This window comes from Pseudomonas sp. IzPS59 (assembly GCF_014863505.1).
Taxonomy (GTDB): Bacteria; Pseudomonadota; Gammaproteobacteria; order Pseudomonadales; family Pseudomonadaceae; genus Aquipseudomonas; species Aquipseudomonas kribbensis.
In genome coordinates, this window is the sequence record NZ_CP062251.1 from 4,652,912 (window position 1) to 4,883,597 (window position 230,686).

210 protein-coding genes, 8 tRNA genes, 3 rRNA genes, 3 pseudogenes and 1 riboswitch (2 of these 225 cut by a window edge) are annotated in these 230,686 nt (G+C 60.1%); of the genes and pseudogenes, 92 read left to right on the top strand and 132 right to left on the bottom strand.

The annotated features are described in order from the left end of the window. Both IF189_RS20835 and xopAW read left to right on the top strand, forming a co-directional pair. Positions 1–431: the final stretch of a sensor histidine kinase gene (locus IF189_RS20835; RefSeq protein ID WP_134827779.1), read on the top strand. It extends 619 nt beyond the left edge of the window; only the last 431 of its 1,050 coding nucleotides appear in the window; its start codon lies off the left edge, out of view; the stop codon is at positions 429–431. Positions 432–540: 109 nt separating this feature from the next. Beyond that, positions 541–1,395 carry a XopAW family type III secretion system calcium-binding effector gene (gene xopAW / locus IF189_RS20840; protein WP_192552195.1) on the top strand — a complete coding sequence of 285 codons (855 nt, stop codon included), beginning with the start codon at positions 541–543 and terminating at the stop codon, positions 1,393–1,395. 669 nt (positions 1,396–2,064) lie between these two features. On the opposite strand, the gene IF189_RS20845 is transcribed toward xopAW, so the two are convergent. The 9 genes from IF189_RS20845 to IF189_RS20885 all read right to left on the bottom strand — a co-directional run bounded on the left by IF189_RS20845 (position 2,065) and on the right by IF189_RS20885 (position 9,950). Further along, complete coding sequence (locus IF189_RS20845) at positions 2,065–3,105, bottom strand: AI-2E family transporter (RefSeq protein WP_114884792.1); 1,041 nt, start codon at positions 3,103–3,105, stop codon at positions 2,065–2,067. Positions 3,106–3,174: 69 nt separating this feature from the next. Then, positions 3,175–3,981, bottom strand: coding sequence for a DUF4892 domain-containing protein (locus IF189_RS20850; RefSeq protein ID WP_192552196.1), 807 nt, complete (start codon positions 3,979–3,981; stop codon positions 3,175–3,177). A gap of 127 nt (positions 3,982–4,108) precedes the next feature. Beyond that, a complete protein-coding gene (locus IF189_RS20855; RefSeq protein ID WP_134827782.1) occupies positions 4,109–4,963 on the bottom strand; it encodes an alpha/beta hydrolase in 855 nt (284 codons plus the stop codon). Further along, complete coding sequence (locus IF189_RS20860; RefSeq protein ID WP_134827783.1) at positions 4,960–5,766, bottom strand: alpha/beta fold hydrolase; 807 nt, start codon at positions 5,764–5,766, stop codon at positions 4,960–4,962. Before IF189_RS20860 ends, IF189_RS20855 begins: the two co-directional genes overlap by 4 nt. Before the next feature lie 116 nt (positions 5,767–5,882). Further along, positions 5,883–6,326, bottom strand: a complete 444-nt coding sequence (locus IF189_RS20865) for a hotdog fold thioesterase (protein ID WP_007957810.1) — start codon at positions 6,324–6,326, stop codon at positions 5,883–5,885. Positions 6,327–6,357: 31 nt separating this feature from the next. Beyond that, positions 6,358–8,013: an AMP-binding protein gene (locus tag IF189_RS20870; protein WP_192552197.1), complete on the bottom strand. Its 1,656-nt coding sequence runs from the start codon at positions 8,011–8,013 to the stop codon at positions 6,358–6,360. A gap of 82 nt (positions 8,014–8,095) precedes the next feature. Next, entirely contained in the window at positions 8,096–8,548 is a 453-nt protein-coding gene (gene sixA / locus IF189_RS20875; protein ID WP_085710970.1) for a phosphohistidine phosphatase SixA, read from the bottom strand. Beyond that, complete coding sequence (locus IF189_RS20880; protein ID WP_085710971.1) at positions 8,545–8,892, bottom strand: DUF4389 domain-containing protein; 348 nt, start codon at positions 8,890–8,892, stop codon at positions 8,545–8,547. The genes sixA and IF189_RS20880 overlap by 4 nt, the downstream gene beginning before the upstream one ends. A gap of 32 nt (positions 8,893–8,924) precedes the next feature. Next, a complete protein-coding gene (locus IF189_RS20885) occupies positions 8,925–9,950 on the bottom strand; it encodes an NAD(P)H-dependent glycerol-3-phosphate dehydrogenase (protein ID WP_114884804.1) in 1,026 nt (341 codons plus the stop codon). A gap of 256 nt (positions 9,951–10,206) precedes the next feature. On the opposite strand from IF189_RS20885, the gene IF189_RS20890 reads away from it, so the two are divergent. From IF189_RS20890 to IF189_RS20915, 6 genes are all read left to right on the top strand, one after another. Beyond that, positions 10,207–12,270 (top strand): TonB-dependent receptor plug domain-containing protein, encoded by a 2,064-nt coding sequence (locus tag IF189_RS20890; RefSeq protein WP_413038534.1) that lies wholly within the window; start codon positions 10,207–10,209, stop codon positions 12,268–12,270. Position 12,271: 1 nt separating this feature from the next. Next, positions 12,272–13,204 (top strand): ABC transporter substrate-binding protein, encoded by a 933-nt coding sequence (locus IF189_RS20895; RefSeq protein ID WP_134827786.1) that lies wholly within the window; start codon positions 12,272–12,274, stop codon positions 13,202–13,204. Continuing rightward, positions 13,201–15,102, top strand: a complete 1,902-nt coding sequence (locus IF189_RS20900; protein WP_192552199.1) for an ATP-binding protein — start codon at positions 13,201–13,203, stop codon at positions 15,100–15,102. The genes IF189_RS20895 and IF189_RS20900 overlap by 4 nt, the downstream gene beginning before the upstream one ends. Before the next feature lie 247 nt (positions 15,103–15,349). Beyond that, positions 15,350–15,865, top strand: a complete 516-nt coding sequence (fabA, locus tag IF189_RS20905) for a 3-hydroxyacyl-[acyl-carrier-protein] dehydratase FabA (protein WP_003227150.1) — start codon at positions 15,350–15,352, stop codon at positions 15,863–15,865. An 11-nt stretch (positions 15,866–15,876) separates the two neighbouring features. Then, on the top strand, positions 15,877–17,097 hold the full coding sequence (fabB, locus tag IF189_RS20910; protein WP_007974551.1) for a beta-ketoacyl-ACP synthase I: 1,221 nt from the start codon (positions 15,877–15,879) through the stop codon (positions 17,095–17,097). Between the two features lie 378 nt (positions 17,098–17,475). Then, a complete protein-coding gene (locus IF189_RS20915) occupies positions 17,476–17,664 on the top strand; it encodes a hypothetical protein (protein ID WP_007957795.1) in 189 nt (62 codons plus the stop codon). Positions 17,665–17,761: 97 nt separating this feature from the next. On the opposite strand, the gene IF189_RS20920 is transcribed toward IF189_RS20915, so the two are convergent. The 8 genes from IF189_RS20920 to IF189_RS20955 all read right to left on the bottom strand — a co-directional run bounded on the left by IF189_RS20920 (position 17,762) and on the right by IF189_RS20955 (position 27,239). After that, entirely contained in the window at positions 17,762–18,304 is a 543-nt protein-coding gene (locus IF189_RS20920; protein WP_134827788.1) for a DUF2058 domain-containing protein, read from the bottom strand. A gap of 26 nt (positions 18,305–18,330) precedes the next feature. Then, on the bottom strand, positions 18,331–19,173 hold the full coding sequence (gene mazG, locus IF189_RS20925; RefSeq protein WP_134827789.1) for a nucleoside triphosphate pyrophosphohydrolase: 843 nt from the start codon (positions 19,171–19,173) through the stop codon (positions 18,331–18,333). Then, entirely contained in the window at positions 19,170–21,413 is a 2,244-nt protein-coding gene (relA, locus tag IF189_RS20930) for a GTP diphosphokinase (RefSeq protein ID WP_085710978.1), read from the bottom strand. Before relA ends, mazG begins: the two co-directional genes overlap by 4 nt. Positions 21,414–21,537: 124 nt before the next feature. Continuing rightward, entirely contained in the window at positions 21,538–22,890 is a 1,353-nt protein-coding gene (rlmD, locus tag IF189_RS20935) for a 23S rRNA (uracil(1939)-C(5))-methyltransferase RlmD (RefSeq protein WP_134827790.1), read from the bottom strand. Next, positions 22,890–23,792, bottom strand: coding sequence for a cysteine synthase CysM (gene cysM, locus IF189_RS20940; RefSeq protein WP_085710980.1), 903 nt, complete (start codon positions 23,790–23,792; stop codon positions 22,890–22,892). Before cysM ends, rlmD begins: the two co-directional genes overlap by 1 nt. Positions 23,793–23,873: 81 nt before the next feature. Beyond that, positions 23,874–24,923, bottom strand: coding sequence for a PDDEXK nuclease domain-containing protein (locus IF189_RS20945; RefSeq protein WP_134827791.1), 1,050 nt, complete (start codon positions 24,921–24,923; stop codon positions 23,874–23,876). A gap of 182 nt (positions 24,924–25,105) precedes the next feature. Continuing rightward, positions 25,106–26,530, bottom strand: coding sequence for a sensor histidine kinase (locus IF189_RS20950; RefSeq protein ID WP_134827792.1), 1,425 nt, complete (start codon positions 26,528–26,530; stop codon positions 25,106–25,108). After that, positions 26,517–27,239, bottom strand: a complete 723-nt coding sequence (locus IF189_RS20955) for a response regulator transcription factor (RefSeq protein WP_192552200.1) — start codon at positions 27,237–27,239, stop codon at positions 26,517–26,519. Before IF189_RS20955 ends, IF189_RS20950 begins: the two co-directional genes overlap by 14 nt. Before the next feature lie 217 nt (positions 27,240–27,456). Here IF189_RS20955 and IF189_RS20960 point away from each other — a divergent pair, with 217 nt between their 5' ends. Continuing rightward, positions 27,457–30,210, top strand: coding sequence for a response regulator (locus IF189_RS20960; protein WP_134827794.1), 2,754 nt, complete (start codon positions 27,457–27,459; stop codon positions 30,208–30,210). 83 nt (positions 30,211–30,293) lie between these two features. Then, a complete protein-coding gene (locus IF189_RS20965) occupies positions 30,294–31,283 on the top strand; it encodes a 2-hydroxyacid dehydrogenase (RefSeq protein WP_134827795.1) in 990 nt (329 codons plus the stop codon). A 13-nt stretch (positions 31,284–31,296) separates the two neighbouring features. Here IF189_RS20965 and IF189_RS20970 read toward each other — a convergent pair whose 3' ends face one another. Then, positions 31,297–31,740 (bottom strand): hypothetical protein, encoded by a 444-nt coding sequence (locus IF189_RS20970; protein WP_134827796.1) that lies wholly within the window; start codon positions 31,738–31,740, stop codon positions 31,297–31,299. Between the two features lie 133 nt (positions 31,741–31,873). On the opposite strand from IF189_RS20970, the gene IF189_RS20975 reads away from it, so the two are divergent. Next, the gene (locus IF189_RS20975) at positions 31,874–32,308 is read left to right on the top strand and encodes a hypothetical protein (protein ID WP_007957770.1); all 435 of its coding nucleotides are present in this window, start codon (positions 31,874–31,876) and stop codon (positions 32,306–32,308) included. Continuing rightward, on the top strand, positions 32,308–32,712 hold the full coding sequence (locus tag IF189_RS20980) for an META domain-containing protein (protein WP_085710985.1): 405 nt from the start codon (positions 32,308–32,310) through the stop codon (positions 32,710–32,712). Before IF189_RS20975 ends, IF189_RS20980 begins: the two co-directional genes overlap by 1 nt. Before the next feature lie 273 nt (positions 32,713–32,985). Here IF189_RS20980 and IF189_RS20985 read toward each other — a convergent pair whose 3' ends face one another. Next, positions 32,986–33,453: a TlpA family protein disulfide reductase gene (locus IF189_RS20985; RefSeq protein WP_114884832.1), complete on the bottom strand. Its 468-nt coding sequence runs from the start codon at positions 33,451–33,453 to the stop codon at positions 32,986–32,988. A 114-nt stretch (positions 33,454–33,567) separates the two neighbouring features. Here IF189_RS20985 and arsC point away from each other — a divergent pair, with 114 nt between their 5' ends. From arsC to IF189_RS21000, 3 genes are read left to right on the top strand one after another with little or no spacing between them, the layout of a single operon-like run. After that, the gene (arsC, locus tag IF189_RS20990; RefSeq protein ID WP_134827797.1) at positions 33,568–33,921 is read left to right on the top strand and encodes an arsenate reductase (glutaredoxin); all 354 of its coding nucleotides are present in this window, start codon (positions 33,568–33,570) and stop codon (positions 33,919–33,921) included. Beyond that, complete coding sequence (gene wrbA / locus IF189_RS20995; protein ID WP_085683574.1) at positions 33,918–34,514, top strand: NAD(P)H:quinone oxidoreductase; 597 nt, start codon at positions 33,918–33,920, stop codon at positions 34,512–34,514. Before arsC ends, wrbA begins: the two co-directional genes overlap by 4 nt. 1 nt (position 34,515) lies before the next feature. Further along, the gene (locus IF189_RS21000) at positions 34,516–34,941 is read left to right on the top strand and encodes a DUF2069 domain-containing protein (protein ID WP_192552201.1); all 426 of its coding nucleotides are present in this window, start codon (positions 34,516–34,518) and stop codon (positions 34,939–34,941) included. A gap of 80 nt (positions 34,942–35,021) precedes the next feature. On the opposite strand, the gene IF189_RS21005 is transcribed toward IF189_RS21000, so the two are convergent. Both IF189_RS21005 and ttcA read right to left on the bottom strand, forming a co-directional pair. Beyond that, positions 35,022–35,696, bottom strand: coding sequence for a DNA-3-methyladenine glycosylase I (locus tag IF189_RS21005; RefSeq protein WP_085730411.1), 675 nt, complete (start codon positions 35,694–35,696; stop codon positions 35,022–35,024). A gap of 69 nt (positions 35,697–35,765) precedes the next feature. Continuing rightward, positions 35,766–36,590, bottom strand: coding sequence for a tRNA 2-thiocytidine(32) synthetase TtcA (gene ttcA / locus IF189_RS21010; protein WP_064598661.1), 825 nt, complete (start codon positions 36,588–36,590; stop codon positions 35,766–35,768). A gap of 290 nt (positions 36,591–36,880) precedes the next feature. On the opposite strand from ttcA, the gene IF189_RS21015 reads away from it, so the two are divergent. Together IF189_RS21015 and IF189_RS21020 are read left to right on the top strand one after the other, a co-directional pair. After that, positions 36,881–37,483 (top strand): Yip1 family protein, encoded by a 603-nt coding sequence (locus IF189_RS21015; RefSeq protein WP_085710991.1) that lies wholly within the window; start codon positions 36,881–36,883, stop codon positions 37,481–37,483. A gap of 157 nt (positions 37,484–37,640) precedes the next feature. Next, a complete protein-coding gene (locus tag IF189_RS21020; RefSeq protein WP_007957760.1) occupies positions 37,641–38,135 on the top strand; it encodes a SprT family zinc-dependent metalloprotease in 495 nt (164 codons plus the stop codon). Position 38,136: 1 nt separating this feature from the next. Here IF189_RS21020 and IF189_RS21025 read toward each other — a convergent pair whose 3' ends face one another. Both IF189_RS21025 and IF189_RS21030 read right to left on the bottom strand, forming a co-directional pair. Beyond that, on the bottom strand, positions 38,137–39,318 hold the full coding sequence (locus IF189_RS21025; protein ID WP_192552202.1) for a CaiB/BaiF CoA transferase family protein: 1,182 nt from the start codon (positions 39,316–39,318) through the stop codon (positions 38,137–38,139). 158 nt (positions 39,319–39,476) lie between these two features. Beyond that, positions 39,477–40,811, bottom strand: coding sequence for a dicarboxylate/amino acid:cation symporter (locus IF189_RS21030; RefSeq protein WP_085710993.1), 1,335 nt, complete (start codon positions 40,809–40,811; stop codon positions 39,477–39,479). 352 nt (positions 40,812–41,163) lie between these two features. On the opposite strand from IF189_RS21030, the gene IF189_RS21035 reads away from it, so the two are divergent. Then, entirely contained in the window at positions 41,164–42,162 is a 999-nt protein-coding gene (locus tag IF189_RS21035) for an AraC family transcriptional regulator (protein WP_134827802.1), read from the top strand. A 154-nt stretch (positions 42,163–42,316) separates the two neighbouring features. Beyond that, the gene (locus tag IF189_RS21040) at positions 42,317–43,378 is read left to right on the top strand and encodes a S8 family peptidase (protein WP_167748775.1); all 1,062 of its coding nucleotides are present in this window, start codon (positions 42,317–42,319) and stop codon (positions 43,376–43,378) included. Between the two features lie 43 nt (positions 43,379–43,421). On the opposite strand, the gene IF189_RS21045 is transcribed toward IF189_RS21040, so the two are convergent. Together IF189_RS21045 and IF189_RS21050 are read right to left on the bottom strand one after the other, a co-directional pair. Beyond that, positions 43,422–44,768: an ATP-binding protein gene (locus IF189_RS21045; RefSeq protein WP_134827804.1), complete on the bottom strand. Its 1,347-nt coding sequence runs from the start codon at positions 44,766–44,768 to the stop codon at positions 43,422–43,424. Then, on the bottom strand, positions 44,765–45,442 hold the full coding sequence (locus tag IF189_RS21050) for a response regulator transcription factor (protein ID WP_085710996.1): 678 nt from the start codon (positions 45,440–45,442) through the stop codon (positions 44,765–44,767). The genes IF189_RS21045 and IF189_RS21050 overlap by 4 nt, the downstream gene beginning before the upstream one ends. Before the next feature lie 206 nt (positions 45,443–45,648). Here IF189_RS21050 and IF189_RS21055 point away from each other — a divergent pair, with 206 nt between their 5' ends. Beyond that, positions 45,649–46,440: a dienelactone hydrolase family protein gene (locus IF189_RS21055; RefSeq protein ID WP_134827805.1), complete on the top strand. Its 792-nt coding sequence runs from the start codon at positions 45,649–45,651 to the stop codon at positions 46,438–46,440. Between the two features lie 84 nt (positions 46,441–46,524). Then, positions 46,525–47,250: a 4'-phosphopantetheinyl transferase family protein gene (locus IF189_RS21060; RefSeq protein WP_134827806.1), complete on the top strand. Its 726-nt coding sequence runs from the start codon at positions 46,525–46,527 to the stop codon at positions 47,248–47,250. Positions 47,251–47,256: 6 nt separating this feature from the next. Here IF189_RS21060 and IF189_RS21065 read toward each other — a convergent pair whose 3' ends face one another. Together IF189_RS21065 and IF189_RS21070 are read right to left on the bottom strand one after the other, a co-directional pair. Beyond that, complete coding sequence (locus IF189_RS21065; protein ID WP_134827807.1) at positions 47,257–48,867, bottom strand: ATP-binding protein; 1,611 nt, start codon at positions 48,865–48,867, stop codon at positions 47,257–47,259. Next, a complete protein-coding gene (locus IF189_RS21070) occupies positions 48,864–49,586 on the bottom strand; it encodes a response regulator (RefSeq protein WP_134827808.1) in 723 nt (240 codons plus the stop codon). The genes IF189_RS21065 and IF189_RS21070 overlap by 4 nt, the downstream gene beginning before the upstream one ends. A 734-nt stretch (positions 49,587–50,320) precedes the next feature. On the opposite strand from IF189_RS21070, the gene IF189_RS21075 reads away from it, so the two are divergent. Further along, a complete protein-coding gene (locus tag IF189_RS21075; RefSeq protein ID WP_114884855.1) occupies positions 50,321–53,215 on the top strand; it encodes a ribonucleoside-diphosphate reductase subunit alpha in 2,895 nt (964 codons plus the stop codon). Positions 53,216–53,923: 708 nt separating this feature from the next. Here IF189_RS21075 and flgE read toward each other — a convergent pair. The 6 genes from flgE to IF189_RS21105 all read right to left on the bottom strand — a co-directional run bounded on the left by flgE (position 53,924) and on the right by IF189_RS21105 (position 58,914). Next, the gene (gene flgE, locus IF189_RS21080) at positions 53,924–55,237 is read right to left on the bottom strand and encodes a flagellar hook protein FlgE (RefSeq protein ID WP_192552203.1); all 1,314 of its coding nucleotides are present in this window, start codon (positions 55,235–55,237) and stop codon (positions 53,924–53,926) included. Positions 55,238–55,267: 30 nt separating this feature from the next. Then, positions 55,268–55,996, bottom strand: a complete 729-nt coding sequence (flgD, locus tag IF189_RS21085) for a flagellar hook assembly protein FlgD (RefSeq protein ID WP_085711003.1) — start codon at positions 55,994–55,996, stop codon at positions 55,268–55,270. Positions 55,997–56,011: 15 nt separating this feature from the next. Then, positions 56,012–56,455: a flagellar basal body rod protein FlgC gene (gene flgC / locus IF189_RS21090; RefSeq protein ID WP_054593596.1), complete on the bottom strand. Its 444-nt coding sequence runs from the start codon at positions 56,453–56,455 to the stop codon at positions 56,012–56,014. Between the two features lie 3 nt (positions 56,456–56,458). Further along, the gene (gene flgB, locus IF189_RS21095; RefSeq protein WP_025112931.1) at positions 56,459–56,866 is read right to left on the bottom strand and encodes a flagellar basal body rod protein FlgB; all 408 of its coding nucleotides are present in this window, start codon (positions 56,864–56,866) and stop codon (positions 56,459–56,461) included. Positions 56,867–57,106: 240 nt separating this feature from the next. Then, positions 57,107–57,934: a protein-glutamate O-methyltransferase CheR gene (gene cheR, locus IF189_RS21100; RefSeq protein ID WP_007960327.1), complete on the bottom strand. Its 828-nt coding sequence runs from the start codon at positions 57,932–57,934 to the stop codon at positions 57,107–57,109. Positions 57,935–57,981: 47 nt separating this feature from the next. After that, entirely contained in the window at positions 57,982–58,914 is a 933-nt protein-coding gene (locus IF189_RS21105; RefSeq protein WP_065258844.1) for a chemotaxis protein CheV, read from the bottom strand. Positions 58,915–58,996: 82 nt separating this feature from the next. On the opposite strand from IF189_RS21105, the gene flgA reads away from it, so the two are divergent. From flgA to IF189_RS21125, 4 genes are all read left to right on the top strand, one after another. Beyond that, entirely contained in the window at positions 58,997–59,758 is a 762-nt protein-coding gene (flgA, locus tag IF189_RS21110) for a flagellar basal body P-ring formation chaperone FlgA (RefSeq protein ID WP_085711004.1), read from the top strand. A 194-nt stretch (positions 59,759–59,952) separates the two neighbouring features. Then, positions 59,953–60,279: a flagellar biosynthesis anti-sigma factor FlgM gene (gene flgM, locus IF189_RS21115; protein WP_085711005.1), complete on the top strand. Its 327-nt coding sequence runs from the start codon at positions 59,953–59,955 to the stop codon at positions 60,277–60,279. Positions 60,280–60,327: 48 nt separating this feature from the next. Next, positions 60,328–60,795, top strand: a complete 468-nt coding sequence (locus IF189_RS21120; RefSeq protein WP_134827810.1) for a flagella synthesis protein FlgN — start codon at positions 60,328–60,330, stop codon at positions 60,793–60,795. Between the two features lie 95 nt (positions 60,796–60,890). Then, entirely contained in the window at positions 60,891–61,625 is a 735-nt protein-coding gene (locus IF189_RS21125; protein ID WP_134827811.1) for a flagellar brake protein, read from the top strand. 75 nt (positions 61,626–61,700) lie between these two features. Here IF189_RS21125 and IF189_RS21130 read toward each other — a convergent pair whose 3' ends face one another. The 4 genes from IF189_RS21130 to IF189_RS21145 form a co-directional block, all read right to left on the bottom strand. After that, positions 61,701–63,071, bottom strand: a complete 1,371-nt coding sequence (locus IF189_RS21130; RefSeq protein ID WP_134827812.1) for an MFS transporter — start codon at positions 63,069–63,071, stop codon at positions 61,701–61,703. A 68-nt stretch (positions 63,072–63,139) separates the two neighbouring features. Then, on the bottom strand, positions 63,140–64,381 hold the full coding sequence (locus IF189_RS21135; RefSeq protein ID WP_170931624.1) for a glutamine synthetase family protein: 1,242 nt from the start codon (positions 64,379–64,381) through the stop codon (positions 63,140–63,142). A 219-nt stretch (positions 64,382–64,600) separates the two neighbouring features. Further along, a complete protein-coding gene (locus IF189_RS21140; RefSeq protein ID WP_085711010.1) occupies positions 64,601–65,293 on the bottom strand; it encodes a sensor histidine kinase in 693 nt (230 codons plus the stop codon). Further along, positions 65,290–66,894: a tetratricopeptide repeat-containing response regulator gene (locus IF189_RS21145; RefSeq protein WP_085711011.1), complete on the bottom strand. Its 1,605-nt coding sequence runs from the start codon at positions 66,892–66,894 to the stop codon at positions 65,290–65,292. The genes IF189_RS21140 and IF189_RS21145 overlap by 4 nt, the downstream gene beginning before the upstream one ends. Before the next feature lie 250 nt (positions 66,895–67,144). Between IF189_RS21145 and IF189_RS21150 the strand changes: the two genes are divergently transcribed. Next, positions 67,145–68,500, top strand: coding sequence for a lysozyme inhibitor LprI family protein (locus IF189_RS21150; protein WP_225739918.1), 1,356 nt, complete (start codon positions 67,145–67,147; stop codon positions 68,498–68,500). A gap of 169 nt (positions 68,501–68,669) precedes the next feature. Here IF189_RS21150 and rrf read toward each other — a convergent pair. The 6 genes from rrf to IF189_RS21180 all read right to left on the bottom strand — a co-directional run bounded on the left by rrf (position 68,670) and on the right by IF189_RS21180 (position 74,830). Beyond that, positions 68,670–68,785: ribosomal RNA gene (gene rrf / locus IF189_RS21155) — 5S ribosomal RNA — on the bottom strand. Positions 68,786–68,934: 149 nt separating this feature from the next. Next, positions 68,935–71,825, bottom strand: a 23S ribosomal RNA gene (locus IF189_RS21160). 245 nt (positions 71,826–72,070) lie between these two features. Next, positions 72,071–72,146 (bottom strand) — tRNA-Ala (locus IF189_RS21165). Positions 72,147–72,176: 30 nt separating this feature from the next. Continuing rightward, positions 72,177–72,253, bottom strand: a tRNA-Ile gene (locus IF189_RS21170). An 81-nt stretch (positions 72,254–72,334) separates the two neighbouring features. Continuing rightward, positions 72,335–73,871, bottom strand: a 16S ribosomal RNA gene (locus tag IF189_RS21175). Together the 16S, 23S and 5S rRNA genes with 2 tRNA genes alongside form the textbook arrangement of a ribosomal RNA operon. Positions 73,872–74,753: 882 nt before the next feature. Next, positions 74,754–74,830, bottom strand: a tRNA-Arg gene (locus tag IF189_RS21180). A 296-nt stretch (positions 74,831–75,126) separates the two neighbouring features. On the opposite strand from IF189_RS21180, the gene IF189_RS21185 reads away from it, so the two are divergent. Both IF189_RS21185 and IF189_RS21190 read left to right on the top strand, forming a co-directional pair. Further along, positions 75,127–75,354, top strand: a complete 228-nt coding sequence (locus IF189_RS21185; RefSeq protein ID WP_134827817.1) for a hypothetical protein — start codon at positions 75,127–75,129, stop codon at positions 75,352–75,354. A 20-nt stretch (positions 75,355–75,374) separates the two neighbouring features. After that, the gene (locus tag IF189_RS21190) at positions 75,375–75,554 is read left to right on the top strand and encodes a PA3371 family protein (protein ID WP_134827818.1); all 180 of its coding nucleotides are present in this window, start codon (positions 75,375–75,377) and stop codon (positions 75,552–75,554) included. Here the strand turns inward: IF189_RS21190 and phnN are convergent. Beyond that, positions 75,529–76,098 carry a phosphonate metabolism protein/1,5-bisphosphokinase (PRPP-forming) PhnN gene (gene phnN, locus IF189_RS21195; RefSeq protein ID WP_134827819.1) on the bottom strand — a complete coding sequence of 190 codons (570 nt, stop codon included), beginning with the start codon at positions 76,096–76,098 and terminating at the stop codon, positions 75,529–75,531. The two genes, IF189_RS21190 and phnN, sit on opposite strands and share 26 nt — an antisense overlap. A gap of 389 nt (positions 76,099–76,487) precedes the next feature. Between phnN and IF189_RS21200 the strand changes: the two genes are divergently transcribed. Next, on the top strand, positions 76,488–76,814 hold the full coding sequence (locus IF189_RS21200) for an Arc family DNA-binding protein (RefSeq protein WP_003178899.1): 327 nt from the start codon (positions 76,488–76,490) through the stop codon (positions 76,812–76,814). A 108-nt stretch (positions 76,815–76,922) separates the two neighbouring features. On the opposite strand, the gene mgtE is transcribed toward IF189_RS21200, so the two are convergent. Then, positions 76,923–78,365, bottom strand: coding sequence for a magnesium transporter (gene mgtE / locus IF189_RS21205; RefSeq protein ID WP_192552204.1), 1,443 nt, complete (start codon positions 78,363–78,365; stop codon positions 76,923–76,925). Between the two features lie 319 nt (positions 78,366–78,684). Here mgtE and IF189_RS21210 point away from each other — a divergent pair, with 319 nt between their 5' ends. Continuing rightward, positions 78,685–79,203, top strand: coding sequence for a cell envelope protein SmpA (locus tag IF189_RS21210; protein WP_134827821.1), 519 nt, complete (start codon positions 78,685–78,687; stop codon positions 79,201–79,203). A 19-nt stretch (positions 79,204–79,222) separates the two neighbouring features. Here IF189_RS21210 and IF189_RS21215 read toward each other — a convergent pair. The 8 genes from IF189_RS21215 to ltaE form a co-directional block, all read right to left on the bottom strand. Continuing rightward, positions 79,223–79,299: transfer RNA gene (locus IF189_RS21215), tRNA-Arg, on the bottom strand. A gap of 72 nt (positions 79,300–79,371) precedes the next feature. Continuing rightward, positions 79,372–79,448 (bottom strand) — tRNA-Arg (locus tag IF189_RS21220). Between the two features lie 78 nt (positions 79,449–79,526). Further along, positions 79,527–79,603 (bottom strand) — tRNA-Arg (locus tag IF189_RS21225). Positions 79,604–79,710: 107 nt separating this feature from the next. After that, positions 79,711–79,801: transfer RNA gene (locus IF189_RS21230), tRNA-Ser, on the bottom strand. Between the two features lie 62 nt (positions 79,802–79,863). Beyond that, positions 79,864–80,052, bottom strand: coding sequence for a carbon storage regulator CsrA (gene csrA / locus IF189_RS21235; RefSeq protein WP_002554426.1), 189 nt, complete (start codon positions 80,050–80,052; stop codon positions 79,864–79,866). 187 nt (positions 80,053–80,239) lie between these two features. After that, positions 80,240–81,481: an aspartate kinase gene (locus tag IF189_RS21240; protein WP_007951048.1), complete on the bottom strand. Its 1,242-nt coding sequence runs from the start codon at positions 81,479–81,481 to the stop codon at positions 80,240–80,242. 90 nt (positions 81,482–81,571) lie between these two features. Beyond that, complete coding sequence (gene alaS / locus IF189_RS21245; protein WP_192552205.1) at positions 81,572–84,196, bottom strand: alanine--tRNA ligase; 2,625 nt, start codon at positions 84,194–84,196, stop codon at positions 81,572–81,574. Positions 84,197–84,342: 146 nt separating this feature from the next. Next, positions 84,343–85,347 carry a low-specificity L-threonine aldolase gene (gene ltaE, locus IF189_RS21250; RefSeq protein WP_192552206.1) on the bottom strand — a complete coding sequence of 335 codons (1,005 nt, stop codon included), beginning with the start codon at positions 85,345–85,347 and terminating at the stop codon, positions 84,343–84,345. 197 nt (positions 85,348–85,544) lie between these two features. Next, positions 85,545–85,717, top strand: a riboswitch (FMN riboswitch). 102 nt (positions 85,718–85,819) lie between these two features. Between ltaE and IF189_RS21255 the strand changes: the two genes are divergently transcribed. Further along, entirely contained in the window at positions 85,820–86,329 is a 510-nt protein-coding gene (locus IF189_RS21255) for a 6,7-dimethyl-8-ribityllumazine synthase (RefSeq protein ID WP_039772077.1), read from the top strand. Positions 86,330–86,374: 45 nt separating this feature from the next. On the opposite strand, the gene astE is transcribed toward IF189_RS21255, so the two are convergent. The 7 genes from astE to IF189_RS21290 all read right to left on the bottom strand — a co-directional run bounded on the left by astE (position 86,375) and on the right by IF189_RS21290 (position 94,146). Next, positions 86,375–87,385: a succinylglutamate desuccinylase gene (gene astE, locus IF189_RS21260; RefSeq protein WP_192552207.1), complete on the bottom strand. Its 1,011-nt coding sequence runs from the start codon at positions 87,383–87,385 to the stop codon at positions 86,375–86,377. A 12-nt stretch (positions 87,386–87,397) separates the two neighbouring features. After that, positions 87,398–87,688: a topoisomerase II gene (locus IF189_RS21265; protein ID WP_134827826.1), complete on the bottom strand. Its 291-nt coding sequence runs from the start codon at positions 87,686–87,688 to the stop codon at positions 87,398–87,400. Positions 87,689–87,747: 59 nt separating this feature from the next. Next, positions 87,748–89,094 (bottom strand): N-succinylarginine dihydrolase, encoded by a 1,347-nt coding sequence (gene astB / locus IF189_RS21270; protein WP_085709723.1) that lies wholly within the window; start codon positions 89,092–89,094, stop codon positions 87,748–87,750. Positions 89,095–89,231: 137 nt separating this feature from the next. Further along, positions 89,232–90,701, bottom strand: a complete 1,470-nt coding sequence (gene astD / locus IF189_RS21275; RefSeq protein ID WP_167748777.1) for a succinylglutamate-semialdehyde dehydrogenase — start codon at positions 90,699–90,701, stop codon at positions 89,232–89,234. Continuing rightward, positions 90,698–91,723 (bottom strand): arginine N-succinyltransferase, encoded by a 1,026-nt coding sequence (gene astA / locus IF189_RS21280; RefSeq protein ID WP_027612638.1) that lies wholly within the window; start codon positions 91,721–91,723, stop codon positions 90,698–90,700. The genes astD and astA overlap by 4 nt, the downstream gene beginning before the upstream one ends. 51 nt (positions 91,724–91,774) lie before the next feature. After that, entirely contained in the window at positions 91,775–92,794 is a 1,020-nt protein-coding gene (gene aruF, locus IF189_RS21285) for an arginine/ornithine succinyltransferase subunit alpha (RefSeq protein ID WP_096818103.1), read from the bottom strand. Positions 92,795–92,925: 131 nt separating this feature from the next. Beyond that, complete coding sequence (locus IF189_RS21290) at positions 92,926–94,146, bottom strand: aspartate aminotransferase family protein (protein ID WP_085709721.1); 1,221 nt, start codon at positions 94,144–94,146, stop codon at positions 92,926–92,928. Between the two features lie 304 nt (positions 94,147–94,450). Between IF189_RS21290 and IF189_RS21295 the strand changes: the two genes are divergently transcribed. Beyond that, a complete protein-coding gene (locus tag IF189_RS21295) occupies positions 94,451–102,181 on the top strand; it encodes a dermonecrotic toxin domain-containing protein (protein WP_192552208.1) in 7,731 nt (2,576 codons plus the stop codon). Between the two features lie 11 nt (positions 102,182–102,192). Here IF189_RS21295 and argR read toward each other — a convergent pair whose 3' ends face one another. From argR to acs, 7 genes are all read right to left on the bottom strand, one after another. Continuing rightward, positions 102,193–103,173 (bottom strand): transcriptional regulator ArgR, encoded by a 981-nt coding sequence (gene argR, locus IF189_RS21300; protein ID WP_085709719.1) that lies wholly within the window; start codon positions 103,171–103,173, stop codon positions 102,193–102,195. A 111-nt stretch (positions 103,174–103,284) separates the two neighbouring features. Next, positions 103,285–104,049, bottom strand: a complete 765-nt coding sequence (locus IF189_RS21305) for an ABC transporter ATP-binding protein (protein ID WP_003227281.1) — start codon at positions 104,047–104,049, stop codon at positions 103,285–103,287. Positions 104,050–104,072: 23 nt separating this feature from the next. Beyond that, positions 104,073–105,185, bottom strand: a complete 1,113-nt coding sequence (locus IF189_RS21310; RefSeq protein WP_192552209.1) for a succinylglutamate desuccinylase/aspartoacylase family protein — start codon at positions 105,183–105,185, stop codon at positions 104,073–104,075. A 1-nt stretch (position 105,186) separates the two neighbouring features. After that, the gene (locus tag IF189_RS21315) at positions 105,187–105,885 is read right to left on the bottom strand and encodes an ABC transporter permease (RefSeq protein ID WP_085709717.1); all 699 of its coding nucleotides are present in this window, start codon (positions 105,883–105,885) and stop codon (positions 105,187–105,189) included. Beyond that, positions 105,882–106,571: an ABC transporter permease gene (locus IF189_RS21320; RefSeq protein WP_065261785.1), complete on the bottom strand. Its 690-nt coding sequence runs from the start codon at positions 106,569–106,571 to the stop codon at positions 105,882–105,884. Before IF189_RS21320 ends, IF189_RS21315 begins: the two co-directional genes overlap by 4 nt. 91 nt (positions 106,572–106,662) lie before the next feature. Then, entirely contained in the window at positions 106,663–107,436 is a 774-nt protein-coding gene (locus IF189_RS21325; protein WP_065261786.1) for an ABC transporter substrate-binding protein, read from the bottom strand. Between the two features lie 611 nt (positions 107,437–108,047). Then, a complete protein-coding gene (gene acs / locus IF189_RS21330) occupies positions 108,048–110,003 on the bottom strand; it encodes an acetate--CoA ligase (RefSeq protein ID WP_119427931.1) in 1,956 nt (651 codons plus the stop codon). A 393-nt stretch (positions 110,004–110,396) separates the two neighbouring features. On the opposite strand from acs, the gene IF189_RS21335 reads away from it, so the two are divergent. The 6 genes from IF189_RS21335 (at position 110,397) to IF189_RS21360 (ending at position 116,442) form a co-directional block, all read left to right on the top strand. Continuing rightward, on the top strand, positions 110,397–110,657 hold the full coding sequence (locus tag IF189_RS21335) for a DUF2790 domain-containing protein (protein WP_085709715.1): 261 nt from the start codon (positions 110,397–110,399) through the stop codon (positions 110,655–110,657). A 554-nt stretch (positions 110,658–111,211) separates the two neighbouring features. Next, on the top strand, positions 111,212–112,459 hold the full coding sequence (locus IF189_RS21340) for a ribonucleotide-diphosphate reductase subunit beta (RefSeq protein WP_085709714.1): 1,248 nt from the start codon (positions 111,212–111,214) through the stop codon (positions 112,457–112,459). Positions 112,460–112,805: 346 nt separating this feature from the next. Then, positions 112,806–113,339, top strand: a complete 534-nt coding sequence (locus IF189_RS21345; protein WP_192553597.1) for a Bro-N domain-containing protein — start codon at positions 112,806–112,808, stop codon at positions 113,337–113,339. Between the two features lie 126 nt (positions 113,340–113,465). After that, positions 113,466–114,389, top strand: coding sequence for an SH3 domain-containing protein (locus tag IF189_RS21350; protein WP_192552210.1), 924 nt, complete (start codon positions 113,466–113,468; stop codon positions 114,387–114,389). Between the two features lie 161 nt (positions 114,390–114,550). After that, the gene (locus IF189_RS21355) at positions 114,551–115,264 is read left to right on the top strand and encodes an HNH endonuclease (RefSeq protein WP_192552211.1); all 714 of its coding nucleotides are present in this window, start codon (positions 114,551–114,553) and stop codon (positions 115,262–115,264) included. Between the two features lie 191 nt (positions 115,265–115,455). Beyond that, the gene (locus IF189_RS21360; RefSeq protein WP_192552212.1) at positions 115,456–116,442 is read left to right on the top strand and encodes a hypothetical protein; all 987 of its coding nucleotides are present in this window, start codon (positions 115,456–115,458) and stop codon (positions 116,440–116,442) included. Between the two features lie 3 nt (positions 116,443–116,445). Here the strand turns inward: IF189_RS21360 and IF189_RS21365 are convergent, their stop codons facing one another. The 3 genes from IF189_RS21365 to IF189_RS21375 form a co-directional block, all read right to left on the bottom strand. Then, on the bottom strand, positions 116,446–117,642 hold the full coding sequence (locus tag IF189_RS21365) for a hypothetical protein (RefSeq protein ID WP_192552213.1): 1,197 nt from the start codon (positions 117,640–117,642) through the stop codon (positions 116,446–116,448). 126 nt (positions 117,643–117,768) lie between these two features. Then, positions 117,769–118,917, bottom strand: coding sequence for a hypothetical protein (locus IF189_RS21370; protein ID WP_192552214.1), 1,149 nt, complete (start codon positions 118,915–118,917; stop codon positions 117,769–117,771). A gap of 90 nt (positions 118,918–119,007) precedes the next feature. Further along, positions 119,008–119,823 (bottom strand): sulfite exporter TauE/SafE family protein, encoded by an 816-nt coding sequence (locus IF189_RS21375; RefSeq protein ID WP_192552215.1) that lies wholly within the window; start codon positions 119,821–119,823, stop codon positions 119,008–119,010. 112 nt (positions 119,824–119,935) lie between these two features. Here IF189_RS21375 and IF189_RS21380 point away from each other — a divergent pair, with 112 nt between their 5' ends. From IF189_RS21380 to IF189_RS21395, 4 genes are all read left to right on the top strand, one after another. Beyond that, entirely contained in the window at positions 119,936–120,703 is a 768-nt protein-coding gene (locus IF189_RS21380; RefSeq protein WP_192552216.1) for an AraC family transcriptional regulator, read from the top strand. A 93-nt stretch (positions 120,704–120,796) separates the two neighbouring features. Next, positions 120,797–121,114, top strand: a complete 318-nt coding sequence (locus tag IF189_RS21385) for an XRE family transcriptional regulator (RefSeq protein WP_192552217.1) — start codon at positions 120,797–120,799, stop codon at positions 121,112–121,114. 99 nt (positions 121,115–121,213) lie between these two features. Continuing rightward, positions 121,214–121,510 (top strand): type II toxin-antitoxin system RelE/ParE family toxin, encoded by a 297-nt coding sequence (locus tag IF189_RS21390; RefSeq protein WP_205884498.1) that lies wholly within the window; start codon positions 121,214–121,216, stop codon positions 121,508–121,510. A 2-nt stretch (positions 121,511–121,512) separates the two neighbouring features. Then, on the top strand, positions 121,513–121,833 hold the full coding sequence (locus tag IF189_RS21395; RefSeq protein WP_065259290.1) for a helix-turn-helix domain-containing protein: 321 nt from the start codon (positions 121,513–121,515) through the stop codon (positions 121,831–121,833). A 12-nt stretch (positions 121,834–121,845) separates the two neighbouring features. On the opposite strand, the gene IF189_RS21400 is transcribed toward IF189_RS21395, so the two are convergent. Next, complete coding sequence (locus tag IF189_RS21400; protein WP_192552218.1) at positions 121,846–122,898, bottom strand: MBL fold metallo-hydrolase; 1,053 nt, start codon at positions 122,896–122,898, stop codon at positions 121,846–121,848. A gap of 215 nt (positions 122,899–123,113) precedes the next feature. Here IF189_RS21400 and IF189_RS21405 point away from each other — a divergent pair, with 215 nt between their 5' ends. The 4 genes from IF189_RS21405 (at position 123,114) to IF189_RS21420 (ending at position 127,015) form a co-directional block, all read left to right on the top strand. Further along, the gene (locus IF189_RS21405; protein WP_192552219.1) at positions 123,114–123,722 is read left to right on the top strand and encodes a TetR/AcrR family transcriptional regulator; all 609 of its coding nucleotides are present in this window, start codon (positions 123,114–123,116) and stop codon (positions 123,720–123,722) included. A gap of 145 nt (positions 123,723–123,867) precedes the next feature. Further along, positions 123,868–124,920, top strand: a complete 1,053-nt coding sequence (locus IF189_RS21410; RefSeq protein WP_192553598.1) for a diguanylate cyclase — start codon at positions 123,868–123,870, stop codon at positions 124,918–124,920. A 184-nt stretch (positions 124,921–125,104) separates the two neighbouring features. Next, positions 125,105–126,424 (top strand): methyl-accepting chemotaxis protein, encoded by a 1,320-nt coding sequence (locus IF189_RS21415; protein WP_192552220.1) that lies wholly within the window; start codon positions 125,105–125,107, stop codon positions 126,422–126,424. A 60-nt stretch (positions 126,425–126,484) separates the two neighbouring features. Further along, positions 126,485–127,015 carry a DUF1003 domain-containing protein gene (locus IF189_RS21420; RefSeq protein WP_192552221.1) on the top strand — a complete coding sequence of 177 codons (531 nt, stop codon included), beginning with the start codon at positions 126,485–126,487 and terminating at the stop codon, positions 127,013–127,015. On the opposite strand, the gene IF189_RS21425 is transcribed toward IF189_RS21420, so the two are convergent. Continuing rightward, the gene (locus tag IF189_RS21425; RefSeq protein ID WP_192552222.1) at positions 127,016–127,957 is read right to left on the bottom strand and encodes a LysR family transcriptional regulator; all 942 of its coding nucleotides are present in this window, start codon (positions 127,955–127,957) and stop codon (positions 127,016–127,018) included. A 15-nt stretch (positions 127,958–127,972) separates the two neighbouring features. On the opposite strand from IF189_RS21425, the gene IF189_RS21430 reads away from it, so the two are divergent. Then, positions 127,973–128,680 (top strand): CTP synthase, encoded by a 708-nt coding sequence (locus IF189_RS21430; RefSeq protein WP_192552223.1) that lies wholly within the window; start codon positions 127,973–127,975, stop codon positions 128,678–128,680. Further along, positions 128,677–128,991, top strand: coding sequence for an antibiotic biosynthesis monooxygenase family protein (locus tag IF189_RS21435; RefSeq protein ID WP_192552224.1), 315 nt, complete (start codon positions 128,677–128,679; stop codon positions 128,989–128,991). The genes IF189_RS21430 and IF189_RS21435 overlap by 4 nt, the downstream gene beginning before the upstream one ends. A 146-nt stretch (positions 128,992–129,137) precedes the next feature. Here IF189_RS21435 and IF189_RS21440 read toward each other — a convergent pair whose 3' ends face one another. Then, entirely contained in the window at positions 129,138–129,464 is a 327-nt protein-coding gene (locus tag IF189_RS21440) for a DUF2025 family protein (protein ID WP_085701605.1), read from the bottom strand. A gap of 215 nt (positions 129,465–129,679) precedes the next feature. On the opposite strand from IF189_RS21440, the gene IF189_RS21445 reads away from it, so the two are divergent. Together IF189_RS21445 and IF189_RS21450 are read left to right on the top strand one after the other, a co-directional pair. Beyond that, positions 129,680–130,807, top strand: a complete 1,128-nt coding sequence (locus IF189_RS21445; RefSeq protein ID WP_114884967.1) for a glycerophosphodiester phosphodiesterase — start codon at positions 129,680–129,682, stop codon at positions 130,805–130,807. Then, the gene (locus IF189_RS21450) at positions 130,807–131,490 is read left to right on the top strand and encodes a helix-turn-helix domain-containing protein (protein ID WP_192552225.1); all 684 of its coding nucleotides are present in this window, start codon (positions 130,807–130,809) and stop codon (positions 131,488–131,490) included. The genes IF189_RS21445 and IF189_RS21450 overlap by 1 nt, the downstream gene beginning before the upstream one ends. Position 131,491: 1 nt before the next feature. Here the strand turns inward: IF189_RS21450 and IF189_RS21455 are convergent, their stop codons facing one another. Then, entirely contained in the window at positions 131,492–132,370 is an 879-nt protein-coding gene (locus tag IF189_RS21455; protein ID WP_192552226.1) for a sterol desaturase family protein, read from the bottom strand. A 153-nt stretch (positions 132,371–132,523) separates the two neighbouring features. On the opposite strand from IF189_RS21455, the gene IF189_RS21460 reads away from it, so the two are divergent. Beyond that, positions 132,524–132,829 (top strand): PepSY domain-containing protein, encoded by a 306-nt coding sequence (locus IF189_RS21460; RefSeq protein WP_192552227.1) that lies wholly within the window; start codon positions 132,524–132,526, stop codon positions 132,827–132,829. A gap of 60 nt (positions 132,830–132,889) precedes the next feature. On the opposite strand, the gene IF189_RS21465 is transcribed toward IF189_RS21460, so the two are convergent. Together IF189_RS21465 and IF189_RS21470 are read right to left on the bottom strand one after the other, a co-directional pair. Beyond that, positions 132,890–133,333 carry a hypothetical protein gene (locus IF189_RS21465; RefSeq protein WP_192552228.1) on the bottom strand — a complete coding sequence of 148 codons (444 nt, stop codon included), beginning with the start codon at positions 133,331–133,333 and terminating at the stop codon, positions 132,890–132,892. A 112-nt stretch (positions 133,334–133,445) separates the two neighbouring features. After that, positions 133,446–135,068 (bottom strand): methyl-accepting chemotaxis protein, encoded by a 1,623-nt coding sequence (locus IF189_RS21470; protein WP_085709694.1) that lies wholly within the window; start codon positions 135,066–135,068, stop codon positions 133,446–133,448. Positions 135,069–135,344: 276 nt separating this feature from the next. Here IF189_RS21470 and IF189_RS21475 point away from each other — a divergent pair, with 276 nt between their 5' ends. Together IF189_RS21475 and IF189_RS21480 are read left to right on the top strand one after the other, a co-directional pair. Next, positions 135,345–136,373 carry a transporter gene (locus IF189_RS21475; RefSeq protein ID WP_134827927.1) on the top strand — a complete coding sequence of 343 codons (1,029 nt, stop codon included), beginning with the start codon at positions 135,345–135,347 and terminating at the stop codon, positions 136,371–136,373. 108 nt (positions 136,374–136,481) lie between these two features. After that, positions 136,482–138,095 carry an inorganic phosphate transporter gene (locus IF189_RS21480; protein ID WP_192552229.1) on the top strand — a complete coding sequence of 538 codons (1,614 nt, stop codon included), beginning with the start codon at positions 136,482–136,484 and terminating at the stop codon, positions 138,093–138,095. A 53-nt stretch (positions 138,096–138,148) separates the two neighbouring features. Here IF189_RS21480 and IF189_RS21485 read toward each other — a convergent pair whose 3' ends face one another. Then, positions 138,149–139,045, bottom strand: a complete 897-nt coding sequence (locus IF189_RS21485) for a LysR family transcriptional regulator (protein WP_192552230.1) — start codon at positions 139,043–139,045, stop codon at positions 138,149–138,151. 120 nt (positions 139,046–139,165) lie between these two features. Between IF189_RS21485 and IF189_RS21490 the strand changes: the two genes are divergently transcribed. Continuing rightward, a complete protein-coding gene (locus tag IF189_RS21490) occupies positions 139,166–139,921 on the top strand; it encodes an SDR family NAD(P)-dependent oxidoreductase (RefSeq protein WP_192552231.1) in 756 nt (251 codons plus the stop codon). A 58-nt stretch (positions 139,922–139,979) separates the two neighbouring features. Here the strand turns inward: IF189_RS21490 and IF189_RS21495 are convergent, their stop codons facing one another. After that, positions 139,980–140,417 carry a multidrug/biocide efflux PACE transporter gene (locus IF189_RS21495; RefSeq protein ID WP_192552232.1) on the bottom strand — a complete coding sequence of 146 codons (438 nt, stop codon included), beginning with the start codon at positions 140,415–140,417 and terminating at the stop codon, positions 139,980–139,982. An 88-nt stretch (positions 140,418–140,505) separates the two neighbouring features. Between IF189_RS21495 and IF189_RS21500 the strand changes: the two genes are divergently transcribed. Next, entirely contained in the window at positions 140,506–141,360 is an 855-nt protein-coding gene (locus IF189_RS21500) for a LysR family transcriptional regulator (RefSeq protein WP_134827851.1), read from the top strand. A gap of 1 nt (position 141,361) precedes the next feature. On the opposite strand, the gene IF189_RS21505 is transcribed toward IF189_RS21500, so the two are convergent. Continuing rightward, on the bottom strand, positions 141,362–142,198 hold the full coding sequence (locus IF189_RS21505) for a LysR family transcriptional regulator (RefSeq protein WP_192552233.1): 837 nt from the start codon (positions 142,196–142,198) through the stop codon (positions 141,362–141,364). Between the two features lie 111 nt (positions 142,199–142,309). Between IF189_RS21505 and IF189_RS21510 the strand changes: the two genes are divergently transcribed. Further along, positions 142,310–143,035 carry an SDR family oxidoreductase gene (locus tag IF189_RS21510; RefSeq protein WP_192552234.1) on the top strand — a complete coding sequence of 242 codons (726 nt, stop codon included), beginning with the start codon at positions 142,310–142,312 and terminating at the stop codon, positions 143,033–143,035. Between the two features lie 10 nt (positions 143,036–143,045). On the opposite strand, the gene IF189_RS21515 is transcribed toward IF189_RS21510, so the two are convergent. Genes IF189_RS21515 through IF189_RS21525 form a run of 3 tightly spaced genes read right to left on the bottom strand, consistent with a single transcriptional unit; the run spans position 143,046 to position 145,093 of the window. Beyond that, complete coding sequence (locus IF189_RS21515) at positions 143,046–144,290, bottom strand: RNA polymerase sigma factor (RefSeq protein ID WP_192552235.1); 1,245 nt, start codon at positions 144,288–144,290, stop codon at positions 143,046–143,048. Then, complete coding sequence (locus IF189_RS21520) at positions 144,283–144,627, bottom strand: YciI family protein (RefSeq protein WP_007951101.1); 345 nt, start codon at positions 144,625–144,627, stop codon at positions 144,283–144,285. The genes IF189_RS21515 and IF189_RS21520 overlap by 8 nt, the downstream gene beginning before the upstream one ends. A 40-nt stretch (positions 144,628–144,667) precedes the next feature. Then, positions 144,668–145,093: a YybH family protein gene (locus IF189_RS21525; protein WP_134827854.1), complete on the bottom strand. Its 426-nt coding sequence runs from the start codon at positions 145,091–145,093 to the stop codon at positions 144,668–144,670. Positions 145,094–145,235: 142 nt separating this feature from the next. On the opposite strand from IF189_RS21525, the gene IF189_RS21530 reads away from it, so the two are divergent. Together IF189_RS21530 and IF189_RS21535 are read left to right on the top strand one after the other, a co-directional pair. Beyond that, positions 145,236–145,721 carry a GNAT family N-acetyltransferase gene (locus tag IF189_RS21530; RefSeq protein ID WP_085683640.1) on the top strand — a complete coding sequence of 162 codons (486 nt, stop codon included), beginning with the start codon at positions 145,236–145,238 and terminating at the stop codon, positions 145,719–145,721. 17 nt (positions 145,722–145,738) lie between these two features. After that, positions 145,739–146,344: a pyridoxamine 5'-phosphate oxidase family protein gene (locus IF189_RS21535; RefSeq protein WP_134827855.1), complete on the top strand. Its 606-nt coding sequence runs from the start codon at positions 145,739–145,741 to the stop codon at positions 146,342–146,344. A 133-nt stretch (positions 146,345–146,477) separates the two neighbouring features. On the opposite strand, the gene IF189_RS21540 is transcribed toward IF189_RS21535, so the two are convergent. From IF189_RS21540 to IF189_RS21550, 3 genes are all read right to left on the bottom strand, one after another. Further along, complete coding sequence (locus IF189_RS21540; protein WP_134827856.1) at positions 146,478–146,966, bottom strand: GNAT family N-acetyltransferase; 489 nt, start codon at positions 146,964–146,966, stop codon at positions 146,478–146,480. Positions 146,967–147,283: 317 nt separating this feature from the next. Continuing rightward, positions 147,284–147,778 carry a GyrI-like domain-containing protein gene (locus tag IF189_RS21545; RefSeq protein ID WP_134827857.1) on the bottom strand — a complete coding sequence of 165 codons (495 nt, stop codon included), beginning with the start codon at positions 147,776–147,778 and terminating at the stop codon, positions 147,284–147,286. Positions 147,779–147,847: 69 nt separating this feature from the next. Next, positions 147,848–148,510, bottom strand: coding sequence for a LysE family translocator (locus IF189_RS21550; RefSeq protein ID WP_039766147.1), 663 nt, complete (start codon positions 148,508–148,510; stop codon positions 147,848–147,850). 139 nt (positions 148,511–148,649) lie between these two features. Between IF189_RS21550 and alaC the strand changes: the two genes are divergently transcribed. Next, complete coding sequence (gene alaC / locus IF189_RS21555) at positions 148,650–149,858, top strand: alanine transaminase (protein ID WP_114885004.1); 1,209 nt, start codon at positions 148,650–148,652, stop codon at positions 149,856–149,858. Between the two features lie 98 nt (positions 149,859–149,956). Here the strand turns inward: alaC and IF189_RS21560 are convergent, their stop codons facing one another. Together IF189_RS21560 and IF189_RS21565 are read right to left on the bottom strand one after the other, a co-directional pair. Further along, positions 149,957–151,309: a GntP family permease gene (locus IF189_RS21560; protein ID WP_085709678.1), complete on the bottom strand. Its 1,353-nt coding sequence runs from the start codon at positions 151,307–151,309 to the stop codon at positions 149,957–149,959. Positions 151,310–151,391: 82 nt separating this feature from the next. Next, a complete protein-coding gene (locus IF189_RS21565) occupies positions 151,392–151,925 on the bottom strand; it encodes a gluconokinase (RefSeq protein WP_085730316.1) in 534 nt (177 codons plus the stop codon). Between the two features lie 216 nt (positions 151,926–152,141). Between IF189_RS21565 and IF189_RS21570 the strand changes: the two genes are divergently transcribed. Then, positions 152,142–153,173 (top strand): LacI family DNA-binding transcriptional regulator, encoded by a 1,032-nt coding sequence (locus IF189_RS21570; protein WP_114885006.1) that lies wholly within the window; start codon positions 152,142–152,144, stop codon positions 153,171–153,173. A gap of 1 nt (position 153,174) precedes the next feature. On the opposite strand, the gene IF189_RS21575 is transcribed toward IF189_RS21570, so the two are convergent. Further along, entirely contained in the window at positions 153,175–154,047 is an 873-nt protein-coding gene (locus IF189_RS21575) for a LysR family transcriptional regulator (RefSeq protein ID WP_119427897.1), read from the bottom strand. A 121-nt stretch (positions 154,048–154,168) separates the two neighbouring features. Between IF189_RS21575 and IF189_RS21580 the strand changes: the two genes are divergently transcribed. The 3 genes from IF189_RS21580 (at position 154,169) to IF189_RS21590 (ending at position 156,877) form a co-directional block, all read left to right on the top strand. Continuing rightward, positions 154,169–154,609, top strand: coding sequence for a PACE efflux transporter (locus IF189_RS21580; protein ID WP_085709676.1), 441 nt, complete (start codon positions 154,169–154,171; stop codon positions 154,607–154,609). A 125-nt stretch (positions 154,610–154,734) separates the two neighbouring features. Further along, positions 154,735–156,159 carry an MFS transporter gene (locus IF189_RS21585; RefSeq protein WP_192552236.1) on the top strand — a complete coding sequence of 475 codons (1,425 nt, stop codon included), beginning with the start codon at positions 154,735–154,737 and terminating at the stop codon, positions 156,157–156,159. Positions 156,160–156,310: 151 nt separating this feature from the next. After that, positions 156,311–156,877 (top strand): hypothetical protein, encoded by a 567-nt coding sequence (locus tag IF189_RS21590; protein ID WP_134827859.1) that lies wholly within the window; start codon positions 156,311–156,313, stop codon positions 156,875–156,877. 60 nt (positions 156,878–156,937) lie between these two features. Here IF189_RS21590 and IF189_RS29185 read toward each other — a convergent pair whose 3' ends face one another. The 6 genes and pseudogenes from IF189_RS29185 to IF189_RS21615 form a co-directional block, all read right to left on the bottom strand. Then, on the bottom strand, positions 156,938–157,477 hold the full coding sequence (locus IF189_RS29185; RefSeq protein WP_371320920.1) for a methyl-accepting chemotaxis protein: 540 nt from the start codon (positions 157,475–157,477) through the stop codon (positions 156,938–156,940). A 57-nt stretch (positions 157,478–157,534) separates the two neighbouring features. Then, positions 157,535–158,257: pseudogene (locus tag IF189_RS29190) on the bottom strand (PAS domain-containing protein); the annotation flags it as partial. Positions 158,258–158,775: 518 nt separating this feature from the next. Further along, entirely contained in the window at positions 158,776–159,789 is a 1,014-nt protein-coding gene (locus tag IF189_RS21600) for an ABC transporter substrate-binding protein (RefSeq protein WP_192552238.1), read from the bottom strand. Further along, the gene (locus IF189_RS21605; protein WP_192552239.1) at positions 159,786–160,331 is read right to left on the bottom strand and encodes a sigma-70 family RNA polymerase sigma factor; all 546 of its coding nucleotides are present in this window, start codon (positions 160,329–160,331) and stop codon (positions 159,786–159,788) included. Before IF189_RS21605 ends, IF189_RS21600 begins: the two co-directional genes overlap by 4 nt. Positions 160,332–160,458: 127 nt before the next feature. Continuing rightward, entirely contained in the window at positions 160,459–161,250 is a 792-nt protein-coding gene (locus IF189_RS21610; protein WP_192552240.1) for a phosphate/phosphite/phosphonate ABC transporter substrate-binding protein, read from the bottom strand. Between the two features lie 7 nt (positions 161,251–161,257). Then, a complete protein-coding gene (locus tag IF189_RS21615; RefSeq protein WP_134827863.1) occupies positions 161,258–162,199 on the bottom strand; it encodes a fatty acid desaturase in 942 nt (313 codons plus the stop codon). Between the two features lie 325 nt (positions 162,200–162,524). Between IF189_RS21615 and IF189_RS21620 the strand changes: the two genes are divergently transcribed. Beyond that, the gene (locus IF189_RS21620; protein WP_134827864.1) at positions 162,525–162,944 is read left to right on the top strand and encodes a GNAT family N-acetyltransferase; all 420 of its coding nucleotides are present in this window, start codon (positions 162,525–162,527) and stop codon (positions 162,942–162,944) included. On the opposite strand, the gene def is transcribed toward IF189_RS21620, so the two are convergent. From def to IF189_RS21635, 3 genes are all read right to left on the bottom strand, one after another. Beyond that, the gene (def, locus tag IF189_RS21625) at positions 162,945–163,484 is read right to left on the bottom strand and encodes a peptide deformylase (RefSeq protein WP_114885021.1); all 540 of its coding nucleotides are present in this window, start codon (positions 163,482–163,484) and stop codon (positions 162,945–162,947) included. Between the two features lie 2 nt (positions 163,485–163,486). Next, a complete protein-coding gene (locus IF189_RS21630) occupies positions 163,487–164,437 on the bottom strand; it encodes a YihY/virulence factor BrkB family protein (RefSeq protein WP_192552241.1) in 951 nt (316 codons plus the stop codon). 176 nt (positions 164,438–164,613) lie between these two features. Further along, positions 164,614–164,805, bottom strand: a complete 192-nt coding sequence (locus tag IF189_RS21635; protein ID WP_114885023.1) for a CsbD family protein — start codon at positions 164,803–164,805, stop codon at positions 164,614–164,616. Positions 164,806–165,003: 198 nt separating this feature from the next. Here IF189_RS21635 and IF189_RS21640 point away from each other — a divergent pair, with 198 nt between their 5' ends. After that, positions 165,004–165,381, top strand: a complete 378-nt coding sequence (locus tag IF189_RS21640; RefSeq protein WP_007951149.1) for a hypothetical protein — start codon at positions 165,004–165,006, stop codon at positions 165,379–165,381. Positions 165,382–165,429: 48 nt separating this feature from the next. Here the strand turns inward: IF189_RS21640 and fadD1 are convergent, their stop codons facing one another. Beyond that, positions 165,430–167,127: a long-chain-fatty-acid--CoA ligase FadD1 gene (gene fadD1, locus IF189_RS21645; RefSeq protein WP_114885024.1), complete on the bottom strand. Its 1,698-nt coding sequence runs from the start codon at positions 167,125–167,127 to the stop codon at positions 165,430–165,432. Between the two features lie 357 nt (positions 167,128–167,484). Then, positions 167,485–169,173: a long-chain-fatty-acid--CoA ligase FadD2 gene (fadD2, locus tag IF189_RS21650; RefSeq protein WP_114885026.1), complete on the bottom strand. Its 1,689-nt coding sequence runs from the start codon at positions 169,171–169,173 to the stop codon at positions 167,485–167,487. A 248-nt stretch (positions 169,174–169,421) separates the two neighbouring features. Here fadD2 and IF189_RS21655 point away from each other — a divergent pair, with 248 nt between their 5' ends. Both IF189_RS21655 and IF189_RS21660 read left to right on the top strand, forming a co-directional pair. Further along, a complete protein-coding gene (locus IF189_RS21655; protein WP_192552242.1) occupies positions 169,422–170,366 on the top strand; it encodes an alpha/beta hydrolase in 945 nt (314 codons plus the stop codon). Positions 170,367–170,408: 42 nt separating this feature from the next. Continuing rightward, positions 170,409–170,879, top strand: a complete 471-nt coding sequence (locus IF189_RS21660) for a MaoC family dehydratase (protein ID WP_003227420.1) — start codon at positions 170,409–170,411, stop codon at positions 170,877–170,879. Between the two features lie 57 nt (positions 170,880–170,936). On the opposite strand, the gene IF189_RS21665 is transcribed toward IF189_RS21660, so the two are convergent. Further along, complete coding sequence (locus IF189_RS21665) at positions 170,937–171,404, bottom strand: ferritin-like domain-containing protein (protein WP_085709662.1); 468 nt, start codon at positions 171,402–171,404, stop codon at positions 170,937–170,939. Between the two features lie 204 nt (positions 171,405–171,608). On the opposite strand from IF189_RS21665, the gene IF189_RS21670 reads away from it, so the two are divergent. Both IF189_RS21670 and IF189_RS21675 read left to right on the top strand, forming a co-directional pair. After that, entirely contained in the window at positions 171,609–171,845 is a 237-nt protein-coding gene (locus IF189_RS21670; protein ID WP_003213031.1) for a DUF3820 family protein, read from the top strand. Between the two features lie 24 nt (positions 171,846–171,869). Further along, positions 171,870–173,051: an aminotransferase class V-fold PLP-dependent enzyme gene (locus IF189_RS21675; RefSeq protein WP_134827867.1), complete on the top strand. Its 1,182-nt coding sequence runs from the start codon at positions 171,870–171,872 to the stop codon at positions 173,049–173,051. Here the strand turns inward: IF189_RS21675 and IF189_RS21680 are convergent. From IF189_RS21680 to zwf, 4 genes are all read right to left on the bottom strand, one after another. Beyond that, positions 173,048–173,764 (bottom strand): intradiol ring-cleavage dioxygenase, encoded by a 717-nt coding sequence (locus IF189_RS21680; protein WP_134827868.1) that lies wholly within the window; start codon positions 173,762–173,764, stop codon positions 173,048–173,050. The two genes, IF189_RS21675 and IF189_RS21680, sit on opposite strands and share 4 nt — an antisense overlap. A 187-nt stretch (positions 173,765–173,951) precedes the next feature. Further along, entirely contained in the window at positions 173,952–174,617 is a 666-nt protein-coding gene (locus IF189_RS21685) for a bifunctional 4-hydroxy-2-oxoglutarate aldolase/2-dehydro-3-deoxy-phosphogluconate aldolase (protein ID WP_011335602.1), read from the bottom strand. A gap of 17 nt (positions 174,618–174,634) precedes the next feature. Further along, on the bottom strand, positions 174,635–175,348 hold the full coding sequence (gene pgl, locus IF189_RS21690) for a 6-phosphogluconolactonase (RefSeq protein ID WP_134827869.1): 714 nt from the start codon (positions 175,346–175,348) through the stop codon (positions 174,635–174,637). Further along, entirely contained in the window at positions 175,335–176,801 is a 1,467-nt protein-coding gene (gene zwf / locus IF189_RS21695) for a glucose-6-phosphate dehydrogenase (protein ID WP_114885036.1), read from the bottom strand. The genes pgl and zwf overlap by 14 nt, the downstream gene beginning before the upstream one ends. A 226-nt stretch (positions 176,802–177,027) precedes the next feature. On the opposite strand from zwf, the gene IF189_RS21700 reads away from it, so the two are divergent. Continuing rightward, a complete protein-coding gene (locus tag IF189_RS21700) occupies positions 177,028–177,888 on the top strand; it encodes a MurR/RpiR family transcriptional regulator (protein ID WP_169842436.1) in 861 nt (286 codons plus the stop codon). Positions 177,889–178,097: 209 nt separating this feature from the next. Here IF189_RS21700 and IF189_RS21705 read toward each other — a convergent pair whose 3' ends face one another. The 11 genes from IF189_RS21705 to edd form a co-directional block, all read right to left on the bottom strand. After that, a complete protein-coding gene (locus IF189_RS21705; protein WP_134827870.1) occupies positions 178,098–178,952 on the bottom strand; it encodes a D-hexose-6-phosphate mutarotase in 855 nt (284 codons plus the stop codon). A 116-nt stretch (positions 178,953–179,068) separates the two neighbouring features. Next, positions 179,069–180,418 carry a carbohydrate porin gene (locus IF189_RS21710; protein WP_085709656.1) on the bottom strand — a complete coding sequence of 450 codons (1,350 nt, stop codon included), beginning with the start codon at positions 180,416–180,418 and terminating at the stop codon, positions 179,069–179,071. A 95-nt stretch (positions 180,419–180,513) separates the two neighbouring features. Next, a complete protein-coding gene (locus IF189_RS21715) occupies positions 180,514–181,674 on the bottom strand; it encodes an ABC transporter ATP-binding protein (protein WP_085709655.1) in 1,161 nt (386 codons plus the stop codon). 2 nt (positions 181,675–181,676) lie between these two features. Further along, a complete protein-coding gene (locus IF189_RS21720; RefSeq protein WP_085709654.1) occupies positions 181,677–182,522 on the bottom strand; it encodes a carbohydrate ABC transporter permease in 846 nt (281 codons plus the stop codon). After that, entirely contained in the window at positions 182,515–183,423 is a 909-nt protein-coding gene (locus IF189_RS21725; RefSeq protein WP_085709653.1) for a carbohydrate ABC transporter permease, read from the bottom strand. Before IF189_RS21725 ends, IF189_RS21720 begins: the two co-directional genes overlap by 8 nt. Before the next feature lie 93 nt (positions 183,424–183,516). Beyond that, complete coding sequence (locus IF189_RS21730) at positions 183,517–184,818, bottom strand: ABC transporter substrate-binding protein (RefSeq protein WP_192552243.1); 1,302 nt, start codon at positions 184,816–184,818, stop codon at positions 183,517–183,519. A 118-nt stretch (positions 184,819–184,936) separates the two neighbouring features. Next, positions 184,937–186,196 carry an AGE family epimerase/isomerase gene (locus IF189_RS21735; RefSeq protein ID WP_192552244.1) on the bottom strand — a complete coding sequence of 420 codons (1,260 nt, stop codon included), beginning with the start codon at positions 186,194–186,196 and terminating at the stop codon, positions 184,937–184,939. A gap of 166 nt (positions 186,197–186,362) precedes the next feature. Beyond that, a complete protein-coding gene (locus IF189_RS21740; protein WP_162803532.1) occupies positions 186,363–187,790 on the bottom strand; it encodes an ATP-binding protein in 1,428 nt (475 codons plus the stop codon). Between the two features lie 31 nt (positions 187,791–187,821). Beyond that, positions 187,822–188,553, bottom strand: a complete 732-nt coding sequence (locus IF189_RS21745) for a response regulator (protein ID WP_192552245.1) — start codon at positions 188,551–188,553, stop codon at positions 187,822–187,824. Between the two features lie 79 nt (positions 188,554–188,632). Next, entirely contained in the window at positions 188,633–189,589 is a 957-nt protein-coding gene (locus tag IF189_RS21750) for a glucokinase (RefSeq protein ID WP_085709649.1), read from the bottom strand. After that, the gene (gene edd, locus IF189_RS21755) at positions 189,586–191,412 is read right to left on the bottom strand and encodes a phosphogluconate dehydratase (RefSeq protein ID WP_102621287.1); all 1,827 of its coding nucleotides are present in this window, start codon (positions 191,410–191,412) and stop codon (positions 189,586–189,588) included. The genes IF189_RS21750 and edd overlap by 4 nt, the downstream gene beginning before the upstream one ends. A gap of 221 nt (positions 191,413–191,633) precedes the next feature. Here edd and gap point away from each other — a divergent pair, with 221 nt between their 5' ends. The 9 genes and pseudogenes from gap to IF189_RS21795 all read left to right on the top strand — a co-directional run bounded on the left by gap (position 191,634) and on the right by IF189_RS21795 (position 202,183). Beyond that, positions 191,634–192,635 carry a type I glyceraldehyde-3-phosphate dehydrogenase gene (gene gap / locus IF189_RS21760; RefSeq protein ID WP_192552246.1) on the top strand — a complete coding sequence of 334 codons (1,002 nt, stop codon included), beginning with the start codon at positions 191,634–191,636 and terminating at the stop codon, positions 192,633–192,635. Between the two features lie 119 nt (positions 192,636–192,754). Then, positions 192,755–193,273 carry an RNA polymerase sigma factor gene (locus IF189_RS21765; protein ID WP_085709647.1) on the top strand — a complete coding sequence of 173 codons (519 nt, stop codon included), beginning with the start codon at positions 192,755–192,757 and terminating at the stop codon, positions 193,271–193,273. A 124-nt stretch (positions 193,274–193,397) separates the two neighbouring features. After that, on the top strand, positions 193,398–194,363 hold the full coding sequence (locus tag IF189_RS21770) for a FecR family protein (protein ID WP_134827874.1): 966 nt from the start codon (positions 193,398–193,400) through the stop codon (positions 194,361–194,363). Positions 194,364–194,485: 122 nt separating this feature from the next. Further along, positions 194,486–197,071 carry a TonB-dependent receptor gene (locus IF189_RS21775; RefSeq protein WP_192552247.1) on the top strand — a complete coding sequence of 862 codons (2,586 nt, stop codon included), beginning with the start codon at positions 194,486–194,488 and terminating at the stop codon, positions 197,069–197,071. A 110-nt stretch (positions 197,072–197,181) separates the two neighbouring features. Beyond that, entirely contained in the window at positions 197,182–197,778 is a 597-nt protein-coding gene (locus IF189_RS21780; protein WP_192552248.1) for a biliverdin-producing heme oxygenase, read from the top strand. A gap of 160 nt (positions 197,779–197,938) precedes the next feature. Continuing rightward, positions 197,939–198,334 carry a YbaN family protein gene (locus IF189_RS21785; protein ID WP_085709643.1) on the top strand — a complete coding sequence of 132 codons (396 nt, stop codon included), beginning with the start codon at positions 197,939–197,941 and terminating at the stop codon, positions 198,332–198,334. A gap of 453 nt (positions 198,335–198,787) precedes the next feature. After that, positions 198,788–199,747: pseudogene (locus tag IF189_RS29195) on the top strand (chemotaxis protein); the annotation flags it as partial. Positions 199,748–200,125: 378 nt separating this feature from the next. Further along, positions 200,126–200,653, top strand: a pseudogene (locus IF189_RS29200) (methyl-accepting chemotaxis protein); the annotation flags it as partial. A gap of 180 nt (positions 200,654–200,833) precedes the next feature. Continuing rightward, the gene (locus IF189_RS21795) at positions 200,834–202,183 is read left to right on the top strand and encodes a CoA transferase (protein WP_134827878.1); all 1,350 of its coding nucleotides are present in this window, start codon (positions 200,834–200,836) and stop codon (positions 202,181–202,183) included. A 13-nt stretch (positions 202,184–202,196) separates the two neighbouring features. On the opposite strand, the gene IF189_RS21800 is transcribed toward IF189_RS21795, so the two are convergent. Then, positions 202,197–203,048 (bottom strand): DNA-3-methyladenine glycosylase family protein, encoded by an 852-nt coding sequence (locus IF189_RS21800; RefSeq protein WP_192552249.1) that lies wholly within the window; start codon positions 203,046–203,048, stop codon positions 202,197–202,199. After that, positions 203,045–204,472, bottom strand: coding sequence for an arginine-ornithine antiporter (gene arcD / locus IF189_RS21805; RefSeq protein WP_192552250.1), 1,428 nt, complete (start codon positions 204,470–204,472; stop codon positions 203,045–203,047). Before arcD (IF189_RS21805) ends, IF189_RS21800 begins: the two co-directional genes overlap by 4 nt. Positions 204,473–204,909: 437 nt before the next feature. On the opposite strand from arcD (IF189_RS21805), the gene arcD (IF189_RS21810) reads away from it, so the two are divergent. The 12 genes from arcD (IF189_RS21810) to IF189_RS21865 all read left to right on the top strand — a co-directional run bounded on the left by arcD (IF189_RS21810) (position 204,910) and on the right by IF189_RS21865 (position 219,421). Continuing rightward, positions 204,910–206,337: an arginine-ornithine antiporter gene (gene arcD / locus IF189_RS21810; protein ID WP_134827880.1), complete on the top strand. Its 1,428-nt coding sequence runs from the start codon at positions 204,910–204,912 to the stop codon at positions 206,335–206,337. A gap of 34 nt (positions 206,338–206,371) precedes the next feature. Next, entirely contained in the window at positions 206,372–207,628 is a 1,257-nt protein-coding gene (gene arcA / locus IF189_RS21815; protein ID WP_085709638.1) for an arginine deiminase, read from the top strand. A gap of 69 nt (positions 207,629–207,697) precedes the next feature. Continuing rightward, positions 207,698–208,708 (top strand): ornithine carbamoyltransferase, encoded by a 1,011-nt coding sequence (locus IF189_RS21820; RefSeq protein ID WP_025126828.1) that lies wholly within the window; start codon positions 207,698–207,700, stop codon positions 208,706–208,708. A 72-nt stretch (positions 208,709–208,780) separates the two neighbouring features. Then, the gene (arcC, locus tag IF189_RS21825; RefSeq protein WP_134827881.1) at positions 208,781–209,710 is read left to right on the top strand and encodes a carbamate kinase; all 930 of its coding nucleotides are present in this window, start codon (positions 208,781–208,783) and stop codon (positions 209,708–209,710) included. Between the two features lie 64 nt (positions 209,711–209,774). After that, on the top strand, positions 209,775–210,137 hold the full coding sequence (locus IF189_RS21830) for a DUF5064 family protein (RefSeq protein WP_085709636.1): 363 nt from the start codon (positions 209,775–209,777) through the stop codon (positions 210,135–210,137). A gap of 268 nt (positions 210,138–210,405) precedes the next feature. Then, positions 210,406–211,914 (top strand): sigma-54-dependent transcriptional regulator, encoded by a 1,509-nt coding sequence (locus IF189_RS21835; protein WP_134827882.1) that lies wholly within the window; start codon positions 210,406–210,408, stop codon positions 211,912–211,914. Between the two features lie 429 nt (positions 211,915–212,343). After that, the gene (gcvH, locus tag IF189_RS21840) at positions 212,344–212,727 is read left to right on the top strand and encodes a glycine cleavage system protein GcvH (protein ID WP_085709634.1); all 384 of its coding nucleotides are present in this window, start codon (positions 212,344–212,346) and stop codon (positions 212,725–212,727) included. A 10-nt stretch (positions 212,728–212,737) separates the two neighbouring features. Beyond that, a complete protein-coding gene (gene gcvP / locus IF189_RS21845; protein ID WP_134827883.1) occupies positions 212,738–215,590 on the top strand; it encodes an aminomethyl-transferring glycine dehydrogenase in 2,853 nt (950 codons plus the stop codon). 75 nt (positions 215,591–215,665) lie between these two features. Beyond that, on the top strand, positions 215,666–217,042 hold the full coding sequence (locus IF189_RS21850; RefSeq protein WP_134827884.1) for an L-serine ammonia-lyase: 1,377 nt from the start codon (positions 215,666–215,668) through the stop codon (positions 217,040–217,042). A gap of 51 nt (positions 217,043–217,093) precedes the next feature. Next, the gene (gcvT, locus tag IF189_RS21855; protein WP_134827885.1) at positions 217,094–218,218 is read left to right on the top strand and encodes a glycine cleavage system aminomethyltransferase GcvT; all 1,125 of its coding nucleotides are present in this window, start codon (positions 217,094–217,096) and stop codon (positions 218,216–218,218) included. A gap of 404 nt (positions 218,219–218,622) precedes the next feature. Then, a complete protein-coding gene (locus IF189_RS21860) occupies positions 218,623–218,835 on the top strand; it encodes a cold-shock protein (protein WP_007951194.1) in 213 nt (70 codons plus the stop codon). A 97-nt stretch (positions 218,836–218,932) separates the two neighbouring features. After that, positions 218,933–219,421 carry an RDD family protein gene (locus tag IF189_RS21865; RefSeq protein WP_085730269.1) on the top strand — a complete coding sequence of 163 codons (489 nt, stop codon included), beginning with the start codon at positions 218,933–218,935 and terminating at the stop codon, positions 219,419–219,421. 58 nt (positions 219,422–219,479) lie between these two features. Here IF189_RS21865 and nadA read toward each other — a convergent pair whose 3' ends face one another. The 15 genes from nadA to IF189_RS21940 all read right to left on the bottom strand — a co-directional run. After that, positions 219,480–220,538: a quinolinate synthase NadA gene (gene nadA / locus IF189_RS21870; protein ID WP_119427860.1), complete on the bottom strand. Its 1,059-nt coding sequence runs from the start codon at positions 220,536–220,538 to the stop codon at positions 219,480–219,482. A gap of 270 nt (positions 220,539–220,808) precedes the next feature. Next, a tRNA-Lys gene (locus IF189_RS21875) sits at positions 220,809–220,884 on the bottom strand. Positions 220,885–220,947: 63 nt separating this feature from the next. After that, complete coding sequence (queC, locus tag IF189_RS21880) at positions 220,948–221,640, bottom strand: 7-cyano-7-deazaguanine synthase QueC (protein WP_192552251.1); 693 nt, start codon at positions 221,638–221,640, stop codon at positions 220,948–220,950. 1 nt (position 221,641) lies between these two features. Continuing rightward, positions 221,642–222,289: a 7-carboxy-7-deazaguanine synthase QueE gene (gene queE / locus IF189_RS21885; RefSeq protein ID WP_041068581.1), complete on the bottom strand. Its 648-nt coding sequence runs from the start codon at positions 222,287–222,289 to the stop codon at positions 221,642–221,644. Between the two features lie 165 nt (positions 222,290–222,454). Continuing rightward, entirely contained in the window at positions 222,455–223,294 is an 840-nt protein-coding gene (gene ybgF, locus IF189_RS21890) for a tol-pal system protein YbgF (protein ID WP_085730266.1), read from the bottom strand. 6 nt (positions 223,295–223,300) lie between these two features. Further along, on the bottom strand, positions 223,301–223,798 hold the full coding sequence (pal, locus tag IF189_RS21895; RefSeq protein ID WP_003178634.1) for a peptidoglycan-associated lipoprotein Pal: 498 nt from the start codon (positions 223,796–223,798) through the stop codon (positions 223,301–223,303). A 52-nt stretch (positions 223,799–223,850) separates the two neighbouring features. Then, positions 223,851–225,131 (bottom strand): Tol-Pal system beta propeller repeat protein TolB, encoded by a 1,281-nt coding sequence (tolB, locus tag IF189_RS21900; protein ID WP_162803533.1) that lies wholly within the window; start codon positions 225,129–225,131, stop codon positions 223,851–223,853. Between the two features lie 17 nt (positions 225,132–225,148). Beyond that, positions 225,149–226,228, bottom strand: a complete 1,080-nt coding sequence (gene tolA, locus IF189_RS21905; RefSeq protein WP_085709625.1) for a cell envelope integrity protein TolA — start codon at positions 226,226–226,228, stop codon at positions 225,149–225,151. Next, positions 226,228–226,680, bottom strand: coding sequence for a protein TolR (gene tolR, locus IF189_RS21910; protein WP_162803534.1), 453 nt, complete (start codon positions 226,678–226,680; stop codon positions 226,228–226,230). Before tolR ends, tolA begins: the two co-directional genes overlap by 1 nt. 23 nt (positions 226,681–226,703) lie before the next feature. Next, positions 226,704–227,399 (bottom strand): protein TolQ, encoded by a 696-nt coding sequence (gene tolQ / locus IF189_RS21915; RefSeq protein WP_007912733.1) that lies wholly within the window; start codon positions 227,397–227,399, stop codon positions 226,704–226,706. Beyond that, a complete protein-coding gene (gene ybgC / locus IF189_RS21920; protein ID WP_085709624.1) occupies positions 227,389–227,856 on the bottom strand; it encodes a tol-pal system-associated acyl-CoA thioesterase in 468 nt (155 codons plus the stop codon). Before ybgC ends, tolQ begins: the two co-directional genes overlap by 11 nt. Positions 227,857–227,983: 127 nt before the next feature. After that, positions 227,984–229,045 carry a Holliday junction branch migration DNA helicase RuvB gene (gene ruvB, locus IF189_RS21925; protein ID WP_085709623.1) on the bottom strand — a complete coding sequence of 354 codons (1,062 nt, stop codon included), beginning with the start codon at positions 229,043–229,045 and terminating at the stop codon, positions 227,984–227,986. After that, positions 229,046–229,654, bottom strand: a complete 609-nt coding sequence (gene ruvA / locus IF189_RS21930) for a Holliday junction branch migration protein RuvA (protein ID WP_007951205.1) — start codon at positions 229,652–229,654, stop codon at positions 229,046–229,048. A gap of 114 nt (positions 229,655–229,768) precedes the next feature. Beyond that, positions 229,769–230,293, bottom strand: a complete 525-nt coding sequence (ruvC, locus tag IF189_RS21935; RefSeq protein WP_065258525.1) for a crossover junction endodeoxyribonuclease RuvC — start codon at positions 230,291–230,293, stop codon at positions 229,769–229,771. A 102-nt stretch (positions 230,294–230,395) separates the two neighbouring features. After that, positions 230,396–230,686 carry the 3' end of a YebC/PmpR family DNA-binding transcriptional regulator gene (locus IF189_RS21940; RefSeq protein WP_085709622.1) on the bottom strand. 456 nt of this gene lie beyond the right edge of the window, so only the last 291 of its 747 coding nucleotides appear in the window; its start codon lies beyond the right edge, outside the window — the gene reads right to left on this strand; the stop codon is at positions 230,396–230,398.

The window sequence follows — 230,686 nt, forward strand, 5'->3', positions numbered from 1 at the left end:
TGCAGATGATGGACGTGCAGGCGCTGGTCGAATCCCTTTGCGAGAACGCCCAGGATCAGGGCGCTGACGTGCAGGTCAGCGGCCATTGCGCCCCCCTGGCGGTTCAGCCAATGGCCCTGCGCTCGTGTATCAACAACCTGATGGACAACGCCTTGCGCTACGCCGGGCAAGCACACATCGAGCTGCAGGATCAGCGCGAACACCTGCTGATCCGCGTCATCGACCACGGCCCGGGCATCGCTGCGGACAAGCGTGAAGCGGTGTTCGAGCCGTTTTTCCGCCTGGAAGGCTCACGCAACCGCAACTCCGGCGGAGTCGGCCTGGGCATGACCATCGCCCGGGAAGCCGCGCAACGCCAGGGCGGTCAGTTGAACCTCGAAGAGACGCCCGGCGGCGGCCTCACTGCCGTGATTCGCCTGCCCCGACTGTAAATCCGACTGTGTACCGTCCGGTACAAAACCCATATACCTGCGACACCTCACGCCTTGAGTCTGCATGAGCCGGTTCATGAACCGGTTTTCCATTACAAGGAGTGAGCCCATGATCGGTAGCGTCAGCAACTACACGAGCTATACCAGCACCAGCAGCACTTCCACACAAAACGCCCGCAGCCAGCAACTGCAAAAGGAACTGTTCGCCAAACTCGACAGCAACGGCGACGGCGCGGTGGATCAGGACGAACTGAACAGCGCCCTGTCGCAAAAATCCAGTGACGGTTTGCTGGTCAACCTGAGCAAACAATTCGGCGACCTGGACAGCGACAGCAACGGCAGCCTCAGCGCCGAAGAAATGGCCGCCATGGCCCCACCGCCACCACCCGACCACAACCAGGCCCCCGACACCGACCTGGCCGACGCCCTGATCAAGGCCCTCGACACCGACGGCGACGGCGCCATCAGCAGCGACGAACTCAGCAGCGGCCTGACCAGCGCCGGCAGCACCGCCGACAGCAGCAAAATCTTCTCGGCCCTGGACAAGAACAAGGACGGCGTCGTCAGCCAGGACGAACTCACCGCCAGCCTCACCCCGCCACCGCCACCACCCCGGGTTTCCAGTGACGAACTGTTCAGCCAGCTCGATGCGGACGGTGACGGCAATGTGACGGCGACCGAGTTGAGCAGCGCGTTGCAGGCCAGCGACAGCACATCGTCCTCCAGCAGCGACACCAGCGCGGCGCTGCTCAAGGTGCTGGATAGCGACAACAGTGGTGGCGTGAGCAGTGATGAGTTGAAAGCCGCGTTACAGGCGGGACGCCAGCGTCCGGGCGATGAACAGACCGCCAGTACCACTCAAACCACGACCGAAGCGTTGAACCGGATAATTGCCAATCTGAGCAAGCAGTATTCGCTCGGTAGTACGGCGTCGGTGGGCAAGTATTTGAATGTGGCGACTTGAGTGATCGGGCGAGGGATTCACTTCCGGTCTGGAGACCGGGAGTGAATGGAGCTCGCCCGGTTAGTGGATTGCCATTGATCTGTGGTGCGCCAGTTAGACAGCCCCTCACCCTAGCCCTCTCCCAAGGGAGAGGGGACTGACCGAGTTGTTTGGGAGAGGTACGCCGACGTGACATACCGAGGTGAACTTGGGTCTTTGAAAGCACACATCCCGCACCGGCCTCCTCCACCTCCACCTCTGCTTCTGCTTCCGCTTCTGCTTCTGCCTTGGCTTTGGCTCTGGCTTTAGCTTCCCACCACTCAACACGATGAGCGTTAGCTCAAGTACCGCTTTTGACGTACCGGCCCCGTTGAGAGGCTGAGTGGAGGGATTTATCCGGGGGTGGGCGCGAAGCGCCGTTTGGCGAAGCCAGACACATCGAGAGGAGGTGCAGCGAAGCAAACCGGAGGCGATGCCCCCGGATGAATCCCGGAGCGAAGGGACGCCGAGCCACAGCGAGGCGCCGAACGTTGGGGCCAAGCCTTTTGGTTCCTTTTTGGCGTCTGAAAAAGGGACTCGCCGTAAGGGCGAAACCGCCAGCCGCAACACCCGAAGAAACGGATATTCACCCAAAACAACCCAAAGCCTGGCCGGCCCAAAGGCCGCCAAGGCTACCAAAGCCAAAAAGCCTCAAACCCGCCCCTGACTCTTGCTCCAATCCGTCAACAAACTATAGGCAACAGCCAAAAGCGTAGGCCCGATAAACAACCCGATAAACCCAAACGCAATCAACCCGCCAAACACCCCGAGCAACACAATCACCAGCGGCAGATTACCGCCACGGCTGATCAGATACGGCTTGAGCACGTTGTCCACGCCACTGATGATGAACGTCCCCCAGATCCCGAGAAACACCGCCATCCCGTACTCACCCTTCCAGGCCAGCCAGGCCGTGGCCGGAATCCACACCAGCGGCGGTCCCATCGGAATCAGGCTGAGCAGGAACGTCACGATCCCCAGCACCAGTGCCCCCGGTACCCCGGCAATCAGGAACCCGATCAAAGCCAGGATCGCCTGCGCTGCCGCTGTACCGATCACGCCGTTCACCACCCGCTGCACCGTACCGGCCACCAGCTCGATGTAATACCCGGCACGGTCGCCGATCAACCGCTCAAGCAGGCTGTGCACGAACGCCGCCAGCCGCGGCCCGTCACGGTAGAAGAAGAACACGAAGACAATACTCAGGGTCAGCTCGAGAATCCCGCCGCCGATCTGCGCACTGCGCGCCAGCAGCCAGTTGCCCACCTGCCCCAGATAAGGCTTGAGCGACACCATCAGCGCCGCCCCCTGCTGATCGACACTGTTCCAGAACCCGACCAGCCGCTCCCCCACCAGCGGAATCGTGCCGAGCCAGGCCGGCGCTTCCGGCAGGCCGTCGACCTGCACATCCTTGATGAACACCGTGGCATCGCGCACGTGATCGGCCAGGTTGAACCCCAGCCATACCAACGGTGCCGCCACCAGCAGCATCCAGCCCAGGGTGAGGATACTTGCCGCCAGTGATTCGCGGCCGCCGAGCCAACGGGTCAGCAGACGCATCAACGGCCAACTGGCGAATGCCAGCACCGCGCCCCAGAACAGCGCCGACCAGAACGGCGCCATCACCCAGAAACTGGCGCCGAACAACACCAGCAACAGGATCTGCACCAGCAGACGATCATTATTGGGCATGTGAAATCTCGAAAAAGTCAGTCAGGCAAAGAGTAGGCGAACACGCCGGGCGTGTCCGCCGCAGACACCTTATCGCAACAGATCGATGCACAGGCCGACGCCTTCGACACTGCCGGTCTCCATGCGTGCGGCCCGCACACCCTGCGCGATCAACGCCTGACGCCAGGCTTCGGCCTTGAGCCCGGAAACCGTCACCCGCAACGTCGTGTCGAGGTTCAGGCCACGGGACAGCAGACGCAGCCAGGTGTCATCCGGATCGCCGCTCAGTTTCGGTAATTTCAGCTCGCCGGTGTCTTTCAACTGGCGCAACAGGGTCGCCGATGTCGGCAGCAGATCACCCAACGGCGTGGCGGCCTCGAATTGCTCGACGTGCAGATAGGCTTTGCGATTGCCGCGAGTGATGCTGTACAGCGCCACCAGCGTATTGTCGCGAGGTGCCGCCAACCTCAGCAGCAGATAGGCCTGCTGTTCGTCGGCACCGTACAGCTTGGCATTGCCGAACACTTCGTTGGCCCACAGGCTGCTTTCGCCACAATCCCTGGCCTGACACCAGAACAACAGCTCGGCGTCCTGTTTTTGCAGGGCCTCGCGGGCGACGGTGAAGGCTTCGTTGGCGGAATGTTCGGGCGGCAGTTCGTAGGTGACCGAGGTGGTCTGCCCCCGGGCGCCGACCTGACCGTCGAAACGCAACTGGCCGCTGATCTTGCGGATCGAGCCCATCGGGTAGATCCGCTCCAGCGTCGCAGCCGGGCGATAGTCGACGATCTGCGCATCGGCCAGACGCGGCACGATCGGCAGATCCTGACTGCCCGGCAGGTCGGCAGCGAGCAACACGGGACTGAAACAGCACAGCGCCAGCAGACTGAAAGATCGCATGGACAGGCTCATCGGATCGGCATGGCCGGGGCGCCTTTCTGGCTATTCGGGTTCGCAGCGGTGTAGAAATCCATTGTGGTTGTCTCCCATTTCAACCCGCCCAGCCTCGACAGTTGCCCGGGGCAAGTCAAGGAATGGCGAAGAACCGATTGAAACAGTCTGCGACAAGAACCGCACCCGACTCGTCGTTCAGGTGCAGATGGTGCCCGCCCGGCAGCTGTTCCCGGCTAAAGGGTAGACGCTCCAGCAGCTCGGGGTGTTTGGCCAGCATACCGTCGGCCGCCACCACCAATTGCGTCGGACAGGCAATGCGCTGGATGAAGGCCATCGCCTGTTCCTGAGTCAGACGCAGCGGCGATGGCAGGGTCAGACGGTTGTCGGTACGCCAGGTGTAGCCGCCGGGCACCGGCATCAGGCCGCGTTGCGCCAGCAGCTCGGCGGCCTCCCGACTGACCGCCACCAGACCTTTCATGCGCACTTCAATGGCCCGGTCGAGAGTGTCATAAACCGGTTTGCGCTTTTCCCGCAAATCAAACTGTGCCTGCAGCGCCATGCCCATGCGTTCGGCGGCGTTTTCGCCTTTATCTGTGGGAGGAATCACCCCGTCGATCAATGCCAGATGGGTGATGCGCTCCGGTAACGACCCCGCCAGCACCAGCGAAACAATGGCCCCCAGCGAATGCCCGAGCAGACCGAAGCGCTGCCAGCCCAGCTGTTCGGCGACTTGCAGCACGTCATGGGCGTAATCCCACAAGGCGTAACCTGCGCCGACCGGGCGATGCCCCGAATGGCCATGACCGGCCATGTCCAGCGCCACAATGCGCAAGCCTTTGAGCTTCGGCGCCAGGCGAGCGAAGCTGTTGGCGTTGTCCAGCCAGCCATGCAGGGCGATCACCGGCAACCCGTCTTCCGGGCCGAAAATGTGTGCCGCCAGCTCGATATGCGGCAGGCTCAGGCGCACTTCTTCGACCGACGGGCTCATGCGCAATCCTTGTGCTGGCGGTTTTCCCAGCGAGTGAACAGGTTTTTCAGCAACTGCGCGGTGTCCTGCGGACGCTCAAGGGGAAACATGTGACCGCCGGGAACGGTCAGCGACTCGCCCTGAGGCAGACGGCCGACGAACCGGGTGTGATGGTTCATCACCACGCGACTCTTGTGCCCGCGCACCACCGCCAGCGGCACCTGAAGCTGTCGGGTTCGCCCAGGGCTGGTGTGCGGCACACCGCGATAAATACTGATCTCGGTGGCCGGATCGAAACGCAGGCGCAGCTTGTCGCCAACCTTGTGCAAACCGTGCTGCAGGTAGGCGTCGAAGCACTCGGGATCGAAGCTTCGGAACAGCGTCTTGCCGGCAAAGTAGCTGCGGGCACTGTCGAGGTCGGCGAACTCTTCGCGCCGCCCCAAGGTGCGACCGGCCGGGGTGAGTTTGTCGATGAAGCCAAAACGCTTGGCAGCACGGATCACCCAGCGATCGGTGCGGGTCAGCACTGGCGAATCGAGCATCACCACCCCGCGATACAGCTCCGGGCAACGCAGTGCGGCGTGCAGGTGCAGCATTCCGCCGAAGGAATGGCCAACGCCCCACACCGGTTCGTCCTGCTGTTGCAGGTGATGGATCAGCTCGTCCACCAGGTGGTACCAATTGTCACCCGCCGGAAAACGCGGATCGTGGGCATGCTGCTCCAGATGCGTCACCCGGAACTCCGGCGCCAGCGCCGAGAACAGCTTGCCGTAGGTGCCGGAAGGGAAACCGTTGGCGTGGGCGAAGAAGATCGGTTGCGACATACGGGTAAATCCATGGGCGGTAAACGTGACGTTGATTGTCCGTAAGACCGCGCTTCACAGCAATGACCGTAACTGCCAGTAATGATGACAGTCCGGTCAGGGCTATGACGGATCGGTCAGCGTGCCGGCGGTTGCTCGCCCAGCGGCACCACGGCCATGGTCAGCCGCGACACGCAACTGGCCTTGCCTTCATCGCTGGTCAGGCGGATGTCCCAGACATGGGTCGTGCGGCCAATGTGAATCGGCTTGGCCACCGCCGTCACCCGGCCGCTGCGCAGGCCGCGCAGGTGGTTGGCGTTGATCTCCAGGCCCACGCAATAGAATTTGCTGGCATCGATGCACAGGTAACTGGCCATGGAGCCGACGGTTTCAGCCAGCACCACCGAGGCGCCGCCATGCAGCAGGCCGTAGGGCTGATGGGTGCGATGGTCGATGACCATGCTGGCCGTCAGCGATTCCTCGTCGAAAGACTCGAAGCGGATGTCCAGCACTTCGCCGATGGTGTTTTTCTGGATTGCGTTCAACTGCTCGATGTTCGGAGTGGTGCGCCACAAGGTCATCGCAGGCTTCCTTTGTTGTTTTGATCGTCGCTCAATCCTGCCACAGCACCGCCTCGCTGCGCTCGCTCCATTCTTCGAAGCGCGCGCCATAAGTGTCTTCGATGACGTTGCGTTTGATCTTCAGGGTCGGCGTGAGGAAGCCGTTTTCCACCGCCCAACTGTCCTTGACCACCACCAGACGCCGCAGGCGTTCGTGCTTGTCGAGCGCAGCGTTGACCTCCTCCAGCAGCTTTTCCAGGCTCGAATGCAATTGCGGTCGCGCGTCTTCATGCCCGGCCGCCGAGATCACACACAGCCCCAATGGAGCGCTCAGACCATCGCCGACCACGCACACCTGCTCGATCCTTGTATGTACGGCGAGGCGGTTTTCAATCGGCGCCGGGGCGACATACTTACCTTTGCTGGTCTTGAAGATTTCCTTGAGCCGCCCGGTCAGGCGCAAACGACCTTCGGCGTCCTGCTCACCCTTGTCTCCGGTGCGCAGAAAGCCGTCTTCGGTCAGGGTCTCGGCGGTTTTCTGCGGCTCCTTGAAATAGCCCAGCATGTTCGCCTGACTGCGCACCTGCACTTCGCCGGACTCGTCGATTCGCACCTCGACGTCAGGACATGGCCGGCCGATCCAGCCCTCCTTGTATTGCCCCGGCAGACAAATGTGCGAATAGCCGCAACTCTCGGTCATGCCGTAGACCTCCAGCACGTCGAGCCCGAGTTTCTGATACCAGCGCAACAAGGTCAGCGGCACCGGCGCCGCTCCGGACAACGCCACGCGCAAGGCATCCAGCCCCAAGCCGGCCAGCACCTTGTGGCCGATCCGTTTGCCGATGAAGGGCAGACCGAGGAGGAAATCCAGGCGTTTCGCCGGGATCTTGCTGTAAACGCCCATCTGGAATTTGGTCCAGATCCTCGGCACGCCAAACATCGCCGTCGGCCGCGCCCGTCTCAGATCGTCGAGAAAGGTATCGAGACTCTCGGCAAAGAACACCGTCTGCCCGGTATAGATCGACGCCAGTTCGACGAACATCCGCTCAGCCACATGGCACAGCGGCAGATAGGACAGCAGCCGGTCGTTTTCATTGAGGCCGAACAATTGCGTGCCGCGAGTCGTCGCGAACCCAAGGTTGGCAAAACTGTGCATCACGCCTTTGGGCAGGCCGGTGGTGCCGGAGGTGTAGATGATGGTAGCCAGTTGATTGGCGTCAGGGCGTGGATCGTCCTGGATCGGGGAATAGCGTTGCAGGTCGCCCCAGTTGAAATCGAACTCACCCGGCGGGTGCAGCGGCAGGCTGATGATTGGCAGATTCGCAGGTACACCGGTAGACATGCCCGGCCAGTCATCCAGTTTGCCGATGAACGCCAGTACGCTTTCGGAATGGCTGAGGATCTGATGGACCGAGTCGGCGGTGAGGTTGGGATAGAGCGGCACGGAAACATGCCCGGCCATCCAGATCGCCAGGTCGGCGATGATCCAGTGAGCGCAGTTTTTCGAGATCAGGGCGATGTGGCTGCCCTGGGGCAACTCCCGGGAGCGCAGCCAGTGCGCGGCGCAGCGGGCCTGATGGCCGACGTCGGCCCAGGTCAGCGTCTCGACCTGCCCGCCGCCAATGGGCTGCACCAGAAAGCGTTGGCGCGGGTGCCGGGCCTCGCGTTCGTAGAACACGTCCAGCGGCAATCGAAAAGCAGCAGACATGCGACTCGCTCCTTTCTTTTTGGGATGGAGCAAGCTTAGTCAACCAAGCAAGTGCTTGGTTGACTATTTCATACAAAAAATTTCACGGATGTTTGAGGCTGTTGAGCGTCATCGAGCCGATCAGTAACTCACTGTGCTCAAGCTCGGCGAGCCCGGCGGTGCTGACCTTTTCCGGCGGATAGCCGGCGCCGTGTTGCAGGTAGCTGAGCAAATGCCCGACCAGCGGATTGTGGCTGACCAGCAGCACGTTGCTCACCGACACCAGTTGCTCGGCGACTCGATCCGGATCGACTTCCGGTGTCAGCCATTCGACCGTGCGGATCTCCGGCTCGAAACCCAGCGCCTCGCGCACCAGTTGCGCGGTCTGCTGCGCCCGCAAATACGGGCTGGCGTAGATCGCCGTCAGTGGCTGGCCCATCAACCGGGCGGCGCTGCTGAGCACTTCCTTGCGGCCGTGAGCGGTCAGTTCTCGCTCCGAATCGGGGCGCGAGCCATAGGGCTCGGCCTCGCCGTGACGCAATACCCAGAGTTTCATAGCTTGGGTTCCTCATCCCGGGCCGGATGCGGTGCCGGCGCGACAACGTGTGGCGCTTCACCTTCCGGGGTACGCGGCGCCGGCCAGTCGGCGAACGGCCAGGGTTTCTGGTCGCTGTGGAAACTGCCGAACCGACCGATCTGGGCCAGGAACTGGCTCAGGCTGTCGCCGAAATTCATCAGACCGGCGCTCGGGGCGCCATAGATCAAACGATAGATCAGTTGCACCAGCACCACCGCGCCGAGGATGAACTGCGCCACCTGCCAGACCACGATGTAGACGATCATCCACAACACCCGCAGCAGGATGGATTCGTACTTGGCTTCGGTTTTCGGATCGTTCATGTCTAGCTCCCCTGCCCTGAAATAAAAGGCAATCAGTTGAAACCACTGGTGGAAATGAAGTCGACGTCAGTCTTCGGCTCGGCGCGCATCAACAGGCCGATCACCTGTTCCAGCGTGCGCCCTTCGAACAGGATCGCGTGGAGCCCGGCGACCAGCGGCATGTACACGCCGACCTCCTGGGCCTTGGCCTTGAGAACCTTCAGGGTGTTGACCCCTTCGGCCACTTCACCGAGGCGCGACACCGCTTCGTCGAGGCTCAAACCCTGACCGAGGGCGAAACCGACCTGATAGTTGCGGCTTTTCGGCGACGAGCAGGTGACGATCAGGTCGCCGACCCCGGCCAGACCGAGGAAGGTCATCGGGTTGGCGCCCTGATTCACCGCAAACCGGGTCATTTCGGCCAGGGCGCGAGTGATCAGCATGCTCTTGGTGTTCTCGCCCATCTCCAGCGCCACCGCCATGCCGGCAATGATCGCGTAGACGTTTTTCAGTGCGCCACCCAGCTCCACGCCGAAGCGATCGGCACTGGCATAGACGCGAAAGGTGCGGCCATGCAGCGCGGCCTGCACCTCTTTGCACAGTTCTTCGTCTTCACTGGCGACCACGGTAGCGGTCAGCGCGTGTTCGGCGATTTCCCGTGCCAGGTTCGGCCCGGACAGCACACCGATGCGCGCCTGCGGGGCGATCTCTTCGAGAATCTGGCTCATCAGTTTGAAGGTGTGAGCTTCGATGCCCTTGGTCAGGCTGACCAGCATCTTGCCGCTCAGGCGCTCGGCATGCGCCGCCAATACCGTGCGCAGTGCGCTCGATGGCAAAGCGACGAAGCACAACTCGCAGGCATCAAGGGTTTCCTGCAGGTCGGTGACGGCCGTCACGCCCGGCAGAATCTTGATGCCCTTGAGATAACGCGGGTTCTCGCGATTGACCCGGATGGCCTCGGCCTGCTCGGGGTCACGCATCCACTGCCGGACTTGATGGCCGTTCTCGGCCAACAGATTGGCCACGGCGGTACCGAAACTTCCGCCTCCCAGGACCGCAATCGGGCGCTGTTCAGTCATATGTAATCCGTTAATCCATACCAGTGGCGATGCGGGCATTATACGGAGCGGCCCCTTCTCGGACAGCCCCGGCGTCAATTACCCGCACTTGTAGGAAGAAGACCAATAAAACCGAGGAAAATGCCCGCAACGTGACTGGAAAAGTCACTGTCCTCGGTTAACATGCGCGCCAATTCTTTGCTATCAAGGCTGCGTCGTGTTTTCTGGCACTCCCTCCCCGCGTTCGTCCCTGCTGCTGGCGCTGCTGTTCAGCCCGATGTTGCTGGCGGACGACCTGTTTCTCGACGGCGAGGCCTTGCCCCAGATCCTCACGGCTACGCGCCTGAAACAGTCGCCGGCGGAAGTCCCCGGCAGCATGACCGTGATCGACAGCGAACTGATCAACGCCAGCGGCGCCCGGGACATCAGCGAACTGCTGCGGCTGGTGCCGGGAATGATGGTCGGCAACATCAGCGGCAATCAGGCGGTGGTGAACTATCACGGCACCAACGCCACCGAAGCGCGGCGCATGCAGGTACTGATCGACGGCCGCTCGGTGTACCGCGCCGGTCTGGCCACCGTGGACTGGAGCGACATCCCGGTGGCCATGGAAGACATCGAACGCATCGAAGTCTTTCGCGGCCCGAACACCGTCAGTTACGGCGCCAACGCGCTGATGGCAGTGGTCAACATCATCACCCGCAACCCGGCCGACAGCCACGGCACACGACTGAAAATCACCCGTGGCCAACGGGGCATCAACGACTTCTATGCCAGTCAGGGAACGGGCTGGAATGGCGGCGACCTGCGTCTGTCGCTGTCGGGCCAGGAAGATGACGGCTTCGACAGCGACCGCACCGGCGCCGATTACCGTGACAGCCGCCGCTTGAACCGCTTCAGCCTCGCGGTCAGCCAGACCCTCAGCGATAACCAGAGCGTGGACTGGCAGCTCAATGCCAAGGACGGGACCAACCAGCGGCCCTACACCTACCGCCCGGTGTTCTCGGGGATTACCGCTGCCGGGAACAATTCCGACGTAATCGCCAAGGATTACGCCGGCTCGGTGCGCTGGAACCTGGACATCAACCCCGATCACAGCCTTTATGTACAAGGCTCGGCGCAACACTGGGATCGCCAGCAGACCTGGCGCGCCTGTGATGCCGAGGTGTCGTTCAGTCCGCAACTCACGGAGCTGTGGCAACTCAATCCGAACTACACCGAGCAACTGGCACGCAACATCACCCGCTACACCGGGCCCGGTGCTGCACCCGGCACGCCAACGGAAATGGCCCTGGCCAATCAGGTGCTCGATCAATGGCGCAACGGCGCCAGCCGGACCCTGTGCGGCGACATCGACCAGAGTGCCCGGGAATCGCGCTATGACCTGGAGCTGCAGGACACCCTCAGCCTGTCCGACAGTCTGCGTCTGGTCAGCGGCCTGAACTATCGTTACGACCGGGCCGATTCCGAGACCTATTTCAACGGAACGCTGGACGACACCACGTGGCGCGCCTTTGGCCAACTCGAATGGCGCGCCAGCGAACACTGGCTGTTGCAGGGCGGCGCCATGTTTGAAAACACTCAACTGATCGGCAGTTCGCTGACGCCCAGGTTTGCCGTCAATTATCTGATCAACCCGCGCCACAGCCTGCGCGCGGTGTACTCGGAAGCGATCCGCTCGCCGGACATGTTCGAGAACAACGTCAACTGGAGTTATCAGGTGACCAACCTGCGCCCGTCCGCCTATGGTCAGTCTTCGGCCCGCTACTTCGTCAAGACCCGGGGCCCCGGCGATCTGGACCAGGAGCACATGCGCTCGCGGGAACTGGGCTACAACGGCTTTTTCCCTGAATGGGGCCTGGCGCTGGACGTGAAGCTGTTCTACGACGAAATCACCGGGATGATCAGCGAGCCGCTGCGCAACAATCAGTACATCGCCAGCAACGCCAACGACTCGCGCTTTCGCGGCACCGAAACCCAGCTGGATTGGCGCCTGAGCGCGGCCGATCGGCTGCGCCTGACTTACGCCTACGTCGACGCCGAGGCGAGCAACCCGCTGGACAAGCAGTTCACCGCGCGCAACAGCGGCTCGGCCGGTTGGCTGCGCGACTGGGGTCAGGGCTGGAACAGTGCCCTCTTCTATTACGGCGACAATGCACTCAACGGCTATCGCTTCGAGCGGGTCGACACGCGCATCGCCAAACGCATCCCGCTGGGCAAAGCTCAACTGCAATTGGCCGGGGTGCTGCAACAACGTCTGGACAATGAGCCGACCACGTTCGTCGACAACAATTACGACGAACGCCGGGTGATGTACTTCAGCGCCGAACTGGAGTTCTAGGATGCGCTACGCCCTGTCACGGAAGATGCCAACCGCCGGCCAATGGCTGGCCGGGTTGTGCCTGTTCCTGACAGCCTGGCTGCACGGCGTGGCGGTGCAGGCGGCCGACATTCTGCTGACCGGCGCCGAGGAAAGCCCCGGCGTGCAATCGTTCGTCCAGGCCCTGAGCGAACTGCGCCCCACCGACCGCGTGCATTTCCAGCCACTGGCGAGCCTGCCGGCACCGGGCAAGTTGCCGTCCAGCCTGCGTCTGATCCTGCTCGACCTGCCGAGCCTCGACTGGCGCATGCAGGAACCCCAGGGGCCGGCGACGCTGGTCCTGCGCATCAGCCGCTTGCAGGCCCGGCAACGCTTCGGCACCGCGCAACCGCCTCACTTGAGTCTGCTGTGGAGCGATCCGCCGCTGAGTCGCCAGTTGCAACTGATTCGGCGGATTCTGCCCCAGGCTCAGCGGGTCGGCGTGCTGTTTGATCAGCACAGCGAGTTCCTGCTCAAGGAGCTGCAATCGGTCGCCCGGCCGTTGAATCTGCAAATCGTCCCGCAGCGCTGGGACAACACCCACGACAGCCGCCCCTTGCAAACTGTGCTGAAGAACAGCGATGTGTTGCTGGGCCTCGACGACCCCGACCTGTACAACCCGAAAACCGCGAAGAACCTGCTGCTCAGCAGCTATTCGCGACAACTGGCGCTGATCGGTCCGAACGTTTCGTTCGTGCGCGCCGGCAGCCTCGCCAGTACTTACAGCGACCAGAGTGACTGGCTGACGGTGCTCGACGAATTGCTCGACCGCCCACCGGCCGCCTGGCCGAGAGCGCTCTATCCCGAGCGTTTTAAAGTATCAAGCAATGCGCAGGTGGCTCGTTCATTAGGAATTGAACCGATAAACGAAGCGACTGTTGCCGAAGAGCTGGCCGAAGGAGAGCGCCGCCCATGATTTTCCGCCGTTGGGACATCAATACCCGCACCCAGTTGATCAGTCTGGGCCCTGCGCTGTTGCTGACCTTGCTGTTGATCAGTTTTTTCACTTTCGTGCGCATCCAGGATTTGCGCCAGGAGCTGAATCACACTGGCCAACTGATCGCCAACCAGCTCGCGCCCGCTACCGAGTACGGGGTGATTTCCGGCAACAACGAGGTATTGGAAAGCCTGCTGAAAGCCACACTGGCCACGCCCAATGTGCGCTTTCTCGAAATCCAGGACAGCGCCAACCGGATTCTGGCGTATGTCGAACAACCGTCCGACACCCATAAGCGCCCGCATCAGGTCGAAGTGTTCCAGTCGCCGGTGCGGCTGCAACGGATTGCCTTGCACAATGATTTCTTTCAGGACGGCAAGACCAATAACGGCGGTGCCAGCGAGGATTATCTGGGGCGGGTGATCGTCGGCCTGTCCAACGATGCGTTCAGTCAGCGCCAACAGGAAATCCTGCTCAAGGCCGGGATCCTGGCGCTGTTCGCCCTGCTCTTCACCTTCGTTCTGGCGCGGCGCCTGGCCGGCAGCCTGTCGCAGCCGATCCGCGACATTGGCAATGCGGTCAAGGCGATTCAGGACGGCGACTACAAGACGCCGTTGCCGATTGTCGATGACACCGAGCTGGGAGCCTTGTCGCAGCACATCAATAATCTGGCCCAGGCACTGGAACAGGCCAGTCGCGAACAGCACCAGGCCATGGCGCAACTGATCCAGACTCGTGAAGAGGCGGAAAAGGCCAACAACGCCAAATCGGACTTCCTGGCCATGATGAGCCATGAACTGCGCACGCCAATGAACGGTGTACTGGGCATGCTGCAGTTGCTGGAAACCACCGACATGACCGAGGAGCAGATCGAGTACGCGGCGCTGGCTTCCGAGTCCACCGAGCATTTGCTCAAGGTGATCAACGACATTCTGGATTTCTCGCGCATCGAGCGTTCGGAACTGGAGCTGGAGCACATCCCGTTCAACCTCGCCGACCTGATCGGCGCGTGCGCGCAGTCGTTCCAGCACAGCGCGGCGCAGCGTGGGCTGGAGTTGCAACTGCGGATTCCCGAAGACTTGCGCGGTTTGCAGGTACAGGGCGATCCGACGCGGATCCGGCAGATTCTGGTCAATCTGGTGGGCAATGCGCTGAAGTTCACCGAACAGGGGCGCGTCAGCATCGAGGCGCAGTGGCAGTCGCTGGATCACGAATTGCTGTGGTTCACCTGCTCGGTGCGCGACAGCGGCATCGGGATTTCCTCCGAGAGCCTGGAATTGATGTTCAACGCGTTCCAGCAGGCTGACAGCTCGATTTCGCGTCGTTATGGCGGGACCGGTCTGGGCCTGCCGATCGCCCGCACCCTGGCCGAGCGCATGGGCGGTACCTTGCTCGCGCAAAGCGAAGAAGGTCGCGGCTCGGTGTTTACCCTGGAAATTCCGCTGGCTCTATATAAGCAGGCATTGCCGATGCTGGCAGCGCCGCGCGCAATCGATGGCAATGCTCACGGCGAAGGCCGCAATGTCCTGCTGGTGGAGGACAACCCGGTCAACCAGACCGTGATCGAGGCCATGCTGCGCAGCCTGGGCTTCACTGTCAGCGTTGCCACCGATGGCATGCAGGCTGTACGCAGTGCCGGAGGCAGTCGTTACGAAGCGATCCTGATGGACTGCCGTTTGCCGATCATCGACGGTTACGAGGCGACCCGTCAGATCCGCCGCCTGCCCGGCTGCGGCCATGTTCCGATCATCGCCCTGACGGCCAACGCGTTGCAGGGCGACCGGGAAAACTGCCTGTCGGCGGGCATGAACGATTACCTGGCCAAGCCGTTCAAACGTAATGACCTGCAGCAGATTCTGCAGCGCTGGGTGCAGTAGAGAGGCCCTTTCGAGCATCTGCGACTGGCGTGAAAAGCGAAAGTGCGGCAGTCTTAGGCACCCGAACGAGCCTCAAAAGGGGCTTGAATAAAAATTTCAGTGCACAAGTGTACATTCATGTCCTTGGTGCTGTGACTTTCACCACAACGCAATAGTCTATGAGTAGGCTGCCGGTTCGAGGCATGAACGCGTCGATCGGTCGGGAAGATTTGCCCCACCTGCCGCATGGGATTATTGAGGAGCTCGCATGACCAAACAAAACGCCTTTACTCGGGAAGACCTGCTGCGCTGCAGTCGCGGTGAGCTGTTCGGCCCAGGTAACGCGCAACTGCCCGCCCCGAACATGCTGATGGTGGATCGCATCACCCTGATCAGCGAAGAAGGCGGCAAGTACGGCAAAGGTGAATTGGTCGCCGAGCTGGATATCAACCCTGACCTGTGGTTCTTCGCTTGCCACTTCGAGGGCGATCCGGTGATGCCGGGCTGCCTGGGTCTGGACGCCATGTGGCAACTGGTCGGTTTCTTCCTGGGCTGGCAAGGCCTGCCGGGCCGCGGCCGTGCGCTGGGTTCGGGCGAAGTGAAATTCTTCGGCCAGGTTCTGCCGACCGCCAAGAAAGTCACTTACAACATTCATATCAAACGCGTCCTCAAGGGCAAGCTGAACCTGGCCATCGCCGACGGTTCGGTGACTGTCGACGGTCGCGAAATCTACACCGCCGAAGGCCTTCGCGTCGGCGTGTTCACCTCCACTGACAACTTCTAAGGGTTATTCGCATGCGCCGCGTCGTTATCACTGGTCTGGGCATTGTTTCGTGCCTGGGCAATGACAAAGAGACCGTCTCCGCTAACCTGCGTGCAAGCCGCCCTGGCATCCGGTTCAACCCGGAATACGCCGAAATGGGTCTGCGTAGCCAGGTTTCCGGCTCCATCGACCTCAACCTTGAAGAACTGATCGATCGCAAGATCTATCGTTTCGTCGGCCACGCAGCGGCGTACGCCTACCTGGCCATGAAAGACGCCATCACCGATTCCGGTCTGACCGAAGAGCAGGTGTCCAACCCGCGTACCGGTCTGATCGCCGGTTCCGGCGGTGCGTCGACCCTGAACCAGATGGAAGCGCTGGATATCCTGCGCGAGAAAGGCGTCAAGCGCGTTGGCCCATACCGTGTAACGCGGACCATGAGCAGCACCGTTTCGGCGTGCCTGGCCACTCCGTTCAAGATCAAGGGCCTGAACTACTCCATCGCCTCTGCCTGCGCCACCAGTGCTCACTGCATCGGTACCGCCATGGAACAGATCCAGATGGGCAAGCAGGACATCGTGTTCGCCGGTGGCGGTGAAGAGGAGCACTGGAGCCAGTCGTTCCTGTTCGACGCAATGGGCGCTCTGTCCAGCAAGCGTAACGACACTCCGGAAAAAGCCTCCCGCGCCTACGACGCCGACCGTGACGGTTTCGTCATCGCCGGCGGTGGCGGCATGGTCGTGGTCGAGGAGCTGGAACACGCTCTGGCCCGTGGCGCGAAGATCTACGCGGAAATCGTCGGCTACGGCGCGACTTCCGACGGCTACGACATGGTGGCTCCAAGCGGCGAAGGCGCCATCCGCTGCATGCAGCAGGCGCTGTCCACCGTCGACACCCCGATCGACTACCTGAACACCCACGGCACCTCGACTCCGGTCGGCGACGTCGCGGAAATGAAAGGCGTGCGTGAAGTGTTCGGCGACAAGGCCCCGGCCATCAGTTCCACCAAGAGCCTGTCGGGTCACTCCCTGGGCGCCGCCGGCGTTCACGAAGCGATCTACTGCATGCTGATGATGGAAGGCAACTTCATCGCCGGTTCCGCCAACATCGACGAACTGGACCCTGAAGTGGCCGATCTGCCGGTGCTGACCAAGACCCGCGAGAACGCCACCATCAACACCGTGATGAGCAACAGCTTCGGCTTCGGTGGCACCAACGCCACCCTCGTGCTGAAGCGCTGGGAAGGCAAGTAATTCCCTTCCGCTGAGCCGCACATGAAAACGCCCCGACTGGTTCGGGGCGTTTTTTTTCGCCTGGAAAAAGCACTTATCCCTGTGGGAGCTGGCTTGCCAGCGATGACGTCGGCATTGCAAACATCCCCGCCGGCTGACACTCCGCAATCGCTGGCAAGCCAGCTTCCACAGGGTTCTCTGGAGCGTCTGAAGATGAAACTTCTGTCATGCAACTTACCGCCCTGCGACTGAATGTCGCGGATTCAGCGGGCTCCAGCGCTGTTGCAGATTTCGCAAGAATACATTGCACAAATCGAGCGTTTACTTAGCAGGCTAACAAATTTTATAAAAGAGTCCTGCACACGCCTTGCTGCAGATAACAGAGATTGGAGCTAGCAGATGACTGTAAAAGTAACTGAACGCGACGATTCACACATGTCCCATGAAGGCGTAGCCGCCGGCGTACGGATCTGGGATGTGCATCAACAAGACTTGCTGGTCGGCATGTTCCACAACGAAATCGACGCCCACAACTACAAGGCCGAACTGGAACTGCAAGAACGGCAGCGGGATCTGAAATCCGCCTGAACCGAAACCACAGCATTGAAAACGACAAACCCCGCCATTGGCGGGGTTTGTCGTTTTGGAGTGTTTCAGGGCCGCTTCGCAGCCCGGCAAAACCCAATTACCACATCAGGTCGTCAGGGATCACATAGGCCGCGTAAGGATCGTCCTCGACATTGACCTCTTCGACCTTCTCGTTGAGCTGCACGATGCGCTGTGGATCGCGCTCCTGAATCTTCAGGGCCGCCTCACGAGGAATCACTTCGTAGCCGCCGGCATGGTGCACGATCGCCAGCGAGCCGCTGCTGAGCTTGTTGCGCATCAGCGTGTTGACGGAGATGCGCTTGACCTTCTTGTCGTCAACGAAGTTGTAGTAGTCCTCGGTGGTCAGCTTCGGCAGACGCGAGACTTCGATCAACTGCTTGACCTGCGCGGCGCGAGCCTTGGCCTCGGCCTTCTCCTGTTGCTGACGGTTCAGCTCCTGGTCGCGCTTGACCTTCTCGGCCTGAGCTTCCTGGGCAGCACGCTGCTGGGAGTCATCCAGTTCGATCTGGCCTTTGTGGGCCAGACGCTGTTGTTTCTGTTTGTCTTTGCTGACCTGTTTGGCCTGCTTTTGGTTGACCAGTCCTGCCTTGAGCAACTGGTCGCGAAGGGAAAGGCTCATTGATGCTTACTCACTTGGGCAACGGCTCAGCCGCAGCTGGGCAAATTCTTTTCCTGACGTTTGGCTTCACCCCACAGGGCGTCCAACTCTTCGAGGGTGCAATCTTCCATGGGGCGGTGGGTGTCGCGCAATGCCTGTTCGATAAAACGGAAACGTCGTTCGAACTTGCCATTGGCGCCACGCAATGCGGTTTCCGGATCGACCTTCAAATGCCGGGCCAGATTGACCACCGAAAACAGCAGGTCGCCGATTTCGTCCGCTACCGCTTGCGGGTCATTTTCGGACATGGCTTCGAGCACTTCATCGAGCTCCTCGCGCACCTTGTCCAGCACCGGCAAGGCGTCCGGCCAGTCGAAACCGACCTGCCCTGCGCGCTTCTGTAACTTGGCCGAACGGGACAAGGCCGGCAACGCGGCAGGCACATCGTCGAGCAGCGACAGTTGCTGCGGCTCGGTGGATTTCTCGGCGCGCTCTTCGGCCTTGATCTCCTCCCAGCGCTGCTTGACCTGCTCTTCGCTCAGACGCGGCACATCCAGCGGTGCATACAGATCGCCGGTGGGGAATACGTGCGGATGACGACGAATCAGCTTGCGGGTGATGCTGTCGACCACCCCGGCAAATTCGAACCGCCCTTCTTCCCGCGCCAACTGGCTGTAATACACCACCTGAAACAGTAGATCGCCTAGCTCGCCCTGTAAGTGATCGAAGTCGCCGCGCTCGATGGCGTCGGCGACTTCGTAGGCTTCTTCGAGGGTATGCGGGACGATAGTCGCGTAAGTCTGCTTGATGTCCCACGGGCAACCGTACTGCGGATCGCGCAGACGGTTCATCAGGTGCAACAGGTCTTCAAGGCTGTAGGTCGGTTTCATGGAGTCCGGTTACGCCGCGTCTCGATGATGTTCGGCAACTGGGAAATCCGCCCCAGCAACCGGCCCAGTGCGTCCAGCCCCGGAATCTCGATGGTCAGGGACATCAGCGCCGTGTTGTCCTCTTTGTTCGAGCGGGTGTTGACCGCCAGCACGTTGATCCGCTCGTTGAGCAGCACCTGCGAAACGTCACGCAGCAGACCGGAACGGTCGTAGGCGCGGATGACGATGTCCACCGGATAGGTGAGCACCGGCACCGGCCCCCAGCTGACCTGGATGATCCGCTCCGGCTCGCGCCCGGCCAGTTGCAGCACCGAGGCGCAGTCCTGACGGTGAATGCTCACGCCACGGCCCTGGGTGATGTAACCGACGATCGCATCGCCCGGCAATGGCTGGCAGCAGCCCGCCATCTGGGTCATCAGGTTGCCGACGCCCTGGATCTGGATGTCGCCGCGCTTGCCCGGCTTGTAGCCGGTGGCCTTGCGTGGAATCAGTTCCAGCTGTTCGTTGCCGCGTTCCGGCTCGACCAGTTGTTGCGCCAGGTTGACCAGTTGCGCCAGACGCAGATCGCCGGCCCCGAGGGCGGCGAACATGTCTTCGGCGGTTTTCATGTTGGCCTTGTCGGCCAGCTTGTCGAAATCCACCGCCGGCAGACCGAGGCGATTGAGCTCGCGCTCGATCAGGGTCTTGCCCGCCGCGACGTTCTGATCGCGAGCCTGCAGCTTGAACCAGTGAACGATCTTCGCCCGCGCCCGGGACGTGGTGACGTATCCGAGGTTCGGGTTCAGCCAGTCGCGGCTCGGCGTGCCGTGCTTGCTGGTGATGATCTCGACCTGCTCACCAGTCTGCAGGCTGTAGTTGAGCGGCACGATGCGCCCGTTGATCTTCGCGCCACGGCAGTTGTGACCGATTTCGGTGTGCACGCGGTAGGCGAAGTCCAGCGGCGTCGCGCCCTTCGGCAAGTCGATGGCGTGACCGTCCGGGGTGAAGATATAGACCCGGTCCGGTTCGATATCGACGCGCAGCTGTTCGGCCAGGCCGCCGATGTCGCCCAGTTCTTCGTGCCACTCGAGCACCTGACGCAGCCAGGAGATTTTCTCTTCGTAGTGGTTCGAGCCGGATTTGACGTCGGTGCCCTTGTAGCGCCAGTGCGCGCAGACGCCGAGTTCGGCTTCTTCGTGCATCGAATGGGTACGGATCTGGACTTCCAGCACCTTGCCTTCCGGGCCGATCACCGCCGTGTGCAGCGAGCGGTAGCCGTTCTCTTTCGGGTTGGCGATGTAGTCGTCGAACTCTTTCGGGATGTGCCGCCACAGGGTGTGGACGATGCCGAGAGCGGTGTAGCAATCGCGCATTTCCGGCACCAGCACGCGCACCGCACGCACGTCGTAGATCTGGCTGAACTCCAGACCCTTGCGCTGCATTTTGCGCCAGATCGAATAGATGTGCTTGGCCCGGCCGCTGATGTCGGCGTCAACACCGGTGGCCTGCAATTCATCCTTGAGCTGGGTCATCACGTCGGCGATGAAGCGCTCGCGGTCGAGCCGCCGCTCGTGCAGCAACTTGGCGATCTGTTTGTATTGATCAGGCTCAAGGTAACGGAAGGACAAGTCCTCCAGTTCCCATTTGATATGACCGATGCCGAGACGGTGGGCCAGCGGCGCATAGATGTCGAAGACTTCCCGGGCGACCCGGTTGCGCTTCTCGTCATCGGCGGTTTTCACCGCACGGATCGCGCAGGTGCGTTCGGCGAGTTTGATCAGCGCGACGCGTACGTCGTCGACCATCGCCACCAGCATCTTGCGCAGGTTTTCCACCTGGCCCTGGGTGCCCATCACCATCGACTGGCGCGGGCTGAGACTGGCACTGATCGCCGCCATGCGCTGCACGCCGTCAATCAGTTTGGCGACCACCGGGCCGAAGCGCTGGCTGACCGCTGCCAGTTCGATCTGGCCTTCGCGCACGCCACGGTAAAGCACCGCCGCGACCAGCGAATCCTGATCGAGCTTGAGGTCGGCGAGAATCTCGGCGATCTCGAGGCCGGTGCTGAAACTGCCGCTGCCTTCGGACCAGAGATTCTTCGCTGCGTTGGACTGTTGCTCGGCCTGTCGAGCGTACTCACAGGCCTCCTTCAAGGCTTCGCGATCCAGTGCCAGATCGACACTGACCGCATGATCGAGCCAAGCCTCGAGATTGATACTGCCGTCGGTGTTGATCGGCTGGTGTGCTCTCACCTGTACCATCTTGCTTTACCTTCCCTACGACGCAGACTCAATGCGTCAAATCACTGACCTTGATTGCCCGTCCGCACTCGCGGGGCTAAGACGAGTGCTGCACGGGCCGATCAGTCGGATCAGACGAGCCATCCTAGCTCGCTTCAAATAACGCCATGGCCTCGACATGTGCCGTCTGAGGAAACATATCGAGAATCCCGGCACGTTTTAACCGGTAGCCCTGCTTGATCAATTCGACCGTATCGCGCGCCAGAGTTGCAGGGTTGCACGACACATACACCAACCGCTCGGCACCCAGGGTCGCGAGCTTGCGCACCACCTCGAAAGCACCGTCACGCGGTGGGTCCAAGAGTACCGCAGAAAAGCCGTTTCCGATCCATTCGGCATCGGTCAAAGGCTGGGATAAATCGGCCTGAAAAAACTTTGTGTTATGCAAATTGTTACTGGCAGCGTTGGCGGCGGCGCGATCGACCATGGTCTGCACACCTTCGACCGCCACCACTTCTCGCACGGCTTTGGCCAGCGGCAAGGCAAAGTTGCCGAGACCGCAGAACAGATCGAGCACGCGCTCGTCGGCGTTCGGTTTCAGCCAGTCCAGCGCCTGGGCGACCATCGCTTCGTTGACCCCGGCATTGACCTGAATGAAATCCCCCGGCCGCCAGGCCAGCTCCAGATCCCACTGTTCCAGGCGATAGCCCAGCGACTGCGTGGCATCGACCGGCTGCGGCTCACCTTCGCCGTGCAGCCACAACTGCGCTTCATGGAAGGCGCAGAAATCCTTGAGGATCGTCAGATCGGCCTCGGACAACGGCGCCATGTGACGCAGCAGAACGGCCAGGGACGAGCCACTGAACAATTCCACATGCCCCAGCGCCTGAGGTTTGCTCAGACGACGGAGCATCTCCGGCAAGCGGCTCATGATCGGCTGCAAGGGCTGTACCAGCACCGGGCATTCGCTGATCGCCACGATGTCCTGACTGCCGGCAGCGCGGAAACCGACTTCGAGTGTCTTGGCCTTGCTGTCCCAGCGCACGGCAATACGGGCGCGGCGACGGTAGCCGAATTCCGGACCGGTCAAGGGTGCGGCCCACTCCTCGGGTTCGACACCGGCGACTCGTGAAAGCTGTTCGGCGAGCATGCGCTGTTTCAGGGCAAGCTGTTCGCCGTGGGGCAAATGCTGAACGCTGCAACCGCCGCAGCGACCGGCGTGCTGACAAGCTGCCGGACGACGCAATTCGCTGGCGGTGAACACACGCTCGGTGCGCGCCTCGACCACTTTGCCGTGGGCGCCGAGCACCCGCGCCTCGACCTCTTCACCCGCCAGGGCGCCGAGGACGAACCAGGTCTTGCCTTCAAAAAACGCGATGCCGCGACCGTCATTGGCCAGGCGCTCGATCTTCAAGCGCTGCTTTTTGCCGGTCGGGAGTTGCGGGGCCTTGCTGCCGCCGGTGGGCTGGAAGCGCAGGCCTCTCTCGTGCTTGGCCATCAGTTGGCCGCGTCGAAAATGCCGGTCGACAGGTATCGGTCGCCACGGTCACAGATGATCGCGACGATCACCGCGTTTTCAACTTCCCTGGACAGTCGCAGCATCGCTGCCACCGCACCGCCCGAGGACACACCACAGAAGATGCCTTCTTCCCGGGCCAGTCGGCGGGTAACGTCTTCGGCTTCGCTTTGCGCCATGTCGACGATACGGTCGACACGATCAGCCTGATAAATCTTCGGCAGGTATTCCTGCGGCCAGCGGCGGATGCCGGGAATGGCCGAGCCTTCCATCGGTTGCAGGCCGATGATCTGCACGCTGTCGCTCTGCTCTTTCAGGTAGCGCGACACGCCCATGATGGTCCCGGTGGTGCCCATGGAGCTGACGAAATGGGTAATGGTGCCCTGGGTCTGACGCCAGATTTCCGGGCCGGTGGTGGTGTAGTGCGCTTCGGGATTGTCGCCGTTGGCGAACTGATCCAGCACCTTGCCACGACCTTCGGCCTCCATCCGCTGGGCCAGATCGCGAGCGCCTTCCATGCCCTCTTCCTGGCTGACCAGAATCAGCTCCGCGCCGTAGGCGGTCATCGCCGCCTTGCGCTCGGCGCTGGAGTTGTCCGGCATGATCAGGATCATCTTGTAACCCTTGATCGCGGCAGCCATCGCCAATGCGATCCCGGTGTTGCCCGAGGTCGCTTCGATCAGCGTATCGCCGGCGTGGATCTGCCCGCGCAACTCGGCACGGGTGATCATCGACAGCGCCGGACGATCCTTCACCGAACCCGCAGGGTTGTTCCCTTCGAGCTTGAGCAATAGGGTGTTGCTGGTGACACCGGGCAGGCGCTGCAAACGCACCAGCGGCGTGTTGCCGACGCAATCGGCGATGGTTGGGTACTGCAAGGTCATGGCGTTTTTCGCAATCCGGACAGCGGGGGCGCCTATCATACCGGCAAACCTGCGCGGCCCATATCACGCAAAGTGCGGTACTTATGGCTTATCGGAATAAGACTCTGATTCAGCCTCATCTGCCTGAGCAACGTTCAACGCATAGAACTCATGAAGCTTGGCCTGCAGAAGCTGCTTGTCCGGCAGTTGTACCTGATATTCAGCAATCAATGCAGGCGAAAGGCTGCGATTAAGTGCGTACTCCACCACTTCGTCCTCCTTGCTGGCACAAAGTAGTACGCCGATGGCGGGATTTTCGTGGGGCTTTCGCGCGTTGCGATCCAGCGCTTCCAAATAGAAGTCGAGCTTGCCCAGATACTCTGGCTCGAAGCGTCCGACCTTGAGTTCGATCGCCACCAGACAATTGAGCCCGCGGTGGAAGAACAACAAGTCCAAGGCGAAATCCCGCCCACCGACCTGCAGTGGATATTCCGAGCCGACAAAGCAAAAGTCGCGGCCTAGCTCGATCAAAAACTCCTTGAGTCGCGACAATAATCCTCGATGAAGATCGGTTTCGGCGTGAGCACCCGGCAAGTCGAGGAATTCGACCATGTAGGAATCGCGGAAAATCTCCAGCGCAGAGGGATGAGTCTGCTTCAGGACTGCGGAGGCGCTTACCGGTTCGGTGACGCTTCGCTCAAACAGGGCTGCCTTGAATTGGCGTTCAAGCTCACGCTTCGACCATCTTTCCTGAACGGCCATCCGTAAGTAGAACTCTCGTTCTTCCGGACGTTTGCTTTGGCTGAAAATGATCACGTTTTGCGACCAGGACAATTGTCGCGCCAGTGGCGCGACTTTTTCTTCGCAGCGGTAAAACTCATAGAACTGGCGCATGCGAAACAAGTTAGAACGGGTAAAACCGCGCAACCCCGGTTGCGTCCGGGCCAGATGTTCAGCCAATTGACCGACGACCGAATCGCCCCATTCAGCCAGTTCAATCTTGCGACTGATATGGGCGCCGACCTGCCAGTACAACTCGATCAGCCGGGTATTGACCGCCTGAATAGCCTGGTGTCTGGCACTGCTTATCAGCGCGAGCACTTCATTGAAACGGTCGCAGGATGAGTTATCGGAAACATTGGAGGCGGTCATGCAAGACTCCTTGAGGATCATTCGAAGCCTGAGCTTAAACGTTCAAGGAAGCGTGAAATTACCGCCCGCTCTCCTTAGGAAACATCGTACAAAAACCCAAGACTGCTCCGACAAATGAGCCAAAAGGCGACCGTGAAGACTTCATCGCGTGCAGGTTCGCTCCTACAAAAGAATGGAGCTTTTCACACGGGTTGCGGGCGGCTCATGTCCACTGTGGGAGCTGGCTTGCCAGCGAAGGCGCCGGAACGGGCGGCACTGTCATCCGCCACCAACCGCAAATTCAATCGCAATCCCGACTGGCCGTTCTCGGCCCATAAAGTCCCGCCCTGGCGCTGCACCGCATTCCTCGCGATGCTCAACCCCAGACCAAACCCACCGTCCCCCGGCCGCGAGCCGTCGAGCCGGGTGAACGGCGAGAAGATCCGCTCAAGATCCGCCTCGGCCACTCCGCCGCCCTCGTCCTCCAGCCATAGATGCCAGTAATCCCCGTCACGCCGGCCATCCAGCCGCACGATGCCGCCCTTGGGCGAATGACGGATCGCATTGCGCAGGATGTTTTCCAGCGCCTGGGCCAGGGTATTGAGGTTGCCGCGCACCCAGCACGAAGCATCCACCGCACATTGCAACTGCCCTGTCGGACAGCAACTTTCGTAACAGGCGTTTTCCGTGAGCATTTCCCACAGCGCCTGGATCTGGATCGCTTCGTCCGGCAGCGGTGCACGTTCGGTTTCGAGCCAGGCCAGTTGCAGGGTGTCTTCGACCAGCCGTTGCATGCCATCGACTTCGCGGCCGATGCGTTCGCGCAGCGGCAACAGCTCCTGCTCGCTTTCGCTGGCCACCCGCAGGCGACTCAGAGGCGTACGCAATTCGTGGGACAGGTCGCGCAACAATTGCTGTTGCAGGGCAACGGTCGATTGCAGGCGCTCGGACATCGAATCGAAGGCGCGGGCCAGTTCGCCGAGCTCGTCCGGGCGCTGGGTGATGCCGCTCGACAGGCGCACATTCAATTGATCGGCGCGCCACGCGTTGGCCTGTTCGCGCAGGTTGTTCAACGGCACCACCAGCAAGCGATACAGGCCCACGCACAGCAACAGGGTGAACAGACCGGGAATCACGCCGTTGGTGATCACTCGCCAGAACACTCGGTACTTGCCCGGCAGGAAACGTTCAGGCAGCTCGATGACCAGGCTGCCGGCGGCCGGTTCTGTGGGAAATGGTACGCGCAGCCACGGCCGGCCTTGCTTGTGAATCGGCCAGTCGAGGCCGCGCAGAAAGGTCAGGTGCTGGATTTCCTGTGCGTTCAGCGGATCACTGCTCAGCGACTGCAGGTTGCCGCCGATCACGCCGACCCAGCCGGCCTCACGCAATTCCATGCTTTGCAACCAGCGGTCAATGCCAATCCGCTGATCGCGCTGCCACGCCGCTTCGGCTTCGGCGGCATAACGGGCCAATGTGCCGCGCGCCTCGTCGGAGAGAAACTGGTTGCGCTCCTCCATATAGCGCCCCCAGGACCAGCTCAACCAGATCATCAGCAGACAGAACGCCACCAGCAGACACGCCAGTTTCCAGAACAGCGAATGCCGGCCCGGCAGGTCAGACACCTTCATCGACGGCGCTCAGAACGTAACCCTTGCCCCACACCGTGCGCACTTCCCGCTCGGTGTAGCCGATCGATTTGAGTTTGCGGCGGATCTGGCTGATGTGCATGTCGAGGCTGCGGTCGTGGGCCGCGTAGCCGCGCTGAAGCACATGCTGATAAAGGAAGGCCTTGCTCAGCACCTCTTCATCATTGCGATTGAGGGTTTCCAGCAAGCGGTATTCGCTTCGAGTCAGGCCGGCGGGCTGATCGTGGTAGGACACCTCGCACTGCTCATCGTCGAAATGCAGACCGCCCGCCGCTACAGGCTCAACGCTGATTGCCGGACGCCGATCGAGGGCGACCCGTCGCAGGATCGCTTCGATCCGCACGTGCAGCTCGGCCATGCTGAACGGCTTGGGCAGATAGTCGTCGGCCCCCAGGCGAAAACCGCTGATGCGATCGGCCTCGGCCCCCAGCGCCGACATCAGCAGCACCGGCGTGGAATGGCTCTGGCGCAGTTGCGTCAGCACATTCAGGCCGTCGAGCCCCGGCAACAGAATATCCATCAACACCACATCGAACGGCTGGCGCCGGGCGATGCTCAGGCCTTCGCTGCCGCTCTGGCACCAGGTGACCTGGAAGCCGCTGCGCCCAAGATGCTCGTGAACATAGGCACCGAGTACGGGATCGTCCTCGATGGAAAGAATGCGTGGCTGGCCAACAGAGACAGGAGTCATGACTATCTGCAAATAATTCTCAGTTGTGGAGATTATTCAAGATTGCCCGCCGCCCGGCAACCCAAGGTTGACCTGCCGGACAAATGACCGGCACCGAAACGACCGATCACGACATGATTTTTCCCGGGAATGCCCGCAAGCAAATCGCTACACTGCGCCCATGCCGCGTGCCGGAAGCACGCAAGAGTCGATGATCAGCGGGATGCAGGAGATAGGCGTGCTCAAGAAACTGGGAATCAAAGGTCGCGTGTTGTTGCTGACCCTGTTGCCAACCAGCCTGATGGCGCTGGTGCTGGGCGGCTATTTCACCTGGACGCAGCAGTCCGACCTGCAGGCCCAATTGATGCAGCGCGGTGAAATGATCGCCGAGCAACTCGCTCCGCTGGTGGCGCCGGCCATGGGCCACGGCGATGCCGAACTGCTCGAGCGCATCGCCACCCAATCTCTGGAACAACCGGACGTGCGCGCGGTGACCTTACTCGCGCCCGACCGCTCGCCGCTGGCCCACGCCGGCCCGACCATGCTCAACCAGGCCCCCAGCGGCGACAGCACACAACTGCAGCGCCGCAGCGGCAACGACGCCACCCGCTATCTGATGCCGGTGTTCGGCAAGCACCGCAACCTTGCCGGCGAACTGATCCCTGAAGAGTCCGACCGCCTGCTCGGCTGGGTCGAACTGGAACTCTCGCACAACGGCATGTTGCTGCGCGGTTACCGCAGCCTCTTCGCCAGCCTGTTGCTGATTGCGGCAGGACTGGCCGGCGCCGCATTGCTGGCGCTGCGCATGGGCCGCACGATCAATCGCCCGATCAGCCAGATCAAACAGGCAGTCGCGCAACTCAAGGACGGTCATCTGGAAACCCGCTTGCCGCCCCTCGGCAGTCAGGAGCTGGATGAACTGGCATCCGGCATCAACCGCATGGCCGGCACCCTGCAGAACGCCCGGGAAGAATTGCAGCACAGCGTCGATCAGGCCACCGAAGACGTGCGCCAGAACCTGGAGACCATCGAGATCCAGAACATCGAGCTGGACCTGGCCCGCAAAGAAGCCCTGGAAGCGAGCCGGATCAAGTCCGAGTTCCTCGCCAACATGAGCCACGAAATCCGCACGCCGCTCAACGGCATTCTCGGTTTCACCCACCTGTTGCAGAAAAGCGAGCTGACCCCGCGCCAGCTCGACTATCTGGGCACCATCGAAAAATCCGCCGACAGCCTGCTGGGGATCATCAACGAAATTCTCGACTTCTCGAAGATCGAGGCCGGCAAACTGGTGCTCGACCATATCCCGTTCAACCTGCGCGACCTGTTACAGGACACCCTGACCATCCTCGCCCCCGCTGCCCACGCCAAGCAGCTGGAACTGGTGAGCCTGGTCTATCGCGACACGCCGCTGTCGCTGGTCGGTGATCCGCTGCGGCTCAAGCAGATCCTCACCAACCTTGTGAGCAACGCGATCAAGTTCACCCGCGAGGGCACCATCGTCGCCCGCGCGATGCTCGAAGAAGAACACGAAGACAGCGTGCAACTGCGCATCAGCATTCAGGACACCGGCATCGGCCTGTCGAACCAGGACGTGCGCGCGTTGTTTCAAGCCTTCAGTCAGGCTGACAACTCGCTGTCGCGCCAGCCCGGCGGCACGGGTCTCGGTCTGGTGATTTCCAAGCGCTTGATCGAACAGATGGGCGGCGAGATCGGCGTCGACAGCACCCCGGGCGAAGGCTCGGAATTCTGGATCAGCCTGAGTCTGCCCAAGACCCGCGACGATGCCGAAGACCTGCCTGCCGCGCCATTGCTCGGGCGCCGGGTGGCGGTGCTGGAAAACCACGAACTGGCGCGTCAGGCCTTGCAGCATCAACTGGAAGACTGCGGGCTCGATGTCACACCGTTCAATACCCTGGAAAGCCTGACCAATGGCGTCACCGGCGCCCATCAGACCGATCAGGCCATCGATCTGGCGGTGCTCGGCATCACCAGCAACGACATGCCGCCGGAACGCCTCAACCAGCACATCTGGGATCTCGAACACCTCGGCTGCCGGGTACTGGTGCTGTGCCCGACCACCGAACTGACACTGTTCCATCTCTCGGTGCCCAACCCGCACAGCCAGCTCCAGTCCAAACCGGCCTGCACCCGCAAGTTGCGCCGGGCACTGTCGGACATGGTCAACCCGCGCCAGACACGCAGCGAACCCGGCGAACCGCTGTCGAGCCGTGCGCCGAAAGTGCTGTGTGTCGACGACAACCCGGCCAACCTGTTGCTGGTGCAGACATTGCTCGAAGACATGGGCGCCAAGGTCTTGGCCGTGGAAAGCGGCTATGCGGCGGTCAAGGCCGTGCAGAGCGAAACCTTCGATCTGGTGCTGATGGACGTGCAGATGCCGGGCATGGACGGGCGCCAGAGCACCGAGACGATCCGCCAGTGGGAAAGCGAACGGCATTGCACGCCGCTGCCGATCGTCGCCCTCACCGCCCACGCCATGGCCAACGAAAAACGCGCACTGCTGCAAAGCGGCATGGACGACTATCTGACCAAACCGATCAGCGAGCGGCAACTGGCGCAGGTGGTACTGAAATGGACGGGACTGGCACTGCGCAATCAGGCACCGGACCGTGGCGGTGAAAGCCTCGTAGGGCATCAGGACCTGCCGGTACTGGATCACGAAGAAGGCTTGCGCCTGGCCGCCGGCAAGGCGGATCTGGCGGCGGACATGCTGGCCATGTTGCTGGCTTCGCTCGAGGCCGACCGTGAAGCCATTCGCACGGCCCGCGACAATCAGGATCAGAACGGCCTGCTCGAACGGGTGCATCGCCTGCACGGCGCCACCCGCTACTGCGGCGTTCCGCAATTGCGCGCCGCCTGCCAGCGCAGCGAAACCCTGCTCAAGCAGGAAGATCCCAAGGCCTCAACCGCACTGGATGAACTGGAGCGGGCGATCAATCGTCTGGCGGCGCAGGCGAAGATCAGCGCCTGATCCACGGCAATGCCGGTCAACGCCGATGCGGCTAAAGTGGTCGCGGGTGATTCGCGCCCGCGTCGATGCTTCAGGAGGATTGCATGCGCACGATCGTTTTCAGCAGCCAGACCTACGACCGCGACAGTTTCCTTGCCGTCGACTGCCCGGCCGGCATCGAACTGCACTTTCAACCGGCCCGACTGAGTCTCGACACGGCACCACTGGCCGACCGGCACGAAGTGGTCTGCGCCTTCATCAACGATGACCTCAGCGCTCCCGTGCTGGAACGTCTGGCGGCCGGCGGAACCCGGCTGATCGCCCTGCGCTCGGCGGGTTACAACCATGTCGACCTGAACGCGGCCAAACGCCTGGGGCTGGTGGTCGTGCGCGTTCCGGCCTACTCGCCCCACGCGGTGGCCGAGCATGCGGTGGCGCTGGTTCTTGCGCTCAACCGCCGACTGCACCGGGCCTACAACCGCACCCGCGAAGGCGATTTCAGCCTGCACGGCCTCACTGGTTTCGATCTGGTGGGCAAGACTGTCGGCATTGTCGGCACGGGCCAGATCGGCGCGACATTCGCCAAAATCATGCACGGTTTCGGCTGTGAGCTGCTGGCCTTCGACCCGTATCCGAACCCGGCCGTCGAAGCCCTGGGGGCGCGCTATCTCAGTCTGCCGCAACTGCTGGAACAATCGCAGATCATCAGCCTGCACTGCCCGCTCAACGAGCAGAGCAAGCACCTGATCAACCGTGATTCGCTGGCGCACATGCAGCCAGGCGCGATGCTGATCAACACCGGCCGCGGTGGCCTGGTGGACACGCCGGCGCTGATCGACGCCCTGAAGGACGGTCAGCTGGGTTATCTGGGGCTGGATGTTTACGAAGAAGAGGCGCAGCTGTTTTTCGAAGACCGCTCCGACCTGCCGTTACAGGACGACGTACTGGCGCGGCTGCTGACCTTCCCCAACGTGATCATTACCGCGCATCAGGCGTTCCTGACCCGCGAAGCATTGGGTGCGATTGCCGCGACCACCCTGCATAACATCGCGACCTGGGCGGCGGGATCACCGCAGAACCAGGTCGAGGGCTGAAGCGTCAGTGGTGTCAGGACGGGGATAGCGTGGACGCGAGGATCAGCAGCCCCAGCCAGCCGAAGCCGAAAAGCCGTTGCTTGAGGGAGTGACCGCTGCGCAGCAGGAACCAGACAAAGATCATCGGCATCAGGAACGCCATGATCTTCAGCCAGCCTTCGACCGGACGCACGCCGTCGGCATTCAACCGAGGTTCGGCCGCTCGCTCGGCCTGTTGCCGGCGCCGGCGTCCGGCAGCGGCGGGCATGACTTTGGGTTCCGGGGCAGGCGCGGGGGCTGCGACGAAAGCTTCGGGAACCGCCTTGTTCCGGGGCAGACTGCCAAAGGAAATCGTTGATCCACCGGAGCTCGCCCTGGCCGGTGCCTGCGCCTCCGTCAACGGAGCCCCGCAATGAATGCACGCCGTCGCTTCGGAGCTCACGCTCCGCTTGCATTCATAACATTCGATCAGCGCCATGTTCCGTTCCTTAGAGATGAAGGCGGCAGTTTGCCACGACTGCGGTGTCGATTTGAACCGGATCGAAGGTCGCACGTGCGCGTTATTCTGCAATCAAGCCCGTGCTAGCATGTCGCGCATATTTGGAGGACCCATGGTCGAACACGATTTCCGCTACACCCTGATGAACCCGCAACACACCCTCACCGAATGCCGCGCCCTCGTACCGGGCCGTTATCAGGTCACCGGCAACGGTGGCTCGATCCGTATCGGTGACGTGCTGGTCGTGACCCTCAAAGGCAGCAAGGATTTGTCCATGCGCCTGACCGTCGACACCGTCCGCCACCTGATCAACCCGCCAGGTCAATGGACCGCGATGACCACCGGCCCGGTGTTCGGCGAACTGGCAATCCACACCTGGCAGGTCAACTGCGACAGCTGCGCCAAGGAGCTGAGCTTCGAATTCGCCGTGGACGCCAAGCTCGGCAAACCGGCAGAGAAACCGGCCGCCACGGCGCGCATCGCCGAGCTGGGCTGGAAAGCCGTCGGAGACAAACACCTGTGCCCGAAATGCCAGGAGCCTGCATGATGAAACACCTGGCCCTGACCGCCGCTGTCGGCGCCGGCCTGATGGGCTGCGCCGCGGAGCCTGTGCAACTGCAACAGGACCGCAGCTACATTCTGGAATGGATCGGCGAGCGGCCACTGATGGATTACAGCCACCTGACCGTGACCCTCGGCGAAGATGGCCGGGCCTATGGCAATGGCGGCTGCAACCACTGGTTCGCGCCCTACACCCTCGATGGCGACAAGCTCAGCTTCGGCAAGATCGGCAAGACCCGCAAACTGTGTGCTCCGGCGTTGATGGAGCAGGAGCAACGCTTCCTCCAGGCCCTGGAGAAAGTCGAGCGCTGGGACGTTTCGCCCATCGAACAGATGCGCTTCTGGCCTGCCGAAGGCAAGCCGTTGCGCTGGTGGCTGGAAGAGGGTTGAGCCTCTAGATCGCCAAGCCCCTCACCCTAACCCTCTCCCAAAGGGAGAGGGAACTGATTGGGGGATATTCCAGAGATACACCGACCTGACCCGGCCTTGGCGAATCCAAAATTGACTTGAAGTTACTTCGCCAAATCCATCATCGACTCGATTTTGCTTCGGCGAATCCACAATCGACTGGTTCTTTCAGGTCGATGTATGACGCCTGACACCTCGGTCGGCCCCCTCTCCCTCCGGGAGAGGGCTGGGGTGAGGGATGCTTTTAGCAGCAACTTAATTGGTCGCCTTCAACGCCTCAAGCTTCGCCATCACCCCCGCCGCCGTCTGCTCGCCCATCAGCTGTTCGCGTACCTTGCCCTTGTTGTCGATGATGTAGGTCACCGGCAAGGCTTCGCTGCGCGGCAGTTCGAACAGGTCCGCCGGATCCTGCGCCAGCACGGTGAACTTGATGCCGAGTTTCTCGCTGGCGCCTTTCAGCTCTTCGCCCTGCACATTGTCGAAGTTGACCCCGAACACCCCGATCTTCTTGCCCTTGAGTTCTTCGGCCAGATGATTGAGCTCCGGGATTTCCGTGCGGCACGGACCGCACCATTCCGCCCAGTAATTGAGTACCACCCATTGCTTGTCCAGGCGCTCGGACGCGACTTTCTGCCCGTTCTGATCGATGCCGTAGTCGTTACCGCAGCCCCCCAGCATCAACGCCCCGATGATCGTCAATGCTGCTGCCAGTCGCCGTGTCATGTCGTGTTCCTTGTGAAAAATTGAATGCGCCTGCGACCCATCGCCTCCCAAGGTTCTGGATTGCGCGCTGCACAGTTAGAATAGCCGCCACTCTACGCAAGAAGCGACCCGCCCATGACCGATCTGACGCTTTATCACAACCCGCGCTGCTCGAAATCCCGCGGTGCGCTCGAACTGCTCGAAGCCCGTGGCCTGACGCCGAACGTGGTGCGCTACCTCGAAACGCCGCTGGACGCCGCGCAAATCAAGGCCCTGCTCGGCAAGCTCGGGATCAGCGCCCGGCAACTGCTGCGCACCGGCGAAGACGAATACAAGACCCTGAACCTGGCCGATGCCAGTCTCACCGAGAAACAATTGATCGACGCGATCGCCGCAAATCCGAAGTTGATGGAGCGCCCGATTCTCGAAGCCGGCGACAAGGCCGTGATCGGCCGCCCACCGGAGCAGATCCTGGAGCTGTTGCCGTGAGTGCGCCGTACATTCTGGTTCTGTATTACAGCCGCAGCGGTTCGACCAACGAGATGGCCCGGCAAATCGCCCGTGGCGTCGAACAGGCCGGCCTCGAAGCGCGCCTGCGCACCGTGCCGGCGATCTCCACCGAGTGCGAAGCCGTGTCGCCGGACATTCCCGATGAAGGCGCGCTGTACGCCACGCTGGATGACCTGAAGAACTGCGCCGGCCTGGCCCTCGGCAGCCCGACCCGTTTCGGCAACATGGCCGCACCGCTCAAATACTTCCTCGATGGCACCAGCAACCTGTGGCTGACCGGCGCGCTGGTCGGCAAACCGGCCGGCGTGTTCACGTCCACCGCCAGCCTGCACGGCGGTCAGGAAACCACCCTGCTGTCGATGATGCTGCCGCTGCTGCACCACGGCATGTTGATCACCGGCCTGCCCTACAGCGAATCGGCGCTGCTCGAAACCCAGGGCGGCGGCACACCGTACGGCGCCAGCCATCATGCCGGGGCTGACGGCAAAAGCGGTCTCGATCAGCACGAAGTGGCGCTGTGCCGCGCACTGGGCGCACGTCTGGCCAAAACGGCCCAGAAGCTGGGGAACTGAGATGGCCAGAAAGCCGAAAGTCCTGCCTACCGTCGAATGGCTGGAGCCACGGGTGCGGGCAATGCGGGTGATCAGTCTGCTGTGCTTTTTCGGCCTGGCCGGACTGCTCGCCGCGTATTACCTGGTGTTCGCCGACCTGCATGGCGCACGGCCGTGGGTGATTCTGCTGATCGAACTGATCCCGTGGCTGGTGCTGGCACCGGGCATGATCATGGGCAGCGCACGCGGGCATTCGTGGATGTGCTTTGTGGTGAACCTGTATTTCATCAAGGGCGCACTGGCGGCGTATGACCCGAGCCGGCAGCTGTTCGGCGTGCTGGAGATGATCGCCAGTCTGGCGGTGTTCTGCTCGGCGCTGCTGTATGTGCGCTGGCGGTATCAGTTGAACCGCAAGCTGGCTGGCGAAGGCGAAATCTCCGTCGCCTGATACACCGCTATCGCTGGCAAGCCAGCTCCCACAGGTTCCGAGATCGTTCCCACGTTTTGCGCGGGAACGATCACTCGGTCTCAATGGTTGACGGTGTAAGCCAGCATCATCGAAATCTGGCTCATCGGCCGCCCGCCGCTTTCTTCATGCCACTGGTTGAACGCGTTCTGCACCGTGGCCAGATCCCGCAGACTGCTCGGCGCCTTGTCGACGATCTTCTGTGCATTCAACGCCGCGACCACATCGTAGCTCGGTACGAAGGTATCTTTGCCGACCATGCGCAGGAAGCGTGGCGCCGACAGCCCGCCCAATTGATGGCCGTGCTTTTTCAGGTAGGTCCACAGGCCGACGATATCGGTCACCGGCCAGTCCGCCAGCAACGCGCCGAAACTGCCCTTCTCTTTCTCGACGTCCAGAATGAACTGTGCATTGCGCGGCACGCTTTTCAGTTTGCCCAGGTGGCGGATGATTCGCGCGTCCTGCATCAACCGTTCAAGGTGTTCGGCGCTCATCAGCACGACCTTTTCCGGGTCGAACTTGAAGAACACTTCCTCGAAGGCTGGCCACTTGGCGTCCACCAGACTGTGCTTGAGCCCGGCGCGAAATACCCGCAGGGCCATGGTCGAGAGGTAGCGGTCGTCGCTGATCTGGCGCAATTGCGCCGGAGTCTTGGGAACGGGCAGATGGGCTTCCAGTTCAGCCGCCGAACCGAAGCGGTTCAGACAGTATTCGTGCAGCCACTTGTAGTCGCGCATGCCCTCTCCTAAAAAACGAATTGAAAACGGCGCCCGCGAGCGCCGTTTTTTCTCAAGCGATCGGATCGCTTACAGGTTCACCACGTTGACGAATCGCGAAGCCGCGGTTTCATCAATCTTCAGGCTGGTGAAGTCGAACAGGTTACGGTCGGCCAGTTGCGACGGGATCACGTTCTGCAGGCTGCGGAAAATGCTCTCGGTACGGCCCGGGGTCTTGCGCTCCCAGTCCACCAGCATTTCCTTGACCACCTGACGCTGCAGGTTTTCCTGGGAACCGCAGAGGTTGCACGGAATGATCGGGAATTGCTTGAAGTCCGAGTAGGCCTGGATGTCTTTCTCGTTGCAGTAGGCCAGCGGACGGATCACCACGTTGCGCCCGTCATCGGCGCGCAGCTTCGGCGGCATCGCCTTGAGGCTGCCGTTGAAGAACATATTGAGGAAGAACGTCTCGACGATGTCGTCGCGGTGATGACCAAGGGCCATTTTGGTCGCACCGATTTCATCGGCGAAGGTGTACAGCGTACCGCGACGCAGGCGCGAGCAAAGCGAACAGGTGGTCTTACCTTCCGGGATCAGTTCCTTGACCACCGAGTACGTGTCTTTCTCGACGATGTGGTACTCGATGCCCAGCTCTTTCAGGTAGGCCGGCAGCACGTGCTCGGGGAAGCCCGGCTGCTTCTGGTCCATGTTCACGGCGACGATCTCGAACTTGATCGGTGCAACCTTCTGCAGGTGCATCAGCACGTCGAGCATGGTGTAGCTGTCCTTGCCCCCGGACAGGCAGACCATGACCTTGTCGCCGTCTTCGATCATGTTGAAGTCGGTGACTGCTTCGCCGGCCAGGCGGCGCAGGCGCTTTTGCAGTTTGTTCTGGTTGACCGTAAGAGTGCCCATGACGCGAAATCCGTGAGGTGTGACGAAAGGCGGGCATTTTACGCAAAAACACCGGGGTTGTGGCCACAGGTTGTCGCCCCCCTCGAATGCCCGTTCGCACAGACCCCGACGCGATTACCCCGCCGGTTTACAGCGCGATTTGCTCTAAGACCCCAATACCTGTGCGGTTAAGACCTTCCTATACTGCGACATAAGGTCGCACGCAATCTGAAGACCTGTATTTGCTCGGCCACATTGGCCCGTAGGCGCTCCGCTGGGGGGCGATGGCAATAACGAGAGGAGTGACTGGCATGATCCATCACGTAGTGGGACTTTTTACCCACCCCGATCAGGAATGGAAGGAAATCCGTGGCGACCAAGAGGAAAGCATCAGCCACATGTACCTGACTCACACGCTGATTCTGGCGGCGATCCCCGCTGTTTCGGCGTTTATCGGCACGACGCAGGTCGGCTGGGTCATCGGCAGCCGCGCCCCGGTGATGCTCACCGTCGAAAGCGCGTTGTGGATGACCATCATGTCGTACCTGGCGATGCTCGGCGGGGTCGCGGTCATGGGTGCCTTCGTGCACTGGATGGCCCGCACCTATGACGCCAACCCGAGCCTGGCCCGTTGTGTGGCGTTTGCCACCTACACCGCAACACCGTTGTTCGTCGGTGGCCTGGCGGCGCTGTATCCGCATATGTGGCTGGGGATGATCGTCGGTACGGCGGCCATCTGCTACACGGTGTACCTGCTGTATGTAGGGTTGCCGACCTTCATGAACATTCCGTCCGATGAGGGATTCCTGTTTTCCAGCTCGGTGCTGGCGGTGGGTCTGGTGGTGCTGGTGGCCATCATGGCGTTTACCGTGATTGTCTGGGGACTGGGCGTGGGGCCCGTCTACACCAATTAGCTGGCTGCAACGCCGAGAAGAACAAGATCCGCCAACACAGGCCGCCGCGAGGCGGCCTTCTCATGCCTGAAAGAGACGTCGCGACCATTCGGCAGTTTGGCGATACGCAACGCCGAAAGGTTGCGGCATACTCCAAACCTCTGGAGATCCATCAAGCATGCCCGAGCAACTCAATACCCGCGTCGAAGACTGTTTCCAACTCGCTGAATCCTTTTTCAAACGTCCTTTCAAACGCCCCGTGGTGAGCCTCAAGCTGCGCGGGCAAAAAGCCGGGGTCGCGCATCTGCACGAGAACCTGCTGCGCTTCAACCCGCAGCTGTACCGGGAGAACACCGAACACTTCCTCAAGCAGACCGTGGCCCACGAAGTCGCGCACCTGATCGCCCACCAACTGTTCGGCGACCGCATCCAGCCTCACGGCGAGGAGTGGCAACTGATCATGCGCGGCGTTTACGAGCTGCCGCCGGATCGTTGCCACACCTACGAAGTCAAACGCCGCAGCGTGACCCGCTATATCTACAAATGCCCGTGTGCCGACAGTGATTTTCCGTTTTCGGCCCAGCGCCATAGTCTGGTCAGGCAAGGCCGGCGGTATTTGTGCCGCCGATGCCGGAATACGCTGGTGTTCAGTGGCGAGATGCGGGTCGAGTGAATCAGGCAATCACCTTCGCTCGCCGCAATTCGGCAATGCGCTCAACACTCAAGCCCAACTCCCCCAACACCTGATCCGTATGCTGCCCCAGCGCCGCGCCGACATGTCGTGGCGCCGGCAAGGCTTCGGAGAACTTCAGCGGACAAGCGATCTGCGCCTGCGCCGAGCCATCCCCACGGGGTACCTGAGTCACCAGTTCCCGCGCCTGCAACTGCGGGTGCTGCACCGCCTCGCCCAGGCTCAATACCGGTTCGACGCAGGCATCGATCCCGGCGAACAGCTCGCACAGTTCGGCAAAGTCATGCTTCTCGAACTCGACCTTCAAGGCATCCTTGAGCGCCCGCTGCTGCTCGGGTTTGGGTGACAACCCCTGAGCCGCCAGTTCCGGCCGCCCCAGCGCCGCACACAGTTGCTGCATGAACGCCGGCTCCAGGCTGCCCACCGACATCCAGCGCCCGTCGCGGGAGCGGTAGCAGTCGTAGAAGCTGCCGCCATTGAGCATCTGATCCTCCCAGCCCGGCTCCTCGCCGCAGGCCAGATACCCGGCACCGGCCATGGCGTTCAGGCTGAAGGCGCAGTCGGTCATGCTCACGTCCAGGTGTGTGCCCTGCCCGGTTTGCTGACGATAAATCACTGCCGCCAACAGACCGATCACCCCATGCAGCGAGCCACCCGCGATATCCGCCACCTGCATGCCCAGCGGCAACGGCCCGCTGTCGGCGCGCCCGGTGTAACTGGAGAGCCCGGCCAGCGCCAGATAGTTGATGTCGTGCCCGGCGCGATCCTTGTACGGCCCGGTCTGGCCGTAACCGGTGATCGACACATAAATGAGCTTCGGATTGATCGCCTTCAGCGCCTCGTAACCCAGCCCCAGGCGCTCCATCACGCCGGGGCGGAACTGCTCCAGCACGATGTCGTAGTCCGCCAGCAACTGCTTCACCAGCTCCAGCGCCTCGGGCTGTTTGAGATCCAGCGCCAGGCTGCGCTTGTTGCGGTTCAGATAAGCGTGACTGGCCGAGATCCCGTGATCATGGGGCGGCAAGACCCGCAACAGATCGAGGCGGGTCGGCGATTCGATGCGCAGCACCTCGGCGCCCATGTCCGCCAGCAACAGCGAGGCGAACGGCCCCGGCAGCAGGGTCGAGAAATCCAGAATCTTCAGTGAGGCCAGCGGTGCAGACATGGGCGATCTCCATCAACGATGCATGCAGCCTAGGCAGCCGTGAACGATGGGGCAATTACCGGATGCGTCAGTTGCGCTGACCGTTGTGCTCAAATCGTGCACTTAAATCGCAGACATGAAAAAACCCGCCGAAGCGGGTTTTTCCATTCAAGCGATGCTTACTTCACATTGCTCGGGGTCGGGCCTTCGGCCACACCCAGGTCGTCTTCGTGACGCTGGTCGACGATGCCGCGACCGCCGGAGGCCAGCTCGGCGTCCAGTACGTCGGTGTCCAGTTCCTTGACCCACTTGGCTACAACGATGGTGGCAACGGCGTTGCCGACCAGGTTGGTCAGGGCGCGGGCTTCGGACATGAAGCGGTCGATACCCAGGATCAGTGCCAGACCGGCCACCGGCAGGTGACCTACCGCCGACAGGGTGGCAGCCAGCACGATGAAGCCCGAACCGGTCACACCGGCGGCGCCTTTGGAGGACAGCAGCAACACCACCAGCAGGGTGATCTGGTGAGTGATGTCCATGTGGGTGTCGGTCGCCTGAGCGATGAACACGGCCGCCATGGTCAGGTAGATCGCGGTACCGTCGAGGTTGAACGAGTAACCGGTCGGGATCACCAGACCCACTACCGATTTCTTCGCGCCCAGACGCTCCATCTTGATCAGCATGCGTGGCAGTACCGATTCCGAGGAGGAAGTGCCGAGTACGATCAGCAGCTCTTCACGGATGTAGCGGATCATTTTCAGCACGCTGAAGCCGTGCATGCGGGCGATGGCACCCAGCACGATCAGGATGAACGCCAGGCAAGTGATGTAGAAGCACGCCATCAGTTGACCCAGCTGCACCAGCGAGCCGACACCGTAGGCGCCGATGGTGAAGGCCATCGCACCGAAGGCACCGATCGGCGCGAGCTTCATGATCATGTTGATGATGTTGAACATCACGTGGGCGAAGCGATCGATGAAGTCCAGGATCGGCTTGCCGTAGGCACCCAGGCGGTGCAGGGCGAAACCGAAGATCACCGAGAACATCAGCACTTGCAGGATGTCACCGGTGGCGAACGCGCCGACGATGGTGGTCGGGATCACGTTGAGCAGGAAGCCGACAACGCTCTGGTCAGCGCCTTGCTGCACGTAGGTGGCGACTTTCGAGGCGTCGAGGGTGGCGACGTCGATGTGCATGCCGTTGCCCGGCTGCACGATGTTGACCACGATCAGGCCGACCAGCAGGGCGATGGTCGAAACGATTTCGAAGTACAGGAGTGCGTAACCGCCGGTCTTGCCGACCGACTTCATGCTCTGCATGCCGGCGATGCCGCTGACCACGGTGCAGAAGATGATCGGAGCGATGATCATTTTGATCAGTTTGATGAACCCGTCACCCAGTGGCTTAACGGCCACGCCGAACTGCGGGTAGTAGTGGCCGAGCGCAATACCGATACAGATTGCGACGATCACCTGGAAATACAGGGATTTGTACAGTGGCTGACGAGTCGTCATTGCAAAGTTCCTCAAGAGTCCCGCGTGGCAACATCCATCTGTTGAACGCGACACTTGAATTGCGAACCCTCCTGCACTGGAGGGATTTGTTGTGTCGAACGACGCTTTCCGGACCGGCTCGGCGCACGCTTCTGTCGTTCTTATCGCAAACGTCGTGCCACTTTGGTGCAAATCGCTGCAAGCCTTTTGATATCAGGGGATGCAGGTTTTTCTGTGTCACCATTCGGTTACTCAAGTGTGGCGGATTTCCGCCAACACACCTGCTCTCGTCCTACAATTTGGCGGAAATCCGCCTTGTTGCCGATCAGAGCCGCCGGCTACCATCGGTCGCCAGAGGAAGGATTTGCCACCCATGCGCGAACGCACCATCGCCAGTCACTTCGCCCGTGCCGCCCTCGTCGGCGCACGCCGTCGCGGGTTCGATTATTCGGGCCTGCTGCTGCAACTGGGCATCAGTTCCGAACTGCTCGACGAGCCCCGTGCGCGGATCGCCCCGGAACTGTTCACCCGACTGATCCAGAACCTGTGGCTGGCCCTGGACGACGAATGCCTGGGTTTCGGCAACGCGCCCAGCAAGACCGGCAGTTTCGCCATGATGTGCCACGCCATCATCCATTGCCGCAGCCTGGAAAAGGCTCTGCAACGCGGCTTATTGTTTTATAGCCTATTCCCCGAGGCCCCGCGCCTGAGCCTGACCCATGAAGACGAATGGGTGCGCCTGAGCCTCGACGATTCGCAATTGTGGGACCCGGATCACTTTCTTTCCGAGAGCCTGCTGGTGATCTGGCACCGCCTCGGCAGCTGGCTGATCGGCCAGCGGATTCGCCTGGAACAGGCAAGTTTCAGCTACCCGAAACCGGCGCACGGGGCGGAGTACGATTTGCTGTTTTCCTGCCCGCTGGCGTTTTCGGCAACGCAAAGCAGCCTGGTGTTTCACAGTCGCTATTTGCACATGCCGCTGTTGCAGGACGAGCGCACCCTCAAGCACTTTCTCGAACGCTCCCCCGCCGACCTGCTGTCCCGCCCGGACGACGGCAACAGTCTCAGCAGCCGATTGCGCCGCCTGCTCAGTCATGACAGCTCGCGCTGGCCGGACCTGGAAGCCGTGGCGGCGCATCTGCACATCAGCCCGCAAACCCTGCGCCGGCATTTGCGCGAGGAAGGCACCAGTTTTCAGGAGTTGAAGGATCAGTTGCGCCGGGACATTGCGATCTATCACCTGGGGCGGGCCGATCTGTCGTTGCAACAGATCGCCGAACAGCTCGGGTTCTCCGAGCCGTCGGCGTTTCATCGGGCGTTCAAGAAGTGGACGGGGCTGACGCCGGGGGCTTATCGGGCGCAGGAGCACTGAGAAGAATCCGTCGCCATAGAATGAAACAAAGAGGGCACTTTGCCTCCCTGCCGTACCTTCCTTTCTGCTGGTAGGGTTCTCCTCCCAGCCCCCCTCCACAAACTGACATCTCGCAGGAAGCCTGATGTGCACGGAGGTCAACGAAGGAACGACCATGCCTCAATTATCCACTTCAACCATCACCACGCTTGTTTTGCCACTTCTGCTGACGGGTTGCCTGACACCCCCGGTACAGCCCTCCATTGATCCGGCGCCATTCGAGACACCGGAGTATCAAGCCCAGAAAGCTCTGGCAATCGTTAACGCTTCAGCTCTTTATGCGCGTGGCGGCACCGGTCACGGCGTGGCGGTAGCCCTTGTCGATTCGGGCCTGAACGACAAACTGCCGGAGTTTCAGGGAAGGCTGGGTAGTCCGGGATTCGATTATGTAGAAAACCGGGTCGGTACCTTTGACCGGATAGGTCACGGCACCCAGATGGCCGGCATCCTGGCCGCCAACAAGGATGACAAAGGCATGCACGGAATCGCCTTCGACGCCCAATTGATCCCCTATCGCTTCGGTGACGACAACGAACCTTTTTTCTTTGATAGTGAAATTGCCCAATCCTGGCAGGCCGGTTTCGAGGAGGGGGCACGATTCTTCAACAACTCATGGGCCAATGCCATCCCGGCGACCGAGATCAATGAGGCACGCTATAACCAAGTGATGCCGGAGTCGTTGGCGAGCGCCCGAAAAATGATCCAGGGCGGCGCTGTATTTGTGTTCCCGACCGGTAACGAACTGAAACGAGAACCTTTGGCTGAACCTGGTTTGCCAGTCGCCTTGCCCGAACTTGAAAAAGGCTGGATCGCGGTGGTTGCCCTGAAAAGCGATGGCAGCACCATCAATGCAAAATCCAACTACTGCGGCGTGGCAGCAGACTGGTGCATCGCTGTACCCGGTGGTGATTCGGGCACCGACCAAGGTTTGTTGACCACCAACAAGAATGGTCAATACACCGAGACTGCCGGTACATCTCCCGCTGCCGCACTGGTCAGCGGAGCGTTGGCAGCCCTGCAAAGCCGCTATCCCGAACTCACGCCCCAGCAAGTCCGCGAACGCTTGCTGAGCACCGCGAACCGAACTGGCATCTATTCAAACAGTGAGGCATACGGACGAGGTCTGATGGATCTTGAAGCCGCTTCTCGTCCAGACCCGCTGTCCATGATTGATTGACTCATCCACACCCGGTGCCGGCGAGAGGGGAAGAAGGCAACGACTAAACCGCCGGGAAATGAATCCTGAACGCCGCCCCGCCCATCGGCGAATCGCCCAGCGTCAGCTTGGCGTTGTAGCTCTCGATGATGTCCTTGACCACCGCAAGACCGATCCCCTGCCCCGGGTGCTGGCGATCCAGGCGTTCGCCGCGCTCAAGGATCCGCGCTCGCTGGTGTTGCGGGACGCCGGGGCCGTCGTCCTCGATGCACAACTCGATCCCGGCCAGGGTTTCGCGCACGCTGATGCGCACTTCGCCCAGGCACAGGCGATAGGCGTTTTCCAGCAGGTTGCCCAGCATTTCCAGCAAGGCGCCCTGCTCGATCGGCAGGTAGCAGTGTTCCGGCAGGTCGAAAGCTACGCGTACGCGCTTGTCGCGGTAGACCTTGTCGAGGGTGTCACACAGGCTTTTGAGCACCGGGCGCAGGCGCACCTGATGGCGCACCAGACCGCTTTTGCGCAAGCTGGCGCGTTGTAACTGGTAGCTGATCTGCTGGCTCATGCGTTCGATCTGGGTTTGCAGCACCCAGGCCTGATCGCGATCTTCGGGACGCTGGGCCATATCCTCGCTGACGCCCTGCAACACCGCCAGCGGGGTTTTCAGGCTGTGGGCCAGATCGTCGAGGGAGTCGCGGTAACGGCTGCGTTGTTGACGCTCGCTGTGCAGCAAGCGGTTGAGCGAGCCTGTCAGGCGCAGCAGTTCACGGGGGTGCTGTTCGGTGAGGCTTTCGCGGGTGCCGCTTTCGATTTCGTCGAGTTCCTGACTGAGCCGGCGCAGGGCTTTCAGGCCCCAGGTCAGGCCGATCCACAGCAGCGAGAGCAAGACAAGCAACGCAGCACCGAAGCCGAGGTAGAGGTTTTCCCGCAGGCCCTCGAGGGTGGTTTCGTATTCGCGCACCGGTTGCAGCGCGACGATGCTGAACGCCGCATTCTTGCCGCCGAGCAGCTTGACCTCGACGTCGTAGACGAAGAACTCCTGGCCGCTGGCTTCGCGAATCCGCGCGAACTCGCTGCCCATTCCGTCGTAACGCGGCTTGTAGTTGATCTGCTCTTCCTGGGTCGCTTTCGAGCGCCAGACCAAATGACCTTCGCGGTCGTAGATGTAGCCGAGCAGACGGAAGTCGGCGAGGTTGAAACGCTCGTCCGGCAACTGCATCGGCATCACCAGCCGACCGTTTTCAATCCGTGCAGCAGAAATCAGAGTGGTGACATCCGAAGCCAGACGCTGCTCGATGGAATCCTGCAGCGCCAGGCTGAACGCCCCTTGCATCGCCGGAAGCAAGGCGAGCATGAAGAACACCGCCAGCGTCGTGGCGGCCAACATCAAACGAACACGAAGCGAACGGATCAAGTGCAGCGCTCATTGAACAGATAGCCCAGCCCGCGCACCGTGTCGATCGGCTTGAACCCGGCCGGGCCTTCGAGCTTGCGCCGCAGACGTCCGACCAGCACCTCGATCACGTTCGGATCGCGCTCGTCGTCGTCCGGGTACAGCTGTTCCATCAGGCGATCCTTGGGCACCACTTGCTGGTGGTGACGCATCAGGTACTCGAGAATCCGGTATTCGTAGGCGGTCAGCGCCAGCGGCTGTTCGTCGAGGGTCGCCTGTTTGCGATTGAGGTCGAGCAACAACGGACCGGCAACAATGGACGACTGGGTGAAGCCGCTGGAGCGACGCAGCAGCGCATTGAGCCGGGCTTCAAGTTCTTCGAACTGGAACGGCTTGACCAGGTAATCGTCGGCGCCGGCGGCCAGGCCTTCGACCTTGTCTTGCCAGTTGCCACGGGCGGTGAGGATCAGGATCGGGAAGCTCTTGCCGTCCTGGCGCAACTGGCGGATCAGGTCGAGCCCGCCCATGCCCGGCAGGCCGAGGTCGATCACCGCCAGGTCAAAATTGAATTGCCCGGTCTGGTACAGCGCCTCTTCGGCATTGGCCACGGACTCGACCACGTGACCGCTTTCCGTCAGGCGGGTTTGCAGGTGATGGCGCAACAGCGCTTCATCTTCGACGACCAACAGTTTCATGACACTCTCCCGGGCCAATCAGCATCTCCAACAGCATACCTGCGACAACGGTGTACTGCCGCTTTTGAGGGTCCTGTTCATTTCATCCCTCGGACGTGGTTCAAGATTACTGAACCCGGCCTGTACCTGCCCTGAACGCACCCTGAACCCGGGCGCAATCAAATGAACTAGGCTGTCTTGACCTTTTATTGTCAGGAGACCCGATCATGCGCCTGTTCCTTGCCCTCACCCTGCTCGCCTTCAGCAGCCTCAGCGCGGCGGCGATCAAGACTCAGGAAATACCTTACCAGAGCGCCGATGGCACGAAACTGATCGGTTATTACGCCTATGACGACGCGATCAAGGGACCTCGCCCCGGTGTGGTGGTGGTCCATGAATGGTGGGGCCTGAACGACTACGCCAAGCGCCGCGCCCGGGATCTCGCCGGCCTCGGCTACAGCGCCCTGGCGATCGACATGTACGGTGACGGCAAGAACACCGAGCACCCGAAAGACGCGATGGCGTTCATGCAGGCGGCCACGCAGAACGCCGATGCCGCCAGCAAACGCTTCGAGGCTGGCCTCGACCTGCTGAAAAAACAGCCACAGACCGACACCGGCAAACTGGCCGCCATCGGTTATTGCTTTGGCGGCGGTGTGGTGTTGAATGCCGCTCGCCAAGGCGTACCACTGGCCGGCGTGGTGAGTTTCCACGGCGCACTCGCCACCAAGACTCCGGCGACGCCCGGCAGCGTCAAGGCGAAGATCCTCGTCGAACACGGCGCGCTGGACAGCATGGTCACCGCCGACAACGTCACGGCGTTCAAGTCTGAAATGGACAAGGCCGGCGCCGACTACAAGTTCGTCAGCCTCGACGGCGCCAAGCATGGTTTCACCAACCCCGATGCGGATCGTCTGAGCCACGGCGATCATGGTGGCCCGGATATCGGCTACAACAAGGCTGCGGATGAAAAATCCTGGGCGGACATGCAGGCCTTCTTCAAGCAAATCTTTGGCTGAACCCACTCGTTCCCGCGCCCTGCGCGGGAACGTTCCACATCTGCGCACTATCCAGCCTCAAAGCAACCCGGCAAAATGCCCGCCATGAATTCCAGCCCCCTCCTCCCCGCTTGCTGCACCCCGCTCGATGCCCACTGGCCATTGCCGATTGTGCTGCCGGACACCGTGCTGCTGAGCACCCATTTCGACCCGTCGCAATTGCTCGGCGATGATTTCCGCCGCAGCGCCATCGAGCCGCCGCCGAGCATCCAGCGCTCGGTGGCCAAGCGTCAGGCGGAGTTTCTCGCCGGGCGGGTCTGCGCCCGGGCTGCACTAGAGCAGCTGGAAGGCTCAGGCAGTGTTCCGGCCATTGGCGAGGATCGCGCACCGGTGTGGCCGGCCCATATTTGCGGTTCGATCACCCACAGCACCGGTCGGGCGGCGGCGATTGTCGCCAACAAACGACACTGGCGCGGGCTGGGCATGGATATGGAAAACCTGCTCAACGCCGAACGGGCAGAACGGCTGGCCGGGGAAATTCTGACGCCAGCGGAGTTGCAGCGCATGGCGGCTGGTTCCCGCGACCAATTGGCGTTGTGGGTGACTCTGACATTTTCGGTAAAGGAAAGCCTGTTCAAGGCGTTGTACCCGATCGTCCAGAAGCGCTTCTATTTCGAGCACGCCGAAGTGCTCGAATGGACCGAGCAAGGTCATGTGAGGCTGCGCCTGCTGACGGACCTGTCCAGCGAGTGGCGCAACGGGACCGAACTGGACGCACAGTTCGGCGTGCACGACGGGCAGTTGTTGAGTCTGGTCAGCATCCAGGCTTGAACGCTTTCAGCGCCGCTCCTGATTCCGCGGCCAGCTCAGGCTGAAACACGCCCCGCCCAGACTCTTGCTCTTGCCGATCAGCGCCCGGCCGTCATGCCAGTGAATGATCCGCCGCACGATCGACAGCCCCAATCCATGCCCACCGGACGCCCGGGTACGGCTGTCGTCCAGCCGCAGAAATGGCGTGAAGATTTTCTCCCAGGCACTTTCCGGCACACCGGGGCCATCGTCTTCGACATCCACCCGGCAACGCATCTGCCCGACCTGATAACTGACCGTGACCTTCGAGCGCGCATGGCGCATGGCGTTGCCCACCAGATTCTGCAAGGCGCGATGCAGGTAACGCGGTTCGGCCTCGACCCAGGCATCGTCACAATCAGCCGCCGACAAACACAAGCCGCGTTGTACCGCGACGTCGGCGCGCAGTGGCGCCAGTTCTTCGATCACCTGATTGACCAGTGCATCGAGGTCGATGCGCTGGAAGGTCAGCGCCGGCGAGCCCTGCTCCAGCCGCGCGTAGGTGAGCATTTCGTCCACCAGCTTATCGAGGTCCTCGATGTCGTGATCCATGCCCTCGCGGTACTTCTCCAGCGCTTGCGGGGTGGTGGCCGAGCCGATCATTTCCAGACCGAATCGCAGGCGCGCCACCGGCGTGCGCAACTCATGGGACACCGCACGTACCAGCTCACGCTGGATCGCCAGCAACTGTTGCAGGTGCTCGGCCATGCCGTTGAACGCCGCCGCCAGTTTCCCCACCGAGTCGGCACCGCGTGCCGGCACACGGGTTTCCAGGCTGCCCTTGGCAATGCGCGTGGCCGCCGCTTCGAGACCGCGCAATCGCCGTTCCAGCTGACGCACCAATAAATAGACGATGAGGCCGATCAGGGTCAGACCCAATGCGGCAATCAGCACCAGCCATTGCGGCGGGTACGGATTCATCTGATAGAGCGGACCGATTTCCAGCACCCACGGCGTGCCGACCATCCCGGCGAACACCCGAATCGAATCACCGCCCTTGCCCAGCGCCATCACCGTATCGCCTTCCGAGACGCGACGGCTCTGGTCTTCATCCATGTCGGCCTCGTCCACGGTAACCAGCCGCAGATCGAAGCCGAAGCCCTTCTCTTCCTTTAATTGCGCGAGGCGTTTGGGCTGCTCGCCCACCGGCACCCGCACCAGTTCATCGGCCAGCAGGTAGATGGTCGCCCGGGCCAGTTGCTCGCTGATCTGCTGCACCTCGCCGACCAGTACCAACTGCTCCTTGTCGCTGACCAGACGGTAGACCTTTGCCGCGTGCGGCCCGGTCTGCTCGACCAGGGCCTGGCCGCGCTGCACGCGGGTGCGCTGGGTCAGATCGAGATCGGTCTGGGGGAACGTCTGCAACGTCAGCGGAATCCCCAGCAGCCGCTCCCACACCAGCAAGGCGCGGTGGCGCTCGGTCTCGTTCATCGGTTGCAGGTTGTCGGCCATCAGGGAAAACGTGCCGTGGGCCAGGCGCTCTCGGTATTGCTCGCTGCGCACCTGGTTGAGCAGGTGCAGCGCCAGCACGCCGAGCACCGCCACCAGGATCAGCGCCGCGCACATACCGCCGTAGATGCGCAGGAAGATCGAATTCACAGCGGCAGTTCTACGCAGGCTTCAGGCACGAACAGATAACCTTTGCTGCGCACGGTCTTGATCAGGCGCGGGTGATCGGGGTCATCGCCGATCTTCGGGCGGATGCGCGAGATGCGCACATCAATCGAGCGGTCCTGACCGTCGTAGCCGATGCCGCGCAACGCGGTGAAGATTTCTTCCCGGGACAGGATGCGCCCGGCGTTGGACACCAGCAGCCACAGCAGATCGAATTCGGCGCTGGTCAACTCGATGCCGCTGTCGCTCAGCCAGGCTTCGCGCAAGGCGTTGTCCACCACCAGTGGGCCGAATTGCAGACGGCGTGGTTTGCCCGCCACCGGCTCCGGTGCGTCACTGCGTCGCAACAGCGCCTGGATGCGCGCGAGCAACAGTCGTGGGCGCACCGGTTTGCACACGTAATCATCGGCGCCGATGTCGAGGCCGAGGATCTGGTCGGCGTCGTCGGTGCGCGCGGTCAGCATGAGGATCGGCCCGTCGTACTGGTCGCGCACCTTGCGGCAGATGCTCAGGCCGTCTTCACCGGGGAGCATCAGGTCGAGGATCACCAGATCCGGCTGTTCCTTGATGATCCGCGCCGCCGCCAGCGCCCCGTTGCCTTCGATCTCCACGTGCAATCCGTTGGCTTGCAGGTATTCGCGGGTCAGTTCGGCCAGACGCTGGTCGTCCTCGACTATCAATACCTGCCAGGCTTCTTGCTCCACGGGTGACCTCTGCTTGCCGATGCTGCGAATAAAGGAAGGATCCTCCCGTCTTTTTGTCATCTTTAAGGAGGATAAGAATGCGTGTGTCAGGGCCGATTGTATAAACGGCGTACAGCGAGAACACAAGTCGGTAAATGCGTTCGGACAAGGCCGTTTTTTGTGATAGGGTTCGCGCCCTTAAAAATCCGCTGAAGCGTTTTTCCCGGCGAAAAAACAGTGACAAACGGTCTAGCTCAGCAGGTTCACGGCCTACAAAGGTTTTCCCTGTTTCGCACACAATTTACGCACAGGGTTATCCACAGGCTGTCCGTTGCAATCGCCCCCCAAAACGCATTATCTTGTAGCCCGCGCCCAAAAAAACCCTACATGTAGGGGTTCGCGCCAAAAACCAAACACAAACCGGACAGTGAATTCAAGGCTTTTTATTGCCATTGTCGGGTTGAACCAAACGTATTTTCAGAAGCCCAAACCGCGCCTGCGGATGGCTACCGTTTTTCAGCCGATCACGGCGTAAACGGTACGGGTGTTGCAGTCCGAAACTGCTCCCCGAAAGGAGTGCGGTTTCACGCGTATCGCGCGAACCGAAGACTTCGGCATGGAAGCGGCGCCCACAAGGCCCACTTCCTGAACTGTCCCGAAGTCGTTACCCGGCGCTGGCCGGTCGTAGTGCTTCAGGACGGAACGGTGGGCACCGTGATGGTGCCCAAACAAACATAGAGAACGTGGAGACACCCATGCAAACCGACACAACTCGCGAGAACCCGCAGGGCACCTTGCCGCAGGCCGCCGATTCGAATTCGGATCTGGCTGCCACCGCGCCTGGTCAACTGCGTGTGATCAAGCGTAATGGCACTGTCGTTCCTTACACCGATGACAAGATCACCGTCGCTATCACCAAAGCGTTTCTCGCAGTTGAGGGCGGCACCGCTGCCGCTTCGTCGCGAATCCACGACACCGTTGCCCGCCTGACCGAACAGGTCACCGCGACCTTCAAGCGTCGCATGCCTTCGGGCGGCACCATCCACATCGAAGAAATCCAGGACCAGGTCGAACTGGCCCTGATGCGTGCCGGCGAGCAGAAAGTGGCTCGCGACTACGTGATCTACCGCGACGCCCGTTCCAAGGAACGCGCCACCCGCACCACCGCCGACGCACCGGTACAAGCGCACCCGTCGATCCGCATCACCCGCGCCGACGGCAGCCTCGCGCCGCTGGACATGGGCCGCCTGAACACCATCGTCACCGAAGCCTGCGAAGGCCTGGCCGAAGTCGACGGCGACCTGATCCAGCGCGAAACCCTGAAGAACCTGTACGACGGCGTGGCCCTGAACGACGTCAACACCGCACTGGTAATGACCGCCCGTACCCTGGTCGAGCGCGAGCCGAACTACTCGTTCGTGACCGCCCGCCTGCTGATGGACACCCTGCGTGCCGAAGGCCTGGGCTTCCTGGGTGTCGCCGAGAGCGCGACCCACCACGAGATGGCCGACCTGTACGCCAAGGCGCTGCCGGCCTACGTCGCCAAAGGTATCGAGTTCGAACTGCTGAACCCTGTGCTGGCCTCCTTCGACCTGGAAAAACTGGGCAAGGCGATCAACCACGAGCGCGACCAGCAATTCACCTACCTGGGCCTGCAGACCCTGTACGACCGTTACTTCATCCACAAGGATGGCGTGCGCTTCGAACTGCCGCAGATCTTCTTCATGCGCGTGGCCATGGGCCTGGCGATCGAAGAGAAGCAGAAAGAAGACCGTGCGATCGAGTTCTACAACCTGCTGTCCTCGTTCGACTACATGGCTTCGACCCCGACCCTGTTCAACGCCGGCACCCTGCGTCCACAGCTGTCGAGCTGCTACCTGACCACCGTTCCGGACGACCTGTCGGGCATCTACCACGCGATCCACGACAACGCCATGCTGTCGAAATTCGCCGGCGGCCTGGGCAACGACTGGACCCCGGTTCGTGCACTGGGTTCGTACATCAAGGGCACCAACGGCAAGTCCCAGGGCGTGGTTCCGTTCCTGAAAGTCGTGAACGACACGGCCGTTGCCGTTAACCAGGGTGGCAAGCGCAAAGGCGCTGTGTGTGCCTACCTGGAAACCTGGCACATGGACATCGAAGAGTTCATCGAACTCCGTAAGAACACCGGTGATGATCGTCGTCGTACCCACGACATGAACACCGCCAACTGGATCCCTGACCTGTTCATGAAGCGTGTCTTCGATGACGGCAAGTGGACCCTGTTCTCGCCGTCCGAAGTACCGGACCTGCACGACCTGACCGGCAAGGCCTTCGAAGAGCGCTACGAGTACTACGAAGCCCTGACCGAGTACCCGGGCAAGGTCAAGCTGTTCAAGACCATCCAGGCCAAAGACCTGTGGCGCAAGATGCTGTCCATGCTGTTCGAAACCGGCCACCCATGGCTGACGTTCAAGGACCCGTGCAACCTGCGCAGCCCGCAGCAGCACGTCGGCGTGGTCCACAGCTCGAACCTGTGCACCGAGATCACCCTGAACACCAACAAGGACGAGATCGCGGTCTGCAACCTGGGCTCGATCAACCTGCCGAACCACATCGTCGACGGCAAGCTGGACACCGCCAAGCTCAAGCGCACCATCGACGTAGCCGTTCGCATGCTCGACAACGTGATCGACATCAACTACTACTCGGTACCGCAGGCGAAGAACTCCAACTTCCGTCACCGTCCGGTCGGCCTGGGCATCATGGGCTTCCAGGACGCGCTGTACCTGCAGCACATCCCTTACGGTTCCGACGCTGCCGTCGAGTTCGCCGACAAGTCGATGGAAGCGGTCAGCTACTACGCGATCCAGGCTTCCTGCGACCTGGCTGACGAGCGCGGCTCGTACGAGACGTTCCAGGGTTCGCTGTGGTCCAAAGGCGTGCTGCCACTGGATTCGCAACAGATCCTGATCGAAGCACGTGGCCAGAAGTACATCGACGTCGACCTGACCGAGTCCCTGGACTGGGCACCGGTTCGCGCCCGTGTACAGAAAGGCATCCGTAACTCGAACATCATGGCCATCGCACCGACCGCGACCATCGCCAACATCACCGGCGTATCGCAGTCGATCGAACCGACCTACCAGAACCTGTATGTGAAATCGAACCTGTCGGGCGAATTCACCGTGATCAACCCGTACCTGGTTCGCGATCTGAAGGCTCGCGGTCTGTGGGACTCGGTCATGATCAACGACCTGAAGTACTACGACGGTTCGGTTCAGCAGATCGAACGCATCCCGCAAGAACTCAAAGAGCTCTACGCGACCGCGTTCGAAGTGGACACCAAGTGGATCGTTGACGCCGCCAGCCGTCGTCAGAAGTGGATCGACCAGGCCCAGTCGCTGAACCTGTACATCGCCGGCGCATCGGGCAAGAAGCTGGACGTGACCTACCGCATGGCCTGGTACCGTGGCCTGAAAACCACCTACTACCTCCGTGCCCTGGCCGCGACCAGCACCGAGAAGTCGACCATCAACACCGGCAAGCTGAACGCTGTTTCCAGCGGCGGCAACCACGGTGACGATTCGGTCCTGGCAGCGCCAGCCGGCCCTGCTCCAGTACCGAAGGCTTGCGCCATCGACGAGCCGGATTGCGAAGCTTGCCAATAAGCTGAGCTGAATCGGGCGTTGCGAAACGCCTGATCGAGAAGCCCCCGACAGACCTCTGGTTTGTCGGGGGTTTTCTTTTGGCCGCGACAAAAAATCAAAAGCCCCCTCACCCTAGCCCTCTCCCCTAGGGAGAGGGAACCGACCGAGTTGTTTTGGAGAGATACGCCGACGTGAAATACCGAGTTGAACTCGGGTTTAAAACACATGCCATGCAACTCAGCTTCTTCTGCCTCCACTCCTCCTACTACTCCTACTCCTGCCTCGGCTTTGGCTTTGGCTTTGGCTTTCCACCACTCAACACAATGAGCGTTAGCTCGAGTACCGCTTTTGACGTGCCGGCTCCTTCGGCAGGCTGAGTGGAGGGATTCATCCGGGGGTGGGCGCGCAGCGCCGTTCGACGAAGTCGAACACATCGAGAGGAGGTGCAGCGAAGCAAACCGGAGGCGATGCCCCCGGATGAATCCCGGAACGAAGGAACACCGAGCCAAAGCGAGGTGCCGAACGCCGGGGCCAAGCCTTTTGCTTACTTTTCGCTGGGCCGGCATTCCGGCGTTTGGAAAAGTGAGCCGCTGTAAGAGCGGAACCGCCAGCGGCAACACCCGAAGAAACGGATATTCACCCAATCAACCAAAGCATGGCCGTCTACCAGGACGCCAAGGCAAACAAAAAAAAGCCCCTCAAAAGAGGGGCTCCTTGAACAACCAAAAATCAGGTCATCTGAATGATGGTCTGCATGATGGTGCTCTGGGTCGAAATGGTCTTGGCGTTCGCCTGATAGTTGCTCTGGCCCTTGATCAGGTCCACCAGCTCGTTGGTCAGGTTAACGTTCGACTCTTCCAGCGAGTTGGAAGCGATCGAACCCAGGGTGCCGGTTTCCGGCGCGTCATAGCCCGGGATACCCGAAGCATAAGTCTCTTTCCAGCTGGTACCACCGATAGGCTGCAGACCTTGTTCGTTGGTGAAGCTGGCCAGTGCAACCTGACCGATGGCCTTGCTCTGGTTGTTGCTGAAGTTGGCGAACAGGGTACCGGTGCCGTCGATGGTCAGGTTAGTGATCTGGCCGGTGGCGTAGCCGTCCTGAGTCGGGATCGAGCGTGCGGTATCGGCGTTGTACTGAGTGGTCTTGGCCATGGAGATGGTGATGCCGGCCGGGTTTGCCGAAGCACCGTTAGCAGTCCAGACACCATTGGTCACAGTCCCGGGTACCCAGCCAGTGAGCTTCAGGTCACTGCTGATCGTGGCTGGTGGAGTGCTGACCTGAGTCAGTTTGCCAGTGGAGTCGAAGGTCATGGTGGAAGCCACTGGCGCGGTGACCTTTGGATCACTGCCGGTAGCATCCGGGTTACGACCGTCCACCAGGGTGTAGACCTTCCAGGTGTTGGCACCGGTCTTGACCATGTATTGATCCATGGTGTGCTGGTTGCCCTGGCTGTCATAGATCGGAGTACTGAACGACTTGGTGTAGGTCGCTGTGTTGGTCGGATCGAATTTGCCGGCCGCCACAGTATCGTCGATCACCGGAGCGGTCGAGTTCAGGTTGATGGTCGAAGTCACCAGCGAGGAGGACTTCGGCGCCAGGTTCGAGGTATCGATCTTCAGGTCGGTCAACACGCCGTTGATGATCTTGCCGTTGGAATCCACACCATAGCCCTGCAGACGCGAGGTGTAGTCGGTGTTGGTGATGTAGCCGTCCTTGTCGACCTTGAACGTACCGGCACGGGTGTAAGACACCGAGCCGTTGTTGCTCAGGGTGAAGAAGCCGGAACCGTTGATCCCCATGTCCAGCACGTTGCCGGTGTTGTTGATGTCACCCTGGGTGAACTGCTGGGAAACGTTGGCCAGGCGCACGCCGTTACCGATGACCTTGCTGCCGCTACCCAGGCGAGTCGCCGAGTAGACGTCTTCGAATTCTGCACGGGACGATTTGAAACCGGCAGTCGCGACGTTGGCGATGTTGTTGCCGGTCACGTCCAGTTGCTTGTTGGCTGCATAGAGACCGCTAAGGCCGATATTGAAAGACATATTCCACTCCTTTGTGCCGGTTAGTCGGCTCTATATACCAATGGTTTGTACTTTGGACAGGGCGACGGTGCCCTTGCCGGACAGGTTGAGCATCAGCTCGCCGCCGGTCTGGCTGATCGTCACGCTGGTGACGGTGGCCGGCAGATAGGTCGCCATATCGGTCGAGGTGCCATTGATCGAGGCGTTGGCCTTGACGGTATAGGTACCGGTCTTCACCAGGTTGCCGTCCTTGTCCTTGCCGTCCCAGGTGAAGCTCGCATTGCCTGCGGCGCGACTGCCCAGATCGATGGTGCGAACGACCGTGCCGCTGCTGTCGGTGATGCTGACGGTGCCGCCGGCAATCGACGACGGAACGGTGACCGAACCGGTCATGCCTTTGCTCGGATCGTCGAGCTGGACCGAGTTGGTCTGCACGATCACATTGCGGCCAACCAGCGACGAAGCCTGCAAGGCTTGCGACGAGTTGTAGTTGCCGGCCAGCGAACTCACGGTGCTGTTGAGGGTGGTGATCCCCTCGAGGCTGCTGAACTGCGCGAGCTGGGCAACGAATGCACTGTTGTCCTGCGGGTCGAGCGGGTTCTGGTTTTTCAGCTGGGTTACCAGCAATTGCAGGAACGCATCCTTGCCCAAGGCCTGGCCGCCGGTGGCGCTGTTGGTAGCCGAAGCGATGCCACCGGTGGTCGTGCTACTGGTCTTCTTCGAAGAGTTGGCCAGTATGTCGTTCATCGTCAGGCTGCTGGTGGTATCGGTAACACTCATGGCAGTCGCCCCTTATCACTGACCGAGGGTCAGTACCTTCTGCATCATGGTTTTGGCGGTGTTCATCATTTCGGCGTTGGTCTGGAAGGACCGGCTCGCGGAAATCATGTCGGCCATTTCTTCCACCACGTTGACGTTCGGGTAGTAGACATAGCCCTTTGCGTCAGCGGCCGGATGGTTCGGCTCGTAGCGCGCTTCGAGGTTGCTCTGGTCTTCGACCACGCCGAGCACCTGCACGCCCTGGCCTGCGGCGTCCTGGTTCTGGAACAGCGAGTTGCTGCCGCCGCTCTGGCCACCCTGGAACATGGTGGCGAACACCGGGTGACGGGCGCGATAGGTCTGGTCGATGCTCGACGAGACGGTTTCGGCGTTGGCGATGTTCGAAGCCACGGTGTTGAGACGCGTGGTCTGGGCGCTCATGCCGCTGCCGGCAATGTTGAAAACGCTGGACAGGGACATGGATTACTCTCCGCGCAGGGCTGACACCAGCCCTTTGAATTTACTGTTGAGCAGCGTGAAGCTGGCCTGGAAGCCGACGGCGTTTTCCGCGTAGTTCGATTGTTCCAGCTGGGCGTCAACGGTGTTCTGGTCGATCGACGGTTGCATCGGCGTGCGATACATCAGCGACTCGTCGCCATTGCCCAGGCCTTCAGCTTCGATGTGACGGCTGTTGGTCATGTTCAGGGCGATGGTGCCGTTGGCGTTCTTCTGGCTCTGTGCTTCGAGCACTTTGGAGAAATCCAGATCCCGAGCCTTGTAGTTCGGGGTGTCGGCGTTGGCGATGTTGTTGGCCAGGACTTCGGCACGCTGGGCGCGGAAGCCCAGGGCTTTTTCGTGAATTCCGAGCGCTTTATCGAAGCTGATGCTCATGTCGGGAACCTTCAGGTGACCGGGTTTTTCGTAACAGGGTTATAGCAAGCGTCGTGCCAGTTTTAAAAAGCCCCGGATTCCGGGGCTTTGCAGGGGATCGGCAAGGCGGCAATGCCAGAAAAGCGGCAACGGGTTTCCGCCGGATGCCGCTTTTCTGCCGCTTGCCGCCGCCGCAAAAACCCTCAGGCATAAAAAAACGGGAGCCCCTGAGGACTCCCGTTTTTTTGTTGCCGGTGCCGGTCACTTCGCCTGGTAAATGATCCCCGGGCTGCACTGGACCATCTGGTAATGGTCCGGCAAACCGTTCAGCGCTTCGGAAGCGCCGAGGAACAGATAACCGCCCGGCTTCAGCGTGCTGTGAATGCGCAACAGGATGTCTTTCTTCACCTCGGCGGAGAAGTAGATCAGCACGTTGCGGCAGAACACGATATCGAACTTGCCAAGACTGGCGTAGCTGTCGAGCAGGTTGAACGAGCGGAATTCCACCCGGTTCTTGATCGGCGCCTTGATCACCCAGCGCCCCGGCCCTTTCGGGTCGAAGTAGCGCTGCAGACGATCGGCGGACAGACCGCGACCGATCGCCAGGCTGTCGTACTCGCCGGTCTTGCAGTTGGTCAGCATGCTGCCGGACAGATCCGTGGCGACGATCTGCACGCCCATCTTCAACTGACCGATGTTGGTCCGCTCGAACTCGTCGATCGACATCGACAGCGAATAGGGTTCCTGACCCGACGAGCAGGCCGCCGACCAGATCCGCAGACGCTGGTTGGGAGCGGCCTTGATCGCCTCGGGCAGCACCTTGTTCTTCAAGACTTCAAACGGATAGGTGTCACGAAACCACAGGGTTTCGTTGGTCGTCATGGCATCGACCACCTGCTCGCGCAAACCGCTGCGCGGCTGGGTCTGGATGCGCTGTACCAGCTCACCCAGGGACTTGATGCCTTGCTGCTCCATCAGTTTGTTGAGACGGCTCGAGACCAGGTACTGCTTGTTTTCACCGAGCAAAATGCCACAGGCTTTTTCCAGGAAGACCCGGAACTGTTCGAAATCCAAATTACCCGTAGACAAATGATGCCGCCTCTTAAATCGTGTTGACCGCCAGGGACGGAAAGTCCCTAGCTGATATCTGCTGCTTTGATCCGGTCGACTACCCGGGATGCCAGGTCATCAGGACGGAATTTGGCCAGGAAGTCATCGGCACCGACCTTCTTGACCATCGCCTGGTTGAACACACCCGACAACGAAGTATGCAGGATGATATGAAGCTTTTGCATGCGAGGGTCGCCGCGGATTTCCGCCGTCAGGGTGTACCCGTCCATCTCCGGCATCTCGATGTCGGAGATCATCATCAGGAACTCTTCTTCCGGCTTCTTGCCCTCATCGACCAGCTTGCGCAGGTAATCCAGCGCTTGCTTGCCGTCGTTCAGTGCCACCACTTCGACACCGACCGTCTGCAGGCAGCGTGTCACCTGCTTGCGCGCCACCGACGAGTCATCGACCGTCAGCACCCGCAACGACAATGCCTTGCTCTGGGTCTCGACATCAACAACGCCGACCGAAATCGCTTCCGGCGTCGGTGCGACTTCCGCCAGCACCTTCTCGACGTCGATGATTTCGACTAACTGATTGTCCACCCGAGTCACAGCGGTCAGGTAATGATCGCGACCGGTCCCCTTGGGTGGCGGATGGATCTCTTCCCAGTTCATGTTGACGATACGTTCCACCGAGCGCACCAGGAAACCCTGGGTCTTGGTGTTGTATTCCGTGATGATCACGAACGGACTGTTCTTGTCTTTCAACGCACCGGAGCCGGTCGCCATTGCCAGATCGAGGATCGGAATGGTCGCCCCCCGGATATTCGCCACCCCGCACACGACAGGACTGGACTTGGGCATCAACGTCAGTTGCGGGCACTGCAGCACTTCCCGAACCTTAAACACGTTGATCCCGTAGAGCTGCTGGCCGTCGAGACGGAACAACAACAGCTCCAGGCGATTCTGCCCTACCAGTTGCGTGCGCTGGTTCACCGAATCCATTACACCAGCCATGCCCAGACTCCTACACCAACGCCAAGTGTTGTTGCGACGCACATTCATTGCTAAACGGCACGGCGCTTGCTTTTTAACTCGTATGAACATTCAAACGACATTTTTCCGACGCCTGACATCCCCTATCCGCAGAGGACTTTGCGCGGTGTCTGCCGCTTGCCTGTTTTTCGCGGGCAGCCCTGCCAGTGCTGATGCGGTTACCTTGCCTGACATGCTTATCGGCGTCACTCAGGGCTTTCTTGAATTCACCGTAGAAGACTATCTGGCTACCAGTCAAACGGAAGGGCGTTATGAAATCGAGGTCAAGCAGCTCGATCCGCGCATGCGCATGCCTATGTGCGACAAGGAATTGACAGCGTCCCTGGAGAGTCCGGGGCGTCCTCTGGGTCGTGTGACCGTCAAGGTCCGCTGTGAAGGCGCCTCCCCCTGGACCGTGTTCGTACCCGCTCAAGTCCGCCTGTTTCGCGAGGTCGTGACCACCACTCGCCCGCTCAAGCGCGCCGGCATCATCGAGCCCCAGGACGTGACCCTGCGCGAGCATGATGTCAGTCAGATCAATCAGGGTTTCCTGACGTCGGTGGATGAGGCGATCGGGCAGAAATTGACCCGACCAACGGTCGCCGATCAAGTGATTACCCTTGTGCATCTGGAACAGGCGGAAGTCGTTCGCAAAGGCGATCAAGTGGTGATTACCGCCCGTAGCGGCACACTGGCCGTGCGCATGCCGGGCGAGGCCCTGTCCAATGGCGGCCTGAAAGAACAGATTCGAGTGAAAAACCTCAATTCCCAACGGGTCATCAAGGCGCAGGTCATGGCGCCGGGCCAGGTGGAAGTGGCAATGTGAGCAACGACTGGAGCAATGACAGGAAAGCCTCGTGAGTGATCGCGCAGAAAACTGGCGCCAACCTGAGCTGTTCCCTAAACTGTGCCGCAGCAGGATCTGTGCGGCGCATGCAGGCTTATTGGTAAAAGAGCCTAAAGTTTTCCAGGGGATGGCCGAGAACATGGCAAGCGTCCAAATTCCCAGAGGTTTTTAACATGGTCATCGATTTCAGCCGTTTGAACAGCTCCTCGTCACTTACGGGCAGTACACGTACCAGCGCGCCCAAGGAAACCGCCGAAACCGGCACTTCCGCGCCGCTGAATACCCCGGCCGAACAGGCCAGTACCGCAAAAAGCGGGGAATCGGTACACCTCAGCAATGAGGCTCAACAGTTGCAGAAGGTCACTGACAAGCTGCGCGATCAGCCTGCCGTCGACAAAGCCCGCGTGGCCGAGTTGAAAGCAGCGATTGCCGATGGCAGCTACAAAGTCGACAGCAACCGTGTAGCCAGCAAACTGCTCAACTTCGAAGCCCAGCGCTAGGCCTCGGCCTGCGCCAGGCTTTTGGACGCTTAAAACCCAAGGCCAGCCATGCACGACACTACTTTATTGCAACTGATCACCGACGACTTTGCTCCAGCTCAACAACTGCTGGAGTTACTGCATACCGAGTCCCTCGCCTTGCACGGTCGCGACATGCCCCTGCTGGAAGAAATTCTGGCGCGCAAACAGGCATTGATCATTCTGCTCGAGCAGCATGGCCGCAAGCGCAGCGAAATCCTCGCCAGCCTCAATCTGTCGCTCGACCGCCAGGGCCTGGAACAACTGGCCAGCCAGTCGAGCATCGGCGATCAGTTGCTGAACCAGAGCGATGTACTGACTGACCTGATCGCCCAGTGCCAGGCGGCCAATGTCAAGAATGGCCAGTCGATCGTGATGCAGCAGGCCGCCACGGCCAATCAGCTGAAAATCCTCACCGGTGGCGAGCCTCCCGCGCTCTACGATGCCAGCGGCACCTTCTCCAAACTGCAGAAACCGCGCGCGCTCAGCCAGGCGTGATTCTTTCTTCTATGCTTGCGCCCTATCAACGCGCGATACATGCTGGCAAAATACTGGCCAGCCGTAGTCAAAATTTGTCTGGAGATTGATTTAACGTGTCCAATGATGACGCTCCGCAGCCCCCAAAGGTGCTTACCACGCCCCTGGAGATCTCCAGCAATCTGCGCCAGCTGCAAGAGAGCCACGATCCGCTGATCATCACCTTTCACGAGCGCAGCCAGCGCTTCCAGAGCTACCTGATCAAGGTCGACCGGGAAACCGCCACCATTGCCCTGGACGAAATGATCCCGCGCGATGGCGAGCGCTTCCTGCTGGCTGGCGAACCCTTCAAGGTCGAAGGTTTTCACGAAGGCGTACGCATCGCCTGGGAATACACCGGCACGCTGGACATCAAGGAATCCGACGGTGACCGCTTCTATGTCGGCGAGATGCCCACCGAAGTGGTCTATCACCAGCGCCGCAACGCCTTCCGCGCCGCACTGAAGCTGACCGACTTGGTGAGCGTCGAACTGGGTGGCGAAAAGCTCAAGTCGCCGATTGGTGGCAAGCTGCTGGATATCTCCGCCACCGGCTGCAAGCTGCGTTTCGAAGGTGACATCACCGACCGCCTGCAACTGGGCCAGGTCTACGATCGCCTGATCGCCCCGCCGCTGTTCGGCAACCAGCCGGCGGCGGTCGAGTTGCGTTACCTGCACTTCGAAGAAAAACTCAACATCACGTTCGCCGGCCTGCGCTTTCACAACATCAGCGGCCCGGCAGCGCGTAACGTCGAGCGTTTCGTCTATCAGCTGCAACGTGAAGCACGGCGCTTCGACAAAGACGATCTCTGATTCGCATGCACCATGAAAAACGGGCAGTCCCTTGCGGTGACTGCCCGTTTTTTTATGCCTGGTGGTTTTTCCGGATCAAGGCCTGGCGCCACTGATGTCCGGTGCAGGATTGTCGTTGCCGGCATCCGGCTCAACAGGTGATTCAGGTTCAGTGGCGGGCTCGGGTGCCGGTTCAGGTGCAACCGTGGTCTGCATCTGCTCTTGCACCACTTGCTCGTCTACTCGTGGATCGAGTGCTGCCACCAGCGGCGAACTGGACATGCTGTCCGGCATCGCCACGTGATGCAGCGGTGCGTCGTCGACCTGATGCAGGTTGGTCACGGCTTTCGGCCGGATGCGCCACACCAGTACCAGCGCGAAAAAGGTGAAGAACGCATACAGGCTCTGGCTACCGAACATTTTCATCAACACACCGGCCAGCAGCGGCCCGATGCTGGCACCGACCCCGTAGGTCACCAGCAGCATCGCCGTCAGCGATACCCGCCGATCGCCTTCGACATGGTCGTTGGAGAACGCCACGGCCAGCGGGTACAGGCAGAACTGCACCAGCGAACACAGGAAGCCGACAATGAATAAAATCTCCAGCGGCACCTGCGGCATGATCGCCAGCGGCAATGCGGCGACGGCCAGAAACCCGGCGAAGCAGCGGATCAGCAAGGCCCGGTCATAGCGGTCGGACAACCAGCCCAGCGGCCACTGCACCAGCAACCCGGCAAAAATGCAGGTACCCATGAACAGGCCGACCTGCTCGGTGGACAACCCCTGCTGCGATGCATACAGCGGCGCCAGACCGTAGAACGAACCGATGATCAGCCCTGCCCCGAGCACCGTACTCAGCGACTGCGGCACGCGCTTGATGAAGAAGCGCGGCTCCATCGGTGCCGGATGCAACGGCGCCGGGTGAATCCGCCGGGTGAGTGCCACCGGCACCAGACACAGGGCAAAACACAGGGCGACCAGCATCAGCAGTTCCAGGCCCAGGCCCGGGTGCATGACCAGAATCAGTTGACCGAGCACCAGCCCAAGATACGAGGCAATCATGTAGCCGCTGAACACCACGCCACGCTGGTTGGCGTCGGCCTGCTCGTTCAGCCAGCTCTCGATCACCATGTACTGGCACATCATGCCGAGGCCGACGATGGTCCGCAGCACCAGCCACGCCGGCAGCCAGTCCACCAGGCCATGACCGAGCACCGCCGCGCCGACGATGCCGGCACACGCCGAGTAGGCGCGAATATGTCCGACCCGGGCAATCAACCGGTGACCGATCTTGCCGCCCAGCACCAGACCGAAATAGTTGGCCGCCATCAACGCACCGACCCACAGCCCGTCGACATGGTCGGCCGCCAGGCGCAACGCCAGATAAGTAGAAAGAAGGCCCGAGCCGATCAACATCATCAGCGAGGCAAAATACAGCGCTCGAAAGGATTTCCAGATTTGGCGCATCGGCGTTCCGAGCGGCTCCTTGCGGTGAGTGTCGGGCTATCGAACGATAGCCCGATGACGACATTTCGTCAGGCCTGGGCTGCCAGAACGCGCCGCTCCCAGGGGGTGATCTCATCAAAGAAACTGGTCAGTTCCATGGTCTTCGAAGCGATGTAGCCTTCGATGAACTCCTTGCCGAACAGTTCCTTGGCCAACTGGCTGCGCTTCAGACGCTCGAGCGCGGCGTGCAACGTACACGGCAGCGAAAGATTGTCCGGCACCTCGAATTCACCCTGGATCGGTGCACTCGGTTCCAGCTCATGTTCGATGCCATGCAGACCGGCTGCCAGGCTCGCGGCAATCGCCAGGTAAGGGTTGGCATCGGCGCCCGGCAAACGGTTCTCGACCCGACGGGCGACCGGCGAACTGGCCGGAATCCGCAGACCCGCCGCGCGATTGTCGTGAGACCAGCAGGCATTGTTCGGCGATGCGAACGGATGGCACAGACGCTGATAGGAATTGACGTTCGGTGCAAACAGCGCGGTGAAGTCCGCCATGCCTGCCTGCTGCCCGCCGATGAAGTGGCGGAACATCGCGGTCGGCTGACCGTTTTCATCGCTGAACACATTCTTGCCGCTGCCGATCTCGACGATGCTCTGATGGATGTGCATCGAACTGCCCGGCGTGTGTGCCAGCGGCTTGGCCATGCAGACCACGGTCAGGCCATGCTTGAGCGCGACTTCCTTGAGCAGGTGCTTGAACAGGAAGGTCTGGTCGGCCAGCAACAGCGGATCACCGTGCAACAGGTTGATCTCGAACTGGCTGACGCCCATTTCGTGCATGAAGGTATCGCGCGGCAGGCCCAGGGCCGCCATGCACTTGTAGACTTCACTGAAGAACGGTCGCAGACCGTTGTTGGAGCTGACGCTGAACGCCGAGTGACCGTCCTCGCGACGACCGTCGAGGCCGACCGGGGGCTGGAATGGTTGCGTTGGATCGGTGTTCGGGGCGAACACAAAGAATTCGAGTTCAGTTGCCACTACCGGCGCCAGGCCGAGGGCCGCGTAGCGGGCAATAACTTTCTTCAGCTGGCCACGGGTCGACAGGTTGGAGCTCTCGCCCGTCAGCTCATCGGCATCACAGATGGCCAGCGCACGCGGCTCCTGGCTCCACGGCAGAGGATGGATCTGCGCAGGATCGGCCACCAGCGCGAGGTCGCCGTCATCGCTGCCGTAGAACCGTGCAGCGGGATAGCCCCCCATGATGCATTGCAGCAGCACCCCCCGGGCCATCTGCAAACGCCGTCCTTCGAGGAAACCCTCGGCGGTCATTACCTTGCCCCGTGGCACGCCGTTCAAATCCGGCGTGACACATTCAATTTCATCAATGCCCGTCAATCGCTGCGCGAGTGAACGCTGGCCATCGGTTGTCATGACGCAATCCTTGTTATTGTGCGAGCCGCGAACGGCGACCCGGACAAAATAGGCTTCAGCTGTTCGGAATATCAAGCAGCGGCCAACAAAAAGAATGCCAGTCGATGAATTCGTGAATCAGGGCAGGTAAATACTGAACACGCCGCCACCCAATGGCCCGCCATTGCGGATCTCGGTACGACCGCCGACACCGTTGCGCTGATGCAGTGCCGCGATGCGTCCGGCGAAGTACAGACCGAGGCCGGTACTGCCACTGCTGTGATTGATGCCCTGCACATAATCGGCCTGACGTTCGAGCATCTCGACCGGGTAACCGTCACCGTCGTCGTTGATGCTCAACACCAGTTGCCCGGCCTCGTCGCTGACGGTGATCAGCAGCGATTCACGGGCGTAGCGGATCGCGTTGTTGATGCAATTGCCGAGCACCGAAGCGATCAGTTCACGATCGAAGAAACCCAATGGACTGAGCGGGTCGACTTCGTAAGTCGCGACGATACCGCGACTGGCGAAAACCTCTTGATGAGCCGCCAGTTGCGCCTCGATGAAATCGTCCAGTTCGTGATACGCCGGCTGCAACGGCATCTGGTTTACGCCGAGCTTATACAGCCCGAGCAACTGCACGAGCATGCCGTTGAGGTGGGCGAACTCGAAGTCGATCACACCCTGCTCCGGCACCTGACGCTGGTCCTCGGGCAGGCGCGCCAGCCATTGGCTGTGGGCCTGCATCAGCATGGCCAGAGAGTTCTTCATGTCGTGCACGGTGGAGGCTATCACCGTGGAAAAATCCAGTGCCTGCTCGTCTTGGTTCATTCGCCAAACGCCTTGCTTTTCAGCTTCTGATAACGCGGATAACGCGCGTCGGTGTCGGGCATCAGGCCGACCATTTTCAGGCAGGCCCGACACTCTTCCAGTTCCGCCGACGGCACACTGGTGTCGGTGCCGTGCAGCAGCGACTGCGCCATGTTCAGCGCAATACTGATGTTCTTCGGCTGCATCTTCAGTGCCTTGCGGAACACTTCGCGGGCCTCCACCAGGTTGCCGGTCTTGTACACGCGCACGCCCTGACGGTTGAGGTCGGCGGCGGCATTACTGGAGCTGAGAATAGTCGGGTCGTCGGTGAGCTTGGCGATGTCTTTCATCACCGTCGGGTCATCGCCGTAGATTTCCGCACAGCTCTTGAGCATGGACGTGCCCGCCTCGGCTTGCCCCAGCATCTGCAATTGCTTGGCGACAAGCAGCGCCGCCTCGGGACTCATGAACTGCTCCATACCGTCGAGACGCATCAGCGCTTGTTCGGTGAGCTTCTCGGCAGTTTCGGCGTCGTTGAGCAACAGACTGGTGGCCTTCATCAGACGTGCCCGAATCTGCAGGCCCGGATCGGTCGGGTTTTCCTTGGCCACGGCACTGAGGGTGGTATTGATCTCCAGCCGCGTGCGGGTATCGAGGCCCTTTTCGCTGCCCTTGCTGATCAGCGCATGGGCAAGACCCAGGTTGCTTTCCGGATCCTTGAAGCGCGACTGCGCACCCTGCGCCACAGCCTGACGGTAGGCCCGCGAAGCAGTGTCAAAGTCCTCGTTAGCCATCGCCAGTTTGCCGAGCAGCGCCTGTCGGCGTACCGCCAGTGGCGACAGGCGAATCGCCTCTTCCAATGTCCTCTGTGCGCCTTTGGTATCGCCTTCGGCCACCAGAACGTCCGCCATGCCGTCGTACAGCGCCGGCATCATCGGAAACACTTTCAGGGCTTTCTCATACACGCCTTTGGCCTGAGCCACCTGACCGCGCTTGAACAGTAACTTGCCCAGTCCGGCAAAGGCCCACGGCAACGGCCGATCAGCGATGATGCTGTCATAGAGACGCTCAAGCGCTTCGTTCTGATTCATGTCGCGCAAGGCATCGGCGCGGTAGCGCAGGCACAGCGGCGAATAGCGGATATCCTGCTTGCACAGGGCGATACAGGCGTTGAGCACCTCGACCGGTTTACCACGGTCAAGGGCCTGCAGAATCGGCTTGAGCAGGGTCTTGCGCTGTTCCAGACGTTCCAGACGTTGAGCCAGGCCGATCCGGTTGAACGGTTTGGTCAAGTAAGCGTCCGGCTCGTGCTCCAGTGCACTGAGCACCATCGCCTGGCTCGTCTCGGCGGTGACCATCACAAACACGGCTTCGTGACTGATCAGCTTTTCCATCATCAGGTCTTCCAGCACCTGCTGACCGTTTTTCTTGCCGTCACCCAGGTGGAAGTCCTGAAGAATGAAATCGTAGGACTTCTGCGCGCACATTTTCAGCGCCTGCTCACCGGTGTCGGCGGTGTCCACGTCCTTGACGCCCAACTCGCGCAACATCGAGCGTACGGAACTGCGGAAATCCGAGAAATCATCGACGATCAGAAAACTCTTTTGGTGATACGACAGCATCGAGGATTTCCAGACAATTGAAGTAGAAGGACGAGGGCTTTCACAAGCGCGCAGATGATAACTGGAGGCTAAATGCTATCAAGCGATTTCATGCGCAGCCGATGAGATTGCAAGTGCCGATCGGGTTATCGGCCAGAAGTGACGTTCTCTGAAGCAGGCACTTCAAGATTCCTTATGCAACAACTGGCCTGTTCGGCTGCTCACTCCCTCATAAAAGGCTTGGCTCGTGTACATCAAAGGACGCTACATCATGTCCGCCGGCGTTCTGCTGTTTCTCCAGCAGGCAATGGCGACCGGAATGGACTGCACAAAAGCGGTAAACGCCGTCGAAAACACTATTTGTGCCGATAAAGGGCTATATGAACTGGATGCACAAATGGGAGTGGTTTATCGGGGATTGATGAAAAGCCCCACTGATAGACTGCCGGACCTCAAGCGTACTCAACGGCTTTGGCTGAAAGCACGGAACGAGTGTGCCGACGACATTTCGTGCCTCGAGCAAAGCTATCGTGAACGCTTGCAGTTGTTGCAGGCGCAGTGGAAGGAAGCTGTTGTCTACAAACCGAATGAGATCGACCAAGAGGTTCTGGAGGATCTGCAAAAGAACATCCGGGCGGCAAGCAAAATCGATCCGGAGTTTGCGCTGGAGCGAGCACTCGACGCCCTGACGATCAAAAATGGCCAGACCTCATTTTCTGCTGAGCCTGATGACGATCAATACTCCGAAAAAACGCACTTCCCCAAGACCACTCCCAAAGGCGTTAGCCAGAGTGAATGGAGCGCCTTGCAAGCCTCGAACCTGGATGCCGACACCGAACTCGGTCAAACCTCGTTTACCTTGCTTGATCTGGATGGCGACGGTCATCGCGATCTGATTGTTCAGATTTATACAGGCGGTACGGGGCTGTTCACCTTCATCGAAACCTACCGCCGTGATGGCGATAGATTTATCCGCAGAACACCCACGCTCGGTCAGGAATCAGCTGTTGGCAGTTCGCTGTACTCGATCAATGATCGCGGTGCCAATCAATCAGTGAGCTGGATCAGCATTCGCGGAAAGGTTTACGCCGCCTATCGTGACAGTGGATATGGTGTTGATCAGGTCTACCTTCTCAGCCCTCTGCAAATCAACCGCCAGGTACCTACCGTCAAAGTTCACTACCGCTATCAACTGCAAATTCCACTCACACAGCAGCATGAAGACAGCAACACCACTTACAAGCTGAAACCGGAATTGCAACGCGCACTCGCCCAAGGCCTAAGCAAAATGGATGAAGAGCCGCCCGTTTCCGGGCAGGAGAGACAGCCCATTTGTCCTGTTCCTCCATCAGTCAACGACAGTGAGGAGTATTACAGCTATGGCGCGGGCTATTACGCCATAGAGTCAGTGGCCGACTTCCCGGTGATTATTGACACTGAATGCTTTATTGCTCGATTGAACAATTGGTTCGGAGCCTACAGCGAGAAACGTGGCTTGTTTGCGCAACTGACCTTGCGCAAGCCAGGCTCGGGAGACGAGGAGCGTAGCTACGAGGTCAATGGGCGCCGGCGCATTATCGAGATTAGTACTTCGATTGGCGAAGTCGGAGGCGGTGCCGCAGAATAATCTGTGAAACGCACAATAAAAGCCCCGCCAGGTCATCCTGCGCGGGGCTTCTTTAAGCGAGCAAACCTTGGCCGGGTCTAGCGTGCTCAATGGATCAGCAGAAATAGAAACTTTCCTGCGGGCAAAACAAAACCCCAACTGCTTTCGCAATTGGGGTTTCGGAATTTAATCTTGACGATGACCTACTCTCACATGGGGAAACCCCACACTACCATCGGCGATGCATCGTTTCACTTCTGAGTTCGGGATGGGATCAGGTGGTTCCAACGCTCTATGGTCGTCAAGAAATTCGGGTACTGACTCGTGGCCGGATGGCCTCGCTTCAGCAAATTGGGTATGGATAGTTTTCGGTGCTTTGTGAGCGTCGAACTTTCGGTTCTTTCGTCTTCACACACCGCAATCTGGCTTTTAAGCGCAAATTGCTTGGGTGTTATATGGTCAAGCCTCACGGGCAATTAGTATTGGTTAGCTCAACGCCTCACAGCGCTTACACACCCAACCTATCAACGTCGTAGTCTTCGACGGCCCTTCAGGGAACTCAAGGTTCCAGTGAGATCTCATCTTGAGGCAAGTTTCCCGCTTAGATGCTTTCAGCGGTTATCTTTTCCGAACATAGCTACCCGGCAATGCCACTGGCGTGACAACCGGAACACCAGAGGTTCGTCCACTCCGGTCCTCTCGTACTAGGAGCAGCCCCTCTCAAATCTCAAACGTCCACGGCAGATAGGGACCGAACTGTCTCACGACGTTCTAAACCCAGCTCGCGTACCACTTTAAATGGCGAACAGCCATACCCTTGGGACCGGCTTCAGCCCCAGGATGTGATGAGCCGACATCGAGGTGCCAAACACCGCCGTCGATATGAACTCTTGGGCGGTATCAGCCTGTTATCCCCGGAGTACCTTTTATCCGTTGAGCGATGGCCCTTCCATACAGAACCACCGGATCACTAAGACCTACTTTCGTACCTGCTCGACGTGTCTGTCTCGCAGTCAAGCGCGCTTTTGCCTTTATACTCTACGACCGATTTCCGACCGGTCTGAGCGCACCTTCGTACTCCTCCGTTACTCTTTAGGAGGAGACCGCCCCAGTCAAACTACCCACCATACACTGTCCTCGATCCGGATAACGGACCTGAGTTAGAACCTCAAAGTTGCCAGGGTGGTATTTCAAGGATGGCTCCACGCGAACTGGCGTCCACGCTTCAAAGCCTCCCACCTATCCTACACAAGCAAATTCAAAGTCCAGTGCAAAGCTATAGTAAAGGTTCACGGGGTCTTTCCGTCTAGCCGCGGATACACTGCATCTTCACAGCGATTTCAATTTCACTGAGTCTCGGGTGGAGACAGCGCCGCCATCGTTACGCCATTCGTGCAGGTCGGAACTTACCCGACAAGGAATTTCGCTACCTTAGGACCGTTATAGTTACGGCCGCCGTTTACCGGGGCTTCGATCAAGAGCTTCGCGTTAGCTAACCCCATCAATTAACCTTCCGGCACCGGGCAGGCGTCACACCCTATACGTCCACTTTCGTGTTTGCAGAGTGCTGTGTTTTTAATAAACAGTCGCAGCGGCCTGGTATCTTCGACCGGCATGGGCTTACGGAGCAAGTCCTTCACCCTCACCGGCGCACCTTCTCCCGAAGTTACGGTGCCATTTTGCCTAGTTCCTTCACCCGAGTTCTCTCAAGCGCCTTGGTATTCTCTACCCAACCACCTGTGTCGGTTTGGGGTACGGTTCCTGGTTATCTGAAGCTTAGAAGCTTTTCTTGGAAGCATGGCATCAACCACTTCGTCGCCTAAAGGCAACTCGTCATCAGCTCTCGGCCTTAAGATCCCGGATTTACCTAAGATCTCAGCCTACCACCTTAAACTTGGACAACCAACGCCAAGCTGGCCTAGCCTTCTCCGTCCCTCCATCGCAATAACCAGAAGTACAGGAATATTAACCTGTTTTCCATCGACTACGCTTTTCAGCCTCGCCTTAGGGACCGACTAACCCTGCGTCGATTAACGTTGCGCAGGAAACCTTGGTCTTTCGGCGTGGGTGTTTTTCACACCCATTGTCGTTACTCATGTCAGCATTCGCACTTCTGATACCTCCAGCAAGCTTCTCAACTCACCTTCACAGGCTTACAGAACGCTCCTCTACCGCATCACTTACGTGATACCCGTAGCTTCGGTGTATGGTTTGAGCCCCGTTACATCTTCCGCGCAGGCCGACTCGACTAGTGAGCTATTACGCTTTCTTTAAAGGGTGGCTGCTTCTAAGCCAACCTCCTAGCTGTCTAAGCCTTCCCACATCGTTTCCCACTTAACCATAACTTTGGGACCTTAGCTGACGGTCTGGGTTGTTTCCCTTTTCACGACGGACGTTAGCACCCGCCGTGTGTCTCCCATGCTCGGCACTTGTAGGTATTCGGAGTTTGCATCGGTTTGGTAAGTCGGGATGACCCCCTAGCCGAAACAGTGCTCTACCCCCTACAGTGATACATGAGGCGCTACCTAAATAGCTTTCGAGGAGAACCAGCTATCTCCGAGCTTGATTAGCCTTTCACTCCGATCCACAGGTCATCCGCTAACTTTTCAACGGTAGTCGGTTCGGTCCTCCAGTCAGTGTTACCTAACCTTCAACCTGCCCATGGATAGATCGCCCGGTTTCGGGTCTATTCCCAGCGACTAGACGCCCTATTAAGACTCGCTTTCGCTACGCCTCCCCTATTCGGTTAAGCTCGCCACTGAAAATAAGTCGCTGACCCATTATACAAAAGGTACGCAGTCACAGAACAAAGTCTGCTCCCACTGCTTGTACGCATACGGTTTCAGGATCTATTTCACTCCCCTCTCCGGGGTTCTTTTCGCCTTTCCCTCACGGTACTAGTTCACTATCGGTCAGTCAGTAGTATTTAGCCTTGGAGGATGGTCCCCCCATATTCAGACAAAGTTTCTCGTGCTCCGTCCTACTCGATTTCATGACCAAGAGATTTTCGCGTACAGGGCTATCACCCACTATGGCCGCACTTTCCAGAGCGTTCCGCTAATCTCAAAGCCACTTAAGGGCTAGTCCCCGTTCGCTCGCCACTACTAAGGGAATCTCGGTTGATTTCTTTTCCTCAGGGTACTTAGATGTTTCAGTTCCCCTGGTTCGCCTCTTGCACCTATGTATTCAGTGCAAGATAACCATCTTGTGATGGCTGGGTTCCCCCATTCAGACATCTCCGGATCAAAGTCTGTTTGCCGACTCCCCGAAGCTTTTCGCAGGCTACCACGTCTTTCATCGCCTCTGACTGCCAAGGCATCCACCGTATGCGCTTCTTCACTTGACCATATAACCCCAAGCAATCTGGTTATACTGTGAAGACGACATTCGCCGAAAATTCGAATTTCTCAACTAAGAGAACTCACAAATTTTACCTTAGCCTGATCCGTTACCAGTGAAAGTAACGTTCAGTCTATCTTTCTATCACATACCCAAATTTTTAAAGAACGAACTAGTCAAAGACTAGAAATCAACATTCACCATCAGCACGATGGAATGCTCATTTCTAAGCTCTTACTTCAGAAGCAGTAGTGGTGGAGCCAAGCGGGATCGAACCGCTGACCTCCTGCGTGCAAGGCAGGCGCTCTCCCAGCTGAGCTATGGCCCCGTATTTCTACAGGCGTTTCCCACACAAAATTGGTGGGTCTGGGCAGATTCGAACTGCCGACCTCACCCTTATCAGGGGTGCGCTCTAACCAACTGAGCTACAGACCCAATTTCGGGCTGCTTCTTTCGTCTTCTTCAATGAATCAAGCAATTCGTGTGGGAACTTATGGAGCAGCTGATGTCGTCGATTAAGGAGGTGATCCAGCCGCAGGTTCCCCTACGGCTACCTTGTTACGACTTCACCCCAGTCATGAATCACACCGTGGTAACCGTCCTCCCGAAGGTTAGACTAGCTACTTCTGGTGCAACCCACTCCCATGGTGTGACGGGCGGTGTGTACAAGGCCCGGGAACGTATTCACCGCGACATTCTGATTCGCGATTACTAGCGATTCCGACTTCACGCAGTCGAGTTGCAGACTGCGATCCGGACTACGATCGGTTTTATGGGATTAGCTCCACCTCGCGGCTTGGCAACCCTTTGTACCGACCATTGTAGCACGTGTGTAGCCCAGGCCGTAAGGGCCATGATGACTTGACGTCATCCCCACCTTCCTCCGGTTTGTCACCGGCAGTCTCCTTAGAGTGCCCACCATAACGTGCTGGTAACTAAGGACAAGGGTTGCGCTCGTTACGGGACTTAACCCAACATCTCACGACACGAGCTGACGACAGCCATGCAGCACCTGTCTCAATGTTCCCGAAGGCACCAATCCATCTCTGGAAAGTTCATTGGATGTCAAGGCCTGGTAAGGTTCTTCGCGTTGCTTCGAATTAAACCACATGCTCCACCGCTTGTGCGGGCCCCCGTCAATTCATTTGAGTTTTAACCTTGCGGCCGTACTCCCCAGGCGGTCAACTTAATGCGTTAGCTGCGCCACTAAGAGCTCAAGGCTCCCAACGGCTAGTTGACATCGTTTACGGCGTGGACTACCAGGGTATCTAATCCTGTTTGCTCCCCACGCTTTCGCACCTCAGTGTCAGTATCAGTCCAGGTGGTCGCCTTCGCCACTGGTGTTCCTTCCTATATCTACGCATTTCACCGCTACACAGGAAATTCCACCACCCTCTACCATACTCTAGCTCGCCAGTTTTGGATGCAGTTCCCAGGTTGAGCCCGGGGATTTCACATCCAACTTAACGAACCACCTACGCGCGCTTTACGCCCAGTAATTCCGATTAACGCTTGCACCCTCTGTATTACCGCGGCTGCTGGCACAGAGTTAGCCGGTGCTTATTCTGTCGGTAACGTCAAAATTGCAGAGTATTAATCTACAACCCTTCCTCCCAACTTAAAGTGCTTTACAATCCGAAGACCTTCTTCACACACGCGGCATGGCTGGATCAGGCTTTCGCCCATTGTCCAATATTCCCCACTGCTGCCTCCCGTAGGAGTCTGGACCGTGTCTCAGTTCCAGTGTGACTGATCATCCTCTCAGACCAGTTACGGATCGTCGCCTTGGTGAGCCATTACCTCACCAACTAGCTAATCCGACCTAGGCTCATCTGATAGCGCAAGGCCCGAAGGTCCCCTGCTTTCTCCCGTAGGACGTATGCGGTATTAGCGTTCCTTTCGAAACGTTGTCCCCCACTACCAGGCAGATTCCTAGGCATTACTCACCCGTCCGCCGCTGAATCCAGGAGCAAGCTCCCTTCATCCGCTCGACTTGCATGTGTTAGGCCTGCCGCCAGCGTTCAATCTGAGCCATGATCAAACTCTTCAGTTCAAACATCTTTGGGTTTTTAAGAAACCCTAAACTTGGCTCAGCAATCGTTGGTTACATCTTTGATTTCTCGCGGAGTAACTTGTGATGCTGATAATCTTGCTGACTATCAGTCTGACTCCACAAGCACCCACACGAATTGCTTGATTCAGTTGTTAAAGAGCGGTTGGTTAAGATCTTTCGTCTCAACCGAGGCGCGCATTCTACAGCAGCCTCATTTGCTGTCAAGTGATTATTTTCAGAAGTTTTCGAAGATTTCTTCAACAACTTCAACCACTTGCGCTTCCGATCTCTCGTTAGCGGGAGGCGAATTCTACAGCGTTACACGCTGCTGTCAACACCTCTTTTTCTCCGCTTTCGATCGAGAAGATCGAAACGTCAAAAGAGCCAAACATCACCACTCTTTCAACTCCTTCCAGGCTTCGATGATCTGAAGCTATCCGCTATCGAAACCTACTTAACTCATTGAATCTCAAGGAGTTTTCCGTTTCGACTGCGCCGGAAGTGGGGCGAATTATAGGCCTCCAGAATCTGCCGTCAACCCCTAATTTGATTTTTCTATCAGTCAGAAGCTCAGTACCGTCGAAAGATCCAATATCAGCGCGCATTCAGCGCAACGAGCAACTGTACCCAATCCCCCCCCCTCATGCTCCTCTATATAGAGAGAAGAACATTCGGGCTCCATGAAAATGCAAAGCCAGGCAATCCCCATCGAACCGACTGCATTACAAGACAGGAAGCTGAGGGTCGATTCAGAAGCAATGAGCCACCCACAAGACGCAACCAGCCCGCGCAGCTTCAGCAAATCAAAGAAATATGAAAACAACAGAAAGTGATAATCAACCGTGAGGCCGGCGGACATCAACAAAGAAGGTTTTGTATAGATGGTGTCCCAGGGCAGGTTCGAACTGCCAACCTTCCCCTTAGGAGGGGGATGCTCTATCCAATTGAGCTACTGAGACATACACGTTGTCGCTTGCAGACGCTGCGCGACGGACGGCGAGCATGTTAACGGCCGAACCTTGATTTGTCATGTCGTCCGTAGGGCATTTTAAGTGTAGGCAGGCGCCCCGCAATCTCGAAGGGCGATTTACCGTGCAATTTGCATCATCACAAAATAGCCGTCATTGCACATTGCAATGCGCCCTTTTTTAACCTTCCTCTTAAATGCTTGTTTTTAAAGGACTTAACAGCAGTTAAACTGTTGGCATGACGACTGCTTCGCTGCTCTGCAGAAGAACGATCGGAGATCAGCCTCATGAACCGCCCCCTCTTGCTTGCAAACGCGATCGCTTTAGCGATTCTGGTGGGCTTTCACTTTGCCCCCGAGACCACTGAACCGGTTGCACAGCGCATGCCGCATTACTTGCAGGTACAAAAGGCGCCACAGTGGGCAGTGCTGAGTGACCAGCGCAGCCACTCGCAAGAAGTCAGCGACCCTCTCGAGACGTCGCAAGCGAAATCGATCGATCGCCTGGTGTTTTGAATCATCTTCAGGAGTACAGAATGTCCAAGTCAGCGGCAGGATTTTTGATCCTCGCCTTATTGAGCGGCGCCCTGCATTTTTCGCTGTTCGAACAAACCGAAGTAACCCCGCCCCTGATCGGTTGCGCCGTTTTTGCAGTGCTGTTCTTGCTTGCACTGGCAGCCGGCCGCAAGTTCAAATTTGATCCGGTACTACGTTGAGCTTCACCCACTCCACAAAATGATCAGCGGCCACCGCCAACTCGCCAGAATTGTCGAGCTGGAACACAGGCCTGCTGATTGACCTCCTTTCATGGAACAAGGCGTTGCGAGCAAGCCTGGAATTGATTTGCTCAAGCGTCTCTCGCCCACGCTCAAGCAGACGCTCCCGCAACACCTCTTCCCTGACTGTCAACAAAACCGGCAACAGCGTCGGATAACCCTCCAGTGCTTGGCGCAGATTCGCGCGCGATCCGTTTACCAATACGTGGCGCCCTGTTTTCAGCCATTGGTCCATTTCAGCAGGAATACCATAGGAGAGTCCGTTCGCCTGCCATGACAATGAAAATTCACCGGCGCGTCGGCGCCGATCAAACTCCTCAGGAGTGACACTGAGCGCATCCTCACCCACAGATTCCGCCGACCGAGTAATGACACGGCGCATGACCTCACAATCCAGCAGATGCAAACGCTCACGCGCAGCCTCTATAAGGCTGTCCTTGCCCGAGCCAGATGGCCCCATCAGATAAATAAGCTTGCCATCCATCCTGAAAACGCCTCCCAGCAGGTGCACGCCCCTAGTAAATCGGCCATTTGCCACTATCCTGTACAAGGTAAGGAACAACGATTTTAGCCGCATAGCATGCACGGTCTGACGCCTTCGGGCATCCGTTCGTGCGCTTCAGGACGCGGTCAGCGATACGGGCCGGCTCATTCTTTTCAAACCAGTCCGCATTTCTGATAATTGGTGCTGGCATTACGCCTTTACCCAGATCAATATTTGTCACAGAATTGACGCCAATGATCTGGCAATTTTGAGGCATGATGCGAGCCTCTTAACAATTCAGGTTGAACCATTTGGCGCGGATGCTTGTCCTACGACTCATCCTGCGGCCAATCCCGAGAACCGCTCCCCTGAACTAACCGGTTAAATATATGCGCCCATTGAAACAGGCAATTTATTCCAGCCGTACGGCTGACAAGTTCGTCGTACGCCTGCCAGACGGAATGCGTGAACGCATTGCCGAGGTGGCTCGCAATCATCATCGCAGCATGAACTCCGAGATCATTGCGCGCCTTGAGCAGAGTCTTATTCAGGAAGGCGCACTGGGCGAAGAGCTGAGCATGCGCCTCGACAGCCCGGAGCTTTCGCTGCACGAACGCGAGTTACTGCAACGCTTCCGTCAACTCTCCCATCGCCAGCAGAACGCACTGGTTTCTCTGATCGCCCACGACGCCGAAATGGCCGCAGACGCATCCTGAGTCAAATCGAATATCTCAAGCCAGCATGAATGCTGGCTTTTTTTTGCCCGCAATCCGGGATTTCAAGGACGAAAAAAAGCCCGCCAATCGGCGGGCTGTTCGATAAGATCAGAGCAGGAAAATCGTCGCCAATCCCAGGAAGATGAAGAAGCCACCACTATCGGTCATGGCCGTAATCATCACGCTGGCCCCCATTGCCGGGTCACGCCCCATCTTGGCCAACGTCATCGGGATCAACACCCCCATCAACGCCGCCAGCAACAGGTTGAGCGTCATCGCTGCCGTCATCACCACGCCAAGCGACCAACTGCCGTAGAGCATGTAAGCCACTACACCGATCACTCCACCCCAGACCAGGCCGTTGATCAACGCAACGGCGAGCTCCTTACGCATCAGACGCGAAGTATTACCCGTGCTGACCTGATCGAGCGCCATGGCGCGAACGATCATAGTGATCGTCTGGTTGCCGGAGTTACCACCGATACCCGCCACAATCGGCATCAGAGCGGCCAGCGCCACCAGCTTCTCGATCGACCCTTCGAACAGGCCGATCACCCGCGACGCGACGAACGCCGTGATCAGGTTGATCGCCAGCCACGCCCAACGGTTGCGCAGGGATTTCCAGACGGAAGCGAAAATGTCTTCCTCTTCCCGCAGACCCGCCATGTTGAGGACTTCGCTTTCGCTCTCCTCACGAATCAGGTCGACCATTTCGTCGATGGTCAGACGGCCGATCAGCTTGCCGTTCTTGTCGACCACCGGTGCCGAGATCAAGTCGTAACGCTCGAACGCCTGAGCGGCGTCGTAGGCATCTTCGTCCGGGTGGAAACTCACCGGATCGCTGGCCATGACTTCGGAAACCTGTTTCTCCGGATCATTGACCAGCAAACGCTTGATCGGCAGCACGCCCTTGAGCACACCGTCGTAATCGACTACGAACAGCTTGTCGGTATGACCCGGCAGCTCTTTGAGACGGCGCAGGTAACGCAGGACCACTTCGAGGCTGACATCCTCACGGATAGTCACCATCTCGAAGTCCATCAACGCACCGACCTGCTCCTCGTCGTAGGAGAGAGCCGAACGCACGCGCTCGCGTTGCTGCTGATCCAGAGTCTCCATCAGCTCATGGACGACGTCTCGCGGCAGCTCGGAGGCCAAGTCAGCAAGTTCGTCGGCATCCATGTCCTTGGCGGCAGCCAGGAGCTCGTGATCGTCCATGTCGGCGATCAGGGTTTCACGGACGGAATCGGATACTTCAAGAAGAATGTCGCCGTCGCGATCAGCCTTGACCAACTGCCAGAGCGTCAGACGATCGTCCAGCGGCAGGGCTTCAAGAATGTAGGCAACGTCGGCGGAGTGCAGATCATCGAGCTTGCGTTGCAGCTCGACGAGATTTTGTCGGTGGACCAGGTTCTCGACCCGGTCACGATGTGCGCCTTCCTGGCGGTGAGTCAGGTCTTCGACGACCCGTTGGCGCTGCAGCAGCTCAACGACCTGAGCCAGGCGATCCTGCAGGCTTTCCTGTGTTTTCTTTACTTCGATTTCGGACATAGGCGAACTCCACTCCCAGCAGCGGGGCACGCCGGAAGGATCAATCAGTCAATTCATGATTGGTAAAACGGGGTACTGAGTATCTACTGGGTAAGTCCATGGAAGTTTTCCATAAGCCCCGGCGGGGCTGACGGGCGCAATGATACACCGCCTGACGGTTTTAAACGTTAAAAATCTAGGCTGAAACAAGCGCTTGCGAGACAAAGCTGAGCGCTGTCCTGACTCTTCAGACTCCGACGACTCATCCTGAAAAGAAAACACACCGGCGGTGAAAAAACTGCCGACTACGCTTGAAAGGGATCGTCACGGAGGACGCCGAATGCCATCGAAAACATCCCGATTCATGCTGACCGCCCTGCTCTACCTCCCGTCCACAGGGAACACAACGACACTTCACCGCTGCGAAGCTGCTGACGGCAGCCTCACATTCACGACGCTGAGTTGCGCGAACAATGAGCGCCTTTTACTTCAGGAGGTACGCCCCTACTCGCCCGGCTCGACAGTGGCACTGATACCCGAAGCCCGGCACGAAGAAATGTCCGGTATGAATATCAGAAAGCGAGAAATGGCCGTCGTAGGCCGGACACAAGACAAATGCGGAGATCTGATCGACGCACGACAGAAGCGCGAAGCGATCATCAATCAACGAATCATCGCCGGCATGAGCCAACAGGATGTTGAAAGCGCCCTGGGCAAGCCTGACAAGATCAGCATCCGCAATTCGGCAACGACTTATCGTTATGACCTCAAGCGAGGCCGTAGTGCTCAGGTCGATTTTGATGAGAAAGGATGCGTGACAGGAAAACTCAAATCCCGGACAGCAAAAAGCCCGCGTTAAACGCGGGCTTTTTGGTATATGGTGCACTCGACAGGATTCGAACCTGTGACCGCTCGGTTCGTAGCCGAGTACTCTATCCAGCTGAGCTACGAGTGCAATTTGTGTTTTTAGACCAGACCACAACTGGCTGAAGCCAAGTTATTTACATTGCTGCAACTAACTCTTAAATGGTGCACTCGACAGGATTCGAACCTGTGACCGCTCGGTTCGTAGCCGAGTACTCTATCCAGCTGAGCTACGAGTGCATTTGTGTTTGTGTTTGTTAGACCAGATCACACCTGGTTGAAGCCGAGTCATTTACATTGCTGCAACTGACTCTTAAATGGTGCACTCGACAGGATTCGAACCTGTGACCGCTCGGTTCGTAGCCGAGTACTCTATCCAGCTGAGCTACGAGTGCATTTGTTGCGCCGCATTATAGCCCGTCTAATCTCTATTCCAACCACTTTTTCTATTAATTTCAACAACTTACAGAAAAAGCCAGATTACAACGTACTAAGCAAATAATGGCGGAGAACGGGGGATTCGAACCCCCGACACCCTTGTGAGGTGTACTCCCTTAGCAGGGGAGCGCCTTCGGCCACTCGGCCAGCTCTCCGCAACACGGGGCGTATCTTAACCAACCTTTTCCCCGTTTGCAAACATAAAAATCAATAAAAATTAATGACTTGGTTCTTCGTCCTTCTCTTTCTTTATACGCAGGTAGATTTCCTCACGGTGCACGGCGACCTCTTTCGGGGCATTGACGCCGATACGCACTTGATTTCCTTTGACGCCGAGCACGGTCACGGTGATTTCGCCATCACCGATAATCAGGCTTTCTGCGCACCGACGAGTCAGAATCAGCATACCTTTCTCCTCACGCGAATCATTTCAGGGACAACAGTCTGCAAAAAAAAGGCACCCGACCTACAACCGGAGCGATCGTAGCCCTACATGCCTGAGTATTGACCAGCGCGAGCAAAAGAACAGTTCAGGGCTCGCGCCATTCAAAAAATAAAGGGCGCGGTCAGACCGCGCCCTTCATTGACCAGGATTACTCGCCCTGACGGGCTGGAGCATCCAGTTCGAAAGCCGTGTGCAGGGCGCGCACGGCCAGTTCCAGGTATTTCTCTTCGATCACGACGGAAACCTTGATTTCCGAAGTCGAGATCATCTGGATGTTGATGCTTTCCTTCGCCAGGGATTCGAACATGCGGCTGGCCACGCCTGCGTGGGAACGCATGCCGACGCCGACGATCGAGACCTTGGCGATCTTGGTGTCGCCGACGACTTCACGGGCACCGATCTCGCGAGCGGTGTTTTCCAGTACTGTCTGCGCGGACTGGTAGTCGTTGCGGTGCACGGTGAAGGTGAAGTCGGTGGTGTTATCGTGCGCGACGTTCTGCACGATCATGTCGACTTCGATGTTCGCGGCACTGATCGGGCCGAGAATCTTGAACGCCACGCCCGGGGTGTCTGGCACGCCACGGATGGTCAGCTTGGCTTCATCGCGGTTGAAAGCGATGCCGGAAATGATCGGCTGTTCCATGGTTTCCTCTTCATCAATAGTAATGAGGGTGCCCGGACCCTCCTTGAAGCTGTGCAGTACGCGCAGCGGAACGTTGTACTTGCCGGCGAACTCCACGGCACGGATCTGCAGCACCTTGGAACCGAGGCTGGCCATTTCCAGCATCTCTTCGAAGGTGATCTTGTCCAGACGCTGAGCAACCGATACCACACGCGGGTCAGTGGTGTAGACACCATCGACGTCGGTGTAGATCTGGCACTCGTCAGCCTTCAACGCAGCGGCCAGCGCCACGCCGGTAGTGTCGGAACCGCCACGCCCGAGGGTCGTGATGTTGCCGTGCTCGTCGACGCCCTGGAAACCGGCGACCACAACCACACGGCCGGCCTTCAGGTCACCGCGAATCTTCTGGTCATCAATCTGCAAGATACGCGCTTTATTGTGCGCACTGTCCGTCAGGATCCGCACCTGGTTACCGGTGTACGACACCGCCGGCACACCGCGCTTGATCAGTGCCATGGCCAACAGGGCGATCGTCACCTGCTCACCCGTGGAAACGATCACGTCCAGTTCACGTGGAACCGGCTGATCTTCGCCACTGATTTGCTTGGCCAGATCGATCAGACGGTTGGTTTCGCCGCTCATTGCAGACAGCACAACCACCAGGTCATCGCCGGCATCGCGGAATTTCTTAACCTTGTCGGCGACCTGCTCGATTCTCTCGACAGTGCCGACCGAGGTGCCTCCAAATTTCTGTACGATCAAAGCCATTTCAAAGCCGCCTCTGCCCATGAAGGGCGCCCAATAATCACTCGAACAGCCGCCGGGCCCGCCACTAGACTGCGGGCCCGACAGACCGTCTTATAAACCCTGCTCGACGAATGGAACGGTCAGCGCCAGTGCGCTATCCAGTGCGCCGGCGTCGACACCGCCGCCCTGCGCCATGTCCGGACGACCACCGCCCTTCCCGCCCACTGCCGCAGCAGCCTGTTTCATCAAATCACCGGCTTTGAGTTGGCCAGTCAGGTCCTTGGTCACGCCTGCAACCAGTACGACCTTTTCCTCATGGACACTGCCGAGCAGGATCACTGCGCGGCCGAGTTTGTTTTTCAGCTGATCGACCAGCGCCAGCAGCCCCTTGCCGTCCTGACCATCCAGACGCACGGCCAGAACCTTCACGCCTTTGACGTCCACAGCCGAAGCCGACAGATCGTCGCCGGCGGCAGCAGCGGCCTTGGCCTGCAACTGCTCGAGCTGCTTCTCCAGCGCGCGGTTGCGCTCCAGTACGGCCGACAGCTTGTCGATCAGGTTTTCGCGGCTGCCCTTGACCAGGCTGGCCGCTTCCTTGAGTTGTTCTTCAGCAGCGTTCAAGTAAGCCAGCGCCGCAGCGCCGGTGACCGCTTCGATACGACGCACACCCGATGCCACACCGCCTTCGCTGATGATTTTCAGCAGGCCGATGTCGCCGGTACGGTTGGCGTGGATACCGCCACACAGCTCGACGGAGAAATCGCCACCCATGCTCAGCACGCGCACGTTGTCGCCGTACTTCTCGCCGAACAGCGCCATGGCGCCTTTCTGCTTGGCGGTTTCAATGTCGGTTTCTTCGGTTTCAACGGCAGAGTTCTTGCGGATCTCGGCGTTGACGATGTCTTCCAGCGCCTTGATCTGCTCCGGCTTGATCGCTTCAAAGTGGCTGAAGTCGAAGCGCAGGCGCTGACTGTCGACCAGCGAGCCTTTCTGTTGAACGTGATCGCCCAGCACTTTGCGCAGTGCAGCGTGCAGCAAGTGCGTGGCCGAGTGGTTCAGCGAAGTGGCGTGACGCACGTCGGCTTCAACGTGGGTTTCCACCGGTGCGCCAACAATCAGGCTGCCCGAAGCCAGCACACCGTGGTGCAGGAATGCGCCGCCGGTCTTGGTGGTGTCGCGCACGTCGAAACGGCTGTTGCCGGCCTGCAGGTAACCGCAATCGCCAACCTGGCCGCCGGATTCGGCGTAGAACGGGGTCTGGTTCAGCACCACAACGCCTTCCTGCCCTTCACTCAAGACGTCCACGGACTGGCCATCTTTATAGAGAGCAACGACTTTCGCCGAACCGCTGGTGGCGTGGTAGCCGGTGAATTCGGTATCGACATCAACCTTGACCAGGCTGTTGTAGTCCAGGCCGAAGGAGCTGGCGGAACGTGCACGGACGCGCTGGGCTTCCATTTCACGCTCGAAACCGGCTTCGTCGATGGTCAGGCTGCGCTCGCGGGCGATGTCCGCGGTCAGGTCCATCGGGAAACCGTAGGTGTCGTAGAGCTTGAACACTACATCGCCCGGAACCACGTCGCCCTTGAGCTCGGCCAGATCCTGCTCGAGGATTTTCAGGCCCTGCTCCAGGGTCTTGGCGAATTGCTCTTCTTCGGCTTTCAGTACGCGCTCGATGTGCGCCTGCTGGGATTTCAGCTCCGGGAATGCTTCACCCATCTCGGCCACGAGAGCGGCAACGATCTGGTAGAAGAAGCTGCCCTTGGCGCCCAGCTTGTTACCGTGACGGCAGGCGCGACGAATGATCCGGCGCAGCACGTAGCCACGGCCTTCGTTGGACGGCAGCACGCCGTCGGCAATCAGGAAGCCGCAGGAACGGATGTGGTCAGCCACGACTTTCAGGGACGCCTGGTTATCGTTGCTGCAACCAATGGCCTTGGCCGAAGCGGCCAACAGGCTCTGGAACAGGTCGATTTCATAGTTCGAGTGAACGTGCTGCAGCACGGCACTGATCCGCTCCAGGCCCATGCCGGTGTCCACCGACGGCGCTGGCAGCGGGTGCAACACGCCATCGGCGGTGCGGTTGAACTGCATGAACACGTTGTTCCAGATTTCGATGTAACGGTCGCCGTCCTCTTCCGGCGAGCCCGGTGGCCCACCCCAGATGTCGGCGCCGTGATCGTAGAAAATCTCGGTGCAAGGACCGCACGGGCCGGTATCGCCCATGGTCCAGAAGTTGTCGGAGGCGTATGGCGCGCCCTTGTTGTCGCCGATACGCACCATGCGCTCGGCCGGCACACCGACTTCCTTGGTCCAGATGTCGTAAGCCTCGTCATCGCTGGCGTAGACGGTGACCCACAGCTTTTCCTTCGGCAGGTTCAGCCACTTCTCGGAGGTCAGGAAGTTCCAGGCGTAGGTGATGGCATCACGCTTGAAGTAATCGCCGAAGCTGAAGTTACCCAGCATTTCGAAGAAGGTGTGGTGACGGGCGGTGTAACCGACGTTTTCCAGGTCGTTGTGCTTGCCGCCGGCGCGCACGCATTTCTGGCTGGAGACGGCGCGGGTGTACGCGCGCTTTTCCTGGCCCAGGAAGCAGTCCTTGAACTGGTTCATCCCCGCGTTGGTGAACAGCAGGGTTGGGTCGTTGCCCGGAATCAAAGAGCTGGAGGCTACACGGGTGTGGCCTTGCTCTTCGAAGAAGCGAAGGAAGGCTTCACGGATTTCTGCGCTTTTCATTAGGTTCTTCCACGGAGGCTGCGGCCAAAGGCCTGTACGAAACGTCAACAGACGAAACGACGGCAAAGGGCCGCATTATATCGGCCCTGCGCGCGGGGTACAGCGTGTTTATACGATAGAAACGGTCAATTGAGGGGCTAACGCTGTCACTTGCGCGAAAACTCGACGAATGTCGCGATCACTTGCTCGATTTGCGAGCGATTGACGTCCATGTGCGTGACCATCCGCAGACGGGCGGCAGCGCTCAGTTTGATCCCGCGCTCGGCGGCAAATGCCTTGATCGCTTCGGCACGGTCACCCATCTGCACGTAAACCATGTTGGTCTGCACCGGTTCGACGGTGAAACCGGCCTCGCGCAGGCCTTCGGCCAGGAATTGCGCGTTGGCATGGTCATCCGCCAGACGCTCGACGTTGTGATCCAGCGCATACAAACCTGCCGCCGCCAGCAGACCGGCCTGACGCATGCCACCGCCGACCATTTTGCGCAGGCGCCGCGCTTTGCCGATCAACTCGGCCGAACCGCAAAGCACCGACCCCACCGGCGCGCCGAGGCCTTTGGACAGACACACCGAGACCGAATCAAAATGTTGCGTGATCTCACGGGCATCAACGCCGAGCTTGACCGCCGCGTTGTATAGCCGCGCACCGTCCAGATGCAGCTGCAGGCCATTGTCTCGAGTGAACTGACGCGCCCGAGCCAGATATTCCATCGGCAACACCTTGCCCTGCATGGTGTTTTCCAGTGCCAGCAGGCGGGTCCGGGCGAAGTGGAAGTCGTCAGGCTTGATCGCCGCTGCCACCTGATCCAGGTCCAGCGAACCATCGGCCTGCACTTCCAGCGGCTGCGGCTGAATCGAGCCGAGCACTGCTGCGCCGCCACCCTCGTACTTATAGGTGTGCGCCTGTTGGCCGACGATGTACTCGTCCCCGCGTTCGCAGTGCGCCATCAAACCCAGCAGGTTGCTCATGGTGCCAGTCGGGACGAATAGCGCCGCAGCAAAACCCAGCCGTTTTGCCAGTTCGGCTTCCAGACGATTGACCGTCGGATCTTCGCCATACACATCATCACCAGTGGCCGCCGCGGTCATCGCGTCGAGCATGGCGGGAGTCGGTTGGGTGACGGTGTCGCTGCGAAGATCGATAACGCTCATGAACCTGGCCTCTGGTCAGCAGGGGAAATCCCTTTTCGTAGAGGAATTACTGCGGGCATGGCGCGGATTAATCAACCCTCGCGCAAGGAAAAGTCGTTTCCACGCTTCGAAAAATCCGATGGCAATCATCACAAAGGCGCAATGCACAGCCCGCCGATCTGTGTTAAAAACGCTGCGCCGCCCGATAAAGGGCGGCGAAACGTTCTCAGGGCGGGGTGCAATTCCCCACCGGCGGTAATTGCGCGCAATGCGCATAGCCCGCGAGCGCTTGGTGACGGACACGGCAGAAAACCGTGAACGGCGGCAAGGTCAGCAGACCCGGTGTGATTCCGGGGCCGACGGTCACAGTCCGGATGAAGAGAGAACGGGATTGACGCCAAAGGGCCGTCCGCCGTGTTCGCGCGAGCGTGCGTACCCTTGAATCCCTTTCGATTCATAACGCCCTGTTTTTCACACAAACAGGAGTCAGAACATGCAACCCACCGCTATCGACAGCAAAAGCAAACACCCTCACGGCGAGCGCGTCGCGTTCATCCAGGCCTGCTGGCACAAGGAAATCGTCGATCAGAGCCGTAAAGGCTTCCTCGCCGAAATGATCGCTCAGGGTTATCAGGAATCGGACATCGATTTCTTCGAAGTCGGCGGCGCCTTTGAAATGCCCCTGCACGCCAAGCTGCTGGCCAAGACCGGTCGCTATGCCGGTATCGTTGCCGCCGCCCTGGTGGTGGACGGCGGGATCTACCGTCACGAATTCGTTGCCCAGTCGGTCGTCAGCGGCCTGATGCAGGTTCAGCTGGAAACTGAAGTGCCGGTGTTCTCGGTTTCGCTGACCCCGCACCACTTCCACGCCGGCGAAGAACACCAGAAGTTCTTCTTCGAGCATTTCGTGCACAAGGGTCAGGAAGCGGCGAAGACTTGCGCGGATACGCTGCAGAAAGTGCGTGCATTGCGCCGCACCGAGCCGCGAGCTGTAGCGGTCTGATGCAATAACGATCGCCCCCATGCACCGCGTGGGGGCGATTCAGTTTCAGGCGAGATTTTCGTCAGTGGTCGGCACGATCAAAATGCCCGCCCGCAGGCCGTTCTTGACCTTGGGATTGGGGAAGATGATCCGCGCGCCCTGCTCTTCGATGATCCAGCGGGTATTGGCCAGGTCTTCGGCCAGCACATAACCCACATCCAGCTCCGAAAAGTTTTCGATGTCCGCCGGCAGGTTCAGGCGGAACGAGTCGCTGTGCTTGATGATTTCCCGCGCCACGCTGAACAGTTGCAGACCGTCCAGGCCCTGCTCGGCCTTCTCCGGCTCGGTGCCTTCGATGATCTGCTTCAGACGGGTTTCCAGCAGCGACACATTGACCCCGGCGTTCTGCCCAAATGGCCGTGCCTTGCCCAGCTCCAGCGTAAAGGACTCGGCGCCGAGCTTGTCGTAGGTGTAGGAACTGAAGACGATCGACGGTTTGTTCTGCAACAGCACCGCTTCCATGCCGGCGGCGCGCAGGCGGGCCAGTTCAAGACGGGAATGCTGGCGCCCTTCCTTCCACGGATACAACGCGAACTGCTCGATCTTCGAACCGCGAATAGCAGTGTGCAGGTCATAGTGCAGGCGCTGACGATCCGGCACGCTGAAGAAGCTCGCGGCCAGGCGTTCCAGCTCGCAGGCGCGCAGGGCTTCGGAGCCGCTGCTTTGCTCGTGACGGCCGTTGAACAGCCGATTGACGTCCTGCTCGATAAAACGCTCGCCCTTGCGAATCGCTTCCGGGTTGCCGAACAGGAACAGAATGCGTGCGCGCGGCTTCAAGTCGCCGCGGGCGATGTCATGCAGCAACCGGTCGAGCAATTCGATCGGTGCCGTTTCGTTGCCGTGGATGCCTGCCGACAGCAGCAGGTCCAGGCCATTGTCGCGCGCTTCGGGTGGCCGGACTTCCAGCGCACCCTCGCTCAGCCAGCGCATGCGCACGCCTTCGACAGTCAGTTGAGTCTTCTCCGCCGGTTCGCGGCCGGCGAGGGTCAGTTCAAGCAGTTTGCCGAGGGCGAGCATAGAGCGGTTTCCTTAGTGGTCGTGGTTGCAATCCGGGCCGTGCACGTGACCGTCATCGTCGCCGAGGTCAGCCGGTTCCATCTCCAGTTGCAGACTTACCAGATTAGTCGCCAATGGGCGCAGCAACAGGTTGGCGTACTCTTCGTCGCCTTCTTCGACGTCCACGCCGATCAGCAGCTGGCCGCGGCCGTCCTGCTGGATCCACAGCTCTTTGCCTTGCCACATGACCGCGACGCGGGTGCAGGACGTTTCCAGTTGCTTGCCGTCGGTGTCTTCAAGGATCAGCTGCAGGGAATCGCTCATGTTTTACGCTCTCTTGGGGAGATGGAACCGTGCGCCGCGACGAAGCGGCGCACCGGTCATCAATTGATCTGGAATGGATAAACCGCGCCCAGTTTAAGGATTTGCGTCAGTTCATCCAGTGCCGTCCGGCATTCAAGCAGCAATTGCGGGTCCGCCAGATCGCTTTCGCTCAGGCGGTCGCGGTAGTGCTTTTCAACCCATGCGGTCAACGAACCGTACAACGGGGCGGTCATGATAACCCCTGGGTTGACGGCCGCCAGCTCGGTTTCGTTGAGCGCGACGCGCAGACGCAAGCACGCCGGGCCACCGCCGTTCTGCATGCTCTGCTTGAGGTCGAAGACTTTCACCTCACGGATCAGGCCGCCGGAGCTGGTCAGGCCTTGCAGGTAATTCCACACGCGCTCGTTGCCACGGCACTCTTCCGGCACGATCAGCAGCATCGAGCCATCAGGACGCGACAACAACTGGCTGTTGAACAGGTAGGAACGCACCGCGTCATCCACGGTAACCGCCGAACGCGGCACGCAGACCGACTGGAACTTGCCGCCGACCTTGGCCAGTTTGGCTTGCAGTTCTGCCAGCATGTTCTCAGTGTCGAGGAACGCGTCCTCGTGATAGAACAGCACCTCGCCGTTGCCCACTGCGATCACATCGTTGTGGAAAACGCCCTGATCGATCACCGCCGGGTTCTGCTGCGCGTAGACCACGCCGTCATCACGCAGACCGTGCAAACGGGCGACTGCTTGCGAGGCTTCGAGGGTCTGGCGCGCCGGGTACTTTTGCGGCGCCGGGTAACGGGTGTCGAACGCACTGCGACCGAACACGAAGAACTCGACGCCGGCCTCGCCGTACTCACGGCAGAAACGTGTGTGGTTCGCTGCGCCTTCGTCGCCGAACTGCGCGACTGCCGGCAATGCGGCGTGGTGAGCGAAGTGCTGCTGGTCGGCGAACATTGCACCCAGCACGCGGCTGGTGGTCGGGTGCTCGATGCTGCGGTGGTATTTGCAGTTCAGGTTGGCGGCGGTGAAGTGCACGCGACCGTCAGCGGTGTCGGCACTCGGGCTGACCGTGGCGGCGTTGGCCACCCACATGCTCGACGCCGAGCAACTGGCGACCAGCAGCGGCATCGCGTCTTTCGCGGCGCGCTCGATCACCTGGGCGTCGGTGCCGCTGAAACCCAGACGGCGCAGAGCCGCCACGTCCGGACGCTCCTGTGGTGCGAGAACGCCCTGCTGAAAGCCCATTTCCATCAGCGCTTTCATTTTCGCCAGGCCTTGCAGCGCCGCTTCCTTCGGGTTCGAGGACTGCTGGCTGTTGCTCTGGGACGCAACGTTGCCGTAGGACAGACCACCGTAGTTATGGGTCGGCCCCACTAGACCGTCAAAATTGACTTCAAAGGATTTCATCAGCGAGGCTCCACGAGAATCTGTTGTTATAGGCTTCAGTAACTATTCAGTAAGACCGCCGCGCGGCCATCGCTGGCAAGCCAGCTCCCACAGGGAACTCATCGTCCTTGTGAGAGGTGGCTTGCCAGCGATGGGCATCACGCCATCTTCACGCCTGGTGTCAGGGCTGCCGGCAATACCAGGCTCGGGGTTTCCAGCGAGGCCACCGGGTACGCGCAGTAATCCGCCGCGTAGTAGGCGCTGGCGCGGTGGTTGCCCGAAGCGCCCACACCGCCGAACGGCGCGCTGCTCGCAGCACCGGTCAGTTGCTTGTTCCAGTTGACGATACCCGCGCGGCTTTCCAGCCAGAACTGCTGATAGCGCTCTTCGGAATCCGACAGCAAGCCGGCGGCCAGGCCAAACGCGGTGTCGTTGGCTTCGGCAATCGCCGCCGCGAAATCGGCGTAGCGGATCACTTGCAGCAACGGGCCGAACAGTTCTTCGTCGGAGCGATCGGCAACCGCCGTCACATCAACGATGCCCGGGGTCAGCAGCGCCGACCGGGCCTGTGGCTGAGTCATGGCCAGCAGCGACACTGCGCCATTGGCCAGCAGATGCGCCTGGGCATCCATCAACGCTTTCGCCGCGCCGAGGGAAACCACCGAGCCCATGAATGGCGCCGGCTGCTGATCGAACGCGCCGACCTCGATGGTCGAGCTGACTTCCACCAGACGCTTGAGCAGGCTGTCGCCCCACGCGCCTTGCGGCACCAGCAGACGACGGGCGCAGGTGCAACGCTGACCGGCAGATATGAACGCCGATTGAATGATCGTGTACACCGCCGCATCAAGATCAGCGACCTGATCGACCACCAGCGGATTGTTGCCGCCCATTTCCAGCGCGAGGATCTTGTCCGGACGACCGGCGAACTGCTGGTGCAGGTGATTGCCTGTACGGCTGGAACCGGTGAAGAACAGACCGTCGATGCCCGGGTTCGCCGCCAGGGCAATCCCGGTTTCGCGGGCGCCTTGCAGCAGGTTCAGCACACCGGCCGGCAGACCGGCTTCGATCCAGCACTTGACCGTCAGCTCGGCGACTTTCGGGGTCAGTTCGCTCGGTTTGAACAACACGCTGTTGCCGGCCAGCAGCGCCGGCACGATATGACCGTTCGGCAAATGGCCGGGGAAGTTGTAAGGGCCGAACACCGCCACCACACCGTGGGGCTTGTGGCGCAACACGGCGGTGGCGTCGCCCAGCGGGCCGCTCTTCTCGCCGGTACGTTCGCGGTAGCTCTGCACCGAGATCGCGATCTTGTTGACCATGCTGGTGACTTCGGTCGCGGCTTCCCACAGCGGCTTGCCGGTTTCCTCACCGATGGTGCGGGCCAGTTCATCGGCGTGTTTTTTCAGCGCGGCGGCGAACGCTTCGAGCACGCTGATGCGGTCTTCGAGCGTGCGACGGGCCCAGCCCGGGAACGCCTGACGCGCAGCCTGCACGGCCGACTCGACCTGAGCGGCGGTGGCCCCCTCCCCCGACCACAGCACTTGCTGGGTCACCGGGTTCAGCGATTGAAAGGCCTCGCCCTGACCGGCCAGCCACTCACCTGCGATGTATAGCGAATTCATTATTTCGACTCCCGGGCAGCGGACAACGCCACGGCGCGAACCTGATCGCCAGCGTTGAGTTGAAGACGTTTGGCGGTCAGCGGATCGACCACCAGCGTACCGGCGGCCAGACGGGCCGGCGCAGCCGTGATGCGGCAGTCTTCGCGTTTGCGGTTATGGATGATGAACGGCGTGGCGTCGTCGCCCGGCGTGCCGATGGCCAGCACCAGCGCCTCGCTGTCACGCACCGCGCGGATCTTGCTGGTCTCGCATTCGATGGCTGGACCGGCGTCGAAGATGTCCACGTAACCCTGGTAGCTGAAGCCTTCGCTCTTGAGCATCGCCAGCGCCGGCTCGGTGTCCGGATGCACCTGGCCGATGACGTTGCGCGCGTCCGGCGACAGGAAGCAGGTGTACAGCGGGAATTTCGGCATCAGTTCGGCGATGAACGCCTTGTTGCCGACGCCGGTCAGGTAATCGGCCTGGCTGAATTCCATCTTGAAGAAATGACGGCCCAGGCTTTCCCAGAACGGCGAACGGCCGGCTTCATCGGATACACCGCGCATCTCGGCAATGATCTTGTTGCCGAACAACTCAGGGAATTCGGCGATGAACAGCATCCGCGCCTTGGACAGCATGCGACCGTTGAGGCCCGTGCGGTAATCAGCGTGCAGGAACAGCGAGCACAGCTCGGAGTTGCCGGTCAGGTCGTTGGCCAGGAACAGCGTCGGGATCTCGCGATAGATGTTCAGCTCCTGCGAGGCGCTGACGGTCAGGCCGACACGGAAGTTGTACCACGGCTCACGCAGGCCGACGGCGCCGGCGATGGCGGAAATCCCCACCACGCGACCGTTATCGTCTTCGAGCACGAACAGGTAGTCCGCGTCGCCACGGCCGGCTTCACCGCGAAAGGTCTTCTCGGCCCAGCCGACCCGGTGGGTCAGGCGCTCTTCGTTGGCCGGCAAAGTGGTCAGGCCGGTGCCGGTGCTGCGGGCCAGGTCGATCAGAGCGGACAAATCGCTGCTGCGTACGGGGCGAACAATCATGCTATCTCCTCAAACGGGCCGCCGTGGCCACCCGTGAAACTCGCTAAGGCGTTAAACCGCCACCAGGCGCACGCTGGCACCTTCACCGACGCCCAGGGCTTCGGCCGCTTCCAGATCCAGGGTCACCGGTTTGCCCGGTGCGTAATCCAGTTCCAGCAGTACCGCGCGGTAATCCTGCAACTGGGCATTGGCCACCAGATACTGGCGCCCGGCACCTTTGACCGGCTCGCCGATCTTCACCGGCACCACGCGGCTCTGGGCGATCGAACGGATCCCCGAGACACGCGCATGCAGGGTCGGGCCACCGTCGAAGATGTCGATGTAGTGATCGGTCTCGAAGCCTTCGCGCATCAGGATGTCGAAGGTGATCTGCGCACGCGGGTGCACCTGGCCCATCGCTTCCTGAGCGGAGTCCGGCAGCAGCGGCACGTAGATCGGGTAATGCGGCATCAGCTCGGCGAGGAACGTGCGGCTTTTCAGGCCACACAGACGCTCGGCCTCGGCGTAGTTCAGATCGAAGAAGTTGCGACCGATGGCGTCCCAGAACGGCGAATCGCCGTTCTCGTCGCTGTAACCGACGATCTCGGTCACCACCGAATCGGCGAACCGCTCCGGATGGCTGGCCACGAACAGCAGACGGCCACGGGAGTTGAGCTCTGAGAACGGCGAACCCACCAGCTCGCGCTGCACGTAGAAACTGGTCAACAGACTGTTGCCGGTCAGGTCGTGGCACTGCGAGAGCACGTGGATCTTGTTGTGGATCTTCAGCTCGCGGGAAGCGTGTACGAACGTCTCGTTTCGAAAGCTGTAGAACGGCTCGGAATAACCGGCCGAAGCAACGATCGCCGAGCAGCCCACCAGTTTGCCGGTGGCGGTATCTTCGAGGACGAAGAAGTAACTTTCTTCACCGTTGAAGCTCACTTCGGCGGCAAACGAGGCTTCGCTCGCGGCGATCTTGTCGCTCAGGCGTTCAACGTCATCCGGCAAGGAAGTGACACCAATCGGGCTGTCCGCAGCCAGACGCTGTACCTCGCCCAGATCAGCCATTTGCGCGGGGCGCATCACCAGCATGGTGTCACTCCTTTCTCTACTTCAGGTCGGCGAAAGCGCCGACTCGGGAAAAAAATGCCGGGCAGGCCCGGCACAGGAAAATTGTCCCTACACCTGTTGATCACGACAGGCGTAGGGCGGTCTTGCATGAATCAGGCTTGGGTCAGTTTCGCCGCAGCACGTTCGAAGCGATCCAGACCGGCGTCGATATCCGCGTCTTCAACCACCAGGCTCGGGGCGAAACGGATCACGTCCGGGCCGGCCTGCAGAATCATCAGGCCTTCTTTTTCAGCGGCGTTGAAGATGTCCTTGGCCTTGCCTTTCCAGGCGTCGCTCAGCACGCAACCGATCAGCAGACCAAGACCGCGCACTTGGGTGAACAGGCCGTACTTCTCGCCGATCTGTTGCAGGCGGGTCTTGAACTTGTCGTGCTTGGCGTTGACGCCGTTCAGCACCTCAGGGGTGTTGATCACGTCGATTACCGCTTCAGCCACGGCGCACGCCAGCGGGTTGCCGCCGTAGGTGGTCCCGTGAGTGCCGACGACCAGGTGCTTGGCCAGCGCTTCGGTGGTCAGCATCGCAGCGATCGGGAAACCGCCGCCCAGGCTCTTGGCGCTGGTCAGGATGTCCGGAACCACGCCGAAATGCTGGTAGGCGAACAGGTTGCCGGTACGGCCCATGCCGGTCTGCACTTCGTCGAACACCAGCAGCGCATTGTTCGCGTCGCACAGTTCACGAGCGCCTTGCAGGTAAGCCAGCTCGGCCGGCAGCACGCCGCCTTCGCCCTGGATCGGTTCCAGAACGACAGCGCAGGTCTTGTCCGAAACAGCGGCTTTCAGTGCCGCCAGATCGTTGTACGGCACGTGGGTGATGCCGGTGATTTTCGGGCCGAAACCGTCGGAGTACTTCGACTGGCCACCGACGTTCACGGTGAACAGGGTGCGGCCGTGGAAGCTGTTGAGCGCGGCGATGATTTCGTATTTCTCGGTGCCGAAACGATCGAACGCGACACGACGGGCCAGCTTGAAAGCGGCCTCGTTGGCTTCGGCGCCGGAGTTGCAGAAGAACACGCGCTCGGCAAAGGTAGCGTCGATCAGCTTGTGCGCCAGACGCAGGGCCGGTTCGTTGGTGAACACGTTGGACACGTGCCACAGCTTGTTCGCCTGCTCGGTCAAGGCACCGACCAGCGCCGGATGCGCGTGGCCCAATACGTTGACGGCGATGCCGCCGGCAAAGTCGATCAGCTCGCGGCCGGCCTGATCCCAGACGCGGGAACCGGCGCCACGCACCGGAATGAAAGCGGCAGGCGCGTAGTTGGGAACCATAACCTGGTCGAAATCGGCGCGTTGTACCGCAGCGTGCTCAACGGACATCGGAGTCTCCTGATGAGGGCCACCCGCCTGAAACTGGCGAGCGATGGGGGGATTGTAAGGACAGTTTTATGCCCGGCCTTGTCGCCAAGCGACAACTTCTTATAGCGCAAACCCCGGATTTTCCCGGGTTTACGGCAATGCGACATATAGCGTCGCAAAGGCGCAGTTTAAACCGTCGCCGACAATTGCAGCAGGCCCACGAGCATATCAATTGGCATGTACCGGTCTGTCATACATATGTACCGCATCCGTTGCAGAGATCTCTGGTTTGCTGACGGTTTCCCGACGTACATGGACAGACCCGATGCAGGCATCCACCGGACAGATTGCAGCCCACACACCGCTCAATCCCCCCGAGCACTACGAACCCCTCAGAAACGCTTTTCCGGAATGGCTCGGCAAAGCGTCGGCCGCCCGCCGTCAGGCCCTGAAGCACAATCGCCGCATGCTCACCGACACACTGAAAAAAGCGCCGAAGGCACAACATGATGAACTGAGAGCGCTCATCGCCCGGCGCATGTGCGTGCAAAACACCATCGACCGGACGCTTGAGCATCTGCAGGACGCCAGCGCCTACGCCGAGCCGATCCTGACCCAGGCGCTGAAGAGCAGATTCAAGCTGGACGTGGATGTCAGGAACACCTTCCTGCACCTCTACATCCCGGTGACAACGCCCGGGTTCCCGATCACCACCGGCAGCCGGACCTGGACGGTGTCGCTGCTCGATGCAGCACTGCACAATTTCGAAGAAGACGAAACCGAAGCTGACGCTTACTCCAGCGAGTCGACCTTCACGACCAGGCCATCACCGTCAGGTCAGTTCGAAACCCTGCCGCAGATAAAGGCACGCCTGAGCATCGCGGCGTTCACCCGCCTGTGCCGGGAACTGGACATCGGCGCCCGCTACAAGACGTATCTTGAAGAAAACCTCGTCATCGACGACGCCGTTGCCGGCGCGCCCCTGCGTCAGCGCATCGACGCCAGCGAAAAAGCCGCTCTCCAGGCCGCTTTGCAGATGGCGCGAATGAAGGGCGATGTCAGCGAGTTGTACGCACGCCTGATTGGCGGTTTGCTCGACGATCTGCAAGGCATGCGAGTCAATGGTCAGGCACTGCTTTGCCATGACCTGAGCATGATGTCGTCGAAGCTGACCGGCATCGTTCTTTTTGCGCCGGATCTGCAGCAGGCACGCACCCCGGTCAGAGTGGTGGCCTATGTGCCGGACGACCCCGAGCACCCGGTCAAGGAATACGCCTCGACTGTAGAAATGATGCGCGAGCTGACACGTCAGTTGCGCAACCCGGAGTATCAGAAATTCTTCAGCCGCTTCGTGGCCCATGACCAGCGCGGGTACTTTTTCGCCGACCTCGGGCAGCGTCTGAGTCGGGTGAAATGGCACCCTTCGGAACCCGGCAGCTCGTTGCCCGCCTGGCGCGACACGCCCGTCGACAAGCCCAATCTGCAATTTTCCGCCACGCCCATTGAGGGCCCGCTGCTGGATCAGCTTTATCAACGAAAGCTGAACAAGATCCTCAATGACGCGGCGACGATCGCTGTCCCGACCGCCACGGTCGACCGCAACGCGCGCTGGGCAACATGGGACACCTTCAGCCGGATTGCCTCTTCGATTCTTGAAATCGCCTCGTTCGTGCTGATGCCCTTCGTCCCCTTTCTGGGCGAAATGATGATGGCGTACATGGCCTATCAGTTTCTCGACGAAGTGTTCGAAGGCGTCGTCGACTGGGCCGAAGGGCTGAGCACAGAAGTTGCCGAGCACATGTTCGGCGCACTGGAGTCGCTGATCCAGCTCGGGGCCTTCGGCATCGGTGGTGCCATCGCCGTCGAGGAGCTGCCGACCGTATTGCCGGCCGAGTTCATCGCACTGATCGACCGGTTCCAGCCCGTGAAATTGCGCAATGGCAAAACACTTTATTGGAAACCGGATCTGCAACCCTACGCACGCCGGATTCAACCACCCAAGGGGGCCGGGCCTGACCCACAGGGACTGCGCTTGCACCAAGGGAAAAGACTGCTCCCCGTCGACCAGAGCCATTACGAAGTCAGCGATCACGAGCATCCCGGCAAACTCTACATCGAGCATCCGACCCGCAAGGACGCCTACCGCCCCATCGTGCGTCATAACGGCGAGGGCGCCTTCTACACCGAGCTTGAACGACCGCTCGAGTGGGACACCCCGACTGCATTGCAACGCATCGGCCATAGCGTCGAAGACTTTTCCCCTGCCCGACGCGAGCGGATCCTCAAGGTCAGCGGTTTTCCGGAGGATGCGCTGCGCAAAATGCACGTCGACCAGGAGCGCTTGCCACCCCTGCTGGCTGACAGTATCCAGCGCTTTCGGATTGATCAGGACTTGCAGGACTTCCTAGACCGGATCGCCAGCGACAGACCCGAGGAATACCTGAATGCGGATCCGCTGATCCAGCTCCAGCTTCTCAAGGAACAGAATCTGTGGCCGGCCACCAGAAGGCTGCGGCTCATCAACGAGCAGGGTGAGATCGCATGGCAATCCTCTACCGACGAAAACCTTCCACTGACAGAGATTCGCCAGGACAGCCTTGCCGAGGGTGACTTGCTCAAGACGCTACTCCAGACACTCGACGAACCGGAAATCAACACATTGCTGGGCGAGGCGTTCGGCGAGATGTTCGCCCTTGACGCGCGCACCCGAAAACTCAGAGCCATGCTTGCACAGCTGGCCCGACAACAGCGCCTTTCACTTTTTGAGGCGCGCTATCAGAGGCTGCAACAGAGCGCTGATCCCTTGGCCAGACATGTGACTCTGCATGCACCGCAACTGCCCATCAGAATCACCGAAGAACTGCTGAGTACAGCGACCGGTTCAGAGCTGCTGGAGATCAGCCAGGGACACTGGCCCGAACGGCAGCAGACGCTGACTGAACAGGCCACGCACGAGCTGCGCATTACCCGTGCTTACGAGGGGCTTGAACTGGACTCGGTGCACAATCCCGATTCCGACACCCTCGCCCTGCACAGCCTTCAACAGTTACCGGGCTGGCCAACAGACGTACGTCTTGAAGTCCGTGCGCAGTACCGGGCAGGACGGTTACTCGACAGTACCGGACCCATCGAAGCCCCCATCCAGAAAGTGCTGGTCCGCAAGTCCGATGGGCTCTGGCAGCCACACGACGAACAGGGACTGGAACTGCTTGGCCCCACCGATTTCTACACGGCAGTTCTGCAAGCCCTGCCGGACGCGCAACGGCAGGAATTGAACCTGCGGATCGGCGAAGGTGAAAAGCTCAGGCAAGCCATCCGCGACAATCCGCTCCCCCGCACAGAACTGCGACTGGCGATCTTGCCCGCCCCTGTCCCGGCACCTGCCGTGGATGCCTTGCGATTGCTGGGTGCTGATGGTTACTCACGCAACACACCACCGGCCCCGCAAACACCCCGCACGCTGGAAAACCGGATCAGACAGGTGTATCCGAGAATGTCCGACAGCGATCGGCTCGCCATGGCTCGACGGCTTGAAAACCACCCGGGCGGCGCAATTGCCGAGCTGTCCCGGCTTCAGCTTGAATACGCACAACTCGATAGCGACCTCAATCAATGGATGTTCGACCTCCCGGAGATCAACCCGGCAGATGGAACCCGGATACCGGACGACCAGCGGATGGCCGCCATCCGCGACCGCCAGATGTTCGCCCACGCTCTGCGCATCTGCTGGCGTAGAGAGATGCGCGGCCTCCATGGTTACGAAATGCGTTTTTCCCAGCCGATCGTGGGCGATCTGCCCGCCCTGACGGCAGACTTCAGCCATGTCGTCGATCTGGAGCTGGTCGGCAGCGGTGGACCGGGTGCCGTGAATGCTTTTCTTGAACACTTCCAGGGATTGGTGCGCATGGATCTGCGCGATTTCGACCTGCACAAGCTGCCACCGCGCCTGGCGACCCTCCCGCACCTTAATCAGCTGGCGCTGCAACGTTGCGGTGTCGTCCTGACGCCGGAAAACCAGTCGCGGCTGTCATCCCTCAACGAGCTGAACGCGCTGAGCCTGAGCAACAACCTGCTGGGCTCGACGCTCGATATCAGCTCCTTGCCGAATCTGACTCACCTCGACCTTTCCAGCACCGGCATCTCCGAAGTCCCGCAAGGATTGCTCAGTCACCCGCGCCTTATCAGCGTGTGGCTCGCCGATAACCAGATCACCACACTCCCCGATCCCTTTTTTGAACAGCCTGCCGCGCTCACAGCCGGGTACGATTTTTTCGGCAATCCGCTTTCCAGTGCAACCCGGGAAAAAGTGAAGATCTATTTCAACCGGACCGGCAGTGACCTGGGCATTCGCCCCGAGCAAGGGGATATCAACCGCACCAGGGCACTGTTCACCGACCTGAACGAGCGTCAGTCCAGCGAGCTGATCTACAGCCTGCCCGGCTCGCTGGCACAAGGCCGACTTCAACTGGAGCGATGGGAAAGCGAAATAGCCCGACTGACCACCGACCTGGCCACATGGTCACGAAGCACACCGAATCGCAATCCGGTCACCGGTGAAATACTGACACCCGGGGAACACGCCAGTCAGTTTTACGAGCGCGAGATATTTGCCGGCCGGATTGAACGGCTATGGCGTCACCGCTCGACCGCACATCCGCTGACAAGGGCAGACACATTCTCGGCACAGGCATCGTTCATGGGGGACATGCCCACATTGATGGCAGATTTCGGCCATATCACCGCCATGTCCCTGAACGGAAACAAGCAGATCAGTGCCACCTCCGCTTTCTTCCAAAGCTTCCCCCGATTGAAACGCCTGATACTGCACGACTTCGCACTTGATCAGTTGCCACAGACACTCACTGGCCTGCCGGCACTCGAGACACTGCTTCTGAAGAATTGTGGTGTGACCTTCACAGGCGAGCTGCAGATCGCACTGGCTTCGATGCGCGAGCTTGAATCCCTCGAGCTGCCTGGCAACCCGTTGGTCAACGCGCCCGACGTCGGCAGCCTGACTGAACTGACTTATCTGGAGCTCTCTCGCACGGGCATCACTCAGGTTCCGGACGGCCTGCCCGGCCACCCGAAATTGCGTACCGCCATCGTCAGTGACAATCGAATCAGCGAACTGCCCGAGGCCTTGTTTGAAATGCCCGCCTCCGCCAGTGAAGGGTTCGATTTCTCAGGCAACCCGCTGAGCAACGACACGCTTGAAAGGATCAAGCGTCATTCCCGAGAAGCCGGCGTGGATTTCGCGGTACTCGCCGAGCCGGCAGACATCGAGGCTACCCAGGCGCTGTTTCCCGGCCTGGATCGTGAAGAGGCCAGTGACGTGTTCTATGGTTTACCTGGTGACCTGGAGCACGGTCGGCGTCAGCTCAGACACTGGAAAGCGGAGCTTGAGCAACTCACCGCCGATCTGGCGCAATGGAAAATGGCGATTCCCCAGACCCATCCAGTCACTCACCGCCCCTTCACTCCCCCGGAGTTCCTCGCGGAACACGCGGCAAGAACAGCATTTGCCGAACGATTGCAAAAACTGTGGCGCGCTCGATTGCCGGAAAATCCCAGACAACGGGGAGACTCACTGGTCGCCAATCTGACCTTCAGCGGCGACTTGCCGAGTCTGACGACAGACTTCAGCCACATCCGCGTACTTTCAATCACCGGCAACCCGACAGTGATCATCCCTGACGGATTTCTTCAACCCTTCTCGGCCTTGCGCCATTTGGAACTTCACGATTTCAATCTTGGGCAAAGTCCGCTGCCCGCCCTGCGCATTCCTTCTCTGGAACGACTGGCCCTGGAAAATTGCGAATTGACGCTAACCCCACAAAACCAAGCGACCCTGTCGTCCCTTCGCGGTCTGCAGTACCTCAACCTGAACCGGAATCCACTGGGGCAATCCCCCACCCTCAAAACACTACCGGCACTGCTTCAACTGCACATGACCGACAGCGGCATTTCGAGCCTGCCCGACGGTTTGTTCGATCATCCCCGGCTCCTCGCTGCCTTCTTCGATCGCAACCAGATCCGCGAACTGCCCGACATCCTCTTCAGAATCGACGCCCGGCCACCCCGGCAGATCAGCCTTGCCGACAACCCGTTGTCATCCGCCATGCGCAAACGCATCAAGCTTTGTTACCGGCAGTTCAGGCAGAGCTTTGGTGTTTCTATGCCACGGGAAGACGTCGTGCGGATCCGCGAACTGTTTCCGTCTCTGGACGATGAAGACGCCAATCGAGTGCTGTACCTGCTGGAGGGGACGCTTGATGAGGGCCGGTTGCAGATTGAGCACTGGGAGGTTGAACTGCGGCAACTTGAAGAGGATCTGGAACAATGGGTAACCGACATCCCGGAACGCTATCCGGTCAGTGACCTTGCACTGACCGAAAGCGACCGCGCCGCAGAGTTCGCGCGCCGAACGACGTTTCGCCTGGAGATCGAAGCGTTCTGGCGCCAAAGGTCTGCGACAAACCCGGAATCGAGAGCTGCAGCCCTCAACCTGGACCCGGACTTCATCGGTGAGCTGCCAGCCTTGAGCGCAGACTTCGCTCATGTCACGACGTTGTCGATCATCGGCAATCCCCAACTGCGGGCCGGTACGGAGTTCCTGCGCGGCTTCACCGGTCTCGACTCGCTTGAACTGCGCGACCTGGCACTGGCAGAGATTCCGCCGGCACTCAGCGGGATGCCGAATCTGCAACAACTGGTGCTGAGCAACTGCGGGGTCGTGCTGAATGACGAGGGCAGCGTCGCACTGCATTCGCTGAAGCAACTGCTCAGGCTCGATCTCTACAACAATCCGCTGGGCCGGGTGCCCGACATCCGCAGGCTGCCGTCTCTGGAGTTTCTCGACCTATCCAGCACTGGGATTTCCGCACTGCCTCAAGGCTTGCTGGACGCTCCTGGACTGGAAACGGCAATCCTCAGCGGTAATCATCTGACCGAACTGCCCGTAGAGCTCTTCGACCTGCCCGCCTCCGTCACCAACGGTTTTGACTTCGGCAACAACCCACTGAACGCGCTGACCCGAGAGCGCATCAAGAGCTACTTTCGCGGAACCGGAGAAAACCTCGGCGTACTGGCCGAGCCGACAGAGATCGCACGTGTCCGGACGCTTTATCCGGCGCTGAGCGATGAACAGGCCAGCGCTTTTTTCTACCGACTCGAAGGCACGCTGGACGGTAGTCGACTCGAACTGGCCCGCCGGGAAGCCGAACTCGGGCAATTGCTGGGCGATCTGGCAGCCTGGGAAAGCGAGATTCCCGAGCATCGCTCGAACGGTCAGCCGCTCACACAGGACGAACGCCTGGCAGAGGAGCAAAACAGAGCACAGTTCAAGGAAACGTTGCTGTCTAGTTGGCGTAAAACACCTGTCGAAGGCTCGGACGTGGGTGATCACGATTTCTCTTTCAGGCTGACGATCCTGGGAGAGCTGCCGACACTGAGTGCCGATTTCGGTCACGTTTCGGATCTGTACCTGGTAAATACCCATGATGACTCGCCACGGGTCGGACGATTCCTCGAAGCATTCCCCAATCTCGTCAGCATCGATATTCAAGGCTACGGCCTGACCGGCATCCCCGAAGCCATCTTCCGGATGAAACAGCTCAACACCTTGAGCCTGCCGGCATGCGACCTCACCCTGTCACCACGGGATGTGGCCGGCCTGGCGAATCTGGACGGCCTTGATCTACTGCACCTGCATGACAATCCGCTCGGGCTGACGCCTGACCTCAGCAATTTGCAGGGGCTTACCGATCTGGATCTGAGCACCACCGGCATTCGCGAAATCCCGAAGGGGGTGCTCGGCAACTTCAACTGGATGGAGCTGGATCTGTCAGGCAATGAAATCAGAGAAATGCCGGACGAACTGATGGAGGTACCGGCCTATGTCGGTGATCGCTACGACTTGCGCGGCAACCCTTTCTCCGCTCAGGCCATGCAGCGAATCCGGGCTTACTACCAGGAAACAGGCATGACGCTGAACGTTGACGGCGTGCTCGAACATCCCCCTGTGCGCGGTCGCCCCAGTGTCGAGATCGAGGATTAGCAACGCTTGAATCAACCGCGCTCCGGCGGCACCGACGACAGTTCGAAAGGACTGCTGCTGCGCCGCTGGTTGCGGTCTTCCCGCGGCGTGGCGCCGAAGAAGTTGCGATAGGCGCTGGAGAAATGCGGCCCCGAGGAGAAGCCGCAGGACAGGCCGATCTGGATGATCGACTTACTGGTCTGCATCAACATCTGCCGGGCCTTGTTCAGGCGCAGTTCCAGGTAGTACTGGCTCGGCACGCGGTTGAGGTATTGCTTGAAGATCCGCTCCAGCTGGCGACGGGACACGCACACGTGCTGGGCGATTTCGTCGGTGGTCAGCGGTTCTTCGATGTTGGCTTCCATCAGCAGCACGGCCTGGGTGAGCTTCGGATGGCTGGAGCCGAGACGGTTCTGCAATGGAATGCGCTGACGCTCGCCACCTTCGCGGATGCGCTCGACCACCAGTTCTTCGGAAACCGCACCGGCCAGTTCCGCACCGTGATCACGGGCCAGCACCGCCAGCAACAGATCGAGTACCGACATGCCGCCGCACGCGGTCAGGCGATCGCGATCCCAGTCAAACAGATGACTGGTTGCGATGACTTTCGGGAAGCGCTCGGCGAAATCGTCCTGCCAGCGCCAGTGCACCGCCGCGCGGTAACCGTCGAGCAGACCGAGTTGCGCCAGCGGATACACACCGGCCGATAGACCGCCGATCACGCAACCGGCGCGCACCAGTTGTTTCAGCGCGCTGCTGAGTGCCGGCGCCAAAGTCGTCGGTGGCTCGTCAGCGAGCAGGAACAGTTTCTGGAAGTTTTCGAGCTTGCCGGCCCAGGGTTCGCCGGGCAGTTGCCATTCACCTTCGGTCGGTGCTTCGGCCTGCAGGAACGACAACTCGTAAACCACGTCCGGATGCACACGCTGGGCGACACGCAAGGCCTCCTCTGCCAGCGCCAAAGTCAGAGCTTTAGTGCTGGGCCAAATCAGGAAACCAATTCGATGGGCAGTCATGGCGGGCGATCCGAAACGTAAACAGAGGGAAAAACCGAAATCGGCTGCAACCAAATTAGACCATCTGGCGCGCTGCGCAGCATGACCTAATTTGGTGCATAACGGGAGCGATTACTTGAGGCTGCCCGAGAGGAATTGTTGCAAACGTTCCGACTGCGGATTGACCAGCACTTCGCGCGGGTTACCGCTTTCTTCCACGACGCCTTTGTGCAGGAACACCAGCTGATTCGACACTTCACGGGCGAAGCCCATTTCGTGAGTCACCACCACCATGGTGCGGCCTTCCTGAGCGAGGGCCTGCATGACTTTCAGCACGTCGCCGACCAGTTCCGGGTCGAGGGCCGAAGTCGGCTCGTCGAACAGCATCACTTCCGGTTCCATAGCCAGCGCACGGGCGATTGCCACACGCTGCTGCTCGCCACCGGACATGTGTCCCGGGAACGCGTCTTTACGATGAGCCACGCCGACCTTGTTCAGGTAGTGCTCGGCTTTCTCGCGGGCTTCAGCCTTGGACACACCCAGCACGTGAACCGGCGCTTCCATGATGTTTTCCAGCGCGGTCATGTGCGACCACAGGTTGAAGTGCTGGAACACCATCGACAGGCGCGAACGCATGCGTTGCAGCTGTTTCGGGTCAGCGGCTTTCAGCGCGCCGTCCTTGTTTGCCACCAGCTTCAACTCTTCGTTGTTGAGCAGGATCTTGCCCGCGTGCGGCTGCTCGAGCAGGTTGATGCAACGCAGGAAAGTACTTTTGCCGGAGCCACTGGAGCCGATGATGCTGATCACATCGCCGGCGGCCGCTTTCAGGGAAACGCCCTTGAGCACTTCGTGACTGCCATAGCGTTTATGCAGGTCTTGGACTTCAAGTTTGTACATGCGGTCGGTTCTCACAAAAACAGTCAGTCGTTGAGCAAAGGGCCGTCGCGCAGCGCATCGCGCCCCGCCACTTTGGCCAGCCAGAAACCGGGTTGGGCGTAACGCAGCCGCTCAATGGCAAACAGCACCCCGGACGTACCAGCACACACCGTGCTGACCCGATCCGACAGCGGATCGATCACTTCAAAAATCTCGTCACCGGCTTCAACCCACTCGCCGGGCTTGCGCAGAAAACTCACCACACCGGGATGCGGCGGCAGGAGCAGTTCCGTGCCTTCGAACGGCATGCCTTCGCACGGTTCGCGCACGGCGCTCGGCCACTCGCCACGGATCAGGCCTTGTTCTGCGAGGAACGCCAGAATCCCCTCTGCCCAAGCCTCGGCTTGTGCAGGTGTGGTGTCGGCCTGACCACCCAGTTCAACGGTGGTCGCCAGGCACGCCAGTGGAATCTGCGCGTCCGGGAACAGACGCGACAGACGCAGCCACGGCAGCGAAGAGGCTTCATCGAACGAGCTGCCGCCGGAATCTTCCGCCAGCAGGCCGACTTTCACATCCAGGTGCGCGGCGAGCGAACGCCACTGCGGCCAGTGCTGCGGCAAGGCGTACATGTGCAGCGCGGCTTCGCAGTCGCAATGCAGATCCAGCACCACATCGGCAGTCGCGGCGTGTTGCAGCAGGATGCGCTGCATGCCTTGCAACTGGCTGCCGGCCTCGGGTAATGCGGCCAGATGATCGGCCATCGCCTGACGGATCAGACGGATGTTGGCGTGCGGATCATCACCGAGTTGTCCTTCAAGCTTTGCAGCCACCGGGGCGCTGAGCTCGACGAAATCACGGTTGAAGTTCTTGCCGCTACCGGCCTCGAAACGGCCCTGATGGTTGCCTTGCAGCAACTGGCCAAGACCCAGCGGGTTGGCCACCGGCACCAGTTCGATGACGCCGTTTAGCAGGCCCTTGGCTTCGAGTTCGCCGAGGCGTTTTTTCAGTTCCCAGGCAGTACGCATGCCGGGCAATTCGTCAGCATGGAGGCTGGCCTGAATGTAGGCCTTGCGTTCGCCGCTGCCGAAGCGAAAAACCGAAATCCGGCGCTCGCTGCCCAGATGGCTCCACGGCAGAACGTGGTCGATGCGTTCCATATCAGTGCTTCCTCGGGGCCAGGTAGCTCAGCCAGCGACGCTCGGCCAGCTTGAACAGGCGCACCAGAATGAAGGTCAGGCACAGGTAGAACACGCCGGCGGTGATGTACGCCTCGAACGGCAGGTAGAACTGCGCGTTGACGGTACGGGCCGCGCCGGTGATGTCGATCAGGGTCACGATGGACGCCAGACTGGTGGTCTGCAGCATCATGATCACTTCGTTGCTGTACTGCGGCAGCGCCCGGCGCAGAGCCGACGGCAACAGAATGCGCTTGTACATCTTGACCCGCGACATGCCCATGGCCTTGGCCGCTTCGATCTCACCGTTCGGCGTGGCCTTCAGGCTGCCGGCGATGATTTCGGCGGTGTACGCGCTGGTGTTGATCGCGAACGCCAGGCACGCACAGAACGTTGCACTGGACAGCCACGGCCAGAGGAAGCTTTCACGCACCGCTTCGAACTGGGCCAGACCGTAGTAGATCAGGAACAGCTGAACCAGCATCGGCGTACCGCGAATCACGTAGGTGTAGAGCCACGCGGCACCGTTGACCACGGCGTTCTTGGAGACGCGCATCAGTCCCAGCGGCAACGCCGCCAGCAGACCGAAGAACAGCGACAGCGCGAGCAACTTGAGGGTGGTCACCAGGCCGCCGAGGTACAGCGGCAGCGACTCCCAAATGACGTTGTAGTCGAAGATCATAGATCAGCCGCCCTTACGCCTACCGAGTAGCGCTTCTCAAGGTGACGCAGCGCCAGCAACGAGACACTGGTGATCACCAGGTACATCGCCGCCACTGCGAGGAAGAAGGTGAAAGGCTCGCGGGTGGCGTCGGCCGCCTGCTTGGCCTTGAACATCATGTCTTGCAGACCGACCACGGAAATCAGCGCGGTGGCCTTGGTCAGTACCAGCCAGTTGTTGGTGAAGCCCGGAATCGCCAGCCGGATCATCTGCGGCACCAGCACCCGAAAGAACACCTGGAAGCTGCTCATGCCGTATGCCATGCCGGCTTCGGCCTGACCCTTGGGGATCGCCATGAACGCGCCACGGAAGGTTTCCGACAGGTACGCACCGAAGATGAAACCGAGGGTGCCGATGCCGGCGGCCAGCGGGTTCAGGTCGATGTACTCGTCATAGCCGAGCATCGGGGCGACGCGGTTGAGCAGGTCCTGACCGCCGTAGAAGATCAGCAGGATCAGCACCAGGTCGGGAATCCCGCGGATCACCGTGGAATACAGATCGCCCAGCCAGGCCAGCCAGCGCACTGGCGACAGGCGCAATGCGACACCGATCAGCCCGAGAACGATGGCCAGGGCCATGGACGACAAGGCGAGCTGAAGCGTCAGCCAAGCGCCATCGAGGATGACAGCCCCGTAGCCTTTCAACATGATTCAGGTCCTCGAAAGTTGGGATGAAAAAATGGCGCAAACCGCAGAGATCCTGTTGCTTGCGCCATTTCGGACGGGTCGAGCGACGTCTTTACTTGCCGTAAATGTCGAAGTCGAAGTACTTGTCCTGGATTTGCTTGTACTTGCCGTTTTCGCGGATGGCCGCGATGGCAGTATTGATCTTGTCTTTCAGGGCGTCGCCCTTGCGTACCGCGATGCCTACGCCGTCGCCGAAGTATTTTTCATCGGTGAACTGCGGGCCGACGAACGCAAAGCCTTTGCCGGCGTCGGTTTTCAGGAAGCCGTCGTTCAGCAGGGTGGCGTCCGCCACGGTGCCGTCGAGGCGACCGGCGGCCACGTCGAGGTAGATTTCGTTCTGCGAGCCGTATGGCTTGATTTCGGCACCCAGCGGAGCCAGGACTTCGCGGGCGAAGCGCTCGTGGATCGAACCACGCTGCACGCCGATGTTCTTGCCCTTGAGCTCGGTCAGTTTGTCGCTGACCACGGTGCCTTCCTTCATGACCAGGCGGGCCGGGGTGTTGTAGTACTTGTTGGTGAAGTCCACGGACTTCTTGCGGTCTTCAGTGATCGACATGGACGAGAGGATCGCGTCGATCTTGCGCACTTTCAGTGCCGGGATCAGACCGTCGAACTCTTGCTCGACCCACTGGCACTTGACCTTCATTTCTTCGCACAGTGCGTTGCCGATGTCGTAGTCGAAACCGACGATGCTGCCGTCCGGGGCTTTGGATGCGAATGGAGGGTAAGCCGCTTCGATACCGATCTTCAGAGGCTTTTCATCGGCGAATGTCGGCAGGGACAGCACGGACAGTGCCAGGGCGCCAAGCAGCACAAGTTTCTTCATCTTGGGACTCCATCGGTAAAGGGCAAAAACGGCAGAGTGAGCGACAGCCCAATATGCGAATGGGTGGAACGAAAGCGGTTGCTGCGTGCGTGGGATATTTCCGAACAAACCCTGAAGGCTTCAACGCGAGCCACGACGAGCGAGTGATCGGCATTCTAACGACAGGCCCGAAGCCGATATTTCTTCAATGCGACAACTAATTACAGAAGCACCGAGAAACCCGCTTGAGCACATTGACAGCTCCGCAATTTCATGCAAGAGCGAAAGACAGTGAACCGATCTATGCTGCAAATTGCGGGCCTATTATTCGCAAACCCTTCTAATCCGGCAAGCGCGGGGTGATGTCTTATTTTTCACCGGTCGTTTTGAGGCTCTAAAACGGGGCGATGCGTTTCTCATTGCCCCGTTGCGGGGCGGGCGGTTACACATTCGGTTACTTGAAGGCTAGTAGGTAACAGTAGGAATTGGCTGACGGAGCAATTCGATAATTATTGGCCGAAGATCCCCCTCCGTCACTGATCGTTCCCACGCTCCGCGTGGGAACGATCGAAAACAAAAAGCCCCGCCCGGCGCAATGCCGGACGGGGCTTTTCAGCCTTCAGACCCGCCGCTTACGCGACGTTCATGGTCTTGTGGGTGTCGATCAGATGCTGCACCACACCCGGATCGGCGAGGGTGGAGATGTCGCCCAGACCTTCATACTCGGCGGTGGCGATCTTGCGCAGGATGCGGCGCATGATCTTGCCCGAACGGGTCTTCGGCAGCCCCGGCGCCCACTGGATCACGTCCGGCGAAGCGATCGGGCCAATCTCCTTGCGCACCCAGTTCTTCAGTTCCAGGCGCAGTTGCTCGCTCGGCTCTTCGCCATTCTTCAAGGTGACGTAGACATAGATGCCCTGCCCCTTGATGTCGTGCGGCACACCGACCACCGCCGCTTCGGCGACTTTCGGGTGAGCGACCATCGCACTTTCGATCTCGGCAGTACCCATGCGGTGGCCGGACACGTTGAGCACGTCGTCCACGCGACCGGTGATCCAGTAGTAACCGTCGGCATCACGACGAGCGCCGTCACCGGTGAAGTACATGCCACGGAAGGTCTTGAAGTAGGTGTCGACGAAACGGTCGTGGTCGCCGTACAGAGTGCGCGCCTGACCTGGCCACGAATCGAGAATCACCAGATTGCCTTCGGCCTCGCCCTCGATGATGTTGCCGAGGTTGTCCACCAGCGCCGGCACCACGCCGAAGAACGGACGTGCGGCCGAACCTGGCTTCAGGGTATGAGCGCCCGGCAACGGGCTCATCATGTTGCCGCCGGTTTCGGTCTGCCACCAGGTATCGACAATCGGGCAACGGGACTTGCCGACGTTCTTGTAGTACCAGTCCCAGGCTTCCGGGTTGATCGGCTCGCCCACCGAACCGAGCAGACGCAGGCTGCTGCCGTCCGCGCCTTCGACAGCGGCGGTGCCAGAGGCCATCATCGCGCGGATCGCGGTCGGCGCGGTGTAGAGGATGTTGACCTTGTGCTTATCGACGATCTTCGCCACCCGGGTGATGTCCGGGTAGTTCGGCACGCCTTCGAACAGCAGCGTGGTCGCGCCGTTGGCCAGCGGGCCATAGACAATGTAGGAGTGACCGGTAACCCAGCCGACGTCGGCGGTGCACCAGTAGATTTCGCCCGGACGGTAGTCGAACACGCGCTCGTGGGTCATGGCCGCGTACAACAGGTAACCGCCAGTGGTGTGCTGCACGCCCTTCGGCTTGCCGGTGGAGCCGGAGGTATAAAGGATGAACAGCGCTTCTTCGGCGCCCATCTCTTTCGGTGCGCAGACAGTGCCCGCCACTTTCATCAGGTCTTCGTACCAGATGTCGCGATGCTGGTTCCACTTGATGTCGCCACCGGTGCGCTTGCACACGATGACTTTCTGGATGCTGTTGGTTTCCGGGTTGGTCAGGGCGTCGTCGACGTTGGCCTTGAGGGAAATCTTCTTGCCGGCACGAATGCCTTCGTCAGCGGTGATCACCACTTTCGAGCGGCAGTCGATGATGCGACCGGCCAGGGCTTCCGGCGAGAAACCGCCGAACACCACCGAGTGAATCGCGCCGATCCGGGTACAGGCCAGCATGGCGACCACGGCTTCGGGGATCATCGGCATATAAATGGTTACCACGTCGCCGCGGTGCACGTCCTGACCACGCAGGGCGTTGGCGAACTTGCAGACTTGTTCGTGCAGTTCGCGGTAGGTGATGTTGCGGCTTTCGGAAGGATCGTCGCCTTCCCAGATGATGGCGACCTGATCGCCGCGCTCGGCCAGATGACGGTCGAGGCAGTTGTAGGAAACGTTCAGGGTGCCGTCGGCAAACCACTTGATGTCGACATGGTGGTCGTCGAACGAAGTCTGTTTCACCGTGGTGAAAGGCTTGATCCAGTCGAGGCGCTTGGCTTGTTCGCGCCAGAAGCCGTCAGGGTTGACGACCGACTGCTGGTACATGGCTTTGTAGGTCGCCTCGTCGGTCAGCGTATTGGCCAGAACCTCGGGACGAACGGGATACAGAGAAGCCGCACTCATCTTTCCTACCTCGGTGTAATAGTTGTTTTTGTATGACCCTGTTGTAGCCGGGGCGACCGTATAGAACCATTCGACGATGGTAGTAACAAGCCCCTACAGGTCGTGGCGATAATCCCGATGCCCGCCCGCAATGGCCTCGCAGGCCTTGAATTCACTGGCCCGGCAGCGATTGTTACCAAATCTGCCAAAGGTGTTTATCAAAACCCCATCTGTTTACACCCACCCCGCCTCCCTAAAATCTGCCTCGCCGACAAGGCAAAGTGATTAACAACGTTACAGCCCCCACGAAGGCCGTTAATCCAGCTCTGAAGTAACAAACCAAACGATGAAGTTCCACACGCAACCCCAAAAAGGTTGCGTGACCCCACTCGACCTCAAGAAGGTAAATTTCAAATGAAAGCTTTATTGGTTCTGGCCCTCAGCAGTCTGTGCGCAACCGCCATGGCAGACGAGGTCCCGACTGATGTCGCACAGCAACAACCGGCCATAGAGGAATACACTTACTCCACTCACCTGGACATCGCCAAAGTTGTATCGATGAGCGAAGTTCCGAATGTCTGCGAAGTGGTCCCGATGAAAATGGAGTACGACGACTCCACTGGCCAGCGTCACATCCTGCGTTACAGCGTGATGGGTAACGGCTGCACCAATTGATGGTTTGAGACTGCACCGAATCGGATCGCTCAGCGCAACATCGAGGGTCGATTCCAGCCCGGCTTCGGTCGGGCTCAGTTGTGTTTGGAGGGACGTAAAAGGGTTGCAAAACACAAGATATAGTGAAAAACGCGGTTTTTTGCTCGTTTTTTGAGCAACCAATCACACGCAGAAAAATTAATGAAAAAATTTTCTCCCGGGCCAATCCCGGCGAAAGCCCTGTAAACCCTCGCTCCAAACGAAATCACCCTCCCGCTCGACCGCCCTGCGCTGTTTCGCCCTCCCCCACGCCGGTGTTTTTTTCCCTATAATGCCGCCCAATCGGGTCAGCAATATTCCCTTACAGGGATCAAAGCCATTCTGAAGCCCCGCAGCAGCGTCCACGCTGACTCGCGCCCGTCAGAGGCTCTCGGAAACCCGTAAAAATTTTCTGTTTATTGCCTGCGTTGCACCGCTGCAAAAAACGACATCCAACGCGGCCTGTACGGCCGTGTGAAAAACCAACCAATCAGTTTTCACACGGGCACAGGCCCTCACGCAGGAGACGACACGTCATGCTGAGCTGGGACGAATTCGACAAAGAAGACAGTGAAGTAGCAGTAAAAGGCGCCAACGCCGGCCACGCTACCGAAGCCAACATGGACCGCCTCGACAGCGCCGGCGGTGCCGCCGCCCTCGAAGCCCGCGCCGTGACCGCCGAAGACTCGGCCGCCGTGGCCCGCGCCAAGGCTGCACTGGATTCCCTCGACGTCGCCGAAGGCCTCGCCGAACTCGAAGGCTCCGCCGCTCGTGTCGCCGTTGACGAAAAGCGCATGATCAACTGCCGCGCCGACCTCAACCAGCTCGTGCCATTCAAGTACGACTGGGCCTGGCAGAAATACCTGGACGGCTGCGCAAACCACTGGATGCCGCAAGAAGTCAACATGACCGCCGACATCGCCCTCTGGAAAAACCCGGAAGGCCTGACCGACGACGAGCGCCGCATCGTGATGCGCAACCTCGGCTTCTTCTCCACCGCCGACTCCCTGGTTGCCAACAACCTGGCCCTGGCCGTGTACCGCCTGATCACCAACCCGGAATGCCGCCAGTACATCCTGCGCCAGGCGTTCGAAGAGGCGATCCACACCCACGCCTACCAGTACTGCATCGAATCCCTGGGCATGGATGAAGGCGAGATCTTCAACATGTACCACGAGATCCCGTCGGTCGCGAAAAAAGCCGCCTGGGGCCTGAAATACACCCGCGCCATCTCCGACCCGGAATTCAACACCGGCACCGTAGAGACCGACAAAGAACTGCTGCGCAACCTGATCGCCTACTACTGCGTTCTGGAAGGCATCTTCTTCTACTGCGGCTTCACCCAGATCCTCTCCATGGGCCGCCGCAACAAAATGACCGGCGTCGCCGAGCAGTTCCAGTACATCCTGCGCGACGAATCCATGCACCTGAACTTCGGCATCGACGTGATCAACCAGATCAAAATCGAAAACCCACACCTGTGGGACGCCGAAATGAAGGAAGAAGCTTCGCAAATGATCCTGCAGGGCACCCAGCTGGAAATCGAATACGCCCGCGACACCATGCCTCGCGGCGTACTGGGCATGAACGCAGCGATGATGGAGGACTACCTGAAGTTCATCGCTAACCGTCGTCTGTCGCAGATCGGTTTGAAGGAAGAGTACCCAGGGACGACTAACCCGTTCCCTTGGATGAGCGAGATCATGGACTTGAAGAAAGAGAAGAATTTCTTTGAGACTCGTGTGATCGAATACCAAACTGGTGGTGCGTTGAGCTGGGACTAATCGTCTCGCTCGCCACGATTTGACGATTGCTGCTGAGTCGTCGAGTTGAGAAAGTAAAAAGCCCCGATTTTATCGGGGCTTTTTTATGGGCGGCTGGTAGTCCTTTTCCATCCCTACGTTGCAGCGCTCAATCTCCTACAGCACTTACAGCCGCTTCGCATTGAAGCCAACTGCAAGCACCTCTAAGCTCAATTGCAGGTGCCTAAGAAACACCCAACGTAGAAAGCTTGGCCAGTTACACAGACGCATATGCCGTCAGTGGAGCAGCCCCGCTTGTTGGGATTTCTTAAGTCCACTCTACGTTGGGGCCAGGCCCTCCAAAAATCTAAACGTAGAGGTAATGGATATGCCCGATCCTTTTTCTGTAACAGTCTTCTCGCGTCACAACCTCGCTCTACATGCCCTTCTGCTCGAAAACCAAGCGTGGTTCTGCGCCCGCGATGTCGGCCGCCTGATGGGTGTCCATCTGTGCGAACGAATGGTCAATAAACTAGACAAGGATCAGCGTCGCGTTTTGTGGATGGAGTATTTTCGGCAACCTGAAAAGCAACTAATGCTCAGCGAGTCAGGTGTGTATGCGCTGCTGGTGTATCACTACATTCCCGGGAATCGATTGTTACGTGAATGGTTGACCAATGAAGTAGTACCGACCTTACGCGATGCTTCGGATTCAGGAGATTCAAATCGGCCAACGTTGAGCTTGCTGGATTGGCCGGAAATGTCGTTGAGGTTGCTGCATTGGCAGGATGAGGGATGGATTCGACTACGGGATATGCCGTATCTGTTGCAGGATCAAAAACAACGGAGGGTAACGACTACTAAGCCTTGGTGGTGGAAGGCGACGCAACTGTTTCTTTCGTCGAGACGTTCAATGGGTTAGTGCTGCACTTGTAGGATCACCCGTCAGCCCTTCGCCAGCAAATGTAGGATTTTTCCTAGACAGTCTTGATGACCACTCAGTATCGTTCGAGTGCTTTAGACCTCGGACGATTCTAGGAATACGGAAATGAGCACCAGCGATTGGAGCGATGTGGAGATTGAAGCAACGGTCGAGGCTTACTTCCGAATGTTGCTACGTGAAAAAAGTGGTCAGACCGTCAATAAAGCTCATGAGAATCGTGTGCTACGTGAGGGAGTTTTAAATAGTCGTACTAAAGCCTCTGTTGAGTTTCGTATGCAGAACATTTCTGCAGTATTCGAAGAGCTGGGCTTACAACGTATTTCAGGCTATAAACCAGCCAAAAATGTTGGCTTGGGCGTGAGCAACCGAATTCGAAACGCAATAGCGCGCCTCAATAATATTGAAGTTCTTGCCCTCGCGCCCGAATGGTTTGAAGAGCAGAAAAACTCCCTCCTCTATAACTATCTGACCTCTCATTCACCCGAAGCTCACAGAGCCACAAAACATTTCACGTTCGACGCTGCCCACTTAGATACAAGTACAGAACCCCTCTACACCCCTCCTTCTAACAAGCTTGATCTGGAAAGAGAAATAGTTGAAGTCATTGAAAATGGTGCGAGCCTTACTGAGCTTTCAGTGGACGCATACAGATACCTTTCAGTGTTCCTTACTTTCTTCTGGGATAAATTGCAGAAATTTTTAAACGTAATCGCCCTAGCCGCCCTGATCACAACGTCATACAACGCCACAGAAGCATCAAAAACTCCCGAAGAAATTCGCGCGACAGTAAAATCGCTAACACGTGAACAACGTGCGCTGCTCAAGGGTTATAGCGTCGTTACGGCTGACGAAGTAATTCTGCGCGTAAAACCTAACAAAAACTCAGATGAATTAGCCCGCCTACCAAAAGGGGAATGGGTCGAGAACATCGGTGGTGACACGTCCTCCTGGATTAGAGTCAAGGCCGATGTCGACGGTGAAGATGTGGATGGCTGGATCTATCGAAGTTATCTAGTGAAGCTCCAATAAGGAAGGCCGAGAAGCGTGCCGCTTTCGTTGCCAGAAGATCAAATGGAGCAACATCCTAGGACGAGCTTGAGAGAAAGATCCATCATTGGCGTAGGATTTTTCGTAGACAACAGTGATGGCCATTCAGTATCGTCCGAGGGTTTTTAGCCCTCGGCGATTTTATGAGCACAACGAACAAAGATAGCGATTGGAGCATTGCTGAGGTTAGGGCCGCAGTAGATGCCTATCTGAAGATGCTCGCGTTAGAGAAACGCGGTCAAAAGTTTGTTAAGACCGCAGAGAATCTTGCTCTGCGTGAAACGGCACTACCGAATCGAACAAAAGGCTCGGTCGAATTCCGGATGCAGAACATCTCCGCCGTTCTGATGAAAATGCATCGAGAATTTATCAAAGGATATAAACCCGCCCGAAACGTTGGCTCAAATGTTGAGCAGTCAATTCGAGCAGTGCTGATTGAAAAGGGCGTGAAGCCTGGAGACCCGACAGCCCCTACTGCTGACGAGGAAACGCTGGAGCAAAGGGCGGTAGCACTGGAAAAACTGCCACTTGGAGATGAACCGGCAGGGATTCTGAAGCCCAAGCGTGCTCCATCACCAGGCACTGCCTACGTCCGTGACCCGAAAGTTAGAGCTTGGGTTCGAAAGAAGGCTAAAGGTATATGCGAGGGATGTAAGCAACCTGCGCCGTTCACCAAAAATGACTCACCCTATCTTGAAGTCCACCATGTTAAGCACTTGGCAAATAAAGGGTCTGACCGAACCAGCAATGCTGTGGCGCTCTGCCCAAATTGTCATCGACGCTGCCACCACTCGAATGACAGCGAGGCTTTCACTGAATCGCTGTATCTGACTGTGAAGCGGCTGAGGCGAGAGTGACTGGGATCGCATTGAATCCCTAACCACACAGGTTTGTTGCTGCAGAGTTGGGCGTCAGGATCAAGGATTGAGTTGATGCCATCAATCAAAGGCTGCCCCCCAAAATCCCGTATCTGAAAACAATCAGTGCAACCCACCCCACCACCCGTTATTAATACCCCCTCCCCCCACTCAAGGACCCGAGCCCCACCATGAAATTCGATCTCGCCTACTGCCTCAGCCTCGACGACAAGTTGTCGATCTATGACGTTCGCGATCTCAATTTCGATGAGACGGTGGCGTTCGATTCCGCCAAGGAGCACTTCCAGTGCCCCAACGACGCCTGTCGTTCGGCGTTCGATGCGTCCAACGAGTTGGGCACGTTCAACGCCAAGAACGTGAATTACGTGCGTACGCCGCACTTCAAGAATCTGCCCGGTACGCAGCATGTGGCGGGTTGTCCGTATGTGAGTGTGAAGACGTCGGCGTCGGGGGTTGAGGCGGCGGATGGGGAAACGGATGACGGTCGGGAGGAGCATTTCCCGTCGGAGTTGTTGCTGACGCGCCGTGAGTATGTGCGCAAGCCTGCCGCGCCAGCGGGGGCGGCGGATGTGTTGCGGGATGATCCGGTGCGGGTGGCGGTTACCCCTTCAAAAGAATCGCCGAGTCGTGACACGGCGCCGGACAAGACCAGTGTCTTTGCTCACCCCGTGGAATGTTTTGTGTCGAACTTCGCGGACAAGGATTTGCTCAAGCGCATGCCGTTGAAGATTGGCGAGCATACGGCGCCGTACAGTTCGTTCTTCAAGAAAATCGAGTATTTGATGGACAACAAGGGGCTGATTTACTGGGGCCGGATCAAGAAGATCGAAGACTTTCACAGCGCCAGTTTCCGGATCGATTTCGAGGACAAGGTCTGGTTCAAGAAGCCGGATGACAGCAAGAAGAAGCCTTATCCAGTCAGTGTCTATCTGAACAAAAAGCTGATCGACAACTACCGCAAGCGCAAGGCGTTTCTGGAAGAGATCAAGCACGCCATCGACAGCGATAAGGAGTTGTTCTGTTTCTTCTATGGTGTGACGCCGGAGTTGAAGCAGGTGCCGGGCAAGAAGAACCCCGAAAAGCCTTTCGAGGTCTTCAATGCCAATATCGAGAACCTGGATCACTTCATTATTCGTGAAGCGCCGGGTCTGGCGTGAGGGTTAGCCCTGGGGCAGTTGCAGTTTGACGGCGCCGGGGTGTTGTTTGACGAGGGAGTACGGCAGGATCGACCAGTCAGGCGAATCACAGGCTCGCTCTACGCGGGCGAAATATGCGCCCAGGTACAAACCCTTTTCGGTGAAGTGCCAGTTGGAATAGCCCCAGTTGTCTTCGTTGGTAAAGTCGCAACTGTCTTCATCTCCCTCCGCAGGTTTCTTCATTTCATCCGGGTACAGCGCGGTGAGTTGTTTGATCAGCCACGGCATAAATACTTCGCTTTGATACTTGGAGCGCGCGGCGTCTTCGGCCTCGGTCAACGGCTGGTCACCGCCTCGGTAACGGTCAGCGTGAAGGATTGGTTGGCCCTCGCCCACCCAGAGCACGTCTTCGAGCGACAACGGGTGGCCGGTTTTTACATCGATGTTGAGTGGCGAATCGCCGAAGTCCGGGTGCGCGCCGCCGCAGTCGTAGCTGGTGGAAATGTTCAGGCTGATCACACTGGGCGAGATAAACGTCGGGGTAACATTCTGGAGGAATTCAGCATAACCGCGACCGCGCAGCTGGCAACCGTAGTAACTGATGGCCTCGTCCCACAAGCGCCCGAGCAATTGCTGGTTAACCCGCTGCAGATCTTCTTTTGGCATCCCGGATTCGATGCTGAACATGGTCATCTTGGTATCAGGCTCTTCCCACCATTGCAGGGTGTAGCCCATGAAGTCCTGCTTTTTACCGGGTTTGAGTTTCAGCCCCTGAAGCCGTAGGTATTCGTAAGGCTCGGTCTTGGGCAACTTGGCGATGTAGGGCAATGCATTCGCCGGCACTTCCGGAAGCGGCGTATCGGTGACCAGTACGGGCAACTTTTTGCCTTTTGGGTTTTGCCATTCGCCCTTCCAGCCGCCATCAATCTGTTGCAGTTTCAGTGTCGGTAACGGCTTGCCCGGAGCCATACGATCACTACCCTCCGTGAGCAGCAAGACGTCATTTTTATAGGTGCCGTTAAGCTCTAGATCGCGGTGAAATTTCTCATAGAAGTAGCGGCCGGTGACTTGCTCCGGGTCGCTGGTATCGACTTCGAACACGATCGGCATTTTGCCCAACGTGCCGGTGAGTACCAGCCGGTTATCTTCGGCATGCGCAGTGGACAGCATTGAGAACAGCACAGCAGCGCATGGCGCCAGGCGCATCAGTCCCTTGAACATTGATTGATCCCTGAATAATTCGGAGGTTGCGACGGCGTTTGGCTGCCGGCGCTGGGAAATTCGCGGCAGATTATGGCGGGGTTGGGCCCGCTAATCGAGGATCTGCCTTTGAAAGTTAAAGTCGTCTCACGGCAGTTGCAGTGCAGCACCACCCGGATGTTGTTTGACGATGTTGTACGGTAGAACGCTCCAGTCTACGAATCCGCAGACCGCTGCGACATGCGGAAATGATGGCTCGATGTTGATGCCCTGTTCCGTGAAGTGCCAACCCGGATAATGCCAGGGATAATCCTCGTTGTAGCCGCAATCGTTTTCACCCTCGGCGGTGATGGTCATTTCGTTGGGGTAGAGTTTCAGAAACTGTGCGACCAACCACGGTGCCAGTTCATTGGTGCGGTAGTTCGACCACGCTGTAGAGGAGTCGGGGGAGTCTGCGGCGAAATCTTCATATTCCTCGTAGTGCAATGGCTTGCCATGCCCCACCCACATAACATCATCCAGGGTCAGAAGCTTGCCTGTCTTGGTATCGATGTTGAGCGCGTCGTGGCTTTGATCCGGATAGGCGCCACCGCAGTAATAGTCCGATGAAATCCGCACACTCATCACGGTGGACGACATCCACAGTGGCTGGCTCCACTGTGCGTAACTGCCGGAACAACCATAAGAAGACAACACTTCGCCCCACAAACGCGCCATCAATTTTTGGTTGATACGTCGACGCTCTTCGAGGGAGTAACCGGACACCACTTCAAACAGGGAAGTGTCAGTCTTCGGCTCGGTCCACCACTGCAGCGTGTAGCCCATGAAGGTGTCGGTCTTGCCTTTTTTGAGTGTGACGCCTTGCAGCCGCAGATATTCGTAAGGGTACTTATCGTGAAGTGTGGTGAAAAAGGGCAAGGCATCGGCGGGCACTTCGGGGATGACGGCTGGCTCTAACTCGATCTTCAGAGTCTTACCGGCAGTACTTGTCCACTCGCCACTCCAACCATTAGCTGTCGGCTGCAGACGAAGGGTCGGACGCGAGTCTTCCATTCGCGAACCCTCTTCCAGCACCAGTGTTTCCCCGTCCAGGACACCGTCGAGTGGCAGATCCTTGCGATACTTCTTATAGAAGTAACGACCTTCTCCAGTGCGAGGATTTATTTCGAGGACGATAGCCGCTTTGCCCAAGGTGCCGGTGTACACCTGCGCGCCGTTATCGGCCCGAGTTGCCGTTGAGACAAACAACCCCGTCAGTAAAAGAGCAGCGAAAAGGCGTATCAGTCCTCGGAACATCACTTCATCCTTGAATAAACGAGCAACTGCCCGCGAAAAATAGCCGTGGATTATGTCGAGGTTGTGCGGGGGAATCGAGAGTCTTCGTTATCAACTCACGCACATGCTGATCATCACAATCATCAACAATCCGATATACACACAAGCATGCACCCGATCCGGTATCCGCCCGATCCACGGCGTGGCCAATCGAATCCCCAGCATCGAGCCCAGCGTCAGCACCGTAAACGCCAGCAGATCCACATACCCGATAAACCATGGTCCAAGGTCTGTCTCGCTGAACCCCGCCATCAGCATGTAAGTCAGCGTCCCCGCCAGCGCCACCGGCACGCTCAATGGATTGGCCATGGAAGTGGCCTGCGACATGCTCAACCCGCAACGCCGTAACAACGGCACGGTCATGACGCTTCCTCCCACGCCGAGAAAGGTCGCGATGGCGCCAATGCCTACACCGCCGCCAGACGTTTCCACTGTTCCCAATCGCCGTGGGATGACGCCTTCGGACTGTGTGAGAAACCCGCGTCGCAGCAGGCAGTCGACAATTGTTACGCCGAGGTAGGCGATGAAGGCATAGCGAATGACTTCGCCGCTGACCCACACCGCTGCGATGGCGCCGACGACCGCGCCCAACCCGATGAACCCGCCCAAGGGCCACAGGAAATCACGGATCAGGTTGCCGGCGCGACGATGTTTGTCGGTGGCGACCAGGGCGTTGACGATCATCACGCAGGTCGAGGTGGCGACGGCGATATGCATGGCTGACTGCCCGATGGGGTCATCGGCACCGTGGCTGGCGGTGAGCATGCGGTACAGCAGCGGAACGACGACGAAGCCGCCGCCGAAGCCGAAGAGCACGGCGGTGACGCCGGTCAGGCAGCCGAAGAGTGTCAGCAGGAGGTAGAACATGGTGCGTCGTCCGTTGTTTGGGAGCGGTCGACGATAGAGCGGCGGCGCTTGGCCTGCTTCAGCAAGTCAGCCAATAATGTTTGCGTTTACGCCAACTGCCGGGTGCCGCTCGATGCGCAATGTTTCGATCAATCTGCTGGATGACACGCCGCGCCCGGTGGTGGCGATCGGTACGGATTATTCCCACGGCTATCTATTGCCACGTCATACGCATCGGCGGGCGCAATTGTTGTACGGCGCGACCGGGGTGATGCAGGTCAGCACGCATGACGGCAACTGGGTGGTGCCGCCGCAGCGGGCGGTGTGGATTCCGCCGGAAGTGGCGCATGAGGTGTTGATGCTGGGGGTCAGCACTCGCAGTTTGTATATCGAGCCGGGAGCGGTGGATCTGGGTGAGCGCTGCCAAGTGATCAGTGTGTCGCCGTTGATGCGGCACTTGTTGATGGAAGCCGTGGAGCTGCCGCTGACCTATGACGTGGCCGGGCGCGACGGCGTGCTCATTGATTTGTTGCTGCATGAATTGGTGCGCAGTGCACCGCTTCCCTTGCATATCCCGCTGCCGTCTGACGGAAGACTGCTCGAACTGTGTCAGACTTTTCTGCAACAGCCGAACGCCCACCAATCACCCCAGCAATGGGCCGATCAACTGCACGTAAGTTTGCGCACCTTCAACAGACTGTTCCGTCAGCAGACCGGCCTGAGTTTCAGTCAATGGCGCCAGCGCGCCTGCGTGGTACTGGCTTTGGCACGCCTGGCGGCGGGTGAAGCGGTGACGCGGATTGCCCTGGATTTCGGTTATGACAGCCCGGCGGCGTTCTCGACGATGTTCCGCCGGATCCTCGGTCAGGCACCGTCCGTCTGGTTGGAGGCGGCGAACTAGGGCAAATCAAAAAATGCGTTTGATCCCGGCCGAAAACAACTGTACAAAAACACAGTACATTTTCCATCAGCACTCTCGAGCCCGGAGCACACCATGGCCTCTTCAGCGATGAACCTCATCCTCGAACGTATCGCCCTTTTCCAGTTCACCCCGACCCACTGCGCCCAGGCCCGAGGGATGTTGGGCTGGAGCGTGGAACAACTGTCGCGGGAGACTGGGGTTTCGGTAGACGATATTCAGCGGTTCGAAGCGCAGCAGGACGTGGCGGATTCGGCGCGGCTGGCGTTGACCTATCGGTTCGAGGCGCAGGGGTTGGTGTTCTTTCCGGGGTTTGCGCCGGGGCGTGGGGGGAATGTCAGAGGTGCTATGCCGGAATCAGTGAGTCATGGAGATTACGCGATGGCTGACTGAAAGGACTGATTGTGATTATTCCAATATAGGTATATTTTTCGCATGAGTACAAGGAAGCCACTCCTGTGGGTTAGCAGTAGCAAGAAAGATCTCAAGCAGATGCCCACAGATGTACAGGATGTTTTTGGTTACGCACTGGATTTGGCCCAAAGCGGTCTCAGACATCCGGATGCAAAACCTCTGAAGGGGTTTGGAGGCGCGGGTGTCCTTGAGTTGATTGAGGACTTTGATACGAATACCTACCGTGCCGTTTACACAGTCCGTTTTGGCAATGCGATTTACGTCCTGCATTGTTTTCAGAAAAAGTCGACCGCAGGTATCAAAACCGCGCAATGCGATATCGACCTGATCCGAAAGAGACTTCAAGCCGCTCAGGACCACGCGAAAGGAACATAGAAATGAATGAAATCGAAGAAGGCAGCGGAAACGTCTATCAAGACCTTGGCTTACCAAATGCCAGTGAAATGCAGGTCAAGTCACAGCTAGCCGCAAAGATCGGCGAAATCATCAAAGCGCGTCATCTCACTCAATCTCAAGCATCTGAAATCCTGGGGCTATCACAACCCAAGCTGTCCGAAATGCTGAGAGGAAAATTCCGCGGCATCAGTGAAGCCAAGATGATGGAATGCCTATCCCACCTCGGCCGAGATGTGCAGATTGTGGTCAAGCCGGCCCCCCGCTCCCGCAAAGAGGGCCGAATTGAAGTGGTGTTTGCGTAACGCGAAACCCTACTACGCCCCTTGGATCACCGCCTCACTCTCCCCTTCAACTGCCAGCCACCACGCATTCCCGCGTTGCGGCTGTGCCAGGTTGAACGCCTCGCCCATTTGCGGGGTGGTGATGGAAACACTGCGTTCCCAGGCCAGTGCAAGAATGCGGTCGAACGGTTCATGCCAGGCATGCATCGCCAGATCGAACGTGCCGTTGTGGATCGGGAATAACCAGCGCCCCTTGAGGTCGATGTGGGCTTGCAGGGTTTCTTCCGGTTGCATGTGCACGTAGGGCCATTCGACGTTGTAGGCTCCGGTTTCCATCAGGGTCAGGTCGAACGGGCCGAACTGTTCGCCGATGCGTTTGAAGCCGTCGAAGTAGCCGCTGTCGCCGCTGAAGAAAATCCGCGTGTCGCCGTCGATGATCACCCACGAAGCCCACAGGGTCTGGTTGCCATCAAACAGGCCACGGCCGGAGAAGTGCTGCGACGGGGTGGCGATGAAGCGGATGCCGGCGACTTCGGTGCCCTGCCACCAGTCGAACTGGCGGATCTTGCTGGCATCGATACCCCATTTGACCAACGTGTCGCCGACGCCCAGCGGGGTCAGGAACACGTTGACCTTGTCGGCCAGTTTCAACACCGCTTCGTAGTCGAGGTGGTCGTAGTGGTTGTGCGACAGGATCACGGCTTCGATCGGTGGCAACTCGTCGATGCTGATCGGTGGCTGGTGGAAGCGCTTCGGACCGGCCCATTGCACGGGCGAGGCGCGCTCGGCGAATACCGGGTCGGTGATCCAGAACTTGTCTTGCAGCTTCAGCAGCAGGGTCGAGTGACCGAGGCGGTAGACGCTGTGGTTAGGGGCGGCGAGCAGGTCGGCGCGTGTCAGTGGCTGCACGGGAATGGCCGACGCAGGACGGGTGTTACGCGGTTTGTGGAAGATCATGTTCCACATGATGCGCAGCATCTTGCGCACACCTTCGCGCTGCACCGGCGCATGGTTGCGGAACGTCCCTTCGGCCTGGCGCGAAGCTTCAGGTACAGGACTGACCGCGGAAGAAATTGATTTGGCCATGACTGAATGACTCCAGAAAAACCGCGCAATTCACGGTTTTCCACGGTGGGACGATAAATGGCCAAGGCACGCACGCATCAGCCGGACATCTGGTTTTAGGTTGCACCGATTAACGCAACATTACACTGATCGGTGTACTTTCTAGGTTGCATGAATCCGGATGACAAGTAAACTGCCGAGTGTAATTTCCTCTTTTTTCCTGCCGAATCGAATTTATGACAGCTCCGACGCGCCTCACCGACCGCAAACGCGAAGCCATCATCCTGGCGGCCATTTCCGAATTCCGTACCAACGGCTTCGAGGTCACCAGCATGGACAAAATCGCGGCCACCGCCGGGGTGTCGAAGCGCACGGTGTACAACCACTTTCCCAGCAAGGAAGAGCTGTTCGCCGAAATTCTCAACCAGTTGTGGGCACGGATCAGCACCGAGCAAGCCGTGGCGTATCAACCCGACCAGCCCTTGCGCGATCAACTGCGAACGATGCTGCTGGCCAAGTTGCAGATGATGGCGGACGACAATTTCATGGATCTGGCCCGGGTCGCCATCGCCGCCGCCATTCATTCGCCCGAGCGTGCGCAGAACATGGTGGCGCGCATGGGCGAACGTGAGGAAAGCGTGACCGTGTGGATCCGCGCCGCCCAGGCAGATGGCCGGTTGAAAGCGGTCGATCCGGAGTTCGCCGCGCATCAGGTGCAAGGGCTGCTCAAATCCTTCGCCTTCTGGCCACAGATTTCCATGGGCCAACCCTCCCTCGACAGCGCCAAGCAAAATGCCGTGGTCGATTCGGCGCTGGACATGTTCCTGGCCTGCTACCAGCTCTAGATCATGTCCGCGCCGCGTAAATGGCTCACAAGGACACTGAATTTTCCCGCTGGAATAAATGACAATGTCTGTCATTGACCGATGAACGGTCGCTCTGAAGAATTACACTGCAAAGTGTTTCAGAATGAATCTGGCGAAGAACATCATGGAAAACCAACGCGGCAAAGGCTTGTCATTCGCCAGACGTATCTATTTGCCTCGTGCCATTGGATTGGGGATAGGTTTCTTCAGCGTCGGCGCCGCGCTGTATCCATTGAATGTGCCGGCGTGGCTCTGGGCATTGCTGCTGTTCAACGGATTTTTCTGGCCCCACGTCGCCTATCAATGGTCGACCCGCTCGGCTTTCCCCTATCGCGCCGAGCGCCGCAATCTGCTCTATGACTCGGTGTTCGGCGGTTTCTGGACCGCATGTTTTCAGTTCAACCCGCTGGTCACCGTGACCATTCTGTCGATGATGACCATGAACAACGTCGCCGCCGGCGGCCGACGTCTGTTCCTGCTCGGCGCCCTCGCCCAGGTGATCGGCGTCCTGCTGGGCTGGTCGCTGTTCGGGGTCAAATTCACCCTGACGGCGACGCAGACCCAGGTCTGGGCGTGCCTGCCGATGCTCACTCTTTATCCGCTGGCGCTGGGCATGGTCTGCTATCGGCTGGCAATCAAACTCGCCGAACACAAACGCACCTTGAGTGCCCTGAGCCGCACCGACAGCCTGACCGGCCTGCTCAACCACGGTGCCTGGAAAGACCTGCTGCACCTCAAGTTCCAGCAGTGCCGCGATCACAACAGCCAGGCCACCCTCGCGCTGATCGACGTCGATCACTTCAAGGTCATCAACGACAGCTACGGGCACATCGTCGGCGATGCGGTGCTCCAGCAACTCAGCCGCGAACTCAAATCCTTGCTGACTGAAAGCGAGCTGGCCGGCCGTTACGGCGGCGACGAGTTCTGCGTGATCCTGCCCAATCTGCCACTGAGCAGAGCCGAAGCGCTGATGGAGCAACTGCGCCAGTCCCTGCACCAATACCGTCATCCCGATGTGCCGGAGTTGCGGGTCAGCCTGAGCATCGGGCTGGCACGTTTTCACCCGACTTATCCGGATGCGCTGCACTGGCTGGATGATGCCGACAAGGCGCTGTACACCGCTAAACACACAGGCCGCAACACAATCAGCGTCGCGCTGAGCCGCTCCAATGCCTGACAAGACTTGTACGACAAAGTGACACCGCACTTTCTTGTACAAGTTTAATAAGTTTGTATAAGATCGAGTCGCCAGCCTGGATGCTGGCACTTTAGTGGTCATTGCCCAATGTCGTCAGCTCGTTCGGCCGGCCAGCGCAGGAACAGGGACAACACCTCAGCCCTATTTCCGGAGCGCACCCCGCATGTTTTTCAATCGCCATCAGTCCGTCATCGCTGACCTGCAACACACCATCACCGAGCAATCCGGTTTGCTCGAAGCCATCGACCGCTCCATGGCGGTGATCGAGTTCGATCTCGACGCCGTGGTCCTGCGCGCCAACGACAACTTCCTGAAGACCACGGGCTACAAGGCCGAACAGGTGATCGGTCAGTCCCACCGCCAGTTCTGCCCACCGGAATTTGCTCGCAGCAGCCAGTACACCGAGCTTTGGTCGAAGTTGAAAAACGGTCAGTTCCAGTCCGGCACCTTCGAACGCGTTGACAGCCAGGGCCGGCCGATCTGGCTTGAAGCCAGTTACAACCCGATCAAGGATGCGTCGGGCCGCGTGGTGAAAGTGGTCAAGTACGCCATGGACGTCACCGCCAAGGTGCAGCAGGAAAGCGAAGCCAACGCCAAATTGCAGGCCATCGACCGGGCGATGGCGGTGATCGAGTTCGATCTCGACGGCAACATTCTTACGGCCAATCAGAATTTTCTGACGCGCATGGGCTACACCCAGGCCGAACTCAAGGGCAAACATCACCGTTTGTTCTGCCCCGCGCACCTGGTCAACAGCAGCGCCTACCAGGACTTCTGGCGCCGGCTCAATCAGGGCGAGTTTTTCCACGGGCAGTTCGAGCGCATCGACAAACACGGGCGAACTGTCTGGCTGGAAGCCAATTACAACCCGGTGTACGACGCCGCCGGGCGCCTGTGCAAAGTGGTGAAATTCGCCTCGGACGTCACCGCCCGGGTCGAGCAGCACGAGCAGGATGCCCGAAGTGCCAGCGCCGCTTATCACATCTCGGTCGCCACCCGAAAAGTCGCCGAGCAAGGCACGCAAGTCATTCAGCAAGCGGCCAGCGAGATGCGCGAAATTGCCGATGACATCGCCGAATCATCAACCCTGATCGCCCAGCTCGGCGAGCGCTCCGAGCAGATCACCGCCATCGTCAACACCATCCGTGCGATTGCCGACCAGACCAACCTGCTGGCACTCAACGCGGCAATCGAGGCGGCACGGGCCGGCGAGCAAGGTCGCGGTTTTGCGGTGGTGGCCGATGAAGTGCGACAACTGGCGGCGCGCACCAGCGGCTCGACAGCGGAGATTTCCAACATGATCGGCCTGATCCAGAGCGAAACCCGTCAGGCGATCAAGAGCATGGACGGCACCCGTGGCCGTGCGGCCCAAGGCGTCGAACTGGCGGATCAGGCGGGGACGGTGATTCTGCAGATTCGCGACGGCGCCAGCGAAGCCGTGGACGCGGTGAGCATGTTTGCCAACGAGCGAGCGCCGGGATAGGCCGACACGGGCGACGCAGGGCTATAGTGATTCAACGTCCCAAGCCCTGCCGAGTCCGTCATGACCACCGAAAAAACCGATTCCGCCGCTGCCCCTGTCGATCACCTGCGTTTCCACCGCCCCCACGCCCACCTCAACACCACCTTCGGCAACGACAAGTTCGCCCTGCGGGCCGAGGCGTTTGCGCGATTCTTCGGTACGCCGACCTTCCTCGGCGCGCAGACCCTGATCGTGGTGCTGTGGGTGTGCCTGAACATGTCCGGCGTCACGACCTTCGACGTCTATCCGTTCATCCTGTTGAACCTGGCGTTCAGCCTGCAATCGGCCTATGCCGCACCGCTGATTTTGCTGGCCCAGACCCGTCAGGCCGCGCGGGACAAGGCGCAATCCGACGCCGACGCGCAGCACCGGGAAGCCCTGGCCGTCGCCAACAGCGAACGTCAGGTCCAGGCCGCGAAGAACACCGCGCAATTGCTGGAGCTGCTGGAGCAGAACACCCGGCTCACCGAAATGACCAAGAACCTCACCGAACGCATCGAAGGCCTGACCCGCGAACTGCACGATCACATGCGCCAGAACCCGCAGGCCTGATCACGGCAAACGCAGCGCCCGCCCGAGTTCATCGAACAGCGTGACCACCGAGCGCAACGCGCGGCAGTCCGGGCGGGTCAGCAACCACAGTGCGGTGTCATAACCGTGCAGCGGTTCGCTCAAGGCTCGCAGACCTTCGGTAATCAGAAAATCCGGCAACGCCGCCACGCCGAGCCCGGCGCGCACCAGCTCCGTCACCGACAGCATGCTGTTGCAGCGATAGCCCGGCGTCACGCCCGGCAAATGCTGACGACGCCAGACGACGGTCGGGTGATCGGGCAGAAAATCGTCCGGGGCGATCCAGGTCATGGCGGCCAGATCGGACGCATCGATGTTTTGCAGATAACACTCACTGGCACAGACCCGGTAGGAAATCTTCGTCAGTTCCCGTCCGACCAGATGCTCCGGTGGCGTGCGAGTCAGGCGCAGGGCGATGTCGGCATCGCGGCGGCTGAGGTTGGCGAAATCGTTGGAGGTGCTCAGCTCGATGGTCAGCGCCGGAAAGTTCGGCATGAACTGCGCCAGCGCCGGCAGCAGCAGACCTTGCAGCACCGAATCGGTACAGGTCAGGCGCACCGTGCCGCTGACCACTTCGCCGCCCTGCTCCACACCGATGCGCGCCGCTTCCAGTGCCTGCTCGGCGCGTTCGGCCTGCTCGGCCAGGGTCTGCGCAAGGCTGGTGGGCAGGTAGCCGGCGCGGCTTTTTTCGAACAGTTGCTGACCGAGTGCGGCTTCCAGTCGGCGCACGGCGCGGAACACCGTCGACACATCGACCTTCAACAACTGCGAGGCCCGGGCCAGAGAGCCGCCGCGTACCAGGGCAAGAATCAGCGCCAGATCCGGGAAGTCGAGTCGATAGTGCGTCGCTGCATTAATCACTTGGGGAAACGCCCATATTGAGTGCGTGAACGCCAATCTATAGTGAGCGTCATCCCTCAACAAGCACAGCGAGCACTCATGGAATCCGGAGCCCTGCGCATCGCCCTGATCGGTGACTACGATCCACAAGTCACCGCCCATCAAGCAATCCCCGTCGCCCTCGGCATGGCGGCGGAACACATTCGCCGCCCCGTCGATTTCGAATGGCTGGCGACGGACCGGATTCACCTCGACACACCGCTCGACGGCTTCGACGGTTTCTGGTGCGTCCCGGCCAGCCCTTACAAGAGTGAAGCGGGCGCGCTGCGGGCCATCCGTTTTGCCCGCGAACAGCAGCGACCGTTCCTCGGCACCTGCGGCGGTTTTCAACATGCGGTGCTGGAATTTTCCCGCCACGTATTGGGCTGGGCCGATGCCGAGCATGGTGAAACCTCTCCCGATTCCAGCCGTGCAGTACTCTCGCCGCTGACCTGCTCGCTGGTGGAAGCGGTGGACAGCATTCATCTGGTGTCCGGTTCTTTGATCGCCAAGGCGTACGAAACCTCCGAGATCCGTGAAGGTTATCGCTGCCGTTTTGGTGTGAATCCGCAGTTCGAGCGGGAATTGCTGACCCATGACCTGCACGCCGTGGGCCACGATTCGGTAGGCGATCTGCGCGCCATCGAACTGAAAAACCATGTGTTCTTTGTTGCGACGTTGTTTCAGCCGGAACGTGCCGCGCTCAAAGGGCAATTGCCACCACTGGTGCGAGCGTTTGTCAAAGCCTGCGCGGAGCAACCTCGATGAAACCGGACACTGAGTGTTTCGCCGTGATTTTCACCTCGACCCGCACCGAGGGCGACAACGGCTTCGCCGAAGCCTCCGAGCGCATGATGCAATTGGTGGCCGGGCAACCGGGGTTTCTCGGTATCGATTCGATCCGGGGCGCGGATGGGGTGGGGATTACGATTTCGTATTGGGAGAGCGAGGCGGCGATTCTGGCCTGGCGCGAGCACCCGGAGCACCGGGTGATTCAGGCGCGTGGGCGGGCCGAGTGGTATTCGGCGTTTCATACGCGAGTGTGCCGGGTGGAGCGGGAGTATCGGTTCGGCAAGTGAGTAATGCGGTGCCATCACTGGCCTCTTCGTCGGATCGCCGCCCGGACCAAGCCCGCTCCCACAGGTACAGCGTAATTTTCAAAACAACCCATAACCTGTGGGAGCGAGCTTGCTCGCGATGGCGGCAAAGGAATTACCGAAAAACCTCAGCCCTTCACCAGACTGCGCACCGCCTCAATCTCCGGCACTTCGCGCTTGCTCATGTAAACGCGCAACGGCTCGGTGATGTTGATCCGGTCGTCGATGTGCTGATCGAGCAGCAACTGGATCAGCTCGCGCTTCAGCGTCATGGTCTGTTCCGTCGCGGGGGCCCAGACGAATTCGCTGGCGGGAATAATGCCGTCATCGGCCACGTCCATGCCGAACGAATCTTCGCTGAAACGCACGATGTACTGGCCGGTCTTGCGGTTGAGGCCGACAAAGCCCTTGAGGTCGTCGGCCGCCTGGCAGATGAGTTGGGATGTGATGCGCATGGTAAACCTCACAAGAGTGATCGAAGGTTTACACGCAGGGCATTGAGGCACACCCTCTGCCGGGGTGGTTGCCGTGGCCAAGCGTACTGCAAACAAACGCACAAAAGTGCGGAAATTTTCGCTTTCAGTACGTTTATGTCGGTCTTGCGATAGCAGGTTTTCGTTTGAGTTGCTAAAAGGGACATCTTCGAAAATACCTGCGAAAGGACCTCGACATGCCCGCCACGTTTACCAAAAGCGCTCTGCTGCTGAGCCTGATGCTCGGCCTCGGCCAGGCCCATGCCGCCGCCCAGCCAAGCCCTGTTGCACTCGCTGCCTCCGAGGGCATTCCGCACCCGGCGGTGATCGCCCACCGTGGCGCCTCCTTCGACGCACCGGAATCCACCGCAGCCTCCTACAAACTGGCCCGGGACCTCGGCGCCGACTACCTGGAAATGGACCTGCAGCGCAGCAAGGACGGCGTGCTGTTCGCCCTGCACGACAACAATCTGCAACGCACCACCGACGTCGCCACCAAGTTCCCGGATCGCAAGGACAGCCCGGCCAACGCCTTCACCATGGCCGAACTGAAAACCCTCGATGCCGGCAGCTGGTACAACAAGGCTTACCCGGATCGCGCGCGCCCGTCCTACGTCGGCCTGCAGATTCTGACCCTGGACGAAATCATCGACATCGCCCAGGCCAACCCGAAGCACAAGCCGGGCCTGTACATCGAGACCAAGGAACCGCAACTGTTCCCTGGCATCGAGCATGACCTGAAGGAAAAACTCCAGGCTCGCGGCCTGCTGATCCCGGCGGGTGCCAAACCGGCGAAAAACGTCGCCAGCGTCGGCGAAAGCAACGGCAAGGTGATCCTGCAGACCTTCGAGAAAAACAGCCTCGAACTGCTGCAAAAGGAAATGCCGCAGGTGCCGAAGATCCTGTTGCTGTGGGTCGGCGAAGGCAGCATCGAGCCGAAATCGAAAGTGACCTTTGCCGAATCCGGCGAGAAGGACAAGAACGTTTTCTACGGCAAGCAAGAGCCGAAATCCGAAGCTGAATTCAAGCAATGGATCGACTACGCCAAGGCCCAGGGTGCCATCGGCACCGGTCCTTCGGCCAAGCTGACTCACGGCGGCGATCAGAGCTATTCGGATCTGGTGCAGCCATGGATGAACAAATACACCCACGACAAGGGCCTGCTGGTACACGTCTACACCGTCGATGAGCCGGTGGACTACGAGAAAGTCATGGCTGCCGGCGTCGACGGCATCTTCACCAACCGCGCCAGCGAACTGCTGAAGTTCTACAAACGCCCGGCCGCCGCCAGTGTGGATCAGGTGCTGAAGAACAACGGTTTCTGATGCAACCGGACACCCCGTGGACAGGCCGCCTCTGGCTGGGGCACGACCATGGCCTGCTCCACGGGATGTCGGGGCGCACTGCGCCCCACTCCCACTATGCGCATCAACTGATTCTTGCGCCTGACCGGCCAGTGACATTGCTGGTCGAGGGCGAAACCGTGACCACTTCCCGGCTATTGATTACGTCCCAGACTCGCCATGCGATTGTCGAGGCGCCGGATCCCGTGTTCACCGTGTATGCCGAACCCTTGCGGTTCGACGCCCAAGTGTTGCGCGGTGCGCTGTTCGACAGTGAGCTGTCGTTGTCGGCACTGGATCACGCCATTGGCCAATGCCCACGCCGCCCGCTGAATGACCCGCGAATCGAACGCGCCCTCGCCACTGTCGATGCCTCGCTGTCGAACAAAGTCGCCGCAAGTGCGGTGGCCGATGCTGCGCACGTGTCCATGAGTCAGTTGCAGCGGTTGTTCGTCAGCCAGGTCGGTTTGCCGGTGCGGCGACTCGTCTTGTGGCGACGATTGCGACTGGCGATGGCGTCAATAATCGCCGGCAGCGCGGTGACCGACGCCGCCCACGTCGCCGGGTTTGCCGATTCGGCGCACTTCTCCCGCAGCCTGAAAAAACTCTTCGGCGTCACCGCCCGCCAGGCGTTGCAGCACATCGAACTGCACCTGTTGGACTGACTCAACGTCGCAAGCCGTCCGGCACTTTCGGTTCCTTGCCCAGCGTTGCCGGTTCGAACGGATCGAGCAATTGCGCCACGTAGTCACGCGGAAAATCCGGACGACTGCCGATGCCCAGGTTACCCTCGCCGATCCGGTAATGCTCCGTATAAAAACCGGTGCCCAGCAACCAGTCCCACAACGTAAAGAACAGCCCGAAATTGACGTCACCGGCGCGCCCGTACTTCATGTGATGAAAGCGATGCAGCGGCGCCCAGGCGAAAATCCGGCGCAACGGGCCGACGCGCATGTCGACGTTCGAATGCTGCAACAACAGCTGGATCGCAATGGCGAACGCCAGCAACACCGCCACCTCGGACGGAATGCCCAGCACCAGCAACGGCAACAGTCCCGCCGTCGCCTCCAGCAATTGATGCAGTGGATGCTTCATCAAACCGTTGAACCCGTAGAGTCGCTCGACGCTGTGATGAATCGCGTGCAACCGCCACATCCACGGCACCCGGTGGCTGGCGTAATGCATCAGGCTCACGCCGGCATCGGCGATGAAAATCGCCAGGCCGACTTGCAGCCACAGCGGCCAGTTCGACGGCCAAGCACCGTCAATCGCCAGCAGCGTCACCAGCCCCGGCAATGCCAACAGGCCGATGGCGTTCAGCGCTTCGTTGACCAGCGCGTGCAGCATGTCGCGACGACGATCGCCGGCCGGGCGATTCCAGTTCACTTCATAAGGCAGCAGCCATTCGGCGGCGAACGACACCGCCAGCGCCACAGCAAACAGCGGCATCAACCACAGCAGCGAATGCCCCGCCAATCCAATACCACCGCCGATGAATCCAACCCAGAATACCGGCGCGTACAACCACGAAAAAATGCGTTTCATGTCCACCTCCATTAATCGAAGGCCGAGCATGAAAGTTTGCGCAGAACGGCGATTGAACAAACGACGCAAACACCTGCGGCGATTTTTAAGGGTGAATTAAGTTGCGGTGACTAACCTGAACTCACTTGAACGAATCACCCAAAGGAATAACCGATGAAAACCCTGACTGCCCTGTTTACCGCTGCTGCCCTGACCCTCACCGCTGGCCTGGCCCAGGCTGACGTTCGTGTCGATCAGATCCCTGAGCTGGTCAAATCCGGCAAGGTCAAGCCACTGGAAGAGCTGAACAAGATTGCCCTGGCCCTGCACCCGGGCGCGACCATCGTCGACACCGACCTGGACAACCATTTCAACGGCTATGAGTACGAAGTCGAGCTGCGTACTGCCGATGGCAAGGAATGGGACGTGGATCTGGATGCGGCCACCGGCAAGGTTCTGAGCAACAAGCAGGATCACTGATAACCCCGCAAGACAAAGCCGCACGATTTTCGGATCGTGCGGCTTTTTTGTGTCTGCGACTTATGCAGAAGTACTGACCAACGCCCCCGACGTACTCGAATCCGACTCCTGCAAAGCCGCCAACAATGCCGCCGTCGCCGTCTGCAACGAAGCCGACGTCGTCGCGATCTGCGATTGCGCAGCCGCAACATCTACCGCCTTCGCATCCTGACTTTCCTGCTTGGCCTGAGCCGCTTGCAACGCCTGTTGCTGTTCCTGCAATTGCTTTTGCAGTTCGGCGATCTGCTTGCGCAGTTCCTTCACGGTATCCGATTCATCATTGCTGGAGCTGCTGTCACCCGATGGCGCCGCACCACCGCCCGCCGCGACTTTGCTGGTGTCGGCCTTCACACCGGTGCTGGCCGCCGCAGAGGTCGAGGTGTCATCGCCCGTGTCGGCAATCGACGTTTTACTGGTGGACGTGGTGACGGTCTGATTGATCGAAACAGACGTGATGCTGACCATGGGAAATCTCCAATGACGGTTATGAATAACCGGCCATCGGCGGCGGCCTGCACGAATTGAGATCGACTGTGTACCGACTCGGTAACCGGGCCGGTACACAGTCGCTGGCGGGTCAGACGCTCAGGCGAGCGGTGACGTCGTTCAGTTGGCCGGACAGGCCGTGCAGGTTCTGGCTGGCGCTTTCGGTGCGCTGCACGTTGTCGAGGTTGGTGCTGGCAATCGACGTGATCTCGGTCAGGTTGCGCGAGATGTCTTCGGCCACCGAGGTCTGCTCTTCAGCTGCCGTGGCGATCTGGCGGTTCATGTCGCGGATCGCTTCCACCGCATGGGTGATGCGCTCAAGCATGGCGCCGGCCTGGGTCACTTGCTCGACGCTTTCATCGCTGCGGGTCTGGCCGCTGTCGATGGCGTGGGCTGCATCCACCGCGCCGGTCTGCACGCTCTGGATGATCTGGTTGATCTCGATGATCGACTCCGCCGTACGCTGCGCGAGGTTGCGCACCTCGTCGGCCACCACCGCGAAACCACGCCCGGCTTCGCCGGCACGGGCCGCTTCGATGGCCGCGTTGAGCGCCAGCAGGTTGGTCTGTTCGGCGATGCCGCGAATCACTTCCAGCACCTTGCCGATGCGCCCGCTATCGGCTTCCAGACGACGGATCACCGTGGCGGTGTTGGCAATTTCACCGCGCATCTGGGTGATGCTGTGGATGGTGCTCTGCATGACTTTCTCGCCCTGCTGGGCGGACTGGTCGGCATCGTCGGCAGCACGCGCCGCATCGGCCGCATGACGGGCGACTTCCTGGGCAGTGGCGGACATTTCATTCATCGCCGTGGCCACCTGATCGGTGCGGTTGAACTGCTCGTTGGTGCCGCCGGCCATCACGGTGGCGATGGCGTTCAACTCGCCGCTGGCGCTGTCCAGATCCTTGGCGCTGCGCTGCAGATGGTTGAAGGTTTCGGCGAGGAAATCGCGCAGGGTGTTGGCCGCAGCAGCCAGATTGCCCAGCTCGTCCTGACGGTCGCTGGCCACACGTTCGACCAGACGGCCCTTGCTCAACTGGGTGACGTAGTCGATGAGTTTGCGGATCGGCTCGACCAGATTGCGGTTGACCAGCCACAGGCTCAGCAGACCGATCAACAGACCGGAAGCGAGCATCACCAGAATCCCCAGCATCACGGTGCGATCGGCGCTGGCGCTGATCAGTGCCGACTGTTCGGTGCCCTGCTTGCGCAGCTCGGCCACCAGCTCGCTCATCTGGTCACTGGCGGCGCGGTCGACGCCTTTGACCGCCACGTCGCCAGCGGTCGGATCGGCACCGGCGGCTACGTAGGCATCGCGACCTTTCTGGTACGCGGCGCCGAGCAAACGATGCTCTTCACGCAGACGTTCGATGCGGGTTTTCAGCGAAGGCTCGAGGCCTTTCTGGTTGGCCAGTTCACCGAGGATGTTCTGCACATCGCGCTGACGGTCTTCGAACTGGCCCCAGTACTTGGCCAGATCTGCCGGTTGCTTGCCGCGCAGCAGGACGTTTTTCCACTCCTGGACCTGCACCTTGAATTGCAGATTGGCTTCGTCGATCAGTTGCGAGGTGTGCAAGGGACCGGCGATCAACTGGCTGTAGCTTTGCACGCCGTTGGACAGAAAATGAAAGCAGGCCAGCGCGATCAACAGCATCGCCAACAGGCTGCCGCTCAGCAGGGCGAGAATTTGCGCTCTCAGGGATTTTTGCAGCATCGCAGGTACTCATGACAGGGATGAGGCACGTCCGACAAGACGTGAATTGTGGCCGGACATCCGTGTCGGCGGACCTTGGCTCTTGGCCGAAGGCGCGCAACCTAACTCATGCGTGATCGGCGTGCCAGAGCACTTCTTGAGAAAATTCCGACCGCCGGTAAGGCATTGATTTTGACGTCATTTCGCTGTCACCAAAACGTCACATTGCATTGCAATGATGCGGCTCAGGTGAATCTGCAAATCCCGCAACAGACGCCTTCCTTGCAGCGAGACTTCATGAACCACAGCCTGGATATCAGCCATCGCGATCCTGATCTGTTTGGCCTGCTTTACGGCTTCCGTTTTCGCCCGGGCGAGCGCGGGCGCGAAGTGGATTCGGCGACCGCCCTGCGCTGTCTGCAGGACGACAGCGACAGCGACAGCGACGAATTCCTCTGGCTGCACCTGAACCTCGCCCACGCCGCGTGCGAGCGCTGGATGAAAAGTCATCTGCAATTGCCCCAGGAATTTTTCGAGGCGCTGCATGAAGGCTCGCGCTCGACCCGCATCGAGCATGTGGATTCGGCGTTGCTGGCGGTGGTCAACGACGTGGTGTTCAACCTCAGCAGCATGGTGTCGTCGGACGTGTCGACGCTGTGGGTCTGCGTGCGCAGCAAACTGATCGTCAGTGCGCGCCTGCAACCGCTGCACTCGGTGGACAAGCTGCGTTCATCGGTGAAGGCCGGCGAGTGCTTTCGCTCGCCGTCGGAATTGCTCGTGCACCTGCTGCGCGATCAGGGCGAAGTGCTGACCCAGATCGTGCGCAAGACCAGCATGAGCGTCGATCAGGTCGAGGACGAACTGCTCTCCTCACGGCTGTCGACCAACCGCGCCGAACTCGGCGCCAACCGTCGGGTGCTGGTGCGCCTGCAACGGCTGCTGGCGCTGGAGCCGGGCTCGCTGCTGCGCCTGCTCAACCGGCCACCGTCCTGGTTGCAGAAGGAAGACGTCAAGGAGCTGCGCAAATCCACCGAGGAGTTCGCGCTGATCATCAACGACCTTACGGCCCTCGGCGAGCGGATCAAGCTGTTGCAGGAAGAGATCGCCGCCAACCTCAACGAACAGAGCAACCGCACCCTGTTCACCCTGACCGTGGTCACGGTGCTGGCGTTGCCGATCAACATCATCGCCGGTTTCTTCGGCATGAACGTCGGCGGTGTGCCGCTGGCCACCGATCCGGAAGGGTTCTGGATTCTGGTGGCACTGGTGGCCACGTTCACCGTGATTGCCGGGCGCTGGGCGTTTCGCAAGCGCGGGGATTATTAGGACCGGCGGCGCGGCTAATCCACCGAACACTGATCTGCCGCAGTCTCTCTGTAATATTTAGCAACGATCATGGGCGACACTCCTTCCCTCGCTCAGGATTGTCCTCCCATGGCTACTCCCTCCCTGACCGCCAGCCCGGCCCCCGCTTCCAGCGGCAGGCCGGCGCTCGACAAGAAAACCGGCCCCTTCACTTACGTGGTGTTCTTCGCCGTGCTGGCCATGGGGATGCTGTTCACCGCCTACAGCCTGATGCACGACATGCACGAACTCGGCACGGTGGTCACCACCTGGACGCCGTTCCTGCTGCTCGGCGTGGCACTGCTGATTGCGCTGGGCTTCGAGTTCGTCAACGGCTTCCACGACACCGCCAACGCCGTGGCCACGGTGATCTACACCCACTCGCTGCCGCCGAACGTGGCTGTGGTCTGGTCGGGTTTCTTCAACTTCCTCGGCGTGTTGCTTTCGAGCGGCGCGGTGGCGTTCGGCATCATCGCGCTGTTGCCGGTTGAGCTGATTCTGCAGGTCGGCTCGTCCGCCGGTTTCGCGATGATCTTCGCCCTGCTGATCGCCGCGATCCTGTGGAACCTCGGCACCTGGTGGCTGGGCCTGCCGGCCTCGTCGTCGCACACGCTGATCGGCTCGATCATCGGCGTTGGCGTAGCGAATGCCCTGATGCACGGTCGCGATGGCACCAGCGGTGTGGACTGGGCCCAGGCCACCAAGATCGGTTACGCACTGCTGCTGTCGCCGCTGGTGGGTTTCGGTTGCGCGGCGCTGTTGCTGCTGGCGTTGCGTGCGTTCGTGAAGAACCGTTCGCTGTACAAGGCACCGGAAGGCAACACCCCGCCGCCATGGTGGATTCGCGGTCTGCTGATCGCCACCTGCACCGGCGTGTCCTTCGCCCACGGTTCTAACGACGGCCAGAAAGGCATGGGCCTGATCATGCTGATTCTGGTCGGCACCTTGCCGATGGCTTACGCCCTGAACCGCACCATGCCTGCCGATCAGACGCTGCAGTTCGCGGCGGTGGCTGAAGTCACCCAGCAGGCGCTGGTGAAAAGCGCCCCGCTGCCGGCCCCGGCCGATCCGCGTCCGGTGCTCTCGGATTACGTGCGCAGCAAGGAAGCCACGCCGCAACTGATCCCGGCCCTCGCCGCGCTGACCGGGCATATCGGTGAAGAAGTGAAAGGCTACGGTTCGCTGTCGAAAGTCCCGGCCGAGGCCATGGGCAACGTGCGTAACGACATGTACCTGGCCAGCGAAACCATTCGCCTGATGGACAAGAACAAGGTCGGCACCTTCGATGCCGACACCACCAACAAACTGCAATTGTTCAAGCAGCAGATCGACAACGCCACGCGGTTCATTCCGCTGTGGGTGAAGATCGCCGTGGCGATTGCGTTGGGGCTGGGCACCATGGTCGGCTGGAAGCGGATCGTGGTCACGGTCGGCGAGAAGATCGGCAAGACCCACCTGACCTACGCCCAGGGCGCGTCGGCGGAAACCGTGGCGATGCTGACCATCGGCGCCGCCGACATGTTCGGCCTGCCGGTGTCGACCACTCATGTATTGTCCTCGGGCGTGGCCGGGACCATGGTCGCCAACGGTGGCGGCCTGCAGATGAAGACCATCCGCAATCTGCTGATGGCGTGGGTGCTGACGTTGCCGGCAGCGATTCTGCTGTCGGGCAGTCTGTACTGGCTGTTTACCCAGATCTTCTGATCGACCCGAATCCCTGTGAGAGCCTTTGCTCCCACAGGGATTTGCGGCAGGAATCAGAGCGTCGAACGAATCAACTCCCCCAGCCAGTCCATGAACACCCGCACCCGCAACGGCAGATGTCGCTGCCTCGCGTACAGCAGTGAAATGCCCATCGCCGGCGCGGTGTATTGCGGCAGTACCGTCACCACCTCACCGGTGTCCAGATAGGTATTCATCCCGGTACGCGGCACCTGGATCAGACCGAATCCCCCAAGACACGCCGACTCGTAGGCATCGGTGCTGTTGACCGTCACGCTGCCGGCCATCGGCACGCGGTGGACCTGCCCGTCCTGCTCGTAGACAAACCCTTCCGAACGCGAACCCAGCACTCCGACGTAATGCACCAGCCGATGCTGCGCCAGATCCTCAAGCGTCTGCGGCACGCCGTAGCACTCAAGATACGCAGGGCTGGCGCAGTTGATCATGCTGAAATCCCCCAGATGCCGCGCGACCACCGATTGGTCGGGCTGCGCGCCGATGCGCACCACGCAATCAAAGCCTTCGGCGAGCAGGTCGACACGGCGATCGGTGCTGCTGATTTCCAGTTCCAGGTTCGGATGACGGGCCATGAATTCCGGCAGCTTCGGCATGATCAGCCGCCGCGACAGAATATTCGGCATATCGACCCGGATCCGCCCGGTCAGCGACGCTTCGTCCTGACGAAACAGGTTCTCGATTTCGTCCATGTGCGACAGCAGATCCTTGCTGCGCTCGTACAGCGCCAGCCCGTCCTGAGTCGCCTGCACCCGGCGCGTGGTGCGTTGCAGCAGACGCGTGCCGAGCAGGGTTTCCAGTGCCTGCACCTGTTCCGATACCGTCGAGCGCGGCAGCCCCAGACTCTCCCCTGCCATCGTGAAACTCGACAATTCGCTGACCCGGACGAAGGTGCGCAGCAGTTCCAGTTTGTTCATGGGCCACCTGTTGATTGTTCGGCATGACCGACCAGTGATTCCGGTTTCAGTCTGTTTATCACCCCACGGCGGATAAATAAACTTTGCTGCATCAACCGTCACTGCTCTCGAGGAAATCCCATGAACCGCAAAATCGCATTGATCACCGGTGCCAGCCGTGGCCTCGGCAAGAACGCCGCCCTGCACCTCGCCGCCCAAGGCGTGGACATCATCGGCACCTACAACAGCCGCGCCGACGAAGCGCAATCGCTGGTCGAGGAACTGAAAACACTCGGCGCCAACGCCGTGATGCTGCAACTGGATGTCGGTCGCAGCGAAGGTTTTGCCGATTTCGCCGTGCGGGTGGAGCAAGCGCTGCAACAGCTCGGACAGCCGCGCTTCGATTTCCTGATCAACAACGCCGGGATTGGCGTGCATGCCTCCTTCGCCGAAACCACGCCGGAGCAGTTCGACCTGCTGATGAACGTACAGTTGAAAGGGCCGTTCTTCCTGACTCAGCAACTGCTGCCGCTGATCAACGATGGCGGGCGGATCATCAACATCTCCAGCGGTCTGGCGCGCTTCACCCTGCCGGGTTATGCCGCCTACGCGGCGATGAAAGGTGCGATGGAAGTGCTGACCCGCTATCAGGCCAAGGAGCTGGGTGCGCGGCAGATCGCCGTGAACATCCTGGCACCGGGCGCCATCGAAACCGACTTCGGCGGCGGCGCGGTGCGCGACAATTCGGCGCTGAATGCGATGGTCGCCAGCAACACCGCGCTGGGCCGTGCCGGCCAGCCGGATGACATCGGTGGTGCACTGGCGCTGCTGCTGTCGCCGGGGGCGCAGTGGATCAACGGTCAGCGGATTGAAGCGTCGGGCGGGATGTTTCTCTAAGCCCGAACAAAATCCGGACAAAAAAATCGCAGCCCTCGCAGGCTGCGACTTTTTGTTTTCAGTTCTGGCAGACGCTGCGCATCACCAGCCGCTCGCGCACCACGTCATAACCCCAGTGGTAGATGTAGGTATACGGCAGGAAGAACAGCAGCACGCCAATGTCGAGCAGGAACGCCTGCCACAGGCTGACCGACAGCCACCAGGCAATCAGCGGCACGCCCATCACGATCAACCCGCCCTCGAACAGCAGCGCATGCGCCACCCGTACCCAGGCGTTACGGGCGATGTTCCAGCGCTTGAGCATGCGGTCGAAGAAGCCGTTGAACACCACGTTCCAGCCCAGGGCCAGCAACGCGATGGCAATGGTGACGGCGCCCATTTCCACCAGCGGTTTGCCCATGATCCACGCCAGCAACGGCGTACAGATCAGGATCGCCAGCAGTTCGAAACCGATGGCCTGGAAGATACGTTCAGTGATGGATTTGTTGGCAGTCATGGCCGAAGTCCTCTGTGAAGTTGGTTGCCATGATCCAGCACCACACCGATACTTCATAACCAATAACCATCGATCAAGGCGATAGTTCATGGCTTCTCAGGAAGTGTTGCTGGCGTTTGTCCAGGCGGCGACTCAGGGTTCTTTTTCGGCGGCGGCGCGTAAACTCGGGCGCAGTCAGTCGACGGTGAGTGCGGCGGTGGCCAGTCTGGAAATCGATCTGGACCTGGTGCTGTTCGACCGTAGCAGCCGCAAACCGACCTTGACCCCGGCCGGTCACGTGATGCTGCAACGGGCCGAGGCGATTCTGTCGGCCACCAGCCGACTGGAAATGACCGCCCGGCAATTGGCTCAAGGTGTCGAGCCGAAACTTACGGTGGCGATTTCCGACACTTATCAGTCCGACCGTTTCGAAGCCGCATTGGTGGGCTTCGAGCAGCGGTATCCGGATCTGGAGCTGGAATGCCTGATCGCCGAGTGCGATGACCTGATCGAACTGGTGCAGCGCGGTCGGGCGCATCTGGCATTCGCCGAGATGCAGGACAACTACCCGCCGGACCTGGCGACCGCGACCGTCGCCGAACGCACTGAAATCGCCTTGTTCGTCGGCCGTAATCATCCATTGGCGACGCAGGAATCCATCGATCAAACAGCCCTTGAACAGCATCGCGAGCTGCGCCTGGCCACCATCGTCAATCCCTATGACAGTCGCGGCAAAGGTCGGGTGTGGTCGGCGCCGAGTTATCTGATGCTGCTGGAGATGGCCCAGAAAGGCTTCGGCTGGGCGCCACTGCCGCGCTGGCTGGTGGAGCATTTCGGCAATGACTCGCTGGTGGAACTGAACGTGCGTGGCTGGCCGAAACCGGTGTTCGTCGATGCGCTGTGGTCGCGGCTGTACCCGCCGGGGCCGGCGGGGAGCTGGTTGCTCAGCAAGATGCTGGAATAGCTCAAGCCGCTTCGATGGCTGCCGGGCGGTTCACTTGAAAATACTCGTGTAATCCGCGCATCGTCGGCAATTCCAGCGCCTGCGCCGCATAACACAACCCCACCCGCCGGGTCGGCGCCGGCAGGTGCAGCGCACGCACGACAATGCGTTCATGCCCGCTCACCAGCGACTGCGGCAACATCGCCACGCCGACACCCGCCGCCACCATGTGCAACGCTTGCTGCAACGAACCGGCATGCCCCGCCACCGCTTCCGGTGAACGTCCGTACAGCGCCATCAACCGCTGATGGGACGGATGTTGCGGACAAGTAATCCAGTCCTCGATCGGCGCCCAGCCTGCCTGCGCGTTGGCCATCGAGTGATCGAGGGGCAGCGCCATCACATAGGACTCTTCCCACAGCGGCAGGAACAGTTCGTCCTCGCAACACATTTCCTCGACCGCCAACCGACCATCGCCGTGACAGCCCTCCTCCAGCGTCAGCAGCAGATTGGGCAACGCCTGATGGGCCATGCGCACGAAAGCTTCGATGTGACTGGCGGCGATGTCACCCTCGATGCCGAGGGTCAGCGGCGCACGGTTTTCGCGGCCGCGAAACATCCGGCTCAACGCCTCGGACTCAGCCACCATCCGTCGTGCCTGCGGGTACAGCAGCCGCGCTTCGTCACTGACCTCCACACCACGGGGCTGACGCACGAACAGCGTCGCGCCGAGCTCTTCTTCCAGCTGTTTGATGGTCACCGACAACGTGGGCTGACTGATGAACAGCCGTTGCGCGGCGGCGGTGATGTTGCGTTCCTCGAATACGGCGAGGAAGGCTTTGAGATGACGGATATCCATAGGAGATTCCGATGGCAGACAGAGGAATAAGGCATTTTTCAGCCTCCAGCGGGCTAAATATACTGCGTCCCGAATCTGGTTATTTGTTTTTCTTATCTCAGGAGTTCAACCATGGGCAAGCCACTGATCATCATCACCGGCGCCAGCTCGGGCATCGGCGAAGCCACCGCCCGCCGCTTGAGCGCTGCCGGCCATCCGCTGCTGTTGCTGGCGCGCCGTATCGAACGCCTCGAAGCACTGGCACTGCCGAACACCTTCAGCCGCCGCGTCGACATCACCGACCGCGATGCTCTGCTGGCCGCTGTGGCCGAGGCTGAAGCGCAGTTCGGCCCGGCCGATGCGCTGATCAACAACGCCGGGGTGATGCTGTTGGGCGAAATGAGCAAACAGGACCCGGCGCAGTGGGACCAGATGCTCGACGTCAACGTGAAGGGCCTGCTCAATGGCGTGCACGCGGTGGTCGCCGGGATGATCGAGCGCAAGCACGGCACCATCATCAACGTCAGTTCGGTGGCCGGGCGCAAGACCTTTCCGAACCATGTGGCGTATGTCGGGACCAAGTTTGCAGTGCATGGGCTGTCGGAGAACCTGCGTGAAGAACTGGCGCCGCATAACGTGCGGGTGACCACGATTGCGCCGGGGGCGGTGGAGACCGAGTTGTTGAGCCATACCACGGATGAGGCGATCAAGACTGGCTATCAGGCGTGGAAACAGGACATGGGTGGCACGGTGTTGAGCGCCGAGGATGTGGCGACAGCGATTGCCTATGCGTATGGGCAGCCGCAGGGGGTTTGTATTCGCGAGATTGTGATGGCTGCTACGCGGCAGCAGGCCTGATCCCATTTTTTCAAGGGCGATTGCTCGGCGCCAGCTCCTGCAATCGCCCTTCGATAAACCTGCGTTCCGGCTCCTGACGGGTCAGTTCCAGGGCTCGCCGGTAAGCCGCCCTAGCCTCCTCAACCCGCCCCAGCTGCCGACAAAACTCCGCCCGCGCCGAATGCGCCAGGTGGTAATCCTGCAACTCCCCGCGCTCCAGAATCCCTTCGATCAAGGTCAACCCCGCCAACGCCCCGTCACGCTTGGCCACCGCCACCGCCCGGTTCAACTCGATCACCGGCGACGGCACCGCCCGCAGCAACACGTCATACAGCCCGACGATCTGTTCCCAGTCTGTCTCTCCTGCCGTCGGTGCTTCGGCGTGCACTGCCGCAATCGCCGCTTGCAGGCAATACGGCCCGAAGCGTCCGGTGGTCAGCGCCCGCTCCACCAGATTGCAGCCTTCTGCAATCAGATCGGCATTCCACAATCCGCGATCCTGATCATCCAGCAGAATCAACTCACCACTTGGCGATGAACGAGCCGAACGCCGCGACTCATGCAACAGCATCAATGCCAGCAAGCCCATGACTTCCGGATCCGGCAACAACTCCAGCAGCAGACGCCCCAGACGAATCGCCTCACGAGTCAAATCCTCGCGGGTCACCTGGGCGCCGCCGGACGCCGAGTAGCCTTCGTTGAACACCAGATAAATCACCCGCAACACGCTGTCGAGGCGCTCGGGCAATTCGCTCAGGCTCGGGACTTGATAGGGGATTTTCGCGTCGCGGATCTTCGCCTTGGCGCGCACGATGCGCTGGGCAATCGCCGCCGGGGCCGAGAGAAATGCGCGGGCGATTTCTTCGGTAGTGAGGTCGCAGACTTCGCGCAGGGTCAGCGGCACTTGCGCGTCCGCCGCCAGCGCCGGGTGGCAGCAGGTGAAGATCAGGCGCAGGCGATCGTCTTCCACGTCTTCAACGTCCCATTCGGACTGTTCCAGCTCTTCCAGTTGCGCCAGCAGCAACGGCTGCGAGGCCTTGAACCGCGCGCGACGGCGCAACACGTCGATGGCCTTGAAGCGCCCGGTGGACACCAGCCACGCCCGTGGATTGTCCGGCACGCCATCCTGCTGCCAGCGCTCGACCGCGACAAAGAACGCCTCGTGCAAGGCTTCTTCGGCGAGGTCGAAATCGCCTAGCAGACGGATCAGGGTCGCGAGGATCCGCCGCGACTCTTCGCGGTAGACCTGCGCGACCCGGGCCGCGACCTCAGACATTCAACTGCCGCACGGGACGCACTTCGACGCTGCCGACCCGGGCCGCCGGAATGTTGCCGGCGACCTGAATTGCTTCGTTGAGGTCCCGCGCGTCGATCAGGTAGAACCCGGCCAGTTGCTCCTTGGTCTCGGCGAACGGGCCATCGGTGATCGACAACTTGCCGTTGCGCATGCGCACCGTGGTGGCGGTCTGCACCGACTCCAGCGCTTCGGCCGCGACCATCCGGCCGCTGCCCTGGATCGACTCGGCGTAGGCCCAGCACTCGGCGTCTTCCGGGCTGTCGGGCGACGAATGCAGCAGGCGCTCATCGCTGTAGACCAGGCATAAATACTTCATGGCGTTCTCCTGAATCGGACGGATCAACTATGGCTGAAGATCAGGGTTTCGCATCGAACAGCGTCGAGCCGGTCATCGGATCGAACGGTGCCGACCAGTGTTCGTGGGCAATTTTCCAGGTCCCGCCAACAAGGCGATAGCAGGCAGTGGCGCGCATCCAGCAGCTCTGGGTTTCGCCCTTGTCATTGGTGCCGCCGCAGTTGGCGACCCAGTGGGCGAAGGCGATGTTGTCGCCGGTCTCGATGGCGATTTCGTGGAATTCGAAGATGTGCGGGCCGGGGCACATTTCCATACAGGCGATCCAATGGGCACGGTAGGCCTCCTTGCCCTTGAATTGCAGGGCCTTGATCGCATCGAACGAGAGGATGTCGTCGGCGTACAGGGTCATGACCTTTTCCACGTCCTTGGTCATGACGGCCTGACGGTAGGTGTCGATGATGGCTTGAATCTGCGCTTGCGTACTCATGGGTTTTCTCCCTGTTTTTTGTTGTGAAGACACCCTTTGTCGTTCGGCGATTGGCCGGATCGACAGTTGAAACAAAAAAATTCCGAAGAAGACAAAATCGCTAGAATCCGGGACTCATCTTTGTAGGAAAAAGGAAATTCCCGTGTCAGCCCGACTCGTGCCTTACGAAAGCCTGAACGCCACCCAACGCCAACAGGTCGAGGCCATTGAAATCCACGCCGAACAGATCAAATTCTCCGGCGACATCCACGGCGCCCTGCACACCCTGCTGTCGAAACCCGGCCCCGGCGTGAAAGGTTTTGCATTGCTCGCCGAGGAAGTACCAGTGGCATTCCTGCTGCTCAAGCGCCCGCCGGTGTTGCCGGAATGGGCCGATGAACACAGCGCCACCCTGCATGCCTTGCAGGTCGATCACCGCGCCCAGGGCAAGGGTTATGGCAAGGCCTGTCTGCTGGCGTTGCCGGACGTTGCGCGTCAGGCCTGGCCGGAGATCAAAGGGCTGGAACTGTCGGTGGACGCCGACAACGACGCCGCGATTGCGCTGTACGCCAAATATGGCTTCGTCGACAGCGGCGAAGCGTACAAGGGTCGCATCGGTTACGAGCGGCGCATGGGGCTGTTCTTCTAATCGTCGAGGGAGCAACGATGATCGATTCAATCGAAGCGCTGGAAGCCATTTACGGACTGCCCCACGAGCGGGCAGTGCGCAAGCAGATCGGCTTTCTCAACGAGGACTATCAGGCGATGGTCCGGGTCTCGCCGCTGGTGATTGTCAGTTCGGTGGGCGCCGATGGCATCGACGGTTCACCACGTGGTGATGCGCCGGGGTTTGTGCGAATCATCGACGAACGCACCCTGGCCCTGCCGGATCGCCCGGGCAACAACCGCATCGATACCTTGCGCAACGTGCTGCACGATCCACGGGTGTCGCTGCTGTTCATCATTCCGGGGATTGGCGAGACGTTGCGGGTCAATGGCACCGCAACTATCAGCGCTGATCCGGAGTTGCTGGAAAGTTTCGCGGTCAACGGCAAACCGGCGCGCACGGTGTTGCTGGTGACGGTGGACGCGGCGTTTTTCCATTGCTCGAAAGCGTTTGTGCGTTCGGATGCGTGGAATCCGCAAACTCATCTGCCGCGCTCGGCACTGCCGACGGCGGGAGCGTTTCACAAGCGCCTGAATGATGGGCAGTTCGATGCCGAGGCTTATGATCGCGAAGCCCCGACCAGAGTGCAGAACAGCCTTTACTAAATCAGGTGCACAAGCGCCGCAAAAACCTGTGGGAGCTGGCTTGCCAGCGATAGCGGTGGTTCAGTCGACATCAATGTTTGATGTGCCGACGCCATCGCTGGCAAGCCAGCTCCCACAGGTTCCGCGTAATGACTTACAGAGCCAGAATCATCTCGTGCCACGCCATCCCGCCGTGGTCGGACTCGGACGGTTTGATGTAGGCGAAACCGAATCCGGCGTACAGCGGGATGTGCCGTTCCTTGCACATCAGATGGATCGTCGCCTTGCCCTGCTCGCGCATGCGCTCGATGAACTCGCCCAGCAGGCGCTTAGCCAGACCCAGGCCCTGATAATCCGGGTGCACCACCACTGACATGATCACCACGTTCGGCCCGGCCGGGTCGTGGCCGATCAGTTCCTTGAACGCCTCGTCGGACATCTGCACGTCAAACGCCGCACCGGAGTTGATGAACCCGGCTACCTGCCCGTCCACTTCCGCGACGATGAAACCGTCCGGCCAGGTGGCGATGCGCGTGGCGATCTTCTCGCGGGTCGCGGCTTCGTCGCCTTCATAGGCGAGGGTTTCGATGGCGTAGCAGCGATCCAGGTCGGCGGCGGTGACGTGGCGGATGACGGTGTTCATGGCGGCTCGAAATCAGTGAAAACAAGGACGCCAAGGATAAAGGAATAAGATGTTCATATCGATCCGCGCGGGCGGCGTAAAGCCTGCGTATAAGCGCTTTTCTTCGGATTCGGGACGGTCTATTCCTGAACACTGTCTCTGATCACCCGAAGGGGAAACAGCTTATGAGCAGCGTGGAAATCGGTTTGTTGATGGTGTTGGGCATCAGCTTCTTCGGCTTCATCACCCTGGGCATCGACCTGTTGCGGGCGCGACGGATCAAGGGCAAATAGGGCTCGAACGGCAGCGCGAAGCGGGTTCGCGCTGCCGGTTGCCCATCAGGTTTTCTTTTCGACCGGGATGCAGATTTCCAGCTTGCCGGTTTTGAGCTTCGGGTTGAAATCGGCGCTGTAGCGTTCCAGCTCCGGGGCATTGAGGCCCTTGTATTCGGAGGCCGGCAGCCAGGTTTTATAGATGTACTCAAGGGTCTGCGGCAGCAGGTCGAGCGAACCCTTGTGCTCGAACACCGCGTACTGGCGCGGGAGGATTTCGATCCACGGATACTTTTCCTGCGGAAAGTCATCCAGCTTCCTGATTTCGACCCCGGCCATGTAATCGAAACCGCCGTTGCCGTCAAAATTGCTGCAGACGCCGTAGGTCACTTCACCCTTCTGCCCCGGAATATTTCCGATGTGCGGGATGAGTTTTTCCCACAGCGCAGGGATGTCCTGGACGGTCTCTTTGGTAAAGCGATCGCGAAAACCTGCAATCAGCAGGAAGTGTCCATGTTCGAAGCGAGGTTCAGCCACTTCGACGCGTTTTTGCTCATCCATGACTCGACTCCTTGGAACGAAAAAAGTGGGTTCGGCTGGGAGTATAGAAGCCAAACCCGATTCGCACATTTACAGCGTATGCAGCGCTTCGGCGGCGCCGGAGCCGACGAATTCGTTATAGCCGGATACGATCACGTAGACCGCGAAATAGCAGAAGATCGCTGCAGATGCCATGTAGGAATAGCGCAACAGCTTGTCGCCCAGCAGTTTGCCGCCATGGCTCGCGGCGAAGCACAGGCCCGCCGACCACAGCAGCCCGGCACACAGAAAACCGCCAAGAAACAGCGCCGAACTCAGAGGCCCGCCGCCACCGGAACGGGCAATCAACGTGCCGCCCACCGCCGCGAACCAGAGGATGGCGCTCGGCGACGACATGGCGAGAAATATCCCGCGGAAGAATTCCTTGCGATGGGAGTTTTGGCCGACTTCCGCCGTCGCTGCCAGCTGCGCCTCGTGGTGGATCGCCGAATAGATCATCTTCGCCGCGAAGTAGATCAACAGCGCCGAACCGCCGATCCACAGCACCCAGCGCACGGTTTCGTATTGCAGCAGAACGGTCATTCCGGCCAGGGCCAGCACCGCGTAGATCAGGTCACCGACGCAGGTGCCGAGGCCCAGCGCGAAGCCCTGAAAATAGCCGCGCTGCATGGCCAGGGTGATCATCGCGATGTTGGCCACGCCGATGTCCAGGCACAGCGAAAGGCTCAGCAAGAAGCCGCTGGTGAATTCCATTGACCGTTTTCCTTGGGAAAAAATTGTTGTCGTGCACGCTGGACAGTCTGCCATCGCTGCCCTTATCTTCCGCCACAGGTCACCGCAGTGACCAGCGTCGCTCGGACGGTTCCGGGCGCTTACGTTATCCGAGGCAACAATGGCTGAACAAGGTTCGCCGCGCCGCTTTGCGCGCATAGATCGACTCCCCCCTTACGTTTTCAACATCACTGCCGAGCTGAAGATGGCCGCCCGACGTCGTGGCGAAGACATCATCGACTTGAGCATGGGCAACCCCGACGGCGCCACGCCGCCGCACATCGTTGAAAAACTGGTGCAGGTTGCACAACGCGAAGACACCCACGGTTACTCCACGTCCAAAGGCATTCCACGCCTGCGCCGGGCGATTTCCAACTGGTACAAGGACCGCTACGAGGTCGATATCGACCCGGAAAGCGAAGCCATCGTCACCATCGGCTCCAAGGAAGGCCTGGCACACCTGATGCTGGCGACCCTGGATCAGGGCGACACCGTGCTGGTGCCGAACCCGAGCTACCCGATTCACATCTACGGTGCCGTGATTGCCGGCGCCCAGGTGCGGTCGGTGCCGCTGGTGCCGGGCGTGGACTTCTTCGACGAGCTGGAACGGGCGATTCGCGGCTCGATCCCTAAGCCGAAGATGATGATCCTCGGCTTCCCGTCCAACCCGACCGCACAGTGCGTGGAGCTGGATTTCTTCGAACGGGTGATCGCCCTCGCCAAACAGTATGACGTACTGGTGGTGCACGACCTGGCTTACGCCGACATCGTCTACGACGGCTGGAAAGCCCCGTCGATCATGCAGGTGCCGGGCGCCAAGGACATCGCGGTGGAGTTCTTCACCCTGTCCAAGAGCTACAACATGGCGGGCTGGCGCATCGGTTTCATGGTCGGCAACCCGGAGCTGGTCAGCGCTCTGGCGCGGATCAAGAGCTACCACGACTACGGCACGTTCACCCCGCTGCAGGTGGCCGCGATTGCTGCGCTGGAAGGCGATCAGCAGTGCGTGCGCGACATCGCCGAGCAGTATCGCCAGCGCCGCAACGTGCTGGTCAAAGGCCTGCATGAACTGGGCTGGATGGTCGAGAACCCGAAAGCCTCGATGTACGTCTGGGCGAAGATTCCCGAAGCCTACGCGCACCTCGGTTCGCTGGAGTTCGCCAAGAAGCTGCTGGCGGAGGCCAAGGTCTGCGTCTCGCCGGGTGTCGGTTTCGGTGAGTACGGCGACGATCACGTGCGCTTCGCGCTGATCGAAAACCAGGACCGGATTCGTCAGGCAGTACGCGGGATTCGCGGGATGTTCCGGGCGGATGGCCTGGGCACCAAGTAACAGCCTCCGCAATCTGATCGTTCCCACGCTCCGCGTGGGAACGATCTAGGCACAAAAAAACCGCATCGCTGCGGTTTTTTTGTGTCTTGCGTTCGAGGTTAAACGAACAGCGACAGCAACAGAATGAAGCCCAACCCCACCACCGACAGGATGGTTTCCATCGCTGTCCAGGTCTTGAACGTCTCGGCCACGGTCATGTTGAAGTACTGCTTCACCAGCCAGAAACCGGCGTCGTTGACGTGGGACAGGATCAGGGAACCGGCACCGGTGGCCAGCACCAGCAGCTCACGGTTCACGCCCGGAATCATCCCGACCACCGGCACCACGATGCCCGCGCCAGTAATGGTCGCCACGGTGGCCGAACCGGTCGCGATACGGATCACCGCCGCCACCAGCCACGCCAGCAGGATCGGCGAGATCTGCGCGCTGACCGCCATGTGGCCGATCACGTCGCCCACGCCGCTGGTCACCAGCATCTGCTTGAACCCGCCGCCGGCACCGATGATCAGGATGATCGCGGCGGTAGGTGCCAGGCTCGCATCCAGCCACTTGAGCATCTGTTGGGAACCGATGCCTTGTTTGTGACCGAAAGTGTACAGCGACAGCAGCAACGCCAGCAGCAGCGCCGAGATCGGGTGACCGATCATGTCCATCCAGGTGCGGAAGAAATGACCGTCCGGCAGCGCCACGTCGGCGAAGGTTTTCAGCAGCATCAGGAACACCGGCAGCAGCACGGTGACCAGGGTGATGCCGAAGCTTGGCAGCTTGGTCGAATCGGTTTCACGGGCCAGTTGATCGACCAGTTCCTGATTCGGCGTACCCGGAATGTGCTTGGCGATGAACGTACCGAAGATCGGACCGGCAATGATGGCGGTCGGCAGCGCGACGATCAGACCATAGAGGATGGTCTTGCCGATGTCGGCACCGAACACGCCGATGGCCAGCAGCGGGCCCGGGTGCGGCGGCACCAGGCCGTGTACGGCGGACAGGCCGGCGAGCAGCGGGATACCGATCTTGATGATCGACACGCCGGTGCGGCGAGCAACGATGAACACCAGCGGAATCAGCAGCACGAAGCCGATTTCGAAGAACAGCGGAATGCCCACCAGGAACGCGGCGAACATCATGGCCCACTGCACGCGCTCTTTGCCGAACGCGCGGATCAGGGTCTGGGCGATCTGATCGGCACCGCCGGATTCGGCCATCATCTTACCGAGCATGGTGCCCAGCGCGAGGATGATGCCGACGAAACCGAGCACGCCACCGAAGCCGTCCTGGAACGCCTTGATGATGGTGCCGATCGGCATGCCGGACGTCAGGCCGAGGAACGCGGCGGCGATGGTCAGGGCAATGAAGGGGTGAATCTTGAACTTGGTGATCAGGACGATAAGCCCGATCACCGTGACTACTGCATCAAGCAGCAGGTAGGCGTCATGGGACATGCCAAACATTGGGGGTGTCTCCTGGTTTGTTGTTGTTATTAAAGCGGGTTAATCAGAAGTCGAAAGGACAGCGCTATCTTCACAATCACACTCATACCGCCTGTTTCAGGCCATGGGCCTGCCACCAGACGTGGGCTTGCGACGCAAGTTCTTCCACGCTGTGGATCGAGGCGTTCAGGGCCAGGGTCAACGGCTCGCCTACCGGCGATTCGAGGGTGGCGAACTGGCTTTCGATCAGCGTCGCCGGCATGAAGTGGCCCGGGCGATGGGACACACGGTCAGCAGCGACTTCTGGCGTCAATTCGAGGAACACGAAGCCCAGGCCCGGCAAGGCGCTGCGCAGACGTTCGCGGTAAATGTGCTTGAGTGCCGAGCAGGTCAGCACCGGGCGTTCGCCCAGAGCGTCAACACGACGCAGCTCATCGCACAGGCTGTCGAGCCAGCCGGCACGGTCTTCGTCGTTCAGGGGGATCCCCGCGCTCATCTTTTCGATGTTCGCGGCCGGATGGAAAGTATCGCCTTCAATGGCAGTGGCGCCGCTCAATTGGCACAGGGCCTCGCTGACGCACGTCTTGCCGCAACCGGCAACGCCCATGATGACCAGGGCGGTGATGGGATGATTCATGTAACACCTCAGCGCGCAGACAGCGCTACCTTTGCTAGCTATGACTCTAGTGCACAGGCAGAAGTTGCCGACGCCTTCTTGTCGTTTTTTTGGGTTGCAGCAGGTTTTGTCCCAACGCCAAAAAGCGAGGATCAGGCAGGACCTCGCTTACGCATTTGCAGCTGCATAAGGACAGCGCTACCTTAGTGCCTTGATTTTTGTTTGGCAAGCCGCCCGATGACCACCCCTAAAAACGATAAAAACACCCGCACCACCGGCCGTCCCACCCTCAATGAAGTCGCCCGGCTGGCCGGCGTCAGTCCGATTACCGCTTCTCGCGCCCTGCGCGGGGTCAGCACCGTCGCCACCGAACTGGTGGAAAAAGTCCAGAAAGCCGCGCTGGAACTCAACTACGTGGTCAACCCCGCCGCCCGCGCCCTGGCCTCGGCCCAGAGCCATTCAGTGGTGGTGCTGGTGCCTTCGCTGGCCAACCTGTTGTTCATCGACACCCTGGAAGCCATTCATCGGGTGCTCACGCCCAAGGGCTTCGAAGTGCTGATCGGCAACTTCCACTATTCCCGCGATGAAGAAGAAAACCTGCTGCGCAACTACATGGCCTATCAGCCACGGGGCCTGCTGCTGACCGGTTTCGACCGCACCGAAAGTTCGCGGCGGATGATCGAGGCCAGCAACATTCCCTGCGTGTACATGATGGAACTGGACAGCGCCGCCGGCGTGAACTGCGTCGGTTTCTCGCAACTCAGCGCCGGGGAAACCGCCGCCGAGCATTTGCTGTCCCGGGGCCGCAAGCGCCTGGCGTACATCGGCGCGCAGCTCGATCAGCGCACCCTGCTGCGCGGTGAAGGCTTCCGTAAAGCATTGCAGAAGGCCGGTCGCTACGACCCGGATCTGGAAGTGCTGACCCCGCGTTCATCCTCCGTGGGCCTGGGCGGCGAGTTGTTCCTGCAACTGCTGGCGGCGCATCCGGATGTCGATGCGATCTTCTTCGGCAACGACGACCTGGCTCAGGGCGCCCTGCTCGAAGCCCTGCGCAACGGGATCAGGATTCCCGAGCAAGTGGCGATCCTCGGCTTCAATGACCTGCCGATGTCCGAGCACATGGTGCCGCGTCTGAGCAGCATCAACACCCCGCGTGAGGCCATCGGCCGGCGTGCGGCGGAGCAGATGCTGACCTTGATGGCCGGTAACAGCGTGGCGCGGCCGGTCGAGGACATGGGCTTCGAACTGAAAATCCGCGAAAGCACCTGACTCAACCGCCCAGCAACTCCACAAGAGCCAGCGCCCCCTTCTGCAACGGCTGGCTCTTGAGCCACACCGCGTGCACCGGCAGCACCAGACCGTTTTCGATGTTGCGGAAATTCAGCCGTTTCAATCGTCCGCTATCGAGCCACGGCTGCACCACCGACAGCGGGAAATTGCCCCAGCCCAACCCTGCCTCGACCATCTCCAGCGCCGTCTCCAGACTGTCGGTGCGCCAGTGGGATTCAGCCACCAGCGGCCGGGTTTCGCTGATCGGCAAATCGCGGCTACCGACCACAATCTGCCGCACATGCACCAGATCCTCGAGAAACAGATCCTGCCCCTGCAACAGCGGGCTGTCCGCTGCCAGCGTAGCGATCATTCGCTCGCTGCCGACAAACTGAAAACGCTCCAGCACGTTCACACTCAACCCGGCGAACGCCAGGCACACGCTGACCCGGCCACTGTGAAGCATCGCCAGCACGTCATCCTGCGGCGCGGTCAGTACTTCGATGTCGAGCAGCGGATGGCGCTCACTGATTTCCTTGATGGCCGCCAGTAACCGTCGCCGGTCGATATCCGCCGCCACGCCGATCGACAACTTGCTCTCCAGCCCCAACGACAGCTGCACGGCATGCACCTGCAATTGCTTGAGCTGATCGGCGATCAGTCGCGCATGGGGCACCAGCGAAAGCGCCATGGCCGTGGGTTGCGGTTCGCGGTGGCTGCGGTCGAACAGCGGGTAGCCGAGTTCGGCCTCCAGATTGCCGATGGCCATGCTTACCGCTGACGGGACTTTGCCCAACGCCCTGGCAGCGGCGGAAAACGAGCCGCGTTCGATTACGGCAAGAAACAGTTCGATGCTTTCGCTGTTGAAATTCACTTCACATACCTATCAATAAAACTGAAAGCTTCTGACTTTTTCTGTCATCACCATTGAAGCTATCTTTCGTCGCCTTCGCCAGCCCCGTTGGCCACAAGTCGCAAGAAAGAGGCAATTCCCCATGCAAGGCGTCAAACGCAAACTGGTCTACGTGTCGCTCTATGAAGTGATCGGCATGACCTTCTCGGCCCTCGGCCTGGCCCTGTTGTCCGGCACCTCGCCCGGCAGCACCGGTCCGCTGGCGGTGATCATCACCACCATCGCCGTGACTTGGAACTTCATCTACACCTCGCTGTTCGAGCGCTGGGAAAGCCGTCAGGTGTCGCGCACCCGCACGGTCAAACGGCGCATCGCCCACGCCGTCGGTTTTCAACTGACGCTGATCGTGTTCCTGATTCCGCTGATCGCCTGGTGGATGAACATCAGTCTGGTGCAGGCCTTCCTGCTGGATCTGGCGCTGATCGTGTTCATCCCCTGCTACACCTTCGCCTTCAACTGGCTGTTCGATAAGGTGTTCGGTTTGCCGGCCTCGGCGCTGCCGGATCCTGCACCCGCAGCATGAATCGCTGATTGGTAAGCGGATATTGCAAGAAATCGGCGGTTTTCCTGCGTAAGCCGCCGATATAAGCAATCCTTGATTTCCGATAGCAGGCTAAGCTTTTCCATCATAAAAAAATGGATCGGCCCATGACTGCACACGCCCCCGCCACCGCGCAACGCGACGGCATCGACCCGATACGCGCCGCACAGATTTCCGCCCGCATCGACCGCCTGCCGGCAGTCGCCACGATCTGGCGGCTGGTTGCGTTGCTATCGATTGGTGGTTTCTTCGAACTCTACGACCTGTTCCAGACCGCCTACATCAGCCCCGGCCTGATCCGCGACGGCATTTTCGCCACCGGCAATCAGGGCGTGTTCGGCTTCTCCGATCAAGCGGCTTTCGCCTCGGCGACGTTCCTCGGGCTGTTTCTCGGTGCCAGCCTGCTAAGCCCGATGGCGGATCGTTTCGGGCGACGGGCGATCTTCACCTTCGCGCTGGTCTGGTACACCGTGGCCACGGTGCTGATGGGCGTGCAGAGTTCGGCGCTGGGGATCATCTGCATGCGTTTTCTGGTGGGCATCGGCCTCGGCATCGAGCTGGTGACCATCGACGCCTACCTCTCGGAACTGGTACCCAAGCGCATGCGCAGTTCGGCGTTTGCCTTCGCGTTTTTCGTGCAGTTTCTGTCGGTGCCGGCGGTGGCGCTGATGTCCTGGTGGCTGGTGCCGCAGGCGCCGTTCGGGGTGTCCGGCTGGCGCTGGGTGGTGTTGGCGAGTGCAGTGTTTGCGCTGTTCATCTGGTGGTTGCGCAAACGCCTGCCGGAGTCGCCGCGCTGGCTGGCCCAGCATGGCCGTTTCGATGAGGCGAACCGGATTCTCGACGACATCGAGGCACGCTGTGAGAAGGATCATCGTCAACCACTGGACGCACCGGAAGCGGTAGCCGTGGATGTCGAAGGCAAGGGCCGTTTTGCCGATATCTGGCAGCCGCCCTACCGTCGTCGGGCCTTGATGCTGATCGTCTTCCACATCTTCCAGGCCATCGGCTTCTTTGGCTTCGGCAACTGGCTGCCGGCGTTGCTGTCCGGTCAGGGTGTCAGCGTCACTCACAGCCTGATGTATGCGTTCATCATCACCCTCGCCTACCCGCTCGGGCCGCTGCTGTTCGTCAAATTCGCCAACCGCTTCGAGAACAAGTGGCAGATCGTCGGCTCAGCCCTCGGCGCCATGACTTTCGGCACCTTGTTCGCCCTGCAGACCAGCGCCGTCGGCCTGATCTTCTGCGGAGTGATGATCACCTTCTGCAACGCCTGGCTGAGCTTCAGTTATCACTCCTATCAGAGCGAACTGTTCCCCACCAACATCCGCGCCCGGGCGGTGGGGTTCTGCTATTCGTTCAGTCGCTTGTCGACGGTGTTCAGCAGCCTGTTGATCGGTCTGTTCCTCGACCACTTCGGCACGCCGGGCGTGTTGGCATTCATCGTTGCCAGCATGCTGATCGTCATACTGACCATCGGCTACTTCGGTCCTCGCACACGTAACCTGGCGCTGGAAAATATCGCCCATCGCTGACGGGCAACGGTCATCTTCTGCCGCCGGACGGCAAAGGATGACCGCTACCAGAGTTTTTACAGCCTCAACCTGTTGAATTTATGGGGTTTAGCCTTCAGGCACGGTAATTGCTGTTTTACCGCCGACAGCAATTACCACAAGGTCCTCCATCATGTTGGTCAGCTCGAAACAAGCGGATCTGATTCATCTGCCCAAGCGCATCACCGATGACGCAACCGCCACGGCGGCGGCCGGTCTGCAAGGCGGGCTCCACGGCGCCATGCTGCAAACCCTGCAGAACCAGGCGCAGGCGCAATCCACCGAAGCCACCAATCCGGTGCAAAGTTCGGCCACGCAACTCGCCACCCAGCAGGTCAGCGAAGCCACGCGCATCAGCGACAACGTCGACGAGGCGTTCGCCAAGACGCGTGTAAACCTGCAAGCGACCGATGCCACGTCGACCAAGACCGCCGGCACCTCCGCCACGGACGAATTCAAGGACTACATGAGCAAGTCGCCGGAACAGCGCCTGCGCGACAGTATCCTGAAGGAAATGGGTCTGACCGAGGACGACATCAAAGCCATGCCGCCGGAGAAACAACTGGCCATCGGCAAGGAGATCGCCGATCGCCTGCAGGACAAGATGAAGCTGGCCGAGGCCGAGAAGCAGAACAAACAAGACGCCAACTCGGTCAAGATCAGCGACCAGTCGGCAGACAAGTTCCTCGCTTCGCTCTAACGAACGGCGCAATGAAAAAAGGATCCCCCGAGGGGATCCTTTTTTTCAGCCGTAAAGCCGTCAGTTCAACTGCAACGTCTCGTTGAACTGGCTGATCGCATCCACCACATGTCGCGAGCCCTGCTGAATCTCGCGGATCGCGTCCCCCGCCTCGTTCGCCAGTTCCACCCCGAGCCCGGTGCGGCTCAGGCTCGATTGCATGCTCGACACCGCACTCAGTGACAACTCGTGGTTCTTGCGCACCACATCGACAATCTCCAGGGTCGCCTGACTGGTCCGCGCCGCGAGGCTGCGCACCTCATCCGCCACCACCGCAAAACCACGTCCGTGTTCACCCGCCCGCGCCGCTTCGATGGCCGCGTTGAGCGCCAGCAGGTTGGTCTGGTCGGCAATCCCGCGAATGGTCTGGACGATGGTGCCGATGATGTCCGACTGCTTGCTCACCGCATCGATGCTCAGCGCCGCTTCGTTGAGGTCGCGGGAAATGTCCTGAATGATCTGCACCGTTTGCTGCACGACCTGTGAGCCTTTTTGCGCGCAGGCGTCGTTTTGTACCGAGGTGCTGTGGGCCGATTCCGCAGCGGTCTGCAAGGTCGTCATCTGGTGGGTGATGTCGCTGGCGAACTTCACCACTTTGTACAAGCGGCCCTTGGCATCGAACAACGGGTTGTACGAGGCTTCGAGGTAAACGGTCTGCCCGGACTTGTTCTTGCGTTCGAAGCGGTGCGAGTGATATTCGCCGCGATTGAGCGAAGCCCAGAATGCCTTGTACTGCGCCGACTCGGCTTCGGCACGGTGACAGAACAGACTGTGGTGATGGCCGACGATTTCGTTGAGCGAGTACTGCATGGTCTTGAGGAAGTTGTCGTTGGCCGAGATCACATTGCCTTCCGGGGTGAACTTGATCACCGCCATCGAACGGCTGATGGCGGCGAGCATGCTTTCCTCTTCTTTTTCCTTGTTCACTCGCGCGGTAATGTCCGAGGCCACTTTGATTACGCTTCGGACTTGTTTGTCCGGGCCGTACACCGGCATGTAACTCGCTTCCAGCCAGATCTCCTGGCCGCGCTTGTTCAGACGCAGAAATGTCCCGCTGAGCGGTTCGCCTCGCGCCAGGTCACGCCACAACTTGGCGTATTCCTCGCTGCGGTAAAACTCTTCTTCACAAAAGATCCGGTGATGTTTGCCGCGTACTTCCTCGGCGCTGTAGCCCATGGTCTTGCAGAAGTTGTCATTGGCATCCAGCACGATGCCGTCGGGAGTGAATTCGATCATCGCCATCGAACGGCTGATCGCCTCCAGCTTGGCATTGGCTTCGGTCAGGGCACAGCTGAAGCGTTCGATTTCCTGCAGGTCAGCCTTGTGATGTAGGTTGAACATGTCTCTATCACCTTGAGCGCGGTCTTTTGATTTGATGAAAGTTCAGGTCTTTCAGAATCCACCACTACGTTCCACAGAACAGGCACACGCATTCCTCCACGGGAGGAAGTTGTCAGGTGATAAACGATGATTAATCAAAGAGTCCATGCAGCGACGCTCTAATCAAGACATCCTTCTCTTGATAGCCCGCGAACGGGCCATTCCTAACGTGTAGAAGAACTTCCATTTAAAAAACATGCTCCTTGCCGGTTAAGTGTCGGTGCCTTGGATTGCGCACTCTGGCAGCTTTGTTCTCGGCTAACCGATTGCCGTCGAGGCGCTTTGGATGGCGGTCGACATAGTTAGTTACGTGTGAGCATAGACAGCGCAAAGCCTTGCGCAAGGCCACTAGTCGGCCAGCACCATGGGGATTAAGGACAAAAAACGGACAAGAATCGGTTCAGCGGACGAGATGTTTGTTGCCATTGCGACCGACTCGCAATGGCAACTTTTGAAACGACACAATAATCGGAAAAGAACTACAGACTTCCGCTGACTTTATTCGCCACTTCACCCGGTACCCATGGTTTCCAGACTTGTGGTTGATCGCGCAGAAATGCTTCGGCCACCTGACGTGGCTGCTGGCGCTTCTCGCTCATCCCGGCCAGGGTCTGGTTCAGCAGATCGATCGGCAAGTCGACTTTTTCAAAGAACGTCACCAGTTCCGGGTACTGCGCCTTGAACGGTGCCGACACGCCAATCGCCAGGCTCGCCGGCATCGAGCGGGTGCCTTTCGGGTTGGGGTTGTTGGCGTCGGCCAGGGTTTTCCAGGCTTCGGCGTCAAACGGCGGCTCTTCCAGCTTCACCAGTTTGAAGCGACCGAGCAACGGCGTCGGCGACCAGTAGTAGAACAGCACCGGCTTGCCGCGCTTGATCGACGACGCCACCTCGGCATCCAGGGCCGCGCCGGAACCGGTGCGGAAGTTGACGAAGCTGTCGTTCAGCGCATAGGCCTTGAGCTTCTGGCTGTTGACGATCTCCGAGGTCCAGCCGGTCGGGCTGTTGAGGAAACGCCCGCGACTCGGGTCTTCCGGATCCTTGAACACATCCTTGTAGCGCGGCAGGTCGGCCACGGATTTCAGCTCCGGCGCCAGCGGTTTGATCCCGCGCTCGGGGTCGCCCTTGATCACGTACTCCGGCACCCACCAGCCTTCGGTGGCGCCCTTCACCGTATCGCCGAGGCCGAACACCTTGCCTTCGGCCGCAGCCTTGACCCACGCCGGGCTGCGCCCGGCCCATTCTTCGCCGATCACTTGAATGTCGTTTTTCGCCAGCGCCGCTTCGAGGCTGACGGTGCTGCCCGGCAGTGTGTCGGTCGGGTAGCCGTAGCCTTTCTCGACGATCAGGCGCAGCACTTCGGTGATGAAACTGCCGCTTTCCCAGGTGATGTCACCGAAGTGGATCGGCGCTTTTGATTCCGCAGCGACAACGTGGCCGGCCGTCAGGGTCAGGGCCAGCAGCGAACTGCCGAGCAGGGTTTTGATCGATCTCATGCGGACCTCTTGTTCTGGGAGGAAATCAGGATTTGGTTGGCGCTGTGGCGGTTGCACAGGGCCTGGGAACGGGTCATGTACATGCTCACCGAACGCTGGGAGATACCCAGTTCGGCGGCGATTTGCGGGTAGGTCAGGCCGTCGATGCGGGCCAGCAGAAAGGTCGAGCGCACCTTGCCCGGCAGGCGCTGGAGCGTTCGGTCCAGATGTTTGAGGCTTTGCGACAGGTCGGCGAGCTCTTCGGGAGATGGCCCGTGATCGAGATCACTCTGCTGCAGTTGATTCAGATACCGACGCTCCAGATCGCCCCGCCGCCAGCGTTCGTACAGCAGGCGCTGGGCGATGGTGGTAAGCAAGGCGCGGGGTTCGCGGATGGCGGTCAGGCCTGGCGCTTCGAGCAGTTGCGCGAAGGTTTCGGCAGCGATGTCTTCCGCCGTGGCCGCATCATTCGATTGCCGACGCAGACGTGCGCACAACCACTGGTAATGGTCGCGAAACAACGTGTTCACATGATTGCGATGGGATGCGTCGGCGCCGGACATGGGGGCTCCTTGGTCAAGGGTCGCTGAATGTCCGGTCGTCCGGTGGCGCGATCCTAGCAAGGTGCCTTATGCGTTAAAAATACTTAAAAAGAATTTTTATATTCCATTAGTGAATTAATCGCGACCGCTAGCGCAAGCGGCCATAACCCAGTTCTTCGGCCCCGCGCTGATAATCCAAAGCGATCAGGTAATCGCTTTCGCTCGCCGGCAGGACTTCGGCCAGGCCAAGGGTGCGGGCCACATCCGGCAAGTCTTGCACGCTGCGGTTCATGGCCCGGCGCAGTTGCTCGATCTGCTGGTCCGTGGTGTGGGCAGCGGTAATAAAGGGCAAGGTCGGGCTGAACGCACTGCGCGCCACCACCCGCAACCCGCTGACCTCTTCGGCAGCGTGCTGCGCCAGATACGCAAAGGTCACGCTGTCGATGGCCGCCAGATCGGCGAGGTCTTCGCGCAACCAGCGCAGGCTCTCGCGGTGAGCGCCACTGAGGCCGACCGAAGCGAAAAAACGACCGTCCCGCTGCAACGGCGCCAGACGCTGGCGCAACAGGTTCATGCCGCTGTTGGAGTCCTCGCTGTTGATCACCCCGCGACTGTCGAAGAACTCCGCCAGACTGCGGCGCGGATCCTCGGTGCGGGCAAGGATCAGGCTGCAATGATTGCCGGCCGTGGCGTCCGGCAATTCGTAGCGCGGACGGCCGACAAGCCTGACCTGCCCACGCAACGCGGTCATCAGCGGATAGCCGCAGGTCTGGGTCAGCAGCAACTGCGGCGACATCCAGAGCTCCGGCAGCGACAAGCCTTCGGCACTGAGCCGCGAACGGCCCAGATGTTCGAGAATCCGCGCCAGCCACTGTTCGTTCGCAGCACGGATCGGCTCGGGGGCGATGTACATCAACAGCTCTGCGTAACCTGACGACATGCTGACCTCAAATGAATGGATGCTGCGGACTGTCGATCGGCTTGATGCCGTGCCGGCGCCACAATTGCCCATAGCCCTGCACCAGAAATCCGCCGCTGCGTTCGATCCATTGCTCCCGACGCATGCGGTAGGCCTTGGGCAAGTCATACCACGCCAGCTTCGGCAGATCGTGGTGCACCAGATGGAAATTCAGGTTCAGGAACAGCCAACGCCATGGCCACCCGGCTTCGTTGAGCACGGTGCGTTGCTCCGGTTGTGTGTGCGGCCGATGTTCATAGTAAGAGCGGACCATCGCAATCGACAGCGCCGGCACACTGATCAAAAACAGGTAATGCCAGACCGGCAACACGCTGTAGCGGGCGATGAAAATCAGCATCAGCACAGTCAGGGCACCGTGGGTCAGCCACATCAGCCGAGCCTGGTGTTCACCGTTTTTCAGGCGTTGCAGTTCTTCATCGGCCAGCGCCAGCAAGGCCAGCGGTGCGCCGAGGATGAATCGACCAAGCACGGTCTTGTTCAGCCAGTGCAGGCTGCGTTCGAACAGCGAACTGCCCTGCCAGCGTTCAGCGCTCAGGTAACGGCTTTCGGGGTCGAGGCCAGGGATCGTCAGGTCTTCGTCGCGATGGTGCTGCAGATGGCTGTCGCGATAGAGGGTGTAGGGATACCACACGGCGAACGGCGCATAGCCGAGGACTTTGTTGACGAAGGTCCAGCGCGTCGGATGCCCATGGAGCAACTCATGCTGCACTGACAGCCACAGCACCAGCAACGGAATCATCAGCAGCGTGCTCCACCAGACGCCCAGCCGTTCGCTGCCCAGCACAATCGCGAGCCAGCCGCCGTACACGCCAATCAGCAACAGCCAGGTCGGCCACTCGGTACGGGCGGTGAAGCGTTGACGCAGGGTTTCGATCTGTTGGCGATGGTCATCGTCGAAATAGTGGGGCATGGCGTGGCTCGGAACGAAGGTCTGATCGTTCTGTGCAACACCAGTGGGAAATCTTGCAGATTATTTTTTGCAGAGAAGAAAGGAGCCCGAAAAGCGGGCTCCCGAGGAACGGTATCAATGGCCAAAAATGTCGACTTTCTTCGCCCTTTTCTCGTGGCGTTTCTCGATGGCGGTCTTGGCCGGTTTCTTCTTCGCAGCTTTCTTCGCATCCATACCTTTGGACATGACGCGTACTCCTCTGAAGGGGATGTGGGATCAGGTATACACCTATCCCGGCGAGTACGTTGTTTTATAATCCGCGACTTTTGCACCGGCAGTCCGATTCATGACCGACACCCGTTACAGCCAGCTCGACGACCTGTCCTGGCCCCTGATGAACAAGTTCTACCGCCAGCATCAATCGTCGATGAAAGCGGTACGCGAGGCGCAATTGTGGGTGGCGCGGCGCGAGGAGATCGTGGCTGCGCTGTGCCTGCGGCCGGTGTTCGGCGGGCATTGGCTGACCGGGTTGTTCGTTGATCCGGCCTGCCGCGAACAAGGCATTGCCGCGCAGTTGATCGCGGCGGCGGTGAAAGATGTGGAGGCGCCGGTGTGGCTGTTCTGCCACCCGGACCTGCGCGGTTTCTACGAACGGCGCGGCTTCACCTTCGACCCCGCCCTGCCCCAGGCCATGGCCGAGCGCCTGAGCCGTTACGCGCGGAGCAAACCGATGATTGCCATGGAACTGGCGCCGCGCACTGGCTGATCAATCGTCAGCGTTGGGATCGAGATCCGGGAACATCACTTCGGTAAAACCGAACTTGCTGAAATCGGTGATGCGCGACGGGTACAGCCGCCCGATCAGGTGATCGCATTCATGCTGCACCACCCGCGCATGGAACCCCGAAGCCACACGTACGATCGGTTGCCCTTTGGGGTCGACACCTTCGTAGCGGATCTGCTGATAACGATCCACCGCGCCGCGCAAGCCGGGCACCGACAGGCAACCTTCAAAACCTTCCTCCATCAGCGGACTGAGCGGCGTGATCAGCGGATTGATCAGGATCGTCTGCGGCACCGCTTCGGCGTCCGGGTAACGTTCGCTGTGCTCGAAGCCGAAGATCACCAGTTGCAGGTCGACGCCGATCTGCGGCGCGGCCAGACCGACACCGCCGACGCTTTCCATGGTCTGGAACATGTCGTCGATCAGTTGCCACAGCTCCGGGCTGTCGAGCATCTCGGCGGGCACCGGCGGGGCTATGCGCAGCAGGCGCTCGTCGCCCATCTTCAGGATTTCACGGATCATGGTCAGGCTTCGTCTGTGTTCGGCTTGAGCGACTGATCGCGCCCCAGGCCGGAAACGTGTTGTTTGGGATGTTCATCGAGTTCGCCAGGGACTTTCTCGCCCGGGTCCTTGCCCTCGCTGGACATGTGTTCGATCACCGCATTCATCTCCGCCCCCAGCAACAGCACGGCGGCGGAAATATAGAAATACAGCAACAGCACGATGATTGCACCGATGCTGCCATACATGGCGTTGTAGTTGGCGAACGTCTTGACGTAGAACGCGAACCCCAGGGACGCGACGATCCACACCACCACCGCCAGCACCGAGCCCGGGGTGATGAATCGGAATTCCTGTTTGACGTCAGGCATCACGTAGTAGATCAACGCGACGGCGACCATCATCAGGATCACGATCACCGGCCAGCGAGCGATGGTCCATACGGTGACGATGAAGTCTTCCAGACCGACCTGCCCGGCGATCCAGCCCATCACCTGCGGCCCGAGCACCATCAGCGCGGCGGCGGCCAGCAGCATGCCGGCAATGCCGACGGTGTAGAAAATCGACAGCGGGAAGCGCTTCCAGATCGGCCGGCCCTCGACCACGTCGTAGGCGGCGTTCATCGCGCTCATCATCAGGCGCACACCGGCGGACGCGGTGTACAGGGCGATGACGATACCCACGGAAAGCAGGCCGCCCTTGGATTGCTGCAACTGGTCGATCACCGGGTTGACCTGTTCCAGCGCCTGGGGTGGCAACACCAGCTCCGATTGCAGGCGCAGCCAGGAAAAGAAGTCCGGCAGGTGCAGGAAACCGATCAGGGCAATCAGGAACAGAATGAACGGGAACAGCGAGAACAGCATCTGGTAGGCCAGTGCCGAGGCATAGGTCGACATCTCGTCTTCCATGAACTCGGTGACGGTACGCACGATGACCCGGTGCAGGGGCAGGCCTTTCATGTCGGGGAAAATCATTCGCGTCTCCTTTCGCCGCAAAACAGGTTGAAGTCGTGGCGACTCAGGGGCCGTTTTCTCTCATCAAAGTAGCCTACTTGGCGACTCTGAAACACTGTGATCCGTGACTGCATGTGAACGACACACAAAAACGGCCATCCTTGGATGGCCGCTTCGGTGTTTCGTTCAAGGCTGGATCAAGCCTTGTCGACGCCTTTCTTGATCGCGTCCTTGGCTTTGCCCACCGCTTGCTGGGCCTCGCCTTTCTTCTCTTGCAGTTTGCCTTCGGCTTGCAGTTTGGTGTTGTCGGTGGCTTTACCGATACCCTGTTTGACGTTGCCGACCGCTTCGTTGGCCATGCCTTTTACTTTATCGCCTGTGCTACTCATGGTGTTTCTCCTTGGTGCATTGAAGGGGAAAAGTCAGTACGTAACGATTGACTGGCCCGGTTTGCGCCAAGTTTCATTTATTTTCAGGGCTTCATTTCGTCGCGGCGTGCAGGTTGCGCTTTATGTTTGCGAGCATTGCCCCGAGAATGCCCACCATAAGGGCGCCAGGCGCCACAGAACCGATCCCGCAGGAATGTTATGAAACTCGATAAAAAGCAGGCCATCGCCCGTCGCAACCAGGAACTGGGCGGTGCCGTGCTCGGCACCAACAACTGCCACTTCGCCGAACTGAACCGCAACCGCAACATCTGGTGGTTCGATCTGCCGGTGTCGCGTCTGGCCATTGGTCAGTACGAGTGGATTCACCTGTTGATGCACACCCCGGCCACCGACGAGCTGCTGCACCTGAAAGTGCCGACCGTGTTTCTGCGCGAGAAACTCGAAGGCCTGGTGATCCGCAACGAAGGCAAGCGCAAGGCAGCCCTGAGCCTGGAACTGAGCGCCGACAAGGACTCGTACCTGCAGGACATGCGCCCGGCGGGGACCAATGTGAATTTTGCGCCGTTCCGTCAGTAAGCGATTCCTGCTTCAACAAAAAGCCCCGCATCTGCGGGGCTTTTTGTTTTACGCGGCGCTCTTGGCCTTGATCTTCTTCAGCTCTTCGTCACGCAGTTCACGGCGCAGGATCTTGCCGACGTTGGTGGTCGGCAGCGCATCGCGGAATTCCACCGAACGCGGCACCTTGTAGCCGGTGACGTTGGCGCGCATGTGCTCCATCACCGTTTCCTTGGTCAGCGTGACGCCTGGCTTGGCGACGATGAAGATCTTGATCGCCTCGCCCGATTTCTCGTCCGGAATACCGATGGCCGCGCACTGCAACACGCCCGGCAGGGTCGCCAGCACGTCTTCCAGTTCGTTCGGGTACACGTTGAAACCGGAGACCAGGATCATGTCTTTCTTGCGATCGACAATGCGCATGTAACCGTCCGGCTGGATCACCGCGATGTCGCCGGTTTTCAGCCAGCCTTCGCTGTCGAGCATCTCGTCGGTGGCTTCCTGACGCTGCCAGTAGCCTTTCATCACTTGCGGGCCCTTGACGCACAGCTCGCCGATTTCGCCCAGCGGCTGCTCGACACCGGCGTCGTCGATGACTTTGCACAGGGTCGACGGCACCGGAATGCCGATGGTGCCGATCTGGATGTTCTGGATCGGGTTGACCGTGGCCACCGGGCTGGTTTCGGTCATGCCGTAGCCTTCGCAGATCGGGCAACCGGTGACTGCTTTCCAGCGCTCGGCAGCGGCCAGTTGCAGGGCCATGCCGCCGGACAGGGTGACTTTCAGCGCCGAGAAATCCAGCTTGCGGAAACCTTCGTTGTTGCACAGGGCCACGAACAGCGTGTTGAGGCCGACGAAACCGCTGAACTTCCACTTCGACAGTTCCTTGACCATCGCCGGCAGGTCGCGCGGGTTGCTGATCAGGATGTTGTGGTTGCCGATCAGCATCATCGCCATGCAATGAAAGGTGAACGCATAGATGTGGTACAGCGGCAGCGGGGTGATCAGGATCTCGCAACCTTCATTGAGGTTGGAGCCCATCAGCGCCTTGCACTGCAGCATGTTGGCGACAAGGTTGCGATGGGTGAGCATCGCGCCCTTGGCCACGCCGGTGGTGCCGCCGGTGTATTGCAGCACCGCGACGTCGCCGCTGTTCGGGTTGGCTTCGGCGACCGGCTGGCCCTGGCCCTTGCTCAGCACGTCGTTGAACTTGACGGCTTTTGGCAGGTGATAGGCCGGAACCATTTTCTTCACGTACTTGATGACGCTGTTGATCAGCAGACGCTTGAGCGGCGGCAGCAGGTCGGCGACTTCCGTGACGATGACGTGTTTGACGCCGGTTTTCGGCACCACGGCTTCCGCCAGGTGCGCCATGTTCGCCAGGCACACCAGCGCCTTGGCACCGGAGTCATTGAACTGGTGTTCCATTTCCCGCGCGGTGTACAGCGGGTTGGTGTTGACCACGATCAGCCCGGCACGGATGGCACCGAAGACGGCGACCGGGTACTGCAACACGTTGGGCAGTTGCACGGCGATTCGATCACCGGGCTGCAAATCGGTATGCTGTTGCAGATAAGCGGCAAACGCACCGGACAATTCGTACAGTTCACCGTAGGTGATGGTCTTGCCCAGGTTGCTGAACGCCGGTTTGTCGGCGAAGCGTTGGCAGGATTGCTTCAACACTGCCTGAATATTCGGGTACTCGTCTGGATTGATGTCGGCAGCAATTCCAGCGGGGTACTTATCCTTCCAAAAGTCTTCGATCATGGAAGCCCACTCCTCAGCAACGCGAATTCAGCACCGCATTTGATGCGATTATTATTGGTGTTTGTTTTGTATTGGTGAATCTGGCTTTTTATCAGGCCGAGAAGTCACAAAGCGCGCCGAGAGTAGCAGCTTTGCCAAGGGTCGACCAGAGCCAAAAGTGGCCCGCATGGTCACTTTAATGACTCAAGAACTATTGGCAGTCATTTTAGAGCAAAAATCCTATAACACCCTGAAAGTCCCGAATTTCGGAGGCATACGCCTAAAAGCATCGCGGGCAAGCCCGCTCCCACAGGGAACTTTGTCGTCCTTGTTGGAGCGGGCTTGCCCGCGAACGCGCGAAGCGCGGCCATTCACCGATCAGGCGATATCGCGCAGCTCCCGCCGCAGGATCTTCCCGACAGGCGTCATCGGCAACGACTCACGCAGCACGATGTGTTTCGGCACCTTGTACGCCGTGAAATTCTCTTTGCAGTAAGCCTTCAGCTCTTCCAGGCTGACCCCGGTTTCCCGCGCCACCACAAACAGCTTCACCGCTTCCCCGGAACGCTCGTCCGGCACACCGATCACCGCACAGTTGGCGACTTTCGGATGGGCCATCACCACGTCTTCGATTTCGTTCGGGTACACGTTGAAACCGGAGACGATGATCATGTCTTTCTTGCGGTCGACGATGCGCACAAAACCGTCCGGGTCGATCACCGCAATGTCGCCGGACTTGAACCAGCCCTCGGCATCCAGCACCTCGGCGGTGGCCTCGGGTTTCTGCCAGTAGCCCTTCATGATCTGCGGGCCCTTGATGCACAGTTCGCCGCGCTCGCCCAAAGGTTGTTCGACGCCGTCGTCATTGATGACTTTCAAGCGGGTGCCCGGCACCGGCAGGCCCACCGTACCGATCCGCGACAGCTCGCCGTAAGGGTTGGTGCAGGCCACCGGCGAGGTTTCGGTCAGGCCGTAACCTTCGGTGATGCGGCAACCGGTGAGTTGCTCCCAGCGCTCGGCAGTGGCCTTGACCAGCGCAGTGCCGCCGGAGTTGGTGAGTTTGAGCGTGGAGAAATCCAGGGTCTTGAAGTCCGGATGATCCATCAGCGCGACGAACAGGGTGTTGAGCCCCAGCAATGCCGAGAACTTCCAGTTCTTCAGCTCCTTGATGAAGCCGCCGATGTCCCGCGGATTGGTGATCAGCACGTTGTGGTTGCCGGACACCATCATGCACATGCAATTCGCGGTGAAGGCATAGATATGGTACAGCGGCAGCGGCGCGATCATCACTTCCTGGCCTTCGCGCAACAACGGCTGACCGTCGCTGCCGAACTGGCCGAGACAGGCGCGCACCTGCTGCATGTTGGCCACCAGATTGCCGTGGGTGAGCATCGCCCCCTTGGCCAGGCCGGTGGTGCCGCCGGTGTATTGCAGCACGGCGATATCGTCCAGGCCGACCTTCAACGGCTTGATGCCCAGGCCCCGGCCCATGCGCAACGCGCTCTTGAAGGAAATCGCCTGGGGCAGCGAATACGCCGGGACCATTTTCTTCACTTTGCTGACCACGGTGTTGACCAGCCAGCCCTTGGCGGTGGGCATCAGGTCGCCCATCTTCGCTTCGATCAGGTACTGGATGTCGGTGTCCGGCAGCACTTCCTGGACTTTCTGGCCGAACATGTTCAGATACACCAGCGCCCGGGCACCGGAGTCCTTGAACTGGTGACGCATCTCTCGCGCGGTGTACAGCGGGTTGGTGTTGACCACGATCAGCCCGGCGCGCAGGGCACCGAACACGGCAATCGGATAATGCAGGACGTTGGGCATCTGCACCGCGATGCGATCCCCCGGCGCCAGATCGGTGTGGGCTTGCAGGTAACCGGCAAACGCGGCGCTCTGGCGCTCGAGTTCGGCGTAGGTCAGGGTCACGCCCATGTTGCTGAACGCCGGGCGGTCAGCGAATTTCTTGCAGGAACGCTCGAACACCTCGATCACCGACTTGAATTCATTCGCGTCGATGTCCAGGGGTACGCCCGCCGGGCGTTTGTCATTCCAGAAATCAGGTTGCATTGTTCTTGTCCTCTTTACCTGAGCCGATCCGGGGCCGCTTCGCTGTCATTTTTTTCTATCCCTGAAAAAGCCGAGAGCAAAAAGCGGGGCTTCACGGACACTAGCAGCTATGGTCATTCAGGCAAATATGGGCAGCGTCCTCATTGATCGTGTGAATCTTCCTGCCGTGGCGTGAGCTGATCGGACGCGCTATACAATGCAATCTCTGCAATCCCCTGCAACAAAAGCATGCCGCAAAAGGAATCGCCATGATCCACGACACTTTCTGGCTGGACGCGAGTGACCGCAGTCGCCTCTTCGTCAACCAGTGGCTGCCGAACGCGCCGCTGAAGGCGGTGATTCTGCTGGCCCACGGCATGGCCGAGCACAGCGCCCGGTATGCGCGACTGGCCGAATCGTTCTGCGCCGAAGGCTACGGTGTATATGCGCCCGATCAGCGCGGCCATGGCAAAACTGCCGATCATGGGACGCTCGGGCATTTCGCCGACGACGATGGCTGGTGCAAGGTGGTCGGTGATCTCGCGAGCCTCAACCAGCACATCGGCCAGCGCCATCCCGGCGTGCCGATCGTGCTGCTCGGCCACAGCATGGGCAGCTACATTGCCCAGGCTTATCTGCTGCATCACAGCGCGAGCCTGCACGGGGCGATTCTCAGCGGCTCGAATTTCCAGCCCGTTGCGCTGTACCGCGCAGCCCGGCAGATCGCCCGGTTCGAAAAGCTGCGCCAGGGCGCCAAAGGTCGCAGCGCGCTGATCGAATGGCTGTCGTTCGGCTCGTTCAACAACAAATTCAAACCGGCACGCACCGCGTTTGACTGGCTGAGTCGCGATCCGGCCGAAGTCGACAAGTACGCCAGCGATCCGCTGTGCGGCTTTCGCTGCACCAACCAGCTATGGATCGACCTGCTCGGCGGGTTGCAGCAAATCAGCAAAGCGTCCAATCTCGCCCAGATCGACCCGGGCCTGCCGCTGCTGGTGATTGGCGGCGAATGTGATCCGGTGAGTGAAGGCAAGCGTCTGACTGATCTGGCCAATGCCTTGCGCTCGGCCGGCAGCCAAAACCTGCAACTGAAGATCTACCCGCAGGCGCGCCACGAATTGTTCAACGAGACCAACCGCGACGAAGTGACCGCCGATGTGCTGGCCTGGATCGACCAGGCGCTGAGCCATCCCCGTCCGCACCGCAGCGAATAATTTTTTGTGGATTCATTTAATCCGTCACAGGAACCGATACCGATGACCCAGGTTACCAACATCCCTTACGAAGCCCTCGAAGTCGGCCAGACCGCCAGCTACAGCAAGACCGTCGAGGAGCGCGACATTCAGCTGTTCGCCGCGATGTCCGGCGATCACAACCCGGTGCACCTGGACGCCGAGTTCGCCGCCGCCAGCATGTTCAAGGAACGCATCGCCCACGGCATGTTCAGCGGCGCGCTGATCAGCGCCGCGGTGGCGTGCGAGCTGCCTGGGCCGGGCACCATTTATATCGGTCAGCAGATGAGTTTTCAGAAGCCGGTGAAGATCGGCGACACCCTGACCGTGCGCCTGGAAATCCTCGAGAAACTGCCGAAGTTCCGCGTGCGTATTGCCACTCGCGTATTCAACCAGCGCGATGAATTGGTGGTGGACGGTGAAGCCGAGATTCTGGCTCCACGTAAACAACAGACCGTTACCCTGCCGACCTTGCCGGCCATCAGCATCGGCTGATTGTCCTCGACATAAAAAACGCCAGACTAGCTGGCGTTTTTTGTGGACGTTGATCGCTTACGAGCGGGCACGCGCCTGATTGCGCAGCGCTTTCACTTGATCATGATTGCGTTGCACGCCGTGATACTGGCGCTCGACCAGATCACGGATGCCGACCAGATTGTGCTTGTTGATCTTCTCGATCGCTTCACGATAGGCCTTCAGGGCGTGGTCTTCGCCGCGCTCGGCTTCGTTGAGCACTGCCTCTTCGTCCTTACCGGTGAACATGGCTTTGACGTCGACCCAGCGACGATGCAGGTCACCGCTGACGCTGGTGGAGGTTTCCGGATCGCCGCCCATCGAACGCACGGTCGCCTGCAACTCGGCAGCGGCGGTAGCGCAGTCGGCGGAGCGTTTCACGAACAGGGTTTTCAGCTCTGGGTGCTTGATGTCTTCAGCGCAGGTCTTGAACCCTTCCTGACCGTCCTTGCTGGTTTCGATCAGGTCGTTGAGGACGGAGATGGCTTCTTTATTCATGTCAGTCATTTTTCAATTCCTTGTGTTGGTGAAAGATGCAAGGAGTGTTGCAGTGGTCGTGCCAGCTTCTACCAAAGAATTTAATTGTTATTTTTCAACAACTTACAAACAAAGCAAAAATCTGTATGCCTGTTATTTGCATGATCTGTCATTTGGCCTGCATGCAGAATGCCTGTATTTTCCAGACTGTTACGAACTCAGACGACCCTTGCGATGAACCCCGAAAAACTCGAACTGCTGATCACCCGCGAAATGCCCTTCGGCAAGTACAAGGGCCGGATCATTGCCGACCTCCCCGGCCCGTACCTGAACTGGTTCGCCCGGGAAGGTTTCCCCCACGGCGAACTCGGCGGCCTGCTGGCGCTGATGCAGGAAATCGATCATAACGGCCTGTCGGAGCTGCTTGAACCGCTGCGCGCCAAACATGGCAAACCCGCCCCGCGCCACTGAGGCGCATCCTGATCCGAGTCGACCATGCCCGATAACACCCGCCGCGCCCGAGACGAAGCCTTCTGGCAAACCTTCGCCGACCGTTACGACCGCCATCCCGGCCCCGTGAACCTGGAAAACGGCTACTTCGGACGCATGTCGCGCACCGTGGTCGAGGACTATCAGCGCCATATCGAACAGATCAACAACAGCAACTCGATCTATGTGCGCCAACGCTTCGAACAGCACGACAGTCTCGACATCCGCGCGCAACTGGCCGAGATGATCGGCGTCCGTGCACAAAGCATCGCCTTCACCCACAACGCCACTGCCGGCCTGCAGTCGCTGATCCGCAACTACAACCGTCTCGAACCTGGCGATCAGGTGCTGATCTGCGATCTGGAATACGACACGGTCAAGGGCGCCATGCGCTGGCTGGCCCGCCATCGCGGGGTCGAGGTGATCGAGATCGAACACACGCACCCGGCCAGCTTCGACAGCCTGCTGGCGACTTATCGTGAAGCGTTCATTCGCCATCCGAAGCTCAAGCTGATGGCGCTGACCCACGTCACCCACCGCACCGGACTGGTGATGCCGGTGCAAGCCATCGCTGCACTGGCCAAGGAGCACGGCGTCGATATCATCCTCGACGGCGCCCACGCCCTCGGCCAGATGGAGTTCGATCTGGAAGCGCTGGGCATCGCCTTCGCCGGATACAACCTGCACAAATGGATCGGTTCGCCGCTAACCTTGGGCTTTTTGTATATCGCTCCGCAGCGCCTGGCCGACATCGACCCGGACATGGGCGAGATGCATTTCCCGCTCAACGACATTCGCTCACGCACGCCCTACAGCACGCCGAACATTCCGGCGCTGATGACCCTGCCGCTGGTGTTCGAGGAACACCGTGCGCTCGGTGGCGCGGCGGCCAAGGGTGCACGGGTGAACTACCTGCGCAACCTGTGGGTCAGCGCCGTGCGCAACCTGCCGGGCATCGAGGTCACGACCCCGGACGATCCGCGTCTGTATTGCGGCATCACCTCGATGCGCTTTACCCGGCATGCCGACCAGCAGGCGATGGTCGAACGCCTGCTCAACGACTACAACCTGTTCACCGTGGTGCGCAACGGCGCGGCCTGCGGGCCGTGCATCCGCATCACACCGTCGCTGACCACGACGGCGGCAGAGATTCAGTCGCTGGTTCTGGCGCTGAATGAACTGCGTTAAACCGTGTACTTGTCGAAGTCCTCGGGCTTGATCTGCGACGACACCGCGAAGGTGTCGATGCCGATCGTGAGGTGGCCGAAGTAACCATCCTCGTGGGAGTCACGGCCAATCGGCCATACGGTCAGGGTCGAGGCTTCCCCGCCCATGTTGGCGTAATAGACATCGTTGGCATTGCACACCGGCTCCGAGCTGCGCCCCCGATAGGCCTTGGCGTTGAGCACACCGCGAGAAACCACTTCCGGAAAGTACAGCTGCCCGACCCAGGCCACATTGCGCTCATCGAGGTATTCGTTGCCGGCGACGATGCGCACCGCAACGTGAATGTGCAAGGCACGTCCGGCATAAAACCCCGGATAGATCGTGGTGAAACGCACCCTGCCCTTGTGATCGCTGAACTGGCCGCCACGCAGGTAAGTGTCATCGTCGGTTCGCGGGATCGAGCCGATGTCCTCGACGTCGACTTCCTGATCCGGGTTGACCCGGCTCCACCCGGAATAGGCACCACGTGCGTTGCAGTGCCAGATATCCACCAGTGCGCCGCTGACCGGTTCGGCGGTCATGGCATCGACGATGGTCAGGCGCAGCAGCAAAGGCAAGCCCTCGGCACCTTCGCTGATGTTGCGGCGCAACAGTTTGGGATTGCGAAAATAGGGTCCGGCGACTTGCTCGGGGGCCAGTTGATAAACCGATGGAGCTGAAGGCTGGTTGTCCATGAGGCGTTCTCTCTTCCATAAGATGAACGCAGGTTAACGCCACGAGCGAAGGCAGGTGCGGTAACTATGTATCTCCAGATAACGTATCGCGAGATAACGAAGGCTATTTCAGGCAAAAAAAAACGGTGCACCGACCAAGCGCACCGTTAAAGCCGTAGAACACACAACGAAGTGTCAGGTAAAGCGATCAGTCCAGCAGCGCCAGCGCCTCGGCGGTGCATTCCTGAATGCGGGCCCAGTCGCCGTTCTTGATCCACTCAGGATCAAGCATCCAGCTACCGCCCACGCACATGACGTTTTTCAGCGCCATGTAGCTCTTGATGTTGGCCGGGCCGACGCCGCCGGTCGGGCAGAATTTCACTTCGCCGAACGGGCCGCCAAGGGCCTTGATGGCTGCCACGCCGCCGCTGACTTCAGCGGGGAACAGCTTGAAGCGGCGATAACCCAGGCCATAGCCTTCCATGATGCCGGAGGCGTTGCTGATGCCTGGCAGCAGCGGGATCGGGCTTTCGACGCTGGCTTCCAGCAGGTCACGGGTGATGCCCGGGGTGACGATGAATTGCGAACCGGCCGCTTCGGCCGCAGCCAGCATGTTGCGGTCGAGCACGGTGCCGGCACCGGTCACCAGTTCCGGGCGCTGTTCGCGCAGGATCTGGATCGCCTTGAGGCCGAACTGCGAACGCAGGGTCACTTCCAGCGCGGTCAGACCACCGGCGGCCAGGGCGTCGGCCAGCGGCAGCACGTCCTGTTCACGGGCGATGGTGATCACCGGCAAGATCCGCGCCTTGGCGCAGAGGCTGTCGATCAGGGCAACTTTGTCCGCCATGGAAACGGTCGGGGATGGGGTTGTCATAGCGGCTGTTCCTTGGCTCATGGGCACCAGTAAATCTCTAACGTAGGTTGCAGAAACGCGCGAACCGGCATGGCGGCGACGTCGTTGGATGCCAGTGCGGCATTCAGGGTGGTCAGTTTCGACTGACCGGAAATCGACAGAATCTTGTGCTTCGCCGAAGCCAGCAGCGCCCGGCTCATGGTCAGGCGTTGACGCGGCACGCTCGGCGCCAGCATCGGCCAGCAACGACGGGTGCCATCGGCTTGCAGGGCTTCAGCCAGGTTCGGGCTGTCCGGGAACAGCGACGCGGTGTGACCGTCATCACCCATGCCCAGCACCAGCACGTCGATCGGCGGCAACTCGGCGAGCAACCGATCAGCCTGTTCCGCAGCCTGCTCGACGTTGGCCGCCGCGCTGTAGAGGCTGAGGAACTGCGCCTTGGCCGCCGGCCCCTTGAGCAGATACTGCTTGAGCAGGCCGGCATTGCTGTCGGCGTGCTCGACCGGCACCCAGCGCTCGTCGGCCAGGGTCACGACGACCTTCGACCAGTCCAGCTCCTGCTTGGCCAGGTGCTGGAAAAACGCCACCGGGCTGCGACCGCCGGACACCACCAGTACCGCGTTGCCGCGCGCCGCCAGTGCGTCGCTCAACTGCTTGGCGACATTCAGCGCCAGGCCTTCGGCGAGCAACACCGGGCTCTTGAACTCGTGGGCATTCACGCCCTCGGGCAGTTTCACATCAGATATCGCCATACCATGACCTCCCGTCCCGCGTGATCAATGCAATGGAGCTCATTGGCCCCCACGACCCGGCCGCATACGGCTTGGGCGCGTCACCGGATTTTTTCCACCCGGCGATCAACTGGTCACACCATTTCCACGCGGCTTCGATTTCATCTTTACGGACAAACAGGTTCTGATTGCCGTTCATCACTTCCAGCAACAACCGCTCGTAGGCGTCGGGGATCCGCGCGCTGCGCCAGGTGTCGGAGAAATTCAGTTGCAACGGGCCGCTGCGCAGCTGCATGCCCTTGTCCAGGCCTTGATCCTTGGTCATCACCCGCAGGGAAATGCCTTCGTCCGGCTGCAGGCGGATGATCAGTTTGTTGCTGATCTGCAGGCGCTGCTCCGGGGCGAAGATGTAGTGCGATGGTTCCTTGAAATGGATGACGATCTGCGACAGCTTCTGCGGCATGCGCTTGCCTGTACGCAGGTAGAACGGCACGCCGGCCCAGCGCCAGTTGCGGATGTCGGCACGCAGGGCGACGAAGGTTTCGGTGTCGCTCTGGGTGTTGGAATTCGGTTCTTCGAGGTAACCCGGTACGGATTTGCCTTCGCTGTGGCCGGCAATGTACTGGCCACGTACCACTTGAGTGGTCAGACCTTCCGGGCTGATCGGCGCCAGAGCCTTGAGCACTTTCACCTTTTCATCACGGATGCTGTCGGCGGACAGGTCGGCCGGCGGGTCCATGGCGATCAGGCAAAGCAGTTGCAGCAGGTGGTTCTGGATCATGTCGCGCAGCTGGCCGGCCTTGTCGAAATAGCCCCAGCGGCCTTCGATGCCGACCTTCTCGGCCACAGTGATTTCCACGTGGGAGATGTAATGCTGGTTCCACTGGGTTTCGAACAGGCTGTTGGCGAAACGCAGGGCGATCAGGTTCTGTACGGTCTCTTTGCCCAGGTAGTGATCGATGCGATAGGTGCGGTTCTCCGGGAAGAACTGCGCCACGGCGTCGTTGACCTTGCGCGAGGACTCGAGGTCCGAGCCGATCGGTTTTTCCAGCACCACGCGGGTGTTCTCAGCCAGACCGACTTTCGCCAGGTTCTCGCAGATCGCGCCGTACACCGCCGCCGGGGTGGCGAAGTAGGCAATCATGCGTTGTTTGGTGCCCGCCAGATCGGCCAGCGCCGCGTAATCTTCAGCCTTGAGGAAGTCGACGTGCAGGTAGGTCAGGCGCGCCAGGAAGCGCTCGGCCACGGCCTCGTCCAGTTCCTTGCCCACGTAGCGGCGCAGTTCGGCGGCAATGAATGCCATGTGCTGCTGCTCGGTGCCTTCTTCACGGGCCAGCGCGATAATACGCGTGTCCTCGTGCAGCAGGCCGGCGCCATCCAGGTGATAAAGGGCAGGAAACAGCTTGCGCAGGGCCAGATCGCCCAGGGCGCCGAACAAGGCGAAGGTGCACGGTTCTACCGTAATCGAAGGCATGATGTTTGTTCTTTTATCAAGTTAAGCTACAAATACCTTTTTTCAAGGCATCACTCAAGGGAAAATGTAGTAATAACCACAACATTTTCGCAAAATACAGATTCCGAGTGGTGGTCGGTCGGAGCCATCAGTAGGATAGGCCACCGTCACGGGCCACATCAAAGGCCCAATTTGCATAGCCGCGCGCTTATCGGCGCCGGTGAATCTAGGAATTCTTATGGACCGCGTGCGAAATTTACTGGAACAGATCCAGAGTCGCCTTGAAGAGCTGAACAAGGCCGAACGCAAAGTCGCCGAAGTGATCCTGCTCAACCCACAGCAGGCCACCCGCTTCAGCATCGCCGCCCTCGCCCAGGCCGCTTCGGTCAGTGAACCGACGGTCAACCGTTTCTGCCGTTCGTTCGGCGTCAGCGGCTACCCCGAACTCAAGCTGCAACTGGCCCAGAGCCTGGCCAGCGGCGCGGCTTACGTCAGCCGCGCGGTGGAAGCCGACGACAATCCCGAGGCCTACACCCAGAAGATTTTCGGCAGTGCCATCGCCTCGCTGGACAGCGCCTGCCAGGCGCTGGACCCGAACCTGATCAGCCGCGCCGTCGACCTGTTGATCCAGGCCCGGCAGATCCACTTCTTCGGCCTGGGTGCTTCGGCTCCGGTGGCACTGGATGCGCAGCACAAGTTCTTCCGCTTCAACCTGGCCGTCACCGCCCACGCCGATGTACTGATGCAACGCATGATTGCTTCAGTGGCGCACACCGGCGAGCTGTTCGTGATCATTTCCTACACCGGCCGCACCCGCGAACTGGTGGAAGTGGCGCGCATCGCCCGGGAGAACGGCGCTTCGGTACTGGGCCTGACCGCCGAGAACTCGCCACTGGCCAAGGCCAGCACCTTGAGCCTGAACATTCCGCTGCCGGAAGACACCGACATCTATATGCCGATGACCTCGCGGATCATTCAGTTGACGGTGCTGGATGTACTGGCGACGGGGATGACCTTGCGTCGTGGGGTGGATTTCCAGCCGCATTTGCGCAAGATCAAAGAGAGTTTGAATGCGAGCCGGTATCCGGTGGGTGACGAGTTCAACTGAAGATCAAAAGCCCCCTCACCCTAGCCCTCTCCCGGAGGGAGAGGGAACCGATTGGGGGGATATTGAAGAAATACGCCGACTTGAACGAAAACTGTTGAATCCATAATCGACGCGGTCATTCAGGTCGATATCAGACGCAGAACACCTCGGTCAGTCCCCTCTCCCCTTGGGAGAGGGTTAGGGTGAGGGCAGCGGAAGAACTGACTCACTCAAGCCCCCGCCCAAGCCTGCAAACTCAAATGCGCCTTCTCCCCCGGCGCCAGATGCAGGCTGTCGGTGCCCCCCGCCGCCGCTTCAACACAGACAAATTCCGAGATTTCATCCCAGGTCACGCCCAGCAACGGCCGCGCCCCCGGATGCCAGACCACCGTGTCCGCACTCTCGCCGGTATCGATGCACAGCTCGCGCTGCCAGGCGTGATCCTTGAGCTGTAATTCGCCGTCGTGCTGGAACACGCGCTGACAGCCACCATCGACCCGCAACTCGCCTTCCTGCTGACAGACTTCACGGTTCAACTGGTCGTAGCCCTGCGCCCCTTCGAGCCCAGACAGCGCTATCTCACTCACATCGCCAATACGCCAGTAAGCGTGCAAAGCCTGGCTCAACTGGCACGGCATGTCGTCCTGATGCTCGGTGCTCAGGCGTAATTCCATGCGTTCGCCGAGGTGCGCGTGCAGGTCCACCTGCCAGTCGCACAGCTGCAATTGCCAGTGCAGGCGCACGCCGTCGTCGGCGGTGCTGCTGTCGAGCAGTTTCCAGTCCAGCAATCGCGCCCAGCCATGGGACGGCCATGCGTTTTCGCTCGGATGGCGGCCATACCACGGCCAGCACACCGGAACACCACCACGGATCGCCCCGACATGCGGCCATTTCGCCGCGCACCACAACCACGGTTTTTGACCGCGCGGCTGGAAATGCAGCAACTGCGCACCCTGACGACTGAACACCGCCTGACACAGCGGATGGTCGATCACCAGCACATCGCGCATCTGATAGCGCTCCCAGGCGAACACCGGTCGTTCGCGCAAGGATTTGAAGAAGCGTTGCAGCGGATGCTCATGCATGGGCCACGGTTCCAGATTCAACTTTCATGGGCTGCGACACCCCTTTCCAAAAAAAAGCGGACAGCCTGGGCTGTCCGCAAATATGCGCACATAGAGAGGAGCTTATCGCAGACGCGTTAGAACGTAGACTGAATTTTCAGGCCAGCGACCAAAGCGTTGTCCACTTGATCCACGCCACCCGGGTGAGTGATGTATTGCAGGTTAGGACGCACGGTCAGCCAGTTGGTAACGTGGAAGCCGTAGTTGATCTCGTAGTTGTATTCGGTCTCGCGAATCGGCGAGAACACCGGATTGTCGTAGTCCGAAACACCGTTGGAAGCGTTCAGCAGCTCGGCGTTTTTCTTCACGTCGTCGTTGACGTGGATACGCGCCGCGCCGATACCGACGTCATCCTTCGGGCGGGCGTCGAACGGGCCTTTGTAGACAAACATCACCGACTGATAGTTGTCGATGAAGTTGGTGTCCTTGTCGTGGAACGTGGCGTTGGCCGCGATGTTCAGACCACGGGAAGCGTCGCCGTTGTGGCTGGTGAGTTGCTGTTGCGCAACGAACCAGTAGCCGTGCTTGCTGCTGTGGGTGCGGTAGGCATTGCCGGTGGTTGCAGCGTCGTTGCCGTTGATGTCTTCACGGACGTCTGCGGCATCAGCCGTGCTCTTGTAGTAACCGACGCGGTATTCGCCCGGCAGGCTGTTGACCTTCGGCGACCAGACCAGCTCGACCGGCAGCACGGTACCGGCGGTGCCGCTGCCGCTGAGCTTGAAGCCGTTGCCGTGTTCCAGCTGCGACGGGTTCTGGTTGTACGCACCGATCTGCGCGTAGAGCTCGTCGTTGATGTTGTACTTCACACGGATCGCGGCCTGGCTGACGGGCCAGTTGTACCAGATGTTGGTCGCCCAGTTACCGACCTGCGAGCCGCAGAACGCCAGGTTCTGGAATTCGCACGGGAAGGTGTTGAAGTCTTCGCCTTCACCGAAATAACCGGCCTTGACGTCGAGTTTGTTGTCGAAGAACTGGTGCTGAATCCACAGTTGGGTCAGACGCACCATGTGGCCACGACCGTAGACTTCCTGCGAGGAAGACAGGGTGCCGGCACGCGGGTCGCCAACGCGGTCGTTGGAAATGTTCTGACCGTTACGGTTGGTCAGCTGGATCTTGGCCTGAGTGTTGTCCCAGCCCCAGAGTTTTTGCAGGTCCAGCGCAACGCCCAGACCGAACTGGTCGCTGTAGCGGCCGGTCTTGTCGTCGTTGTAGCCGCCGTGCAGGTTGGCGCCCATTTCGCCAACGTAGTCAGCCTTGATGTCGATGCCTTGCTCGATCAGCTTGGTCCGCTCACCACCCCAGTCGCCCGTCATCCATTTGGAATCGGAGCTGAATGCATCGGCGGCCATGGCATTGCCGGCCATGACCAATGCGGCCGCGGCTGACACTTGGCAGATCAACCGGGCATTGACGTGTTTCTTTTTCATCCCTACATCCTCGTCTTTATTGTTATTAACTGTTTTTTTCCAACGCGGTTTACATCCCCTGCGGAAATGGGCGCGCCCACTCCCGCATTGATTTCTTACCGACCCTTGAACTGAGCGACATTGGCGCTGTGCGCTTCGGTCTTCGGCAGACCGGCAACGCCCAGGCGCTCGCCGCTCTTGGCGTCGAACAGCAGCACTTTCGACGGATCGAATTGCAGGGTCAGGGTCTCGCCCACCTGCGGCGCCACGTCCGGGGCCAGACGGCAGCAGACCTTGGTGTCGTTGAGGTTGACGAACACCAGGGTGTCCGGACCGGTCGGCTCGGTGACCTGCACTTCAGCCTTGATGCTCGGCAGGCCGTTGCCCTCGCCGTTGGCCAGCGCGATCTGCTCCGGACGCAGGCCGAGGATCACTTCGCGGTCTTCGAGACCGGCGTCCTGCATCGCCATCGGCAGCTCGCAACGGGCCTGGCCGCTGTCGAGCAGCGCCACCAGACGGCCGTCCTTGCGCTGCAGGCGCAGCGGGATGAAGTTCATCGGCGGCGAACCGATGAAGCTCGCCACGAACAGGTTGGCCGGGTCGTTGTAGATCTCTTTCGGCGTACCGAACTGCTGGATGATGCCGTCCTTCATCACCGCCACCTTGTCGCCCAGGGTCATCGCTTCGATCTGGTCGTGGGTCACGTAGACCGTGGTGGTTTTCAGGCGCTGGTGCATCAGTTTCATTTCGGTGCGCATCTCGACGCGCAGCTTGGCGTCGAGGTTGGACAGCGGTTCGTCGAACAGATAGATCTTCGGTCGGCGCGCCAGTGCACGGCCCATCGCCACGCGCTGTTGCTGGCCACCGGATAGCTGGCCCGGCTTGCGATTGAGCAGATGCTCGATCTGCAGCAGCTTGGCCACGCGGGCGACTTCTTCGTCGATGGCCGACTGGCTCATCTTGCGGATCTTCAGACCGAACTCGATGTTCTCGCGCACACTCATGGTCGGGTACAGCGCGTAGGACTGGAACACCATGGCGATGTCGCGATCTTTCGGGCTCATGCCGCTGACGTCCTGGTCGCCGATCATGATCGCGCCGCCGGTGATGGTCTCCAGGCCGGCGATGCAGTTCATCAGGGTCGACTTGCCGCAGCCCGACGGCCCGACAAGGATCAGGAACTCACCGTCCTTGATCGACAGTTCGATGTTCTTCAGGGTGTCCGGCAGGCCGGCACCGTAGGTCTTGTTTACATTGCGAAGTTCGAGCGTAGCCATGATTACCCCTTGACTGCGCCGGCCGTCAGCCCGCGCACGAAATACTTGCCTGCGACCACATAGACCAGCAGGGTCGGCAGCCCGGCGATCATCGCCGCCGCCATGTCCACGTTGTATTCCTTGGCCCCGGTGCTGGTGTTGACCAGGTTGTTCAGCGCCACCGTGATCGGTTGCGAATCACCGCTGGAGAACACCACGCCGAACAGGAAGTCGTTCCAGATCTGGGTGAACTGCCAGATCAGGCAGACCATGATGATCGGGGTGGACATCGGCAGGATGATCCGCCGGAAGATGGTGAAGAACCCCGCACCGTCCAGGCGTGCGGCCTTGATCAGCGCATCCGGAATGCTCACGTAGTAGTTACGGAAAAACAGCGTGGTGAACGCCAGGCCGTAGACCACGTGCACGAACACCAGGCCGGTGGTGGTGCTCGCCAGGCCCATCTTGCCGAGGGTGAACGACGCCGGCAGCAGCACGGTCTGGAACGGCAGGAAGCAGCCGAACAGCAACAGGCCGAAGAACAGCTGCGAACCCTTGAAGCGCCAGAACGACAGCACGTAGCCGTTCAACGCACCGATGGCGGTGGAGATGATCACGGCCGGAACGGTGATCTTGATCGAGTTCCAGAAGTAGCCGTCAACGGTGGCCCAGGCTTTCACCCAGCCGATGCCGCTGACCACGGTCGGCCAGCTCAGCAGGTTGCCGGTGGAGATATCTTCCGGGGTCTTGAAGCTGGTCAACAGCATGACCACCAGCGGCACCAGATACAGCAGGACCGCGAGGATCAGCACCGCGTAGATCGCGATGCGGCTCAGGCTGATGGCCGGTTTGGAGGCGAGACTAGTCATGACGCTTGGTCCTCAGCTCGGAGTACAGGTAAGGCACGATGATCGCGAGGATCGCACCGAGCATAAGAATCGCACTGGCCGAGCCCATGCCCATCTGCCCACGGCTGAACGTGAACGAGTACATGAACATCGCCGGCAGATCGGAGGAATAACCCGGGCCGCCGGCCGTCATGGCCGCTACCAGGTCGAAGCTCTTGATCGCGATGTGCGCGAGGATCATCACCGCACTGAAGAACACCGGACGCAGGCTTGGCAGCACCACTTTCCAGTAGATGCGCGGCATGCTCGCGCCGTCGATCTGGGCGGCGCGGATGATCGATTGATCAACGCCACGCAGACCGGCGAGGAACATCGCCATGATGAAGCCCGAAGCTTGCCAGACCGCCGCGATCACCAGGCAATACACCACGCGATCAGGGTCGATCAGCCAGTCGAGACGGAAGCCTTCCCAGCCCCAGTCCCGCAGCAATTTGTCCAGGCCCATGCCCGGGTTGAGCAGCCATTTCCACGCGGTACCGGTGACGATCATCGAGAGCGCCATCGGGTACAGGTAAATGGTGCGGATAAAGCCTTCGCGACGGATTTTCTGGTCGAGGAAAATCGCCAGGGTCACACCGATCACCAGAGTGATGGCGATGAACATGCCGCCGAACACGGCCAGGTTCTTGCTCGCCACCCACCAGCGATCGTTGTCGAACAGCCGCGCGTATTGCGCCAGGCCTGCCCACTTGTAGTTCGGCAGGAAGGTCGACGTGGTGAACGACAGGACAAACGTCCAGAGGATATAGCCATAGAAGCCCACCAGAACGATGAACATGCTCGGCGCCAGCACCAGTTTCGGTAGCCAGCGCTGCAATGCGTCGAACGGCGAGGCCTTGCTGAACACAGCAACAGAACTCATGGGAAGATCCAGTAAAAAAGATGAAGGACCACTGCAAGCTGCCAACCTCAAGCCGATGCGCGACTTGAAGCTGGCAGCTGCTCTACGCCGGTGTTACTTGGCAGCCTTGACGGCGGTGCCGAGTTTCTTCGCAGCGTCGGCCGGGTCGGCTTTCGGGTCGTTGATGAAGTTGGTCACGACATCGAAGAACGCACCCTGTACGGCCAGCGTAGTCGCCATGTTGTGCGCCATGCTCGGCTGCAGGCCGCCGGACTTGGCGTCTGCCAGGAAGTCCTTGGCAGCGGTCTGGGCGCAGGAATCGAAACCGTACTTGCCCATGTCGGCAAGCATGTCGTTACGCACCGGGATCGAGCCCTTGTTGATGCTGAAGACTTTCTGGAAGTTTTCACCCAGCACGACTTTGGCGATGTCCTGCTGACCGGCCGCGGTGCCCGCGTCCTTCTGCTTGAACACGGCCAGCGAGTCGATGTTGTAGGTGAACGCCTTGTCAGTGCCCGGGAAGGCTACGCACTCGTAATCCTTGCCGGCGACTTTCTTGGCGGCGGTCCATTCGGACTTGGCCCAGTCACCCATGATCTGCATGCCGGCCTTGCCGTTGATGACCTTGGCCGCTTCCAGGTTCCAGTCCTGGCCTTTGCCGTCGACGTCCATGTAGGTCGCGACTTTCTTCAGCTCGGTCAGGGCCTTGACCATTTCCGGACCGGTCAGGGCAGCGTTGTCCAGGTCGACCAGGGCCTTCTTGTAACCATCAACGCCCATTACCGACAGCACGACCGCTTCGAACACGGTGCTGTCCTGCCAAGGCTGACCGCCGTGGGCCAGCGGGATGAAGCCCGCAGCCTTCAGCTTGTCGCCAGCGGCGTAGAATTCTTCGAGGGTGGTCGGGGCTTTGGCGATACCGGCTTTCTTGAAGACTTCCGGGTTGATCCACAGCCAGTTCACACGGTGAATGTTCACCGGCACGGCCACGTAATCACCGTCGTACTTCACGGTATCGGAGACTTTCTTGTCGAGCAGGCTGTCCCACTTCTCGGACTCGGAAACGTCCTTCAGCACGTCGGTGTCGAGCAGACCGGTGGACGCCCAATCCTGGATGTCCGGGCCTTTGATCTGGGCCACGCCTGGCGGGTTGCCGGCGACCGCACGGCTTTTCAGCACGGTCATGGCAGTCGCACCGCCACCACCGGCGACAGCGCCGTCTTTCCAGGTGAAACCGTCTTTTTCCACTTGTGCCTTGAGCACATCGACAGCGGCTTTTTCGCCACCGGACGTCCACCAATGCACGACTTCCACCGAACCTTTGGATTCGGCAGCGGAAACACTCAGGGGCAGCACAGCGAGCGGGAACAGGGAGGCGACAGAAATGACAGTAGCGAGGCGAGAAATCGCATTCATCTGAGATGTACCTTTCTTGTTGTTATGCATGCAAGTCTGGTGCTTGCGCTGCACACGAGTTTAAACAGGACGTTTCCCCTCGCAGGTAACGAAGGGACGCGCAAATGTCACCGCATGGTTACACAGGAACGGGCCGGGACAACTGTGCCAGCGCAGTCGCCATGCTCGGCGCCAGCGGCAGACGCGGGATCAGTACCGCCTGCCAGGCGTGATACAGATCTGGTTTACCCGCCCAGATATCGGCACTTGGACGGTTCTGCGGATCGAGTTCGTGATGCCAGCTGCCGTCGCAGCGGTCGATGAAATTCGCTTCGCAGAATTCCCAGAATAGCCGGTACCAGGATTCGTACTGCGCATCGCCGGTGCGTTTAAGCAGGGCACTGGCGGCGGCACTGGCTTCGGCGTGGGTCCAGTGCAGGCGATGCCGCACCACGGCTTTGTTGTCCCAGTCGAGGGTGTAGACGATGCCCGGGGCGCCATCGACGTCCCAGCCATGACGGCAGTTGTTCTCGAACAGCTTTTGCGCATCAGTGGCCAGCCAGCCCGGCGTAAGCATACCGGCCTGGACCCGCGCCGCTTCGAGGTGCAGCAACAGGCGCGCCCACTCGAAACCGTGGCCCGGCGTGGTGCCGTACGGGCGGAAGCCGTCGGCAGGATTGTCTTGGTTGTATTCGCGCAGCGGCTGCCAGTTTCGGTCGAAATGCTCGATCACCAGATAGTCGTTGGCAGCGGCGTGACCGTGGATCACCCGCTCGACGATGCGCTGCGCCCGCACCAGCCAGCGCGGGTCTTCGGTGACATCGGCCAGCGCAAGGAACGCTTCGGTGGCGTGCATGTTGCTGTTGGCGCCGCGATAGGCTTCTTCTTCGCGCCAGTCACGGTTGAAGAATTCGCGCAGGGCGCCCTCTTCTTCGCTCCAGAAATACGTGTCGATGATGTCGATGGCGTCATCCAGCAACGCCTGCGCGCCGGGACGTTGGGCGACCACAGCGGAACTGGCCGCGAGGGCCACGAAAGCATGCAGATAAGCGTTCTTGCCGGTGTTGCCGTCGCGGTGTTCGGCGACGGCGAACCAGCCGCCATGCAGTGCATCGCGCAAGGGGCCGCGCAATGCCTGAATGCCGTGATCAACCAGCTCGGCGAAACCCGGCAGGCCCTGAATGTGGGCCATGGCGAAGCTGTGGGTCATGCGCGCGGTGTTCATGGTTTCGGCTTGCGCACCGGCCTGGAGCTGGCCGCGCTCATCGAGATTACCGAAGCCTTCGGGCAGTCGCGAAGCCTTGGCAAATGCCAGCAGGCGCAGGCCTTCGTCGGCGAGCCATTGCTGGTGGGCAGGGGCATTCAGCCAACTGCTGAAGCCCGGATTGAAGTGATCCATGGAAGGCCTTTTTTTGTTGTTATGACTGCGGGCAGTCTAAACAACGGGCCGGGGTTGGCTTGTAACGAAGGGGGCAGGTTTTGTCACCGAGTCGTGACAAAGAGCCAGCCCTCACCCCAGCCCTCTCCCTCCGGGAGAGGGCTGGGGTGAGGGAAACGCTTTTGACTTAATCAGCCGAACGAGGCAATTGCAGGGTCACGCGTAATCCGCCTTCACGCAAGTTCTGCAACGTCACCTCACCGCCATGGCTATGGGCAATGTTGCGGGCAATCCCCAACCCCAGCCCATACCCCTGCTGCTGCCCCGCCAGCCGAAAGTGCGGTTCGAACACCTGCTCCAGCCGCTGCTCCGGCACGCCCGGACCTTCGTCATCAACGTGCAGCACAAACGCACTCTCATCGTCATCGATATGCAGATGCGCGTTCTGCCCGTACTTCAACGCATTGTCGATCAGGTTGCCAATACAGCGCTTGAGCGCCAATGGTTTACCCGGATACGCCGCCAGCGCACGTCCCTGCTGGGTCACGCGGCCATTGCCGTTGGGCGCCAGATACGGTTCCACCAAACAGTCGAGCACATGGTTCAGATCCACCGGCTCGATGTTTTCGTGGATGTCGGTGTCTTTCACGCATTGCAGCGCGCCTTTGACCAGCAGCTCCAGCTCATCCAGATCGCGGCCGAACTTGGTTTGCAGCTGTTCGTCTTCCAGCAGTTCGACACGCAGTCGCAGACGGGTGATCGGCGTGCGCAGGTCATGGGAAATCGCGCTGAACAACTGGCTGCGTTCGGTCAGGTAACGGCTGATGCGTTCGCGCATGGTGTTGAACGCGCGGCCCACCTCGACCACTTCACTGCCACCACCCTCGGCCACCGGCTCGACGTCGGCGCCCAGCGACAAGTCCCGCGCCGCCCGCGCCAGACGCTTGAGCGGCCGGCTCTGCCAGTGCACCAGCAGACCGATGAACAGCAACAGAAAACCGCTGGTGAAGACGATGAACCAAACCTGCTGGGTCGGCAGGCCCTGCTCTTCAAGACTGGTGTAGGGTTCGGGCAACAGCGAGGCGATGTACAGCCATTCACCCGGCGCCAACTGGATCTGGGTCACCAGCACCGGCGGATTCACCGGCTCCAGGGTCAGCGCGTAATGCGCCCAGGAGCGTGGCAGCTCGTCGAGTTTCAACCCGGCGTTGAAGATCCGCAGGTCATCGGGGCTGACGAAAGTCACCAGAATGTCAGTGTCCTGGCCCAGAGACTGACGCAACACCTCATCCACCGCCTGAAGCACCGCCGCCTTGCGCGGCGTAACCGGCAACACTTCCATGCCCAGCGGTTTGTCATTCAGCGTTACCACAAATCGGGTGCCGCCCATGCTGCGCAACTGATCGAGCACCAACGGTCGGTAAGCCACCGGCAACGAGCGGAAATAACTGACGCTGGCGGTCATCGAATGGGCGAGGCTGCGGGCGCTGGTGACCAGGCCTTCGAGCTGGGTCGCGCGCAACTGGGAAACCCAGATCACGCTGGACAGCGTCTGGGCGAACAACACCGCGAGCAACGTCAGCAGCAACATCCGCCCAAGCAGCGAACGGGGCATCGGCACTTTGCGCGCGGTGTTGCGCAGGAACTCAGTGACCATTGCCGGCAACCACATTGGCTGCCAGTTGGTAGCCGCTGCCGCGCACGGTGCGGATCAGCCGTGGCGGCTTTTCGGTGTCGCGCAGACGCTGGCGCAAGCGGCTGACCGCCATGTCGACGATACGATCAAGAGGCATCAGATCGCGACCACGGGTGGCGTTGCCGATGGTGTCGCGGTCGAGGATTTCCTGGGGGTGATCGAGAAACAGCTTGAGCAAGGCGAAGTCGGCGCCGGACAGAATCACTTCCTCGCCGTCGGTGTGAAACAGCCGATGGCTGACCATGTCCAGCCGCCACTCATCGAAGGCTAGCACTTCGCTGCCACTGCGTTCCTGACCGAACTGGGCACGGCGCAGCAGGGCTTTGATTCGCGCTTGCAGTTCGCGGGGGCTGAAAGGTTTGCCGAGGTAGTCGTCGGCACCCAGCTCCAGACCGATCACCCGATCGGCCTCGTCGGAACTGGCGGTGAGCATGATGATCGGCACCTGGGCCTGACGCGGATGCTGGCGCACCCAGCGGCACAGGCTGAAGCCGTCTTCATCGGGCAGCATCACATCAAGGATCACCAGATCGCTCGGCGCCTCATTCAGCGCCTGGCGGAAACTGCCGCCGTCGGCCGTGGCCCGTACCTGAAAACCCGCACGGGTCAGGTAGGTTTCCAGCAACTCGCGTATCTCCTGGTCGTCATCGACCAACAAAATCGACTTGTTGACTGAACTCACTTCGAAGGCATCCTTGTTGTTGGAATTGGGCGGATTATGCCTGATGTGCCGAGGGTTCCCACGCTCGGCGTGGGAATGTTCATTTACCGGATTGTTCGAGCGCGACTCCTGCACCGACCAGACCCGAGTAAGGCGCTGTCACCAGCCACACCGGAATCCCCTTGAAGTAATCGCTCATGCAGCCCTTGTCGGCGAAACTGCGGGCGAAACCGCTTTCGAGGAAGAAATCGGCAAAGCGCGGAATCACGCCGCCAACGATATACACCCCACCGCGACCGCCAGTGGTCAGCACGTTGTTGCCGGCTACGCGACCGAGCCAGCAGCAGAACTGCTCCAGCACTTCCAGAGCAATCGGGTCACCGGCAAGACCGGCTGCGGTGATCGCTTCCGGCGTGTCGAGTTTGGGCTCGTGGCCATCCACGGCGCAGATCGCCCGGTACACTCGAGGCAGGCCGCCGCCGCTCAACGCGGTTTCCGCGCTGACGTGGCCGATTTCGTTGTGGATGTGCTGCCAGAGCTGGGTTTCACGCGGGCTGCTCAGCGGCAGATCGACGTGACCGCCCTCTCCCGGCAACGCGGCAAACCGGCCTTCGCCCAGATCGAGCAAGGTGCCGACACCCAGGCCAGTGCCCGGACCAATCACAACCGCTGGACGCAATGGCTCCGGTTCGCCTTCGCAGACCACGCGAAATTCGCCGGGCTGCAAACGGGTCATGCCCAGCGCCATGGCGGAGAAGTCGTTGACCAGCAGCAACTGCTCGACCTGCAACGCCTGGCAAAAAGCCTTGCGGCTCAGGCGCCAGTGGTTGTTGGTGAACTTGAACTCATCGCCGCTCACGGGACCCGCCACCGACAGGCACACCGAACCGATGGCGCCCGGCGCCAGGCCGAGCCCGCTCAGGTAGAGGCTGATCGCCTCTTCCGGGCTGGCATGGTCGGCCGTGGCCAGCACCTGCACCGATTCGAGCTGCTGATCTTTCCACAACGCGAACCGCGCGTTGGTGCCTCCGATGTCACCGACCAAAGCCAGTTTCAATTAAGCGTCTCCAGGGCAGAAGTGAAGGCGCTGGCGCCCTGCTCTGCCGAGCTGAAGGCCAAACGCATGAAGCCAAACAGTTCGCGACCGCTACCGATGTTGTTGCCCAACAGGCCTTTGGCGGGTTCGCGCGCTGCGAATTCGGCGGCGTCCACCTTGAGTTCCAGGGTGCCTTTGACGCCATCGACGCGGATGATATCGCCCTCTTGCACGCGAGCCAAAGCGCCGCCGACATAAGCTTCGGGGCTGACGTGGATCGCTGCCGGGATTTTCCCCGAGGCGCCGGACATGCGCCCGTCAGTCACCAGCGCGACCTTGAAGCCGCGATCCTGCAGCACGCCGAGGAACGGCGTCATCTTGTGCAGTTCCGGCATGCCATTGGAACGCGGGCCCTGGAAACGCATCACTGCGACGAAATCCTTCTCCAGCAAACCGGCCTTGAAGGCGTCCGCCAGATCCTGTTGATCCTGGAACACCATGGCCGGTGCTTCGACGATCTGGTTTTCCAGCGCAACGGCAGACACCTTCATCACGCCACGACCGAGGTTGCCTTCCATCACCCGCAAGCCGCCCTCTGCCGAGAACGCACGGGCCACCGGACGCAGGATGTTTTCGTCGAGGCTTTCGGTCGGGCCTTCGCGCCACACCAGTTTGCCGTTATCGAGGAACGGTTCCTTGGTGTACTGGCTCAAGCCGTGGCCGAGCACGGTGTTGACGTCTTCGTGCAGCAGACCGGCTTCGAGCAGTTCGCGGATCAGGAACGACATGCCGCCCGCTGCCTGGAAGTGGTTGATGTCGGCCTTGCCGTTCGGATAGACGTGGCTCAGGGTCGGCACGACTTCGGAGAGGTCGGCCATGTCCTGCCAGGTCAGTTGAATGCCCGCCGCCATGGCGATGGCCGGCATGTGCAGGGTGTGGTTGGTCGAGCCGCCGGTGGCGTGCAGCGCGACGATCGAGTTGACCAGCGCCTTCTCGTCGACGATTTCGCCGATCGGCATGAAGTTGCCGTTCTGTTTGGTCAGGCGCGTGACCTGATGCGCGGCTTCGCGGGTCAGGGCATCACGCAGCGGCGTATTCGGGTTGACGAAAGAGGCGCCCGGCAAGTGCAGGCCCATGACTTCCATCAGCAACTGGTTAGTGTTGGCGGTGCCGTAGAAGGTGCAGGTGCCCGGGCTGTGGTAGGACTTCATTTCCGATTCCAGCAGCTCTTCGCGGGTCGCCTTGCCTTCGGCGTACTTCTGCCGCACGTCGGCTTTTTCCTTGTTGGAAATCCCCGAGACCATCGGCCCGCCCGGCACGAAAATCGTCGGCAGGTGACCGAAACGCAGGGAGCCCATCATCAGGCCCGGCACGATCTTGTCGCAGATGCCGAGCATCAGCGCGCCGTCGAACATGTTGTGGGACAGCGCCACCGCCGTCGACATCGCGATCACTTCGCGGCTCGGCAAGCTCAGTTCCATGCCCGGTTCGCCCTGGGTCACGCCGTCGCACATCGCAGGCGTACCGCCGGCGAACTGGCCGACCGAACCGATTTCGCGCAGGGCGTTCTTGATCTGCTCCGGGAAGACTTCGTACGGCTGGTGCGCCGAAAGCATGTCGTTATATGACGAAACAATTGCGATGTTCGCCGAGTTCATCATCCGCAGGCTGTGCTTGTCTTCGCTGCCACACCCGGCCACGCCGTGGGCGAAGTTGGCGCATTGCAGCTTGCCGCGCATCGGCCCGTCGGTTGCGGCGCCGCGAATGAGCGCAAGGTAAGCCTGACGCGTGGCGCGGCTGCGGGCGATAAGCCGTTCGGTGACCTCAAGAACGCGGGGATGCATGTGTAGAACTCCAGGCTAACGGATGTGGCGACCTGATTGTCTATGCTGACCAAAGCGTCCGCACGCGTGGGATGACGGGCGGTTTCCTTGACCATTCGGACCAGTTGATTCAGGTCACTCGTTGTAGATAAAACAAAATATTGCCACTAAAAAGGCTTGTTTTCTATTTTTATGCGAATAATCTTGTAATTCCAACAACAAAACGACGGCGGCGCTGTTCAATGACTCTTCGAATCGCAATCAATGGTTTTGGCCGCATCGGCCGTAATGTCCTGCGCGCACTGTATACCCAAGGCTATCGACAGGATTTGCAGATCGTCGCCATCAACGATCTGGGCGACAGCGCGATCAATGCGCACTTGCTCAAATACGATACCGTTCACGGCACGTTCGATGCCGAAGTTGCGCATGACAACGAGAGTCTGACCGTCAACGGTGACCGTATTTCGGTCAGCGCCATCCGCAACCCGGCCGAGTTGCCGTGGGCTGCGGAAAAGATTGATGTGGTATTCGAATGCACCGGCCTGTTCACCGACCGGGCCAAAGCCGCCGCGCATATTACTGCCGGTGCGCGCAAAGTCATCATCTCGGCCCCGGCCAAGGGCGCCGACGCCACCGTCGTCTATGGCGTGAACCACGACATCCTGCGCCAGTCGCACCAGATCATCTCCAACGCCTCGTGCACCACCAACTGCCTGGCCCCGGTGGCCCAGGTGCTGCACCGCGAACTGGGCATCGAAAGCGGTCTGATGACCACGATTCACGCCTACACCAACGACCAGAACCTGACCGACGTCTACCACACCGACCCGTACCGCGCCCGTTCTGCCACGCAGAACATGATCCCGAGCAAGACTGGCGCTGCCGAAGCCGTGGGCCTGGTACTGCCGGAACTGGCGGGCAAGCTGACCGGCATGGCCGTGCGCGTGCCGGTGATCAACGTATCGCTGGTTGACCTGACGGTTCAGTTGAAACGCGAAGCCTCGGCCGATGAAGTGAACGCACTGATGAAAGCCGCGAGCCAGCACTCGAAAATCCTCGGCTACAACACCCTGCCGCTGGTATCTAGCGACTTCAACCACAATCCGCTGTCGTCGATCTTCGACGCCAACCACACCAAATCCAGCAGCAAACTGCTGAAAGTGCTGGCCTGGTACGACAACGAGTGGGGCTTCTCCAACCGCATGCTCGATAACTGCCTGGCGCTGTGCAGCGCGGAATAAAACCGCGGCCGCCGATTTGTCAGCGGGTAATAGCTTTACCAACCTTTGACAAATCAACACTTGACCACTCGGGCGGATGATAAGCATTATCATTCGCTCGAAATGGATCAGGTCCTCCCGTGAGTCAGTCGCAGTTCAATCACGTTTTCCTCGCCCAGCGCACTTCATTGCTGCGAACGCTGGAACGCATGGTCAACAACCACAGCACCGCCGAAGACCTGTTGCAGGAAACCTACCTGCGCGTCACGCGGGCGCTGAGCGAACGGGCCATCGATCACCTTGAACCCTTTGTCTTCCAGACCGCGCGCAACCTGGCGCTGGATCACTTGCGTGCGCGCAAGATCCACTCGCGCACCATGGTCGACGACGTGCCCCAGGACGTGGTGCACAGCGTCGCCGCCCCCGCCAGCAGCGCCGAAGACGCCGCCCACGCCGAACAATTGCTGGAGCGCTTGAACGTGAGCCTCGGTGAACTCAGCCCCCGTCAGCAGCAAATCTTCATCCTCAGCCGCCTGCACGGGCACAGCTACCAGGAAATCGCCGAAGAACTCAGCGTGTCCCTCAGCACGGTGCAGAAAGAACTCAAACTGATCATGACCATTTGCATCGGTGTCGCCGAGCGCTTGAACGGCGACTGATGCTGTAGGTTTTTTCTCTAAGTGCCAGGATCGACTGCACTGATCATCGGCCTTTGTTACCCTTGCCCGACTTTTACGCTTCACTAAAAAAACAGCCGTGCACAGACACTGCCGAGGAAACACCGTGACGGAAACCCACCGCCCTCCTTCGCCCGACACGGCGCAGGACGCCGCCAACGCAATGGACCAGGCTCTGGACTGGCTCATCGTGCTCGGCAGCCCGGACGAGGAGCAGACCCGGCAGTTTCATGCCTGGCTGGCGGCCGATCCGTTGAACGCCCAGGCATTCGCCAAGGCCCAGGCGATCTGGGACGGCCCGCAGATCGCCCAGTGCGCGCAAGAGCTTGCGGCCAAACCGAAGAAAGTCACCGTCCTCACACGCCTGCGTCCGCACTGGAAACCGCTGGCCACCGCTGCGGTGCTGATTCTCGGTCTGTTCAGTTTCAGCAACCTGCCGATGCGTCTACAGGCCGATCACCTGACCGTGGTCGGCGAGCGTCAGCGCCTGCAGCTGGAGGACGGCTCGAAAGTCCTGCTCAACACCAATTCCGCGTTCTCCAGCACCATCAATGATCGCCAACGGGTGGCGCGCCTGTATCAGGGCGAAGCGTTTTTCGAGATCCCGGCCAGCCGCAGCCAGCCGCTGGAAATCGACGCCGGGCCGGTGAAGGCCAGCGTGCGCGACACCGCGTTCGCCGTGCGTTATCTGGATGGCGTGGCGCAGGTTCGAGTGCAGCGTGGCGATGTCGATCTGCGTGCCACCCGTGACGATGCCCGGGTACGTCTGTCCGCCGGGGAAAGCATCCGCATTGGCCCGAACGGTTTCGACCGGCCGGCCAAGGTCGACGCCGCCACCGATCTGGCGTGGGTGCAGGGTCGGTTGATCTTCGAGAACTGCCCGTTGAACCAGGTGCTGGCCGAACTGCGCCGCTATTATCCGGGTTTCATCATCAACACCAACGAACACCTGGCCGACGTCGCCGTCACCGGCAATTACCGCCTCGACCAGCCGCTGGACGTGGTGCGCTCGCTCGCTCACATCACCTCGGCCAAGCTTCAGGAATTCCCGGCGCTGGTGATTCTGAACTAAATGAGAATTATTTTTACTCGATAGCCGAAGCTCGTTCGTCTCGTTATAGCCAATGCAATTGATTCGCATCTTCGGACGTGAATCAGCACCTATAAAGATTCGTGCGACACGGAGCGCTATCGATGTCCTCACGCCTTACCCGCCAGACTTCTTCCCCTTCCCGCGTGCTGTCGTTGCTGACCGCCGCCATCCTGATGGCCGGCACTGCGCCGCTGATGGCCGCCACCGAGCAACCGGCACGCAACATGGGCGATTACTCGTTCGCCATCGGCCAGCAACCGCTGGTGTCGGCGCTCAACGCGTTCACCGCCGTCACCGGCTGGCAAGTCGGCTTGCCGGCTGAATTGGGTAAAGGCGTGTCGTCGCCGGGCGTGCGCGGTTCGCTGCCACCGGAAAAAGCCCTGGAGCGACTGTTGGTGGGGACCAACCTGAGCTTCCGCAAGCTGAGCAACAACAACGTCGTGCTGGAAAAACGCAACAACAGCGGCGCGCTCAACCTCGACCAGGTGACCATCAGCGCCACCCGTCAGGAACAGTCGGTCAACAGCGTACCGGCCACCGTCACCGTGCAAACCCGTCAGGACCTGGACCGCAACAACGTCAATACCATCAAGGATCTGGTGCGCTACGAGCCGGGCGTCTCCGTCGGCGGCGCCGGTCAGCGCGGCGGTATCAGCGGCTACAACATTCGCGGCATCGACGGTGACCGCATCCTGACTCAAGTGGATGGTGTCGAAGTACCGGACGGCTTCTTCAACGGCCCGTACGCCAAGACCCAGCGCAATTACGTCGACCCGGAAATCGTCAAGCGCGTGGAAATCCTTCGCGGCCCGGCTTCGGTGCTGTACGGCAGCAACGCCATCGGCGGCGCAGTCAGTTATTACACCCTCGACCCCGACGACATCATCAAGCCCGGCAAAGACGTCGGCGCCCGCCTGAAAACCGGCTACAGCTCCGCCGACGAGAGCTGGCTGAAATCCGCCACCGTCGCCGGACGCGCCGAGCAGTTCGACGGTTTGCTGCACTACAGCCAGCGCGACGGTCATGAAACCGATTCCTACGGCAGCAACAACGGCACCGGTCTGGAGCGCACCGCCGCCAACCCGGAGGACGTGAAAGCCTCAAACGTGCTGGCCAAGATCGGCTGGAACTACAACGAAGGTTCGCGTCTGGGCCTGACCTACGAAAAGTACAAGGACGATCGCGACACCGATCAGAAAAGTGCTTACGGCGGCCCGTTCTTCAATGGCGCTCCGACCATTCCCAACAGCGTGCTGCCCGGCGGCATGTACCAGTGGCGCACCGGTAACGACACCGTCACCCGTGAGCGTTTCGGCCTGGAACACAGCTTCGCCCTCGACAGCCTGTTGGCGGACAATGTGAAGTGGAGCCTCAACCACCAGGTCGCCAAGACCGACCAGAGCACCGAAGAGTTCTACTACCCGATGACCCGTAAAGTGCTGCGTACCCGCGACACGATCTACGAGGAAAAACAGTGGGTGTTCGATGCGCAACTGGACAAGGCATTCGCCATCGGTGACACCGATCACGTGCTGACCTACGGCACCACGATCAAACAGCAGAAAGTCACCGGTTCACGCAGCGGCGACGGCAAGTGCCTGGCAGTCGGTCGCGGCTGCACCGCCATCGGCGCCACCAGTGCGGCCGACGTGCTGAAGAAGTCCAGCGACTTCCCGGACCCGACCATCAACACCTACAGCCTGTTCGCCCAGGATCAGATCAGCTGGAACAAGTGGACCTTCCTGCCGGGCCTGCGCTACGACTACACCCAGCTCAAGCCTCACATCACCCAGGAATTCCTCAACACCGTGGCCGCCGATGGCAAAGGCACGGTGAGCGACGAAAACAAGACCTGGCATAAAGTCTCGCCGAAATTCGGCCTGACCTACGCCCTGACCGACAACTACACCTGGTATGGCCAGTACGCCGAAGGCTTCCGCACTCCGACCGCGAAAGCGCTGTACGGCCGCTTCGAGAACAGCACCACCGGCTACAACGTGGCGCCGAACCCGAACCTGGAACCGGAAAAGAGCAAAAGCTATGAAACCGGTCTGCGCGGCAACTTCGAGCAAGGCTCGTTCGACGTGGCGGTGTTCTATAACAAGTACCGCGACTTCATCAACGAAGACGCCGTCACCCCGGGCTACAGCGAGCTGACCTTCCAGTCCAGCAACATCAAGCACGCCACCATCAAGGGTGCCGAAGTCAAAGGCCGACTGAACCTGGATTCCTTCGGTGCGCCGCAAGGTCTGTACACCCAGGGTTCGATCTCCTACGCCTACGGACGCAACAACGACAACGGCGAGCCGTTGAACAGCGTCAATCCGCTGACCGGCGTATTCGGTCTGGGTTATGACCAGGACAACTACGGCGGCCTGCTGAGCTGGACCGTGGTGAAGAAAAAGGATCGCGTCGACGACACCAACTTCAAGTCGCCGGACGGTGTCAGCAGTCAATTCAAGTCCCCGGGCTTCGGCATTCTCGATCTGGCCGGCTACTACAAGGTGACCGACGACGTCACCGTCAGCGGCGGCATCTACAACCTGACGGACAAGAAGTACTGGTTGTGGGATGACGTGCGCGGTTACGACAGCGTCGGCGAAGCGTCGGTGACACAACCGGCCAACCTTGATCGCCTGACACAGCCGGGTCGCAACTTCGCGATCAACCTGGTCTGGGACATCTGATCCGGATGACCTCACGGCGCGAGCGAATTGCCGCGCCGTGAGGTTTTTTTACTGTCCGGCGCTTGCCCGTTCGTCTCGTTATCAAGCGCCTCTTTTATCAAGGACATCTCATGAGCACCCCGGAAAAAGCCCTGCGTTCGCAACGCCTGAACCAGATCACTCACGAGCCGCACAGCAAGCTCGATGCGCTGGTGAAAGCCCATGCGCCGTTCGAGACTCGCGCCAATTTCGCCCGCTTCGTGGTCGCGCAGTACCTGTTCCAGTCGGAACTGGTCTCGCTGTACAACGATGCCGAACTGACTGCCATCGTTCCTGACCTGCCGACTCGCTGCCGCGCTGAAGCGGCCAAGGCCGACCTTGCGGACCTGGACACCGAAGTGCCTGCACCCGTTGCCGGCGCGGTGAAAAACCCGAGCAAGGCCCGCGCTCTGGGCTGGATCTTCGTGTCCGAGGGTTCCAAGCTCGGCGCGGCGTTCCTGATCAAACGCGCCGTCGCGCTGGAACTGAGCGAAACCTTCGGCGCCCGTCACCTGGGCGAGCCTGAAGGCGGTCGCGCCGAAGGCTGGAAGAGCTTCGTGCGTACCCTCGATTCGCTGCAATTCAGCGCCGAAGAAGAAGCCGAAGTGGAGCAAGGCGCGATCGACGCATTCAACCGCTTCACCGTGCTGCTGGAACAGGCTTACGCCACGGAAGCCGAACCGGCCTGATCCCTTTGGGAGCGAGCTTGCTCCGGTCGGCGTTCCGACGAAGGCGACGGCACATTCAACATAAATGTGCCTGACACACCGCTTTCGCGAGCAAGCTCGCTCCCACAGGAGTCTTGGCAAATCTGTAGAATCCCCGTTTCGCCTCACGCACTTCGAGCCCATGCCCCAACCCGCCTCCTCCCGACTCGCCCGCCTGCTGTTCGGCCTGCTCGCCTATGTCAGCCTCGGCATCGGCCTGATCGCCATCGTCGTCCCCGGCCTGCCGACCACCGAATTCATCCTGCTCGCCGCCTGGGCCGCGACCCGCAGTTCGCCGCGCCTGAGTGCCTGGCTGGAAAACCATCGGCTGTTCGGGCCGATCCTGAGCAACTGGCGCAACGGCAAGATCATCGCCCGCAAGGCCAAGGTCAGCGCCACCGTCAGCATGCTGCTGTGCGCCACCCTGATGCTGGTGGTGCTCGATCACGGCTGGCCGGTCTATCTGGCAATTGCCGGCATGACCCTGGGTAACCTGTGGATCTGGTCACGCCCGGAATCGCTGCCGAAGATTTCCTGATTTTTCCCTTCTTTTCAGGGCTTTTGCCCGCGCAAACGTTTTGCCGTGACCGTTCGTCGGCATGCGCCTCATGCACCCTCGCCCCGCGCCGATGAGCAATGAATGGCGCTGAATGGATTTGGCGAACCGGGCAATTCCGTGCCCCGTAGCCAACAGTTCATTCATTCGCGAGAACACCCCATGTTCGACTCCCTGTCCATTCGCCTGAAAATCGTCCTGCTGTCCGGGCTCTGCCTGCTCGGCGTGGTTGCGCTGATCGTCGGCATCAACATCTACCAGACCAACCAGAACGACGAACTGGTCAGCGATTCGAGCAGCAAGATGCTCACCGCCAGTGTGCAGAACCTGCTGCAGGCCAAGGCGGCCGAACAGGCGGTGCAGGTGCAGAAAACCTTCGGCGAGAGCCTGCTGGTGATCACCGCACTGGCCGACCAGATCAAGGACATGCGCGTCATGGCCGCCAAGCGTTCGCTGGACGCCGGGGCCTTGCGTGAAGAATTGAACCTGAGCCTGAAAACCGCATTCGAGCGCAACAGCAAGGTGCTGGGTATCTGGCTGGCCTTCGAACCCAACGGCCTGGACGGCAAGGACAGCGAGTTCGTCAACGACGCCGCGCGCCAGTCCAACGAAGCCGGGCGCTTCGCCACTTACTGGAGCCGCGCCGCCGGTTCTGCGCTGAACACGATCATGGTCGAAGAAGACATGACCAAGACCACCCTCAGCGTCAGCGGCACGCCCTACAACAGTTGGTACACCTGCCCTCGCGACAACAAGCGCACCTGCCTGCTCGACCCGTACGCCGACACCGTGGGCACCAAGGAAATGCTCATGACCACCATTTCCGTGCCGCTGCTGGTGGACGGCAAGGCCATCGGCGTGGTCGGCATCGACATCGCACTCGATGCGCTGCAAGCGGCGGCCGTGGGCTCCCAGCGTGAACTGTTCAACGGTGCCGGGCACATGCTGATTGTCTCCGGCAGCGGCGTGTTGGGCGCCTACAGCACCGACGCAACCAAGGTCGGCAAAGGCATCGCCGAAACCCTGGGCGCCGAAGGCAAGGACATCCTGCAACTGCTGAGCGCCGGCACACCGAAGATTCTCGAACAGGGCGACCTGATCCGCGCCGTGTACCCGGTCGACCCGATCGGCAACTCCCGGGCCTGGGGCGTGGTCATCGACCTGCCGAAACAAGTGCTGCTGGCCGACTCGGTCAAGCTGCAAGCGGTGCTCGATGACGCTCAACAAACTGGCGTGATGACCGCGTTGGCGGTGGCCGTGATCGCCGGCCTGATCGGCCTGGTGCTGATCTGGCTCACCGCTTCGGGCGTGACCCGGCCGATCAACAGCGTCGCCGAAATGCTGAAGAACATTGCCAGCGGCGAAGGTGATCTGACCCAGCGCCTGAACTACACCAAGAAGGATGAACTCGGCGAACTGGTGAACTGGTTCAACCGTTTCCTCGACAAGCTGCAACCGACCATTGCCCAGATCAAACAAAGCATCACCGAAGCCCGTGGCACCGCCGATCAGTCGTCGGAAATCGCCCGCCAGACCAGCGAAGGCATGCAGGTGCAGTTCCGCGAGATCGATCAGGTTGCGACTGCGTCCAACGAAATGAGCGCCACCGCCCACGACGTGGCCAACAGCGCCTCGAACGCCGCCAACGCGGCGAAAGGCGCCGATCAGTCGGCCAAGGACGGGATGTCGATCATCGAGCGCAGCACCCGCGACATCAACCAACTGGCCGATGAAGTCAGCAAAGCGGTGACCGAGGTTGAAGAACTGGCGGTCAACAGCGAGCAGATCGGTTCGGTGCTGGAAGTGATCCGCAGCATTGCCGAACAGACCAACCTGCTGGCGCTGAACGCCGCGATCGAAGCAGCCCGTGCCGGTGAAAGCGGTCGCGGTTTTGCGGTGGTGGCCGACGAAGTCCGTAACTTGGCCAAGCGCACTCAGGATTCGGTCGAGGAAATCCGCCTGGTGATCGAACGCATCCAGACCGGCACCCGCGGCGTGGTCGCGACCATGCATTCGAGCCAGACCCAGGCCCACAACAACGCCGGGCAGATCCGCCAGGCCGTGGACGCCCTCGGCAAGATCAGCGACGCGGTTACGGTGATCAGCGACATGAACCTGCAGATCGCCAGCGCCGCCGAACAGCAGAGCGCGGTGGCCGAAGAGGTCAACCGCAACGTCTCGGCCATTCGTACCGTCACCGAAACCCTGACCGAACAGGCCACCGAATCGGCGGCGATCAGCAGCCAGTTGAATGCTCTGGCCAGCCAGCAGATGAAATTGATGGATCAGTTCCGCGTGTAATTGCGGTCGCCCTGAATCCCTGTAGGAGCTGGCTTGCCAGCGATGGCGGTGGATCAGTCGATACATTGCTGACTGACACTCCGTAATCGCTGGCAAGCCAGCTCCCACAGGGGACAGTGTGTTTCATCTAAGCCCGTAGCGTTTTGCACTATTCTGCCCTCTCGTTCCGGAGGGCCTTCGATGACTGATCTGCTCACGTCCATTCAAGCCGCACTCGGCTTGCCCAGCACGCCGATTCCGTTCACCGGCGAGGGCGCCCTGCCCTCGGCATTTGCCGTCACCGACCTTGCCTGCGCGAGCATTGCCGCGGCCGGGCAAGCAGTCGGCGAATTGCTCCGGCAGCAGACCGGCCAACTGCCCAGCGTCGAAGTTGACCGTCGCCTCGCCTCGTTCTGGTTCGCCACCTCGCTGCGACCGATCGGCTGGGAAGTCCCACCGCTGTGGGATCCGGTGGCCGGTGACTACGCAACAAAGGATGGCTGGATCCGCCTGCACACCAACGCCCCCCATCACCGCGCCGCCGCTGAAAGCGTGCTCGGTGCCTGCGCCGACCGTGCGGCCATGGCAGCGAAAGTCGCGCAATGGGCCAGTGCCGATCTGGAGCAAGCGGTGGTCGATGCCAAGGGTTGTGCTGCCGAAATGCGCAGTTGGGAACAATGGCAGAAACACCCGCAAGGATTGGCGGTGAACGCCGAACCCTTGGTGCATTTCAGTGATGGGAAAGATGAAAGTCGTCAACTCTGGCAAGGCTCGGTGGCGCAGCCATTGGCCGGGCTCAAGGTGCTCGATCTGACCCGCGTGCTCGCCGGCCCGACCGCCAGCCGCTTTCTCGCGGGGCTAGGCGCCAATGTCCTGCGCATCGACCCGCCGACCTGGAACGAACCCGGCGTAGTGCCGGAAGTCACCCTCGGCAAACGCTGTGCGCGGCTGGATCTGCATCAACCGGCAGATCGTGCAGTGTTCGAAGGTTTGCTCAAGGATGCGGACATTCTGCTGCACGGCTATCGCGCCGATGCGCTTGAACACCTCGGTTTCGGCGCCGAACATCGCCGACAACTGGCACCGGGGCTGATCGATGTCTGCCTCAACGCCTACGGCTGGAGCGGCCCATGGCAGAACCGTCGGGGCTTCGACAGTCTGGTGCAGATGAGCAGCGGGATTGCCGAGGCGGGGCAGCGCTGGAAACAGGCGGACAAACCGACGCCGTTGCCGGTGCAGGCGCTGGATCATGCGACGGGGTATCTGATGGCGGCGAGTGTGATCAGGTTGCTGGCTGAAAGGTTACGCAGTGGTCGAGGTGGGTCCGCTCGACTGTCGCTGGCGCGGACGGCGAAGCTGTTGATCGAGCAGGAACCGGGCACGAACGAAGTGCTGCGTCCGGAAGATGCCAAGGATCAGAGCTTGCGACTGGAGCAGACGCCCTGGGGGCCGGCGCATCGGCTGCAAGCGCCTTTGAAGATCAGCGGGACGCCATTGCAGTGGTCATTGCCGGCCACTGAGTTGGGTTCACATCAACCGCGATGGTTTTGAGTGTGTACGGATATCAATCCGCACGACTCGACGATGTCCACAGCAACTGCGCTGCATAACCGCGAAACGGTCGCCAGGCCTCGGCGCGGGCAGACAATTCCCGCGCCGTCATCCGCTCCCCTTCCAGCACCTCCAGTGCCCGCAGCAACCCCACATCCCCGGTCGGGAACCCGTCCATGTCCCGCAACTGCCGCAAGGCAATGTACTGCGCCGTCCAGTCGCCAATCCCGTGCAGCGCCAGCAACAGCGCCGTTCCTGATTCAAACAGCAGCGGATCATCCAGCAACGCCTGCGCCACCCCGGACAACGTGCGCCCGCGACTTTTCGGCATGCCCAACGCCGCCAGATCGGCATTCGCCAAAACGGCTGCGCGAGGAAAGACGTGAGTCAGTCCAGACACCGATGAATGCAACGGCTCGCCATACTGCGCCAGCAGTTTCCCCGCCAGCCGGATCGCCCCGACCACCGTAATCTGCTGCCCCAGCACCGCCCGAAACGCCAGCTCCAGTCCGTCCCACGCCCCCGGCACCCGCAATCCCGGACGCTCGGCGATCAATCGCGCCAGCAGCGGGTCAGCGTTCAGATGCTGTTGCATCCTCGACAGATCCGCATCCAGATCGAACAGCCGTCGCAAGCGCATGATGATCTCGGGAACCGCTGACGGATCCGGGAAATCCAGCTCGACCTCCAGAGCATCACCGTCACCGGGCCAGACGGAAACCGTGCCGTGCACACCGTTCAACCCGATGCTGCGCGAATACACGCCATCAATCACCGCCTCCATCCCGACCACAGCCCGCGCCGCCAGAAACCCGAGCATCGCCGGCCAGTCGTAGGGCGCCCGGTATTCGAGCCGCAGCCTCACAGTGACAGCAAGCCGCTGTACAACCCGTAGGCCGCCAGCCCGGCCCCGGCGATCACGCAGGTGAAAATCCCCTTCTCGATGGTGGTGAACAGCGGCTCGCCCTGCTCATGCTTGGCCTTGGCGAACAGGATCACCCCCGGCGCATACAACAGCGCCGACAACAGCAGGTATTTCACCCCACCGGCGTACAGCAACCACACCGCGTAGCACAGGGCGATACCGCCGATCAGCAGGTCCTTGGTGCGTTCGGCCGAGGCGTGTTCGTAGGTTTCGCCTCGCCCGCTCAACAGCACCGCATAGGCCGCCGACCACAGGTACGGCACCAGAATCATCGACGACGCGAGGTAGATCAGGCTGGTGTAAGTGCCGGCGGAAAACAGCGTGATCAACAGGAAAATCTGGATCATCACGTTGGTCAGCCACAGCGCGTTGACAGGCACATGGTTGGCGTTTTCCTTTTTCAGGAACGCCGGCATGGTCTTGTCCTTGGCGGTGGCGAAGAGGATTTCGGCGCACAGCAGCGCCCATGACAGCAACGCGCCGAGCAACGAAATCGCCAGACCGATACTGATCGCCAGCGCGCCCCACGGCCCGACGATGTGTTCCAGCACCGCCGCCAGCGAAGGGTTCTGCAGGGTCGCCAGTTCCGGCTGACTCATGATCCCCAGCGACAGCACGTTGACCAGCACCAGCAGCGCCAGCACGCCGATGAAACCGATCACCGTGGCCCGGCCGACATCCGAACGTTTCTCGGCCCGCGCCGAATACACGCTGGCGCCTTCGATACCGATGAACACGAACACGGTGACCAGCATCATGTTGCGCACCTGATCCATCACCCCGCCGAAGTTCGGGTTGCTGCGGCCCCAGATGTCGCGGGTAAAGATGTCAGCCTTGAACGCCACGGCAGCGATGACGATGAACATGATCAGCGGCACGATCTTGGCTACGGTGGTCAGTTGGTTGATGAACGCCGCCTCCTTGATCCCGCGCATCACCAGAAAATGCACGGCCCACAGCAGCACCGAGGCGCAACCGATGGCGATCGGCGTGTTGCCCTGGCCGAACACCGGAAAGAAGTAGCCGAGGGTGCTGAACAGCAACACGAAATACCCGACGTTGCCCAGCCAGGCACTGATCCAGTAGCCCCACGCGGAAGAGAATCCCATGTAGTCACCGAAGCCGGCTTTGGCGTAGGCGTAGACGCCGGAATCCAGCTCCGGCTTGCGGTTGGCCAGGGTCTGGAACACGAACGCCAGGGTGAGCATGCCGATGGCGGTGATTCCCCAGCCGATCAGGATGGCGCCGGCGTCGGCACGAGCCGCCATGTTCTGCGGCAAGGAAAAAATCCCCCCGCCAATCATCGAACCCACCACCAGGGCGATCAGCGCGCCAAGGCGCAGCTTTTGCGTCGGTTGCGACATACAAATCTCCTTGAAAGATGTGGTGAGGTTTTATTTGTAACAACTATTAACTAAACGGCTAACAGTCGAAGACGTTTATCAGGTAATGCCAACAAACGCCCACTTATATATAGCGGATGACGCTAACGCCTAGCACGTTAAGTCAGTTTTGTGCGCGGATCCTAATAAATCAATTCTGTACTGAAAACAGATGTGAAAAATTTGCCAAAACCTGAAAAGCAACTAGCGTGATAACTCGAAAGTAATAGGATCCATTCCCAATAAAATCGACCAAAGGCCTCTGGGACGGGCCTTCCAGACAGTAGCCTTATGCCTGCAGTGGATTCATAAGTCATTCATTAACAATGGAATGTGGCCATGCACTGATCTATGTCAGCTGTTTGAACAGTCAACAGAACTACGCTGTGAACTCTTCTCTCCTGCAATGGAGTCATGCAATGTCTGAAGCTCCCGGAAAACTACGACTAGGTGCACTGGTTGCCCTGGTAGTCGGATCAATGATCGGTGGCGGGATATTCTCTTTGCCACAAAACATGGCCGCCAGCGCCGACGTCGGTGCGGTACTGATCGGGTGGGCCATCACCGCCGTCGGCATGCTCACCCTCGCTTTCGTCTTTCAAACCCTCGCCAATCGAAAACCTGACCTGGACGGCGGCGTGTACGCCTACGCCAAGGCCGGTTTCGGCGACTACATGGGTTTCTCGTCCGCCTGGGGCTACTGGATCAGTGCCTGGCTGGGCAACGTCGGTTACTTCGTTCTGCTCTTCAGTACCCTCGGCTACTTTTTTCCGATTTTCGGTGAAGGCAACACCGTTGCCGCCGTGATCGGTGCCTCGGTGCTCCTGTGGGCCGTGCACTTTCTGGTGCTGCGCGGGATCAAGGAAGCGGCGTTCATCAACCTCGTGACCACCGTCGCCAAGGTCGTGCCGCTGCTGCTGTTCGTCCTGATCGCGATTTTCGCCTTCAAACTGGACATCTTCACCGCCGACATCTGGGGCGTGAAAAACCCGGACCTGGGCAGCGTGATGAACCAGGTGCGCAACATGATGCTGGTCACCGTGTGGGTGTTCATCGGCATCGAAGGCGCGAGCATCTTCTCGGCCCGGGCGGAAAAGCGTTCGGACGTCGGCAAGGCCACCGTGATCGGTTTCATCACCGTGCTGCTGTTCCTGGTGTTGGTGAACGTGCTGTCGCTGGGCATCATGACCCAACCGGAACTGGCCAAACTGCAGAACCCGTCGATGGCCGCCGTGCTTGAGCACGTGGTCGGTCACTGGGGCGCGGTGCTGATCAGCGTCGGCCTGATCATCTCGCTGCTGGGGGCGCTGCTGTCGTGGGTGCTGCTGTGCGCGGAGATCATGTTCGCCGCCGCCAAGGACCACACCATGCCGGAGTTCCTGCGCAAGGAGAACGCCAACCACGTGCCGGTCAACGCCCTGTGGCTGACCAACGCGATGGTTCAGCTGTTCCTGGTCATCACCCTGTTCTCGGCCAGTACTTACCTGTCGCTGATCTACCTCGCCACTTCGATGATTCTGGTGCCGTATCTGTGGTCGGCGGCCTACGCCCTCCTGCTGGCGGTGCGCGGCGAAAGCTACGAGGGCTTCGCGGCAGAACGGCGCAAGGACCTGATCATCGGCGGCATCGCCCTGATCTATGCGGTCTGGCTGCTCTACGCCGGCGGCGTGAAGTACCTGCTGCTCTCGGCCCTGCTCTATGCGCCCGGCGCGATCCTGTTCGCCAAGGCCAAGCTCGAACTCAAACAACCGGTTTTCACCAACGTCGAGAAGCTGATTTTCGCCGCGGTGGTCGTGGGCGCCCTGGTGGCGGCCTACGGTCTCTACGACGGCTTCCTGACTCTGTAATTGCCAAACGTTTTATCTCTGGAGGATCACTGAAATGACCACGGAAAAAGTTAAGTACGGCGTCCATTCCGAAGCCGGCAAACTGCGCAAAGTCATGGTTTGTTCCCCAGGTCTGGCCCACCAGCGGCTGACCCCGAGCAACTGCGACGAACTGCTGTTCGACGATGTGATCTGGGTCAACCAGGCCAAGCGCGACCACTTCGACTTCGTCACCAAGATGCGCGAGCGCGGGATCGAAGTGCTGGAAATGCACAACCTGCTGACCGACATCGTCGGCAACCCCGAAGCGCTGAAATGGATTCTGGATCGCAAGATCACCCCGGACACCGTCGGCGTCGGCCTGACCAACGAAGTGCGCAGCTGGCTCGAAGGCCTGGAGCCGCGCAAGCTCGCCGAGTTCCTGATCGGCGGCGTGGCCGGCGAAGATCTGCCGGACAGCGAAGGCGCCAGCGTGATCAAGATGTACCGCGACTACCTGGGCCACTCCAGCTTCCTGCTCGACCCGCTGCCCAACACCCAGTTCACACGCGACACCACTTGCTGGATCTACGGCGGCGTGACCCTCAACCCGATGTACTGGCCGGCCCGTCGTCAGGAAACCCTGCTGACCACCGCCATCTACAAATTCCACCCTGACTTCACCGGTGCCGACTTCGAAGTCTGGTACGGCGACCCGGACAAGGACCACGGCAAAGCCACCCTCGAGGGCGGCGACGTGATGCCGATCGGCAATGGCGTGGTGTTGATCGGCATGGGCGAGCGCACCTCGCGCCAGGCCATCGGCCAACTCGCACAGTCGCTGTTCGCCAAGGGTGCGGTGGAAAAAGTCGTGGTCGCCGGACTGCCGAAATCCCGCGCGGCGATGCACCTGGACACCGTGTTCAGCTTCTGCGACCGCGACCTGGTCACGATTTTCCCGGAAGTGGTCAAGGAAATCGTGCCGTTCATCATCCGTCCTGACGAAAGCAAACCTTACGGTCTGGACGTACGACGGGAGAACAAAACGTTCCTCGAAGTCGTGGCCAACTCGCTGAACCTGCCGAACCTGCGCGTGGTGGAAACCGGCGGCAACAGCTTCGCCGCCGAACGCGAGCAATGGGATGACGGCAACAACGTGGTGGCCGTGGAACCGGGCGTGGTCATCGGCTACGACCGCAACACCTACACCAACACCCTGCTGCGCAAGGCAGGCGTGGAAGTCATCACCATCAGCGCCGGCGAACTGGGCCGTGGCCGTGGCGGCGGCCACTGCATGACCTGCCCGATCATCCGCGACCCGATCGACTACTAAAACTCTGAGCTCTGGCCGCCGCTAACCGAGCGCGGCCAGGGGGATAACCGAAATCTAAGGAGATCCATCATGGCTTTCAATATCCACAACCGTAACCTGCTCAGCCTGGAACACCACACCCCACGTGAGCTGCGTTACCTGCTCGACCTGTCCCGCGACCTGAAACGCGCCAAGTACACCGGCACCGAGCAGCAACACCTGAAGGGCAACAACATCGCCCTGATCTTCGAAAAAACTTCCACCCGCACCCGCTGCGCGTTCGAAGTTGCCGCCTATGACCAGGGCGCCAACGTCACCTACATCGACCCGAATTCCTCGCAGATCGGCCACAAGGAAAGCATGAAAGACACAGCCCGCGTGCTGGGTCGCATGTACGACGCCATCGAGTACCGTGGCTTCAAGCAGGAAATCGTCGAAGAGCTGGCCAAGTTCGCGGGCGTACCGGTGTTCAACGGCCTGACCGATGAATATCACCCGACCCAGATGATCGCCGACGTGCTGACCATGCGTGAGCACGCCGACAAGCCGATCCACGAAATCAGCTACGCCTACCTGGGCGACGCCCGCAACAACATGGGCAACTCGCTGCTGCTGGTCGGCGCAAAACTGGGCATGGACGTGCGCATCTGCGCGCCGAAAGCCCTGTGGCCTCACGATGATCTGGTGCAGCGCTGCAAAAAATACGCGGAAGAAAGCGGCGCCCGCATCACCCTGACCGAAGACCCGAAAGCTGCGGTCAAAGGCGTGGACTTCATCCATACCGACGTCTGGGTATCGATGGGCGAGCCGGTTGAAGCCTGGGCCGAGCGCATCGAGCAATTGCTGCCGTACCAGGTCAACGCACAACTGATGAAAGCCACCGGCAACCCGCGCACCAAGTTCATGCACTGCCTGCCGGCATTCCACAACAGCGATACCAAAGTCGGCAAACAGATCGCCGAACAGTATCCGCACCTGGCCAACGGCATCGAAGTGACCGACGACGTATTCGAGTCGCCGGCCTGTATCGCCTTCGAGCAAGCGGAAAACCGCATGCACACCATCAAGGCGATTCTGGTATCGACCCTGGCTGATCTGTAAGCGTTGCCCCTGACCTGCGGGCGCCGCCGAAGGCTGCCCCGCAGGCTCACCGAATTCTGAAAGGACTGCATTATGCGTATCGTCGTAGCTCTGGGCGGTAACGCCCTGCTCCGCCGTGGTGAGCCGATGACCGCTGACAACCAGCGCGCCAACATCCGCATCGCCACCGAGCAAATCGCCAAGATCCACCCCGGCAATCAACTGGTCATCGCCCACGGCAATGGCCCGCAAGTCGGCCTGCTGTCGTTGCAGGGCCTCTCCTATAAACCCGATGAAGCCTACCCTCTGGACGTGCTCGGTGCCGAAACCGAAGGCATGATCGGTTACATCATCGAACAGGAACTGGGCAACCTGCTGGACTTCGAAGTCCCGTTCGCCACCCTGCTCACTCAGGTCGAAGTCGATCCCAAGGATCCGGCTTTCAAGGACCCGACCAAATTCATCGGCCCGGTCTATGCCAAAGAAGAAGCCGAGCGCCTGGCCAAAGAGAAAGGCTGGGTGGTCAAGGCCGACGGTGACAAATACCGTCGCGTGGTTGCCAGCCCGAAACCCAAGCGCATCTTCGAAATCCGCCCGATCAAGTGGCTGCTGGACAAGGGCAGCATCGTGATCTGCGCCGGCGGTGGCGGCATCCCGACCATGTACGACGAGAAGCGCAACCTCAAAGGCATTGAGGCGGTCATCGACAAGGACCTGTGCTCGTCGCTGCTGGCCGAACAGCTGGAAGCGGACTTGCTGGTAATCGCCACCGACGTCAACGCGGCGTACATCGACTTCAAAAAACCCACCGAGAAAGCCATCGCCCAGGCCCACCCGGACGAACTCGAACGCCTGGGCTTCGCCGCCGGTTCCATGGGGCCGAAGGTGCAGGCAGCTTGCGAATTTGCACGCCATACTGGCAAGGTCGCGGTAATCGGTTCGCTGGCGGACATCGAAGCCATCGTCCAGGGCACCGCCGGTACTCGGGTGAGCACCGCGAAACCCGGCATCACCTACCGATAAAAAAGAAATGCTGGGGCAGACTCCAGGTCTGCCCTTCTCCCATGCCTTGAAAGGAGAGAACACCATGGCCCAGTTCGAACCCGGTCATTTGCACATCGAGCGGCACGCGTTGACCAAAGATGACGTCAACTACAACATCCGCCTCGAATACGAGGTGTCGCAGGATCCGCAAAAAGGCAAAGGGATACAGTTCCGGCTGGTTGGAAGCATCCAGGGCAAAGAGGTCAACGAACCGTTCTTTCTGCCCAAGGAAGAGGCCTACAACTTCGCGCGCAACGTGACGCAGATTGCCGAAAAGTACGGCATCCCCAAAAGCCACAGCCAGATCGGCTCGGTGCACAAGCATTACGATTTGATGTTTGAAGACATTCGTACGCAGCTGAATATGAAATCCGGGGATCCGGTTAACCCCGAGCATTTCGAGTAATCCCCCAAAGCCCCCTCACCCCAGCCCTCTCCCAGAGGGAGAGGGAGCTGATCCGGGGATGCTTCAGGCATACGCCGACCTGAAAGCTCTTCGCTGAATCCATAATCAACTCGATCTTTCAGGTCGATGTATCACGCAAGACACCTCGGTCGGCCCCCTCTCCCTCCGGGCGGTCCGACGTTTCGGGAGGGCTGGGGTGAGGGGGCTTTTGATTTAAGGCATACTTGCCCCCCTCCGCACTCCAGAACCCAGAACCCAGAACCACCCCATGCGTATCCACGTCAGTTTCATCGACCGCGTCGGCATCACCCAGGAAGTCCTGGCGATTCTCGGTGGACGCAATCTCAATCTGGATGCGGTGGAAATGGTTCCGCCAAACGTCTACATCGACGCCCCGACCCTCAGCCCGCAAGTGCTCGAAGAGTTGAAAGATGCGCTGTTCCGGGTGCGCGGCGTGGAAGCCGTGGTGGTGGTCGACATCCTCCCCGGCCAGCGCCGGCACTTGCAGCTCGACGCGTTGCTCGCGGCGATGACCGACCCGGTGCTGGCGCTGGACAGCGCCGGCAAGGTGCTGCTGGCCAACCCGGCGCTGATCGCCCTGTACGGTCGCGAGCCGGCGGGGGAAAGTGTCTCGGAGCTGTTCAACGATCCGGGCCTGCTCGAAACCTTGCTCGAACAGGGCTTTCGCTTGCCGCTGCGGGAGATCACCGTCAACGGCCAGACCCTGTTGCTGGATGCCACGCCGATCACTGACGCCGGTGCACTGCTGACCCTGTATCAACCGAACCGCATCGGTGAACAGCTCTCGGCGCTGCACCACGACCATGCCGAAGGTTTCGATTCGTTGCTCGGCGAATCGCCGCCGATCCGCACCCTCAAGGCCCGCGCGCAACGGGTGGCGGCCCTCGACGCACCGCTGCTGATTCAGGGCGAAACCGGTACCGGCAAGGAACTGGTGGCCCGTGCCTGTCACGCCATCAGCACCCGGCACAACGCACCGTTTCTGGCGCTGAACTGCGCGGCCCTGCCGGAGAACCTCGCCGAGAGCGAACTGTTCGGCTATGCCCCCGGCGCCTTCACCGGCGCACAACGGGGCGGCAAACCGGGGCTGATGGAGCTGGCCAACCAGGGCACGGTGTTTCTCGACGAGATCGGCGAGATGTCGCCGTACTTGCAGGCCAAGCTGCTGCGTTTCCTCAACGACGGCAGCTTCCGTCGGGTGGGCGGCGATCGCGAAGTCAAAGTCGATGTGCGGATCCTCAGCGCCACCCACCGCGACCTGGAAAAAATGGTCAGCGAAGGCCTGTTCCGCGAAGACCTGTTCTACCGCCTCAACGTGCTCAACGTCGAAGTGCCACCGCTGCGCGAACGCGGTCAGGACATTCTGTTGCTGGCCCGCTATTTCATGCAGCAGGCCTGTGCGCAGATCCAGCGCCCGGTCTGCCGCCTCGCGCCCGGCACCTATCCGGCGCTGCTCGGCAACCGCTGGCCGGGCAACGTGCGGCAATTGCAGAACGTGATTTTCCGCGCCGCCGCCATCTGCGAAAGCAGCCTGGTGGACATCGGCGACCTCGACATCGCCGGCACCTCGGTGGCGCGGCAGACCGACACAGACGTCGACAGCCTCGAAGAAGCCGTGGAAGCCTTCGAGAAATCGCTGCTGGAAAAACTCTATGTCAGCTACCCCTCGACCCGCCAACTGGCCGGACGCCTGCAGACCTCGCACACGGCGATTGCCCATCGGCTGCGCAAGTACGGCATCCCCAACAAGCCCTGAACACACTGCATATCCTGTGGGAGCTGGCTTGCCAGCGATAGGGGTGGGCCAGTCACCTCCATTGTTGGCAGTGCCGCCGTCATCGCTGGCAAGCCAGCTCCCACAGGTCCTGACTAGTCTCGAAATCGGCACTGAAAGCGACCTTCATCTGTACTGAAAGCGCTACAGCGGAACGATATCGCTACACCCTTCTCCGATCACTGCTGTGCAAGGCTTTGATCCGCTTCAGCTTTTTTCTTCGCCCCGAGCTGTAGCGATTTCGCTACACGCCCTACCCTCATGGCTAATCAACAAAATATCAACTCGTTGATTTATAACGATATTTTTACGTTGGCCGCGTTCTTGCTTAGTAACCGTTCATAAAATCAGGGCTTTGCGCCCAAGTAATCCACCGCGTCCACCAGACGAGTCTGGCCCTTAGGAGATTCCATGAGCGAGTTGCGTTTTACTGAAGATCACGAATGGCTGCGCGCCGAAGCCGATGGTTCTGTCACCGTTGGCATCACCGCTTTCGCGCAGAACGCTTTGGGCGATGTGGTCTTCGTGCAACTGCCTGAACTGCAGGCTTACGAGAAAGGCGCCGAAGCCGCCACCGTGGAATCGGTCAAAGCCGCCAGCGGCGTGTACATGCCACTGGACGGTGAAGTGCTGGCAGTGAACCCGGCGCTGGAAGATGCCCCTGAACTGGTCAACGAAGATCCGCTGGGCGAAGGCTGGTTCTTCCGCTTCAAGCCGTCGGATGCTTCCGCCGTCGCCAAGCTGCTGGATCAGGACGCCTACGACCGCCTGATCAAAGCCCAAGCCGAAGCCTGAGGAACCTGACATGACCCAAGTTAATCTCGGCACCGCCAACGAATTCATCGCCCGTCACATCGGCCCGCGCGCCGGTGACGAGCAGGCCATGCTCAACAGCCTCGGTTTCGACTCGCTCGAAGCCCTGAGCGCCAGCGTCATCCCGGAAAGCATCAAGGGCACCAGCGTGCTCGGCCTGGACGACGGCCTGAGCGAAGCCGATGCCCTGGCAATGATCAAAGGCATCGCCGGCAAGAACCAGCTGTTCAAGACCTACATCGGCCAGGGCTACTACAACTGCCACACGCCGTCGCCGATCCTGCGCAACCTGCTGGAAAACCCGGCCTGGTACACCGCTTACACCCCGTACCAGCCGGAAATTTCCCAGGGCCGTCTCGAAGCGCTGCTGAACTTCCAGACCCTGATCAGCGACCTCACCGGCCTGCCGATCGCCAACGCTTCCCTGCTCGACGAAGCCACCGCCGCTGCCGAAGCCATGACCTTCTGCAAACGCCTGAGCAAGAACAAGGGCAGCCACCAGTTCTTCGCCTCGATCCACAGCCACCCGCAAACCCTCGACGTGCTGCGCACCCGTGCCGAGCCGCTGGGCATTGAAGTGGTGGTCGGCGACGAGCGTGAACTGAGCGACGTGACGCCGTTCTTCGGCGCCCTGCTGCAATACCCGGCGAGCAACGGTGATGTGTTCGACTACCGCGAACTGACCGAGCGCTTCCACGCCGCCAACGCCCTGGTGGCCGTGGCTGCCGACCTGCTGGCCCTGACCCTGCTGACTCCGCCGGGCGAATTCGGCGCAGACGTGGCCATCGGCAGCGCCCAACGCTTCGGCGTACCGCTGGGCTTCGGTGGCCCGCACGCGGCTTACTTCTCCACCAAAGATGCGTTCAAGCGCGACATGCCGGGCCGTCTGGTCGGTGTTTCGGTTGACCGTTTCGGCAAGCCGGCCCTGCGCCTGGCAATGCAGACCCGCGAGCAACACATCCGCCGCGAGAAGGCCACATCGAACATCTGCACCGCGCAAGTGCTGCTGGCCAACATCGCCAGCATGTACGCCGTGTACCACGGCCCGAAAGGCCTGACCCGGATCGCCAACCGTGTGCATCACCTGACCGCGATTCTGGCCAAGGGCCTGAGCGCACTGGGCGTGGCCGTCGAGCAAACCAGCTTCTTCGACACCCTGACCCTGGCCACCGGCGCGCAAACCGCCGCGCTGCATGACAAGGCCCGCGCCCAACAGATCAACCTGCGGGTGATCGATGCCCAGCGTCTGGGCCTGTCGGTCGACGAAACCACCACCCAGGCCGACATCGAAACCCTGTGGGCCCTGTTCGCCGACGGCAAGACCCTGCCGGATTTCGCTGCTCTGGCCGCTGCCGCGCAAAGCACCATTCCAGCTGCGCTGGTTCGTCAGTCCCCAATCCTCAGCCACCCGGTGTTCAACCGTTATCACTCGGAAACCGAGCTGATGCGCTACCTGCGCAAACTGGCGGAGAAGGACCTGGCACTGGATCGCACCATGATCCCGCTGGGCTCGTGCACCATGAAGCTCAACGCCGCCAGCGAAATGATCCCGGTGACCTGGGCCGAATTCGGCGCCCTGCACCCGTTCGCCCCGGCCGAGCAAAGCGCCGGTTACCAGCAACTGACTGACGAACTGGAAGCGATGCTCTGCGCCGCCACCGGTTACGACGCGATCTCACTGCAACCGAACGCCGGTTCCCAGGGTGAATACGCAGGTCTCCTGGCAATTCGCGCCTACCACCAGAGCCGTGGCGAAGACCGTCGCGACATCTGCCTGATCCCGTCGTCCGCCCACGGCACCAACCCGGCCACCGCCAACATGGCCGGCATGCGTGTGGTCGTGACCGCCTGCGACGCCCGTGGCAACGTCGACATCGAAGACCTGCGCGCCAAGGCCATCGAGCACCGCGAACACCTCGCCGCGCTGATGATCACCTACCCGTCGACCCACGGCGTGTTCGAAGAAGGCATCCGCGAGATCTGCGGCATCATTCACGACAACGGCGGCCAGGTGTACATCGACGGCGCCAACATGAACGCGATGGTCGGCCTCTGCGCACCGGGCAAGTTCGGCGGCGACGTCTCGCACCTGAACCTGCACAAGACCTTCTGCATTCCGCACGGCGGTGGCGGCCCGGGCGTCGGCCCGATCGGTGTGAAATCGCACCTGACTCCGTTCCTGCCGGGCCACGGCCACATGGAACGCAAGGAAGGCGCGGTCTGCGCGGCACCGTTCGGCAGCGCGAGCATTCTGCCGATCACCTGGATGTACATTCGCATGATGGGTGGCGCAGGCCTGAAGCGCGCTTCGCAACTGGCGATCCTCAATGCCAACTACATTTCCCGTCGCCTGGAAGAGCACTATCCAGTGCTGTACACCGGCAGCAACGGTCTGGTGGCGCACGAGTGCATCCTGGATCTGCGCCCGCTGAAAGACAGCAGCGGCATCAGCGTCGACGACGTTGCCAAGCGCCTGATCGACTTCGGTTTCCACGCCCCGACCATGTCGTTCCCGGTGGCCGGCACGCTGATGATCGAGCCGACCGAAAGTGAATCCAAAGAAGAACTGGACCGCTTCTGTGACGCCATGATCCGCATCCGCGAAGAAATCCGCGCAGTGGAAAACGGCACCCTGGACAAGGACGACAACCCGCTGAAGAACGCTCCGCACACCGCTGCAGAGCTGGTTGGCGAGTGGACTCACCCGTACAGCCGCGAGCAAGCGGTGTACCCGGTGGCGTCCTTGATCGAAGGCAAGTACTGGCCGCCGGTCGGTCGCGTCGACAACGTGTTCGGCGACCGCAACCTGGTCTGCGCCTGCCCGTCGATCGAAAGCTACGCTTGACCTGTGAGGGGGCGGGTTCGCCCGCCCCTTTCATGCGTGCCTGATGTGCCTATAACAAGAAACCGGAGAACAACCATGTCGTTAAGCGTGTTCGACCTGTTCAAGATTGGCATCGGCCCCTCCAGTTCCCACACCGTCGGCCCGATGCGCGCAGCCGCGCGCTTCGTCGAAGGCCTGCGCCGGGAAAACCTGTTGTCGGCCACCACCAGCGTCAGGGTCGAGTTGTATGGATCCCTCGGCGCCACCGGCAAGGGGCACGGCAGCGACAAGGCTGTGCTGCTGGGCCTGGAAGGTGAACACCCGGATACCGTGGATACCGAAACCGTCGCCACACGTCTCACGCAGATTCGTGGCAGCGGGCGTTTGAACCTGCTCGGTGAACACAGCATCGCGTTCAACGAGAAAGAACATCTGGCAATGATCCGCAAACCGTTGGCCTATCACCCCAACGGCATGATCTTCCGTGCCTTCGATGCGGCGGGATTGCAGATCCGCAGCCGCGAGTACTACTCGGTCGGCGGTGGTTTTGTGGTTGACGAAGATGCGGCCGGTGCCGACCGTATCGTCGAAGACGCCACACCGCTGACCTTCCCGTTCAAGAGTGCCAAGGACTTGCTCGGTCACTGCGCCACCTACGGTCTGTCGATCAGTCAGGTGATGCTGACCAACGAAAGCGCCTGGCGCCCGGAAGCGGAAACCCGCGCCGGCCTGCTGAAAATCTGGCAAGTGATGCAGGACTGCGTGGCCGCCGGCTGTCGCAACGAAGGCATTCTGCCGGGTGGCCTGAAGGTCAAACGGCGGGCGGCGGCGTTGCACCGGCAACTGTGCAAGAACCCGGAATCGTCGCTGCGCGATCCGTTGTCGGTGCTGGACTGGGTCAATCTCTACGCCCTCGCCGTCAACGAAGAAAACGCCAATGGCGGGCGCGTGGTTACGGCGCCGACCAACGGCGCGGCAGGAATCATTCCGGCCGTGTTGCATTACTACATGCGCTTCATTCCCGGTGCCAACGATGACGGCGTGGTGCGCTTCCTGCTGACTGCGGCGGCCATCGGCATTCTGTACAAGGAAAACGCCTCGATTTCCGGTGCCGAAGTCGGCTGTCAGGGCGAGGTCGGCGTGGCCTGTTCGATGGCGGCCGGTGCGTTGTGCGAAGTCCTCGGCGGCAGCGTGCAACAAGTGGAAAACGCCGCCGAAATCGGCATGGAACACAACCTCGGCCTGACCTGTGACCCGATTGGCGGGCTGGTGCAGGTGCCGTGCATCGAGCGCAACGCCATGGGCTCGGTCAAGGCGATCAACGCCGTGCGCATGGCCATGCGCGGCGACGGACAGCACTTCGTCTCTCTCGACAAGGTCATCCGCACCATGCGCCAGACCGGCGCCGACATGAAAAGCAAATACAAGGAGACCGCCCGTGGCGGTCTGGCGGTCAACATTATCGAGTGTTAATTAGCCCCCTCTCCCGCCGGGAGAGGGTTGGTGTGAATCAAGGAGTCACGCATGTCCACCGAACAACTGTCGAAAACCCCGCTGCACGCTCTGCACATCGAACTCGGCGCCCGCATGGTGCCGTTCGCCGGCTACGACATGCCGGTGCAATACCCGCTGGGCGTGATGAAAGAACACCAGCACACCCGTGAGCAGGCCGGGCTGTTCGATGTCTCGCACATGGGCCAGATCCGCCTGACCGGCGCCAATGCCGCCAAAGCCCTGGAAACCCTGGTGCCGGTGGACATCATCGACCTGCCGGTGGGCATGCAGCGCTACGCGATGTTCACCAACGAAACCGGCGGCATCCTCGATGACTTGATGGTCGCCAACCTCGGCAACGACGAACTGTTCCTGGTGGTCAACGCCGCGTGCAAGGATCAGGACCTGGCCCATCTGCAAAAACACATCGGCGATCAGTGCACCATTACCGAGCTGTTCGAAGCCCGCGCCCTGCTCGCGCTGCAAGGTCCGGCGGCCGTAACCGTCCTGGCACGTCTGGCGCCGGAAGTGGCGAAGATGACTTTCATGCAGTTCGCCCGCGTGACGCTGCTGGGCGTGGATTGCTTCGTCAGCCGCTCGGGCTACACCGGTGAAGACGGTTTCGAAATCTCCGTACCGGCAGCCGATGCGGAAAAACTCGCCCGCGCCCTGCTGGCCGAACCGGAAGTCGCCGCCATCGGCCTCGGTGCCCGGGATTCGCTGCGCCTGGAAGCCGGCCTGTGCCTGTACGGCCACGACATGAACACCGACACCACGCCAATCGAAGCCAGCCTGCTGTGGGCCATCTCCAAGCCACGTCGTGCCGATGGTGCGCGGGCCGGCGGCTTCCCGGGTGCAGAACAAATTTTCGGCCAGCAGCAGAACGGTGTCGCACGCAAACGCGTCGGCCTGCTGCCGCAGGAGCGCACGCCGGTCCGTGAAGGTGCAGAGATCGTCAACGAAGCCGGCGACATCATCGGCAGCGTGTGCAGCGGCGGTTTCGGCCCGACCCTGGGCGGGCCATTGGCGATGGGTTACCTCGACAGCGCTTATGTCGCACTGGACACACCAGTCTGGGCGATCGTTCGTGGGAAAAAGGTGCAAATGCTTGTAAGCAAAATGCCATTCGTTCCACAACGCTACTATCGTGGTTGATTGACTGTTTCTATAAGTAACGCGATTGCGTTATGCGTGCACTAATGTGTAACGCAATCGCCATAAAACAGTGCACTTCCCTTACATTCGATTCGAATATGAACTTGGCTTATAACGTTCGAAAACAATTGAACAAGCTAATCGTATAAGCCCGACTAGTGGACTGACTAACAGCCGGCAAGCACAGGAAAACCGGGGCCTTCACGGGGCTTGTTTTTCCTCCTGTAGTTGGCGTAGAGTTTGTCCACTGTGTTTGCATGGGTCAGCTTGGAATCGTGACCTGGGCAGTAGCCTACAAGTTAGCTACATCCCGTTCGACGTCTTCTTACTCTCCTGCAACCAGCCCCAGTACTCTTTCATGAGGAAGAGACTGTCATCAATTTTTGCGTCAAAGGAAATAAGAAATGTCCACACGTCAGAGCGGTACCGTCAAGTGGTTTAACGACGAGAAAGGTTTTGGTTTTATCACTCCAGAAAGCGGTCCGGATCTGTTCGTGCATTTCCGCGCTATTCAGGGCAACGGCTTCAAGAGCCTGAAAGAAGGCCAGAAAGTGACTTTCGTTGCCGTACAAGGCCAGAAAGGCATGCAGGCTGATGAAGTCATCGCTGAAGCCTGATTTTCTGTAACGAAAAAGCCCCTGATATTGATATCAGGGGCTTTTTTGTGCGCGCGAATCCGTAAAATGGCGCTTCACTTTCCGTCCAGAGGCTGCCATGTCGAAACACCTGCTCCTTCCCCAGGGCGACTTTCCTGCCGTCGGTCTCGGCCGTCGTCTGGCAGCGATGTTCTACGATTTTCTTCTGTGCACCGCTCTGCTGATCGTCACAGGCTTCATCTATAAGCTGATCCAGGCCGCAATCATTGGCGAAGAACGTCTGCGCGCAATGACCGACGCCGGCAAACTGGACGGCGACCCGCTGTACTCCACCGTGCTGCTGCTGGTGCTGTTCGGCTTCTTCGCCAAATTCTGGACTCACGCCGGCCAGACCCTGGGCATGCAGGTCTGGGGCATCCGCGTACAGAACGCCGATGGCACCGCGATCAGCCTGTGGCAGGCGCTGCTGCGGTTCATGGTGTCGATCGCGTCGTGGCTGTGCCTCGGCGTGGGGTTCTTCTGGTCGCTGTTCGACAAGCGCAAGCGCGCCTGGCATGACATCTACTCGGACACGCAACTGGTGCGGATTCCGAAGAAAGCGAAGTAACCCGGCAGAAACAAAAACGCCCCGATCGAATCGGGGCGTTTTTGTTTGCGGCTCAAGGTCAGGCGTTGCCTGCCAGTTTCATCCGCGCAGCTTGAGTGAAGTCGAGCATGCGCTTGAGCGGGCGGATCGCCTGGGGAATCAGCGCCGGGTCGACGAAGATCTCGTTCGAGCCCTCCTGCAAGCACTTCAGCGTGCGCTCAAGGGTGTTCATGGCCATCCACGGGCAATGTGCGCAACTGCGGCACGCCGCGCCATTACCGGCCGTTGGCGCCTCGATGAAGACCTTGTCCGGGCACAGCTGCTGCATCTTGTAGAAGATGCCACGGTCAGTGGCCACGATCAGGGTCTTGTTCGGCAGCGATTGTGCGGCGGCGATCAACTGGCTGGTGGAACCGACGGCATCCGCCAGCTCGATCACCGACGTCGGCGACTCCGGGTGCACCAGAATGGCCGCGTCCGGGTACAGCGCCTTCATGTCTTCCAGCTGCTTGGACTTGAACTCTTCGTGAACGATGCAGGCACCGTCCCAAAGCAACATGTCGGCGCCGGTCTGACGCTGAATGTAGGTGCCCAGGTGCTTGTCCGGCCCCCAGATGATGGTCTCGCCGTTATCCATCAGGCTTTCGACGATCTCCAGCGCGCAACTCGATGTCACCACCCAGTCGGCCCGGGCTTTGACCGCGGCCGAGGTGTTGGCGTACACCACCACGGTGCGCTCCGGATGCTGATCGCAGAACGCCGAGAACTCGTCCACCGGGCAACCCAGATCCAGCGAACAGGTCGCCTCCAGGGTCGGCATCAGTACGCGTTTTTCCGGGTTGAGGATCTTCGCGGTTTCACCCATGAATTTCACCCCGGCAACCACTACGGTCTTGGCCGGGTGAGCGTTGCCGAAGCGGGCCATTTCCAGAGAGTCGGAAACGCAACCACCGGTTTCTTCGGCGAGGGCCTGAATGATCGGATCGCAATAAAAGTGGGCAACCAGCACCGCGTCCTGAGCCTTGAGCTCGGCGGCGATGGCGGAACGGTAATAAGCCTCTTCCTCGGCCGTCAGCGGCTTGGGCTGCTTGGCGTCGAGGTGGGCTTGTACCAGAAGGCGTTCGGAAATCTGCGTCATGTTCGCAAGACCTGCAGGCGCATTCGCGCGAAAGTCGAGTATACACCCGGCTCCGGACCGCTTGAGGGTACCGCCGGGAGAGTGAGTTTTATCAGGCACGGACAGCGTTGAAGCTGCGCAAGGCTACAGAATATCCCGATGATGCAAAAGATGATTCTGACCTGTGTCAGCGCAACAGGTGCCAAAAGGAGTGACGCCAAATCGCAGGCAAAAAAAAACCCGGAAATCCTCACTTTCGTGGGCCTTCCGGATTTTCTAAACCGCCAAATATGGTGGGTCGTGTGGGATTCGAACCTACGACCAATTGGTTAAAAGCCAACTGCTCTACCAACTGAGCTAACGACCCGCTGTGTGGTGGCGCGTATAATACTGATTTTTAAGGACTATTCAACACCTAATTTGAAAATAATCAAAAATAAGGTGTCGGGTCGCTGATTCCGGCCGCTGCAAAGCCTTCCGCACGCAGTCGGCAGCTGTCGCATTTGCCGCAGGCACGGCCGTTATCATCCGCCTGATAGCAGGAAACCGTCAGCCCGTAATCAACACCCAGCTTCACGCCACTCTGAACAATCTGTGCCTTGCTCAGGTTCTGCAGCGGCGCCTGGATGCGGAAACCATTGCCTTCCACACCGGCCTTGGTCGCCAGGTTGGCCATGCGCTCGAAAGACTCGATGAACTCGGGACGGCAGTCCGGGTAGCCGGAGTAATCCACCGCGTTGACGCCGATAAAGATGTCACGGGCGCCAAGTACTTCAGCCCAGCCCAATGCCAGCGACAGGAAGACCGTGTTACGTGCCGGCACGTAAGTGACCGGGATGCCTTCGCCCAACTCTTCCGGGATATCGATGCTGGTGTCGGTCAGGGCCGAACCACCCATGCCATTCAGGTTCAGGCCAATGACCTTGTGCTCGACCACACCCAGATCGCGGGCAACGCGAGCAGCGGCGTGCAATTCAGCGTGGGAGCGTTGACCGTAATCGAAGCTCATGGTGTAGCAGGCGTAGCCTTCTGCGCGAGCCATTGCCACCACGGTGGCCGAGTCCAGCCCACCCGACAGCAGGATGACCGCACGTTTTTCGTTGGTGTTCAGTTGTTCAGTCATCTCAGCGCCCCGGCTCATCATTCCATAGATATTTATGCAGCTGCAGTTGCAACCGCACTGGCAGGTTATCCGCCACCACCCAGTCCGCCAGATCCCTTGCGTTCAGGTCATGGTGACTTGGAGAAAACAGGACTTCGCCGGCACGCCGGTCAAGCCCGTACTGGATCAGTTTGGATACTGCCCAGTCATAGTCGTCCCGCGAGCAGATGACAAACTTCACCTGATCGTTGGGGGTCAACAGTTCGATGTTCTCGTAACGGTTACGATGGGCTTCTTTCGAATCGGGCGTCTTCAGATCGACAACCCGACTGACCCGCGGATCAACCGCTGAAATGTCGAGGGCGCCGCTGGTTTCCAGCGAGACTTCGTAGCCGGCATCGCACAATTGCTTGAGCAAAGGGATGGCATTGGGCTGTGCCAGCGGCTCACCGCCAGTGACACAAACGTAGCGCGGGCGAAACCCGGCCACTTGCTCGAGGATGTCGTCGAGTGTACGAATGGTGCCGCCGCTGAACGCGTAGGCACTGTCGCAGTATTGGCAACGCAACGGGCAACCGGTCAGGCGCACAAAAACAGTGGGCAGCCCGGCAGTCCGCGTTTCCCCCTGCAACGAGTAGAAAACTTCGGTGATTCTCAATGTGTCTTGCATAGTCGCCACGGGCGTAACAGCTAAACAGGCTGTCCGCCTCCGTCAGGCACTTCAGGCAACCCCGCCAACGCGTAGATCACCAGAAGCGTGTTTCATAAAAGGGCGTGAATTCTAACGAAAAAACCCGCGACAAGCGCGGGTTTCTTCCAAACGGGTCAAACAGTATTACATGCGTTGCAGATCGCGCTGGGCCAACTGGGCAGCGGAGGTACCCGGATACTGGGACACCACTTGTTGCAGAATGCCTTTGACCTTGTCGGTGTGACCGAGGCGGCGCTCTACGTCAGCCAGCTTGTACAGCGAATCCGGCACCTTGGCATGCTTGGGATACAGCTGCGAAACCTTGGCAAACGCCTGACCTGCACCTTGCAGATCGCCTTTGGCCAGGTTCACTTCACCCAACCAGTACTGGGCATTGCCCGCGTACTGGCTGTTCGGGTATTTACGCAGGAACGCGGCGAAAGCCTGGCTGGCCTTGTCGAAATCCTTGGCCTTGATCAGGTCGAAGGCTGCATCGTAATACAGCTTTTCCTTGGCCGGATCAGCCGGTTCGCCACTCGCGGCAGGTGCCTGGGCGGCAGCAGCGGCCCCGGCTCCAGCAGCGGCACCGGCAGCAGCACTTGCATCGCCACCGGCAGAAGAATTCTCGGGAGTCGCGGCAGGTGCAGCACCGGATCCTATGCGCCGATCAAGATCCTGGTATCGCTCCAGGGATTCCTGCTTCATGCGCGCAACCTGATTCTGCAGTTCTTCGATCACGCCCTGCTGGCGCGATATCTGATCCTGCATTTGTTGCAGTTGGTTGAACAGCATGCCTTGTGCCGAGGCAGGGGCCGAAGCCGCTCCCCCGGCATAGGCGCCGTTCGTACCGTAACCTGCAGGCGGATAACTGCTCCCGCTATTGTTATAACCGGAGTTGTCATCGACCACAGGAACCGCAGCCCACGCCGCAAGCGGCGCAAGGCTGAGAGCCAGAACAGTTACAGCACGACGGCACGTTCGCATATCGAATTACTTACGCAGTTCGACGCGACGGTTTTGAGCCCAGGACTGCTCGTCGTTGCCGGTAGCAACTGGACGCTCTTCGCCGTAGGAAACCAGTTCCAGCTGAGCTGGGGAAACACCTTGCAGTACCAGGTAGCGCTGAACGGCTTTCGCACGACGCTCGCCCAGTGCCATGTTGTACTCACGAGTACCACGTTCGTCGGTGTTGCCTTCCAGAACAACGCGAGCGCCGTTTGCTTTCAGGTCTTTGGCGTGAACGTCCAGAGCGCGCATGGCTTCTGGCTTCAGGTCCGAGCTGTCGTATTCGAAGTAGAAGGTGGTGATTGCGCGCAGAGCAGCTTCTTCGCTCAGGGAACCGTCAACGGCACCAGTGTTTGCGCCGTAACCAGCGTTTGGATCAACAGCGCCTTCACCGGCGTTGTCGCCGCCTTTGGACGAGCAACCTACAGCTACAGCCATGGCCAGAGCCAGCGCAGCAAATTTACCAAACTTCAGCATTTCCATCGTGAAACTCCTAATGAACCCCAGTGTGTTAAGTAAAACGTGTAGCGCCCGCTCACTTCAGGTAAGGGGACCAGGACGGTTCTCTGACTTCGCCTTGAGCGGTAGGAAGCGGGAGCCTAACGCGTCCATTAATGGACACGAGCATCAAGACTCCCCGGCCCTGTTGGCGGGTGGCGTAGATTACCATGGTGCCGTTGGGCGCAACAGTAGGCGACTCGTCCAGAGTGCTATCAGTGAGGATTTTTACACTTCCGCGCTGCAAATCCTGAGCCGCCACTTTGAAATTGGTGAAACCGTCCTGACGATGGATCATCACCAGGGTCTTTTCATCAGCCGACAGCTTCGGGTTGGCGTTGTAGTTGCCCACGAACGTCACACGCTCGGCACCACCGCCATTGGCGCTGGTCTTGTAGATCTGCGGCTTGCCGCCACGGTCGGAAGTGAAGTAGATGGTCGAGCCATCCTTGCCCCAGTACGGTTCGGTGTTGATACCCGGACCGGCAGTCACACGAGTGATCTGGCGCGAACCGAGGTTCATCACGTAGATGTCCGGGTTACCGTCCTTCGACAGCACGAACGCCAGGCGATTGCCATCCGGCGACCAGGCCGGAGCACCGTTCAGGCCTTCGAAGTTGGTGATCTGCTCACGGCGACCGGTGTCGATGTTCTGCATGAAGATCCGCGGACGCTTCTGCTCGAACGATACATAGGCAATACGCTTGCCGTCCGGTGCGAAACGCGGCGACAGGATCGGCTCGCGCGATTGCAGCAGAGTCACGGCGCGGGCACCGTCATAGTCCGAACGCTGCAGGGTGTAACGGGTGTTCTTCTCGGAGAAGCGTTCAGCCGTCACGTACAGCAGACGAGTCGAGAACGCACCGTCGATACCGGTCAGTTTCTGGAACGACTGGTCAGAGATGAAGTGCGCCATGTCCCGTATTTGCTCGGTCGTACCGGAAACACTGCCGTCCGCCACTTTCTGTTCGGTGGCAACGTTGAACAACGCCCACTGAACCTGCAGGCGACCACCGGCCGGCGTGATATTGCCGACCATCATGTACTGGGCACCGACTGCCTTCCAGTCACGGAAGATGATTTCGCTCGGCTGGCTTGGCTGGCTGATCATGTTCTGTTTTGGAATTGGCGAGTAATAACCCGAGTTCCGCAGGTCGTTGCCAATGATTTCAGCCATGTCATCCGGCAGGACGGCACCGCCCTGGAAACCGAACGGTACGACGGCGATCGGGGTCGCCCGATCGCTGCCGCTGGTGACCAGAATGTTCTTTTCATCCGCCATCGCGATCCCTGCCATGCAGCAGATCACGACCAGCATTCCTCGAAGAAGGTTTCTCACAAGGCTAGATCCTCAGGTGTGAATGTCATCTTGAATGAACGATACGGAGCGAAATCGCTCGGCTTCATTCCCTGCATTTCCGTCAAACGTCCAATATTCTTGACCGCCGCCACTGCCGACGCATCGAACGGACCGTCGCCACTGGACTTGGCCACGCTGACCGTAGTCACCGTACCGTCCGGCAACATGCCGATCTGCAGTACAACCGTCATGCCTTTGCGTGCCGAAGGAGGACGTGCCCAACCTTCCGCTGCCCGCGCACGAATCAAGTCATCGAAGCTGCCTGCGGTTTCGTCACCACGTTCATCCGCCAAAGCCTGCTGACGCTCGGTCTTGTCGGACAGCAGGTCGGCCAGAGCCTGGGCCTTCTTGTCCTCGACCGATTTGCGTGCCGCGTCCTGCGCTTTCTTCTTCGCAGCATCGGCAGCAGCTTTCTTCTTGGCTTCATCGGCGACTTTCTTCTTCGCCTCTTCAGCCTCGGCTTTCTTCTTGGCGTCTTCGGCGGCTTTCTTCTTCGCGTCTTCGACGATCTTCTTCTTGGCTTCTTCAGCGGCCTCTTTCTTGGCCTCTTCTTCAGCAGCCTTCTTGGCTTCTTCTTCAGCTTTCTTCTTGGCTATATCAGCCAATTGTTTCTCTTCTGCCTTCTTGGCTTCGGCGGCTTTCTTCGCGTCTTCGGCTTTCTTGGCTTCGTCAGCCTTCTTCGCCTGTTCCGCTTTCTTCGCCTCATCGGCCTTCTTGGCTTCCTCGGCCTTTTGAGCCGCTTCTTCTTTCTTTTGTTCCGCAGCCTTCACCGCTTCCTGCTCGACCTTTTTCTGCTCCATCTGCTCGACTTCGGTCTGGCGCGCGGCGGACTTCTTCGCCTCACCCGCAATCTTCTGATTGGTCTGGGTGGTTGCCTGACTTTTCGATTTCAGTTGGTAAAGGGTCGCCTGGACAATCGGCTTGGCCGGCGGCAGCTCCGGTGTCATGGCGAAACTGACGAACAGCATGCCGAACACCAGCACGTGCAAGCCAATCGCCCAGACACTGGGCCAGAAGTAGCTTTCCGAGGCGGACGGCTCTCGCTGTTGCTGCATCAGGGGGCCTCGGTGATCAAGCCAACATTACCGACCCCGGCTTTCTGCAACCCGCCCATGGCGCCCATGACGGAGCCATAATCGACGGACTTGTCGCCACGGATGAAGACCTGGGTACGCTTGCCGCCTTCAGTGCCGGCGCGGATGATCTTGGTCACCGCGTCGGTCATCTGTGGCAGGGTCATGGCCCGGTCCTGTTGCTTCTCGGTGTCGACTTCGCTGCCAAGGTTCCAGTAGTAGGTCTTGTCAGCCTTGATCGAAATGGTCAGCACCTGGGTGTTGTTGTCCTGCGGCAAGGCTTCGCTGGAAACCTTGGGCAGATCCACTTTCACGCCCTGGTTGAGCATCGGCGCAGTCACCATGAAGATGACCAGCAGCACCAGCATCACGTCGATGTAAGGCACTACGTTCATCTCGGCGACCGGCTTGCGCTTGTGTCGGGCTCGAGTGATTAAAGCCATCGGTAAATACCTGCTTATTCTTCGCTGGTGTGCACTTTGCGGTGCAGGATCGCCTGGAATTCATCGGCGAAGGTGTAGTAGCGGCTCAGCAAGGTTTCACTGCGGGCAGAGAAACGGTTGTAAGCGATAACGGCCGGGATCGCGGCGAACAGGCCGATCGCGGTGGCGATCAGGGCTTCGGCGATGCCGGGTGCCACAGTGGCCAGGGTGGCCTGTTGTGCGCTGGCCAGACCACGGAAGGAGTTCATGATCCCCCACACGGTACCGAACAGACCGATGTACGGGCTGACCGAACCGACGGTGGCGAGGAACGGCAGGCTTTGCTCGAGCTTCTCTTCCTCGCGGGAGATGGCTACGCGCATGGCACGGGCCACGCCTTCCATCACCGCTTCAGGGTCGACGCCCGGCTGCTGGCGCAGACGCGAGAATTCCTTGAAACCGGCACGGAAGATCTGCTCGACGCCCGAGTCCGGATCCGGGTTGCTGCCGGCCTGGCGGTACAGTTTGGACAGGTCGATACCCGACCAGAAGCGCTCCTCGAAGCTCTCCAGGGCACGTCGACCGGCGCGCAGCAGATTGCTGCGCTGAAAGATCATGATCCATGAGGTCACCGATGCGGCTACCAGGGTCAACATTACCAACTGCACCACGATGCTGGCATTGCTGACCAGGCTCCACATGGAGGAATGGTCGACGACGTTAGCTTCCACGCTTTATCTCCTGCTTCAAGTGTGTACCCGTGCCGACCGCGTCGGCGAAAGCCGCACGCAAGTCTTCGGGAAGGGCCCGGGGTTTCAAACTGTTAGTGCGCACACAGGCCACCAGAAACTGCCCCTCACAGAGCAGCACATTATCCGTTGCCCGCCTGACCTGCTGTCGAAAGCGCAGGCTGGCACGGTTCAATTCGATTACATCAGCGCTTACCAGCAGCTCGTCGTCCAGTCGCGCCGGCGCGTGATAACGCGCTTCGCTGGAGTGCACGACGAACAACAGGTCCTCCCCTGCCAGCGCCGACTGGGCAAAGCCCAGCTCCCGGAGCCGCTCGGTTCGAGCCCGTTCCATAAACTTGAGGTAATTAACGTAATACACGATGCCGCCCGCATCGGTGTCCTCGTAATAAACGCGACAACGATGTGCGAACGGCTCAAGCCCGTTTTGCGCGCGCATACTCTAGTGCTTACTCCTCGGGTTGCCAATCCGGCCAGGCAACTGTTTTTCATAGTTCGAAGGCTTTACCGCAAAAGTACCGTCCTGAGACAGTACAAACGCTGAATAAATCGCCAATAAATGTGTATCAATCGTCCACGGCATCGAGAAACTCGTCTGCCACGGGCATTTCGCCCATTCGTGACGGAATGTTTAAACCAAAATGCAGATACGCATGCCGGGTCACCACCCTGCCCCGCGGCGTACGCATGATGTAGCCCTGCTGAATCAGATACGGCTCCAGCACATCTTCGATGGTGTGGCGCTCTTCACTGATCGCAGCCGCCAGGCTGTCGATGCCAACGGGGCCTCCATCGAACTTCTCGATCATGGTCAGCAGCAATCGCCGGTCCTGATGATCGAAGCCGTGCTCATCGACATCCAGCAGATTCAGTGCCAGGTCGGCAACGGATTTGGTGATATGCCCCTTGGCCCGGACTTCGGCGAAATCCCGCACCCGGCGCAGCAGCCGGTTGGCGATCCGCGGCGTACCACGGGCACGACGGGCAATCTCGAAAGAGCCTTCCGGGTCCAGCGGCAGGCCGAGGATGTTCGCCGAACGGCTGACAATCGTCGCAAGGTCTGCGGTGCTGTAGAACTCGAGACGCTGGACAATACCGAAACGATCGCGCAACGGATTGGTCAGCATCCCCGCCCGCGTCGTCGCGCCAACGAGGGTGAACGGCGGCAGATCAAGTTTGATCGAACGCGCCGCCGGCCCCTCACCGATCATGATGTCGAGCTGGAAGTCTTCCATCGCCGGGTACAGCACTTCTTCGACGATCGGCGACAGACGATGGATTTCATCGATGAACAACACATCGTGCGGTTCAAGATTGGTAAGAAGTGCGGCCAGATCCCCCGGCCGCTCGAGCACCGGGCCCGACGTACTCTTGATCGACACGCCCATTTCCTGGGCAATGATGTTGGCCAGAGTGGTCTTGCCCAACCCCGGCGGGCCGAAGATCAGGGTGTGGTCGAGGGATTCGCTACGGCCACGGGCGGCCTGGATAAACAGTTCCATCTGCTCGCGAACGGTCGGCTGGCCGATGTACTCGGCCAGACTGACGGGACGTATCGCCCGATCCTGGACTTCTTCGCGCTCACGCGGACTGTGCGTGGCGGCGATCAGACGATCAGCTTCAATCACTTAAATCATTCCCTTCAGGGCGCGTCGGATCATGTCTTCACTGCTCAAGCCTTTCTCCTTGATCGCGGAAATCGCCTTGCTCGCTTCCTGTGGCTTGTAGCCCAGGGAAATCAGCGCGCTGACCGCGTCGTTCTCGGCGGTATTGACCGGTGCCGGGCCGTCCGGCTGGTTCGGTACCAGCGCAAACATGGCCGGCGAGGTTTCCCAGGCCTTGAAGCGGTCCTTGAGTTCCACCAGCAGACGCTCGGCGGTTTTCTTGCCCACACCCGGCACTTTGGTCAGCGCCGAAGTGTCCTGGGACTGCACGCAACGGATCAGCTCATCGACTTCCAGACTCGACATCAAGGCCAGGGCCAGTTTCGGGCCCACACCATTGAGACGGATCAACTCGCGAAAAAAGTCTCGCTCACGCTTGCCAGCGAAACCATAGAGTAACTGCGCGTCTTCGCGTACGACCAAATGGGTGTGCAAGGTCAGCGGTTCACCGACCGACGGCAGGCGATACAGGGTGGTCATGGGCACTTCCAGCTCATACCCGAGGCCGTTTACATCCAGAATCAGGTGCGGCGGCTGTTTTTCAGCGAGGGTGCCGCGCAAGCGTCCAATCACGTTTCAGATCCTTGAGCGTTGGCCAGCCGTGGGCTGGCGACAAAACGGAATACGGATTCGGGCCGACGACCCAGGCACAAAATCCGTATACCGGAAAATTGATTGCTGATGCTATCAGAGACGCAGGCGCCCGCCACGACTGCGTGCGGTTCCCAGACCGTGAGGCAACAGACTGGATCGGGTGTGCGCATGGCAAATGGCAATGGCCAGGGCGTCCGAGGCATCGATTTGTGGCTTGCTGGTCAGTTTGAGCATGTGCATGACCATCATCTGCACCTGCTCCTTATTGGCCGCACCGGTGCCGACTACGGCCTGTTTGACCTGGGTTGCCGTGTACTCGGCGATTTCCAGGCTCTCTTCGGCACCCGCAACGATCGCGGCCCCACGGGCTTGCCCGAGCTTCAGCGCCGAATCGGCGTTTTTCGCCATGAACACCTTTTCGATGCCCATGGTCACCGGACCGTAGGTCTGGATGATTTCCCGCACGCCGCGATAGACGATCTGCAGACGCTCATGCAACTCGCCGGCGCCGGTACGAATGCAGCCGGAAGCCACGTAGACACAACCACGCCCGGTATCGCGTACCACGCCATATCCGGTGATGCGCGAACCGGGGTCGATACCAAGAATTAAAGTCATAAGCCTGCTGGTTTCGAAAAAACACAAAAACAAATGTGGGAGATTCCATGTTCGAGAGGAACCCTCAAACATGAAATCTCCCACATTGAAGCCTAGCCGTTATCAGCCGAGCTGAGCCGCCACGTCTTCCGGAATGTCCGCATTGGAGTAAACGTTCTGCACGTCATCCAGATCCTCGAGCATGTCGATCAGCTTGAGCACCTTCTCCGCACCTTCCAGATCCAGTTCGGCGCTGGTGGTCGGCTGCATGACGATTTCCGCGTCATCACCCTTGAAACCGGCCGCTTCCAGCGCGTTTCGCACGGCATAGAAACTGGTGAACGAGGTGAACACATCGATCGAGCCGTCTTCATGAGTGACCACGTCGTCGGCATCTGCTTCCAGTGCCGCTTC

Bases quoted from the DNA above. Each gene is read 5' to 3' on its own strand.
- IF189_RS21350 (WP_192552210.1), top strand. From the start codon at position 113,466: ATGAGCACCAGCGATTGGAGCGATGTGGAGATTGAAGCAACGGTCGAG.
- IF189_RS21475 (WP_134827927.1), top strand. From the start codon at position 135,345: ATGAACCACAGCCTGGATATCAGCCATCGCGATCCTGATCTGTTTGGC.
- IF189_RS21505 (WP_192552233.1), bottom strand. From the start codon at position 142,198: ATGGATATCCGTCATCTCAAAGCCTTCCTCGCCGTATTCGAGGAACGC.
- IF189_RS21590 (WP_134827859.1), top strand. From the start codon at position 156,311: ATGTTGGTCAGCTCGAAACAAGCGGATCTGATTCATCTGCCCAAGCGC.
- arcD (WP_134827880.1), top strand. From the start codon at position 204,910: ATGTCTGAAGCTCCCGGAAAACTACGACTAGGTGCACTGGTTGCCCTG.
- IF189_RS21055 (WP_134827805.1), top strand. From the start codon at position 45,649: ATGCGCCTGTTCCTTGCCCTCACCCTGCTCGCCTTCAGCAGCCTCAGC.
- gcvP (WP_134827883.1), top strand. From the start codon at position 212,738: ATGACCCAAGTTAATCTCGGCACCGCCAACGAATTCATCGCCCGTCAC.
- IF189_RS21835 (WP_134827882.1), top strand. From the start codon at position 210,406: ATGCGTATCCACGTCAGTTTCATCGACCGCGTCGGCATCACCCAGGAA.
- flgE (WP_192552203.1), bottom strand. From the start codon at position 55,237: ATGTCTTTCAATATCGGCCTTAGCGGTCTCTATGCAGCCAACAAGCAA.
- pgl (WP_134827869.1), bottom strand. From the start codon at position 175,348: ATGGCGATATCTGATGTGAAACTGCCCGAGGGCGTGAATGCCCACGAG.
- IF189_RS20920 (WP_134827788.1), bottom strand. From the start codon at position 18,304: ATGAGCCTTTCCCTTCGCGACCAGTTGCTCAAGGCAGGACTGGTCAAC.
- IF189_RS21345 (WP_192553597.1), top strand. From the start codon at position 112,806: ATGCCCGATCCTTTTTCTGTAACAGTCTTCTCGCGTCACAACCTCGCT.
- def (WP_114885021.1), bottom strand. From the start codon at position 163,484: ATGATCCGTGAAATCCTGAAGATGGGCGACGAGCGCCTGCTGCGCATA.
- flgC (WP_054593596.1), bottom strand. From the start codon at position 56,455: ATGTCCCTGTCCAGCGTTTTCAACATTGCCGGCAGCGGCATGAGCGCC.
- arcC (WP_134827881.1), top strand. From the start codon at position 208,781: ATGCGTATCGTCGTAGCTCTGGGCGGTAACGCCCTGCTCCGCCGTGGT.
- flgM (WP_085711005.1), top strand. From the start codon at position 59,953: ATGGTCATCGATTTCAGCCGTTTGAACAGCTCCTCGTCACTTACGGGC.
- IF189_RS20870 (WP_192552197.1), bottom strand. From the start codon at position 8,013: ATGTCTGCTGCTTTTCGATTGCCGCTGGACGTGTTCTACGAACGCGAG.
- IF189_RS20900 (WP_192552199.1), top strand. From the start codon at position 13,201: ATGATTTTCCGCCGTTGGGACATCAATACCCGCACCCAGTTGATCAGT.
- csrA (WP_002554426.1), bottom strand. From the start codon at position 80,052: ATGCTGATTCTGACTCGTCGGTGCGCAGAAAGCCTGATTATCGGTGAT.
- IF189_RS21665 (WP_085709662.1), bottom strand. From the start codon at position 171,404: ATGACTGACATGAATAAAGAAGCCATCTCCGTCCTCAACGACCTGATC.
- astE (WP_192552207.1), bottom strand. From the start codon at position 87,385: ATGCTCGCCCTCGGCAAACTGCTTGAACTGACCCTCGCCGGCCGCGAA.
- IF189_RS21435 (WP_192552224.1), top strand. From the start codon at position 128,677: ATGAAACCGGACACTGAGTGTTTCGCCGTGATTTTCACCTCGACCCGC.
- IF189_RS20970 (WP_134827796.1), bottom strand. From the start codon at position 31,740: ATGGCGCTGATCGAATGTTATGAATGCAAGCGGAGCGTGAGCTCCGAA.
- ybgC (WP_085709624.1), bottom strand. From the start codon at position 227,856: ATGCGCGCGCAAAACGGGCTTGAGCCGTTCGCACATCGTTGTCGCGTT.
- IF189_RS21730 (WP_192552243.1), bottom strand. From the start codon at position 184,818: ATGAATGCGATTTCTCGCCTCGCTACTGTCATTTCTGTCGCCTCCCTG.
- astA (WP_027612638.1), bottom strand. From the start codon at position 91,723: ATGATTGTTCGCCCCGTACGCAGCAGCGATTTGTCCGCTCTGATCGAC.
- IF189_RS21660 (WP_003227420.1), top strand. From the start codon at position 170,409: ATGACCCAGGTTACCAACATCCCTTACGAAGCCCTCGAAGTCGGCCAG.
- IF189_RS21440 (WP_085701605.1), bottom strand. From the start codon at position 129,464: ATGCGCATCACATCCCAACTCATCTGCCAGGCGGCCGACGACCTCAAG.
- IF189_RS21725 (WP_085709653.1), bottom strand. From the start codon at position 183,423: ATGAGTTCTGTTGCTGTGTTCAGCAAGGCCTCGCCGTTCGACGCATTG.
- astB (WP_085709723.1), bottom strand. From the start codon at position 89,094: ATGAAATCCTTTGAAGTCAATTTTGACGGTCTAGTGGGGCCGACCCAT.
- IF189_RS21720 (WP_085709654.1), bottom strand. From the start codon at position 182,522: ATGACTAGTCTCGCCTCCAAACCGGCCATCAGCCTGAGCCGCATCGCG.
- IF189_RS21255 (WP_039772077.1), top strand. From the start codon at position 85,820: ATGCAACCCACCGCTATCGACAGCAAAAGCAAACACCCTCACGGCGAG.
- IF189_RS21000 (WP_192552201.1), top strand. From the start codon at position 34,516: ATGGCCAGAAAGCCGAAAGTCCTGCCTACCGTCGAATGGCTGGAGCCA.
- IF189_RS21450 (WP_192552225.1), top strand. From the start codon at position 130,807: ATGCAACCGGACACCCCGTGGACAGGCCGCCTCTGGCTGGGGCACGAC.
- IF189_RS21290 (WP_085709721.1), bottom strand. From the start codon at position 94,146: ATGTCCGTTGAGCACGCTGCGGTACAACGCGCCGATTTCGACCAGGTT.
- ltaE (WP_192552206.1), bottom strand. From the start codon at position 85,347: ATGAGCGTTATCGATCTTCGCAGCGACACCGTCACCCAACCGACTCCC.
- IF189_RS21735 (WP_192552244.1), bottom strand. From the start codon at position 186,196: ATGGATCACTTCAATCCGGGCTTCAGCAGTTGGCTGAATGCCCCTGCC.
- IF189_RS21265 (WP_134827826.1), bottom strand. From the start codon at position 87,688: ATGAGCGATTCCCTGCAGCTGATCCTTGAAGACACCGACGGCAAGCAA.
- queC (WP_192552251.1), bottom strand. From the start codon at position 221,640: ATGACTGAACAACTGAACACCAACGAAAAACGTGCGGTCATCCTGCTG.
- IF189_RS21430 (WP_192552223.1), top strand. From the start codon at position 127,973: ATGGAATCCGGAGCCCTGCGCATCGCCCTGATCGGTGACTACGATCCA.
- IF189_RS21740 (WP_162803532.1), bottom strand. From the start codon at position 187,790: ATGCCCCGTTCGCTGCTTGGGCGGATGTTGCTGCTGACGTTGCTCGCG.
- IF189_RS21005 (WP_085730411.1), bottom strand. From the start codon at position 35,696: ATGCGCGACTACAAGTGGCTGCACGAATACTGTCTGAACCGCTTCGGT.
- IF189_RS21785 (WP_085709643.1), top strand. From the start codon at position 197,939: ATGCCCCAACCCGCCTCCTCCCGACTCGCCCGCCTGCTGTTCGGCCTG.
- sixA (WP_085710970.1), bottom strand. From the start codon at position 8,548: ATGAAACTCTGGGTATTGCGTCACGGCGAGGCCGAGCCCTATGGCTCG.
- IF189_RS21545 (WP_134827857.1), bottom strand. From the start codon at position 147,778: ATGGATGAGCAAAAACGCGTCGAAGTGGCTGAACCTCGCTTCGAACAT.
- IF189_RS21655 (WP_192552242.1), top strand. From the start codon at position 169,422: ATGATCCACGACACTTTCTGGCTGGACGCGAGTGACCGCAGTCGCCTC.
- IF189_RS21050 (WP_085710996.1), bottom strand. From the start codon at position 45,442: ATGAAACTGTTGGTCGTCGAAGATGAAGCGCTGTTGCGCCATCACCTG.
- IF189_RS21820 (WP_025126828.1), top strand. From the start codon at position 207,698: ATGGCTTTCAATATCCACAACCGTAACCTGCTCAGCCTGGAACACCAC.
- fadD2 (WP_114885026.1), bottom strand. From the start codon at position 169,173: ATGCAACCTGATTTCTGGAATGACAAACGCCCGGCGGGCGTACCCCTG.
- alaS (WP_192552205.1), bottom strand. From the start codon at position 84,196: ATGAAAAGCGCAGAAATCCGTGAAGCCTTCCTTCGCTTCTTCGAAGAG.
- IF189_RS21145 (WP_085711011.1), bottom strand. From the start codon at position 66,894: ATGCTGTCGTATCACCAAAAGAGTTTTCTGATCGTCGATGATTTCTCG.
- IF189_RS21480 (WP_192552229.1), top strand. From the start codon at position 136,482: ATGGCTACTCCCTCCCTGACCGCCAGCCCGGCCCCCGCTTCCAGCGGC.
- flgD (WP_085711003.1), bottom strand. From the start codon at position 55,996: ATGAGTGTTACCGATACCACCAGCAGCCTGACGATGAACGACATACTG.
- IF189_RS21390 (WP_205884498.1), top strand. From the start codon at position 121,214: ATGCCCACAGATGTACAGGATGTTTTTGGTTACGCACTGGATTTGGCC.
- IF189_RS21670 (WP_003213031.1), top strand. From the start codon at position 171,609: ATGAACCCCGAAAAACTCGAACTGCTGATCACCCGCGAAATGCCCTTC.
- IF189_RS21030 (WP_085710993.1), bottom strand. From the start codon at position 40,811: ATGACGACTCGTCAGCCACTGTACAAATCCCTGTATTTCCAGGTGATC.
- IF189_RS20865 (WP_007957810.1), bottom strand. From the start codon at position 6,326: ATGACCTTGTGGCGCACCACTCCGAACATCGAGCAGTTGAACGCAATC.
- IF189_RS21420 (WP_192552221.1), top strand. From the start codon at position 126,485: ATGACCACCGAAAAAACCGATTCCGCCGCTGCCCCTGTCGATCACCTG.
- IF189_RS21585 (WP_192552236.1), top strand. From the start codon at position 154,735: ATGACTGCACACGCCCCCGCCACCGCGCAACGCGACGGCATCGACCCG.
- IF189_RS21060 (WP_134827806.1), top strand. From the start codon at position 46,525: ATGAATTCCAGCCCCCTCCTCCCCGCTTGCTGCACCCCGCTCGATGCC.
- IF189_RS21015 (WP_085710991.1), top strand. From the start codon at position 36,881: ATGATCCATCACGTAGTGGGACTTTTTACCCACCCCGATCAGGAATGG.
- IF189_RS20895 (WP_134827786.1), top strand. From the start codon at position 12,272: ATGCGCTACGCCCTGTCACGGAAGATGCCAACCGCCGGCCAATGGCTG.
- arcD (WP_192552250.1), bottom strand. From the start codon at position 204,472: ATGTCGCAACCGACGCAAAAGCTGCGCCTTGGCGCGCTGATCGCCCTG.
- IF189_RS21535 (WP_134827855.1), top strand. From the start codon at position 145,739: ATGATCGATTCAATCGAAGCGCTGGAAGCCATTTACGGACTGCCCCAC.
- IF189_RS20985 (WP_114884832.1), bottom strand. From the start codon at position 33,453: ATGACACGGCGACTGGCAGCAGCATTGACGATCATCGGGGCGTTGATG.
- IF189_RS21320 (WP_065261785.1), bottom strand. From the start codon at position 106,571: ATGTTGAAAGGCTACGGGGCTGTCATCCTCGATGGCGCTTGGCTGACG.
- IF189_RS21865 (WP_085730269.1), top strand. From the start codon at position 218,933: ATGTCGAAACACCTGCTCCTTCCCCAGGGCGACTTTCCTGCCGTCGGT.
- argR (WP_085709719.1), bottom strand. From the start codon at position 103,173: ATGACTGCCCATCGAATTGGTTTCCTGATTTGGCCCAGCACTAAAGCT.
- fabA (WP_003227150.1), top strand. From the start codon at position 15,350: ATGACCAAACAAAACGCCTTTACTCGGGAAGACCTGCTGCGCTGCAGT.
- IF189_RS21120 (WP_134827810.1), top strand. From the start codon at position 60,328: ATGCACGACACTACTTTATTGCAACTGATCACCGACGACTTTGCTCCA.
- IF189_RS21550 (WP_039766147.1), bottom strand. From the start codon at position 148,510: ATGGAATTCACCAGCGGCTTCTTGCTGAGCCTTTCGCTGTGCCTGGAC.
- IF189_RS21640 (WP_007951149.1), top strand. From the start codon at position 165,004: ATGAAACTCGATAAAAAGCAGGCCATCGCCCGTCGCAACCAGGAACTG.
- relA (WP_085710978.1), bottom strand. From the start codon at position 21,413: ATGGTACAGGTGAGAGCACACCAGCCGATCAACACCGACGGCAGTATC.
- arcA (WP_085709638.1), top strand. From the start codon at position 206,372: ATGACCACGGAAAAAGTTAAGTACGGCGTCCATTCCGAAGCCGGCAAA.
- IF189_RS20945 (WP_134827791.1), bottom strand. From the start codon at position 24,923: ATGACCGCCTCCAATGTTTCCGATAACTCATCCTGCGACCGTTTCAAT.
- IF189_RS21630 (WP_192552241.1), bottom strand. From the start codon at position 164,437: ATGATTTTCCCCGACATGAAAGGCCTGCCCCTGCACCGGGTCATCGTG.
- IF189_RS21315 (WP_085709717.1), bottom strand. From the start codon at position 105,885: ATGATCTTCGACTACAACGTCATTTGGGAGTCGCTGCCGCTGTACCTC.
- tolB (WP_162803533.1), bottom strand. From the start codon at position 225,131: ATGCTGGTCGTGATCTGCTGCATGGCAGGGATCGCGATGGCGGATGAA.
- pal (WP_003178634.1), bottom strand. From the start codon at position 223,798: ATGGAAATGCTGAAGTTTGGTAAATTTGCTGCGCTGGCTCTGGCCATG.
- edd (WP_102621287.1), bottom strand. From the start codon at position 191,412: ATGCATCCCCGCGTTCTTGAGGTCACCGAACGGCTTATCGCCCGCAGC.
- ttcA (WP_064598661.1), bottom strand. From the start codon at position 36,590: ATGGGCACTCTTACGGTCAACCAGAACAAACTGCAAAAGCGCCTGCGC.
- IF189_RS21580 (WP_085709676.1), top strand. From the start codon at position 154,169: ATGCAAGGCGTCAAACGCAAACTGGTCTACGTGTCGCTCTATGAAGTG.
- IF189_RS21455 (WP_192552226.1), bottom strand. From the start codon at position 132,370: ATGAAACGCATTTTTTCGTGGTTGTACGCGCCGGTATTCTGGGTTGGA.
- IF189_RS20845 (WP_114884792.1), bottom strand. From the start codon at position 3,105: ATGCCCAATAATGATCGTCTGCTGGTGCAGATCCTGTTGCTGGTGTTG.
- IF189_RS21360 (WP_192552212.1), top strand. From the start codon at position 115,456: ATGAAATTCGATCTCGCCTACTGCCTCAGCCTCGACGACAAGTTGTCG.
- IF189_RS21075 (WP_114884855.1), top strand. From the start codon at position 50,321: ATGCAAACCGACACAACTCGCGAGAACCCGCAGGGCACCTTGCCGCAG.
- IF189_RS29185 (WP_371320920.1), bottom strand. From the start codon at position 157,477: ATGACGACCTTGCAGACCGCTGCGGAATCGGCCCACAGCACCTCGGTA.
- IF189_RS21615 (WP_134827863.1), bottom strand. From the start codon at position 162,199: ATGCCCCACTATTTCGACGATGACCATCGCCAACAGATCGAAACCCTG.
- IF189_RS21305 (WP_003227281.1), bottom strand. From the start codon at position 104,049: ATGTACAAACTTGAAGTCCAAGACCTGCATAAACGCTATGGCAGTCAC.
- IF189_RS21410 (WP_192553598.1), top strand. From the start codon at position 123,868: ATGGAAAACCAACGCGGCAAAGGCTTGTCATTCGCCAGACGTATCTAT.
- IF189_RS21710 (WP_085709656.1), bottom strand. From the start codon at position 180,418: ATGAAAAAGAAACACGTCAATGCCCGGTTGATCTGCCAAGTGTCAGCC.
- IF189_RS20855 (WP_134827782.1), bottom strand. From the start codon at position 4,963: ATGAGCCCGTCGGTCGAAGAAGTGCGCCTGAGCCTGCCGCATATCGAG.
- aruF (WP_096818103.1), bottom strand. From the start codon at position 92,794: ATGCTGGTGATGCGCCCCGCGCAAATGGCTGATCTGGGCGAGGTACAG.
- IF189_RS21415 (WP_192552220.1), top strand. From the start codon at position 125,105: ATGTTTTTCAATCGCCATCAGTCCGTCATCGCTGACCTGCAACACACC.
- IF189_RS21295 (WP_192552208.1), top strand. From the start codon at position 94,451: ATGCAGGCATCCACCGGACAGATTGCAGCCCACACACCGCTCAATCCC.
- IF189_RS21210 (WP_134827821.1), top strand. From the start codon at position 78,685: ATGCCATCGAAAACATCCCGATTCATGCTGACCGCCCTGCTCTACCTC.
- IF189_RS21340 (WP_085709714.1), top strand. From the start codon at position 111,212: ATGCTGAGCTGGGACGAATTCGACAAAGAAGACAGTGAAGTAGCAGTA.
- IF189_RS21560 (WP_085709678.1), bottom strand. From the start codon at position 151,309: ATGTTTGGCATGTCCCATGACGCCTACCTGCTGCTTGATGCAGTAGTC.
- IF189_RS20890 (WP_413038534.1), top strand. From the start codon at position 10,207: ATGTTGCTGGCGGACGACCTGTTTCTCGACGGCGAGGCCTTGCCCCAG.
- phnN (WP_134827819.1), bottom strand. From the start codon at position 76,098: ATGGATGGCAAGCTTATTTATCTGATGGGGCCATCTGGCTCGGGCAAG.
- IF189_RS21860 (WP_007951194.1), top strand. From the start codon at position 218,623: ATGTCCACACGTCAGAGCGGTACCGTCAAGTGGTTTAACGACGAGAAA.
- IF189_RS21385 (WP_192552217.1), top strand. From the start codon at position 120,797: ATGGCCTCTTCAGCGATGAACCTCATCCTCGAACGTATCGCCCTTTTC.
- IF189_RS20880 (WP_085710971.1), bottom strand. From the start codon at position 8,892: ATGAACGATCCGAAAACCGAAGCCAAGTACGAATCCATCCTGCTGCGG.
- IF189_RS21685 (WP_011335602.1), bottom strand. From the start codon at position 174,617: ATGACAACCCCATCCCCGACCGTTTCCATGGCGGACAAAGTTGCCCTG.
- cysM (WP_085710980.1), bottom strand. From the start codon at position 23,792: ATGACCTTGCAGTACCCAACCATCGCCGATTGCGTCGGCAACACGCCG.
- IF189_RS21465 (WP_192552228.1), bottom strand. From the start codon at position 133,333: ATGGTCAGCATCACGTCTGTTTCGATCAATCAGACCGTCACCACGTCC.
- flgB (WP_025112931.1), bottom strand. From the start codon at position 56,866: ATGAGCATCAGCTTCGATAAAGCGCTCGGAATTCACGAAAAAGCCCTG.
- IF189_RS21635 (WP_114885023.1), bottom strand. From the start codon at position 164,805: ATGAGTAGCACAGGCGATAAAGTAAAAGGCATGGCCAACGAAGCGGTC.
- IF189_RS21355 (WP_192552211.1), top strand. From the start codon at position 114,551: ATGAGCACAACGAACAAAGATAGCGATTGGAGCATTGCTGAGGTTAGG.
- IF189_RS20950 (WP_134827792.1), bottom strand. From the start codon at position 26,530: ATGAAGGTGTCTGACCTGCCGGGCCGGCATTCGCTGTTCTGGAAACTG.
- IF189_RS21715 (WP_085709655.1), bottom strand. From the start codon at position 181,674: ATGGCTACGCTCGAACTTCGCAATGTAAACAAGACCTACGGTGCCGGC.
- gcvT (WP_134827885.1), top strand. From the start codon at position 217,094: ATGTCCACCGAACAACTGTCGAAAACCCCGCTGCACGCTCTGCACATC.
- IF189_RS21620 (WP_134827864.1), top strand. From the start codon at position 162,525: ATGACCGACACCCGTTACAGCCAGCTCGACGACCTGTCCTGGCCCCTG.
- IF189_RS21520 (WP_007951101.1), bottom strand. From the start codon at position 144,627: ATGAAGTATTTATGCCTGGTCTACAGCGATGAGCGCCTGCTGCATTCG.
- fadD1 (WP_114885024.1), bottom strand. From the start codon at position 167,127: ATGATCGAAGACTTTTGGAAGGATAAGTACCCCGCTGGAATTGCTGCC.
- nadA (WP_119427860.1), bottom strand. From the start codon at position 220,538: ATGACGCAGATTTCCGAACGCCTTCTGGTACAAGCCCACCTCGACGCC.
- IF189_RS21380 (WP_192552216.1), top strand. From the start codon at position 119,936: ATGCGCAATGTTTCGATCAATCTGCTGGATGACACGCCGCGCCCGGTG.
- IF189_RS21135 (WP_170931624.1), bottom strand. From the start codon at position 64,381: ATGACCGCCGAGGGTTTCCTCGAAGGACGGCGTTTGCAGATGGCCCGG.
- IF189_RS21365 (WP_192552213.1), bottom strand. From the start codon at position 117,642: ATGTTCAAGGGACTGATGCGCCTGGCGCCATGCGCTGCTGTGCTGTTC.
- IF189_RS21445 (WP_114884967.1), top strand. From the start codon at position 129,680: ATGCCCGCCACGTTTACCAAAAGCGCTCTGCTGCTGAGCCTGATGCTC.
- IF189_RS21370 (WP_192552214.1), bottom strand. From the start codon at position 118,917: ATGTTCCGAGGACTGATACGCCTTTTCGCTGCTCTTTTACTGACGGGG.
- IF189_RS20885 (WP_114884804.1), bottom strand. From the start codon at position 9,950: ATGACTGAACAGCGCCCGATTGCGGTCCTGGGAGGCGGAAGTTTCGGT.
- IF189_RS21310 (WP_192552209.1), bottom strand. From the start codon at position 105,185: ATGGAACGCATCGACCACGTTCTGCCGTGGAGCCATCTGGGCAGCGAG.
- IF189_RS21470 (WP_085709694.1), bottom strand. From the start codon at position 135,068: ATGCTGCAAAAATCCCTGAGAGCGCAAATTCTCGCCCTGCTGAGCGGC.
- IF189_RS21510 (WP_192552234.1), top strand. From the start codon at position 142,310: ATGGGCAAGCCACTGATCATCATCACCGGCGCCAGCTCGGGCATCGGC.
- IF189_RS21140 (WP_085711010.1), bottom strand. From the start codon at position 65,293: ATGAACCAAGACGAGCAGGCACTGGATTTTTCCACGGTGATAGCCTCC.
- IF189_RS21400 (WP_192552218.1), bottom strand. From the start codon at position 122,898: ATGGCCAAATCAATTTCTTCCGCGGTCAGTCCTGTACCTGAAGCTTCG.
- IF189_RS21405 (WP_192552219.1), top strand. From the start codon at position 123,114: ATGACAGCTCCGACGCGCCTCACCGACCGCAAACGCGAAGCCATCATC.
- IF189_RS21540 (WP_134827856.1), bottom strand. From the start codon at position 146,966: ATGAACACCGTCATCCGCCACGTCACCGCCGCCGACCTGGATCGCTGC.
- IF189_RS20915 (WP_007957795.1), top strand. From the start codon at position 17,476: ATGACTGTAAAAGTAACTGAACGCGACGATTCACACATGTCCCATGAA.
- arsC (WP_134827797.1), top strand. From the start codon at position 33,568: ATGACCGATCTGACGCTTTATCACAACCCGCGCTGCTCGAAATCCCGC.
- IF189_RS21025 (WP_192552202.1), bottom strand. From the start codon at position 39,318: ATGTCTGCACCGCTGGCCTCACTGAAGATTCTGGATTTCTCGACCCTG.
- IF189_RS20850 (WP_192552196.1), bottom strand. From the start codon at position 3,981: ATGCGATCTTTCAGTCTGCTGGCGCTGTGCTGTTTCAGTCCCGTGTTG.
- rlmD (WP_134827790.1), bottom strand. From the start codon at position 22,890: ATGGCCAAGCACGAGAGAGGCCTGCGCTTCCAGCCCACCGGCGGCAGC.
- mazG (WP_134827789.1), bottom strand. From the start codon at position 19,173: ATGAAACCGACCTACAGCCTTGAAGACCTGTTGCACCTGATGAACCGT.
- IF189_RS21325 (WP_065261786.1), bottom strand. From the start codon at position 107,436: ATGAAGAAACTTGTGCTGCTTGGCGCCCTGGCACTGTCCGTGCTGTCC.
- fabB (WP_007974551.1), top strand. From the start codon at position 15,877: ATGCGCCGCGTCGTTATCACTGGTCTGGGCATTGTTTCGTGCCTGGGC.
- IF189_RS21460 (WP_192552227.1), top strand. From the start codon at position 132,524: ATGAAAACCCTGACTGCCCTGTTTACCGCTGCTGCCCTGACCCTCACC.
- IF189_RS20965 (WP_134827795.1), top strand. From the start codon at position 30,294: ATGCGCACGATCGTTTTCAGCAGCCAGACCTACGACCGCGACAGTTTC.
- IF189_RS21850 (WP_134827884.1), top strand. From the start codon at position 215,666: ATGTCGTTAAGCGTGTTCGACCTGTTCAAGATTGGCATCGGCCCCTCC.
- IF189_RS21775 (WP_192552247.1), top strand. From the start codon at position 194,486: ATGTCCTCACGCCTTACCCGCCAGACTTCTTCCCCTTCCCGCGTGCTG.
- IF189_RS21485 (WP_192552230.1), bottom strand. From the start codon at position 139,045: ATGAACAAACTGGAACTGCTGCGCACCTTCGTCCGGGTCAGCGAATTG.
- IF189_RS21185 (WP_134827817.1), top strand. From the start codon at position 75,127: ATGAACCGCCCCCTCTTGCTTGCAAACGCGATCGCTTTAGCGATTCTG.
- IF189_RS21105 (WP_065258844.1), bottom strand. From the start codon at position 58,914: ATGGCTGGTGTAATGGATTCGGTGAACCAGCGCACGCAACTGGTAGGG.
- IF189_RS21675 (WP_134827867.1), top strand. From the start codon at position 171,870: ATGCCCGATAACACCCGCCGCGCCCGAGACGAAGCCTTCTGGCAAACC.
- flgA (WP_085711004.1), top strand. From the start codon at position 58,997: ATGAACATTCAAACGACATTTTTCCGACGCCTGACATCCCCTATCCGC.
- IF189_RS20860 (WP_134827783.1), bottom strand. From the start codon at position 5,766: ATGTCGCAACCGATCTTCTTCGCCCACGCCAACGGTTTCCCTTCCGGC.
- xopAW (WP_192552195.1), top strand. From the start codon at position 541: ATGATCGGTAGCGTCAGCAACTACACGAGCTATACCAGCACCAGCAGC.
- IF189_RS21570 (WP_114885006.1), top strand. From the start codon at position 152,142: ATGACCACCCCTAAAAACGATAAAAACACCCGCACCACCGGCCGTCCC.
- IF189_RS21680 (WP_134827868.1), bottom strand. From the start codon at position 173,764: ATGGACAACCAGCCTTCAGCTCCATCGGTTTATCAACTGGCCCCCGAG.
- IF189_RS21490 (WP_192552231.1), top strand. From the start codon at position 139,166: ATGAACCGCAAAATCGCATTGATCACCGGTGCCAGCCGTGGCCTCGGC.
- IF189_RS21830 (WP_085709636.1), top strand. From the start codon at position 209,775: ATGGCCCAGTTCGAACCCGGTCATTTGCACATCGAGCGGCACGCGTTG.
- IF189_RS21565 (WP_085730316.1), bottom strand. From the start codon at position 151,925: ATGAATCATCCCATCACCGCCCTGGTCATCATGGGCGTTGCCGGTTGC.
- gap (WP_192552246.1), top strand. From the start codon at position 191,634: ATGACTCTTCGAATCGCAATCAATGGTTTTGGCCGCATCGGCCGTAAT.
- IF189_RS21515 (WP_192552235.1), bottom strand. From the start codon at position 144,290: ATGTCTGAGGTCGCGGCCCGGGTCGCGCAGGTCTACCGCGAAGAGTCG.
- IF189_RS21610 (WP_192552240.1), bottom strand. From the start codon at position 161,250: ATGTCGTCAGGTTACGCAGAGCTGTTGATGTACATCGCCCCCGAGCCG.
- ybgF (WP_085730266.1), bottom strand. From the start codon at position 223,294: ATGCGAACGTGCCGTCGTGCTGTAACTGTTCTGGCTCTCAGCCTTGCG.
- zwf (WP_114885036.1), bottom strand. From the start codon at position 176,801: ATGCCTTCGATTACGGTAGAACCGTGCACCTTCGCCTTGTTCGGCGCC.
- IF189_RS21780 (WP_192552248.1), top strand. From the start codon at position 197,182: ATGAGCACCCCGGAAAAAGCCCTGCGTTCGCAACGCCTGAACCAGATC.
- IF189_RS21035 (WP_134827802.1), top strand. From the start codon at position 41,164: ATGCGCGAACGCACCATCGCCAGTCACTTCGCCCGTGCCGCCCTCGTC.
- tolA (WP_085709625.1), bottom strand. From the start codon at position 226,228: ATGCAGCAACAGCGAGAGCCGTCCGCCTCGGAAAGCTACTTCTGGCCC.
- IF189_RS21200 (WP_003178899.1), top strand. From the start codon at position 76,488: ATGCGCCCATTGAAACAGGCAATTTATTCCAGCCGTACGGCTGACAAG.
- IF189_RS21150 (WP_225739918.1), top strand. From the start codon at position 67,145: ATGTCCGCCGGCGTTCTGCTGTTTCTCCAGCAGGCAATGGCGACCGGA.
- IF189_RS21500 (WP_134827851.1), top strand. From the start codon at position 140,506: ATGGCTTCTCAGGAAGTGTTGCTGGCGTTTGTCCAGGCGGCGACTCAG.
- IF189_RS21335 (WP_085709715.1), top strand. From the start codon at position 110,397: ATGAAAGCTTTATTGGTTCTGGCCCTCAGCAGTCTGTGCGCAACCGCC.
- ruvC (WP_065258525.1), bottom strand. From the start codon at position 230,293: ATGACTTTAATTCTTGGTATCGACCCCGGTTCGCGCATCACCGGATAT.
- IF189_RS21605 (WP_192552239.1), bottom strand. From the start codon at position 160,331: ATGTCCGGCGCCGACGCATCCCATCGCAATCATGTGAACACGTTGTTT.
- IF189_RS21795 (WP_134827878.1), top strand. From the start codon at position 200,834: ATGACTGATCTGCTCACGTCCATTCAAGCCGCACTCGGCTTGCCCAGC.
- IF189_RS21395 (WP_065259290.1), top strand. From the start codon at position 121,513: ATGAATGAAATCGAAGAAGGCAGCGGAAACGTCTATCAAGACCTTGGC.
- acs (WP_119427931.1), bottom strand. From the start codon at position 110,003: ATGAGTGCGGCTTCTCTGTATCCCGTTCGTCCCGAGGTTCTGGCCAAT.
- IF189_RS20975 (WP_007957770.1), top strand. From the start codon at position 31,874: ATGGTCGAACACGATTTCCGCTACACCCTGATGAACCCGCAACACACC.
- IF189_RS20980 (WP_085710985.1), top strand. From the start codon at position 32,308: ATGAAACACCTGGCCCTGACCGCCGCTGTCGGCGCCGGCCTGATGGGC.
- queE (WP_041068581.1), bottom strand. From the start codon at position 222,289: ATGCAAGACACATTGAGAATCACCGAAGTTTTCTACTCGTTGCAGGGG.
- IF189_RS21495 (WP_192552232.1), bottom strand. From the start codon at position 140,417: ATGACTGCCAACAAATCCATCACTGAACGTATCTTCCAGGCCATCGGT.
- alaC (WP_114885004.1), top strand. From the start codon at position 148,650: ATGGCTGAACAAGGTTCGCCGCGCCGCTTTGCGCGCATAGATCGACTC.
- IF189_RS21705 (WP_134827870.1), bottom strand. From the start codon at position 178,952: ATGCATGAGCATCCGCTGCAACGCTTCTTCAAATCCTTGCGCGAACGA.
- IF189_RS21040 (WP_167748775.1), top strand. From the start codon at position 42,317: ATGCCTCAATTATCCACTTCAACCATCACCACGCTTGTTTTGCCACTT.
- gcvH (WP_085709634.1), top strand. From the start codon at position 212,344: ATGAGCGAGTTGCGTTTTACTGAAGATCACGAATGGCTGCGCGCCGAA.
- IF189_RS21020 (WP_007957760.1), top strand. From the start codon at position 37,641: ATGCCCGAGCAACTCAATACCCGCGTCGAAGACTGTTTCCAACTCGCT.
- IF189_RS21130 (WP_134827812.1), bottom strand. From the start codon at position 63,071: ATGCGCCAAATCTGGAAATCCTTTCGAGCGCTGTATTTTGCCTCGCTG.
- IF189_RS21240 (WP_007951048.1), bottom strand. From the start codon at position 81,481: ATGGCTTTGATCGTACAGAAATTTGGAGGCACCTCGGTCGGCACTGTC.
- IF189_RS21525 (WP_134827854.1), bottom strand. From the start codon at position 145,093: ATGAGTACGCAAGCGCAGATTCAAGCCATCATCGACACCTACCGTCAG.
- IF189_RS21600 (WP_192552238.1), bottom strand. From the start codon at position 159,789: ATGAGATCGATCAAAACCCTGCTCGGCAGTTCGCTGCTGGCCCTGACC.
- IF189_RS20955 (WP_192552200.1), bottom strand. From the start codon at position 27,239: ATGACTCCTGTCTCTGTTGGCCAGCCACGCATTCTTTCCATCGAGGAC.
- IF189_RS21375 (WP_192552215.1), bottom strand. From the start codon at position 119,823: ATGTTCTACCTCCTGCTGACACTCTTCGGCTGCCTGACCGGCGTCACC.
- IF189_RS21190 (WP_134827818.1), top strand. From the start codon at position 75,375: ATGTCCAAGTCAGCGGCAGGATTTTTGATCCTCGCCTTATTGAGCGGC.
- mgtE (WP_192552204.1), bottom strand. From the start codon at position 78,365: ATGTCCGAAATCGAAGTAAAGAAAACACAGGAAAGCCTGCAGGATCGC.